The sequence below is a fragment of the Flavobacterium ranwuense genome (assembly GCF_004349315.1).
GTDB classification, from domain to species: domain Bacteria; phylum Bacteroidota; class Bacteroidia; order Flavobacteriales; family Flavobacteriaceae; genus Flavobacterium; species Flavobacterium ranwuense.
This window is the reverse complement of the sequence record NZ_SMLH01000005.1, coordinates 57,672-247,093: the sequence shown is the minus strand read 5'-3', so window position 1 is coordinate 247,093 and position 189,422 is coordinate 57,672. Positions and strand designations below refer to the sequence as shown.

Here is a 189,422-nt window from a genome sequence, read left to right as displayed (position 1 = left end):
TGGTTTTTTCACAGCCTGACGTTCCCGCGCTACAAGCAGTTTGGGATTAAATTAAGCCCTATCTTCGGATTTGCCAAATCTTTCAAATACAAAACCATATTTAAATTAAGCCAATTGCCCAAATTGCTTGTAGCGTGTGTTGTATGCTGTATTTATTTCTCGTAATTCCAATTTAATTTCTCTTCAATTGAAATTGCTTTAAAGATTTGGAATGCAAATTCAGCTAATTTTATTATTAAATATTCAAACTTTTTAAAGTCGAGTTCAATTTTCAAATGTTCATTAGTAATTTCCGAATAACTAAATAAAAATTCGAATATTTTATTGTGATATTGAGTTTTATCTATTTTTGATTTGTTTATTACTGATTTAGAATGAGTAATTGAATGACGTACTTCAGACAATATTTTTAGTAATTCTCCAAATTTTATATTTGTATTATTCTCTTTAGATAATTTTTGTAATGTTTCTTTTCCAATCTTTTTAACTGCTTTATAAAGTAAATCACCTCCCTTCATATCTTCTCTAGTGAGTTCTCCCTCAATTTTAAAAGCTATTTTGATTTCTTCTCTGAAGTTTAAATCATTTTTTGCTTTATAAAACACACAATCTTTGAAGAATTTCTCAAGAGACTCATATGATTGACAATACATTAGACAAAATTCTCGAGATAGAACACTTATCATTTCACTTTTGTAATTTTCTTTGGAGGTACTTTTAAATAATCCTGAATGAAAAGGTAAAACCCAGCCATTATCAGTTTTTCCAGTCCAATCACTTAAAATTAATGTAGAATTAGAATTAAATACAGAACCAGTTTGTGTGTATTTTTCAAAATCTAAAGTAATTACTTTATTTAATCTTCTGCAGTTGTGAATAAATTCAAGTAAAGTTGAAAAGTAGTTGTCAAGAAATATTTTGTATTCATTATTCATATATAAGTTAGATTATCTGATTCTGCGGAAATATAGCATACAACTTGTTTATAGGTGTGACAAAATCACACAAAGCCACCCAAATTTGGGTAGATATGTGTGATAATTATCACACAATATTTAATTTCAAATATATTGATTTTTTCTTACAAATCATCAAATGGGCTTTTTATTTGTTGAATACTTTTCGTACTAACGTGCGTGTAAATTTCGGTGGTCTTGCTACTGCTATGACCTAATAATTCTTGAATATATCTCAAATCCGTTCCGCTTTCTAAAAGATGTGTAGCATAGCTGTGACGTAACCAATGTAGTGTAACAGGTTTTGTGTTCCCCACTTTTTGAAGAGCTTGTTTTAAAACGCTTTGTAAACTATATTCAGAATACATTTCTCCCACATTTTGTCCTTCAAAAAGCCAAGTTTTAGGTTTGTAGGCTATATAATATTCACGAAGCATTTTTAATATTTTGGGAGATAATGGCGCTATTCTATCTTTTTTGCCTTTTGCGTTTTTTAGTAACACAATATTTCTTTTAGAATCAATATCTGAGAATTTTAAATTTAAAAGTTCACTTCTACGCAATCCGCAACTGTATATCATACTCAACATTGTTTTGTGTTTAATGTTAGAATGAGCGTTTAGGATTAATTTTACTTCTTCTTTACTCAAAACATTTGGTAAACTTTTGGATCTTTTTGGACGGTGAATGGCATCAACTACTATAAGTTTATTTTGGACGGTTCTATAAAATAATTTTAAAGCATTGACAATCTGATTTTGGTATGAAGCCGAAAGGTTATTTTTTAAAATATAGTCGTTATTGTAGACAATCACATCCTCGTTAGTAATATCAGCAATGGGTTTTTCTCTGTAGAAAACCAAGAATGATTTCAAAGCTTCGCTATAGGAGGTAAGGGTGCTTTCGCTATAGCGTTTAGAACGAAGCCATTGCTTGAATTTTTCTATATGAACAATTCCCTCGGGTGAAGGGAGAGAGTTTGCTAAGGATTCTATTTTAAAGCGTTCTCTGTTTTCGATTGTGTCCGGGATGTGCCAAACTGTTTTTTGCTGGCTCCATCGGGCCCCTTCTATTTGTTTTATGCGGGCAATCAGGTCCTGATTTTTTTCAAAATAAACGGCAATTCTATTTTCGCTTTTGTGTTTTATAAGTTTTGCTGCCCAAGTCATATTGTGTTGGTTTTGTGATTGAAAGATACTGATTTTTTCACAAATATTGTTTTGTTAAGTCAAAGGCTCTTATGTACTGAGGCTTTTTTGCGAGAGGGATAAAAGTGGAAATCCTTTTATGAAGCGTAGCGGAATAAAAGATTAAAACGGATAGCCCGACCCGATTTTTCAGCGGGTCACGCCCAAAGTTTGAGTTTTAGAAAGGGAATTGGAGTTTTTGTATTACTAATTTTTAAATAAAAAGGTAGTGGATTTTGCGAAAAACTTTGCGAACTTTACGGTCAAATAAATGAATATGAAAATAAATCCAAAAAACGGAATTGACAAGCTCATTTTCGGAATGAAACAAAATGATGTTACCGCTATTTACGGGAAACCAGACAGGAATTACAAGGACGAGGATGATAATGTGATTTTTGCCTACAACAAACTAAAAATGCGTTTGACTTTCTATGTGGAGGAAGAATTTAAATTGGGATATATCGTGGCTTCCAGCCCGGAAATGGAGTTGTTTGGGAATAAAATTATCAATAGAAAAATCAGCGAAGTCAAAAAAGATTTGGTTGCCAAAGGAATAACTAAATTTACTCAGGAAGAATTTGATACGTTCGAAAACTATTTCAATGAGGAAAACTGGATTATTTTTCAAACGGAATTTGATGAGGTCGTGAAATTCGAAATTGGTGCTATCATCAATCAAAAAGATGAATTTGACTGGAAATTTGGAAAGAAATAATGGCTCCTAAAAATGGAACGCTGATGACGCGGATAATGGCCAATTTCTATTGGTTTAATCAGTACTTCAAGGGAAATAAATTATAAAAACAAACCCGACAGATTTTGAAGTCTGTCGGGTTTGTTATTTGTAATTTTTTGAAATTTATTGTTTTTGAGCTGCTTGTTTTTCCAGCATTTCCAATTCGAAAATAAGTGTTGTATTAGGAGAAATAACGCTTCCGGCACCTCTTTCTCCATACGCCAAATTTGACGGGATAAAAACCACTGCTTTGTCTCCAAAGGACATGTTCTCTAAACCTTCAATAAATCCTGGAATCATACCGTCTTTTTTTCCTGCTTCAAAAGGGAATGCTTGGTAGCCGTTTTGAGCGGCACGGTTTGCATCAAATTTTCCGTAGCTTTTACAAACTTCTTCATAACTGCTGTCAAACAGCGTTCCATCTTCAAAATAACCGGCATAATGAAAATAAAAAGTCGTTCCGTTCGCAGGTTTTACGCCAGTTCCTTTTTGTGTTATTTTGTATGCTAATCCTGATGGAGTAATGGTCGCACTTGCTTTTGTAGTGGCTAAATACGCTTTTTTTGCAGCTACAACAGGACTGTATTTTTCAGTGTATGCTCTTTTGGCTTCAGCTTCAATTGCAGCATGTTTTGCTTTGTTTTCAGCATTAATTAAATCCTGTTTCTTTAGGTCTTCGGATTTATTATTGAAATAATCTGCGAATACTTTTGGCGCATCAAATTTTTTGGCTAAAACTCCTTTTCTAACGATAGTAATTTTAGTAATAACGTCATTTTGAGCAATCGAGTTGACCACATCCATTCCCGCTGTAACATGACCAAAAACTGTATGTTTTGGGTCTAACCAAGAGGTTTCTTTGTGAGTGATAAAAAATTGGCTTCCATTGGTAGCTGGGCCGGAATTAGCCATAGAAAGTATACCGGCTTTGTTGTGTTTTAAGTCTGTAAATTCATCTTTGAAAGCGTATCCGGGACCACCAGAACCGTTTCCGGATGGATCACCGCCTTGAATCATGAAGTCTTTAATCACACGATGAAATTTTAAACCATCAAAGAAAGGTTTTCCTTTTAGTTTTTCATCTGTTACAAAAGTATTTTTACCTTCAGCAAGCGCTATGAAGTTAGCTACGGTAACCGGAGTTTTTTTGTATTCTAATTCAAGTACAATATCTCCCTTGTTTGTGGAAACCGTTGCAAAAATCCCTTCGATTGCTGCAGGTGCTTTCACTACTGGTTTTTTTACCGCTGGTTTTGCCGCAGTTTTTACGGTTGTTGCCGGTTTTTTAACCGGAACAGTTTTCTTTGTAGTTTGAGAATGCAGGTTTAGCATTCCCAGAAATAATAAAAACAGAATTTTAAATTTCATTTTTTAATAATTTAAGGTCTAACTTTTTTAATCTGTTATTGTTGAGGCATTGTTTCCAATAATTCAATTTCAAAAATGATATTAGCGCCTGGCGGAATTACGCCTCCAGCGCCTGCTTCTCCATATCCTAATCGAGATGGAATAAAAATTACAGCTTTGTCTCCAAAAGATAATTTTTCCAGTCCTTCAATAAAACCAGGAATCATGCCATCTTTTTTCCCAGCTTGGAAAGGGATGGGTTGGTATCCGTTTTGAGCCGCTCTGTTTTCATCGTATTTTCCAAAAGTTTTAGAAACACTTGCTACACTTGCGTCAAATAATTCTCCGTCTTCCAGAAAACCGGCGTAATGTATGAAAACATGGGCGCCATTGGCAGGTTTTTTACCGCCGGCTTTCTTAGTGATTACATATTGCAATCCTGTAGGTGTTTTTGTAGCTTTGGCTTTTAAAGTGGTAAAATAAGCGATTTTTTGTTCGCGAACTTCCTTGTATTTCGCGTCGTAATTTTTTTTGTTTTCAGCAGCAATGGCGGCTTTTTTCTTTTGATTTTCAGATTCTACTGAAAAATAATCATTGAATGTTTTTACAGCATTAAACTTTTTGGCGGCTTCACCATTTCTGATGATGGTAATTTTATTGATGTAATCATTTTGTACAATCTTGTTTACAACATCCATTCCTTTTTCTACGACATGCCCAAAAATAGTATGCTTTCCGTCTAGCCAAGGTGTTGCAATATGTGTGATGAAAAACTGACTGCTGTTAGTTGTAGGTCCATTATTGGCCATAGCCAAAACGCCACTTTTATCAAATCTTAAATCTGAAAATTCGTCTTTAAACTTATAACCGGTATCTCCTGATCCTGTTCCTAAAGGATCACCCGTTTGAATCATAAATTCTGGAATTACCCTATGAAATTTTAATCCGTCAAAAAATGGTTTGCCTTTAAGGTTTTTATTAGTGACAAATTCATTTTTCCCTTCTGCTAAAGTCACATAGTTGGCAACGGTTATAGGTGCTTTTTCGAAATCTAATTGTACAATTATTTCCCCTTTATTGGTCTCTATTTTTGCATATAAACCATCAGGAAGATTGTTGTGCTCTTCTTTGCAAGAGTAAAATGAAGCAATAACTAGGAATACGAATAGGATCTTTTTTTTCATTTCTAAATTTAATTTATTGAGTTATAGTGTCTTTGGGTTTTATTACGGCTTCGGTTTCTTGTTTGGCTGGTGCAGGTATTGCTTTTAGTTTGGCTTCACTTTCTTTTTTATACACTGCTTCCGACTTAAAATCACGTAAAGTTACTGTACAAATTAAGGGCTGATTGGTGCCTATTTTTTTGTCGTCACCGTGATAACCATACCCCATATTTGATGGAAAAAGGAAACTTACTTTTTCGTTTTTTCGCATTAGTTTGATACCGTCACGCAATCCCATCATGATGTTTTGTTTGTCTACATAATAGATTTGTGGTCTTAATTCTAATTCAGAATAGATAACAGTACCTTTTAAATCTTTTATTTCGTAGTCAAAAAAAGCAACATCTCCTTTTTTTGGAGTAAGGGAATTGATTTCATTTTTGGTCACATAAGTATACCAATATCCTTTTTTGGAAGCGATGTATTTTACATTCGGATTGCTTTTTATTAAAGCTTCAATTTGAGTTTCTTCGTTGGCAACCAGTTTTTTATTGCGTGCGATTGATTTCTTCATGAAGCTCCCGGAAGTCTGTGAAAGAGGCTTTCTGGCATCCTGATGCTGTTTACATCCTGAAACGAGTATGGATAAAAAGAACCCAAATACGATTAACGTACTAAATTTTGACATCTGTTATATTTTTAACGTTGTTACTAAATCTTCAAATTTTCGGATCGTTTCTTCCATCGATACTTCTGATTTTCCACCGGCAGCATTGCGATGTCCTCCACCATTGAAATGATCTCTGGCAAATTGATTGACATCAAAATCACCTTGTGAACGAAATGAAATCTTGATGATTTTTTCTTCTTTATTTTCGATAAATATAGCAGTAAAAACGATTCCTTTTATACTTAATCCGTAGTTTACAATTCCTTCTGTATCACCTTTTACATAATCAAAAGTATTCAACTCGTCTTGAGTAAGCGTAGTGTAGGCGGTTTTATGTTCCGTAAGCACTTTCATATTTTGAAGTGCTCTTCCCAATAATTGTAATCTTCCAAAAGAGTTGTTGTCAAATAATAAGGTTGGAATCTCCGTATTCTCGACACCTAAATCAATTAATTCAGCGATAATTCGATGGGTTGTTCCTGTTGTTTTTGGAAAACGAAAAGAACCTGAATCGGTAAGGATTCCAGTGTAAATGCAAGTTCCTATAGTTTTATCAATATCTTCTTTTTTTCCAAGAAATAAAATGAAGTTATAAATCATTTCACAAGTAGATCCAAACGAGATATCTGAATAAGTAAATGTTGCATAATCATCTGGTTTTTGATGATGATCTATCATGATAAATGGCGCTTTTAGCTTGGCTAGCACTTGTTCCATTTCACCAGTACGGTGCAAAGCATTAAAATCTAAAGTGAAAATAAGTTCCGCGTCTTCCAGTATCTTAGTACAGTTTTCTTTATCTTTTTCGTATATTTTTATGGTTTCTGATCCTGGCATCCACGCCAGAAAATCAGGAAATTCATTTGGGGAAACCACCACAGGATGATGGTTGTTTTTTAATAAAAAATGATATAATCCTAAGGTAGATCCCATAGCATCCCCGTCAGGACCGCGGTGTGGGATTATGGCAATCTTTTTTGGAGTTGATAATAACAACTGTATCGCTTGAATGTCTTGTGTTTTCATAGATTGCGAAATTACATTTTTTTAATGTAAAGTTGAAATCATTAACAGGAATTTCACGGATTATTAAAGGCATTATTTTTCTATTTCTCTTTTTTTTGAAATGATTTCTGGGGTACAGACAATTTCAGTGGGAATCAATGTTTTAGTTTTTTAAATTAGGAATTAAATCCTGGAATCTATTTTTTAGGAGTGCTTTTTATTTTAACAATGATTTTCTGGATCTCATTATTAAGTACTGTCATGTTAGCATCATACTTATCAGTGTTTTCATTTAATTTTTTATAGGCAAGACCATAGAATTCCATCCTTAATTCGCAGTATTCAATTAAAGTTTCATTTTGAAAGTGTATTGCTTCTGGAAGATATAATTTGTCAAGTTGCTTTAGTAGAATTATGTTTTCGTTCCAATAATAAATGCCCCGGTCCTTAATTTTAGACAATGTATTTTCTTTACTGTCACCATAAAAAGACGTGTAAGATTCCAACGCCATTTTCTCCATGTCTGCAAAATCTTGTATTCCTCCTTGATATTCAATGATTTGATAGATGTATACTTTTGAGTTTTTGCTAAGTGTAAATAAACCTACAGTTAGAATTAGTGTTGCCGAAGCGACTACTGAAATTCCAGTTGTTCTGTTTTTAATTAATAAGGCTAAGATTACGCCAAATAATAATCCTGAAAGTAGCCCTCCAATATGTGCTGCTCCATCAATACCTTCTTTGAAACTGCTAGCGATATTTAAGACAATCAAAGTTCCTATTGTTATCAACAGCGAGCTATTTGCTTTTTTGTCAATGGTATTAAACAGGATGGAGACCAATAAAATGCCATACATTCCAAAAATAGCTCCTGACGCACCAGCACTAACAATATTGGTATTGTAATATAAACTGGCTAAGCTTGCTACCAGGCCACAAAAAAGATAAGTTAGCAGGAAATCTCTTTTTTTTAAGTACGATTCTAATAATAAACCAACATACGCCAGCGCATAACAATTCATTAGTAAATGAAAAATTCCTATATGTAGAAAACAAGCTGAAATCAATCGCCACCAGTGATTTCCGATTGTCAAAGGACCGTAGTTTCCACCCCAATCAACAATATCTTGTGTTTTTGGTACAAAGATATTGACTCCCGAAAAGCTCATTAAAAGAAAAATCAGAATGTTTATATTGATGAGAATCGGGGTGATGAAATAATCTTTGGTAGGTATGAATATTGAGAAAAATGAATAAAAGTGGGTGATGCTTCTTGATTCTTCGATCTCTGAATCCTGTTTTGTTGTTTCACAATTTATAAAATCCCTCAGTGAAATTTTGTCTAATGCTAAAATGGATTCCTCTTTTTTTATTTCATAAAATAAATCCAAAAAAGCATCAATGTTCTTTTGATTTCTTCCGCGGTCATAGAGTTGATTTCCATTGCTAAAGCTAGTGATCAAAGGGTCGTGATCCTCTAAAGTAATAACAATGGTTTCATTCCAGGTGTTTAAAACATTTTTTGATTGGGCTTTTAATCCGTTTTCATCTATTTGAGTTAAGTCCCACTGTAGTTTTTTAGTGACTTCAATTGCTATAAAAATAAGCTGCAACTTCGATAAGTTATTCAGAGGAATGTATTGAGAAAAAGTAGAAGGGTTTCCAAAAGCCATACTGTAAAATTAAATTGATTTAGTATTAAGAACAATACTACAAAAAAATAATTTTAAAAATTTAAAAAAAATGATTTACTCTTTACAAAAGTTCTATATTTTTTCTTCTTAATTTTTGATACACCTCGTATTTTGCCCCTTTAACTATTTGAGCATTATAAATCCCCACCGACCCCGAAGTAAAATACGCGATAATACAAGCAATACCAATAAAAATACCGCTTTCTATCCCGAAAAGTTCCATTCCCATAACCGTACACGAAATAGGAGTGTGGGTTGCTCCTGAAAAAACGGCTGCAAATCCCATTCCTGCTAAAAGCGCGATGGGTAAAGGAACTAAAAGCGATAAAGTACTTCCCAACGTAGCACCAACGAAGAATAGCGGAGTTACTTCGCCACCTTTAAATCCTGCTCCGAGCGTAAATCCGGTAAATAATATTTTTAAAATAAAATCATACGAAGCATTTGGATTAGAAAAGGAATCAACAATTGCTGGGATTCCCAAACCAACGTATTTTGTAGTTCCAATACAGTAAATTGTTACTGCAAGAATTATTCCTCCAACGAAAGGACGAAGCGGAGGAAAAGTGATGGTTTTTGAAAATAAATGACCCCAAAAATGTGTGCTCCGAGAAAATAGCATAGCGGCTAAACCAAAAAGTATACTGACTGCAATTATCCAAAATAAGGTAGTGAAATTCATTTCGGGAAGGATTGGAATGCTATAATTTGTATGTTTTACTTGCCAAAATTCAACGGTGAAATAAGCGGTATATGCTGTTAAAAAGGACAAAGGAATGCTTTTATAACTGATTTTGCTGAAATATAGAACTTCCAAAGCAAATATAGCCCCGGCCAAAGGCGTTCCAAAAACGGAAGCAAAACCAGCGCTAATTCCCAGAATGATTAGTGTCTTTCTGTCGGTATTATCAAGCTTGAAGATTCTTGTAAACTGATCGGCGATGGCGCCACCCATTTGTACTGCTGTTCCTTCACGACCCGCTGAACCTCCAAAAAGATGCGTGATTAAGGTGCCAAAAAGCACTAATGGAGCCATTTTTAAAGGAATTGTTTTCTTGGGATTTTCGTATTCTTCCAGCAACAGGTTATTGCCTTTAGCTACAGATTTCCCCCAATAATAATATCCTAATCCTGTCATCAGGCCGCCTATTGGCAAAAGCAAAATCATCCAGTTGTTGTGTTCTCGATAGTGTGTAACCCAATCCAGGGTCACTAAAAAAAATGCAGATGCCGATCCAGAAATAATGCCTGTCAAAACACAAATGAAAATCCATTTGAGTGTGACAAGCATTATTTTTTTAGCATTTTCTAAATTCATTACTGGAATTGAAGAAGTATTTTTTACAAAAATATTATAATCCTTCTTGTATTAACGGTTTTTCAGAAGCTATAGCTGTAAATTCGATTTCAACTAAATATTCAGGAGCTACCAGTTGATTAATTCCATAAAAACCAGTGGTTGGTTTTATGTCTTTAAAAAATTTGGAATGAGCGGTGGCAACTGCTTCAAATGTAGAAACGTCAGTAGTAAATATGCGGGTACGAATGACATCTTTCATTCCAGCATTCAGGTCTTCAAGAACTTTTTCTACGCGCTCTAAAATGTTTAGTGTTTGAGCATAAGCATCGTCAGCTTTTACTTTTTTACCATCAACAATGGCGACTGTTCCTGATACTTCAATGATGTTTCCAATGCGTACTGCGCGGCAATATCCCATTTTGTCTTCCCATGGTGAACCAGTCAATATGTTTTCTCTTTTCATTTTGATTGTGTTTAGGTATTATTTTGCATTGTTTAAATGCAATTTTTGGTGTGGCATAATATTTGCAATTTATAAAAAAAGACTGAAATGAAAAACAGTAATTTTTAATTAAAAAGTTTAATTTTTTTGAGAATTGTTAGAATATTATATATTCTAAAACGCAATAAATTTAAAAATTGAATGTTATAAATGAAAGTTAAATTATACTATGAATTAGTCATTATATATGATTAGTTCTTTATTTTTAAAATTTTTACAAGCACTGATAAACTAATTTAAAAAAGTTATGAAAAGGATTTTATTTTTAATGATTGCCATAAGTATGTCTTTAAGTGGATATGCTCAGAATGAATTTAGTTCAAAATTCAAACCCATTCCGCTTAAAAATAATGCACCTAAAATTAAAAAAATAACTCCGCCAAAAGCAGAGATTCCTCCTATTAAGACTCCAAATGTATTTAAAAATCCGGAACTTTTAAGCCCAAATCCAAGTCCTTCACTTTCAATAACTCCGACTACTAATTTTTCAATGACTCCGAAAAATGAATTTATTAATCCCGGAGATGTTTACAGAGATAAATTAAACAAAAAGGAAGACAATTCTGAAGGCCTTGTTTATAGAAAAAATCAAAATTTAGGGAATTTTACAACAGGTTCGCTTACCGCCAAAGTAAGATACAGAGATGCAGCTTATGTTGATGGCGATAAGATTCGCGTGTACTTGAATGATAAAGTTGTTGAATATCAGGTGATTTTGGATAGTAATTTCCAAGGTTTTGAAATAGTTCTGGAAAAAGGATTCAACAAGATAGACTTTGAAGCCTTAAATCAAGGGAGTTCAGGTCCCAATACTGCTGAATTTCAGATTTATGATGATAATGGCGGTTTGATTTCGGCCAGTCAATGGAATCTTGGAACGGGTTTTAAGGCAACTATTATAGTTACAAAAGAATAATTTAACCCGTTGGGTGTAATTAGTTTTTAATGATAATTTTTCGTCAGATCGAGTGATTTTCCACAGAAAAACACTCGATCTGACGTTTTGAATAATTACACCCGACGGGTTGATTTAGTTGTCGTACATGCCTAAAACGGATCAGCAGTAACTTTAAATTTCATATCAGATTTTACAGTAATATCTTGTGCCAAACTTTCTTTGGTAACTACTTTAATTCTTATTTTATAGGATGAAGCTTTTATGTATTTATCTAGTTTTTCTTTAGTGCAAGTTAGATTTATGGTATTTGAAGTCGAATTGATTTCATCCAAATAAGCCAATTCTATTTCATCATTAGCATCTGTTGAGATGTACAAACGAATCGATTTTAGAAAACTGAATGACTTATTGCTAGGATCCGTGATGGTCAATTTTAATTCACTTAATTTCACATCTTTTACTAATTCAGCTTTGGTGTTATTGTTTTCAAAAGTGGAGCTTGAGTTTGTAGTAACATCAGGAGTGATTAGATTATGAGCAGTGCCAAGAGGAAATCCGCTTTCAATTTTAAAACTTGTTTGATTGTCTATTGAAAAAGTCAATAAATCATCAATCACATTGCACGAAGTAATTAAAATCAGTAATGTTATTATTGATACATAAATTTTTGTTTTCATTGTTATGTTGTTTTATTTTAAATTAATTTTTAGAATGTATAAGTTCACTTACGAAAATTATACTGTCTGGGTTTTTTGTAGGATTATTTAATTTGATTTTAGAGCAATAATTGAGATTTGACAAATAAAAAGAATATTTTTCAAAAATCAATTTTTCAAATCAAAATATAAAAAGTATTTTTGCGCATGCAACACAACGTACTTATTTTAGATTTCGGATCGCAATATACTCAACTTATTGCGCGTAGAGTTCGCGAATTAAATATATTCTGCGAAATCTTCCCATACAATCATTTTCCGAGTGATTTATCAAGTTATAAAGCCGTAATTCTTGGAGGCAGCCCTTTTTCTGTTAGAGGAGAAGATGCGCCACATCCCGATTTATCTCAAATTAGAGGAAAGCTTCCTATGCTGGCCGTTTGTTACGGTGCACAATATTTATCCCATTTTAGTGGTGGTGAGGTAGCAGCTTCAAATACAAGAGAATATGGTAGAGCCAATTTGTCTTTTATAAAAGAGAACGAAATTTTCTTTGAAGGTGTTTCTGAGAATAGTCAAGTTTGGATGAGCCATAGTGACAGTATCAAAGGATTACCGACCAATGGAGTAAAGCTTGCAAGTACTCACGACGTGGAATTTGCAGCCTATAGAATTGAAGGTGAAACAACTTATGCCATTCAATACCACCCAGAAGTTTTCCATTCAACAGATGGGTCAAAAATGCTGGAAAACTTTTTAGTAAAAATTGCTGAAGTGCCTCAAAATTTTACACCAAATGCTTTTGTTGAAGAAATGGTGGCAGAATTAAAAGAAAAATTACAAGACGACAAAGTAGTTCTTGGTCTTTCTGGTGGAGTAGATTCTACAGTAGCGGCAGTTTTATTGCATCAAGCTATCGGGAAAAACCTATACTGTATTTTTGTAAATAATGGTTTGCTTCGTAAAAACGAATTCCAAAATGTATTGGATCAATACAAAGGAATGGGGTTGAACGTAAAAGGAGTAGACTCTGGAGATCGTTTTTTATCTCAATTAGCAGGTGTAAGTGACCCGGAAACCAAACGTAAAATTATTGGACGTGTATTTATCGAAGTTTTCGATGATGAATCACACCTTATAGAAGATGTAAAATGGTTGGCGCAAGGAACTATTTATCCTGATGTTATTGAATCAGTTTCAGTTAAAGGACCTTCGGCTACTATTAAATCACACCATAATGTAGGAGGTTTACCTGATTACATGAAGTTAAAAATTGTAGAACCACTTCGCATGCTTTTCAAAGATGAAGTACGTAGAGTAGGGGCTTCATTAGGGATTGATCCAGAATTATTGGGAAGACATCCTTTCCCGGGACCAGGATTGTCAATTAGAATTCTAGGAGATATCACACCAGAAAAAGTACAAATTTTGCAAGATGTAGATAAAGTTTTTATCGACGGATTGAAATCTTGGGGGTTGTACGATAAAGTATGGCAAGCAGGAGCTATTTTACTTCCGGTAAACAGTGTAGGTGTTATGGGTGACGAGCGTACTTATGAAAAAGTGATTGCGCTTCGTGCCGTAGAATCTACTGATGGTATGACTGCTGATTGGGTACATTTACCGTATGATTTCTTGATGAAAGTATCTAATGATATCATCAATAAGGTAAAAGGAGTAAATAGAGTGGTGTATGACATTAGTTCAAAACCGCCTGCAACTATTGAGTGGGAATAATAATGTAGATTTTTGTTGATTTAATCTTTGAACATCATTATTTTTAATGTTCTCTATAAAACGGTATCAGATTTTGGAATAAAATTTGATACCGTTCTGTTATTAATGATTGAATAATTTTATAAATAAAAGGATGAAATATTTTTTTGCGATTTGTATAACGGCTTTGTTTTTTAATTACAGCGTTTTTTCACAAGAAAAAACTACTACACATAAAGTGGAGAAAGGAGAGACAATCAGTCAGATTGCAATAAAGTACAACGTTACTCCATATGATATTTACCAATTAAATCCAGATGCAATAAGTGGTTTAAAACCTAATAGTGTTTTACTGATTCCAAAAAGCGGCGGTAAACAAAAAGTAGCGGTTCAGGCTAAGTCTGCAGCGAAAACGGTAACCCATGAAGTAGCGGCAAAAGAGACGCTGTATGGTATCGAAAAAAAATATGGTGTTTCTGACGAAGCATTAAAACAAGCGAATCCTTTTTTGGAAAAAGACGGATTGCAAATAGGACAAATCCTTACTATTCCTTCTGGAATCAGACAAAAAAACACTACTCCAGTACAAGTAAAAGTAGTATATCATGATGTTCTTCCAAAAGAAACCAAATATTCTATTGCCAAGAAATATGGTATTACCATTGAAGAATTGGAGAGAAAAAATCCTGAAATAGTTTCGAATTTACCTGTTGGCTATAAATTAATTATCAAAGGAAATGCTCCAAAAGGGGATAAAACTACCACAGTGGTTGAATCTAAAAAAGAAATTGTAAAAGCGAATCCCGAAAAAGTTTCTACAGCAGTCAATTATTTGAATTATGTGGTAAAACCAAAAGAAACACTTTATAGTTTGTCAAAAATGGCAGGAATGAGTCAGGAAGAATTAATCGCTCTTAATCCTGCTTTGTCTCAAGGTGTTGTGGAAGGGATGATTTTGAAAGTTCCAGCAACGATTAGTATCCCGCAGGAAGCTAAAAAAGAATACGCTGTAATCTCAAAGAAAAGTAGCAGCAGAAAAAAACTAGTATTGCTTTTGCCTTTTAATATTTCAAAAATTGAAGGAGATACTGTCAATTCGACTGCAATGCGCTTGAAAAAAGACAAGTTCTTAAACATGACTTTAGATTTTTATGCAGGAGCTTTGGTTGCAATTGATTCGGCTAAACAGCTGGGACTTGCCATAGATGTGAGTGTGTTTGACTCTCAAGAAACTAAAAATACTTCTAATATTACTGCATTAATTAAAGAAAATAATCTGGAAAATTCAGATGCTATAATTGGGCCTTTCTATCAAAATAATGTTGAAAAAACAGCCGAATTATTAAATGCAAATCAAGTACCTGTGATATCACCTTTGTCAAAAGACACGGGTAATTCATTTGGCAATATGTTTCAAACGATTCCTACTACCACAGCCGTTAAAAATGCCATGTTTGATTTCATGAGAGCAAAAAACGGGAATATTGTAGCGGTAGTCGATAAGAAAAAAGAATCCGTTATACAGTTTATTAGAGAGAATCATAAAGATGTAAAATTTTCGGAGCTTAATGCAAATGGCGGTGTATCTGCTGAAAATTTAAAAAGTTTATTTGTGAAAGATAAAATAAACTATGTGGTGATGGAAACCGGAAATACGGGAATGATTAAATCAACAATAGCGACTATGTTAAGTGCTATGGCTACTTATAAAGTACAATTGGTTATTCTGGAACCAAATGAAACATTAGATACGGATGAAATCAGTTTTGTGAATTTAACAAAGTTGAGATTAATGTATCCTTCTGTTACCCGTGAAAACGAATCTCCTGAAGCTTTAGTTTTCGAAAAAGAATTCAAAAAGAAGAATAAAATTTATCCTAGTGCATTTGCCACAAGAGGTTTTGATATTACTTTTGATACCATGATGCGATTGTCACAAGACAAGAAATATCAAGAAACGGTTGACAGCACTGCTACGGAGCAAGTAGATAATAAGTTTGAATTTTACAAAAAAGAAGACGGTGGTTACATTAATAAAGGAGTGTATATCTTATATTATGACACTGATTTGACGATAAAAGAAGCGAAGTAAACTAAGTGTTCAGTGTAATGAGTGTGTTCATTTTGGGACTCCCAACCTCTAACCCCTGACTCCTAACCTATAACTTATAACTAAAAAATATGACATCAAAAGTAACTTATTTAGGGGATTTAAGAACCTCTTCAATTCATTTACAATCAGGAATTGAAATTATTTCGGATGCTCCAGTAGACAATAATGGGAAAGGGGAGGCTTTTTCTCCAACGGATACTGTTGCCAATGCTTTGGCAAGTTGTATGATGACGGTTATGGGAATAAAAGCGCGTGATTTGGAAGTTGATTTGAAAGGATCAACTGCTGAGGTTACTAAAATTATGAATGCTGAACCAAGACGCATCGGTACAGTCGAAATTACTTTTGAAATGTATGGAGAAGCGGATCAAAAGAGTAAAACCATTCTTGAAAGAGTCGCCATGACATGTCCTGTTTTTCTGAGTTTAAATACCGAAATCGAAAAACGTATTATTTTTAACTGGAAATAAAGTAGAATATTGAAGAAAGAGGCAAGAAGTGCGATTTATTTAATAGTCTTACTTCTTGTCTCTTTTTTCTTTTTTCTCTAAAAAAATGGATCAAAACCAAAAACAACTCATCAAACTTGCTCATACTAAAATGCCTTTTGGTAAATACGAAGGAAAGTATCTTATTGACTTGCCTGAATATTATGTGGTTTGGTATAGCAATAAAGGATTTCCGAAAGGGGAATTAGGGCAGCAGCTTCAGCTAATTTATGAGCTAAAATTGAATGGATTAGAGGAATTGATACGAAATATTAAAAAAAGATACCCGAAACCATAGGATAGACTTTCTTAGACTTCTTAGATTTTTAGAGAATTAGATTATGCTTTTTTTAACCTAAAAGAGTCTAAAAATCTAATAGTCTAATGTTCTAATAATCCAATTAAATTTGTACTTTTGCCAAGTTTTTTACACAACTACATACAAACAACAACAGAATGAATCAAACGAAATATATTTTTGTTACAGGCGGTGTGACTTCTTCTTTAGGAAAAGGAATTATTGCAGCATCTTTGGCAAAATTGTTACAAGCAAGAGGATACAGAACAACAATTCAAAAATTTGATCCTTATCTTAATGTTGATCCGGGTACTTTGAACCCTTATGAGCATGGAGAATGTTATGTAACTGATGATGGCGCAGAAACAGATTTAGATTTAGGACACTACGAGCGTTTCTTGAATGTTCCTACTTCTCAGGCGAATAATGTTACTACGGGAAGAATTTATCTTTCGGTGATTGAAAAAGAAAGAAGAGGAGAATTTTTAGGGAAAACGGTTCAAGTGGTACCTCATATTACCAACGAAATTAAAGAAAGAATGCAATTGCTAGGTAATTCTGGCGATTTTGATATTGTTATTACCGAAATTGGGGGTACAGTAGGAGATATAGAATCATTACCTTATATAGAATCCGTTCGTCAATTGGTTTGGAACTTGGGCGAGAATAATGCTATCGTAATTCACCTTACTTTAGTACCTTATTTGGCTGCCGCAGGAGAATTGAAAACAAAACCAACACAACATTCCGTTAAAACATTGATGGAAAGTGGTATCAAAGCGGATATATTAGTTTGTAGAACAGAGCATGAACTTTCGGATGAGATTCGCAATAAATTGGCCTTATTCTGTAATGTAAAAAGAGAAGCTGTTATTCAATCTATTGATGCTTCGACGATTTATGAAGTGCCAAATTTAATGTTGGAAGAAGGACTTGATATTGTAGCTTTAAAGAAATTAGATTTGCCTAAAAAGGCTGCTCCGGACTTGAAAAACTGGAATACTTTTTTACGTAGATTGAAACATCCAAAGCATACTGTAAACATCGGTTTGATTGGTAAATATGTAGAAATGCAAGATTGTTACAAATCTATTTTGGAAGCGTTTATTCATTCAGGGGCTACAAATGAAACCAAAGTAAATGTGATTTCTATTCATTCAGAACACATTGACGCAACAAATATAAACGAGAAATTAGCCGGTTTAGACGGAATTCTTGTTGCTCCCGGTTTTGGAGAAAGAGGAATCGAAGGAAAAATCGAAGCAGTTCGTTATGCCCGTGAAAATAAAGTGCCGTTTTTCGGAATTTGTTTGGGGATGCAAATGGCAATTATCGAATATTCAAGAAATATTGTAGGATATGCTGATGCAAATTCTACTGAAATGAACGAGCATACTTCACATCCGGTTGTTAACCTTATGGAAGAGCAAAAAACGATTACTGATAAGGGTGGAACGATGCGTCTTGGTGCTTGGAAATGTGATCTTAAACAAGATTCATTGGCATACAAAATTTATGGAAAAGAGACTATTTCAGAACGTCACCGTCATCGTTATGAGTACAACAGTAATTATGTAGCGCAATTACAAAATGCGGGATTAATTGCTTCAGGTGTAAATCCAGATACAGGATTGGTTGAGATTATAGAAATAGAAGATCATCCATTTTTCATCGGGGTACAATACCATCCGGAATACAAAAGTACAGTAGCGAATCCGCATCCTATTTTTGTGAGTTTTGTGGCAGCAGCGGTTCAGGCGAAGAAAAAATAATTGGGTTGGTTCCAATAAACGGTACACTTTAAACTTTTAAACTTTTTTTAATTATAATGGAACAAAAAAAATTTGATCTCAATTCGATTATTGGTTTTGCATTAATTTTTGGTATTTTGGTTTGGATTATGTATCAAAACCAGCCTGATCCAAAAGTGGTTGCTGCTGAGAAAGCTCAAAAAGAGCTCGTAATTAAGCAGGCTAAAGCCAAAGAATTAGAAGCTAAAACTGTTGCGAAAGCTACTATTGCAGTTGCAGCAACCGGAGACTCTACACAATTGGCCCAATTGCAAAAAACGTTAGGGAATTTTGCTTATTCTGCTACGCTTCCTTCAGCTACTGCTGGTTTTACAACTATTGAAAACGAATTGGTTACATTGAAAATTGCCAATAAAGGAGGATATATTGTTGAGGCTACTTTGAAAAAGTTTGAAAAATTCAAGAAAGGTTCCGGACAATTAGTTGAATTGATAAAAGACAATAATGCCAATTTAAATGTGCAATTGCTTACTAGCGATAACCGTACTTTAAATTCTAAAGACCTGTATTTTGAGCCTACTTTGACAAAAGTTGGAGCAGATCAAGTGTTGTCCATGAAATTGAAAGCGGGAGCTAATGAATTCTTGGAATACAAATACATATTGAAACCAAACGATTACATGATTGGTTTTGACATTCGTTCCCAAGGATTGAATAAAGTTTTAAATACTTCTAAACCGTTGGATTTAGAATGGAACTTGAAAACCTACAGAAATGAGAAAAGTGTTTCTTACGAAAACCGTTACACTGAAATCTATTTCGAACACGAAGATGGAAAAATTGATTATGCAGGTTTAGGACAATCAGAAGAATCAGATCTTGAAAAAGCGACTTTTGTAGCTTTCAAACAACACTTTTTTTCAACGATACTTTTGACAAAGACTCCTTTCGGAACTGCTAAAGTGAAGTCGGATAATCTGGTTCTTGATGATAAAGTAGATACCACTTTTACGAAACAATTTAAAGCAAATATCCCATTAGCCTTTGATAATGGAGAATTAGATCATAAAATGAGTTGGTATTTTGGTCCAACAGATTACAAGACTTTAAGTCATTACGACAAAAATTTAGAAAAAATCATCTCATTAGGTTGGGGAATTTTCGGATGGATCAATAAATTTATCTTTATTCCATTATTCGGATTTTTAAGTTCTTACATCGCATACGGAATTGCTATTATTATTTTTACAATTTTAATAAAATTAGCAATGTCGCCTATTACGTTCAAATCGTTCTTGTCACAAGCCAAGATGAAAGTATTGCGACCTGAAATTACAGAATTGGGGGAGAAATTCAAAAAAGACCCAATGAAGAAGCAGCAGGAAACTATGAAATTGTACAATAAAGCAGGTGTGAATCCTATGGCGGGATGTATTCCAGCCTTGATTCAGCTTCCTTTTATGTACGCTTCCTTTCAGTTTTTCCCATCAGCTTTTGAGTTAAGACAAAAAAGCTTCCTTTGGGCAGATGATTTATCGTCTTTTGATGAAGTAATACGATTGCCTTTCTATATTCCTTTTTACGGAAATCACATCAGTTTGTTTCCAGTACTTGCCTCGATTGCTATTTTCTTCTATATGAAAATGACTTCTGGTGACCAACAAATGGCTGCTCCGCAACAAGAAGGAATGCCGGATATGGCTAAGATGATGAAAATCATGATTTATGTATCGCCAATAATGATGTTGTTTTTCTTCAATAGTTATGGTGCGGGATTGAGTTTGTATAACTTTATTTCGAATCTAATTACCATTGGAATTATGATTGTCATCAAACGATACTTTATCGATAGTGATAAGATTCATGCTCAAATTCAAGAAAACAAATTGAAAGAGCCGAAAAAACAAGGTAAATTCCAGAAAAAACTGCAAGAAGTTATGGAACAAGCTGAAGCTCAAAAAGCACAACAGAAGAAAAAATAATAAATAAAAAAATCTCGATATATTTCGGGATTTTTTTATTTACATATAATTTAAGCGACCTGAATTCGTTACTATAAAAAAGGTAATTATGAAATGAGCATGATCGTAATTAAGTCGTAAATACTAATGATGATATGTGAATTACATATGACCGATAAAAAACAATAAATGTCAACATATGAAAGCATTTTATAAAAAAGGAATATTTGTTTTGATGTTTTTGCATGTGTTTTGTCTTTATGCACAAACAGATTTCAATAAGTTAGATGAAAAAGGGAAAAAGCACGGAGTATGGAAAGGATTTTATGAGGAATCAAAAAGGCCCAGATATGAAGGGACTTTTGAGCACGGAAAAGAAGTTGGGATTTTTAATTTTTACGATGACACCAAAGCTAAATCCATAATAGCCACAAGGGAATTTAATGCCAAAGACAATTCAGCGTATACCATTTTTTATGATCAGAATAAAAATAAAGTAAGTGAAGGTAAAGTGGTCAATAAATTATTTGAAGGGCAATGGAAGTATTACCACCAAGCTTCAAAAAACATCATGACAACAGAGCATTACGTAAATGGTAAGTTAGAAGGTTTGCGTACCGTTTTTTATCTCAGTGGTAAAATAGCAGAAGAAATAAGTTACAAAAGCAATTTGAAGAATGGTTTTTATAAAAAATATACTGAAAAAGGAATTTTATTGGAAGAGTCAATGTTTAAAAATAACATTTACAGTGGTTTAGCGGTTTTTAGCGACACTAATGGGAATGTAGTTTCTAAAGGACAGTTTGTAAATGGTAAAAAATCAGGGATTTGGCAGTTTTTTGAAAAAGGAAAATTGGTAAAAGAAACGAATATGAGTTTTCCTGGAAATGCAACAAAATCCAAAAATAATTAACTTTATACTTAACAAATACTGTTGTAAATCTTTTGTAACTTTGCATCCTTGTAAAATTATAATTTTTTGAAGATGAAGCGTGTTGTTGTAGGACTTTCTGGAGGTGTAGATTCAAGTGTTGCTGCTTATTTATTGCAACAACAAGGGTATGAAGTCATAGGCCTTTTTATGAAAAATTGGCATGATGATTCCGTTACTATTTCTAATGAATGCCCGTGGCTTGAAGACAGTAATGATGCTTTATTAGTTGCTGAAAAGTTAGGAATCCCTTTCCAAACTGTTGATTTAAGTGAAGAATACAAAGAGAAAATCGTGGACTATATGTTCAACGAATATGAAAAAGGGCGTACTCCAAATCCCGATGTACTTTGTAACCGCGAAATAAAATTTGATGTTTTCATGAAAATTGCTTTAAGTCTTGGTGCTGATTATGTGGCTACCGGACATTACTGTCAGAAAAGTGAAATCGAAGTAAATGGTGAAACGGTTTATCAACTTAAAGCGGGCGCCGATACTAATAAAGATCAATCGTATTTTCTATGTCAATTATCTCAAGAGCAATTGGCAAAATCATTGTTTCCTATCGGAGAATTGACAAAACCAGAAGTTCGTGAAATAGCGGCTCAAATGGATTTGATTACTGCCGAAAAGAAAGATTCACAAGGGTTATGCTTTATTGGAAAAGTACGTTTACCGGAGTTTTTACAACAAAAATTGCAACCAAAAGACGGAATTATAATTCAAATTGATAAAAACGATCCTGTTTACAGTTTTGAAAAAGTAGCCGAATTAACTTTAGAAGATAGTTTGCTATCTGATGCACGAAAAATTCCGTACACTCCAGATATGGGGAAAGTAGTGGGGAAACATCAAGGTGCCCATTATTTTACTATTGGACAACGTAAAGGATTAAATGTTGGAGGTACAACAGATCCATTGTTTATTATCGCCACTAATGTGGAAACCAATACCATTTACACTGGATTAACCAGTCAACATCCCGGATTATTCAAGAGCGCCTTGTTTATAGAAAAAACTGAAGTGCATTGGATTCGTAAAGATTTGGCTTTGGCCAATGGAGAAACTATGGATGTTATGGCGAGAATCCGATACAGACAACCTTTGCAAAAAGCTACCTTGCATCAATTTGAAAACGGAATGTACGTTGCCTTTGACGAACCGCAATCTGCAATAACAGAAGGACAATTTGCTGTCTGGTATTTAGGGGAAGAATTAGTTGGTTCGGGAGTAATTTCTTAGTTTAGTACTTTATTTATAAAAAGGTCTAAAAATGAATGCCTTTCTGGAATTAAATATATCCTGAAAAGTAATGATAATGATTCAATCCTAGCAATAGTTGGAGTTTTTGTGACTTGAAAAAATAAAGTTGACTATGAAAAAAATCTACATATTTCTTTTTTTACTGATTACGTCAGCTGGTTTTTCCCAGCAAGATGCTTGGGTATATTTCAATGCTAAACCCAGTTCCCAATTTTATTTTAATACACCTTTGGAAATGCTTACCCAAAGAGCATTAGATAGAAGAACCAATCAGAGTATTACTTTAGACTTTAAAGACATTCCAGTAGAGAAATCTCATATTAGTCAAATAAAATCAGCTGCTGGAATCACTGTCATGGCAAAATCCAAATGGATGAATGCGGTCCATGTTCGCGGATCACAAGCAAATATAAATTCATTAGCACTGCTTTCTTTTGTCAGTAAAGTCGATTTTGCGGATAAATCACTGAATCAAACCGCAAAAATAGCGAAGCTGTCAAAGATAAAGAAGTTAAATAAAACCAAGAAAACCAAAATTGATTATGCTTATGGTTCTTCATCGAATCAAATCCAGATGCTTAACGGACAACAGTTGCACCAACAGGATTATACGGGTTTCGGTAAAATAATAGCGGTTTTAGATGCTGGATTTCCAGGAGTCAATACAGCTCAACCTTTTCAACGATTACGTGATAATAACAAAATTTTGGGAGGTTATAATTTTGTATTAAGAAATCCGAATTTTTATACTGGAGTTTCACACGGAACTTCGGTACTTTCCTCAATGGGCGGTTACAAAGAGAATTCGTTAGTGGGAACAGCACCAGATGCATCCTATTATTTATTCATTACCGAAGATGACACATCGGAAAATCCTGTTGAAGAATCGCTTTGGGTTGAAGCAGCAGAACGAGCAGATAGTTTAGGAGTAGATATTATCAATACTTCTTTAGGGTATTTTGATTACGATAATGAGGCGTATAGTCATACGTATAGTGAAATAAATGGTACCACTGCATTCATATCCCGTGGGGCTGAAATTGCATTTAGCAGAGGTATGATTCTAGTGACATCTGCTGGTAATTCAGGCGGTACATCAGATCCACATATTGCGGTTCCTGCAGATGCTGTTTCTGTAATTGCTGTAGGTGCAGTAAATTCTTCGGAAGTGTTGGCTTCGTTCAGTTCAGTAGGCCCTTCTTTTGACGGAAGAATAAAACCGGATGTGATGGCACAAGGACAAGCAGCGATAGTGTCAAATGCTGCGGGAAATATTGTGGCTGCTAATGGGACTTCTTTTTCATGTCCTATAATGGCAGGAATGATTGCTTGTTTATGGCAGGCATTTCCTCAAAAAACAAATCGGGAAATTAGAGAATTAGTATTAAAATCAGCTGATAAGTTTTCTGCTCCCAACAATCAATATGGATTTGGAATTCCTGATTTTGCATTGGCTTTGAGTAACCAGCTGGCTTTACAATCCTTTTCTAAAGATGATTTTATACTCTATCCCAATCCTGCCAGTGAAACTGTTTCAGTTTCTTTGCCTGCAAAATTTGATAAGGGAACAGTCTTTATTTATTCCATTTTGGGGCAAAAAGTTTTAGAACAAAAAATCACACCGCAAACATCCATTATTTCATTGAAATCGCTCCATGAAGGAGTGTATCTTTATAAAATGGAATCAGATGGTTTTTCTAAAACAGGGAAAATAATTAAAAAATTATAGCATTAACAATACATGAATAAAATCACAGACCTTTTTAAAATTAAATATCCAATTATTCAAGGAGGAATGATTTGGAATAGTGGTTATAAATTAGCAAGTGCAGTGAGTAATGCCGGAGGTTTAGGATTGATTGGAGCTGGCTCCATGTATCCTGAAGTTTTACGGGAACACATTCAAAAATGTAAAAAGGCCACCTCAAAACCTTTTGGAGTAAACGTCCCGATGTTGTATCCCAATATCGAAGAAATCATGAAAATTATCGTTGATGAAGGAGTAAAAATCGTTTTCACATCGGCTGGGAATCCAAAAACATGGACTCCTTACTTGAAAGAAAATGGCATAACTGTCGTTCATGTGGTTAGCAGTTCTGTTTTTGCATTAAAAGCACAAGACGCAGGTGTAGATGCTGTTGTTGCCGAAGGTTTCGAAGCCGGAGGACACAATGGTAGAGAGGAAACGACTACGCTTACGCTGATTCCGATGGTAAACGAAAAGATTAGCATTCCGTTGATTGCTGCTGGAGGTATTGCTACCGGTCGTGGGATGCTTGCAACTATGATACTGGGTGCTGATGGAGTTCAGGTAGGAAGTAGATTTGCAGCATCTTTAGAATCATCAGCACATGAGAATTTTAAGGAAACGATTATAAATGTTAAAGAAGGGGATACACAACTGACCTTGAAAGAACTCGCTCCTGTTCGGTTGATTAAAAATAAATTTTATCAGGATGTTCAGCAATTGTACGAAAAATGCCCAACCAAAGAAGAACTTATTGGTTTGCTAGGTAGAGCAAGAGCAAAACGTGGTATGTTTGAAGGCGATTTAATCGAAGGGGAATTAGAGATTGGACAAATAGCAGGATTGATTCACGAGATAAAACCAGCCGCAGCAATCATTCAGGAAATGATAACTGATTTTGAAACAGCCAGAAAAGAAATAAATAATTTTGATTTTTAATTTATAAAGAATGACGAAGACAAAAATATATATAGTATTGCTTTTTTTAGTAATGGGATTGCAACATTCTTTTGGACAAAATTACAAGTTTAAAACTTCGGGTTTTAGTGTTTTAGAAAAAACAGAAAAAGGGAAATGGGGGAAGTGGTCTGATTTAGATTTGGTCAATATTTTAGTCACATTGGATACCAATAAAAATAGAATAGTGGTTTATTCTCAAATAATTCAATTATTTGAAATCATAGATTATCAACCTATCGAAGAGAATGATACTGATATTGTTTATTCGTTTACCTGTAAGGATAATGAAGGATTAGACTGTACTGTCTCTATTATCACCAGAAAAAAACAGGATAATAGGAAGCAATTGTATATCAATTATGAAGATCGGATTATTGTGTATAATATCTTTAATATGTGATGAATTGGATGAAAAAATGCTTCAGTTTTAACAGTTAAATCGTTCAAATTGATGCATTTTTTCAAACATGAATTTTCTATATCAGGCTTGTGTTTTAAAGCTTTTCGATATCTTTTATGAAATCATCATACTCTAAATAAAACAGTTCCAGAGCATTCATTTTTTCATTGTAGAAGTCAAATATCTCATCCCAATAGTTGTGATTACTGACACCAACTCCTAGTTTTTCAACCCAAATCCTACTGATGGTTTTGCCACTCTCCAGTGTATAGTCTTTTTCGAAAACCAAGTCTTTGATGAAATCTTCTTCGAGAATATTTCTTAGCGCTTCCAATTTTTCAAAATAAGCTATTCTTTTTTCATCACTTCGGTGTTCAATATCGATTAAAACTTGAGCTTTTTTATTGTCTACATAAAATTTAAAAGAGAAATCCTTGATTTTAGTATCATATAATACCCATTTTCGGGGATATTTTTCTGCGAATGCAATCCAGAACTCTCGCTTTAATCTTTGTGTTTCTTCTTTGCTGTACATTTGTAATGACTTTTTGGTTATAGAAAACTTGTGCAATTGTATTTTCTAAACTATATTTATATGCTGTTTTTATATGCAAAAATAGACTTTGATTATGGATTTTCAAGAATTTTTACGGTATGTTCCTAAATTAATTGAAGCAAGGCTTCCTGCTTTTGATGCACATGTGAAAATGGCCCCTTTAGAGCGATTAGAAAGCTTGAAAAACATTAATATTGAAGATAAAAAACCAAGAATAGCAGCAGTAATGATGCTTTTTTATCCTAAAAATGATACAACACATTTGGTGTTGATTGTCCGAAATTCCTATAAAGGAGTACATTCTGCTCAAATTGCATTTCCTGGAGGCAAATACGAATTGGATGATGAAAATTTTGCTAAAACGGCTCTTCGGGAAACGCATGAAGAGGTAGGAATTCATCCGGATAAAATTGAAATTCTGAAGCCATTTACAGAACTGTATATTCCGCCAAGTAACTTTATGGTACATCCTTTTTTAGGGATTAGTAAAGAAGAATTGATGTTTATACCCCAACCTTCGGAAGTGGCAAATATTATCGAATTACCTTTGTCAGTTTTTTTAGACGATGCACTTGTAGTGGATACAAATTTGTCAACTTCCTACGCTGATAATATCAATATTCCAGCTTTCAAAATTGAAGAGCATATTGTTTGGGGAGCTACAGCGATGATGTTAAGTGAGTTAAAAGAAGTTTTGAAAGAGGTTCTTGGATAATAAATGGAATTTTTAGTATTAGAAAAATGCGGATTAATTGGTTGTAGTTTTCAATTAGTTCAATTGAATTCAGCAACAAACTTCAAATATAAATTTCGTAAGTTTGTAGTCCAAATTCACAAAAAAAATACAAATTTTATGGGATTGTTGAAGAGAAATCCTTTCGGACACATATTATTTATAAAAAAATGGTTAATCCGAATCTTTGGAGCCATGACGCATAGACGGTACAGAGGATTTAACGAATTACAGATTGAAGGTTCAGAAATTATTAGAAATTTACCGGACAACAACGTACTTTTTATTTCCAATCATCAAACATATTTCGCGGATGTCGTTGCTATGTTTCATGTTTTTAATGCGAGTTTGAGCGGACGTGATGATAGCATTAAAAATGTTTGCTATCTCTGGCAACCTAAAATGAATATTTATTACGTTGCTGCCAAGGAAACCATGCAGGCAGGTTTGTTACCAAGAATTTTATCGTATGTAGGCGCAATAACTGTTGAAAGAACTTGGCGTGCCAAAGGCGTTGATGTAACCGAAAAACGAGAAGTAAATCCTAACGATACTGAGAATATTAAAATTGCACTTGCCGATGGCTGGGTAATCACTTTTCCGCAAGGGACAACAAAATCCTTCAAACCGGTTCGTAAAGGAACAGCACATATTATTAAACAACACAGGCCTATCGTGGTGCCTATTGTCATAGATGGTTTTCGCCGTTCGTTTGACAAAAAAGGATTTCGTATGAAGAAAAAAGGAATCCTACAGTCCTTTATTATCAAAGAACCTCTGGATATTGATTACGATAATGATACAATCGAGGAAATTGTAGAAAAAGTAGAATATGCAATCGAGCAACATCCTTCATTCCTAAAAGTTATTCCTGCTGAAGAAATTAAAGAACAGGAAGAATTGAATCGATTACGGAAATGGGAATATTAAAAATTTAGTCATAAAGTCAAAAGTCTTAAAGATCAAAGATCAAAATCACATGATATTCGACATTAAGACTTTTGACTTTATGGCTTAAAGATCTATCTTTTTTAATTCTTTATAATTAGCATACAATCTTCTAAGCAGTATACCATACAATACCCGGTAAAACAACCAAAATGCTCCTAAAAACACTAAAGTTGTAAGTGTCAAGATTCCTATTGTTATTGCCATCACTTTTCCGTTAGTGGCAATTTTATCTTTTAGAACACTCATTTCAGGATTATATACAAAAGCAATTATAAACCCTATGATTAAACTCACCACTAACATTGCCAGATTATACCAAACATAATATTGAACCGTTTTTCGGATTTTTAAAATGTCAGACATTAATTGTTTTGTAGAAGCAGTGGTCGAAATCGTGATGTAATTTTTATAAAATAAATAGATAAAAAACAGTATCACACCATAATTAAAATAAGCAAACACTTCAAAGTATTGAATTAACTCAGGATGTTTCATTTTAATTAAATAATCATCCGAATTAAAGCAAACACTTAAACACGTCCACAATAAAACTTCCAAAATACTAATTATCAAAATCCACTTCACAATCGAAGATGATTTTTTATGAATCATTTTATAAATTTCGATTTCTGATACTTGCTCAAAAGAATTAGTATTCTTCTGCCAGTCTTTTTTTAATAAATCCAACTCTTTCATACGCCTAATGGATTTAATATTTTTTTTAATTTCCCTTTTATTCTATTCATTTTTACCCTTGCATTTACCTCGCTAATTCCCAATGTTTCTGATATTTCCTGATAATCTTTGTCTTCAAGATACATAAATATCAACGCTTTCTCAATGTCATTCAGCTGGTAAACCGCTTTATACATTAGCTTTAATTGTTCTTCTTCCTCATAATCATATTCCACATCATTCAGGAAATGTTGCCGCCCTTCAAATTCAATAGTGTTTATGGATCGTTTTGTTTTTCGGTACAAAGTAATCGCCGTATTCAGCGCGACTCGATAGGCCCAAGTAGAAAATTTACTATCGCCCCTGAATTTTGGAAAAGCCTTCCATAACTGAATCGTGATTTCTTGGAATAAATCCTTATGTGCATCATCGCCATTAGTATACAACCTACAAATCTTGTGGATTATATTCTGATTTTCTTGCAATTGCTTTACAAAAGAATGTTCTAGATTATCACTCATATATACGTTAGTAATTGAAAAGTAGATTTTGTTACAAATTAAGGAATAAAATAATAATTTTCAAATTTGTCATTGCGAGGTACGAAGCAATCAGTAGCACAACAATATTCATTTCATAATTAATACTCGTCCCGCTGTACATTACAATCTTTATTTTCTGAAAAAATCAGAAAATAAAGGATTTCCATTACCATCGGGGCTAATTTACACGTTTAGTATTCTGAAGACCTTTCCCCAAAAACAAAAATTTCGATACTATTTGATGAAATTCAACATTAAAAAACATTGTATCTTTGAGTATCAACAATTCAGAACTTTTTAAAACATGAACATCCCAAATTCAACTTTACCCAGAATAGTAATCATAGGTGGAGGTTTTGCCGGAATCGCATTAGCCAAAAAACTAAAAAATAAAAAAGTACAGGTTGTTCTTTTAGACAAACACAATTACCATACGTTTCAACCCTTATTGTATCAAGTAGCTACAGGCGGCCTCGAAGCCGGTTCTATAGCGTACCCAATCCGAAAAGTAATTCAGGAATACGATGACGTTTACTTTAGGCTCACCAATGTCCAAGAAATAGATACCAAAAATCAAAAAATAATCGCTGAGATTGGCGAATTAAAGTATGATTATTTGGTAATTGCCACCGGTTCCAAAACCAATTATTTTGGCAACAAAGAAATTGAGCGCAACTGTATGGCCATGAAAACCATACCGCAATCACTTAACATCCGAAGTCTGATTTTGGAGAATTTTGAGCAAGCAGTACTCACCACTGATGTAGCCGAACAAAATAGCTTGATTAATTTTGTACTCGTTGGTGGTGGACCAACAGGAGTAGAACTTTCCGGTGCTTTGGCCGAAATGAAAAAAGCCATTCTGCAAAAAGATTATCCTGATCTTGATATTGCCAAAATGGAAATCAATCTGATTCAAAGTGGGGATAGAATCCTTAATACCATGAGTGAAAAATCCTCTCAAGCAGCCGAAAAATTTCTAACCAGCTTGGGTGTGAAAATCTGGAAAAATGTGCGTGTTACCAATTACGATGGACGTACCATAACAACAAATTCCGATTTAACTTTTGAGACTGCCACCGTAATTTGGACAGCAGGAGTTCAAGGTGCTCTTGTTGCAGGATTGGATGGTAAATCGTTGGTTGAAAAAGTAGAACGTATTCGAGTAAATGAATACAATCAAGTTGTAGGGTATGATAATATTTTTGCCGTAGGTGATATTGCCTCCATGGAATCTGAAACCTATCCGCAAGGACATCCCATGATGGCGCAACCCGCAATGCAACAAGGGGAATTATTGGGTGAAAACTTAGTGAAATTAATTCAAAACCAACCTATGGAAGCTTTTGAATACAACGACAAAGGCTCTATGGCAACCATAGGAAGAAATAAAGCGGTAGTTGATTTGCCTAAATACCATTTCAATGGAGTTTTCGCATGGTTTGTATGGATGTTTGTTCACTTGTTTTCACTTATTGGATTCAAAAATAAAGCCGTAGTTTTCTTGAATTGGGTATACAATTACATTCGTTTTGATCGTGAAGGGCGTTTGATCATCAGACCCTATAAAAAGAAAAGTTTCACGACGTTTACGAGTGATGAAGTTTAAAAAAAAACTTTTAAAATCTGGAATAAATATACTTAAGAATAACAATTTTAAAAAACATGTTTTTTATTTTTATGTACTTGATAATCAGCGCTTAATAAATATGTAGAGTAATTCTTATAACTTACTGATATTCAGCTTTTTAATAAAATTATAATATTTATAACTAACTGTATGTCAATGTTTTATAAAAATAAAAAACACAACTTAATTAATTTGATTTTTTTTGAATGATTTTTGATTTAATTTTATATTTCAATTAAAATTTAAAAGTTAATGAAAAGCGTTATACTTTCCAATTTTCATCCAATTTTAGTGGGTAAATTGGTAGATCAAAAAAAGCTCAATCAGTACACAAAATTCCTGTATTATCATTTTCAAAATCTTCCAAAATCTGGTGTAACTGGAAATGGAGCTTTTGATGATGAACCTATAACTTTTGAGTTTATATCAGATCAGGTGGATAAGTATGCCGTTTCTTCCGAAAATATTAATAGCAGGCAAATTATTATTTTTGAGGATATTGAGGATTTTATTGAAAATATAATGGAAGTTACTTCTCCTTCAGGGTATCATTTTCCTGCTGGTTTTGAAGTCAAATCCGGAAATCTTTATGGACCAAAAATAGAGGTTCGTATGGAATGGTTCAAAAGAAAAATGGGATATGTTTTTGATCAATTTTATTCAAAAACAAATATAAGTCCAGAAAATCTAATACACGTTACTTGTTCTGGATATTCTTCTCCAAGTGTTGCTCAGGAAGCGGTCATAGATAGGAACTGGGAAACGGTGCAAGTTACGCATTCCTATCACATGGGGTGTTATGGTGCATTTCCGGCAATTCGTACGGGAAATAGCTTACTGTGTGCCAGTGAAACTAAAGGTAGAGTAGATGTAGTTCATACAGAATTATTATCCGCACATTTAAATCTGACCGAATTTTCGAATTCAAACATTATGATCTGCTCCCTTTTCGCAGATGGATTTATTGGCTATTCCTTATTTGATGAAGAATCTTTCCTGAGTGATGATGCGTTTCCTGAGAAAAAAGGACTTCGGATTTTAGCGGCACATGAAGTTATCATACCAGATTCATTAGAGGATATGTCTTGGGATTTAGGAGAATATAATTTTTTAATGACATTGTCTAAGCGAGTGCCTGTTTTTATTCGTAAAAATATCAAACCTTTTTTGACTACACTTTGTAAAAAAGGGAATGTTGATCTTGAAGAGCAAAAAGCGAATATGCATTTCGCTATACATCCTGGTGGACCTAAAATCATTGATTATGTTATAGATGCAATTGGATTGACTAAAGAACAGGCGAATTGGTCTTATGAGGTTTTACTCCGTCAGGGAAACATGTCCTCGGCTACGATTCCTCATATTTTCAACGAAATTGTAAACGACCCAAACATTGAATCAGGAAAGAAAATTGTAGCTATGGCATTTGGGCCAGGACTTACAGCAACAGGTTTGTTATTGGAAAAAATATAATTTTTAAGCGCTAAGTTGGATGTTAAGGGGTTAGACGTTATAGAAATCTTTAATCGTTAACCCATAACTCTTAACATCTAACTCATAACTCACAACTCATAACCCTTTTTCCTTATAATAATTCACCATCAAATTCACAAATTTACTATAACCTTCTAAACCGTCTTTTTGCTGGTTTATTTTCAGAAATCTATCGTAAAAAGCATGAAAAGCAGTTTCAAGAGGAGTTTCATATTGTTTCCAAAAGTGTTCGCTTTCTTTGTAGTTTTTCAAAATTCCGGGATGAACGGTTTTTAGTAATTCTTTAAAAATTTTTTTGTCTCGAACTTGCCAATTGCTTAAGCAATAACGTAAAGCCATGCTGTAGCCTGAATATTGAATGTATAAATTTTCATTTTTTATGGATGCCAAAAAACCAATAAAGTTGCATTCACTTTCGCTGGCATAGCCCATTTGATGTGCCATTTCATGATTGGTAGTCATCGGGAAACTATACATTGGACCAAGATAATTTACCTGTGCTTCATTGGTAAACGGATTTAAGTAGCCGCCAAAACCCATATAAGTCAATGGCAAACTGATAAGTGATTTCTTGGTGCTTAAATTGTTATAAGCGAAATACGAATGTTCTTCAGCTAGTTTTTTGTATCCATTCAAATTCATCTTGAAAACTTGATTTTGTGAGTATGGAAATACTACTTTTAAACTATCATTTTTTGTAATCTGCTTTTGAATTGCATTTGTTTTAGTGATTAATTTTTTGGTGAAAGCCAATAAATCAGCATCTGAATAGTCTTTTTTAATTTCCATTTTTTCAAAAAGCGGTTGGCGGTAATAATTAAACGCCCAAAGTGAATGAAACAAGAAATAAAATACCGAAACAAAACTTACTATAGATAATATATTACTTTTCCATTTTAATTTCCAAGATTTTCGTTGGTTCCAAAACCATTTCAAAATAAAACCAATAACAATAATATAAATTAAATCCCCCAAAGAAAATGGAATTCTGCCTAATGCTAATCTTGAAAATTTTGAAAGTATCGGATAGAAACCATTACTGTAAAATTGTTCCACTTGTAGCGGAAAATAGGGAAGAACCTGCAAAATTAGTATTTGGACAAAAAGAAAGAAAGAAAGAAAATATTTTGTTCGCACAGGATGAATTTTAATACTGTAAATATAATTACAATATCAATTAGTATCGATAAAGAATTTAAACTTTGTAACTTTGGGCTTTGTAAATGTTAAACCTCAAACAAAAATAAATGAGTCAAGAAATAAGAAATCTGGAACCAAAAGTACTTTGGAATAAGTTTGCCGATTTAAACGCTGTACCTCGTCCTTCTAAAAAAGAAGAGCGTGTGATTGAGTTTATGAAAAACTTCGGAAACAGTCTTGGATTGGAAACTTTTGAAGATGATATTAGGAATGTAATCATTCGTAAGCCAGCTACTCCAGGAATGGAAAATCGCAAAGCAATCGTGCTTCAAGGCCATTTAGACATGGTGCATCAAAAAAATTCGGATACCGTTTTTGATTTTGAGACACAAGGAATCGATATGTATGTGGATGGAGATTGGGTTCGTGCTCGAGGAACAACTCTTGGTGCTGATAACGGTCTTGGAGTTGCTACAATCATGGCGATTTTAGAAAGTAAAGACATTCCGCATCCCGCTATAGAAGCCTTGTTTACTATTGACGAAGAAACCGGAATGACTGGTGCTTTGAATTTAAAAGGAGGCATTTTACAAGGTCAAATTCTTTTGAATTTAGATACTGAAGAAGATGATGAAATAGATATTGGTTGCGCTGGTGGAATTGATGTAACAGCTACAAGAAGTTACCATGAAGAGGAAGTTCCAGAAGGTTCTGTGGGGCATATTATCACCGTAAAAGGATTGAAAGGCGGTCACTCAGGAATGGATATTCATAAAGGATTGGGTAATGCCAATAAAATTATGAATCGTTTGTTGTTTGATGCTTTTGAAAACTTTGGTTTGCAAGTTGCTGAAATTAATGGAGGGAGTTTGCGTAACGCCATTCCTAGAGAAAGTGTGGCCAAAGTGATTATTTCCGAAATGTTTGATGAAGCCTATATTTTTGATATGCAGGAAATCATCAACGACATCAAAACAGAATATAAAACGACTGAACCCAACTTAACTATCGAAATCGTAAAATGCGATACTCCGAAAAAAGTTATGGATTTAGGTGTTCAGGAAGGAATCATCAGAGCGATTTATGCCGCACACAATGGGGTGTATCGCATGAGTGCCGACATGGAAGATTTGGTGGAAACATCGAATAATGTTGCCAGAGTAATCGTCAAAGATGGTGAAATTTCAATCGGTTGTTTGACGCGCTCTTCTGTAGAAACATCTAAGTATGATTTAGCTAATGCTTTGCGTTCCGCTTTCGAATTGGTTGGTTGCGAGGTGGTGCTATCGGGTTCTTATCCCGGTTGGACTCCAAATGTAAAATCAGAAATTTTAGATGTTTTAGTTCCAATTTACGAAAAACAAAATGGCGAAAAACCAAAAGTAGTGGCTTGTCACGCAGGATTAGAATGTGGGATTCTGGGAACTAATTATCCGGATATGGATATGATTTCTTTTGGACCAACGATTCACGGTGCACATTCACCCGATGAAAGAGCGAGTATTTCCTCTTCTCAGAAATTCTGGAAATTTGTATTGGAGATTTTAGCTAATATTCCGGTGAAATAGTATTCAGTGTTCAGTATTTAAAAAAAAAAAAAATAGTGTTCAGTATCAAACGAAACTGAACACTATAATCTTAATACTGAACACTAAATTTTAGTCTCTTTTAGGACTATTTTTCTTATCTCTTTTTTCTTCTTTCTTTTCTTTAGCCGTTTTTAGTGGCTCTTTCTTTTGTGTTTTCTTAGCGTCTTGACTTTTTGCCATGATATAGGTGTTTAGATTGTGTTTTTATTTTATGGTTTGAGTAAATGTATATAATATTTTGATTTGTTTTAAATATTATTTTAAAAAATCCCCATCTATAATTAATAATTCAACTCCATTAGCAGTTATAGAGCGATGGGAACTTACATCATCTGAAACCACATAGGTCATTCCTTTAGAAAGTTGGACTTGCTCTCCAGATTGTAATTCACTAATAAAATTTCCTTCAAGACAATGGACAATATGTCCTTTTTGACACCAGTGATCTGCCAGATAATCTTTGGAATACGTTACTTTGCGAATTCTAAGTCCGCCTAATTGTATCGTTTGCCAATGCGCTATTCCTGTTGTCCCGATATGTTCGGTTTTTTCTATTGAATCCCAATTAATAGTTTGGAAAGGTATATTAGACATAGATTTTACTTTTATAGTATTGAATCTCAAATTTAAGTGCTTTAAAATAATAATCCCCAACTACTTTCGTAATTAAGGATTTAATTATTTTTTATTTCAAAAAATTAACTGTTTGAGTAATGGGATACTACGTTTATTTTTTCTTCAGGACTTTATATTCTTCATAACAGCCACTAATAGCATCCATGATTTGTAAATCATTAGCTGTTTTTATAAACGATTCGGAGTAGTTACAACGTTGCAGAATTTCGGCAATTTCATTTTTGTCAACACCTAAAAGAACAGCTATAGTTTCTCTGTCAAATTTAGATTCCAAAAGATTTCGTACCGTATCATCTTTCTTCATTTCTTTCAGTTTCTTGAGCTCTTTTGGATTGTTGCCAAAGAAATTATAGAGCATATCCGCTGGATTAAATATCGAACCCAGCACTCTTCCAAAAGCATTTGGAGAATATTCCCCCGCTTCATATCCTTGCGTTAAGCCGGAAATACTATAACGATAGTTTTCTTTTACAGGGATAATTTTGGTATCGACTTCAAGATATCCGGTTAAATTAAAAGGTCTTATTACCACTTCTTCAAGAGCAATGGCTTTTTCAGTAAGTTGTATTTTAGTGCTTTTATTTTTTATCCAGTCATTGGTCACTCGAACGCGAAGTGATTGAAATCCTAAACTAGTAATGTGAAGCGTGTCGTTCAGTTGTACATCTATTTCAAAATATCCTCCTGAATCAGTAGTTGCACCTCTCACTTTATTGATATTAATGATGTTTACACTAGATAAGACTTGTCTAGTAGTATTGCTGATGATGATACCATTAACTTTTTGGGAGGGTTCTTTAACTTGCGCAAAAGAAGTTGCGGATAGTACTAAAAAAAAGAAAACTACAAAATATTTCATAAACTGATTTAAGACTTTAAAAGTAATAAAACAGGATTAAATATTTTGTAGTTCCAGTATATAATTATAAGAAAATTAACAATGAATGTTAATCTTTTCTTGGTCTTCTTGGTCTTGGTGTATCACCAAAGCTTTCAGAACGTCTAGGTGCTCTATCAGATGAACCTTCAGTTCTAGGTCTGTCAGATGAAAAACCACCTTCTCTTCTTGGAGCTGCGCTTCTAGAATCGCTTCTTCCGCCAAATCCACCTTCTCTTGGAGCTGAACTTCTATCGCTTCTGAATCCACCGCCTGAACCTTCTCTTCTTGGAGCAAAGCTGCCTTCTCTTCTTGGAGCTGAACTTCTTTCGCCACCTGAGCGACCTCCGCCAAAACTTCCACCAGAACTTCTTCCATTATGGTCACGTCTTCCGCCACCATCATTTTTAGAAATTTCAACATTGATTCTACGTCCTTCTAATTGTACGTTGTTCAATACTTCCATTACTTTATCAGTATGTTCCGGATCAGTGTTAAAGAAAGAGAAACCTTCTTTTACATCTACTTTGAAAACGTCATCACGACCTAAGTCTAATGTTTCTTTCAAGTAATCTTTCAATGACATCCAATCAAAATTATCTCTAGAACCTATGTTCACAAAATATCTTGTTGCACCACCATTGTTATTTTCTCTTGGAGCACCATCTCTATCATCACGATCACGTCTTTCAGAACCTGAAGCTTGATTAGAAATATCTCTAGTTTTCTTGTAATAATTGATAAAACGATTAAATTCAACCGATACCATTTTCTTGATTAATTCCTCTTTCGATAAATCTTCAAGTACGCTGTTTATTGCAGGAAGATAGTTGTCAATTTCGTGATCAACTTCTACATCTTTAATTTTATTAGCTAAGTGTAACAATTGGATTTCGCAGATTTCAATTCCAGAAGGGATTGTTTTTTCTTCAAATTTTTGTTTGATGATTCTTTCGATTGAAGAAATCTTACGCAATTCACTTTTAGTAACGATTACAATTGAAGTTCCTAATTTTCCAGCACGACCAGTACGACCTGAACGGTGGTTATACGTTTCAATTTCGTCAGGTAATTGATAATTCACTACGTGAGTAATGCTATCAACGTCAATTCCACGAGCAGCAACATCAGTAGCTACAAGCATTTGGATTTGTCTTCCTCTAAAAGATTTCATTACACCATCACGTTGCGCTTGAGATAAATCTCCGTGCAATGCAGCAGCGCTGTATCCGTCTTCAACTAATTTTTCAGCAACAGCTTGCGTATCTCTTTTGGTACGACAAAAAACTACTGAGAAAATGTCTGGATTAGCATCCGCTAAACGTTTCAGAGCTTCGTAACGGTCACGTGCATTTACAAGGTAAAATTCGTGAGAAACTGTAGCAGAACCTGAGTTTTTAGCTCCAACTGTAATTTCAATTGGATCAGTCATGAATTGTTTTCCAATACGTGCTACTTCAGCAGGCATTGTTGCAGAGAATAACCATGTGTTTTTTTCGTCTGGCGTAGTAGAAAGGATGTTTACGATATCTTCGTAGAAACCCATGTTCAACATTTCGTCAGCTTCGTCAAGAATACAATAGTTAATTTGAGAAATGTTTACCAAACCTCTATTAATCATGTCTTGCATTCTTCCTGGAGTTGCCACAATAATTTGTGCGCCTCTCTTTATGTCTCTCGCTTGTTCTGTAATGCTAGCTCCACCGTAAACTGCTACCACATTAATACCTTTTTCGTATTTAGAGTAGTTTTTAATTTCGTTGGTAATCTGCAAACAAAGTTCGCGTGTTGGAGATAAAATTAATGCTTGTGTGTTTCTGTTGTTGGCATCAATTTTCTGAATAACTGGAAAACCAAAAGCTGCCGTTTTCCCTGTCCCTGTCTGAGCCAACGCAACCATATCTGTGTCTTTTTCCAATAATAGGGGAATCGCTTTCTCCTGTACTTCGGTCGGATTTTCAAATCCTAGATCTAAAATCGCCTTCAGTAACGATTCACTCAATCCTAATTGTTCAAATTTATTCATATGTATTTTTAAAATAGGGTGCAAAATTACTGTTAATAATTCATATAAACTAATGCTATTCCAAGATTTAATGATTTATTATAATTTGATAATCAGAAAGTTATGTTTTTTATTTGCGAATTATGGATTTTGATTTAGGATTTCAGTGTGAGATTACGACTTTAAATATGTTTTTTTGTTATAAAAATGTTGTATTTCAGAGCATTTATTTATTCAATTTCAAAAAATCAATTAGTTGTTGTGTGGCTTTTCCTCTGTGGCTGATTTTATTTTTTATGTCCAATGATAATTGGGCAAAAGTTTCTTGGTATTCTTCAGGTTTGAAAATAGGGTCGTAGCCAAATCCTTGATTTCCTGATTTTTCTAAAGTAATTTCGCCTCGGGCAATTCCTGTAAAAAGATCCTGTTTCCCATTTAAATTCAATGCAATCACTGTTTTGAATTGTGCTTTTCTATTGCTTTTATTGGATAAGCATTCTAATAATTTATTCATATTGTCATCAGAATTGCGTTGCTCTCCTGCATACCTTGCGGAGTAAACACCAGGTTCGCCATTCAGGGAATCCACTTCCAGTCCAGTATCATCAGCAAAGCAGTTGTAACCGTATTTTTTGGTAACATAATTGGCTTTTAGAATTGCATTACCTTCAATTGTTTCAGCGGTTTCGGGAATATCTTCATAACAACCAATACTTTCTAAGCTTAGAATTTCAATCGTGTCTGGAAGTATGCTTTGTATCTCAAGTATTTTATTTTTGTTATTGGAAGCGAAAACAAGTTGCATATTATTGGTTTTAATTTTACACTCCAAAGATACATTTTTTTAGATATCTCGTCGGGATGATGGCAATAGTAGTCCGAACTGCCTGTTAATTATAGCGATCTCTATATTGTTTGGAATTCAAAGAATGCATTTAAATGTAATCAATTAAAAGTCAACATGTTAATTTAGGGTTAAAGTGCTGTTTTTTAAAGTTTCAACTAACATAAGTTGTATCTTTGAGTGTGGTTTTGATTAATCACTTGAGTAAAAACCATCTGCAAGGAGAAGAGTATTCAAATTGTCATTTCATACTGAACGGTATGTTTGATAAATGGTAAATCAAAATCTACATTCGGAGGCCCTTTAAAAGGCCTCCTTTTTTTATGGTTCAATTCTAATGATTTTATTTTTTGAAAGGGATTTCAGAAACTTTTCTATAAGATTTAGAGAGACGAATTTTATAAGGCTAAAATTAATATTTGACAGTATTTCAATATTATTAATTAACGCGTTAATAATTAGTTAAAGGTCTGATTTGCAGTTTGTTTTGTAAAAGTAAATTGTATCTTTGAGTGTGGTTTTGATTAATCACTTGAGTAAAACTATCTGCAAAGAAAAGCTAATTCAAATAGTCATTTCATACTGAAAGGTATGTTTGATAAATGGTAAATCAAAATCTACATTCGGAGGCCCTTTAAAAAGGCCTCCTTTTTTGTGGCTATATACAAGAGCAGTAATAATTTCCTGTTTGCTTTTTTTCTAAAGCAATTTTAATGCTGTAAATTGACACGTTAATTATTGGTTAAAGTGTTGGTTATTAGCTGTGTTTTTTGATTAAAAATAATATCTTTGATATGTGATTCTGATTGAATACCTGAGAATATTAATCTTATAATGAGATTAATAACTCACAATCGACTATACCAGTAACGGTAACAGTTATATCGGTAATTCAGAATCACATAGGAGGCCCTTTAAAAAGGCCTCCTTTTTTTATGGTTCAATTCCAAGGATTTTAATTTTAAAAGGAATTTTAATGATTTTTCCATAGCAATTAGAAGGACGAATTTTATAAGCATAAAATCACTATTTGAATGCAATTCCTATACTATGAATTAGTGCGTTAATGATTCGTTAAACATTTGATTTTTAGTTTCTTTAGTGAAAGTAAATTGTATCTTTGAGTGTGGTTTTGATTAATTACTTGAGTATGTCAGTCTTACAATAAGATATGATAATTCAATAGTCAGCTATACTAATATAATTGTATGAGTTGATAATGGTAAATCAGAACAGACAACTGGAGGGCTATAAACGCCCTCCTTTTTTGTTTTAATGTTTTCGGACACTTTTTAAATTATCTGGGAAATACAAATCAGATAAATGGGCAAATTCATCACCACGCATGAAAATGCTAATATCAGCATCGGCAAAACTTTTTTTACCTGCAGCAGCAAGAAGTTCGTTAGCTACGTGTAAAGTGTTTTTATGAAAATGATATACTCGCTCCGATTTGTCAGTCACAACCAATCCTCTCATCAGCATTTTATTTTGTGTAGCATCATCCCAGTAGGACATTGATTATTACAACGCACGCTTGAATACAACCTAATGAAAACATAAATTCACGTGCGCTGTTACACATATCAGCCCCAAGGGCTACCGCTCGAAGGACTCATCACAGTATGTTTAATAATGAAGCGAGATAGGGTTGTGTGCAGTCTCGTTCGCCAACTAAAACTCGCGGTAGTACTTCGTTAACAACTGTATGGAAAATAGAATGTTTAATGCCCTCGTAGCTTGATTGATTTAGATTTAATTGCGTTCAAAAAGCAGTTGTAGAATCAATTTTTTGGCTCTTTGATATACAAGAGAGTGTTGATTTCTTGAGAAAGGCTTTCCATCAGTGGAACGTTCTATAAAATATTGCTGAATTTCAGGAGCTATCATTTCAAATAGATATATAAAATAACCCAAAACCGGAAAATTTCTTAAAATAGCATGTTTGGTTTGAATACTATTTGCAAAACCAATTAATAATTAGGACAAATATAAATCCCATCAAAAACAGACCAGTTTTAAAATACAAATAAACAATTAGAGTGATTATAAATGCGGTAATTCCTAAAAAGAAAAATTTTTGTCTTATGATAAAAGTTATTTCAATGACTAAATTAGTAAGAATATTAAATATTTTCTTCTTTTGATGTTATTATTTGTAATGAATTGTTTTATTTCACAAAACGAAAGATTGAGAATAAAAAAAATGATATACGTAAAAACTAAAAGGTTATTTTTTTACGTATATCGTTTAGGTAGGTCATAATTTATTAGATAATGGGTCAAAAAATGCATAAACAATTTTACATTGCTTTAAGATTAGTACTATTTATGTTGTTTTTTTCAAACACATATTCACAATATGTTTTTAGAAGTGATATGCTTACTAAAGATATTTCCCTTCATAAGTATACTACAATTACGGATGTAGGTCAAAGAAATTTAGATATTAAATATGTAATTAATAATTATAACACATTAAATCCTAAAAAGCTTGAAACCGAAAATGATGACTTAGGTTTTACTCAAAGTAATTTTTGGGCAAAAACAGAACTTAAAAACCCGACAGATTTAGTATTGAACTATTATTTAGAAACGGCGCGTCCCATAACTGATTTAGTCGAGTTGTTTATTGTGGATGGAGTTTCAGGAGAAATAACTAAAAAAGTCAGTGGAGATAATATGGATTATTCTAAACGTAGCTTTGATAACCGTAAAACCATTTTTAAAATTGAAATTACTCCAAGATCTAGCTTGAAATTATTTTTACATCTCAAAAGTGATGGAGAAGTTATAAAAATGCCAGTAATGCTTCATTCATCAGAAAACTTTATTAAGACTATTTCTAATGAGCAATTGGTGTTTGGTATTTTCTATGGTATTCTGACAACTGTCTCTATTATTTACTTCTTTTTCTTTTTTGCTTTACGCACAAAAACATTTCTATACTATAGTTTATATGTTGTTTTTATTGGTTTAATGCAATTTTCTTTAGATGGTTATTTTTATGAGTTGATTACACCTGGAGGCGGTTGGTTTTCAAATCATGCTGTATTGTTTTTTGCGATGATGGCTGGCTTTTTATTGGGAAAATACAGTGAAGTTTTTTTGAATATAAAAAAACACAATAAAACGATTTACTTTCTTTTTAACGTAGTTTATTTTTTAGCTTTTGTTTTGATATTGTGTATTCTTTTTATCCCTTCAGCCTTGGCGATATCTTATCCATTAGCCAATGTACTTGGTTTACTGATTCTGATCTTGATTATTAGTTCTGTTTTTTATCTATATTATAAAAAATTGGCCGTTGATTCCTTTTTTACTGCAGGTATCCTCTTTTTGATTCTAGGTTTTGGTATTTTTATTCTTAATAATTTTGGTCAGGTTCCTAATTCTTTTTTAACACAAAACAGTTCGAAATTAGGTACTGGTTTAGAAATTATATTCCTTTCGCTTTCTATGGCAAATTTGATCAGGAATCTTAAAAACGAAAAAAATGAACTGAATCGACTTGCTTTAGTTCGATCTGAGGAAATGAATGATTTGAAATCTTATTTTTTATCGAATATCAGCCATGAATTAAGAACGCCTTTGAATGCAATTATGAATATGATTGATTCTATATCTGTTGAGGTTACGGATGATAAAATTAGAAAAAATTGTCAAATTATAAAGTACTCTTCACATAGTTTATTGAGTTCTGTTAATGATATTTTAGATTTCTCTAAAATTGAGAAAAAAGAATTAAAACTCGAGTCTGTGCAGTTTAACCCCGATGAAATTCTAGAGAATTTAAAAAACAATGCCGTCAATAGAGCTAAAGACCAAGGACTAGAATTTCAATTTTTAAAATCAGATGCGATTCCTAATCTTGTGATTGGTGATGTGACCAGGTTGGTTCAAGTTGTGAATAATGTATTAAATAATGCCATTAAATTTACATCTAAAGGTTTTGTGAAATTTGATGTAGACTGTAAGATTAAGGAAAATAATCGAGCAAGTTTGAAATTGACAGTTTCAGACTCTGGCGTAGGAATTCCTCAAGAAAAAATAAATAGTATTTTTGATTCCTTTTCTCAAAATAGCATTGATAATAAGAGAAAGTTTGGAGGACTTGGATTAGGTCTTTATATCGTAAAGACTTTAGTGGATATGCAAAACGGTAGCATTGAATTGGACAGTAAAGTCAATGAAGGCACTACCTGTATAATTACTCTTGATTTTGATATAGTACCGCAACAAGAAAAGGCAGAAGTTTTGGACAAGCCCACAGTTTACGATTTAGAAGGCAAATCAGTTTTAGTAGTTGAAGATAATCCCATTAATCAAATGGTTGTTAAAATGATCACTAAAAAATGGCTGAACACAACCGTAGTTTATGCAAATAACGGTCAGGAATGCTTGGATGCTTTTAAAACTAACCATTTTGATATTGTACTAATGGATCTTCAAATGCCGGTGATGGATGGATATGAAGCAACAATAGCTATCAGAAATGGGGAAGCAGGAGCAGCTAATGCTTCTGTCCCCATTATTGCAGTAACCGCTGACGTGATGGAAAGTACTAAATTACGTGTGGCAGAAATTGGGATGAATCATTATTTATCTAAACCGATTAAAAATGATACTTTATATCGTGCGATAAAAAAATTAGTTTAACTAAAACGTAATCTAACATAAACGTGTTTGATGCCTTTTTTATCAGAATCTCTTTCGTCAATTTCAAGTATATCGGTTAGGGATTTTAACATTGGAGTTAATTTGGCAAAACCATAGTTTCTTGGGTCGAATTCAGGTTTTCTCTTTACAATTAGGTTTCCTACATCGCCAAGAAATGCCCAGCCATCATCATCACAAATATCTTCTATTGTAGTTTCGATAAGTTCTATGGTATGTAAATCTATTTTGCTTAGTGATTTTTCAACAGGTTTTTCAACGGGTTTTCCAATTGGTTTTTTAGTATCTGAGGAACGTTTCGGTTGTTTTTTCTTTATGGCTCCGTCTAATACTTCGATATAGATAAAACGATCGCAGGCAACTATAAAAGAGTTGGGCGTTTTTTTCTCTCCAATTCCAATGACTTTCATTCCTGATTCTCTCAGTCTGATGGCCAAACGTGTAAAATCGCTGTCACTTGATACGATGCAAAATCCATCCACTTTGTCTGAATATAATAAATCCATGGCATCGATTATCATAGCAGAATCTGAAGAGTTTTTGCCTACGGTATAACTGTATTGTTGAATAGGAGTAATAGCGTGTTCCAGTAAAACTGATTTCCAGCCGTTAGCATTGGGTTTAGTCCAATCAGCATAAATACGTTTGGTGGTTGGTGTTCCAAACTTAGCGATTTCTTCCATCATTCCTTTTACATTGCTGTAAGGAACGTTGTCAGCATCAATGAGAACGGCCAGTTTTAATTCTTTTGTATCTTGAGACATATAGTATTGTTTTAATTGGCATTAGTCTATACAATGCTTTTCAAATATACAAATTTTTGCCTAAATTGTTCCTAAGTCAGTTTATCGTACCTTTATTTAGACTCACTGTTGTTGACGCTAAATCAAATTAGTTTGTACAGTTTTATTTTGCAGGCTAGACTGTCTTTTTTAATCCTGTTTAATAAAATACAAAGGTTGGTCGTAATTGGCTATCGTTACTAATGCATTATAAATGTACTTGGAAACTAAAACAGCACCTTCTTGGTTGATTAAATGTGCATCATCTTCCGGGGTATGGTATTGAGGATGTCCTCCGGTGTGAAACCCAAGAACTGAAATGTTTTTTTTGTAAAAAGAAACATGATCAGATCCTCCTACGTCGCCAGCAATGACAATAGGATTGAGCCCGCTGCCTTCACCTAATTTTTTCATTAATGTTACTCCGTCAGGAAAGGTTCCAGCACCTCCCATGGATAAATGTTTTTCTTTGTTCAATCGGCCTACCATATCCATGTTAATCATCAATTTGATAGCATTATTGGCAACCGGTGGATGGTTAACAAAATATTTTGAACCCAGTAATCCTCCTTCTTCTCCGCTGAATCCTATAAAAATGATACTTCTGAGAGGGCGGTTATTCGTTTTTGATACTTCTTTTAAAATAGACAGCAAAGCCGAAACTCCCGAAGCATTGTCGTCAGCGCCATTGTGAACAGCGATAGTGTCTTTCTTTTTGCTTCCCGTTCCTTTTCCTCCCCATCCCAAATGGTCATAATGCGCACCAATTACAATGAATTCATTTTTTAAAGTTTCATCTGAACCTTCTATATATCCGACCACATTTTGAGTGGTTACACTATCCGATTTTGCATGGTTTGTTTCCGGTTTTACAAATAATTTAAAAGATTGCATATAACTGTCGCCAAATTTTCGCAGTCCATATTTTTTAAAATACTTTGCTATATAAGCCGCTGCATCATTGTTGCCTTTTGTTCCCGGAAATCGACCTTGTAATTCATCGGAAGCTAAATATTTTTCATGCTTATAAAAAGTACGGGTATTAATGGTATGTTGAGCAATTAAATTTTTGCTGAGCAATAGTGTGAAAACAAGGGCAAGAACGAATTTGTAATTGTAATGAAATGGCATAATATTTAAAATTTAAAAAATATATTGTTATATTGATATTAAAAATGCGCACCAAATATACAAAGTTTATAATTTGGAATCTATTTTAGCTCTGATCGAAATGACATCCTTTTGTACCGTCATTGCGAGGGACGAAGCAATCTTTCTTGACGGCACAAAAGATACAGTGGAGAGCAGGACATCGAAGATTCAGCGTAGCTAAATAGCTCCTGAAAAATAAATTTACTTTCAATACCATTATAAAATTTAAATAATTATTTTTGCAACTTCTTAAAATTAAAATTATTACTTCAATATATTATGGTAAAAGATTTATTCGAAAGAATTCAAAACAATAAAGGACCGTTAGGTAAATGGGCTTCACAAGCAGAAGGATATTTTGTATTTCCAAAATTAGAAGGAGATTTAGGTCCAAGAATGAAATTTCAAGGAAAAGAGGTTTTGAATTGGAGTTTGAATGACTATTTAGGTCTTGCCAATCATCCGGAAGTGCGTAAAGCAGATGCGGATGCAGCGTTAGAATTTGGTGCAGCTGCTCCAATGGGTGCTCGTATGATGAGTGGTCATACTAAATATCACGAACAATTAGAGAATGAATTAGCTGCTTTTGTAATGAAAGAATCGGCTTATTTATTGAATTTTGGTTACCAAGGAATGGTTTCTATAATTGATGCTTTGGTGACTAGAAATGATGTGATTGTATATGATGTTGATGGGCACGCTTGTATTATTGACGGAGTTCGTTTGCATAGTGGAAAACGTTTTACTTACAAACACAACGATATCGAAAGTATGGAGAAAAACCTGCAACGTGCTACCAAAATAGCTACGGTAACAGGTGGAGGAATTCTTTTTATTACTGAGGGTGTTTTTGGAATGCGTGGACAACAAGGAAAGTTGAAAGAGATTGTAGAAATGAAAAAGAAATACAATTTCCGTCTTTTGGTTGATGATGCTCACGGTTTTGGTACTCTTGGTAAAACAGGCGCTGGAGCAGGTGAGGAGCAAGGTTGCCAAGATGGAATTGATGTTTATTTTTCTACTTTTGCAAAATCGATGGCTAATATTGGTGCTTTTGTAGCGGCTGATAAAGACATTATCGATTACCTGAAATACAACTTACGTTCGCAAATGTTTGCTAAAGCATTACCGATGATTCAAACAGTTGGTTCGTTGAAACGTTTGCAATTGTTGCGTGATAACCCAGGATTGAAAGACAAGCTTTGGGAGAATGTAAATGCTTTGCAAAATGGTTTGAGAAGCAAAGGATTTAATATTGGTGATACCAATACTTGCGTTACACCAGTTTATTTGGAAGGAAGTGTACCGGAAGCGATGGTAATGGTAAATGACTTAAGAGAGAATTATGGTATTTTCTTGTCAATAGTAATTTATCCAGTTATTCCAAAAGGAATGATTTTATTACGTGTTATTCCTACTGCTCCTCACACTTTGTCTGATATTGATGAAACACTTACCGCTTTTGAAGCCATTCGTGAGAAATTAGTAAACGGAACTTACAAAGAAATTGCAGCCAAAACTACAGTAGATTTAGATGCTTAGTTTCTAAAATTATTGTAATTTTAAGTTTTTAAAAATCCATCAGCTTTTGTTGATGGATTTTTTTTTAAATAAATTTAGCCAATAATGAGTATATTTATGTAACTTAAAATTTAAAGTTTATGAAAAAAGTAATTTTATTGAGTGTCGTTTTTATGAGTGTTTTTGTCTCTTGTAAAAAAGAAAAAGAAATGGAAGAAGCACCAGTTACATCAGAAGAAATAGTTGTAGAAGAACCTGTTTCAGAAGAATGCTATAGTGCGATTATTAAAAAAGATACTGTTTCCTTGTCTTTGAATATAAAAGGAAATCAAATAGCTTCAGGAAAATTGAGTTACAATTTTTTTGAGAAAGATAAAAATGAAGGGACTTTAGTTGGGGAAATAAAAGGAGATACGCTTTTTGCAGAATATACTTTTATGTCCGAAGGAGTTTCGTCAATTCGTCAAGTTGCTTTCTTGAAAAAAGGAAATACGTATGTTGAAGGTTATGGAGATATTGTAGATGATAACAATGGAAAAGTTACTTTTAAAGATACAAAACAGCTAAAATTTGAAGGAAATATCGTTTTGTTAAAAGTAGATTGCAAAATGTAATTTTCGCGATAACACACGGTTGTTTAAAACAAAAAATCCATCAGTTTAGTTTTGATGGATTTTTTGTTTTAAATAGTACAATCTAAATTGCTACAAATTCTTTAGAAAAGTACATCTTCGTTTGTGAACAACAGGATTGAAATGTTTCCATAAGTTATGAATGGCAAGGTTGTCCGCTAATTCAGGAGTTCTGAAACAGTTGATAACTCCTTTTTCTTTGAAAGTATGGTAATATTCGTTGAAAATTATCGCTGTAACCGCTTTGTTTTGGTAATCAGGATGAACGCCTATCAAATAGAAAATCATATCCTTACTTTGGTTTTTTGCTTTTAGCAAATGAAGGAATCCAAATGGGAATAATTTTCCTTTTGATTTTTGCAACGCTTCCGAAAAGGAAGGCATTACAATACTAAAAGCAACAATATTATGGTCTTTATCTTCCACAAATTTGATGAATTCAGGATTGATAAAACTGATGTATTTTTTCTTGAAATATTCTTTTTGAACGTCTGAAATAGCTACAAAAGACGATAAAGAAGCATAGGATTCGTTGAACAAATCAAACATTTTATCTACGTGTGGCATCACTTCTTTGGTAGTTTTGAAATTAAGCGGACTTAACTGGTATCTTCTTTTTACCAAATCATTTGCCTTTTCAAAAAATTCTGGTTTTACATTTTCGAAAGGAAATTTACTTTCTAAGTATTCTTTTTCTACGCGATATCCCAATTGCTCAAAATGACTGGCATAATACAGATGATTGTACCACGTAATCATAGTTCCGATTTCGTCAAAACCTTCCGTTAAGACGCCGACTTTATCTAAATTTGAAAATCCCATTGGACCTTCAACGTGTTCTAAATTGTTTTTTCGACCTAATTCATATACTTTTTCCAAAAGTGCTTTCGTCACTTCGATATCATCAATCACATCAAACCAACCAAAACGGACTTTCTTTTTTTGTTGATCATTTACCTCGCTCCAATTGATGATTGCCGCAATTCTACCTACAATTTCATTGTTTTTGTAGGCAATATAAAAATAGGCTTCGGCATTTTCAAAAGCTGGGTTTTTTGTTTTGTCAAAGGTTTCCAGTTCATCAGCAATGATTGGCGGAACCCAATATTTGTTGTTTTTGTATAAGGAAAAAGGGAATTTGATATAATCCGTTAATTCACTTTTTGTTGTAGCTTCTTTTATTGTAATCATTATGTTTTTTGAGATTCTATAAATTATCCTTTTTTTGTCTTTTTTGCTCTTCTCAATGCTTTTTTGTCAGAATCCTTATTGTCAATGTTTATTCTGACTTCTTGGTAATTGGCATCATAACGCCAAGAAAAACCAATACCGCCATAAAGTGCAGAAGGAGTATCTTTAAGACTTGTACTTATTGATGCATCAATTTGCATGTCTTTATTCAATAAATATGCTGCGCCACCACGAACAATGGCATCGCTGTAAAAATCGCTTTTAAATCCTTGATTTTCTACAAAACCAGACCATTTGTCATTAAATCCTCTTGTTAGAGTCAACACATACCCATAACTTGGATAATCAGTTGTTACATAATCGGCTATGATATTGGTTACAAAAACCCATTTTCCATCGCCTAAGTGGTTTTGAGTAATCAACATAATTTTTGGTGATATGCTAGATTCTGGAGAAAAAGAATAGGGATTGTCAGCCATAGTAAAATTAGCTCCTGCAAACACTGAAACAGCAGGAATTAATTGGCGCCAACTAAATGCTCGATTGGCTTTCCAACTGTATATATTTACCTTTTTTTCGTAATTTTTGAAAGGATCGTAAATCAAATATTTGGCTCCTAAAACAGTTTGTTTAAAATCTGCTCGATTTGTGCTGTTAAATAAGGTGGTGTATTTTTCATTTTGGTATTGTATATCGGCTATCAATTCCAGTTTTTCCATGAATAATCCCCAACGTAATGTGGCATCAATTCCAAAACCATTGGCGTCATAATTCAATAAACTATGATTTTGTTTTATTCCGTAAACACCTGTTTCTATTTGAATTACTGATTTTCCAACTGAATAAGCCGACATGGTTTCTCCTGGTCTGTTAGAATTTATTTGATCAGTATGTTGGCCATAATGAATACTAGGAATCATTGAAATAGCAGCGATAAGTAAGATTTTGATTTTGAACATATTATTTTTTTTGGGTTAAAAAGTAATAACGCTTTTCAAATGTACTATATTTTATTATTTATTTAAGAGAGATATTTTAATTTTGAACGGTTGATTTATTAATTTTGGAAAAAATTACACTTATATGCAAACAGCTTCTTTCATTGGTTTTATAAAAGCGCTTTTTTACATGATCGCTTTCTATTATATTTTTAGATTTTTAGCAAAATTATTTTTGCCATTATTGGTTAAAAAAGTAGTTGAAAAAGCAGGCGAAAATATGCAGAAGCAGCAACAGTATACACAAGATAATACTTGGAAAAAAACACAAAGTAAAGATGAAGTAATATACAATACGGCAAATGCTAAAAATCCACGCGAAACCAAAAAAGTGGGGGATTATGTTGATTACGAAGAAATAGATTAAATTTGTCGTTTTCAACACCGTTTTTACTCTAATCCAAACCATTTTACATTGAAAATAATTAATAAGTTCTATCCACACGCTTTAGCCATATTTGGTTTTGTTGTAATTTCTCTCCTATATTTTTATCCTGTCTTGCAAGGAAAACAAATTTTCCAATCTGATATCGTGCAGTATACAGGAATGGCCAAAGAACAAAATGACTTTAGAGTCACGGATGATGTTGAACCGTATTGGACTAATTCAGCATTTGGTGGAATGCCAACCTATCAATTAGGAGCCAAATATCCGCACGATTATATTGGAGCGATAGACGATGCACTGCGATTTTTACCACGCCCTGCGGATTATTTATTTTTATATTTTCTTGGGTTTTATGGCTTGATGCTGGTATTAAAAGTCGATCCTTTGAAAGCTTTTTTTGGTGCCTTAGCCTTTGGTTTATCTACCTATTTGATTATTATTCTTGGAGTTGGCCATAATGCAAAAGCACATGCTATTGCTTATATGCCGCTGGTTATTGCCGGATTTATTCTGGTATTTCAAAAAAAATATATTCTGGGAGGTTTGATTACACTCTTCGCGACAGCATTAGAAATCAATGCAAATCACTTCCAAATGACCTATTACTTATTGATTTTCCTATTGATACTTTCTGCTTATTTTATCTATCAGCAAGTAAAAGAGAAGGAATATAAATCACTGTTGTATTCGGTTGGGATATTAGCAGGGGCAGGAATTTTAGCGATTGGTGCCAATGCTACGAATCTATTAGCAACTTCTGAATATGCTGATTTTAGTATTCGTGGTAAAAGCGAACTTACGTTCAATCCAAACGGTTCAAAAAATGAGACTACTTCTTCAATGTCGAAAGACTATATCACGGAGTACAGTTATGGAGTAATGGAAAGCTTTAATCTTATTGCACCCCGACTTTTTGGTGGTTCTAATAATGAGGCAGTTGGCAAAGACAGTAATATGTACGAATTTATGATAGGTCAGGGAGTTCCAGAGGATCAGGCAACTGATTTTGTTTCGGGAATGCCAACGTATTGGGGAGATCAACCTATTGTGGCTGCTCCTGCATATATTGGAATTGTAGTATTCTTTTTGGCTATTTTGGCTTTGTTTATTGATAAAAGAAAGATTAAATATGTATTTCTCTCCGGTTCAATAGTTGCATTAGTTCTCTCATGGGGTAAAAATTTCCCTATTTTGACGGACTTTTTTATTGATTATGTTCCAATGTACGATAAATTCAGAGCGGTATCCTCCATCCAAGTTGTTTTGGAATTGTGTTTTCCAGTTTTGGCTATTATGGGATTACAGTCTTTCTTCAAATTAGACAAAAAACTGCAATGGAAAGCATTGTATGAAACGACAATATTAGGTTTAGGAATTATTTTGATTTTATTTTTAAGTAAAAGCATGTTCAGCTTTTCAGGAGGAAACGATGCTTATTTTCAAGAAAGTTACGGTCCTGAGTTTGTAAACGCCCTTAAGCTGGATCGAATGAGCTTATATAGTGCTGATTTATTGCGTTCAGGCTTTTTTATCGTGTTAACAGCCGGAGTTTTATGGTTGTTTATTAAAGATAGATTTGCTCATAATACGGCCATTATAATTGTAGGTTTATTGATGGTTTCCGATTTGTTTTTTGTGGATAAAAAATATGTTTCCGGAAAAGATTTTGTAAGCGGAAGTCAAGTTGAAGTGCCTTTTCAAGAGTCGCCTTCTGATACTGAGATTCTAAAAGACACGGCTAATTACCGTGTTTTTGAAGTAGGTGATATCATGGGTGCAAGAGCTTCATATTTCCATAAATCTATTGGTGGTTACAGCGCGGTAAGACCTAGAAGAATGCAGCAATTAATTGATTATCAGATTTCCAAAAATAATATTGAGGTTCTTAATATGCTTAATGTGAAGTATGTTATCCAAAAAGACAAAGAAGGAAAAGAATTTCCAGTATCAAATCCAGCTGTAAATGGGAATGCATGGTTTGTGAGCCAGGTAAAATTGGTGAATTCTGCTGATGAAGAGATGAAAGCGTTGGATAGTTTGGATTCTAAAAATGTGGCGGTTGTAAATAGTAAAGATTTTGAAATTAAAAATAAGGCTTTTGCCAAAGACAGTTCAGCGACTATAATTTTAGAAAATTACAAACCTAATTATTTGAAATATGTGTCTAATAATTCAAATGAAGGTTTAGCTGTTTTCTCCGAAATGTATTATGGAAAAGGTTGGAATGCCTATATTGATGGAAAAAGTGTGTCTCACATTAGAGTTGATTATGTTTTAAGAGCTTTAGATATTCCAACAGGAAAACACACCATTGAATTTAAATTTGAGCCTCAAGTTATAAAAACCGGAAGCACGATAACGTTGATAAGTTCAATAGGAATGTTGTTGCTTTTAGTTGGTGGGATTTATTTCGAAAGGAAAAAATTCGTGTAATTAGGTAGAGACGCACTGTAGAGACGCACTGCAGTGCGTCTCTACTAACATAAAAAAATTAAATTGAAACCAGAACCCAAGAAAATTTTAATAATTACCTATTATTGGCCACCGGCTGGAGGTCCAGGTGTACAGCGTTGGCTTAAGTTTGTTAAGTACTTGCCTGATTTCGGTATTCAGCCTATTGTTTATATTCCGGAAAATCCAACCTATCCTATTGTTGATGAAAATTTGGTTAAAGAAGTTTCAGATAAAGCGATTATTCTGAAACATAAAATTTTTGAACCGTATCAACTGGCTTCATTTCTTTCGAAAAACAAAACAAAAAAAATCAGTTCAGGAATTATTCCAAATAAGAAAAAGCAATCTTTTCTTGATAAAACCTTTCTTTGGATTCGCGGGAATCTTTTTATTCCGGATGCACGTGTTTTTTGGGTAAAACCATCGGTTGCTTATTTGGAGAAATACATTGTTGAAAATAATATTGATGCGATTGTTACTTCGGGACCGCCACACAGTCTGCATCTTATTGGATTAGAATTAAAACAAAAATTAAATTTGAAATGGTTTGCCGATTTTCGGGATCCGTGGACCACTATTGGCTATCATAAATCATTGCGATTGTCTAGTTTTGCTGCCAAAAAACACAAAACATTAGAGCATCAGGTTTTGAATACAGCCGATACAATTATAGTAACCAGTAAGACTACTAAAACGGAATTTCAAGCGATTACAAACAAACCAATTGCGGTAATAACCAATGGTTATGACACGGAAGAAGTTGAAAAACAAACCTTGGATACGAAATTCAGTTTGGCGCATATTGGTTCTTTTCTTTCCGAGAGAAATCCTCTGATTTTATGGGAGAGTTTGGTTGAATTGATTCATGAGATTCCAGATTTTAAATCGCATTTGGAAATAAAACTAATTGGAGCTGTGAGTCAGGAAGTTTTGGAAACGATTACTCAATTCGGGCTAAATTCCTATTTGAATAATTTGGGTTATGTTTCGCATGCAGAAGCGATTGCACACCAAAGAAAATCACAGGTTTTGTTGCTTATAGAAATTGATTCTGAGGATACTAAAAGCATTATCCCTGGGAAATTATTTGAATATATGGTTTCTAACAGGCCTATTATTGCAATTGGTCCCAACGGTTCTGATTTTGCCGAAATCATAACAGAAACCAATACAGGTGTATTTTTTGATTATTCGGAGAAAATGAAACTTAAAAGTGTAATTTTGAACTTTTATAATCAGTTTTTGGAGGGTAAATTACAAGTAAACGGCATAGGATTACAACGTTATTCAAGAAAAAATCTTACCAAAGAATTGGTTGAACTGATCAAATAAAAGCTAAATTTCCAACAACTTTTAACCTTAAAAATTAAACTCCTACAATGGGAATAGTATTAAATCAATCTTTAAAGAATACGATAATTACCTATTTGGGTTTTGGAATTGGTGCAATAAATACCCTTTATTTGTATCCCTTTTTTTTAGGAACTGTATTTTATGCTTTAACAAACTATATACTTTCTTGGGCAAATATTATTATGCCATTGTTGGCTTTTGGGATGCAAAATACTTTGGTGAAGTTCTATACCCAGTATAAAACAGAAGAAGAACGCTCTCAGTTTCTATCATTTACAGTGCTAATCCCTTTCTTATTGTGCATTCCTTTGGTATCGATTGGCTTATTCTTTTTTGAACCTATTTCATTGTACTTGAGTAAAGAAAATCCTGTAGTTAAGGATTATTTGTGGCTTATTCCATTTATAGGGCTAAGTATGGCTTATTTCGAAATTTTTTATGCTTGGGCAAGAGTTCACATGCATTCGGTTTTTGGAAATTTTGTTAAAGAGGTAGGGCTCAGATTATTTTCTTTATTTGCCTTGATTGGAGTTTATTACAAATGGATTACTGTTGTTGAATTTATTTATGTTACTGCGATTATTTATTTTCTGGCTTTTATTATAACTATGTTTTATGCTTTCCATATAAAAAAACCTGTTTTCCAGTTCTCTATTCCTCAAAATGTGAAAGATGTTTTAGTGTATACCTTTTTCATTATTTTATCAGGCAGTGTTGCGGTTATGTTGTTGGATATTGATAAGATTATGCTTAATCAATATATTAAAATTGAGAATATAGCCTATTATTCAGTTGCGACTTATATTGCTTCTGTTATTGCTGTTCCAAGTCGTGCAATGCATCAGATTACATATCCCATAACAGCTAAATTGATGCATGAGAATAAACATGATGAATTAAATGATTTGTATAAAAAAACTTCCATTAATCTACAAGTAGTTGGAGGTTTTGTAATGCTATGCATTTTTGTTAATATCAATCAGTTATATGTAATGGTTCCAAAAGAATACTGTGGAGGAATTCTTGTGGTATTTTTGATTGGGATTTCTAAATATTTTGATTTGATTTTAGGAAATAACAATGCTATCATTTTCAATTCAAAATATTATCGAATGGTTTTGTTTTTAGGTTTATTACTTGTTTTTTTGACAGTAGGATTAAACATGTTTTTTATACCTAGATACGCTATAACAGGAACTGCAGTTGCTACTTTATTGTCAATTACTCTATATAGTTTGGCTAAACTGCTTTTTGTGGTCAAGCGTATGCATTTGTACCCATTTACAAAACAGACATTGTATTCTCTTGCAATTACTTTTGTATTGTTCTTGTTATTTTATTTTTGGGAATTTCCTTTTCATCCCATAATAAGCATTGGTTTAAAATCAATTTTGGTTACTCTTTTATATGTTTATATCAACTACAAATTTGTTATTTCTATTGAAATTAATGAAGCTTTAGATATAGTTTTGAAAAAATTGAAGAATTAATTTATAAATTTTTTTCAGTTCAAAAGAATGACTAATCTTAATTTCTAAAAATAATCTTTCTAACAAAATTTCATCTATGTTTAGCGTTTTTTCTCTTAAGAAGATAATGACATAAGTTTTTACTATATAAATGATTAAGGGATTTTATATGTGAATATTATAACTTTAAATGATTATTGTGTAACTTTTAAAGTATCTAAAAAAATATATTTGTATAGAACTTTAATAGTAAAAATTATAGTCGTTTAATTGTTTTTAGATGGATCAAAAATCACTAAAAGTGGGTATTGTACAAGTAAGAGACTATTCTTATTTTTGCAGTTGTTATCTTTATAAAAGACAATAATAAATAGCTAAAATAATTTCCCCAATAATTATGAAAAGCAATACATACATAAACGAAGAAAGCCTACAAAAATTTACTAGTATCATAGCTAATAAAATCCATAATGGATTTATAATTATCGAAAGGAACGATACATTGCCTTTTGCAGTTTTATCAAAAGGCAGGAAAGAAGTAGATCATACTTTTAATTTTTTTCTTTTTTGCGTAACATTAGGTCTATGGTCAGTAGCTTGGATTTATTTAACTTATGTTTCTTCTAAAGAGAAAAATATAGTGATAGCAATCGATGAAGATGGAAATACATTTGAAGAAAAATGCTATTTAGAATAGCATTTTTATAATTTTTCTTTTAGGTATTTTCCAGTAACTGAATCTTTTATTTTTACAATTTGTTCAGGTGTTCCTGCTGCCAATAATTTACCGCCATTTTCTCCACCTTCTGGGCCTAAATCAATAATCCAGTCGGCACATTTGATAAGATCAAGGTTGTGTTCAATTACTAGTATTGAATGACCTTTGTCTATCAATGCATCAAAAGAAGCCAATAACTTCTTGATGTCATGAAAATGCAATCCGGTTGTAGGCTCGTCAAAAACAAATAAAGCTTTGTCTTTTGTAGCGCCTTTTACTAAGAATGAGGCGAGTTTTATACGCTGTGCTTCTCCACCGGAAAGTGTAGAAGATGATTGTCCCAATTGCACATAACCCAATCCCACATCCTGTAAAGGTTGTAATTTTTGAGTGATTTTAGTTTGTTTATTGGCTATAAAAAAAGCAATTGCATCATCTATAGTCATGGTGAGAATATCGTGAATATTTTTACCCTCAAAGGCTACTTCCAAAACTTCTTTCTTAAATCGTTTCCCGTTACAGGTTTCACATGGTAATTGTACATCCGCCATGAAAACCATTTCTACATTTATGGAACCTTCTCCTTTGCAGGTTTCACATCTTCCACCATCAACATTAAAAGAAAAATGTTTGGCTTGATACCCTCTTATTTTTGATAGTTTTTCTTTGGCATACAATTCCCGAATGTCATCATACGCTTTAATATAGGTCACAGGATTAGAACGGGAACTTCTTCCTATTGGGTTTTGATCTACATATTCAATATGCTTGATTTGCGAAAAGGAACCGGTCATTTCAGTAAATTGACCTGCTTTTTCGCCAACATTCTCCAGCTTTTTTTGCATCGCGGGAAAAAGAATTTTCTTTACCAATGTGCTTTTTCCACTTCCTGAAACTCCAGTAATAACGGTTAATACATCCAATGGAAAGATTACATCTATATTTTGAAGATTGTTTTCTCGAGCTCCTTTTATTTCAATAAAATTCTTGAAAAGCCTGCGTTTTTTGGGAACGGTAATTTCTAAGTCTCCATTCAAATATTTCGCTGTAAGTGATGTCGATTTTAATATTTCATCATACGTGCCTTGGGCCACCAGATTACCTCCAAAAGTTCCCGCTTCGGGACCAATATCAATAATCATATCCGCGGCTTTCATGATATCTTCATCATGTTCTACCACAATAACCGTGTTTCCTAAATCTCTTAACGATAACAATACTTTTATCAAGCGTTCTGTGTCTTTTGGGTGTAAACCAATGCTGGGTTCATCCAGGATATACATGGAACCGACTAGACTGCTTCCTAATGACGTCGCTAAGTTGATGCGTTGCGATTCTCCTCCTGAAAGCGTTGCTGAATTTCTGTTTAATGTCAGGTAGTCCAGTCCTACTTCGGTTAAAAAAGACAAGCGATTATTGATTTCTATTAACAATCGTTTCGCTATTTGTTTTTCATACACATCTAAATCAATATTTTCGAAAAAAGTAACCAAATGTTTAATAGGTAAATCAACTAAATCAGAAACTGTTTTTGAGTTAATTTTCACATACGAAGCTTCAATTCTCAAGCGTTTTCCTTTGCAGGAATGACATTTAGTTTTTCCTCTGTAACGCGAAAGCATAACTCTATTTTGGATTTTATAATTCTTTTCTTCCAGTTCTTTGAAGAAATCATTTAGACCTTGAAAATAGTTGTTTCCATTCCAAATCAATTCCTTTTGATCCTCAGATAATTGATAAAAAGGTTTATGTATTGGGAAATCAAATTTGTAAGCATTATTTACCAATTCGTCTCGAAACCAACTCATACTTTCACCACGCCAAGGAAAAATAGCATTTTCAAAAATGGATAAAGTTGTATTTGGCACCACTAATTCGGCATCAATTCCTATAATATTACCATAACCTTCACAAACAGGACACGCTCCGTATGGATTGTTAAAACTAAATAAATGAACGTTGGGTTCCAAAAATGTGATTCCATCCAATTCGAAATTATTGGAATACGAAAACTTTTTATCGGAGTTTAATTCCTGTAAATGGCAAATTCCTTTTCCTTCAAAGAAAGCAGTTTGTACCGCATCAGCCAATCTATTGTAGAATTCTTCTTCGTCTTTGACCACAATCCTATCAATAATGAGCGTTATGTCTTTATTGTCTAAAGAATGTTGGTCTATTTCGTCTAGCCGAACCATTTCATTATTCATCAGAATCCTTGCAAAACCTTGTTGTAGAAGCACTTTTAATTTGTCTTCCAGTTTTCGCCCTTCTTCTAAATGAATAGGAGCAAGAAGCAACCACTTGCTGTCAAGTTCAAAGCTTTTTACATCAGTAACCACATCAGTAACCGTATTTTTTTTGACTTCACGATCGGAAACAGGAGAATAAGTTCTTCCAATTCTGGCAAAAAGTAATTTTATATAATCGTAAATTTCTGTGGATGTTCCTACAGTAGAGCGCGCATTGGTTGTGTTTACCTTTTGTTCAATCGCAATTGCGGGAGCTATACCCTTTATATATTCCACTTTTGGTTTATCCAATCTTCCAAGAAATTGTCGTGCATACGACGACAAACTTTCTACATAACGACGTTGACCTTCGGCATATAAAGTGTCGAAAGCCAAACTTGATTTTCCAGAACCCGAAAGTCCTGTGATAACCACTAGTTTATTTCGAGGAATCGCAACATCTACATTTTTTAAGTTATGTACTTGTGCGCCTTTTATAATGATATTTTTCTTGGGATCTAATTTCGAAAGGTCAACTTGCATAAAAATGATAATTTTTACAAAAGTAATCAATTTTCAACTGACTAAAAGGGTTGAACAATTCACAAATAATGATTAAAAAAGATTGCAGTTGTTATTCCTTCAACGGTTATTATTCATCGATTACGTAGTTTTATATGTTAAAGAATGTCAGTTGTTTATGTGGATATTGAGGGCTAAAAATAAGGTTTTTTAAAGTTCATTATAGTGCAAGTGGTATTTTGTTTTCTTAGTTTCAGAATTCATTTTGAGAAAAAAGGTTCCTAATGTTATTCATCAGTTTACTGTTTTTTATAGGAATGTAAAAAAAGAAGAAAAATTTTAACAAATTTGGAGCTACTTATGTTAATTTTTATTAATTTTACTTGCATGTTAAAACAATAATTAGTTAAATTTGAAAACTTAACAAACCTAAATAAACACTAGCCTATAATAGAAAACTACTTTTTAGAGATATCTCTTATTTATTTTAAAACTAAAAAGTATTATTATGGTTAATATACAACTCCCTGATGCGTCATTGGTAAAGGATTATGTCGCAGGTAACGAGGATGCCTTAGCTAAACTAATAAAAAGGCACGAATCAAAAATTTATGGTTTTATTTATTCGAAAATTCCGGATAAAGACATTACCAACGATATTTTTCAAGATACTTTTATCAAAGTAATTAAAACTTTGAAATCAAATTCATATAATGAAGAAGGTAAATTCTTACCTTGGGTTATGCGTATATCTCATAATCTGGTTGTAGATCATTACAGGAAAACAAAAAAAATGCCCATGTTCAGGGAAACAGAAGAGTTCTCTATTTTCTCTATAATGTCTGATGGGGCTCAGACTATAGAAAATAAAATAATTTCGGAACAAGTCGAAATGGATTTAAAAAAGCTAATCGAAGGACTTCCGGCTGATCAAAAAGAGGTATTGGTGATGCGAATGTATCAAGATATGAGCTTTAAGGAAATTTCGGAATCGACTGGAGTTAGTATCAATACCGCTTTAGGCAGAATGCGTTATGCTTTAATGAATTTGAGAAAAGTGATTGACAAACACCAAATTGTTTTAACCAATTAACAATATGTTTAAACTTGCTACGTTGTAATATAAAGAAAAATATATATTACTCTATGGCAAAAACTTACTCAAAAAAAGCATCAGTTTCAAAAAACAGGAAACCAAGTAAAGAAACAATTTCTTTCTTATTAAGCTATTCCAAAGCGTTGAGCATAATAAAAATAGACAATAAAAGTTTTGAAATCATATCTAATTAAAATAGCTTAACTCCAATTATGGTTGGTCTTATGTAAATTTAATTTGGTTTTAAATTATTAAAAAATCCCATTATTTTTTTAAAAAAAATAATGGGATTTTTTGTTTAATGAGGCTTTACTTTTTATGATAGGAATCAATAACCGTTTTTCTTCCAATTGTTTTAGTGATAATATCCTTCTCTAAATCCCAGCCACGAGCCGGCGAATATTGCCTTCCGTACCATATAATCTGAAGATGTAAATCATTCCAAAACTCCTCAGGAAAAATTCTTTTAGCATCTTTCTCTGTCTGAACAACATTTTTTCCGTTTGTCAAATTCCATCGGTACATCAACCTATGAATGTGTGTGTCAACTGGAAAAGCGGGAACTCCAAAGGCTTGCGACATTACAACACTTGCAGTCTTATGTCCTACGGCGGGTAATTCCTCTAGAAATTCAAAACTTTGAGGTACTTTTCCTTCGTGTTTATCGATTAAAATATGGGATAAACCATGAATCCCTTTCGACTTCATTGGCGATAAGCCGCAAGGACGAATGATTTCCTTAATTTCCTCAACAGACATTTTTATCATATCATAAGGATTATCAGCCTTAGCAAAAAGTAACGGTGTAATTTGGTTCACGCGAACATCCGTACATTGTGCCGAAAGTAAAACTGCAATCAATAACGTATAAGGATCCTTATGGTCTAAAGGAATAGGAATCGTCGGATATAACTCTTTTAACGTATTTATAACAAAGGTTACACGTTCTTGTTTATTCATTATTCATTAAATTTGATTTGTAAAGGAAAACAATTTCAATGGCAATAGCAAAATTCAATTTCAATTCAAATAAATAAAAAATATAAATAATGACAACATTAAAAAAAGGAGATAAAGCACCTAATTTTGCAGGTCTTGACCAAGACGGAAAATCACATCAATTGGCAGATTATGCAGGTAAAAAATTAGTAGTTTTCTTTTATCCAAAAGCAAATACACCGGGATGTACTGCAGAAGCTTGTGATTTAAGAGATAATTTCGAGCGATTCCAGGCTAATAATTATGAACTGCTGGGTGTTAGTGCTGATGTGCAAAAAGCACAAGCCAAATTCAAAGAAAAATACGATTTTCCTTTTCCGTTATTGGCTGATGAAGATAAATCAGTAATTGAAGCATTTGGAGTTTGGGGACCAAAAAAATTCATGGGAAAAGAATACGATGGCATTCACAGAACCACTTTTGTAATTGATGAAAAAGGAATCATCGAGGACGTGATTTTAGATGTAAAAACTAAGGTTCATGCCGCTCAGATACTAAAGTAAGTCAGTGTTCAGTTTTTAGTGATCATTTACTGCAATTGCAGATAAGAATACAAAAACTGAAATCAAATTATGACAACAACACAAAGTCCAGAGTTGAGGTGTTAAATGACCTCAATTTTGGACTTTGTGTTGTAATTTAAATCGAAATTTTACTACTGATTTTAATAGTTATCAGGACTAGCAACTGACCACATTCACTAATTACTTTCCTTCAAAACTTTATTTGGGTCATACCCAAAAAGGCGGTGCTCTTTGATTATTTCAGCAATACCAGTCGGAAGCATTGTTTCCCAACCCAGTTTTCCTTGATTAATCATATTGAGCACTTCACGAGAGAAAACCTCTAGAATTGCAGGATCGTAATCATTGATGTCTACTACTTTTCCATTGAATTTAAAGAATTTGTACAACTCTTTCATTCTAGGATGTACTTTTAAGTTCTCCGATGTGATGATTTCTCCATCTTCTCCAATCATTGGATACAAGAAAACTTTCATATCGCGATAGAATAATTTTCCAAATGCTTCTAGAATTCCTCCGCTTAAATGACGGTAATATTTCTCATCAAAAATATCTACTAAATTATTCACACCCATGGCTAATCCCATTCTGGCTTTGGTATAATTAGCAAAATACTCCACCACTTTATAGTATTCCTGGAAATTTGAAATCATTACTGTTTGCCCAAGAGAACACAGTAATTCAGCTCTATCCATAAAATCTCTTTCGTCGATTTCACCATCAGAACGTAAGTTTGATAATGTAATTTCAAAAACTACCAGTGTATTTTCGGCATTTACCTTATTCTCATTCAGGAACATTTTCAATGATTTCTCATACATGTCCATGTTCACTTTTGTAACGGGACGAAAACTACCTCTAAAAGCAAGAATATTTTTTTTGTATAGAATTGCAGCGGGAAGAATGTTTTTACCTTCAGGATTAAACATTACCGCATCTGTCATCCCGTTTTTTACTAATTGTAAACTCATCAAACGATTGTCGACATCAGCAAAACGAGGCCCTGAGAAATTTATAGTGTCTATTTCTAACTGATCTTTATCTAAGTGATCGTATAAATAGCGCAATAATCGTTTAGGATCATTGTATTTATAATACGCTCCATAAATTAAGTTTACACCAAGAATACCAAGTGTTTCTTGCTGTAACCGTACATCAGTTTCTTTAAATCGAATGTGAATGATAATTTCGTTATAATCCTCATCCGGTTCAATTTGATAACTAATTCCAACCCATCCATGTCCTTTGAATTGTTTTGCAAAATCAATAGTAGCTACAGTATTGGCATAACTAAAAAACATTTTATTAGGATGTTTCTCTCTGCTCAAACGTTTTTCTATTAGATTTACTTCGTGAGAAAGCATTTTTTTAAGTCGGCTTTCGGTTACGTAACGGCCGTCTTCTTCAATGCCGTATACAGCATCACTAAAGTCTTTGTCATAGGCAGACATTGCTTTTGCAATTGTACCAGAAGAACCACCAGATCTAAAAAAATGTCTTACAGTTTCCTGTCCAGCTCCAATCTCTGCAAAAGTTCCGTAAATATTTTCATTTAAATTAATACGAAGTGCTTTGTCTTTAATTGAAGGGATTTGTTCGATGATTTTGTCACCTTTTAATTTTATTTCTGTATCCATTTTCTTTTAATATGGCTAATATGTTGCAAAGTTAATGAAATAGGTTTCTAATGAAAGATAATTAACCCTATTTTTGTAAATAAAAGCAATAAAATTGAAGGTATATTTTTTAGGAACTGGTACATCACAAGGGATTCCTGTTATTGGGAGCAATCATCCAGTATGTAAAAGCACTGATTTTAAAGACAAAAGACTGAGAGTTTCCGTTTGGATATCTTGGGGAAATCATTCTTTTGTAATTGATTGCGGACCTGATTTCAGGCAGCAAATGCTTTCTTCAAATTGTCAAAAAGTAGATGGAATCCTATTCACTCACGAACATGCTGACCATACAGCGGGAATAGATGATATTCGTCCGTTTAATTTTAAGCAGGGTGAAATCCCAATTTATGCACATCAAAGGGTCATCGATAATTTGAGAAGACGGTTTGAATATGTTTTTGAAACGGTAAATAAATACCCGGGCGCTCCTTCTGTTGCAACGATTGAAGTTGTCAATAATCAACCATTTTCTCTCGGAAATAAAACGGTAATTCCTATTGATGTAATGCATGGTGATCTTCAGGTTTTTGGCTATAGAATTGATGATTTTGCCTATTTGACGGATGTGAAAACTATTGAGAAAAGCGAAATTGAAAAATTAAAAAACTTAAAGGTATTGGTAATAAATGCTTTACGGGAAGAGCCTCATGATACGCATTTCAATTTGAAAGAAGCATTAGATTTTATAACTTTGGTGCAACCAAAAACAGCATATCTTACACACATTAGTCATATTATGGGATACCATGAAGAGGTTCAAAAAAATCTACCTCCAACTGTTTTCCTAGCGTACGACAATTTAGAAATTATACTATAATTCAATTTACAATGAAACAGTCATTATTCCTTTATCTCACTATTTTAGCGGTACTTTCTTCAATTTTCACTTATATGTTTTTGAGTAAACAGGTCGCATTTGAACAAACAAGGTATGAAAAAACCACAAAAAAGTTAAGAGACAGTCTAAGTTTAGTTTCGAATCAGTTAGCGGATGCTAACTATTTTTCTTTAGTGAAAAATGAAAATGCCCAAAATTATTTTGATTCAGGAAGTTCTGAAAAAATGATTCAATACGAAAAATTAATTCCTGTTGTTACCGAAAAATTATTAGACTATAATTCCAATCCAAAAGGAAATCCTTACACAGGTCAAGATCAAATTGGGACGAATAAATTTATTATCAATAAAGTAAGAATCCTAAATCACAGATGGATTATTGCGGATTTTAGTGACGGTGAAATTTGGGGAGAAGTTTTATTGAAATACTTTGTCAATGCCGATGACAGTATTTCTTTCGAAGTAAATCAATCATTATTATATCAAAAATAAGTGGTCATTCGCAGTTCTCAGTGTTCACTATAACTGAAAACTGCGACTGAATACTGTACACTATTTTTCAAGAAGCCAATTTTTAAAGTCATAGAAATTTTGTGGTGCTACTCCATGACCTACAGGATATTCTTTATAGGTTGTATTTATTCCTAAATTTTCTACTATTGCAGGTGTTTTTCTAGCCCATTCTACTGGGATTACTTGATCTACCGTTCCGTGTGAAGCAAATATTTTTAAGTTAGTAAAGTTGTTTTTAAGATAATCATCAGCCACAATCTCTAAATTCAAATAGCCGCTCATAGCCACCACTTTTTGAACTTTTTCTGGGTAGGAAAGTGCCACAGCATAACTCAAGATTGATCCTTGGCTGAAGCCAACTAAAGCAATTTGTGTTTCATCGATTGGATAATTAGCAATTAACTCATCAATAAATCCAGCGATTAAATCCCTTGATACTTTGGCTTGTTCGTGGTCTGAAAATTTATTTTGATCCGCATCAAAGTTTATCGCATACCATGCATAACTGCCGTATTGCAAGTCATAAGGCGCACGTGCTGAGATAATATAATATTCATCTGGAAGCTCAGTAGCAAATGAAAATAAATCTTCTTCATTGCTGCCGTATCCGTGTAATAAAAGGATAAGAGGATTTTTGTCTAATTTTATTTTAGGTTCTCGTATTTTATATTCTAAAGATAAATTCATAGTAGTGTTCAGTTCTGCAATCAAAAATCGTTAATCAACAATCTTCAATCAATTAAGAGATGTTTTTAAGCCATTTTTGAAAATAAGTTCCCAATAAAGGAACCGGTTTCGTTTCTCCTTTTATAGCACTGGTAATACCATAAGACCATAAAATAAATACGAAAATCCACATTGGAGCTGAAATCATTAAGCTGTCAAAATTGCTGATAATTAATCCAAGTGATATAAAAGTTAATGTGAGTCCCAGTCCTTGGCGAATGTGAAAAGAAGCAAACGCATTTTTATCTTCGGAGTTCATAGACATCGCTATAAACACGCCAATTCCTAAAATATAGCTTGTGATGGCGGCAGTTTTTCCTGTTTCGGTAGTATTATTCATTTTTATTTGTGCTCACCTTGAGGTTTGTGAGGTTTTTTATTTATGCTAAAATTAATTTTCCTTGATTCACAATTCCGTGTACTTTCCCTTTCATTTCTGTTTCCAGAAAAGCAGAGTTTTTCGATTTTGATAAAATGGATGATTTTGTAAAAATACTTTTTGGTTCCGGATTAAATAAGGTAATATTTGCTTTTGAACCTTCATTTATGATTTGGATATCAATACCAAATCTAGATTTTCCAGCAGTCAATTTATCTATTACGGTTTCTAATGGCAATACGGTCATCAAAGCACCAAAAGCACTTTCCATTCCAATCGTTCCATTTTTGGCACCATCAAATTCCATTTTCTTGTGTTCAATGTCCATCGGATTATGGTCGGATGTAATCATATCGATCGTTCCTTCTTTTATTCCTTTCAGTAATGCTTTTCTATCAGCTTCAGTTCTAAGTGGCGGTGAAACTTTATATCTGGTGTCGAATCCTTCTAATTTTTCATCTGTTAAAACTAAATTATGCACAGCTGCACTGCAGGTTACATTTAATCCATTGGCTTTAGCCTCTTTGATTAATTGAACTGATTTTTTAGTCGAAATGGTCGGAATGTGTAGTTTTCCTCCAGTATATTCTAACAGAAATAAATTTCTTGCGATTTGTAATTCTTCAGCAAGATTTGGAATTCCTTTCAAGCCTAATCGGGTAGAAACAATGCCTTCATTCGCCACTCCATTTCCTTTTATATTTTCGTCTTGGGAAAAAGCAAGAATCAATCCATTAAAATCCTGAACGTATTGTAAGGCAATTTTCAGCAAATTAGCATTATCCAAACTTTTATTATAATCTCCAAAAGCTACGGCTCCAGCTTTTTTCATATCATACAATTCGGCCATGTCTTTTCCTGCACTTTCTTTACTTAAAGCGCCAATAGGATACAGTTGAGTTGCAAATTCTTGTGCTTTATTTAAAACAAAATTCACTTGGGATTGATTGTCAATAATAGGGAAGGAGTTGGGTTGTAATGCGATTGCAGTAAAACCGCTTTTGGCAGCTACATTAAGTCCGTTTGATAGGGTTTCTCGGTCTTCAAAACCAGGTTCTCCAAGAGAAACGCTACTGTCAAACCAACCTTGTGATACGTGTAAATTATCAAGTTTTACCTCGTCTGCTTTATCTGGATTTGGAAGCGATGTTCCAATTTTTTTTATAAAACCATCAACAATTAAAATATCTACAGTCTTATTATGAAAGGGACTTTTAGAATCGATAATTTTTGCTTCTCTGATGATTATGTTCATATTGATTGTTTAATTATTTGGATCTTCGTTATTTACTTTACGAATCGTATAATTGCCATTTCGGTTATTAGAAATAACAGTGCAAAGATAACAAACCATTTCCAAATTTGATTATCAGTTCTGTCAGTTTGTAAAGTGTCAAATAGCGATGGTATAGATTCAATGGTTTTATAGTCAGAAAGAATATTATCATTGGCTGAAGCCAAATCACTTTCTGTTCTATTGTAATTGAAACTGATGTTTTCGATCCACTCTTTTTTATTGTAAATTCTAAAATTTCCGGCTTGTTCCGGATAATCATTGAAAGTCATTTTGACTTTATTATTAAGAATTTGTTGGATAGGAATAAATTGTTCGTCTAGGCCTTTTACCGTTAAAATAGCGTCTTTGTTTAGCGAAGCTTCGGTCAAGTGTGGGTTGTTATTTCCTATTATCAAAGCATTTACACCGTTGTTTTGATTGTTCATCGCCATCTTGTAAAATGTAGGTACAATTAATGGAGATTGCTGAAAATTTGAATTTTCGATGTTGATAGGAGCTGCAAAAACAGCAACCGCCGAAACCGAATTTACTATCGAAGTCAAGAAAACACTTTGGTCCTCATAAGACAAAGCAGCAGGACTTGAGCTAGATATTATAAAGGAACTTTTTGTCTTTGGATATTGAAAATTAGTCACTTTCTTTTCGAATACGCTATTGAATATAGGATGATTGAAGTTGATTTTAGTAATCAGTTTTTCTCTGTTTTCTAAAGAATTGAATGTAAGTTTTCCAAAATTCGATAGAAAAGAATTCATATTTGTAGTTAAATTTATCACCGAAGGAATCACAATTAAATTGCCGCCTTTTTCTACAAAAGATTTTAAAGTGGTAGTCAAAGCTTGTGGGATTTCATCCAATTCATTTAAAACAATCGCGTCTTGTTCTTCCAGTTTATTGTAATCTAATGTACTTAAAGTGTAATTATTAAGATTGAATTCTTCACTGGTGTAAATTCGGGAAAGAAAGTTGCTTTTCGCTGGTTCTCCAATGCTGATAATGTTGGTTTTCTTGGTTTTAGAAATGCTGAAATACAACGTGTTATCATAATTCAACCCATTGTCAACTATAGAAAAATAGCCATGAAAGGCTTGTTTTGGAATCGTAAAATTGAGATTTTTTTTCTTCGTGTCTAATGTTACTATTGTCTTTGCAATGAGCTTGTTTTCATTGTATAAAGAAATAGGAATCGGGTTAAAATCCTCGCCATAACCGGATATTTGAACACTAATTTCATAAAAATTTTCTAAAGTTTTATTAATAAAAACGCTGTCAATAGAAACATTATTTTTTTGCTCTGCTTTTGTGATTATAAATAAAGGAGAGTCAGCTGCATTTATATTTTTTAATTGTTTTTCATCAAGTCCTACGGCATCGGTAATGATAACGATATCTTTTTTAAAAGCCGATTTATGCGCTTTTATTTTTGCCATTATATTGTCCAATTGGAACGGAGTAGCGCTGTATTTTAGATTTTGCAAAGCACCACGAACCGATTTTATATCTGTATTCCAATAATTTTCGGAATTGCTAAGCAAAGAGAAATTTAAATTTTCAGGAGTTTCTTCAAGCAGTTCCTGAACAGCTCGTTTTAGCAATTCACCTTTTTTGCCTTTGGCTTGCATACTAAAAGAATTGTCCAAAATAATATACAGTTCATTGCTGGCATTTTTACTGTCTTTTGACTCAAAATAAGGCTGTGCAAATGCTATAATAATACAAGTTAACAATAATAATCGGCAGGTGAGAAGCAACCATTTCTTTATTTTAGAGCTTTTTCGGGTTTGTATGGAAAGTGCTTTTAAGAAACGAACATTGGTAAAATATTCTTTTTTGAAACGGCGTAATTGAAATAAATGGACCAAAATTGGAACAATCAATAAGAACAGAAAGTATAAAATTTCGGGATGTTTAAAATGCATTCTGAGGTTGAGTTTACTTCACTGGATTTTATTTTCAATGGAGCTCATTGAATTTCATGAGTCAAAAATACAAATTTGTTGACAGTTTTAGATGAAGTTGTTATAATTTTTCAAAGGAATAAACAATTGACATTCATTATGGATATAATGTGTATTTTAGCTTTTCAATAAAATTTAAAAACATGAAAAAACCGTTTGCTGTTGTTCTATTAATTTTCATTTTTGCAAGTGTTCAGGCACAAAAAAATAAATTTAATTTACTGATTGGAACCTACACCCAAAGTTGTGATAGCAAAGGAATTTATGTATATGATTTTGATTCAAAGACAGGTGATTTTAGTTTTAAAAATGCAACTGAAAAAGTTATAAATCCGAGTTATTTGACGGTTTCAAAAGACAATAACTTTATTTATTCCGTGAATGAGTATGGTGCTGAAAGTACGGTAAGTTCTTTCAGTTACACTCCATCAAGCGGTGAATTAAACTTAATCAACAAACAAAGTTCAAAAGGAGCAAATCCTTGTTACATTATAAACGATGATAAAAATGTGATAGTTGCCAATTATTCCGGCGGAAATATCTCCGTTTTTAGTAAAAATAACGACGGAAGTCTAGCTGAAGCAAAGCAAGTAGTACAACATTATGGAAAAGGAATTAATGTACAAAGACAAGAAGGTCCTCATGTGCATATGGTTCATTTTTCCCCAGATAAAAAGTTTGTTTTGTCTAACGATTTAGGGAATGACAAAGTATATTCGTATGTCTATAATCCTAATGCTGCCAGTACTGTTTTAGAATTAAAGGATAGCATTTCAGTTAAATCAGGAAGTGGACCAAGACATTTGACCTTTAGCAAGGACGGTAAATTTGTTTATCTATTACAGGAACTTGACGGAGCGTTAACGGTATTTAGTTATTCAAACGGGATATTGAAAAAGATTGATGAAACCACTATTTTAGCAAAAGACTTCAAAGGGACTTTTAGTTCTGCGGATATCCATATTTCACCTGACGGAAAGTTTTTATATGCTTCCAATCGCGGGGAAGCTAATAACATTACAATTTTTAAAATTCTAAAAAACGGAAAATTACTATTGAAAGGACAAACCATTACTTTAGGGAAAGGACCTAGAAATTTTGCGATTGATCCAACTGGGAATTTTCTTTTGGTTGCACATCAATATACAAATGATATTGTAATTTTTAAAAGAAATAAAAATACGGGAGCACTTACAGATACTGGAAAGAAGATTGCTTTGTGTTCTCCGGTTTGCTTGGTTTTTACAAAGAATTAATATTACAATTCAAGAAAAAGGCTAAAAATGAGTATCATTTTTAGCCTTTTTTAGTTTACTATTTATTCTTGTCTTTTCTCTTTTTGTCTCTGGTTTTTAGCATGTTTCTATTTACAGAACCGTGCGTTTTTTTCTTGGTTACCCCAGGTCCACCCAAATTGACTTTCTTATTCTTTTTGCTTTTTTCTTGAAAAGCTCCATCTCCGTCAAGTTTTTGTTTTTTCATCATAAACTTAATCGGTTGTCTGTCTTTTTCAGGTTCGATTAATTTTGAAGAAACTTCAACGGTTTCCGGGAAAGGTTCGATAGCTAATTCCATATTCATCAGCACTTCTATTTCCACTTTGGATTCTTCTTCACGAGGCGCGATAAGACTTATTGCGGTTCCTGTAGCATCTGCACGACCGGTTCTACCAATTCTGTGCATATACAATTCAGGCATTTCAGGCATTTCGAAATTGATAACATGAGTAATATTGGAAATATCCAAACCTCTAGCCATAATATCAGTAGTAATCAAACCACGGAGATTTCCTTCTTGAAAGGAAGCCATCGTACTCAAACGATAATTTTGTGATTTATTCGAGTGAATTACCCCAAACTGACCTTCAAAATCTTCTTCGATACGTTCGTGAACCATATCTGAAATCTTCTTATTATTGACAAATACTAAAACACGACTCATGTCTTCGTTGTTTTGCAATAAGTATTTTAGAAGGTTTATTTTGGTATTAAAATTGGGAACATTATAGGCAATTTGTTTGATGTTTTCCAAAGGAGTTCCTGATGCTGAAAGAGTAACTTCTTCCGGATAATCAAAATAGTCATTCAAAATAGCATCCACTTCATCCGTCATAGTTGCCGAAAATAGTATGTTCTGACGTTTTTTAGGCATCATGGCCAAAATAGCGGTCAATTGGGTACGGAAACCTAAATTAAGCATTTCGTCAAACTCATCGATTACCAATTTTTGCATTTCTTCAAAACGAATCACATTATCCAGCGTTAAATCCATGATTCTTCCTGGAGTTCCCACTAGTATGTCGCAGCCTTTATAAACGGTTGTTTTTTGAGTATTAATGTTGACTCCTCCAAAAATACCAACGGTACGAACCGACATGTATTTTGTCAATTTTTCTACTTCTTCCACTACTTGCACTACAAGCTCACGTGTAGGAACCAGAATTACTATTTTAGGGGTATGTCCCGGAGTAAATTTATATAATTTTAATAAAGGCAACAGATAGGCAAATGTTTTACCGGTACCAGTTTGTGCAATTCCCATCATATCTCTTCCAGACATTATCACAGAAAAAGTTTTTTCTTGGATGGGAGTTGGAGATGTAAATCCTAAATCATCTATTGCTTTTTGCACAGATTTAGGGAGATTGAATTGTTCGAAAGTACTCATTTGCTTAAATTTTGTGCAAAGATACGTTTTTTATGAGGATACTAACATTAGGTAATAGTATTGTTATTTTTAGATTAGTTTAAACACAACCTTTTAAACAAAACGTTTTACTCTTAAAACTAATTCGATAGGATTAAATGGTTTGGCTATGAAATCATCCACACCTAATTTAAAACCTTCAATAACTGTTAAATCTTCCTTACCTAAAGCTGAAACTATAATCACTGGAATACTGGGATAGTTTTTTTTAGAATAGGCCGTAATTTCCAGTCCTGATTTATAAGGCATCATAATATCGGTGATAATTAAATCAGGTTGAAGAATCCCTATTTGTTCTATTCCGTCGTTACCATCTTTAGATATATAAGTTTCATAACCTTCTTTCTTTAAAATAAAATCTAGAATTTTAATTATTAGATTGTCATCTTCTATTATTAATATTTTTTTTGGGCTCATTTTAAGTTTTTTTATTTATTATAGAGTTCAATCTCATCAATCATTATCATTGGTTTTTTTTGCTTTCGCTTTCGCCAAATTGGTAAATCATCTTGATTATCAATTAGTAGCTTTATTTTATCAAATTTACTAAAGTTTTTACTGTTCATCTCTATCAGTTCTGTTTTAATAACAGAATCTTCTGTTAAATTCCCTATAAATTTCTCTGTAATCAGCAACCATTCTTCATTATTAAAACCATAAATAGAAATTTTCTTTGGTTTAAAAATCCAATGTCTTTGATCATCGAGAAAATTTATTTTTATTTGATTGAAATCTAGTTTGTTGGTAATTAGTTCTATCTCTGGATTGGTTCCATACCATCCAATCCAGTTGATGTTATAGTCTTTATAACCTCTAATCCCATCAACAAGCCCGTAGCTTCCTTTTCCTGTAAATTCTTCGGCTGGGAATGTCAGAAAATTAACCTTTAGTTTTTCTCCCAGATGATTTGTCGAGTCTTTGGCTATTAGGAGCCATTCTTCATAATATTTTTCTGGAGATAAACCACCTTCACTTAATTCATAGATTCCTAGTTCTGAACAGTTTTTTGTGAAATTTCGAACTCTTTCTGTTATCCCTTTTTTTATTTCTTTTTGGCCTTTTTCATTAGCCATAAACATACCATGTTGATCCTTGCCATAAAATTTTGATTGTTCAAAAAATACATATTCCAAAGCTAAACGTAATTTTTTGACTCTCGACTCTAATATAGGATCTTGATTAACTGCAAGTGTTGCCTCATTAATTAAATAGTCATATTGATCCATTGCTTCCGGTGATAAAAATGTATTTCTGCTTTGAACCGGACCTGAATAGATGTCTAGGTATGAATGAGATTTTTGTTGATTTTCGGCTAAAAGATTTAAATACTTTCTAATTTGAGGTGCCGCTTTACCATAAAAACCTCTTAGGAAATCATCTGTAGTGGCTTCAATATCAATATCAGTATTCCATAATAATTTGGCCAAAAGATATTGTCTTAATTCTGTAAAATCACCAGGAACATCTGCATATCCTTGTACAAATAATCCTTTTACATTATTTTTTTCAAAGAATTTATAGTTGTCTGAAAAAGTATGAATGTTAGGAAAAGGAGATAAATAGTTTGAAAATTGTACCGTATAATCCCATAAATATAAATGAGATGTAGTTTCGTTCCAATCTTGCAATGTTTTTCTAAAAGACTTACTGTAAGTATCGTCCACAATAGCTTTTCCTCGATTCAATTCAATTGGGCAAAACAGGGTATATATATTTGGTTGTAATTTTAAATTTGTCGGAGGCTTAAATGTATGAAGATAAGCTAAAGTTACTATTTTTGTTTTAGGGAAATATACTGCAATTTTGTTTAAAAAATAATAGAGAGACCCTTGAGGGCCTCCGTATTTATTGTTTATAGATTTGCATTCTTGACATTCACAATAGATTACATCGTCATTTTGACTTACAGAATAGAATGGAGCATTGGGGTTTTGCGCAATCACTTTCTGTATTTTTTGTATTACTAAATCCACCACAGTGTCATTAGTCATACAAATGGATTCGCCGTTTCGGTTTCCTTCATACAATGCAAAAAAAGTTGGATTCTTTTTGAAATATTCTTGAGGTGGTAAAAGTTTACTAAAGGAATGTCCCCAAACGCTAAAGTCTTCTAAATGCCAATCTAATTTATGCCAATCTCTGAAATTTTCATCGTAAGCATCTGGATATAATAATGCTCGATACTCAAAAGAAGGTTTATGGTACTGCTCCGTGTTTTTTGGAAATACAACTACATCTAACTTTGGAATGTAGGTTTCTTTAGCAGTGAATTTTCTAAATCCCCAAGTTTCTAATAAGGTATAAACCGCATAGCGTAGCAATTTTTCATTTGGAGCAATCAAAAAAATATCAGTTGCATTGCTTTTAATTATAAAACTATTATCAGCATTTAATTTTTTTAAATTTGATATGCTGAGATGAATTTTTAAGTTTTTTTCAATCGAATTATTTTCGTTTTGAATCAAAAATAAATTAGAAAAAGATTTATCTAAATATGATTTTAACAATACTGCTGCAGGTCTTGCTCTCTCGGATGCAATACTGATCGAGTTCTCGCTAGCTGTTAGATTCTTAATAACAATATCAGATTGAGCCATCATTTTGAAGCTTAAAAGAAACAGGATAAATAGTATTCTATTTAAATTGAATTTTTTATAAAACATTTTAGAATTTATATTGGAGCATTAAAGATATTTCTAATTCGTTTTGTTTTAAGTTTGGAGCGTATTCCTGATTATTAAATGTTGCTTGGATTCCAGTTAAATAGTGATTATTGAATAATTTGTAATATCCAGCGCCAATTCTATAGGAGTTAAGACTAACTCTTTGTTCAAATTGACCTATAGTAGTTCTCTCATCTGGTGACGTTCCATATCCTGCAACTAATGAAATATAATCATATTTTGTATCAAAATAATATCTGGTTGTCAGCGAGAATGAAGGATGGTAGTCCTTGTCATTATTTTGTAGGTAGGATCTAAAATTTATCCAATAGGAACCGATATATTTACCAACTCCCAAAACAATTGTTTTAGTTTCTGTATTTTCTGATTTAATGTATCGAAATCCTAAATCAGCTTCCCATCCCTTTTTGAAATTTTGATAAAAAGAATATCCTACTCTTAACTTTGGGAAAACTACATCTTGACTGTATGCTACACTTGCGTAAGAATAATTATTTTTTCCTGTAAAAAAATAGGATTCTGCTTCAAATTGTTTGCCTTCAGCAATACTTTTTCCAGAAGACAATCTATTCGCATAATTAATTCGGCCTATTAAAGAACCCCAGCCACGTTCTCGGATGTATTGTATGCTTCCAAAATGCCAAGGGCCATAACCATTTCTATTGAAAGTTGTATAACTGTAATTAAAGCCCAACCTGTCAGACTTTATTTTTGACTCTATAAGAAAAAGGCTTTGTTTAATTTCAGGATCGTTAGGGTATCTTTCTTGTAACGATTGTACATAGTTATATTCTTTTTTAGTTTCTTTTTGTAATTGATAAACCACTATTTTCTTTTTCTGAAAATCTCTGTTTTCAGGATGCATTTGAATGGCTTGATCTATTGTTTTTTCGGCTTCCAGATAGTTTTCTTTTTCTAATTCGATGTTGATTAGATAGTTAAAAGCATCTTCGTTAGAATTGGTTTTTTTGATGTAATAGTTGTAATAGTAGCTCGCGCTATCTTTATTTTTCAACAAATCATGGTTACGTCCTAATATCAAATAATAATCAAGATAATTTGGTGCTATTTTTTTAGCCATTAATGCTCTTTGAATATTTTTAGTATAATTTTTTTCATGCTGCATGTCTTTTATGATTACTGTTAAAAGACTATCGGTATCAATTTTTTGGGCGTTTATTTTTTGATTTGAAAAAATGAATATAAAAATGAAAAAACCGACTATATTTAAAATTTTGCTATTCCTCATGATGTTTGTTTTTGTTCAGTTGTAAATCCTTGACGTACCATCACTCCCCATTTTTGCTCTTTTTGTCTTATAAAGTGCCAATAACCCTTTAAGGAAGCGTAAACATTGAGGGGATGAAAGACAAAAGGTTCAATAAAAATCATTGCTATTAATATTAACACCTCTTTAATACCAGTGTAATGTTTATAAATTAATTGATCTAAAAATACAGAAATTAGAGTTATGCTTATATAAAATAAATATACAAAAGCACTGCCAATCAATAAAAAATCATAGTTAATACTAAAAAAGAACAAATCAATTGTTAAAACAATTAAGCCTAAGATTTCTAAAATAGGAACTGCAAATTCATAAAGCAAATAATAAGGAAAAATGAGGAGGCCAGTTTTACCGTATTTTGGATTTAAAAAGACATCTTTATGTAAATATAATGTTTGAACTAATCCTCTGGCCCAACGCACTCTTTGTCTTAAGAATATAGTCATACTGGCAGGGACCTCAGTCCAACAAAGAGATTCCGGTATATATATTATTAAGAACTTTTCTTTTTTCTTGTGCATCAGTTTTCTCATTCGAGTGATGAGTTCCATATCTTCCCCAAGTGATTTATGCCAATATCCGCCAGCTTCAATGACCGTTTCTTTATCGAACATTCCTAAACCGCCAGAAACTAATAGTAAACCATTAATTTTGCTCCAAGCCATTCTTCCAAATAAAAACGAACGAATATATTCCAGTTCCTGAAAACGGGCAAAAAAATTATCTGGAAAATGTGATTTAAAAAGCATTCCATCTTTAAACTCACATGAATTTGAAATTCGTATTGCAGCCCCGGTCGCGATTACTTTTTCAGTATTTTCAATAAAAGGTTTGGCGAGCATTGAAATCGTATCTTTTCTTAAAATACAATCTACATCTGTACAGATAAATAAGGAGTATTTAGCAGAGTTGATACCGGCATTTGATCCGTCAGCTTTACTCTTTCCGTTTTCTTTATCGACAACTAAAAGTTTGGAGTATATAGGATTCGTTGACTTATAATGCCCTCTTACAGGTTGTGTCGGTATTTTTTCTTGATAGAAAAAATCTACTTTAACTAAATTAAACTCTCTAATTAATATTTCTAGAGTAGCATCGGTACTTCCGTCATTAACAATAACCACTTCAAATTTTGGGTACTCTTGAAAAAGTAGTGATTTAACGTTGTATACAATAGTAGTTGCTTCATTGAATGCTGGAGCTACTATAGAAACGCCAACAGTATGATTAGATTTAACCAATATTTCTTTAAGTAGGAAATATTTAGATTTATAATACTTTTTTATAGCTGTCCAAGATAATATAGCCAGTAATAAATAAAATACAATATAACTAATGGAATAATAAGCAATATAGGTTTCGTAGGTTTTAATAATGTTTTCTAGGGTGCTCAATTTAAATATGGGTTATTTACATGTAAAACAATTCTTTTTATGATTTCATTTTCTGATGCATCTTCTGTTTTATAGGTATTAAAGAAAGTGGTATCAATTTTATTAATACAATTAACAATTTCGAATTTTATTTCTAAATCGACTTCTTTTAAAAGAATGCTTAAAGCAAAATCTTTGGTGTCATTATCACCAATGGCTCCCATTGTTTTCAAAGCAGAAATTTTATTTCGTTTATCTGTTTCTTTTGGATAATGGTTTATTAAAAGCTCATTTGCTTCTATAATGTATAAGTTTCGAATGACTAAGAAAGTTTCTTTTCGGACCTTATTACTAGCATTGCTTAAAAGATGGCTTATTTGAGTAGTTGTTAAAGTTTCTCTATATCTAATCATTAATTTAATAGCCAGTATTACTACAGAACTATTTTTATTGTAGAGCCATTCATTAATTTTTTTAGGTAAAGCAGACTTTTTTTGATGAATTATGTCAAGGATTTTGAGCTCGTCGGCATATGATATTTGTTTTTCATAATTGCTTAAAAAATCAAATTTTTGATCAGAAAGAGAAATTACGGCAATCAATGCATTCGATTTTAAGAATTTATTTTTAACATATATATTAGGTCTTATATATCCTGTTTTGATTTTATATTCTAATATTTGATAATGGTATATCCCTAACAATTTATTTTCCCAGCTCCTGCTTTTTATCAGTTTATCACTATAATCGTGAAATCCAAAATATTTGTAAATTAAGAGCATTTGATGCGGATTAACTCCGTTAATATTTCTTTTAATGGTAATGATTTTATTTAGAATAATACCTTTACACCATTTTTTTTTAAAAGGTACTTCTTCTATAAATAGTTTTATTTGTTCTTTTATATACTTAGAATCATAATTAGAAAATATAATCTCAGTAAGAAAATCGTTTGTTTTAATATCTACCTCATTTTTTATAATTATTTTTTTTTCAAAACCATAACGATTTACAATCAATAATAGTACTAAAGAAACAATAACAATTAAAAGAAAAGGAATGATGATGTATTTAAAAAGATTAAAAGAAAATTCAGCTTTAAAAAATGAATAATTAAGATTTAATAATTCATTTTTAATAGCAATATAACTTATGTCAGTATCTAATTTTTTAAATAAAAACGCGGTAATATTGGTAATGTCTTTGAACAAATTATACAAGTAATTGGTCATACTTTTATTTCATTAGGCCCCAAATTAAGCGATTCATAAGTCGATAAATATAGAAATAAAATGCACATTAAATGGGTGTTAAGTTTAAAACTTTTCAAAAACACCCAATCCAAATAATGCAAAGTCATATTTAACGGGATCAATTGGGTCGAATTCACGTAGTCTTAAATCTAATTCGGCTAATGCTTTTGCATCATTTTGTTTTCGGGTCAGCAATCCTAATTTTCGCGCTACATTACCGGAATGCACATCCAAAGGACAGGATAAAGAAGCTGGAGAAATACTTTTCCATATTCCTAAATCGACACCTTTAGTGTCCTGGCGCACCATCCAGCGTAAAAACATGTTAATCCTTTTTGCTGCAGAATTGTTCAGAGGGTCTGAAATGTGTTTTTGTGTTCTATATTGATGCGGGATTTCAAAAAAAATTTTCTTGAATTCATGAATGCTTTTTTGCATTGAATCGGTCCCGACGCTTCGGGATTGATTGGTACTAAAAACAGCTTCCAATCCGTTGTGGTTTTTATAAATGTGTTGCAAACTTCTGATAAAGCTGGCAAAATCCTGTCCGTTAAAAGTTCGATGAACAAAAATTTCTAGTCGCTCCAAATCATTTTCGGTATGTGACATAACAAAATCATAAGGGGCATTCCCCATTAAAGCCATCATTTTATGGGAGTTTTTGATTATCATTTTACGATTTCCCCAAGCGATTGCAGCACTTAGAAAACCAGCAATTTCGATATCTTCTTTCTGTGAAAATAAATGTGGAATTTGGACAGGATCACTTTCTATGAAGTCGAGCGTGTTGTACTGTACCACTTTTTCGTCGAGGAAGGATTTTAGTTCTAGGTTTGTCATTTTATTGGAACACGGATAACACAGATTAAACTGATTTCCACGGATTTTTTTATTTCTGAATACTGCAAACTGAACACTGATTACTGACCACTAATTTGTCCATCTATCATTACTAACTTTCTATCGGCCATATTCGCTAAATCCTCATTATGGGTAACAATAACGAAGGTTTGTCCCAACTCATCACGCAGTTTAAAGAATAATTGATGCAGGTTTTCAGCCGAAGCAGTATCGAGATTTCCCGAAGGTTCATCTGCAAAAATGATTGCCGGTTTGTTGATTAAAGCTCTTGCGACAGCTACACGTTGTTGTTCTCCACCGGAAAGTTCATTGGGTTTATGATTCATTCGATGGGAAAGCCCAAGATAAGTCAGCAGTTTTTTTGCTTCGATCTCTGTTTCCTGTTTTGATTTATTGGCAATGAAAGCAGGAATGCAAACATTTTCTAATGCGGTAAATTCTGGTAATAATTGATGAAATTGAAAAATAAAACCTAAATTTAGATTTCTGAATTTAGATAAAATTTTGTCATTCATAGTCAGAATGTCTTCATTGTTGATGCGTAATTCAATTCCATTTTCAACGGTTGGCTTGTCTAAAGTTCCAAGGATTTGCAAAAGTGTCGTTTTTCCGGCTCCCGAAGCGCCCACGATAGAGACAATTTCTCCTTTTTGAATATGTAAATCAACTCCTTTCAACACATGTAGTTGATCGTAATATTTATGTAGATTTTTGGCTTGTATCATTTTGAAACTGTTTTGGCAAAGAAACAAAGATTTTAATGATTATTAAATGCATCGCAATATATTTTACTTTGACAAAATATAAACTTTAGTTAATATCGGATAATCAGTTCGTTTTAATGAATAAATTTGATTCTAAATCGGGAATGATGAAAAAAATAATTGGAATTTTTCTGGTACTATTGCCTTTTTCATTTTGTGCGAAAGAAAAGAATAGTAGTGTGCCAAAAAGTAAAGAAACAAAAAATATGGAAATGCAAAACGGATTAGAAGTTGCAACCTTTGCTGGAGGTTGTTTTTGGTGTACTGAGGCAGTTTTTTTAGAATTGGCGGGAGTAAAAAAAGTTATTTCGGGATATATTGGCGGCAATACTATAAACCCAACATACAAGGATATTTGCAATGGAGACACCGGTCATGCGGAAGCCACTGAAATTACTTTTGATCCTAAGGAAATAAGTTTTGGAGAACTGTTGGAAATATTTTTTGCCACACATGATCCCACTACGTTAAATCGTCAGGGGAATGATGTTGGGACACAATATCGTAGTGAAATTTTTTACCATAATCCTATTCAAAAGCAACTCTCCGAAGATTATATTGCTTTGATGACCAGCGAGAATACATTTGGGAAACCAATTGTAACCAAGATTTCTGCAGCTTCTAAATTTTATGAAGCCGAAGACTATCATCAAAATTATTACAATCAAAACAAGACTCAAGGATATTGCAGTTATGTAATTACTCCAAAAATTGAGAAACTGAAAAAAGAGTATCAAGACAAGCTCAAAAAATAATTGGCATTAGATTTGCACAATTTTCTAAAAATAATTGAAATAGTATGACAGAAAAAGCGCAGATTATTACAGAAAATAATAAAACTAGAAATCTTATATTAGGGATTCTGTTTGATGCAATAGGATTAGTATCGTTTACGGTTCCGTTGGTTGGAGAGTTCTCCGATGTGATTTGGGCACCTTTGGCTGGGTTTCTAATGACTTGGATGTATAAAGGAACCATAGGGCGAGTAGGAGGAGTAGTTACTTTTTTGGAAGAAATTTTACCCTTTTCGGATTTTATACCAACATTCACATTGACTTGGATTTATAATTATTGGATTAAAAACAAAAACGCCTCGTAATTGAGGCGTTTTTGTTATTCTTTAAAAAGAAATCCCAATCCCATGCGTTTTAACATCTTTTTTTCGAATGCCCAAAAGAATTTGAACTGTCCAAAAAGAAATCCAATTAGGACTAAAAGCACTTGATATATTGGAAAAATTAAAAGTAATCGAACAGGGGTAAACCAATAACCTAAATCTGATTTTGTAATTCCTAACCAAAGACAAAATGGTTTTGATAGCCAAGCCGAAGCAGAACCGGTAATCGCAAAAACGATAAATATGATGGTGAGTTGGAAATTAGTATCTATTCCCCAACGCTGTTTTAGTTTATTCATTTCTATTTATAATGATTACAAATATAGTAACATTATCTGATGGGGACAAAACCAAAAAGTTTTTGTTTATAGGTGTTTTGAAAATAAATCATGTAATTGTAGATTAAATAATTTACTTCGTAGCCATAATCAATATTTGGATCATAATTGATTGTCATTTCATATAGATTTGAATCGTATCGCATTGGTTGTAAAACGCGACTATTCCATTCACTGACATACAATTGATTTTTATTCTCTAAATAGCTTTGAGAATGATATCCTCTTTGATAAGCTCTTGAGTTCAACCACGTACTAAAACCTGCATCAATAATAATTACTTCATATTCTAACGCGTCATTGGCAATTCGAATCGTATCGCCCTGAGCAGCAACGGACTTTTCATTGCTTGGGAAATTTGACTTTGAAGTAGTACATCCCAAAAAAGCGCAAAAAAGAATGAATATAATGTAATAATTATTTTTCATGATAAATAAATGAATTATAAAGTTACAAAAACAAAGGATTAATCTGTAGTATTTTAACAAAAAAAAAGAGACTGTCCTTTTTTCTCGGACAGTCTCTTTTAAAGAGTTAAAAAGGCAGACTAGCTTAACAAACTAATGATTTGTTGTGCTAATTCAGTTCCAATTCTATCTTGTGCTTCTCCAGTTGCAGCTCCAATATGTGGAGTCATTGATATTTTTGGATTCATTAGAATTGTCATTTCAGGAGTTGGTTCGTTTTCAAAAACGTCTAGTCCGGCAAACAATACTTTTCCACTGTCCAAAGCTTTTACTAATGCTACTTCATCAATAACACCACCACGAGCACAGTTTACGATACCGACACCGTCCTTCATAATAGCCAATTCTTTCTCTCCAATGATGTAACCGTCTTGAGCAGGAACGTGTAAGGTAATGAAATCAGCTTCTTTGAATAAAGATTCCAATGATTGAGAAACGATTGTTGTTGTAATCGATTGGCCATCAAAAAATTCTACTTTAACGTCAACTTGTGGGATAAACATATCTGCAGCAATCACTTTCATACCTAGACCTAATGCCATTTTAGCAGTAGCTTGACCAATACGCCCAATTCCTACTACTCCAAGCGTTTTTCCTCTTAGTTCAACTCCATTTGCATACGCTTTTTTCAAACCTTCAAAGTTTGTATCTCCTTCAAGGGGCATGTTTTTATTAGAGTCATGCAAGAAACGAACCCCAGAAAATAAATGTGCAAAAACTAATTCTGCCACTGATTCTGATGAAGAGGCCGGTGTATTTATTACGTGAATTCCTTTGCTTTTCGCATATTCCACATCAATATTATCCATTCCTACACCGCCACGGCCTATGATTTTTAATCCTGGGCAAGCATCAATGATATCCTGACGAACTTTAGTCGCACTTCGTACCAAAACTACACATACATTATTTTCGTTTACAAAGTTAGCCACTTGTTCTTGCGCTACTTTTGTAGTTATAACTTCAAATCCACCTTTTTCTAAAGCTAGAATTCCACTTTTTGAAATTCCGTCATTGGCTAATATTTTCATTTGTGTTTTATATTTAAAGATTGAAAAATTAAATAATTTAAAGATTCAATCAGGATTTTTTAAATTTTAAAGTATAATTTTAATTGAAAGATGTACTAATTGGTTTTCATAATTATTAATTTTTTCAATTTTTAAATCATTAAATCTTTTTTTCAAGTTCTTTCATTACATCAACCAATACTTGAACACTTTCTAATGGAAGTGCATTGTACATAGAAGCTCTGTAACCACCTACGGAGCGATGTCCAGGTAATCCAGATATTCCTGCTGCTTTCCACATTGCATCAAATGTTGCGGCATGCGCTTCGTCATTTAATAAGAAAGTAGCATTCATGTTTGAACGGTCTTCAACAGCTGCAGCTCCTTTAAATAAAGGGTTTCTGTCTATTTCTCCATAAAGTAATACTGCTTTAGCATTGTTTATTTTTTCAATAGCAGCAATTCCACCAAGGTTTTTCAACCATTGTAATGTCAATAATGAAGCATAAACGGGGAAAACAGGAGGAGTATTATACATACTTTCTGCTTTGATATGTTTAGTATAATCCAACATACTTGGGATAATTCGGTTGTTTTTAGCAAGAATTTCTTCTTTTACAACAACCAAAGTAGTTCCAGCTGGACCCATATTTTTTTGTGCTCCTGCATAAATCAAATCAAATTTAGAAAAATCCAATTCTCTTGAAAAGATATCAGAACTCATGTCACATACAAGCGGCATGTCAACTGATGGAAATTCCTTCATTTGTGTACCAAAAATAGTATTGTTACTGGTGCAATGGAAATAATCAGCATCTGAAGGTACAGTATATCCTTTTGGGATATGGTTGTAATTTTGTTCTTTAGAAGAAGCTACAACAACGGTATCTCCAAAAAGTTTTGCTTCTTTTATAGCGCCTGAAGCCCATGTTCCGGTATCAAGATAAGCCGCTTTTCCACCTTCTTTCATTAAGTTATAAGGAACCATCAAGAATTCTAAACTTGCTCCGCCAGCAAGAAATAATGCTTGATATCCTTTGCCTTCAAGGCCTAAAAGTTCAATAACAATTGCTCTAGCCTCATCCATAACGGCAACGAAGTCTTTACTTCTATGCGAAATTTCTAAAAGGGATAACCCAGAATCGTTAAAATTTAGTATAGCTTGTGCTGATTTTTCAAAAACTTCTTGTGGTAAAATACAAGGTCCTGCGCTGTAGTTGTGTTTTTTCATGGTGTAGTTTAAGTCCAAAAAATTAAAGTGCAAATTTCGGGAATAGGAATTTAAAAGGCGTTAATTAATTCGAAATAATTGAACATATTTCAACTATGTTGTTAACAAAAACGAAATAGTATCGATGTTATCTGCGTAATTCCACAATTTAGGTTTTTGGGTTTGTCCAAAACCAATACTGCTCTCTATAAGATTGTCACTTACAATGCACTGAATTTGCTCATTTTCGGATTGTAACCTTGTTTTCAAATCATTGATGTCATCATAAAACTCATAAAATACACTAGAAATAGGCGAGGCATGGCTTTTATCTTCTTTTATTGTTAAAAAACCATTGTCTAATAATTTGAAATTACTCATCAGGAAAACGGCTTTGTTGTAATCGTAATTATTCGCATATTTTTCATAATGAATAACGTCTTGGTACTCAAATATGGCTTCAAAAAAAGCGTCAAATGAGTATCCTTTTGGAACAAAAATTTTAGAAACATTGCGACAACCCAATCCAAAATATCGGAATATATCTTCCCCTAAAGAAGCTAGTTGCTCTTTGGTTTCTTTTCCATTCAAAACTGCAATTGAGTTTCTGCTTTTTCGAATGATAGAAGGTTTGTCTTTGAAATAATATTCAAAATAACGGGCAGTATTATTACTTCCCGTTGCTATTACAGCATCAAAATTTTCTAATTTCCCTGCTACGAAAGTGATGTTATTGGCTAATTCAGAATCAATTGCAATGATGTATTTAGCCAAAAAAGGCAACAAATGTTGATCATTTGAGGATGTTTTTACCAATACATTATTTCCTGTAATTAAAACCGAAAGAAAATCATGAAAACCCACTAGCGGAATATTTCCGGCAAGAATTAAGGCGATGTTTTTAGGTTCGTTTATTGGGAAATCATAAGCAGAAAGCCATAGATTTAAGTTTTCTGCCGTTAAAGCTTCTGCCCAAGATTGAATAGCAAAATACACTTGTTCCGGTGTATACCATCCATTATGGGATTGAGATAATTTTATTAATTCGATAAAATCATCAAAAAACAGATCGTTGTGCAAAACACTTGGATTCTTAGAAGTATTATCTTCGGAAAACTGACTTAAGAATTTCCCTAATTCAACAAAAACACTTTTTTTTGTTTCTAATGTCATAATGTTTGCTTATGAATAGTTTTGATTGTAATTTTGCACAAAAATAAGGATAAAGTAATTAGGCATTGTTAAAAAAACATAAGTTTTAAAACAAACTTTAAACCTAAAACGTTATACTTTTAAACAAAGAACAATGGCAATTATTATAACAGACGAATGTATCAATTGTGGTGCTTGTGAACCAGAGTGCCCAAATACAGCAATATACGAAGGAGCAGATGATTGGAGATATAAAGACGGAACAAAATTGAAAGGAAAAGTAATTTTACCTGATGGTTCTGAAGTAGATTCTGATGAAGCTCAAACTCCAATTTCTGACGAAGTGTATTACATTGTGCCAGGAAAATGTACTGAGTGTAAAGGTTTTCACGATGAGCCGCAATGTGCTGCAGTATGTCCTGTGGATTGTTGTATTCCGGATGACAATCATGTAGAAAGCGAAGAAACGTTACTAAACAGACAAGCGTTTTTACATAACGAATAAAGATTAAATTCTAATTTTAAAAAAAAATCCTGAGATAACTCAGGATTTTTTTTGTTGTATTCCGAAATAGATTATTTTTTGATAATTACAAAAGTTTCTACGGTTATTTTGTCTGTTTTGTCATCATAGGATTCTAAAACTAAATTCCCATTGGCATCAAAGTAACCATAAGAAGTTTTGTTTTTTGAACTATAGATATAATTGTTGTTTGATGTTTTTCTCAAAACAGCTGCTTTTTCTTGATTAGGTTGGTATATAGTATATCCACTTTCAGCTAGTTTAACCTGATATTTTTCTCCGTTTAAATCATAATAAGCTGACCTGTCAATGTCAACAATATTTGTAACTCCATTTGCTGTAATTGTAGTAATTGCAGTAACTTCAACCGGTGTTTCTTTTCTTTCTTTGTTTAAAGCATTAGATTCGGCGTCTTTTAATTCAATTTTTTGAATTTCTTTTACTTCTTGAGTTTTTATTGATTTTTTCTGACCATCAGAATTTTTTACTGTAGTAACTGTCGTTTTAACTTCAGATTTAACATTTTTATTTTGAGCTTGAATATTTATTGAAAATAGAAAAGCAACCATTCCAAGAATTATAGTTTTCATAATATTTAATTTAGTATTAATATAAATCAAATTTACAACCGTCTGGCTGATCAGTTGTTACGTAATTATAATAAAAGATTGTATAATTTACAGAAAGTGTTACAAGGAGTATGTTTTACTTTTTTCTTGCGACAATTACATAGGTGTCATAAGCATAGGTTTTTCTATCAATTGTTCTTATGATTTCAAAGTCATTTAAATATAGAAATAATTGTATTTCATTTAAGGTAAAAACGCGAACTGTAGAAAAATCGTCTGCAATTATTTCCTTTTCATCATTTTTCAAAGTGTAATATTGCGCGGTCCACTCCAGCATAAAATTTTCTGATGATGTTGTTTTCCATTTGCTGTTTCTATAATATTTTACTCCATCATATTCAGCTTTATGAATTATGATTTCATTTTCTTTAGTGAAAGGAATAAATCGATTGGCATCAATAAAATCAAAAATGAGAGTTCCGTCTTTGTTTAGGTTTTTATAAATAGAGTCAAAAGTATTGTTCACATCTTCATTTGTTATTAAATAACTGGTGGAACGTCCTGTAATGAGGATACAATCAACCGGTTTTTCAAGTTCAAATTCTCTCATGTCGCCATGTATGAAAGTAACGTTTTTATTCCTCTCTTTGGCAATTGCAATCATGCTTTGACTATAATCCAGGCCAATATAATCTTGATTCTTTTCCTGAAATCGTTTGGCAAGATTTCCTGTTCCGCTTCCAATTTCGAGTATGGTTTTACAATTGTTTTCTTGGATTAAACTATTATAGAAATGATACTCTTCGTCATAATCAATAAAGGTTTGGTACATAGCATCAAAAATTGCCGCCATTTTTCCGTCATAAAGATTTGCCATGATATTTGTGTATTAAGAACTAAATTTAGGGAGAATAAACGAAATAAAAAAAGGGCTGTCGAAAGACAGCCCTTTAGAAATTATTCGATAACCGAATTAGAATTTATAGTTTAAAGATAAATTAAACATAGTTCCTAATTGGCTAAAGTGATATCCATCATACGTCATTTGAGAATAACGTTGGTTGAAAGTAATCAGATTAGATTGATTTTTTACTTGTGCAGGATCTGCTAATATTGCGGTTCCTGCTGCGTTTTCTGCTTTGAATTTCCATTCAGGAAGTACATTCAACAAGTTGTTTACATTTAATGCCAAAGTTAATTTGTCAGTAGCAGAGAAAGTAACTCCTAAATCTGTAACAACTTTTGGAATAAACTCAGTTTTTAAATTAGCATTTAAACCATCTTGATCGAAAGTAGTTTTTCCAAAATAAGTATTGTTAAGAGAGAAACCAAATTTTCCAATTTCATAATTCGCTCCTAAAATCCATTTTGTGTCAGGTCTGGAAGTAAACATTAATGATTCAAGTGTTTGTCCAAAATTATTGCTTTTTACAGGAGAGATTCTTTCATTTTGAAAAGTAATGTTTCCAGATAAATTGAATCCTAATTTTCCTGTTCCTAATTCGATGTTGTTGTAATTAGCAACCACATCTAAACCAGAAGTTCTAGAGTCAAATGAATTTTCAAACCAAGCTACTGTACCAAATTGAGTATTTACTTTGTCTCCTAAAACGATTCTGTCTTCCACTTTAATGTTATAGTAATCGATAGTGAAATTAAAGTTTTTCATTGGTTTTGCTCCAATTCCTATAGTGATGTTTGTAGACTTCTCAGCATCTAAACGATCAATGCCTAACTGGCGTGCTTGTGGAGAAACGTTATTTATAATTCCGCTCACTTGAATTCCTTGTCCTGGAACGAATGAATATTGTGATTTTTGAGTATAAATTTGGTGTAACGTAGGGGCTCTAAATCCAGTAGAAACAGATCCTCTTAATGTGATTTTGTCATCTAAAAATTTATATCTAGAACTCAATTTCCAAACTGTTGCATCACCAAAATCGCTATAGTCTTCATAACGAACGGTACCATTTATTAAGAAATCTTCCGTTACATCATAAGCAAGGTCAAAATAAGCACCTAAATTATAACGGTTCCATTTTCCTGAATTTTCAGGTCTGTTACCAGCGAATGAATCGGCTCCAATACCATCCCAAGAAGCTTTGTCTCCTTCTGTTACTTCAAAAGTTTCTGTTCTGATTTCAGATCCAAAACCAATGCTGATTTTATCTGATAATACTTTAGAGATATCTAAATTCCCTACAACATGATTAAAAGAAGTTCCTCCTGGTTTAAAATTGATCGGACTGTTTTCTAAGTACACATTATTTCCATCAGCATCTTGAATGTCAGATCTGTTAAAAGAGTTGTCAACTGAATAAGTTTGTGTATTTCCGCCTACAGTAATACTGGCATCAGTATTCCAGTCGTTTTTTGTTGATTTATATCCCAATGTAGCATTGTAATCATTTAAATCTCCTGTAAATGTTGGTACATAACCTTGATAAGAAGCTGGTGTTCCGTTCCCAAAAAAGTCTTTTAGGAATGGGTAATCAGCTAAAGTTCTCCAGTATGGAGTTCTGTAATTAGCAAATGAGTTTACTTTTTTGTAAACATAAGCAGCATTGTAATATAATAATGTTTCATCAGATAAACTAAATCCACCATTTACCAAGAACTTAGCCGCTGCAGTTTCTGGAGACCCATTGATATTTCCAGCATCTGGTTTTTTAGCAAGAAAAGCTTGAACATCAGAAAGAGAAGCTCCAAAATCTCCAGCTTCACCAGCAGCATCTACTGTTCCGGGTCTGTTAGATAAATTTACTTTTGAAAAATCAACTGTATAGTTTACAAATCCTTTTTCTCCTACAGTAGCGCCATTATTCATGCTTACTCCTAACATTTCACCATCACCTTCAGAAGTCATTCCACTTCTTACCGTTACAGATCCACCGTTTGTATTCTTTTTTAAGATAATATTCATAACTCCGGCAATAGCATCAGAACCGTATTGAGCAGATGCTCCATCACGAAGTATTTCTACTCTTTCGATAGCATCAGTAGGAATTGCTGATATATCAGCACCTGTTTCTCCACGTCCCGGAGACGTTTGCACGTATAATAAAGAACTTAAATTTTTACGTTTCCCGTTAATAAGGATTAAAGTTCTACTAGGTCCCATGTTTCTGATTTCATAAGGATCCAATAATGAAGTAGCATCATTCACAGGCGTTTGCACCGTGTTGAAAGATGGAATTTTATACTGTAACGCTTTGTCAAAAGAAGCTTGTCCAGTTGATGTTAAGTCTTTTGAAGACAATACATCTATTGGAAGTGCTGATGTCGTGTTACTCCTTGGCGCCGTTCTGGTTCCAGTAACCACAACTTCGTCTAGATTTTGCCCGCCTTCTTCTGATAAAACAACATTTATTACAGCATCTGTTGCGGCTTTTTCTAATTTAGAAAAACCTACGTAGCTGAAAACTAGTGTAGCTCCTTCTTTAACTTTTATCTTGTATGCGCCATCCATATCGGTAGAAACCCCATTCTGAGTCCCTTTTTCAACAATGTTTACACCTGGCAAAGGGTTGCCAGTATTGTCTTTAACGACACCCGACACTTCTTTTTGCGCGAAAAGAAACGAGACGTTTAATAGGAATAATAAGAATGCAAATTTTTTCATAATTAGTTGAGTTTGGTTATTTTTTGTTATTTAATCGGTGGCAATATATAATTTTTTAACGTATCATTAACAAATCAATAAAAATTATATTAAAAAATTATCAACTGTGGAATAATGTGCTTTTTTTGGTTTTTCAGCATCTAATAAATCTTATATTTGCAAACTTTTAAAGTAAGTACTAAAACTTTTGGCTGGAAAGGCTGTCAGTAAACAAGAATATCATGACATCGCCATGATTCAAGTGAAAAAGGAATGTGAAGAATGGCGATTGCATATTCCATAAAAAAAAACAAATATTATCTACATATGAAAGCAGGAATTGTAGGATTACCGAATGTTGGAAAATCAACATTATTCAATTGTTTGTCAAATGCAAAAGCGCAAAGTGCCAACTTTCCTTTTTGTACAATCGAGCCTAATATTGGTGTTGTAAATGTTCCGGATTCCAGAATAGAAAAACTGGAAGAATTAGTAAAGCCAGAGCGTGTGCAAATGGCAACTGTTGATATCGTTGATATTGCAGGATTGGTAAAAGGAGCCAGTAAAGGAGAAGGTTTGGGAAATCAGTTTCTAGGAAACATTAGAGAGTGTAATGCCATTATTCACGTATTACGTTGTTTTGATAACGATAATATTGTTCACGTTGATGGGAATGTAAACCCAATTCGTGACAAAGAAACAATTGATATCGAGTTGCAGTTGAAAGATTTAGAGAATGTTGAAAAACGTTTAGAAAAAGTAAAACGTGCTGCCAAAACTGGAAATAAAGAAGCAATCGTTGAAGAAGCGTTGTTGAACAGAATTAGAGAAACGCTGCTTCAAGCGAAATCAGCGAGAACTATAACGCCACAAAACAATGATGAAGAAGTTTTAATGGAAGGTTTTCAATTGATTACGGCAAAACCAGTATTGTATGTTTGTAATGTTGATGAAAATTCGGCAGTTAACGGAAATAAATATGTAGATCAGGTTCGGGAGTTGGTAAAAGATGAAGATGCGGAAGTTATCGTACTTTCTGTAGGTGCGGAAGCTGATATTACGGAATTAGAAAGTTACGAAGAACGCCAGGTTTTCTTAGAAGATATGGGGTTAAGTGAGCCAGGTGCGTCTGTGTTGATTCGTGCAGCTTACAAATTACTAAAACAACAAACTTATTTTACGGCAGGAGTTAAAGAAGTTCGTGCTTGGACTATTGATGTTGGTTCAACTGCGCCACAAGCTGCTGGAGTTATTCACACTGATTTCGAAAAAGGATTTATCCGTGCCGAAGTTATTGCTTATGAGGATTTCGTTCATTACGGTTCAGAAGCTAAATGTAAAGAAGCTGGAAAATTCAAGGTAGAAGGAAAAGAATATATTGTAAAAGATGGTGATGTGATGCATTTTAGATTCAACGTCTAAAAAAGTCATAAAGTCGAAAGTCATAAAGTCGAAAGTTAGTAATAGCTTTCGACTTTTTTTTGTACCTAATTCCAGCTTTCCACTTCAAGATTTTGCCATCAATCTCTTTTTCTAAGACAAAAAAGGAGCTTCCTTTGGTCGCTCTTTTTTATCAAGAAAAAATAAGATTGATCTGAAAAATGCTTTCTGTTTCTATCTGGGGTAAAATAGATTTAGAAGAAAATGAAATTTCGTTTTTGCTTATTTGTTTTCTTAATCTGTGAATCTGCGGACAATTATTTTGTTGTTATTTTATTTTTAGTACTTTTAGTAAAAATAAATCATCATGAAAATTATCGCTTTTGGCGCAAGCCCCAGCAAAAACTCCATCAATAAAAAATTAGCGACGTACGCAGCAAATCTTTTTGAAAATGCCGAAGTGGAGGTTTTGGACTTAAACGATTTTCAAATGCCAATTTTTAGTGTTGATATAGAAAAAGAAATCGGTGAGCATGAATTGGCAAAAGCATTTCTGGCTAAAATTGGCGGAGCCGATATTTTAGTGGTTTCACTTGCTGAAAACAATGGCAATTACTCCGTAGCTTTCAAGAATGTTTTTGATTGGTGCACCAGAATAAACACTAAGGTTTTTCAAGAAAAACCAATGTTACTGATGGCAACTTCACCTGGAGCCAAAGGCGGAGCAAGCGTTTTGGGTATTGCAAAAAATGCTTTTCCTTTTTATGGAGGAAATATAAAAGCAACGTTCTCATTGCCTAGTTTTGATGCTAATTTTGATGCTGTAAATGGTAAGATTTCCAATGCGGAATTAGATAATCAGTTAAAAAAGATTATCAAGAATTTTTAAATTTGAACATCAAAAATCAATATCAATTTGAAATCTGCAATCTAAAATCGTTAATCCTAAATCAGAAATCGGTTGTCAATATCATTCTTGATAACTTTGACGGCTTCCTATTTTAAATTTTATCGAATTACACTACATTAGCACAAAATCCACAAATTTTACAATGTCCGAACAAAATCAATATACCGAAGATAATATTCGGTCGCTCGACTGGAAAGAGCACATTCGCATGCGTCCCGGAATGTATATCGGGAAACTGGGTGATGGTTCTTCTCCGGATGATGGTATTTATATTCTTCTAAAAGAGGTGCTCGATAACTGTATCGATGAATTTGTCATGGGCGCGGGTAAAACAATCGAGGTGACGATCAAAGACAAAACGGTTACAGTTCGAGATTACGGCCGTGGAATTCCATTAGGGAAAGTGATTGATGTAGTTTCTAAAATGAATACCGGAGGAAAATACGATTCCTTGGCATTTAAGAAATCCGTTGGTTTGAATGGGGTAGGGACAAAAGCCGTGAATGCTTTGTCTAATTATTTCCGTGTAGAATCTGTTCGAGACGAAAAACAAAAAGCTGCGGAATTTTCTGCAGGAAATCTTATTCTTGAAGAAGATATTATTGAAACGACCAAGAGAAAAGGAACTAAAGTAATTTTTACTCCTGACGAAGCGATTTTCAAAAATTATAAATTCAGGTATGAATATGTAATCAAAATGCTCAAAAACTATTGTTACTTAAACAATGGTTTGACCATTTTATTCAATGGTGAAAAATATTTTTCTGAAAATGGTCTGAAAGATTTATTGGAAGAAACCATTCACGCCGATGATTTAGAATATCCAATCATTCACTTGAAAGGTGACGATATCGAAATTGCCTTAACGCACAGTAAAACACAGTACAGCGAAGAATACCATTCCTTCGTAAATGGGCAAAATACAACTCAAGGGGGAACACATTTAGCAGCCTATCGGGAAGCGATTGTGAAAACCATCAGGGAGTTTTACAATAAAAGCTTTGAAGCATCGGATGTTCGAAAATCCATTGTTACGGCTGTCAGCATCAAAGTGATGGAACCGGTTTTTGAGTCGCAAACCAAAACCAAATTAGGTTCAACTGATATGGGTTCTGAACCAGGAATGCCATCAGTGCGTACTTTTGTAAATGATTTTGTGAAAACGAAATTAGATAATTATTTGCACAAGAATCCTACCACTGCAGACGCATTATTACGCAAAATTCTTCAAGCGGAAAGAGAGCGCAAAGAACTCTCTGGCATTAGAAAATTAGCGACAGATCGTGCCAAAAAAGCGAATCTGCACAACAAAAAATTAAGAGATTGTCGTGCCCATCTTCCGGATACTAAAAACCCGAAAAATTTAGAGAGTACCCTTTTTATTACTGAGGGAGATTCGGCTTCCGGATCTATTACCAAATCGCGGGATGTAAATACACAGGCCGTTTTTAGTTTACGTGGTAAGCCTTTGAATTCGTATGGAATGAGCAAAAAAATTGTTTATGAAAATGAAGAATTCAATTTATTGCAAGCGGCTTTGGATATTGAAGACGGTTTGGAAAAATTGCGTTATAACAACATCGTAATTGCAACGGATGCTGATGTCGATGGAATGCACATTCGTTTGTTATTGATTACTTTTTTCTTGCAGTTTTTTCCGGAGTTAATCAAAGAAGGACATTTGTACATTTTGCAAACGCCACTTTTCAGGGTTCGAAACAAGAAAGAAACGATTTACTGTTATTCTGATGACGAAAGAAAAGCAGCAATCGAAAAACTAAAACCAAAACCGGAAATCACTCGATTTAAGGGATTGGGAGAAATTTCTCCGGATGAGTTCAAGAATTTTATTGGCGAAACCATTCGTTTAGATCCGATTATGATGGACAAAAACACTTCGATTGAGCAATTATTGTCTTTCTATATGGGTAAAAATACGCCAGACAGACAAGAATTTATCATCAAGAATTTGAAAGTGGAATTAGATGTAATTGAGAAAATTTAAATAGTTATAAAATGCCTACAAAAAGAACACTAATTTTTATCGCTTTATTATTTGTGATTAGTTTTTCAACTACCTTTTTTATTATAAGGAGTAATGATCATAAAGAATGTGATACACTTGTAAAAAAAGAGTTGGATAAAAACGGAAATAAAATCACTATAAAAGAACATGTCTGTAAAGAAAAATATTCTTTTTAGAAATTTTAGAACAAAATTAGAATTAATTAGTATTCAATAGAATATATTTAATGAAAGACGAAGAAAATACAATTCCAGAAAATCTTCAAAATAAAATTTTATTTTCTCAAGTAGTCGCGCTTTTGCAAAATGCTCGGCAACAGGTTTTACGTACCGTAAATTCAACAATGGTTTACACCTATTTTGAAATAGGAAGAATGATTGTGGAAGAGGAGCAAAACGGAAAAAATAGAGCTGAATATGGGAAGCAATTATTAAAAGGGCTTTCCGAACGGCTGACTACTGAGTTTGGAAAAGGGTTTTCTGTGGATAATTTGCAGAACATGAGAAAGTTATTTATGACTTACTCAAATTACGAGTCACTGACTAGTATTTTACAAATTCAAAAATCCCAGTCACTGACTGGGGAATTGAATACTAAGATACCTCAGCCACTAACTGGGGTTTCTGAAAATCAAAAAGCACAGTCGCTGATTTCGTTTTTCAAACTAACTTGGACACATTATGTTTTCTTAATGCGAATTGACGACATAAACGAAAGACGTTTCTACGAAATAGAATCCGAAAAATACAATTGGAGCGTTCGAGAATTAAAACGGCAATACGATTCGGCACTTTATACGCGATTGGCTTTAAGCCGAGATGTAGCAGGTATTTTGAAACTTTCGGAGCAAGGTCAGATTATAGAGAAACCCAAAGACCTTATCAAAGATCCTTATATTTTGGAGTTTTTAGGTTTGCCTGAATTGCATCAGTATTCAGAATCGGAGTTGGAAGAAGAAATTATCAATAAGCTAGAACATTTTTTACTAGAATTGGGTCATGGTTTTACTTTTGTCGCAAGACAAAACAGAATTACTTTTGATGATAAACATTTTCGAATCGATTTGGTTTTTTACAACCGAATTTTAAAATGTTTCGTTCTGATTGATCTAAAAATAGGAGAATTGAAACATCAAGATTTAGGACAAATGCAAATGTATGTCAATTATTACGACAGAGAAATGCGTTTGGAAGATGAAAATAAAACCATAGGAATTGTACTTTGCCAAAACAAAAGTGATTTGGTTGTAGAATATACTTTACCTGAAAATAATGAGCAAATTTTTGCCAGTAAATACAAAACAATTCTGCCAAGCAGAGAAGATTTAATACAATTAATTTCGGAATCAAAATAAATGAAAGACGAAGAAGACGATAACACAACCCCAGAAGGTCAGGACGAAGAGAATAATTCAGAGGATCATTACATTGATGAAAATCAAGAAGAGAATGATGCTGATGGAATTATTGAAGTAGACGCCAAATCCTTTGAAGGACAACATTTTTACGATAATCAAGAAGACGGAAACGATACCATTACCAAAGTTACGGGAATGTACAAGGACTGGTTTCTGGATTATGCTTCCTATGTAATTCTGGAGCGTGCCGTTCCGGCGATTGAAGATGGTTTTAAACCAGTGCAACGCCGTATCATGCACTCTTTGAAAGAATTAGATGACGGTCGTTACAATAAAGTGGCCAATGTTGTTGGGCACACCATGCAGTATCACCCTCACGGAGATCAGAGTATTGGTGATGCAATGGTACAAATTGGCCAAAAAGAATTATTGATAGACTGTCAAGGAAACTGGGGGAATATCCTAACGGGAGATGGCGCAGCGGCTTCCCGTTACATCGAAGCGCGTTTGTCTAAATTTGCTTTGGAGGTTATCTATAGTCCAAAAATTACCGATTGGGGCGTTTCTTACGATGGACGAAGAGCAGAACCGAACAATCTTCCGGTGAAATTTCCGTTGCTTCTGGCACAAGGAGCCGAAGGTATTGCGGTAGGTCTTTCCACGAAAGTATTGCCTCATAATTTCAATGAATTAATCGATTCTTCGATAAAAATATTAAAAGGGAAGCCTTTTACACTGTATCCTGATTTCATGACGCAAGGTATTGCCGATGTGTCCAATTATAATGATGGATTGCGTGGCGGACGTGTTCGGGTTCGTGCCAAAATTGGTCAGCTTGACAAAAATACCTTGGTGATTACCCAAATTCCGTTTTCTACTAATACGACTACTTTGATTGACAGTATTTTGAAAGCGAATGATAAAGGGAAAATCAAAATCAAGAAAATAGAGGACAATACCGCTGCTGAGGTAGAAATATTAATTCACCTTTTTCCGGGTGTTTCTCCAGATAAAACCATTGATGCGTTGTTCGCATTTACGGCTTGTGAAACTTCTGTAGCACCATTGGGTTGTGTGATTGAAGACAACAAACCGTTGTTTATCGGGGTTTCTGCGATGTTGAAAATTTCAACCAACAGAACAGTCCAATTGCTGAAAAGTGAACTCGAAATTCAATTGAGCGAATTGGAGGAACAATGGCATTTTCTTTCTTTGGAACGTATTTTTATCGAAAATAAAATCTATCGCGATATTGAAGAGCAAACGACAAGAGAAGGCGTAATCAAATCAGTTGATGATGGTTTAAAACCACACACGCAACACTTAAAACGCGCTGTTACCGAAGAAGATATTTTGCGTTTATTGGATATTCGAATCATCCGTATTTCCAAATTTGACAGCAATAAAGCACAGGACAAAATCGAAGCGCTTGAAGGCGATATTGAACAAGTAAAACACAATTTAGAGCATCTGATTGATTTTGCTATTGCCTATTTTACCAAATTAAAAGAGAAGTACGGAAAAGGGCGTGAACGTCAAACGGAGCTTCGTATTTTTGATGATATCGAAGCTACCAAAGTAGTTTTAAGAAATACTAAATTATACGTCAATAAAGAAGAAGGATTTGTTGGAACAAGTTTGAAAAAAGACGAATACGTTACGGATTGTTCTGATATTGATGATGTAATTGTTTTTCTGCGTGATGGGAAAATGATGATTACCAAAGTAGATGCGAAAACCTTCGTAGGTAAAGATATTATTCACATTGCTATTTTTGACAAAAGTGATAAGCGTACCATTTACAATATGATTTACCGTGATGGAAAATCTGGGCCTTCTTACATTAAACGATTCAATGTTTCAGGAGTTACCAGAGATAAAGCATACGATTTAACCAATGAAACTGCGGGTTCTCAAGTAGTATACTTCTCTTGCAATCCAAATGGAGAAGCAGAAGTAATTACAATACTATTACGTCAGGTAGGAAGTGTCAAAAAACTGAAATTCGATATTGATTTTGCCAGTTTAGCAATAAAAGGAAGGGCTTCCAAAGGAAATTTGGTAACTAAATATCCAATCAAAAAAATAGAATTGAAGGAGAAAGGAATTTCTACTTTATTACCAAGAAAAGTTTGGTTTGACGATACTGTTCAACGATTAAACGTTGATGCAAGAGGTGAATTATTAGGGGAGTTCAGACCAAATGATAAGATTTTGGTCCTATCGCAATCCGGAAAAGTAAAAGTAATTACACCAGAATTATCTACACATTTTGATGAAGATATGGTAGTCCTGGAGAAATGGGTTCCAAAAAAACCAATTTCGGCTATTTATTATGATGGCGAAAAAGAGCGTTATTACATCAAACGTTTCTTAGTGGAAACGGAGAACAAAGAAGAAAGTTTTATCACGGAACATCCTAATTCACAATTAGAGATTGTATCAACGGATTATCGTCCTGTGGCTGAATTGGTTTTTACAAAAGTAAAAGGAGTTCAAAAAGAAACAATGACGATAGATATAGAATCATTCATTTCGGTGAAAGGATTTAAAGCTTTAGGGAATCAATTGACAACTGATAAGTTGAAACAAGTAAACTTGCTGGAACCTTTGCCGTATGAAATTCCTGTTGAGGTTATTCCTGAGGAATTAGAAGTTATGGGTGATACTAATGCCGATGATTCAGACATTCAATTGGAAGATGATGGTCAGATTACTTTGTCTTTAGAATAAAAAAAAGCTCCCGAAAAGGAGCTTTTTTATCAAAAAATAGTTTGAATTATTTATTTTTCTTCATTTTCATATTCAGTACTTCAACTAATAATGAGAATGATATCGCAAAATATAAATAGCCTTTTGGTACTGGTGTAACGTGATTTCCAAAGATTAATGCATTCGATAAATGTGCACTTTCAGTAAGTAACATCATTCCAATTAGAATCAAAAAGGATAAACCCAAAATTTGAATAGAAGGATGCTTGTTGACGAAATTTCCAACAGGAACTGCAAACTGCATCATTACTAATACTGATATCACAACAGCAGTAATCATAATATATATTGCACCTTCAACCCCGTTTGTCATACCTACTGCCGTAAGAATACTATCGAACGAGAAAACTAAATCAATCATGATAATTTGTAACAGTACATTTTGAAATGATTTTGTTGCCGCCTTACCTAATTCTTTTTCTTCATGACCTTTTTCGTCTACTTTTTCACGGATTTCATTTGTACTCTTGTAAATTAAGAATAATCCACCACCTAGTAAAATAAGGCTCTGACCTGTAATTCCCGCTGAAAACCAACTGAAATCTATATGAAACCAAGGTTCTTTCATTTGAATCAATAAATTGATACCAAACAAAAGCGCGATTCTCATAAACATGGCAAGGAACATCCCTATTTTTGTGGCTCTCTTACGTTGTTCAGCAGGTAATTTTCCTGTGGCAATTGATATAAAAATAATGTTGTCGATTCCTAATACAATTTCCAAAAAAGTCAATGTTAAAAGGGCAATCCAAGCATCTGGATTTAAAAATACTTCCATGTTTATTTAGTTATTATTTGTGATTAATTTGATTTGCTTAATCGGAAATCTTAGTGACAGTTCCTCTTTGTTTTTCATCAACACCAACCATTCCAAATTCAAAGGTATAAGAATTTTTTGTTGTTGTCAAAATTTTCATGCCAATTGCCTTTTCCTCAGCCATATTTTTTGGATGAATTTTTTGTAATATATATTCACAATCGTTTACCCAGCGTATCGAAGCGGTATCTGTTTTTCCTTCAAAAGTTTCAATTTCAATACTGTCATTGCGTTCAAAAAGGGTGATTTTTTTTATGCCGTTAACTTCATATTCAAACTTGAATTTCCCGGTTTTAAAATCCTTACAATTGCGCTCCGCATCATAACACGACATTAGTAGCAGTAGTGGGAGGAGGAATATTATTTTTTTCATTTCTTAATATGTTTATTTTTTAACTATTGTATTTTAATATCGTATTTGTCCAGAAGTCCAACGATTCCCTGTGTTGAAAATTTTGCTTTTTTCATAGGATTGAATTCGGGGTCAATTTTAAAATTAGATGCTTTTGAGAAATCGGCTCCGGCTAATTGCGTATTGTTAAAAATAGCGCCATCCAAATTACTGTTGTCAAAAACAGAACTTGTAAGATTGGCTCCAATAAAGGTAGTGTCTTTCAACGAGCAGGAATTGAATTTCGTCTTAGACATTTTTTTATTGGCAAACGACGAATAATCCAAAACACATTCTTGAAAATTTACATTAAACAAGAAATCATCGCATTCCTCAAATAGGATACCCAGCAATTTGCAGTTTTTGAATTGTACCCCTTTTAAGCTTGTTCCTGATAATTTGGTCATGGATAAATTGCAATCAATGAACTCGCAATCCATAAAAGTGTTATAGGAGAAATCACTATTTGATAAATCACAGTTTTTAAAAACGCAATCTTCAAATTCTCGATTATTGATTTTTTTGTCAATGTAAACGATTTTTTCAAATGTTTTTTGAACGTGAATTAGGTTTTCCATTAGTCGTTAAATAAACTTTTCATAATTATTTTTAATCCCAAATACATCAAAAACATAGCTGCTAAACAAGCAATTATGCCTATTGCTAGAACCAAATAATGCCATACATTTTGCTGATTCATAAAGGCATTATAAATCACTGCCGGCCCCAAAAATAACAATGGTAAAGCTCCTGCTAAATATTTGATTCCTTTGGATAAAAGTTCTTTGTTGGTTGCCATTTTGAGTTATGAATTATAAGTTATGAATTATGGGTGACTGTAATTGACCACTGATCACTGACCACTATAATTATCAACTGCTTTTCTAACGCTGCCATGTTTTTTCAATAATTCGCTGGCTTCTTCGTAGGAAACAGGAATTTCTCCCATAATCATTTTTACACCTCGGTCAACTAATTTGCTATTACTCAATTGCATATCGACCATTTTGTTGCCTTTCACTTTCCCAAGTTGAATCATGGTTGCAGTTGTAATCATGTTGAGTACTAATTTTTGGGCAGTTCCTGCTTTCATACGGGAACTTCCGGTTACAAATTCTGGTCCTACAACTACTTCAATAGGGAATTTTGCCGTTTGCGAAAGCGGACTTCCTGCATTGCAAGAAATGCTTCCGGTGCTAATATTATTTTCGTTGCAAGTTTGTAATCCTCCAATTACATAAGGTGTTGTTCCCGAAGCTGCAATTCCTACAACTACATCATTCTCGTTGATATTGTATTGTTGTAAATCAATCCAAGCTTGTGTTACATTGTCTTCGGCGTTTTCTACGGCTTTGCGAATGGCGGTATCACCGCCGGCAATAATCCCAATTACTAAATCGAAAGGAACGCCAAAGGTTGGCGGACATTCCGAAGCATCCAGAATTCCTAAACGACCGGATGTTCCTGCGCCAATGTAAAACAATCGTCCACCGAGTTTCATTTTAGTAACGATTTCAGCAACTAAATTTTCTATTTGTGGCAAGGCTTTTTCTACGGCAAGCGGAACAGTTTTGTCTTCCTGATTGATATTAGATAACAATTCTTGAACCGACATTTTTTCCAAATGTTCGTATTTTGAGGATTGTTCGGTGGTTTTAGTAAAGGTCATAGTTATTTTTTTTGAAGGACGACTTGCGAGTTGTCCGTACATTTATTTTTTTGCGTGAGGGATAATAGCGGAAATCCTTTTTTACTCCTGCAGCGAGAGCGAAGGGAGAAAAAAGATTGCAGCGAATAGCCCGACCCTTGCGGTCACGCCCAATTATAACTTATATAAAATACGCCAAGGCAATTCCTATCACAATCATCGAAACTTTGGCGATATTGAACTTGTGTCCTTCGCTGCTTTCGAAAATAATGGTAGACGAAATATGAAATAATATTCCTATTACAATAGCTGTGATTTCAGTATAATACACGTTTAATATTGGCAAATAATCAGATAATATGGTTCCTAGCGGTGTCATGACTGCAAAGGTGATCATAAAGAAAAAAATTGCTTTTTTATTCAGACTCGCATTGATAAAAAAAGTAGTCAGAATAATGGCAATAGGTAAATGATGGATTGCGATTCCTATGGCTAAATCATGATGATGGCTTACGGGAAACCCTTCTAGAAACGCATGTATGCAAAGACTTACGAATAACAACCACGGGATTTGTGTCATTATTTCATGTCCGTGAACGTGACCGTGTTCGGCTCCTTTTGAGAAAAACTCCAATATAATCTGGAACAATATTCCCAGCATGATAAAAAGTCCAATGTTTGGGTTTGCACTTTCGTAAATTTCAGGCAATAAATGCATTACCGTTAATGAAAGTAAAAAAGAACCACTGAAGGCCAATAACAATTTTAGATTGGTTTTGTTCTTTGGTCGTATAATCAACGCAACGATATAGCCTATAATTACGGAAAGTAATGGTAAAAGGTAATTCATTTATTTGAAAATCATGATTAGGCGTTCACTATCTGTTTTATGGAATTTTTTCAATTTGTAATCACCAAAAATATCCAATAGATAAATTCCGGCTTCTTCCATTAATTCCTCAAAATCTTTTAGGGTAAGGGCTTTTACTTTTTCGGTAAAATGAAATTTTTGACCTTTGTCTTCAAAGTCAATTTCTTTGTAAATATGACCGTCTTTTAAATAGCGTTTGATATGAAAATCGATGCTTTCGACCGTTTTTGTTTCTTCGGGAACCAGAGTTTCGAGTACTTGAGCAACATTCATGAAGTCTATCACGGCAAAACCATATTCCGAAAGGCTTTCTTTGATTGCTTTTAGCGTGGTAAGATTATCTTCGTCATTTTCGAAATAACCAAAACTGGTAAATAAATTGAAAATGGCATCGAATTTTTCTTCAAAAGGTTCGCGCATGTCGTGAACTTTGAAATGTAGCGTTTCATTCGTGTTTTTAGAAGCCTCAGCAATGCTGTTTTCAGATAAATCAGCACCAAGGACAGTAAAGCCTAATTGGTTCAAATAAATAGAATGACGGCCTTTTCCACACGCTAAATCCAATACTTTTGCCTTTTCAGGAAGATTAAGATAATGCGTAAGATTATCCATAAAAACCTGGGCTTCTCTATAGTTTCGTTCTTTGTAAAGAATGTGATAATAGGGAGAGTCAAACCAAGAGGTATACCAGTTTTCAGTTGATTTCAGTTGATTTTCAGTTGGCGGATTTTGTGCTGCAGACATTTATTCTTTTTCAATTAATTCGATTGATGCAAATTTAGTGTATTTTTGCACCGAATACTTGATTTTACAATGGAAAATAATTATAAAATGATTGCCAAAACCTTTTTTGGTTTTGAAGAAATATTAGCAAAAGAATTGCAAATGCTTGGCGCACAAAACGTGGAGCAAGGCGTAAGAATGGTGAGTTTTAAAGGAGACAAAGGGTTTATGTACAAAGCGAATATAGCGTTGCGTACGGCTTTGAAAATCCTGAAACCTATTTATTTTTTCAAGGCAAATAATGAACAGGCTTTATACAAAGGCATTTCAAGTATGAATTGGTCTAAATTATTGAATGCCAATCAGACATTTGTAATTGATACAACAGTACATTCAGAATATTTTAATCACTCGGAATTTGTTTCCCAAAAGTGTAAAGATGCTATTGTAGATCAGTTCAGAGAAAGAACGGGTCAACGTCCAAGTATTGATAAAGTACACCCTGATTTAAGAATCAACATCCATATCGATAAAGACCAGGTTTCTGTTGCACTTGATACATCAGGTAATGCTTTGAACCAACGTGGGTACAGAACCGCAACCAACATTGCTCCTATAAACGAGGTATTGGCAGCAGGAATTCTATTGCTTTCCGGTTGGGATGGGCAAACTGATTTCTTGGATCCAATGTGTGGTTCGGGAACATTCTTAGCCGAAGCAGCAATGATTGCCTGTAACATTCCGGCAAATATCAACCGTAAAGAGTTTGCTTTCGAAAAATGGAACGATTGGGACAATGATTTGTTTGATAGTATTTCAGACAGTTTGTTGAAACGAATTAGGGAGTTTCATTACACCATAAAAGGCTATGATAAAGCACCAAGTGCTGTTCAAAAAGCCAAAGACAATATCAAAAATGCCAATCTTGATGAGTATATCTCTATTGAAGAAAAGAACTTTTTTGATACTGAGAAAACTTCAGAAGGAAAATTACAGATTGTTTTCAACCCTCCGTATGATGAGCGTTTGGATATTCACATGGAAGAATTCTACAAAAGTATTGGTGATACCTTGAAGAAAAATTATCCGGGAACTAATGCTTGGATGATTACAGCAAATCTGGAAGCACTGAAATATGTAGGATTAAAACCTTCGAGAAAAATCAAGCTTTTTAATGCTGGTTTAGAAGCACGTTTGGTAAAATACGAAATGTATGAAGGAAGTAAGAGAACGAAGTTTCAGGTAACATCTGATAGTGTTGAATAAGCAGTATTGATTTTTTTTACTTTCGACCTTTGACTTTAAAACTTTAAGACTTAAAATAAAATGACCAAATTACAAATCCGAGCATTTCTATACCAATTGGGATGTTTTGCAATATTATTTATTTCCGCTCGATATGTAGTGGAACGTTTTACTAATTTAACTAGTTTTTGGATTCCGTTAACCGCATTTGTTATAGGAACGCTTTTAGCACCAAAATTTCAATCGGTAAAAACCAAAGACGGAGAGAAATTATTCATGAAATGGATTTTCATGAAAGGAATTAAGGAAATAGGATAGTTAGAAATTACGAATTACGAATTGAAAATTACGATAATCGCAAAAAACTAATTAATAGCTTTTATGAAAGAAAATATTATTCAGATTAAAAGCTATGCTTTTGCAGTTCGGATTGTGAAAGTTTATAATTATTTGTGCGAAGAGAAAAAAGAGTATGTTTTGAGTAAACAATTACTTCGCTCGGGCACATCTATAGCAGCAAATATTGAGGAAGCTATTGGTGGACAAACCGATAAAGACTTTTTTGCAAAACTAACCATTGCTTATAAAGAAGCCAGAGAAACTCATTATTGGATTAGATTATTAACCGATACGGATTATATTTCTAAAAAAGAAAATGAAAGTTTACTATTTGATATAAACGAGTTATTGAAAATTATTGGCTCTATTCAAAAAACTTTACGTTCTAAAAATCAATAAAATTTAATTACTGATTTTCATTCGTAATTCTCGTAATTCCTAATTCGTAATTATTTTTTCTTGTCAGTTTTCTTAGGAACTGCTACAGGTTTTACTTTTTTCTTATAAATAGGAACAAAATAAGTAACGGTATAGTTGAATCCTACTCCAAAATCGCCATCGTAAGTCCTGTTGAATCCTGGAATGTACAAGTTGGAGAAATTCTCCGGTTCTTTGTTGGTTACTAATCGATTCAATCGAAGGCTGAAACCTACAAAAATATTATTGAATACTTTCGCTTTCACCCCAGCAACCACTTCAATCCAACTGGCAGTTAAGCCATCAAATTTTTGACCGGAAGGAATTACAGGAACTTCACCAAAGTAAGGATTGGCATTGTAAATTCTATAACTGTTTAATTGCTGATTAAAAGTACTAAAGCCGTAACGCATTCCTATAGAAATGATATTCTCCATATCCAGCCAGTTCTCATAGGCATTGTAATCAAAACCTGCTTTTAGGTACGAACCTTTGGTGGTGAAATTCACACGGTCATCAGCTGTGGTTTTATTTTCGTTACCAATTTCGGCAGCCAAAAAATATTTTTTTGTCAATCTATAATCTCCCACAAACTCAATTCCTTTATAATCTTTGTCATATAAAGCACGTGTCAATTTGAATAAATCTAGTCCCACACGAATCCCGTATCGGTCAGTTTTTACAGGAATCGAATCGCTCTTTATAATTTCAGGACTAATTTCGACCAGTGGTAAAGGCGCTTCAGGAACTATTTGATCCGTTTTGGTGCTTTTTGGATCACTTTTGACAGGAGTAGTCTCTTGTGCTTGTGCCAAAGTCAACGATAATAGGAGACAAAAACTAAAAAAAGATCTTAATGTGTGTTTCATTTTCGTTTTCTATGTTACTTTTTTCAACCGAGATGTGTTTTATCCATTTTGTATCTGCAACTGCAGCATCGGTATGTGTGTATGGATTTGTTGGATCTAATGTAAAAATGGTTTTGTAGCCACAAGCTCTCGAGACAAATAACTCTTGTGCCGTATAATCAAATTTTACATTGTCTTGGTTCACCAAAGCTGGATTTGGATTACCGGAATTTAAAGTAAAACTATAACTGGTTGTAGTTCCTATCGTTCTTAACGGAATCGAAATCGTGCTTCCGTTTGTCAGGTATTTAGCATCTCCAGTAGCAGTATTAAATACAATTCCATCCGTCATTCCTTCGCCAACTACTTTTAGATTTGTCACGTTTTTTAAAACCGAAGGATTCAAGAAATCATAAAAGCCAATCACCAAACGAGGAGTGGTGGGTGTATTTGCATCGCAAATGTCATCTTTCTCACAACTGGAGAAGGATAGCGCTAATGCGAATACCAATAAAATTATTTTTTTCATTTACAATTTGTTTTTATGTAATTCGGTGTACAATAGGATAGCTGAATTAAAAAATTTCAATGACAATATCAATTTTTAAAATCTGCAATCAACATTCAAGAATCTGCAATCTAAAATGGCTATCTTCTTTCCAAAAGTACAACATTCTCCACGTGATGCGTTTGCGGAAACATATCCACAGGACGTACACGAGTCACTTTGTATTTCTCGTCCATCAAAGCCAAGTCACGAGCCTGAGTAGCCGAATTACAACTTACATAAACCACTTTTTCAGGAGCAATTTTCATAATTTGTTCAATTACATCTTTGTGCATTCCGTCTCTTGGAGGATCAGTGATAATTACATCAGGATGCCCGTGTTGCGCGATGAAACTATCGTTAAAAACGACTTTCATGTCTCCTACAAAGAACTCACAATTGGTAATTTCATTGCGTTCAGCATTCAGTTTGGCATCTTTAATTGCTTCAGGAACACTTTCCACACCAATTACTTTTTTTGCTTTTTTCGAAACAAACTGTGCAATTGTTCCCGTTCCAGTGTATAAATCATAAACGATTTCATTTCCGGTAAGACTGGCGAAATCTCTAGTAATTTTGTACAATTCGTACGCTTGGTCGGAGTTGGTTTGGTAGAAAGATTTGGCATTAATGCTAAACTTCAACCCTTCCATTTCTTCCAAAATGTAATCTCTTCCTTTGTGTAATTTAATATCGGTGTCGTATAAAGTGTCGTTCGCTTTATTGTTTATCACGTATTGCAGCGAAGTAATTTGCGGAAATTTCTCGTAGAGATGATCCAAAATCAATTCTCTATTGGCTTTGTCATTCTCAAAAAACTGAATCAAAACCATAATTTCACCTGTCGAAGCCGTACGCAACATCAAAGTTCTAAGCAAACCTTCGTGCGCTCTTGGATTAAAGAAAGTCAAACCATGTGCATTGGCAAAATCTCTCACTTCGTTACGAATCGCATTCGATGGATCTTCCTGCAAATGACATTTATTAATATCCAGGATTTTGTCCCACATTTTCGGAATGTGGAAACCAAGTGCATTCCTGTTTCCTAAATCTTCGGTGCTGTCAATTTCTTTTTCGGTCAACCAACGACTGTTCGAAAATGAAAATTCCATTTTGTTCCTGTAAAAAAACTGTTTTTCTGAACCTAGAATCGCTTCAAATTCCGGAAGTTCTATTTTTCCAATGCGTTGCAAATGATTTTTTACCTCATTTTGCTTGTAATACAACTGTTGGCTGTATTTCATATTCTGCCATTTACAACCGCCACAAACACCAAAATGCTCGCAAATAGGTTCTACACGATGTTCTGAATATTCATGAAAATGAACTGCTTTTCCTTCGTAATAGGCCTTGCGCTTCTTGAAAGTCTGCACATCAACCACATCCCCGGGAACCACATTCGGGATAAAAACTACTTTTCCATCGGGAGCCTTTGCTACCGAAACGCCTTTTGCACCAGCATCAAGGACTTTTATTTGATGAAAGACAACTTTGTCTGTATTTTTCTTTGCCATAGCGCAAAAATAAGCGTTTGAATGGTTTTATAAATTCAAATTAGGAAATATTTTTAATTTCAAGTGTTTTTTATTTGAGCCTAATCCCGCTTTCCGCTATAAATCCTCATTACACAAGCAGCAACACTAGGCCCGTAAAGGAGCTTCCGCAGGTCGCTCTTTACCGGCAAGTGTTCCAAAGCTTTCGCAACTGCGGGGTTGTAGCTGCAATCGGGGGCAGCGGAGTTGATGGTGAGAATTGAGTTTTGTTGTTCAATGAAGATTTCAGATAAGCACAATTATGTTTTATTTTTGTAGAAAATTATAAGTTAGAATAATAGTGGTGACTTTTAAGAACTAAATACCCTTTTCACACGTAAATAGTTTGAAATAAAAACACTTAATTTAGAAAGGAATAAGCATTAGTAAGAAATTAATCACTTATTTTGTTGTTTATAGTTTTCGGTTGTTAAAAAAATGAAAATAAAATAGTCTATGCAGTTATATAAAAAATTGTCACATATAGGTTTTCTTAAAAATAGTTATGCGTTCAAATTTTTGTTTGTCGCATTTATAGGAATTCATATCCCGCTGATTGGGTTGTTGTTTTTTGTGCTCTATGGCAGTAAAACCATTTCTGCAGACACTATTTTGATTTTTGCACTTATAATGACCTTAGCCGCTACAGGTACTACGTTACTGTTTTTAAAGCTACTGATTAAGCCCATTGAAGTGGCATCTAAAGCCTTGAATGAATATAGAAACAAAAGAACTATTCCTTCATTGCCAACTAATTTCTCTGACGAAGCAGGTTTGTTAATGAGCAATATTCAGGATTCCATCGCAGAAAATGAAAAATTCATTACTGAAAAACAAGATTTAGTCTATTTGCTTTCCCATGATTTAAGAAACTTTGTCGGGAATTCTAAATCGGTGGCATTGCTTATCCTAGAGGAGGAACCTTCAGAAACCATAACGGAATTAGCGGAATTAATACTTCAATCAGCGGAGCAACAATACAATTATATTGAAAATTTCATCAAATTACTAAAAGAGCAAGATCAAATTATAGAAAAAAAATCCGAAAATGATATTGTTCAATTTTCTTCTGTTTTTTCTGTTGTATCAAAGCAACTGAATCAGTTGTTAAGTCATAAAAACATTAAATTAAATTTGTCAATTGAAGTTGAAGAAGCACTCTTAAAAATTGACAAAATTTTGTTGATTCGAGTTTTAGTGAACTTGATTGATAATGCTATAAAATTTTCGTTTCAGAATAGTGAAATCAAAGTTCGTGTTTATGTTCAAGGCGGTAAACTGTTTTTTAAAATAACGGATAACGGTTTAGGTTTTGATCAAAAACAAAGCCATGAATTGTTTAGAAAATTCACTAAAATGAGTAAATTAGGAACGTCAAATGAGCCTTCAACAGGAATTGGGTTGTATTTATGTAAAAAAATAATAGAAAGACACGAAGGACAAATTTTAGCAGAAAGTGATGGAATTAATAAAGGAGCTACTTTTTCTGTTGTTTTTATCCAAAAATAAGAAACTGAAATCCAATAAAATAAGTATAAAATAAAAAGCATGATGCTGAATTTCAGTATCATGCTTTTATGTTTTATTAGAAAATGAATAAACGTTACTTTGATTTATTTTTGCTTTGGAAACACTATCGTTATATGTTTCATATTCATTTTTTGTTTGACTAAGGAAAGTCCGTATTTGTATTTTAATTGACTATTTAAGCTTTCAAAATCCTTGGTTTTAAGCGTGAAATTGTAATTGTTTTTGATATCCGTTTTATCAAAAATTATTGTGTTACTTTCTTTAGTCAAAGCATCAACAAGCGTTTTAATCTTAGATTTTTTTATAATAATTTCTTCTGGGTTTACAGTAACCATGTTTCCATAAGAGTTATTCTCCGTTTTGTATTTCCCCAAAATTTCCGGATTCATAATTTTTAAATGCCAGACCTCAGTTTGTATTGTGTTTTTTTTAATTGTAAAATCATAGCTTTTTGCTAATTGATTCAAGGCAATGCTTTTTGTTTGGGAACTGTCTTTCGATTTGTTTTTAAAGTTTAAATTTAACGTTTTGTCAAACATTTTTTCATCATTCGTTTGTACTAATATTTCATTTGTATTCAGTAAATAAGATAGGGTTGTTTTCAGGCTCACGTTTTTATAGGCAATGCTATCAGGATAATTTTGTTGCGTACTTGGGCTGTATATATCGTTAGTTTCCTCTATCTTGATGGAATATAAACTGGTTTCAACGTTTAATTTTTCGGAATGGTTTAACATGGACAATAATCCGAATCCTATAAAAACGGCATTGTGAAGCGCGTGCATTAGAAACCCTAAAACAAATCCATAACGAACTCTAAGAAAACCAATAAAAAAACCTAATATTATTTGCGGTGCCACTAATATTGGAGATAAAAGTAAAATAGTATAAGAGAACTCAAAATTAGTGATGTGAATCAACCCGAAAAGCACACCAGAAAAATAAAAGATGAACTTGTATCTTTTTTTCCAAAGAGAAATCAGGAAAGTTTCCGCTTTTTGTTCATTACGAACGCCTGTAAACGAAACTAATGAAATTGCAAAATGCAGTGCATAGTTATTTTTATAACGCAGATACAGCCTAAATATTAATTCTTCGAAAAAAGGAATAATTACAACCGTTAAGATTAGGAGTAATGCAACCGGAACCGACTTGATCAAATCCAGAATTTTGTGGTTATCTGAATCCACAAGTCCCAATGTTTCCAAACCACTTATCAGAAGAATCAAAATGACCATGATTGGAATCTCAATTATCAATAAAGAAATTAGTTTTTTAAATTTCTCAGCTACTGTAAGTTTTGGACCCGATTCGTCTTTTGGGTTTCTTAAAAAAGCCATTAAATCAGTATAGGTTTCTTTTATGGTGTCCTGCATTATTGTTGCTATTATTTAATTTTTATTTTTTAAGTTTTTGTAAAAAAAATCTATTTTAATAATGACACAATTTGTTTGTATTATTTAAAATTGGTTTTGCTTTATCTATGCAGAAATTTTTTCTTTTGCAACAAACATAATTAAATAAATACGAAAAATAGCACATATGGATTTGATTTAAAACTAAGGTTGTATTTCTTGTTATAACATTTCCTTTAAAATAGTATCAAAATATAATGTGAAATGGGGAATTACAATTTTAAGAGGATAAGTAACTTTAAATTTTAGTTAAAAAATCCCATTTCTGAAAGTGGTTTTTCACAAATGAACTAAATTTGAGAAAACATAAATTGTATAATTATGAAAAGAAATGCAACCGCAGTCTGGAATGGTTCACTGAAAGAAGGAACCGGAAAACTAACCACACAAAGCACAACATTAAAAGACACGCAATATTCGTTCAAATCTCGTTTCGAGGAAGGAGTAGGGACCAATCCAGAAGAACTTATTGCAGCGGCGCACGCAGGCTGTTTTACGATGCAACTTTCGGCTTATATCACCGAAGCTGGTTTTGAAATCGAAAGTATCGAAACCAAATGCGACATTGATTTGGTTGAAGGGACAATTGTAACATCACATCTAACACTTCAAGCAAAAATCAGTGGGATAACAGAAGATGCTTTTCAACAATTAGTTACAAAAGCGGAGAAAAACTGTCCTATCTCTAAAGTGTTGAATGCAGCAATTTCTTCAACGGCTACTTTGGCTTAAAAATTAAGAATTTATAAAAAAAAGGCTCGATTTAAAGTTAAATCGAGCCTTTTTACTTTGTAAAAGGTATAATCCAAGTTCCTTCTTTGTATTGGTTTATTTTTGCAACAAGACTTTAGTTATTGCTTTTTCGGCAAGTGGCGCCATTACTTGATACCCTGTTTTATTGGGATGTACTTCATCATTAGAATACAAAGCAGGCAAACCTTTTCGTTCATCTGTCATAGCCGAAAAGTAATCAAGATATAAAATGCCATTGGTGTCAGCGTAATTTTTTATCATTTCATTTAGAGCCACCACTTTTTCTGCGGGATTTTGATTGGGTTTCCAAGAGAAATCAAAAGCTGGCAATACAGAACAAAGAATCACTTTAATCTGGTTTGCTTTTGCCAATTCGGCCATCGAGAAAATATTATTTGCTATCATCTCCAATGTTGAAGGACCAGTATTGCCGGCAATGTCGTTTATTCCGGCCAAAATAATCACAACGACGGGTTTTAAAGCAATAACATCGGCTCTAAAGCGGATTAGCATCTGAGGTGTGGTTTGACCGCTAATACCGCGATTAACGTAGGGTTTTCCGGTAAAATACTGAGAATCTGTTATACTCCAAAATTCGGTTATGGAATCTCCCATAAATACAATCCTTTTTTGCCCGGGAATTACCGGTTTGAGATTTGCATTTTCACTTTGGTATTTATTTAAATTTGGCCAGTCCTGAGCTTGTGCTTTTCCTCCCATAACGATTGATAAAAATAGAATGCTGTAAATTAATATTGTATTTTTCATTTGTAACCAGATTTGAAATTCATTAGCTCATAAAAATATAAAAAAAAGTGCTACTGGAAATGTTGTGAAACAGTAAGATAAATTTAAACCACATAAGAAATATAAGTACACATAAGCCTAATAATATAAACTAAAACTTAAATGACCTTATATTTCTTATATGGTTAAAAGAAGAAAACTACTTTTTTAAAAGGACTCTGTTTATGATTTTTACACAAAATCCAGTAGAACAAAAAAAAGAATCGGCATTACTTTTTATATCAAAAAGATATACAAAGGAAGGTTGATTTGTAATTTTTTAATCAAACAAATCCGAAGACAAATAGCGATCGCCGCGGTCACAGATGATAGCAACAATCACTCCTGATTCTAATTGATTCGCCACTTTTATAGCGACTGCTACTGAGCCGCCGCTGCTCATTCCTGCAAAAACGCCTTCTTCCAGCGCCAAACGTTTCGTCATGGCTCGTGCTTCTTCTTCTGATACTTCAATGATTGTATCTACTTTTTTGGCGTCAAAAATTTTAGGTAAATATTCTTGGGGCCATTTTCTGATTCCTGGAATTTGAGACCCATCGCTGGGTTGTGCGCCTACAATTTGAATCGCTGGGTTTTTCTCTTTCAAATACGTGGAAGTGCCTATAATTGTTCCCGTAGTTCCCATAGCAGAAACAAAATGAGTTACGGTTCCTTCGGTGTCATTCCATATTTCCGGGCCAGTAGTTTTGTAATGCGCTTTCCAGTTATCATCGTTTGCAAACTGATTTAGCATAATATAGCCGCCTTCGGCTACTTTTTTATCAGCATAATCTCTGGAACCGATTATTCCGGTATCTGCGGGAGTCAAGATAACGGTGGCGCCATAAGCAAGCATGGTTTGGGTGCGTTCTTTGGTAGAATCTTCTGGAAGAACCAGTTCGATTTCTATATTGAATAATTGGGCAATCATTGCCAGAGCAATTCCGGTGTTGCCACTCGTTGCCTCAATGAGTTTATCTCCTTTTTTAATTTCTCCTCTTTCTAATGCGGAAGCAATCATGTTGTAGGCTGCCCGATCTTTTACACTGCCTCCAGGGTTGTTTCCTTCGAGTTTCAGTAAAAGTTTTACGTTTTTATTTTTTATCAAATTAGTAGTTTCTACTAAAGGCGTGTTTCCAATAAGGTCTAATATTTTTTGTGATTTCATGCTGTTTTGTCTTAAATTGTAATAATCAGATTCTAATTGATTACAAAGGGTATTCGTTTTTGAACAATTTTTTTAAAGAGAGTATTTTAAAAACAGCAACAACAATAGCAGATAGGAATATTTTTGTAGTTCAGTAACATTTTCATAGGTTTTAAAAAGAACTGCAAAGATATTGAACTATTTTGAATTATTTATTTCTTAAACATAAAGCTATGGTGTTTATTTAGACACTTTTGTTAAATAAATTGATATTAAAAGCAATGATTATTGCTGTTTTAAATTTTTTAAGATGAAAAAGCTGTTGTGTATCTATTTTATTTTCAATGTATAGGAACCAATTATTAGTTTTGGTGAAAGTGTTTTTTTAAATTAGCCAATAAATAATTAACTATGAAATCCAAGACTACTTTTATAAGTGATATTTCCCAAAAAGAATTTTCAATAGCGGATAAAATTATTGCTAAATCAATCAGAAACCCAATTCTGGCACTAATACAAAAGGATTATCCTGATTTTGATGGGGGTAAGTGCTTAGCAATTGGGGAGTTGAATATGTATCGGGAGAAATACATATCTAATTATTTAGTAGTCGAAATAGGGGAGTTGTCGAATCTGGAAACAAAGGTAATTGGATCTTTAAACCAAGATAAGTCTTTAGTGAGTGTTGTTGAAGATGAAATTGGAGTTCGTACAGTGGGTCAAAAAGTTGCGGATAAAGTTGCTGCTTTTGGCGGAAGCTGGAAATTTATCATTCTCTTCGGTGTATTTATTTTGTTGTGGATTTTGGCCAATATTTATATTCTGATGAATAAAGGATTTGATCCGTATCCATTTATTTTGCTGAATCTAATTTTGTCTTGTCTTGCCGCACTTCAAGCTCCGGTGATTATGATGAGTCAAAATCGTCAGGAAGAAAAGGACAGGGATAGAGCCAAAAAAGATTATATGATTAATCTGAAATCAGAACTTGAAATCAGAATGCTTCATGAAAAACTGGATCATTTGATTATGCATCAACAAGAAGAATTAATAGAAATTCAAAAAGTACAAATCGAAATGATGAATGATATTTTGACTCGAATCAAATAATATTTATGTTTCAAAAAGTCAAAAAAACAACTCATTAGTAGTGCTTAAAATAATAACCCACAATCATAAAAACACCATTTAAAATTGCGGAACCAATGATGAGTTTTTTGTAGTTTCTGTTTTTATCGATAAAATTAAAACCCAGAATTCCCAGAAATAACAGCGTGGTAAAAATGGCTGGATACATCTTAAAAGCACCTCCAAAATCACCCCGTAAAAACAGTAAAAATCCTCTCTGAAAACCACAACCCAAACACTCCATTCCAAAGAGTGTTTTGCTTAAACAGGGGAGCATGTATTTTTCTAAATCCAATGGTTTTTCTTTTTACAATTTTACGAAAAAATAAGAAACGGTTGCGATAATAATTGATGCAATTTTAAATTCATTACTTTTGAAAACTGATATTAAAAAAGATGAGAAAGTTTATAATTCCAATAATGGTTGTAGCAATAACTGTTGCTTTATACGAGCAGGTGAGTGCCGAAAAAAATGTATATATAATGGTAATTGCAATTGTAGTTTTTATGATGGGAATGATGCAATTGAGTGCTAAAACGCCAAGTAAAAATCAAGATAAAGAAGACGAAAATGTTTAACAAAGGAGATAAGGTTTCAGTGCTTGACGAAGCGATGAATGGAGTAGTGTTATCAGTCAAAGAGAAGCAGGTTACGATAGAAACAGAGGATGGATTTACGATGACATTTTTTGTCAACGAATTGATTAAAATAAACGATTCCAGTAACTTACTAGATTCTATCAGAAGAATTAATGTAAGTGAAGTTTCGAAAGAAAAAGAGATTCCAAAACCTCGAAGTTTTGTTAAAGAAAAGAAATCAAAGCACGAAATTCCGGCTCCGGAGTTTGATTTACACATCGAAAAGCTGGTGCCAAACAAACGCGGAATGTCGAATTATGACATTCTGACTTTGCAGACCGAAACGGCAAAACGTCACATAGAATTTGCTATTCGCAATCGCATTCCAAAGATTGTTTTTATTCACGGCGTGGGTGAAGGAATCCTAAAAGCAGAGCTGGATTTTTTATTAGGGCGTTATGATAACATTGCTTTTCAAGAAGGGAATTATCAAAAATATGGTCAAGGAGCAACAGAAGTTTTTATCAAGCAAAGTGCCATGTAAGCTTTATTTTGATTTTTTAAAGCTCAAAAAAAAGGTCCGATTTTTAAGTTAATTTTCTAATGAAAACTGCTTAAAAACTGGACCTTTTTTTGGACTGAAAAACAATTGTTTTTCGCCTCTAATTTTATGTCTTATTTGAGATTAATTAGTGGTCAATAATTCACCATAAATGTAATTATCACCCAAAATAAAATCACTGCTTCCTTTCTTCATTTTTGCTTTTTTAAGAACAACGGTGTGTTTAAAACCAGCTCCCAAAGTGGTAGTTGTTACTTCCACAATTCCGCTTTCGTTTGCCACTCCAGCCACTGCAATCCATTCTTCGCTAACTTCAGGAGTTGCCGGAAAAGTAGTGTTGCAAAAATATGCGCCAGTTAGTAAACCGGAGAATAATCGATACGTAAGTTTGTTTTTTGTGTCGCTTATCAATCCAGTTCTTGGGGTATTTAGCGGTGTCGCTTGATTAACAATTAAAGCTGCATCAATGTCTAGAATAAGTGCTTCATTACTGTTATAATCATATAATTGTTTAGTAGTCGGGCATTGTTCAAGAGTCTTATTGAATGCAAAAGGCAAAGGAGAAGCGCTAATTATATAGTCGCCAAAAGGGAATGTTTCGTAAACTTGTGTCCCGTTACTTTTTACAAATGTGATATTTTTGAAGGTGATATTATGATTGTAACCTGTGATTTTAGTGCTGTTATCCGTTGTATTTGCGGTTTTAATGGCAGTAGTGTTAATAACTATTTTTCCACCGGAAGTGGTCCATTGATCCACAACAATTGGCGTAGCCGGCGGAATGGTTTCACAAATGGTAGAAGAAGTTACTGCTCCGTTGTAAAAGCGATACAGTACACGATTTGAGGCGTTAATGTCTAATTCTTGGGATTTAGTTTCGGTTGGAAAAGTAAATCCGGCAACTTCAAGAATAAGGGCTTCACTATCTTTCAGTTTGTAGATGATGTTATTTGTCGTGCAATTTTGTGCGGCAACATCTTCAAAACTAATGTCTTCTTGAATTAAATCACCATCATCACAACCGTTTAATAGTAACGCAAAAACCAGTAGGCTTACAACTCTTTTCATTTTTATAGTATTTGTAACAAAAATAGAATTTTTAATTTGTTCCAATTGCATTCCCCTTTAAAAATAGATTATTTAACAGGATATTGGGTTTTTAAATTTTAAATAGTGAGGTGAATATAATAGCGTGTGCTTTATTGTTTTGCTGCTATTACATGAATTCAAAGCGGATAGAAATCATTATCTTTGCGCAAATTTTACATTATAATGAGACCGAATAACTATTATTTAGCTGCTTTTTCTGCCTTTTTTATCTGGGGTTTTTTTAGTTTAGCATTAAAACCATTACACAATTATCCTTCGTTAGATATTTTATTTTACCGTGTGTTTTTTAGTGTAGCGCTGATGGTACTTATTAATGTTGTTTTTCGACGCAATATAATGCTGCAAAATTGGGATCATTTCAAAACGATGACTGCAAAACAAAAGCAAAGTGTTATTATGTTGACACTTGGCGGTGGCGTATTTCTATCCTCAAACTGGTTTGTCTTTATTTATGTGATGAATCATGTTAGTGTAAAAGCAGCTTCATTAGCTTATATGATCTGCCCAATTTTAACCACCATATTAGCTTTTTTTATATTAAAAGAGAAACTGAGTAAATGGCAGTGGTTTGCAGTAATGATAAGCACCTTTAGCTGTGTTTTATTATCATTAAATCATTTTGAAGATATCTTTTACAGCCTTATTACGGCAGCTACTTATGCGATGTATTTAGTGAGTCAACGAAAAAATAGTGAATTGGATAAATTCCTTGTTTTGACTATTCAATTAGTTTTTACGGCAATAATTCTTCTTCCTTTTTATCCTAATTATAGTGGAGATTTACCCACAGAATCCTTATTCTATAGCTGTTTGCTAGTAATCGTAGTCTTTTTTACGATTATTCCGTTGTTTTTAAACTTGTATGCATTAAAAGGAATTAATTCATCTGCGGTTGGGATTATGATATATATTAATCCAATTTTAGGGTTTCTATTGGCAATATTTTATTATCATGAACACGTGAGCACACTCCAGTTATTTTCCTATTTCCTGATTATGATTTCGATAATTGTTTTTAATGAGAAGCTTATTTTTTCTAGAAAATCGAAGAGCATTTCAACAGAAATAGAAGGTTTAAAATAATTTTATAATTTTCAAAAAATGAAAAAAGTATATCTCGATAATGCTTCTACAACTGCTATTCGTGCCGAAGTGATCCAAGAAATGACCAAAGTAATGACGGAAGATTATGGGAATCCATCTTCAACGCATAGTTTGGGTCGTGCCGCCAAAAGTATATTGGAACTTTCCAGAAAATCTATAGCTAAGAATCTAAATGCGACTGCGCAGGAAATTATTTTCACATCCTGTGGTACCGAAGCCAACAATTGGATTCTTCGTTCTGCGGTTAAAGATTTACATGTAAAACGAATTATTACCAGTAAAATAGAGCATCATGCGGTTTTATACACGGCTTTAGTATTAGAAAAAGAATACGATATTCAAATTGATTATGTGGATGTTAAACCAAACGGAGAAGTTGATATTACACATCTTGTAGAGTTACTTTCTCAGGAAAAGAAAACATTGGTGAGCCTGATGCACGTGAATAATGAAACCGGAACCGTTTTAGATTTGGAACGAATAGGCCGCATTTGTCAAGAACACAATACCTTGTTTCATTCTGATACGGTACAATCCATTGGAAAAACTACAATCGATTTGCAAACTATTCCTGTTGATTTTATTGTGGCAAGTGCGCATAAATTTCATGGACCTAAAGGTGTTGGTTTTGCTTTTATTCGAAAAAATTCTGGGTTGCAACCATTATTTTTTGGAGGAGAACAAGAAAAAGGATTGCGTGCCGGAACCGAAGCATTGCACCAAATCGCCGGTATGGCAAAAGCATTGGAAGTTTCCTATACCAATTTAGAAACAGAGCAGAATCATATTGCTGAGCTGAAAAACTATTTGATTGCCCAACTCAAAATTGAATTTCCGGAATTTAAAATTAACGGAAATCCTGATGGCTTTTATACTGTTTTGAATGTTCTATTGCCTTTTGCAGAAGCAAAAACGGCGATGATATTATTTCATTTAGACATGAAAGGAATTGCGGTTTCTCGCGGAAGCGCCTGCCAATCCGGAAGTATAAAACCTTCACATGTTTTAGCCGAAATGCTTTCTATAGAAGATTTGAAGAAACCAAGTTTGCGGATATCGTTTAGCCATTACAATACAAAAGAGGATATTGATGTACTCATTGAAGCTTTGAAAAGTATTTAAAAAAGAACTTAAACAGGTGAATGATAATTTAAAAATACTGTTTATTAGTGAAATTAAGGCACTGTTTGAATTAAAAAAAACAGAGCGACTTTGGCATATTCCTGTTTTAGCATCATTATGCGTTGGAATACCGTTGCTCATTGGTTATTATTTTGACCGGCTTGATTATGGAATATTATCTTGTATTGCAGGACTTGTTATTTTGTATATGCCTTTAACTACTGTAGCTCGCCGAATGATTACACTATTGGCTTGTTCGTTTGGTTTTATGATTTCCTTCTTTATAGGGGTTTGTTTTAGTTTTAACCCCATAGTCTCCTCTGTGGTTTTGGGTTTCTTTGCCATCAGTGTGCATTGGGTCGTTAATTACTTTAGAATGAAACCTCCTGGAAGTTTCTTTTTTATCATGATTGCTTCCCTAGCCAGTTGTATGCCATTTAATTTGGCGACTATTCCCATTCGTGTTGGATTAATTGGAATGGGAGCTATGCTAGCTTGTACACTTGCCTTATTTTATAGTTTATATAGCACTAAAAAATATCCGCCAAAAAAGGAGTTAATTGTTATTAAAAAAAATAATGATACGACTCTTTTTGAATCCGTTATTGTGGGATTTTTTATATTTTCATCACTGATCACAGGTCATTTACTTGAATTAGAAAACCCGTATTGGCTCCCTATATCGTGTGCAGCTGTAATGCAGGGCGCCAGTTTTAAACATGTATGGCAACGGAGTTTTCAACGTGTTTTGGGAACTTTTGTTGGTCTGGGACTTGCGTGGTTGTTGTTATTGTTCAAAATGACACCTTTGACTATTTGTATTTGTATAATAGTACTGCAATTTATAATTGAAATGTTGATAGTGAGACATTATGGCTTGGCAGTTGTTTTTATTACGCCATTGACTTTGTTTTTGGCTGAAGCTGGCAGCGCGATGGTCGTTGATGCTACTACTTTAATTTCTGTCCGCTTTATGGATATTTTTCTGGGAAGTTGTATTGGCGCTATTGCAGGATGGTTTTTGCATGACGAAGAATTGCGTCATAAAGCCGAAAATCAAATTCGAAAATCAAAAACTCGTATTTCACGAAAGTAAAATAATGGATTTTTTTTGATGATTAAATCGATTTCTCACTAAAATTCAAATATCAGTTATCAGAATATTTTTCCATTATTAATCTTGCTTTAAAATAGCATAAGGTAGATTCAGCTCCTTGATTGATATTGATATGTTTGTCCTCTAATCCATCATAAGATGATCCGTTTTCTGGATTGTACATAATTTGTTTCAAATGATTATTTCCTAAAAACCAAATGAAAGCCAGTTTAAGCTGATCTTTGTATTTTTTGTTTCGGGTGACTTCATAAAATAAATCCAATGCAAGGATTGTAGTAGCCACTTCTATAGGTTGTTCCCCATAGAAAACCCTTTCATTTTCTTTCTTAAACCAACCTCTGTTTGAGATTACTTTTAGTTGTCCTTTCATAAAATAATGAGAAAGAAGAAAATCAAATGTGATTGCCGCAATTTTTTTGTACTTAGGATTTTTTGTAACTAAATAACTGTACATCATGGCTTCGGGCAAAACGTTATTTGCATAAGTCATGTAATCCTCGTACCAGCACCAATTTTCTGCTGAATTGATATTATAGTGGCGCAAAAGTTCATCGGCAAGCTTCTCAATATGGGACTTTATCTCTTCGTCTTTATAAATAGAATGATAGAAATACAGCCCTTTCAAAGCATAGGCTATTGCTCTTGGGGATTTAATATCGTCAATTCTTTTTATGGCTTTGTCCCAACATTTTACCGCCTGGCAAATCATTTCTAAAGGTAAGGAGTCCCTGTGGGAAATTACCGTTCCTAAACTCCATAGCGCTCTACCGTTGGCATCTTCAAGATTTACTTCTTCATTTTGTTTGGTTAATTGATGGTCAAAATCTTTGTAGTTATCAAACCAGCCGTTGTTTCGTTGAATGCCTTCTATAAAATTCAGATATATATTTGCTAATTTTAAGGTATTGTTGTCTGGAAAAACTTTGTTATACAGGACCATATTAATCAGTGCTCTGGCATTATCATCTAATGTGTAACCCGACTCAGGATCGGGCTGGCTGAATTTTGAAAACTGAAGTATTCCAAAATCAGTAGTGAGTTTTTTGATATGGTCTAGTTTTATGGGAGGGAAATTGAATCTTAAATCTTCTTCTCGATTGGTTAATTGGTCAAAAAGTAATCGGTATTGAATGGCTATATTTTCCCAGTTAGTGGCGTGTGACAAAGAAAATGCATTCTTACCCATCGCTATTCGTTCCTCTTTATTTTCAATCAAGTATACTATTGCGTTTTTAAATTCTTCGGAGTTTTCGAAACTATTCAAGAGTATTCCGTTGCCATTTACTAATGCTTCAACAGCATGCGGTATTGGAGTAGAAATAACAGTACAACCGCAACTCATGGCATAAGCAAAAGTACCGCTTACTGCTTGATTAGGATCTTTGGAAGAGAATAAATAGATGTCTGATAGAGTTAGATATTCCAGTAATTGAGACAACTGTAGGTATTCATTAATGAAGATAACATTATTTTCCAGATGAAGTTCTTGTACTAAATTGATAAGACTGTCGCGATATATTTCTCCCTCTTGACGAATTATTTCAGGATGTGTTTTCCCAATTACCAGAAAAATTACTTCGGGATTTTTTTTAACAATTTCAGGTAAAGCTTGTAATACGGTTTCGATACCTTTATTTTGACTGATTAAACCAAATGTGGACATCACTATTTTATCCGAGAAATCATAAGTGTTCTTTAGAGTATTTTTTTGTTCCCATAATACATTGTGATTGCCATGTGGAATTACAATTGTTTTGGTTTCCTCAACACCGTAATTAGTAGTCAAAATAGTCTGTGAGTTTTTGGTGAGTACAATGATTCGATCGGATAAATCAGCTATAGCATGAACTATTTTCTTTCTTTTTTCATCCGGATTCGGTAGCACGGTATGAAAAATAGTAACAATTGGTTTGTTTAGAGCTAGTATGAAAGAGAGAACATAATCGCCGTATTCGCCTCTAAAAAGACCAAATTCATGTTGAATGCAAACCAATGCGATGTCGTTTCGTTCATTTATTTTTTCGGCAACCATCCGGTAATGTTTCAATGAATTAACAGGTAAAATATAGCTTACTTCATTATTATATTCAAAGTGTTGTTCACTATTCTGCAAAGCGCATACCTCAACCGGTAATGTATCTCCAAAAACAATTTTCACTGCATTTACAATATCATTTGAAAAAGTTGCTATACCGCATTCTCTTGGCGGATACGAACTTACAATTAACATTTTTATTCCTTTTTGGAGTTTCATGGCGCTTTTGCTAACATTGTTTTCTCAATTCAAGAAGCAATTCGTTGATGTCTAATTTTGCTACGGCAACATGCTTATCAGCTACACCATAATAGATGTAAAGATCATTCCCAAATAAAGCATGACCAGTTGGAAACACTATGTTTCTTACTTCGCCTTCTATTTCCCATTGCTTGGTAGGGGAAAATAGCGGATAAAGTAATCTGGCAAGTTCAATTTCGGGTTTGTCTAACTGCAGTAATGCTGCTTTGGCACGATATACTTTTCCTGTTGTAGTTTCCTGAACACCATGATAGATTATCAACCAGCCAAATTCAGTTTCTATAGGTGGTCCACCAGCACCAATGTAGTTTACTTCATAGATGTCTTTTGGGTCAAGTACGATATGGTTGACAAGATTTTTAAGATAATCTTCCCAAAAGGATTCGGTTAAATCTTTCCAGTCATTAAATTGTACGATCTGAATTCCAGGCCAAATGCGGTGCAATAAAACAAATTTTCCGTTTATTTTTCTTGGAAATAAAACCACATCTTTATCTCTGAGCAATCTAAGTTCATCTCCCACTAATCCTATTTTTGCAAAAAGGTTATAGTATTGATGGTATTTTGGATTTAGTTTATTTTTATTCTTGTCACAAAAAGTTACAAAATTTTCATATTCTTGGTAATTTATACGTGGAGTTATGATTCCATGTTTTTCAAAATGAATCAAATCCTTTGAGGTAGCTAGTGCTCCCATTGCATTGACACCGTCATAAGCGGTATAGGTGATATAATAGGTATCCTCAATTTTTACAATTCTCGCATCTTCTACACCATGTTTTTCGTAATCGAAATCACGGGTTATCAATGGCTTTTCATGCCGTTCCGTTATTTTAAGAGGACCATCCATTTTTGCATAACCTATGGTTGAGAAATTTCCATGTTTTACTGCCCGGTATAAAACATGAATGGTATTTCCATCCTGATAAATACCGGGATTGAACACACCATTATTTTCAAATTCGTTGTCAGTAGGACTTAGAATTATTCCTAATTTCTCTATAGTAACCATGATTTAATATTTTTTGCTGCTCAATACTTTTTATCCGGTTCTTCTTTTTTCTGTTCTTTATTTCTTGCTTTTTCCTGTTTTTTAAAATAACCCCGAAATAAAAAATTGTGCTTTAAAGCTTCCATATTTTCATTCAAACGTGAACTCGCTTCGTTAATATTTGTCATCGTAGAGTCTATTTTTTGAACTAATTTCGGATTATTTGATAAGTAGTTTATAGCTCCTTTTCCATCTTTAATATTTGCAATTGTCGAATTGAGATTGGTTACTACTTTATTTATTTCAGTACTGGATTTATCTAAATTGCGAACTACCGCTTTCATATCATTGGCTACAGCCGTATCTTTCAAAAAACCTATCACATTATCTTTATTTTCTAAAGAAGAAATGAGTCGGTTTAATTTTTTCACGGACTCCGTAGTTCCTTGTCCGGTAATTTTTAGATATCGCATGGTTTCTTTCAAGTTATTGGCTAAAGAGGAATCTTTAATCAATAAACCCACCGTTCCTTTGCCTTCATTTATTTCCTGTGTAATTTTAAGTAAATCAATGGTAAGAAGCGCCGCGTTTTTATTGGTCACAGCAAGGGTATTCAGCAAATCATCCGTACGAATGCGGCTTAAGGATTGAATCTCATCTCCTGGGTTCACAGCAGCTTCCATCCCTTTGCCGGGGATAATATTTATAATCATATTACCTACCAAACCATCTGAACTTATAGTGGCAATAGCATTTTTTTTAATGTGAGGAAAAATGTTTTTTTCAATCAGCATATCGACTTTAATGGTAGAGTCATTGATCATTTCTATTCTGCGTACAGTGCCTACATTTATCCCTGAATACCGTACGTTATTACCTAGTTGTAATCCACTTACGTTATTGAATACCGCTTTCAGATGATTGGTTTTTCCAAACATTTTTTGCTTATCGCCAATGAAATATACTGCCAGTACAAATAGCATTAATCCGATGATTACAAAAAGTCCAAGGCGCAGTTTTTGTGATGTCGTTTTCTCCATATCTATTCTTATTTAAAAAAAGCTTGTACTTTAGGATCTGTTGAAATTGATAGTTCCTCAAAAGTTCCTTCGATATAATTGATACCGTCTACCAATAAAATCATTCGGTTCGAAATCATTCTGGCGCAATCCACATCATGTGTAATGATAATTGCCGAAGTGTTGTATTTTTTCTGGATGGACATCATTAACAGTAAAATTTCCTTTGCAGTAATGGGGTCTAAACCAGTAGTTGGTTCATCATAAAGAATGATTTTTGGTTGTAGAATTAAAGTTCTGGCCAAAGCAATCCTTCGTTTCATTCCCCCCGAAAGTTCTTCGGGCATTAAATTTATAGTGTGAGCCAGACCTACATTTCCCAATGCTTCCATAACCAGTGGAGTGGTGTCCTTTATTTTGCCGAATTTTTTTTTGTGGCGACGTAAAGGGAATTCCAAATTTTCTCTGACGGTCATCGAGTCATAGAGTGCGCTTCCCTGAAAAAGAAAGCCTACTTCCGTACGAAGATCATCTAATGCTGAATGGTCGAGTTCACTAATATCTTCTCCCATTATTACAACAGTTCCACTGTCATGTTCTTCTAAACCAATAAGACACTTTATCATAACTGATTTTCCAGAACCTGATTTTCCCATGATAACCAGATTTTCTCCTTCATTCAAAACCATATTAAAACCATCCAAAACATGATTGTCACCATAGCTTTTTCTCAAGTCTTTAATCTCTATAATTGGGTTTGGATTTGGTATAGATGTCTTCATAATCAGTTATAAATCATAAAAAATATCAGTAATAAAAACAGCAATAAAGTCAATAATAAATAATAGCATCGAGGTAAAAACCACTGCTGAGTTAGCCGCTAAACCAACACCTGCAGTTCCTTTTTTACAATAATATCCTTTAAAACAACCCACTAAACCGATGGCAAAACCAAAAAAGAAAGTTTTAATGGTTGCCGGGATTAAATCTCCAAATTCCAAGGCGTCAAAAACTTGATTGTAATACAATAAAAAAGAAACATTCCCTTTTATATTTTCTACTAAAAAAGAACCAAAAATGGCAATAGCATCTCCAAAAAATACCAGAATAGGGAGCATGAAAGTAGTTGCTAATATGCGGGTTACCACTAAATACTTGAAAGGATTTGTACCGGAAACTTCCATAGCATCTATTTGTTCTGTAACTCTCATAGAACCCAGTTCAGCGCCAATTCCAGAACCAATCCGTCCTGCGCAAATTAGAGCCGTGATAATAGGCCCAATTTCTCTAATAAGTGAAATACTGACCATTGACGGCATCCAGGAAACGGCGCCAAATTCCTGTAGCGTGGGGCGAGATTGTAAGGTGAAGACTAAACCAATGATAAATCCTGTTACAGCAACAAGCAGCAAAGAACGATTTCCCATATAAAAACATTGTCTAAGGAATTCTTTGAACTCCGTAGGATGCCTAAAAACTTCTTTAAAAAAACGACCTGCAAAATAAGAGAGTTCGCCAATTTCAAGTAAAAAAGTTTTAAACAATTCGATTATTTTAAAAATACTATTCATTAGTAAATGAATTAATTTTTAATAGAAAAAAAGCTACTCAAATATACGATTATTTGTCTGATTATCAGCATTTAAATATGTTGTTCGGCTATTTTTTTGAGGGTTTTGTCGAAAAAAATATAAAAAAGAATAAGGATGTTTTTTAAATTGTAATTTCTATTTTGATTTTTAAGCGTGGAATTAAAAAAGGGAATTTTGATAAAAATGAAAAGAAAATTCAAAAAGGGAACACAAATTATTTTCAAAAAAAAATCACACAAATCCTTATGAAATAGAGAGTGTTTAAAAAGTAATTGAAGTCTATTTGTTCCTGTTTTTAATCCATTTTTCGGCTTCACCAGACCAAAATACAATACTTGATACCGCCAATGTTAGCCCCAATTCATATAAAGGTAAGGGTTGAGTTTTAAAAATTTCGTTAAAGAAAGGCATATAAATAACCATAAATTGAAGGACAATAGTTATCAATAAGGCGACAAGCATAGGTTTGTTAGAAAAAAAGCCTATTTTAAAAATGGATTCCCGACTGGACCGAATGACCATTACGTGTCCCAACTGACTAAAACAAAGTACCGTAAAAGCCATCGTTTGCCAATGTGTATTGGCATTATGTATTGCATAAGCCTGCATCCCAATAGTAACGATACCCATTAAAAATCCGACCCATAAAATGTGTAAAGCCATTCCATTTGAAAAAATATTTTTCTTCGGATTTCTGGGTGGTCGTTTCATAATATTTGTTTCAGATGGCTCTGAGGCTAGTGCTAATCCTGGTAAACCATCCGTTACCAGATTAATCCAGAGAATGTGTATGGCTAATAGCGGAATAGGTAAACCAAAGAACGGAGCTAAAAAAATTGCCCATATTTCTCCAGAGTTTCCTGTCATTATGTATTTAATAAATTTTAGGATGTTATCAAATATTTTTCTACCATGTTTAACAGCAATAATAATGGTGGCAAAGTTATCATCTAATAAAATCATGTGCGAGGCTTCTTTGGATACTTCGGTTCCGTTGATTCCCATGGCAATACCTATGTCAGCATTTTTTAGAGCCGGAGCATCATTCACACCATCGCCAGTCATTGCCACAAAATGATTTTTGGATTGTAATGCAGTAATGATTCTTAGTTTCTGTTCCGGATTTACACGTGCATACACTTTTACTTTTTCGACAATTTTTATAAACTCACTTTGTGTTAATGCAGTCAGTTCTGACCCTGTTAAAACAAGGTCGTCATCCGTGACAATAATACCCAGTTTTTCGGCAATTGCCTTGGCAGTTAGTTTGTGGTCACCAGTAATCATAACAGGAGTAATACCGGCTTCTATGCATTCAGAAACCGCCTGTTTTGCCTCCTCACGAGGTGGATCAATCATCCCTACAAACCCAATAAGGGTTAATTCGGTTTCTATTTCATCGGTGTCCAGATTTTCGGGTAAGGAAGGAAGCGTTTTCATGGCGTAACCTAAAACCCGATATCCTTTTTCAGCCATTTCGTTGACTTTACGTTCAAATTCAGGAATAAGAGATTTTTGATTATCATTCAATTTGTGAAACAATACATCAACAGCCCCTTTTGTAATTACTATAATTTCACCATTAGAATTTTGGGTTTGGTGAATTGTAGTCATGCACTTTCTTTTAGAATCGAAAGGCAATTCTGCAATTCGGGGAAATGTTACTTCTAAATCAGTCCGGTTTAAGTTTTTATCGAATGCATATTGTACCAAGGCGACTTCAGTTGAATCTCCCAGCCATTTTTCATTTTCCTCTTTTGTAACATCATTATTTAAAGCTATTGTGTGTAGCAGTACATTTTTTTCTGCAAAAAAAGCCTCGTATTTTTTATCCGAAGTTTCAAAAATTTCCTGCACCGTCATTTTATTCAGCGTAAGAGTTCCTGTTTTATCAGAGCAGATGAAAGTCACGGAACCCAAAGTCTCCACAGCCGGTAATTTTCGGATGAGGGCATTATTTTTAGCTAATTTTTTGGCGCCAAAAGCAAGTGCAATGGTTACTAATGCAGGTAAAGCCTCAGGAATGGCGGCAACAGCAAGTGAAATAGACGTAATCAGCATTGTCAAAACTGTTTCTCCTCGCAACCATCCAATAAAAAAAATGATAGCACAGATAATAAGTATAACTACCGATAACCGTTTGCCAAAAGCAGCTAATCTTTTTTGTAAGGGCGTTGTGGTTTCATCGGTTTGGATCATTTTTGCGATGTGTCCAAGTTCAGTATGCATTCCTGTTGCTACCACATAAGCCAGCGCTCGTCCATTGGTAACATAAGTTCCTTTGTATCCCATATTGGTTTGGTCGCCAAGCGCATAATTCCCTTCAGGAAGTTCCTCTGGATTTTTCTCTACATTATTCGATTCACCCGTAAGCGCTGATTCATCTACTTTTATTTGATGGGTTTCAAAAAAGCGGATATCGGCAGGAATAACATTTCCCGCTTCGAGTACCACTACATCTCCAGGGACGAGATTGGAAGCAGGAATATCCATTGCTTTTCCTTCACGTAAAATACGCGCATAGTTTGCCACCATATTTTTTAATGCTTCCATCGCTTTTTCAGCCCGATACTCTTGGATAAAACCAACAACGGCATTAATAATAATGATAGCAAGAATAATAATCGTATCGGTAACATCACCTAATATACCGGAGATAATTGCTGCTGCAATAAGGATGAGAATCATGAAATCAGAGAGCTGACATAGAAGCATCTGTAGTATTGTCTTCTTTTTTTTATCTTCAATTTGATTTTTCCCATATTTGCGCAAGCGTTCTGACGCCGTTACATCATCAATTCCGGATGGAGTAGTATTTAGCAATTGAGCTATTTCCGAAAGAGGGATTAAGTGCCAGTTCATATTTTTTACTTTTTATAGGTAGTAAAAGAATATTGGGATTATCAAATCTCAACTTTCGTATAAGCGCAATCTATTCTTAGTGGAAATCAGCTCATTTTGCAAATCTTCTATTTTTTGGAGCAAATTAAACACCACATCAATTCCTTCCGTATTTACCTGTAATTCTTGATGGATGCGTATCATTTTCTCTATTTCAAAGATTGCATCCGGATGGATATATTGCATTGCTTCGATAGTTTTTATTTCGAGTAAACCCATTTCACTGAGGTTGTTAAAAAAAGAGAATTCCACTTTGTAATGGGTACATAATGCAGGTATAGCGATGAGGTTTTCGATGTTCATGACGTTCTTAACTTAGCGAGTTCCGTAAATAATTCTTTTTCTTTTTCGGAAAGATTTGTGGGTATTTGTATGTGATAGGTAATGTAGAAATCACCAAATTCCCCTTCCTTTTTATACACTGGAAATCCTTTTCCTTTCAGTTTTACTTTTGTTCCATTTTGGGTTCCGGTCTTTACGGTTAGTTTTACTTTTCCGTCAAAAGTATCTGCGGTGATATCGCCACCCAATAGCGCGGTAAATAAATCTAAGGTAACAGTGGAATAGAGGTTGTGTTTGTCTAACTTGAAGTTAGTATGGTTTTCAATAGTGAAAGTGATGTACAAATCTCCTTTCGGGCCACCGCCAGCGCCTTCACCACCAAGTCCGCTGATTTTTATTTGCTGACCATTTTCTACTCCGGCAGGAATGGTAATACGAATGTTTTTACCGTTAATAGTCAAGGTGCGTTTGTGTGTTGTGTATACGTCTTTTAGGTCCAGATGCAGTTCGGCATTAAAATCCTGCCCTTTAAACGGTGCCCTACGACGACCTCCGCCTGCTGATGAGCTACCACCGAACATAGATTCAAAAAAATCTGAAAAATCTCCACCGCCGCCACTGAACCCACCAAAACCATCTTGTTGACCACCTCTATGATACTGCTGTTGTTGTTTAGATTTCTCAAATTCCTCTGGATGTTGCCAGTTCTCACCGTAGTCATCATATTTTTTACGATTCTCGGCATGGCTCAATACTTCATTGGCCTCATTGATTTCTTTGAATTTTCTTTCGGCTTCCTTATTGTTGGGGTTTAAGTCAGGATGGTATTTTCTGGCCAGTTTGCGATACGCCTTTTTAATCTCGGTTTCAGTTGCCTTTTTATCCACTTCAAGAATCTTGTAATAGTCTATAAATGCCATCTGGATTGTTTTTTATATAAATTTTGGTCTGTATTAATACTTTAACCCAAGCTATTTATTGTTTAATGAACTCACAATCTGCTTTAATTTTGACTTCATCACTAATCATTGGTGCAGGAAATTTTGTTCCTATATTAAAATCAGAACGCTTTAAAATTCCGCTAAATTGAAAACCGGCTGAGATTGTTTTAGATTGTGGGTTTTCTGCAGATCCTCGATACCACATATTGAGGGTTATCGGCTTTGTTATTCCGTGCAGTGTGAGCGTCCCCATAAGTTTGTATTTCCCTTTTTCTTTCCCTATTTTTTTTATGGAGATGCTTTTAAAAGTCATTTTAGGGTATTTTTCCACGTCAAAGAAATCGGCACTTCTTAAATGATTATCCCGCATTTCCACTTCGGTATCGATAGAGGCCAGATCAGTTGAGAGTTCAAATGTGGCATTACTAAAATCAGCTTTGCTAGTTGTAGCGGTTGCCTCAAATGTTTTGAACAATCCGGAAATATCGGAGATACCCATATGCCCAGTGCTAAAAGCTAATTTTGAATGCATTGGATCTACTTTCCAAGTTGTTTGTGCCAATAGAAAAGTAGAGAAAAATAGTGTTGCGATAATTGTTGTTATTTTTTTCATGAGGTATTACTTTTTTTAATTATTTGTTATATTATAAAGACGTTCAAAGGTTGTAGTCTCGCTTTTATCAATATCAATATGTATAAAAGAGATCGCACAAATGATTGTGATTTTTAGACATTTTTATCTATCAAATTTAATTAATTTTCAGGTATTAAAATAGTAATAAATGGCTTTATTTCAGTTAGTTATAAAAATAATAAAAACTCTGAAAAGAGTTTTTATAGAGGGTTCTTTTTCCAGGAATGTTTTTCAATTATTATATTGGTAATAATTCGTCCTCCATAGCTTTTAAATCCTGTTTCTTTTTTAGGTCTTTCAATATAGATTTGTACTCTAAAAATTCGATGTCTTTTGGATTTATTTGCAACACAAAATTGATTTTCCCTAACAAATGTTCGAGATAATTTTTCTGGTTGATTTCTTTGTATTCGCGGTGTTCCTCGATACCAAATTTCTTGATATAATACATGGCCTGTCTCAAATCATTGCGTTTGTGGAATACCACCTGCGGTTTTTCATTGACCACAATCCCTGTGACGGTTTGACGGGTATTGGACGTCATGAGTTTAGTCTTGTTTTTATTGATGCGAAGATTTAATTTTTCAACAATTTCAATTACTTTATGGAGTAGCTTGTTTTCGTCAAAATCACCGGAAAAGCTCATGTCGTCAGCATAACGGGTGTATCTTATTTTATGCAGTTTGCAGTAGGCGGCAATCTGGGCATCGGCATCTTTTAAAATCAAATTCGAAAGATATGGACTCGTGGGTGCGCCTTGTGGCAAAGTTTTGTCTCGGGTGCACAATTTTGAAAGCAGTCTCGATACCATTTTTGAATAGCCCAATTGATGAAACTCTTTTTCAACTAATTTAATAGTAATAGATTGGAAAAAATTTTCTAAGTCCAACGTAAATACTTTAGGTTGATTTTTATGGAATTTCAGGTTTTCAATAAGGCTTACATTGGTTTTGTATGCTTTCGCAAAAGGGCTGATGGGAACTTTATTGAGAATATTTCTCAAAATCCAGATCTGAATTTCTTTCAAACTGGGGAGAGGCTCAGAAATAAGTCGTTTTGTGCCATTTTTTTTTGCAATCTCAAAATCACGGTAAAAATAGCGGGGATAAACAGCCGCTTTTTTTAAGTATTCTTTTTTGTATCCCACCAAAAGCGATAAATGGGTTGGATTGTAAATAATCGGTACGTCATGTGAAAATAAAACTTCGGCATAATCCAGACAACGTTGAATATTAGGAAGGGAATAGCCTATTTTATGGGATTTGTCTGTAAATGTTTCTTTGTATTGTGCAAAATCCATAGCGTTTAAATCGTTAATGGAGTAGGGACTATTTTGTCCCTAACCCCGATTAAGAATACCGGTTTAAAAGTTTGGAGCTCTGCGGAGAATCTTTTAAACCTGGTGCTTGAAAGAACATTCAATTACAGAGCAGTGACTCACGGCTCCGATGTTAACCTGGGCTAACAAATTTCTTTGAGAAATGAACTAGAAAAATAATTCATCCTGACTGGGAATAAACACTATTTTACTGCTTAATTTGGGAGTTTTACTCTCCAAATCTTTTTGAATCCAATCCTCTTTTTTTTTAGTTTTTATTCGGTGTGGTTCCATTGCTTGTAAATTTATAAAGTACTTGCTTATAGTGTTTTAAATGATTAAAAAATACATATAAAGTTAATTAAAAATATTTTATTAACAGTACTAATAGTGATAATTTTTTCAATAATAATTTGTTTTTTGGAACAGAATACTTTTCATTTTTTGGAACAAAAGCTGTAATTACTATTTTATAAAATCAATTATTGAATCGTTTATAGGGAGTGTAGGTGACAATTATTTCTATTATTCGGGTCATACAATACGAAAGAAAGTTGATGGTTTTCGTCAATAGATTGTCCTTTGTTTTTAGCGAGTTAAGCGTTATGTTTTGGCATTGAGCAATAATTCCGAGGAGGTGCGTTTGAAACATTTTAGAAAACAAAGCAGAATTTATTTCAACATTCATTTCAAGGCTTCCGTACGAACTTAAATTATTCAGATTAAAAGAACCTATTGTAGCCCAATTGCCATCTATTACGGCTACTTTTCCATGTAAAATGGATTGGTCCCATTCGTACAATTCAATATTATATTTAAGTAGCTTGCCATAGAGGAAGCAAGTGGCGCGCCTTGTCAACGGTAGATCTGATTTTCCGGAAAGAACTAATTTAATTTTCACCTTATTTTTGGATGCTTTTTTCAAGGCTCGAATGATTCGAATCCCAGGAAGAAAATAACTTCCCACAATAATTATTTCTGTTTTCGCATTTCGAATGGATTTTATATAGGCATCACAAATTTCATTTTTCCCCTTTAACCAGTCATTCTGAAGTATGCGAACCATGGCATCTTCCTGGACAGGAAATGAAGATTTAATTTTTTTGTTTCGCAGATGTCTTTTTTTAAAATAAATATCGGCACACAATTTTCGAAGAGGTTCGGCTATTTCACCGTTTAATTGAACTGCATAGTCAAGCCAAGGCGCTTCGGTAGAGCAACCACAGTATTTATCGGCAATATTTATACCGCCAATTAGCACAAATTTTGCGTCAGCAACAACAACTTTTCGATGTAATCTTCTGCCAATATAAAAGGTATAGGTTGAAAATAAAGGGGCAAAAAAACGAATGTTTATGCCACTTTGCCTCATTTTTTTTATTGTTTCAGAAGGGAATGATAAAGATCCCAACCCATCCAAAAGGATATAAATCTGAACTTTTCGCGAAGCAGCTTCTATTAATGCCTCTATAATCCTATTTCCAGTTGCATCGTTTTCAAAAAGATACATTTGCATGTGGATTTCAAATTGTGAATTACGAATAATAGCTTCTAATCGAGAAAAATAATCTTCGCCACTATAAACAAGCTCTAGATTTTTTGGAGGCATAAGACTATTTTTACTTTCTATCATGGGCTTTATTTATTTTTACTTCGTTAATTAAAAGGAGTTCCATAAGATTTTCAACATCCAAAACACCAACGACTTTATTATTCTCCATAACGAGCATTAATCTTGATTTATTGAGTTGGATTAGCTCAAAAACGTTTTCCAAAAGGGAATCACTATCGAGGTAAACCAAATTTCGATCCATGACATTATAAATAAATTCATCGTCTCCTTTTTTAGAAAGTGCCATAATAATTTGGTCTCGATTCAACGTTCCAACCGGAATACCATTTTCAGTGATCAAAAAATTCTTGTTTTGACTGTCCAATACCAATTCAACGGCGGTTTTTACGATATCATTTGCATCAATCGTTAGATACTGTTTCATTATAACAGTATGGACTTTGAAGCCTTTCAAGAGGAATTTAGACTCGGTATAATCCGCTTCTACCTGAGCTCCAATAATAACAAAAATACCTATAAAAATTAGAATAGGGGAAGTGAAAAATCCAAAAATGATAAATCCCATTGCCAATAGTTGTCCTATCCGTGCCGAAATTCTTGTGGCAACATGTCTTTGTAATTTAAACGATAATAAAGCACGTAAAATTCTGCCGCCATCCATAGGAAAAGCAGGAATTAAATTGAAAATTGCCAACCAGAAATTGACTAAAAAAAAATTGAGAAAGAAATTATTCGCGTTTACTCCATTAGATAACTCCGCCATTAAGTGCTGCGAAGTATCAGGAATGGTAATGAAAATTCCCGTGATAAAGGCCAATGTGATATTTACTAAAGGTCCCGCAAAAGCAACTATTAATTCTTCCAAAGGTTTTTCAGGTATTCGTTCCAGTCGAGCCAATCCGCCAATGGGCAAAAGGGTGATGTCTTTGGTTTTTATGTTATAATTTTTTGCTACTAATGCATGACCCAGTTCGTGTAATAAAACAGTAATGAATATGCACAAGATAAACACAACAGACCATATTATTTGAGTGGCATTCTGACCTGATTTGTAGTTCATAAAAATGATAAACAGAATAAGCAAAGTGAATGTCCAGTGAATAAATATTCCGATACCAGCGACTTTTCCGAGTTTAAAGGATCCTTTCATCTTTTGAGTTTTTAATACTACTAACCGCAGTATGATTAAAAAAAAATAGACAAATAATAAAAAATCTATTCATTTATAAATGAATCCAAAACCCTATCAGTTCACTTCATTTCCGGAAATACCATTATAGGCCCAGGCATTCAAATTAGCAATCGTAGTATGTGCAATTCCCTCTAAAGCCTCGTTTGTCAAAAAACCTTGATGTCCGGTAATCATTACATTAGGATGGGAACGAAGTTTTAAAAACAAGGTGTCATTTATTGGAGAATCAGTATGATCTTGAAAAAATATAGGTTTCTCTTTTTCGTAAACATCTAAGCCGGCAGCGCCAATAGTTTTATTTTCTATAGCTTCTAATAAATCTTTGGTGTTTACTATTCCTCCACGAGCTGTATTAATAAAAATCACCCCTTTTTTCATTAATGCAAAAGTACTTTTGTTAAACAGATGGTTTGTTGCCCCATTGAGCAGATAATGAACAGATATCACATCAGCAGTGGCGCATAAATCCTCAAGTGAAACATAAGTAATAGGAATTTTATCCATAAGTTCCTTGTTCTCCTCAATATCAAAGGCTAAAATTTTACAACCAAAACCATGCATAATTTTTGCAAAAGCAGCGCCTATTTTTCCAGTTCCTACGATGCCTATTGTTTTTCCATGCAAATCAAAACCCACTAAATGATCTAGGCGATAATCGCCAATTTGCATTAGTGTCTGACCTAAAACCAGTTTTCGGTTTAATGCCAATAACAAAGCTACGGCTAGTTCAGCAATGGCATAAGGCGAATAAGCAGGAACATTTGCCACTTTCATGGCTAATGATTTTGCTCTGGCCAAATCAACATGATCGTAACCTACGGAGCGTAGGGCAATATATTTGACGCCGCAAGTATATAATTTTTGCAATACAGTTTCTGAAGCATCGTCTGAAGTAAAAAGCGAAATCGCATCAAATCCTTTAGCAAGGTTTGCGGTACTTTCGTTCAAAGTCTGCTCCGTAAAAACTAATTCGTGATTACCGTGTGCTGCTTTTTCCAGGAAAGCTTTATCAAAACCAAATATACTATAGACTAATACTTTCATTTTTTGTTGTTTTTCATTTCTAAAAAAATACCTGTTAAGGTAGTGATTTTTTTGTAAACCTGTTTCAGGAATTTCAATTCTTATCTTTAATTTAATGGAACTAAACTCTTTTTAATCAGTATGATTAATAGAAAAATGAATATTTTAGTTTCGTCTTAAATTGGCAATTCTATTTAAAAAATTAGTTCCGATAGATCATTTTTTTTACTGCATTTATAATATCATTTTTTTGAGGGATGGCAGCTTCTTCCAAATGTGCAGGGTAGGGAATAGGGACATCAATACCGCACAATCGTTGTACTGGAGCAGCCAAATAATAAAATCCGTTTTCCATAATCCGTGCGCTCACTTCCGAGGAAATACTTACGGAACGCCAAGCATCTTCTACTATCAATACCCGATGCGTTTTGGCTATTGAAGCCAAGAAAGTGAACTCATCCAATGGCCGTAAAACCCGTAAATCAATGACTTCAGCATCAATTCCAACGGTAGCTAATTCGGCAGCAGCCTCCAAGCTTTTATACACTCCTGTTCCGTAAGTGATTATCGAAATGTCCTTTCCCTCTTTTAATACTTTGGCTTTAGAGAGAGAAGCAATTGGTAAATCAGTCGCTATCTCTTTTTCGATATTAAGCATCATCGTATATTCAAACAGTAGCACAGGATCAGGACTTTGCAAGGCAGCATGTAGTATACTTCTCGCATCCTCATGTGTTCCCACTGACAAAACAATTAGTCCTGGAATGTGTGCATAAAAGGGTTCCCAACTATGCGAATGTTGTGCTCCCAACTGACGTCCAATACCGCTTCCCATTCGTATAATTATAGGAACATTCAATTGTCCGCCTGACATGTGCTGTAAGGTAGCCGCATTGTTTACGATTTGATCCATAGCCAATAGACTGAAATTGGCTGTCATTATTTCAATAATAGGTTTCATACCGGCCATTGCTGCTCCAATTCCGGCTCCCACAAAACCCGTTTCTAAAAGGGGGACATCCATAATGCGTTCTTCTCCAAATTCCTGTAATAATCCTTTGCTTACCGCAAAAGCTCCTCCATAACGACCCACATCTTCGCCCATCAAAAAGACGCGTTTGTCATTTTGCAATGCTTCGTGAAGACCTTGTTTCAAGGCCTCACGATAGGTTATAGATAGTGTAGCCATGCTATTTTTCATGGGATGAATCAATTATTGTTGCTTGCTTTTCCAACGTTTTAATGCGGGTAAAATATTTACGGCTTTTTGAATCATATAACTGGGAAGTTTTCTTTTTTCCATATATGTTTTTACAACATTTTTCATGTCATCCAGGTTCATTTCCGGATTTTTAAAATCGCTGTTAACATAACAATACTTGCAATAGTCATTGCTTTTAATACCGTTATTTTCTGTACCTTTTAGTTTGTCCGCATTAAGTGGCATACCGCAACTTTGGCAAAAATGTATGTCTTCCATACTGTTTTCTTTTAAAGAGTTTAGTGTAAAGTTTTTCATAGTGTTTTTGATTTTAATATTTATAATTTAAATTTTAGTGTAAACAAATTTGGTCAATTGTTCTAATGGTTCCCGAGCTCCTTCTTCTGCAAAATCTAATGCCTTCTGGATTTTTGTTTTTATTTTACTTTCAAAAGCTGTAATTTCATTTTCTGTAATCCATTGCTGTTGCAAAAGAAACTGCTCGAATTGCGGAATCGGATCTCGTCTTTTCCATTCCTCGACTTCTTTTTTAGCACGGTATAATTCGGTATCAAACATGGAGTATGCCCTAAAACGATAGGTATTGCAAATCAATAAATAGGGTTTTCCACTGCTTCTTACTTTTTCGACAGCCGTATTGGCATCATGCATTACTTTTATTAAATTCATACCATCTACGGTAGAAGACGCAATCCCTTTTTTTTCTAAATTTGTTACAGTATGCGAATACCGGACTGCGTTACCCATAGCATACAGATTGTTTTCACAAATAAATAAAATTGGAACTTTCCAAAGTGCTGCCAGATTCAGAGCTTCATGAAATTCACATTTGGAAACGTCATCTTCACTAAAGAAACAACAGGTAATATTATTTTTCTTTTGTTTTTTAGATGCCAATGCCATTCCAACGGCTATTGGAAGATTGCCACTAACTACAGCATTGCCTCCGTAAAATTTTTTTGAGGCATCAAAAAGGTGCATTGAGCTACCTCTACCTCGGCTACAGCCTTCCAGTTTACCATACATTTCTGCCATGATTATATCAGGATCAATACCGCGTGCCAAAGCATGGCCATGTTCCCGATAGGTACTAAATACATTGTCATCATCGGTTAATGCCTGCATTACACCTACGGCTGTTGCTTCTTCACCAATATATAAATGCAGGAATCCCCTGATTTTTGCTTTAGTGTATAGCTCAGCAGCTTTCTCTTCAAACCGTCGAATGAGCAGCATTTGATACAAAAGTAAAAGGTCTTTTTTGGCATCCATAATTATCTTTTTTGAATCAATTTTTGATTCGTTATTTTTAGTTTTGTTCTAATGTTGAGCGATATCCTTCCAGCAATTCGAGTTTTAAGGCTTTTAGTAATCGTTACAAAATTTTACTGCTTCGGGTTTTGGGAATACATTTCGAATATTATTCTAAAAGGAATTGCCAAGCGGAACAAGATTATACTCAATAATTATTTCAGGCTCTAAACGAATGGATATTTTTATGGCATTTGTAATCAAACAGGCTTTTTCACTCATCTCCAAAATATGTTTAGCCCGCTCCGGTTTTTGGGAATAATGGATAACGAGTTTTGGTTGAAGAATGATTTCGGTTATGGTATGTTTTCCATTGATTTTATCAATATTACAAGTCGATTTACTCTCAAAGCTTATAAACTGTAGTCTTGAATTCTCGGCAATCGATAGAAAAGTAGTTAACAGACAACTGTTAACCGCTGCCACAAATAAATGCTCTGGCGACCAAATTTTTTCCATCCCTTTCGGAAACTCAGGAGGTGTCGCTACTTCAATATTTTGAGGTAAAACGGGGGAACTTAGCGTCCCTTTCCTTTTGTCTGACCATTTTAGATTTACTTCGTAAGTATACATGATATACATTTTTAAGGGACATTTAAACTCAAAAATTATTGTGTGACAAATCCCCCATCAACTGCCATTACATTTCCGGCTACAGAAGCACAGTTTGCAATAGCTCCCTTTTTAGTGAAAACCAAGACGGTTGATTTACCAATTCCGGATGTACCACCCGTCACGATGGCTACTTTATTTTTGAATGGAGCTTCCATAACTAAATTGATTTACATTAGAATTTTTCTTTTTGTTTTCTTTTCCGCTTCCAAAATGTTTTCAATTCCTTTTATCAATGCATCTGGATTAAACGAGATGCTATCAATGCCTTCGTTCACTAAAAATTTGGCGAATTGTGGAAGATCGCTAGGTGCTTGTCCGCATAATCCCACTTTTATTTCAAAACGTTTGGCGACCCGAATCGTTTCTTTAATTAAAGATTTAACGGCAGGATTTTCTTCGCTAAACAAATAACTGACCAGTGCGGAATCGCGATCCAAGCCTAATGTGAGTTGTGTTAAATCATTGGAACCAATAGAAAATCCGTCAAAGAGTTTTGCAAATTCATCGGCCATTAATACATTGCTTGGAATCTCAATCATGACATATACCTGTAATCCGTTGATGCCTTGAACTAATCCATTTTTGGACATTTCGGTAAGCACATTTTCACCTTCATCGACTGTTCTGCAAAAAGGAATCATCAGTTTTACATTCTCCAGTCCCATTTCATTCCGTACTTTTTTCATGGCTTCGCATTCTAAAGCGAAACCTTTTCGATAGAAATCATTGTAATAACGCGAAGCACCACGGAAACCAATCATTGGGTTTTCCTCATCGGGCTCGTAATATTTTCCTCCGATGAGGTTGGCATATTCGTTACTTTTAAAATCACTCATTCGAACAATAACCTCTTTTGGATAAAAAGCGGCGGCAACAATTGCTACAGCTTCGGCCAGTTTATCAATGAAATAATTTTTAGGATTTTCATAACCTTTCGTTAATGCGGCTATTTCGGCAACAATCTTCTCATCTGTTATTTTTTCAGGTTCGCACAACGCCAGCGGATGAATTTTAATAGTATTCGAAATAGCAAATTCCATTCGCATCAAACCCACGCCTTGATTGGGATAATGGCTTAATTCAAACGCTCTTTCGGGATCGGCGAGAATAAGCATGGGAGCTGTTTTTGGCATTTCAAGTTTGCTGAAATCCTGTTCTGATACTTCCCATTTTAATTTTCCGTCGTAAATATTTCCTTCCTTGCCTTCGGCACAGGAAACGGTGATTTCCTGACCATTTTTTATTACGGAAGTGGCATTTCCGCAGCCAACAACGGCAACGGTTCCTAATTCTCGGGCAACAATCGCTGCATGGCTGGTGCGTCCGCCTTTATTAGTAATAATTGCCGAGGCTCTTTTCATGATAGGATCCCAATCCGGATTAGTCAAATCTGTTACTATAATTTCTCCATTTTGCAATAAATCCCCTTCTTGCGGATTGTTTAGAATTCGGGCTTTTCCGGAAGCAATTTTATCGCCGAGTGCAATTCCTTGGGTTAGCAGTTTTCCTTTTTCGGTGAGTTTATAAATTTCCCTGACTTGCTTATTTCTTTTCCCATGTACAGTTTCCGGACGTGCCTGAACAATGTAAAGTTGGTTATTCAAACCGTCTTTTGCCCATTCGATATCCATTGGTTTTTTATAATGTTTTTCAATTTTAGAACACCATTGGGACAGTTGGATGACTTCTTTAGTACTTAGCGAAAACTGGTTTTGTTTTTCGAAAGAAGTATCGGTGTTCATAATGGTATTTTCCGCGGATGAACTTTCTGATTTTTCAGCATAAATCATCGTGAATTCTTTTCTCCCGCACTGTTTTTTTAGAATGGGATTCAAATCTGGATTTTCTAAAGTTGGTTTAAAAACCATCCATTCATCAGGTGTCACCGTTCCCTGAACAATATTTTCTCCCAAACCCCAACAACCATTAATGATGATGGTGTTTTCGAAACCGCTGTCTGGATCAATGGTAAATGCCACGCCAGACGAAGCTTTATCACTTCGTACCATTTGTTGAACGCCAACGGAAATGGCAATGTCTAATGCAGCAAAACCCATGTCATGACGGTATTTGATGGCACGATCTGTAAACAAGGATACAAAACAGCGATGAACGGCATCCAATAATTGGATGGGACCGTTGATATTCAGAAAGGATTGCATTTGACCTGCAAAACTTGCTGTTGGTAAATCCTCAGCGGTAGCGCTGCTCCGCACGGCCACATCAAGATTATTGCTGTTACATTGTTCCCTAAGCGATTGGTAGGCTGCGTAAATTTCATTTCGAATTTCGTCCGGAATTGCAGCAGACAAAATAAGGTTTCTGGCTTTTTCTCCAATAGAAGAAAGATTAGAATAGTGTTTTGTATCTAATGAAAATAATAAATCCTTCAAGGGGTTCTCCAGATTATTCATTTTCCTGAAAAGGCGATATCCTTCAGCAGTAACTGCAAACCCATTAGGGATACTGATCCCTATTGGATTAAGCTGATTGTACATTTCACCTAGAGAGGCGTTTTTGCCACCAACTTTACCAATGGCATCAATACCAATTTGGTCAAAAAACAAAATATATTTGTACTTCCCCATTTCGTATGTTTTTGTAATAGAAACAGACCATTATTGGTATGCTGGATAAGAAACAATAGAAAATTACTGGGGCGGATTTTTAGTTTATAGGATAGTAAATTTTGTAATTCAGAAGTAGGTTTGAAATTTACATATCAAGTTTAAAAGAAGAGGTAGTAGGTGTTCCAGCCTGTTTAAACCAATACTGTAAATTTAAACAAATAATTATTTTATTGGTACAAAAAGAATACTTTTTTTTAATATTTTTTATTTTAAGTATTTAATAAACAGTTGTTTGTGATTTTATTTCGTTTGGGGTAATGCAAGTTGGGACTCAGTGGAGATTAGTCTTTTTTTGGATCGAAATTTATTTTTTTTGAAATATCTAAACATAGGGATTTTATTTAGTGGTTACTAAACATAGTGATAATTCCTTGCAGATGAAGTTTTGAAGATTATTTTGGATTATACAAGTGGATGGATTGTCCCACTAATTTCCATTGTCCTTTTATTTTTTCTAATAATCGAATTTCATAGGAAAACGTTTTTTTGCCATCCTTAGCCGTAGATTCTTCGTCATGGCTTACCCAGGCACTGTTCCCATTAATACTCATTTTATAATTTGTATTTACGGAAAAACCGCCATTTCCCATGGCACTAGGATTTGTGTTAATCATTGCAGTTGGCGGAATATCAAGTGTCATTCCATCTGCAGTCGAAATTAATATTCGGCTGTACGGTTGAATGTGCCAACACTCTGTATGACCTTTACTATCGGCAGCTCTCCATGTTGCGGACTCTTTTTCAAGTAGTTTTTTTATAACTGCAGATTCATCAATCTTCTGGCTGTAACCTACCATATTGATAATTAGGATAAGAAAAAAAGAGGCTGTCCACTTCATATTGTTCGTATTTTTTGGTTTTGAATAATCGTCTTGATCTTTTTAATGCTAATTGGAGTAAATATATTATTTTATATCATAAAAAAAACTACTGCTCAGTTGTTTGCGGTTTAGTGCAGTTGTTTTAGTATGGTTTTAAATTTTTCAATTTGTCTTCTGTGGCGTAAAATATGAACTATTGCATGTTCCATTAATTGTTCGATGTCGTAAAGTTGTCCCCAAGTAGTCCTAATTTTCTTTGAAGCATCACGTTCTTCAAGTGCATCATCCTCAATAATTGCAAATGTTTGCTGTGTGAATTTGAGAACGTTATCTAAATCATTTATATAGTCAACAATAGAACTCCGATTTACTTTTTCGGGACGGATGCTATTTATATCTTTAAAATTCTGAATGTAAATACAATAGGAATATCCTGAACTCACCACATGTGAAAGTAACGTTTGAATGGATTTGCAATCCGGATTTTTAGTTGCATTATCAACTGTAAATGTTAAGTCCTCCTGTGAAATATCATAAATTATGTGCTGCAATTCTATAATTGCTTTTTTATATTCGGCTAATAATGCGCTAACCGCGTTTTGATTATTATTCATTTGTTGAATTAGTTTGAATGCGATGTCGGAATTAGTCAGAAAATCTCAAATACAAATCGAAAATGGAACTTACTGCTTTTTGTATACGAGTCAAACAATTAAAGTCCTGTTTCTCTTAATTATTCATTTCCTTTTTTAATCCATTTTCCAACTTTGAGAGCGACATAATTTTCCATTTTATCAAGTAAATCTGCCGCATTATCACTTACCAGTATCATTTGCTGATTGGTTGGTTTTAGAAAACCTTTATCGACCATGTTTGCAACAAATTCCAGCAGCAAATCATAAAAGCCATCGACATTCAAAATTCCGATTGGCTTTTTATGGAGTCCAAGTTGCGCCCAAGTCAGCATTTCAAAAAAATCTTCCAGAGTTCCAAATCCGCCAGGCAAAGCAATTATGCCATCGCTAAGTTCATTCATTTTGGTTTTTTTCTCATGCATGCTTTCCACAATGAATAATTCAGTCAATCTATCGTTTGCGATTTAGAAAGCTAGGTAAAACACCAAATACTTTTCCGTTATGATTTAAGACGCCATCTGCAACACTTCCCAGAAGACCTACTTTTGCGCCGCCATACGCTAATTCATAATTATTTTCGGCCATTACTAGTCCAAGTTTGAAAGCTTGAATTTCATAATTTTTTTCGTTTCCAAAACTGGATCCACAGAAGACAGTAATTCTTTTCATGTATAATATGTTTCTTAATTTATTAGTCAGTTTGACGTCCCGCCGCTTGGCGAGGTTTGGGACTAATTTAAACCCTATCTTCGGATTTGCCTAAACATTAAAGATACAAAACCAACTTTCCATTAAACCAATTGCCCAAATCCGTTGTAGCAGCTGTTGTAGGTAGTGCTTTATTTTGATACTTTAGACTTCATAGTGTTTAAAGCTTTCTGTTTTATCCATTGAATTGAAATATCAACAGGTGCTGTAATATTGCCAGAAGCAGTATTGTGTCCTAATGTTGAAAACAAGGTATATTCGAAAGGTTTACCTTGAACTTTAAATGTATTTAATTGCTCTATACACAACTTTACTGGGATTTGGATATCTTTCTCACCAAAAAGCCAAAGTCCTGGTATCAATAGAGTATTCAGAGAAATTTTTGGGTCAGTCGCCACGAATTGATACCTGTCTGGGTCATCTTTAATATGTTCACGAGCATCTGATTCTGTATGATTTTCCCAAAAATTATTGTTTCCATTAGTATAAAACTGAAATCGAAGTTGTTCTAGAGTTGTAATTGTAGGGCAACTAAATAAAACCATAAATTCAATTTGTGGATTTTTGCCTGCAGCAATTGGGATTATCCATCCTGCTTGACTGAAGCCAACTAATCCAATTGGTGTTTTTTTATCTTTCAAATGGGTTTGAAATGTATTTACTGCTGCACTTGCATCATGAGATAATAAATTAAGATTAGTAGTGTCAATATTATTCGTGCCAACAGATGGTCCTACATATACACCGCCAGATTCTCCAACTCCACGTTTATCATATGTCAGTACAGCAATACCTTCTTTGGCAAGACGTTTAGCGAACTCCATTTCTCTTTTTACAGGATCAGACCCATGAACAATTACAACTGCTGCAAATGTTTTTTTAGGGGTTAAAATCGAGCCTGCAAGAGTGACGCCTTGACTTTCAAACTTTACATCTTGAATGGTAAAATTGGCCGATTGAGAAAACACCATTTCTGGTAAAGTTATTAATAATAACCAAAAAAGTGAGTTAGAAAAAAAGTTAGTATTCATACTAGTTTAATATAAAAAATTCTTTTGAATGGTCATTGTTAGCATTGCCTACTACAGCGGGTTTGGGACTAAATTAAGCCCTATTTTCGGATTTGCAAAATCATTCGAAACACAAAACCAACTTTCCATTAAGCCTATTCCCAAATCCGTTGTAGTAGCTGTTAGTGGTAGTTGCTTTCGCTTTTAACGGTCATTTCGAAAAGTTTCGGATATTCAACTACCAATCCTTGTTTGTCAATTTTTATCTCCGTTTTAAAACTTTTGTCATAATTCTCGTAAATATAACGGTCAGTTCCAAGTCGTGTATAAATTTGTTTAACTTTTTTAATTTGTTTTTCAAGAATGTCAAAATATAATACTTCTATTACCTTCCGTTCATTGCCTTTTAATTGCAGTCGGTTAATGGGTAATGTATTAGTAAAAGGTGTCAGAGAAATGTCAATGTCAAAAATGTTTTGTAAATCGTAATTAGGCTTGTCATTTAATAACCACTTTCCATCTTTCTTTTCTAAAGTTAATAATTCATCGGAATTGTCAACCAGTGTGCGTAAAGTTACAAATGTGATTTCCCAGTTTTTATTTGTCTTTATGTGATAATCGACTTTGTAAATTTGATTTTTATAAACACCGATAATTGTAGAAGTTATTTCATTTCCAACGAGTGTCTTTGTCAAAGTACAATGTTCTATTGAATGATAAAGTTTTCCGGTCCAAATTATATTTGTCTGCATAATCTTTGAGGTTCTTCTGTTTTGCAATTACCGCTAACTTGTATATAGGCCCTACTGCGTAGCGTATTACTTTCAAATGTACACTTTAATTATTATCTTACAAATCATCAAACGTATTTTTTATTTGCGAGATGTTTCTTACAAGTGTGGGAGTCTGTAATTAGCCCGGTTTTGCGTGAAGGATGGCAGTGAAAATCCTTTTATGAAGCGGAGTGTAATAAAAGATTGTAGCGTACAGCCTGACCTTGTTGCGGTACTCAGCAAAGTGATTTATTGAATAGTGCTGCAACAAGGACACGCCCAAAAAAAACCATAAAAAAAACCGACTTGTTTTCACAAATCGGTTTGTATTTTAAAATTGTTTTTCGTTTATACGAATAAGCCTTCGATGCTTAAATAATGTTCGCCGGTGTCGTAACAAAAAGTCAGGATTTTAGCATTTTCAGGAATTTCATGTAATTTTTTGGCCACGGCTGCCAGCGATGCTCCAGAGGATATTCCTACGAACATGCCTTCTTCTTTGGCAGCTCTTTGGGCATAGGTAAATGCTTCGTCTTTGCTGACTTGAATGGTTCCGTCCAGTAAATCAGTATGCAGGTTTGTGGGGATAAATCCAGCTCCAATTCCTTGAATAGGGTGGGGAGCTGGTGCGCCACCACTGATAACGGGCGATGCTTCGGGTTCTACTGCGTATACTTTTAGGTTGGGGAAATGTTGTTTCAATATTTCGGCACAACCCGTGATATGACCGCCGGTTCCTACGCCGGTAATCAAATAATCCAGTCCGTCAGGGAATGCTTTTATGATTTCCTGAGCGGTGGTAGTTTTGTGAATTTCAATATTGGCAGGATTCTCAAATTGAAGCGGTGACCAGGCATTAGGTATTTCGGTTACTAATTCCTGTGCTTTTTCCAATGCACCTTTCATTCCTTTTTCACGAGGAGTCAGCACAAATTCGGCACCATAAAGGCTCATGAGTCGGCGCCTTTCTATGGACATGGATTCTGGCATTACTAATGTTAATTTATAGCCTTTTACGGCAGCGACCATCGCTAGTCCAATACCTGTGTTTCCGGAGGTAGCTTCAATGATGGTACCGCCTTCTTTTAGCAATCCTTTTGCTTCGGCATCTTCGATCATGGCAAGAGCGATCCTGTCCTTGATGCTGGCTCCGGGATTTGCTCGTTCGAGTTTAATCCAGACATTATGGTTGGCACCAAATAAACGATTGATTTTTACATGTGGCGTGTTGCCTATTGTTTCGAGTATGTTGTTGTATTTTGTCATAATTTATATGGAGAAAAAATTAATATCTTTTGTTTCCTGCTGGTTCAAAACAGTATTTTTATTGGATTGCATGACAAACGAATACGGATTCACACTTTTGGTTATAAACGTATTCCCGCCTATAATACTGTGGTTTCCTATGATGGTGCTTCCGCCCAAAATGGTGGCATTAGCATAAATAATTACATGGTCTTCTACGGTAGGATGGCGTTTTTTTTCCTGCATGTTTTTCTCTACTTGCAACGCTCCCAAAGTCACTCCTTGATAAATACTCACGTGTTTTCCTATTATTGTGGTCTCGCCAATGACAATTCCGGTACCATGATCAATCATAAACGGGACGTCAATTGAAGCATTTGGGTGAATGTCAATTCCGGTTTTGCTGTGCGCATATTCGGTAAGAATACGCGGAAGCAGGCAAGTGGTGCGGGAAGCAATAGCATTGGCAATACGATAGACTTCTATGGCAAAAAAACCGGGATAGGAATTGATGATTTCCTGAATGCAATCGGCAGCAGGATCCGTATCTAATATGGCTTGTGCATCTTTTTGCATCGAAGTGTACAAGTCTGGAAGTACGGTGTAAAAAGATTCGGCATCATCCAGAATTTCATTGGCTGTTTTATCTTTTACGATTTCCGAAAGGATGGCAATAAAGTTGGCTTTGTTTTGGTCCAAAAGCAATTCGATTTGTATGGTTTCCAAAACTTTCTCGGGAAATAATATTCTGAATAAATCATCAATCCAATTGATGATTTTAGAAGAATCGATGGCTCTTACCCAATTTTTATTTTGGTTTTCGTGTAGTGTGTTCGAAAAACGGATGGTTTCAGTATTCATTTATGGTATGATAAAATCGAAATGGAGTTATTAAAATGGCTCGAAATACAAATATAGAGCACAATACGATAGGTTCAAAACCTTGATTAGTAAATAAATGTTAATATGCTAAATTCCCACAAAATAGCCGTTTGGTGTTTAAATAGTCAGCACTATAAATCCGATTTGCTTTCACAAATCGGATTTATAGTGCTGACTTCAAAAATGAATTTTCTTAATTCTTGAAATGGTAAATAGTTTCAAAAATATTGACACTGCTTAATAAATTTTTTTCTAAAAAGTTACTTAATAAATATCCTGTTTTTTGAATTAATAACTTTGCTGAACATAGCGTCAAAAGTATACTGTTTAATAGAACCGGATATCTTTTTTAATTCATTGATTTGATGTAAAGCCGAACATTTGATGGCACGTGACATTTTAATTATGTTGTCTGTGTTGTCATCAATCTCCAGCGTTAGTATAGATTGTATTATGTCTTTTTTCATGATGTGCCCCAACATTCCTTGCTCTGTAATAGCATTAAACTGATGGAACTTTTCTGCAATTCTCAAATTTTGAATGCCTTGATACATATAATTTGGTTGTTTGTCTAAAAAGGTTTTCTTCAAATTCGAGATTAAAGAATCATTGATGGTATGTGCTAAGCCAGCGGTTTCCACTTTTATAATCGAAAATTGAACAGGCGTATTTTTTTTGAAATGTACTATAGTATTTATACTTCGACTACTGGTTACAACAGTTGAAAGGTGTTTTTTAAGTGTTGATTGGTGACCAGATATGCCAAAGCTGTGTTTGAAAGTTCCCTTAGTGCAGTACGCAAAAACAATTGACGATGCACTTAATGATTCCATACTTAGCGTTACATTATCACAAAATGTCATGTTGACCTGAATCGAAGTAATACCATTTATAAAGGTTACCCCGTCAATATTTCCCTTAATCAAATCGGTATCTAATGCTAAATTAAATTCGTTGTTATTTGAATTTAAAACGCCATCAAAAGAAGTTTCAAGGTCATTAAAAACTTCATTTATTGTTCCGGCATTCAGATAAATATTTTTCATAAGACATATATTTAAATAATTATAAAAAGAAAATGGATTTCGTTTATTTAACTGTTTTAAGTTATTCAAATTACGGAATTAGGTCTAAAATTTTTGTTACGTAATTCTGTATAAAAGTTTCATAATTCATTGTTAATGTATTTATATAATATTTAGACGTAAGAGGATTAGGTAGTTGCAGTAGTTTAATTTGTTTTTTTTAGTAGGTTGAGGTTAAAAAACTACTTTTAATAGCGTTGTTTTGACGATTTCAAAGTAGAGATACACTGCGTTATATTTTGGCTAAACCCATAAAAAAATCCGATTTGCTTTCACAAATCGGATTTTATATTTTTCTGTAGAGACGCACTGCAGTCTCTACTATCGTGCGTCTCTACGTTACATGATTATTTATTTACAAATGTATTACCTCACCATACGCATCAGCAACCGCTTCCATAACTGCTTCGCTCATCGTTGGGTGTGGGTGAATTGATTTTAGGATTTCGTGTCCAGTAGTTTCCAGTTTACGCGCCACAACTGCCTCAGCAATCATATCCGTAACTCCGGCACCAATCATGTGACATCCTAACCATTCTCCGTATTTAGCATCAAAAATTACTTTTACAAAACCATCCGGTGTTCCAGCAGCTTTTGCTTTTCCTGAAGCTGAAAATGGGAATTTACCAATTTTTAATTCGTATCCTTTTTCTTTAGCTTGTTTTTCAGTCAATCCTACAGAAGCAATTTCTGGAGTTGCATACGTACAACCCGGTACGTTTCCGTAATCGATAGGTTCTACGTGTAATCCTGCAATTTTCTCCACACAATTGATTCCTTCCGCAGAAGCTACGTGTGCTAATGCTTGTCCTGGTGTAACATCACCAATGGCGTAATAACCCGGAATGTTCGTTTGGTTGTAAGCATTTACCAAAATTTTATCTTTGTCAGTAGCAATTCCTACTTCTTCTAATCCGATGTTTTCAATGTTGGTTTTGATTCCAACAGCCGAAAGTAAAATTTCAGCTTCTAACACTTCTTCTCCTTTAGCCGTTTTCACAAATGCTTTAACACCTGCTCCAGTAGTATCAATTCTCTCAACAGATGAGTTTGTCATTATTTTGATACCTGCTTTTTTCAAAGAACGTTCCATTTGTTTCGAAATGTCCTCGTCTTCAACAGGAACTACATTTGGCATAAATTCTACAATAGTTACATCAGTTCCCATTGAGTTGTAGAAATGTGCAAATTCAACACCAATCGCTCCAGAACCAACAATAATCATTGATTTTGGTTGTGTTGGCAAAGTCATTGCTTGTCTGTAACCAATCACTTTTACACCATCTTGAGGCAAGTTTGGCAACTCACGAGAACGTGCTCCAGTAGCTACAATGATATGATCAGCACTGTATTCAGTAACTTTATTTTCTTTGTCAGTAACATCAACTTTTTTTCCTGGCTTTAGTTTTCCAAAACCATCAATCACGTCAATTTTATTTTTTTTCATCAAGAATTGAACCCCTTTGCTCATTCCGTCAGCTACTGAACGGCTGCGTTGTACAACAGCAGGGAAGTCTTTGTCAAATGATGAAACAGTCAATCCATAATCAGAAGCGTGCTTAAGATAATCAAAAACCTGAGCTGATTTTAGTAACGCTTTTGTTGGGATACAACCCCAGTTCAAGCATACACCGCCTAAGTTTTCTTTTTCTATTACGGCTACTTTAAAGCCTAATTGTGATGCTCTAATAGCTGTAACATAACCACCTGGACCACTTCCTAAAACTATAATATCGTATTTCATTTTTCTAGTATTTATTTTTTAATTGTAAAATGAAATTTGCAAAAGCGTCTTTCATTTATGTGTGTTTTTCTTATTTAATTGATTGGGCGAATTTAAGGATTTATTCTGTTTTGAGAAAGTTTAAAGTTTCAATAAATGTAAAGATTTAAAAATTGTACAATTTAATGCCGTAAAACAAGACACTTCTCACTTTTCACCATTCACTAATTTGCTACCGAAAACTGGGAATCATACAAGTTCTTGTAATAGCCGCTCTCGCGGTTGATTAATTCCAGATGCGTTCCTTGTTCTACAATAAGTCCTTTGTCCATTACCACAATTTTATCAGCATTGACAATCGTTGCCAAGCGGTGCGCAATTACAATAGATGTTCTGCCTTTGGTAATGGTTTCCGTAGCGCGCTGAATCAATTCTTCAGAATACGTATCGATCGAGGACGTGGCTTCGTCCAAAATCAAAATACTGGGATTACTCACATACGCTCTCAAGAAAGCAATCAGTTGGCGTTGTCCTGATGATAACATAACGCCGCGTTCCTTCACATCAAAATCATAATTATCAGGTAAACTCATGATGAATTCATGTACGCCAATTTTTTTGGCTGCAGCCAAAACTTGTTCGCGACTAATTTCAGGATTATTTAAGGTGATATTGTTGAAAATAGTATCGGCAAAAAGGAAAACATCCTGCAAAACAACCGCAATTTGTTTTCGTAACGAACTCAATGTGTAATTCTCAATATTGTGATTGTCTATGTAAATAGAACCGCTGTTGATTTCGTAAAAACGATTCAGCAAGTTAATAATCGTAGATTTTCCGGCACCTGTAGAGCCTACAATAGCAATAGTTTGACCAGCATTAACCTCTAAGTCGATTCCTTTTATCACTTCTTCATCCGGAATATATCCAAAACGAACATTCTTGAATTCGATGTCTCCCTTAAAGATTGGCGCTTCGATAATTCCAGTATCCTGAATTTGATCTTCGGTATCTAAAATATCAAAAACACGGTTTGCCGCAATCATTCCCAGTTGCATCTCGTTGAATTTATCCGCAATTTGACGTAATGGATTGAATAACATTCCGATGAACATCGTATACGAAAATAAATCTCCAAAAGTGGTAAAGTTATCCCCGTTTAATATCTTGATTCCGCCATATAACACAATAAAACCAAGGGTTAAAGACGAAATTATATCGGCAATGGGGAAGAAGATGGAGTTATAAAGAATGGTTTTTATCCACGCTTTTTTGTGTTTATCATTGATGCTTTTGAATTTTTCGTATTCAATTTCTTCACGATTAAAAAGTTGGACAATCTTCATTCCCGTTACGCGTTCCTGTACAAAGGAATTCATGTTGGCAATTTGGGTACGTACTTCCTCAAAAGCCACTTGCATTTTCTTTTGGAAAATTCTAGTGAAATAAACTAAAATTGGCATCGCCACAATCACAATCCAAGTCAGTTTCCAGTTCATGTAGAACATAAAAGCCAGTACAACAACCATTTTCATCAAGTCGCTGATAATCATGAATAATCCCTGACTGAAAATTCGGGCAATCGATTCAATATCCGAAACTGAACGTGTCACGAGTTGTCCCACGGGAACATGATCGAAATATTTCATTCGGAAACTTAGAATATGGCGAAATAATTTTGTTCTAATGTCTTTTACAATATCCTGACCAAGCCAGTTCGCCCAATACACAAAGTAAAATTGCGAAAATACCTCCAGTAATAGTACAATTCCCATCAAGACTACATACATCAATAATCCTTGCTGGTCTTGGGTTGCAATGTAACCATCCACGGTTTGTTTCAATAAATACGGACGCAATGCCGCAAAAATCGATAGTGAAATGGCGAAAATAATCACGCCATTAAAACGCCATTGGTAGGGTTTAGTGAATTTTAATATTCGTTTGAATAATCGGGTATCAAATGCTTTTGCTTTCATGTTTTGTGAATTACGAATTACGAATTAGAAATTACGATTTGAATCTTAGATGCATAATTCGTAATTTTTAATTCGTAATTATTTAAATGTAATCGTATTCTATTTTGGTTAAATATAAACCATGCGCCGGAACCGAAAAACCAGCTTTATCTCGGTTTTTGCTTTCTATGATGGCAGTAAAATCAGCCAGTGTAATCTTGTGTAATCCTATGTTTACTAATGTTCCCACAATAGCACGAACCATATTTCGTAAAAAACGATTGGCCGAAATAGTGAAAATTATGTTGTCATTTTTTTGTTTCCAATTGGCTTCAAAAATAGTACAGTCAAAAGTATTTACATCCGTATTTACTTTTGAAAAACATTGAAAATCAGTGTGATTGAATAATAATTTTGCTGCTTCGTTCATCAAATTGATATCTAGTTTTTGGTGGAAATACCAACTTTGGTCTTGCGAAAAAACATCTTTAAAGATATTGATATGATATTCGTAGGTTCTTTTAGTAGCATCAAAACGCGTATGCGCTTCATCATGAACCGGAATAATGTCATAAATCACAATGTCTTTAGGAAGATAAGAGTTGAGTTTGTGTATTAAACTTGGAATGTCAAATGGTGCTTCAAAATCAAAATGAGCGTACATCTCTTTGGCATGAACGCCGGTATCCGTTCTTCCGGCTCCCATAAGATTGATGGTTGTGTTCAATAGTACCGAAAACGCTTTGTTCATCGTTTCCTGAACGGAAGCAGCATTGGGTTGGTATTGCCAGCCGTGATAATGGGTTCCGTTGTATGCTAATTTGATGAAATATCTCAAGGTTTGTTTGTCGCAAAGTTTCAAAGGAACAAAGGTACAAAGTTTTTATGTGGAGTAAAGGTTAAAAGTTTAGGTTCTGGTTGGTTTTGTTTTAATAATAGGAGACTAAACTCAGCAACTTTGTACCTTTGCCACTTTGTAGCTTTAAAATAATGAAAAAAATACTTCTTCTTTCCGATACGCACAGTCATATTGATGATACCATTTTGAAATATGTCATGCAGGCTGACGAAGTTTGGCATGCGGGTGATATCGGTGATTTGGCTGTAACGGATGCGATAAAAAAGCTAAAACCGTTGCGTTGTGTCTATGGTAATATTGACGATGCTAAAGCCCGATTGGAATTCTCGTTGCACAATCGATTTATGTGTGAGGGAGTGGATGTTTGGATTACGCATATTGGCGGTTATCCTGGGAAATACAACCCCAATGTCAAAGCGGAGATGGAATCGAATCCGCCAAAATTGTTTGTTTGTGGACATTCGCACATTTTGAAAGTCATATTTGATAAGAAATATAATCTCTTACACATGAATCCCGGAGCGGCTGGAAAAAGTGGTTTTCATCAGGTACGCACGATGTTGCGTTTTGTGATTGAGGGGGATAAAATCAAGGATATGGAAATTATTGAGATGGAAAAACGGGTGTAGTTATTTTTTTTTGATAGGTAATAGGCACTTCAATAGTAACTGATGTACAGGAATAAATCTTTGAATGTATTGCGATAGTTCCTTTTAGATTGTTTATTCGGGCTTTAACTTGGTTGATTCCGAAACCTTCCAGAATATAAAATTTATCGGTGTCAAATCCTTTACCGTTATCCTCGATTTTGATTTGAAGCGATTTATTGTTTTCTTGAATAATTAAATTAGCCTGAGTGGCGCGACTGTGTTTTATGATATTATTTAGTAATTCCATTATGATAAAATACATTTTCATTTCAAAATCCTCATTGTAACGTGTTTTTGTGGGTACAACAATAGAGTAGTTAAATTGAATTACTGAATTTGAATTCTTTTCGCATAAATCTTCTAATGCGTAAAATAAACCAAATCGTGCTAAAAGGGTTGGCATCAGTTCATGAGATAAATCCCTTATTTGATCATGCGCTTCCTCTAATATGGCTTTAGTTTTTATGATTTCTTCCATATTAGTGGGGTTTTTCGAGGTGAAAGCATTCAAATGTAATCCTGCGGATGATAGTAACGCGCTAATGTTATCATGCAAAAATGAAGCGATTTTTTTTCGTTCTAATTCTTGTCCATTGATGGATGCGTTGATTATATTTTGTTGTACCTGACTTTCTATGTCTTTTATTTTGTTTTTTTGTTTAAGCTTTGAGTTTTCTGAGAAAATGTAAAAAAGGAAAAAGAAAAACAATAAAGTCAGAATTATTACGATTACAATTTTTCTGCTCCTTGATTGCTCTTGCAGTAGTAAATATTCTTTGGTTTTGTAGTCATTTCCTATTTTATCGATTTCTCTTTTATACTCGTCAATTTCAAGATTTATTCCTGCCACACTTGCTTTATTGAGCTTTTCTTCATTGTTTAATTTAATAGTTAGATCATTGTAAAGTGCCAGATTTTTATAAGCATTTTCATAATCTCCATTTTTTAATAAAAATTTAGAAAATTCATGATGTGAATATGATAAGTCTGATTTTTCATTTCCTTCGTTTCCTAATTTAATGGCATTCTGGAAAAAGAATAATGCTTTTTTAGGATTATTTTTATAGTTGTAATACATTCCATTTAGCATATTCAGTGCAACAATGGTCGATTCATCTCTATGTTTTTCGTGATGTTTATTGATGTATTTTAAATAAGGGAGTCCTTCGTTATAGCGACCAATGTCAAAATAGGCCCAAGTAATATTGAGTTTAGTAAAAACAATTTGAGCTGAATCATGGATTTTGGTGCTGTATTGTAGTGACTTCTTATAGTAGTAAATTCCCTTTTCATATTGTTTTTTGTCAAAACAATAAATGTTTCCCAAATTATTATTTATCCAATTTTTTAAAACATCATTATTTGTTTTATTTGCATGGGCTAATCCCTTTTTATAATAAAAAAAAGCTTTATCATATTCAGACAATTGGTCAAAATTAGCAGCAATTGTGTTGTAAGTTGCGGCAATTAAATTGTCATCTTTTAAAGCAATTGCATACGTTAGAGCAAGTCTTGATTTTACTAATGATTTTTCAAAAATTCCCTCTTTCATTAACTTAATTGCCTCGTTGGAAATCAAGGTAACTTCTTTTTTTGAAGGTGCTTTCTTTTGTGAAAAAACATTGATACAAGAGAGATTCAGGAGTAAAATCAATACTATAACAATTTGTTTGTACCGCATAGAGAATTTAATTTTATTCTGTTTTGTGTGATTTTTAAAGATTCTAATGTTTCATCCACGACTGATTAATTGAAAATTTAATTTGTTTCAGAAATAGTTTAAGAGGAAAACAAATGTGAATTTTAGCTTTCAGAGTCCAGTTAAAGTTTAATAAAAAGTAAATCGTGTTTCTAATGGATTGCCATCGATTCAAGATTTAATTAATTTATGTTTAATGGCATATTTAACAAGACTTATGGAGTTTTTTGCATCTAATTTTTTCATTATATTTTTACGGTGAGTTTCAACAGTATTTACGCTGATAAACAGGCGATCACTAATTTCTTTACCGCTATATTCCAGTGATATCAATGTGATAATTTCTAATTCCCTATCCGTTAAAATAGAATTTACCGCAGACTCGTTTTTTATTAACTTTATATTGTCCTTTGTGACGGTACTGAATATTTTTTCCCGAACAGATTTGCAAAAATATTCTTCGCCTCTGGATACCGCTTGAATCGCTTCAACGATATTCTCACCGGCACATTTTTTTGTCAAATAGCCACTACTGCCCAATTTCATGACTTCCTTTATTATTCTTAAATCATCGTAACTGGATAAAACAATAATTTTACAAGGAAATCCTTTTTCAGCAAATTCCTTAATGACTTCGATTCCATCTTTTTTAGGCATATTAATATCTAAAACAAGAATATCTGCTTTGTTTTCGGTAACCTCATTGAAAATAGTGTCGCCATTGAGTGAAAACCCAACTACTTCAAAATTAGGGACGGTATGCAGTAAAGTCCGAATGCCATCAATAAGAATTTGATGATCATCAGCGAGGTGAATTTTGATTTTTTGTAACATATCGTAATTACTATTTTCAAATTTATAAAAAAAATAGGAGAATATCATTTTATAAGATTTTTATTCTTTTTTTTAGCTAAAAAAAATAGTAAGACACAAAAAAACCCGAATTGTTACATTCGGGTTCTCTTCGCACTAATAAACTAAAGTTTATAGGTTTACCTCAATCTGTCCACAGATTTTACAAGATCTTCATCCTTTTTGATCGCTTTATTAGCCAAGACTAATAATACGATAGCAACTACAGGTAGAAACATCCCAATACCTTTCTCCGAAACAGCAGGTGTTTCTCCAGATAGATTTAGTGAACGATATACAAACAATCCTAATAAAATCAAATTTAATATGATATTCAATCTGCCAATGACAAATTGATTTTGTCTTTTTTTATAGGAAACAATACTTAACAAACTCAGCGTAGTACTCAATCCCAATAGTATCGTATACACTTGGTTTTGCATGAAATAAAAGTCTTTTCCGTCTTTCATTGTCCATAACGGAATAAAAAACAGCAGTATGCCTGTAACTACAAATGCAAGTAGTAAATATATAGTCTGAATTCTTTGTATCATTTGTTAAATATCTTTTACAAAAATATATTTTCTTTTTAATAAATACTATTGTCTGATTAAATTTTATTCGTATTATTGCATCATAATACCGTAAGCACTTCATACTGCGGTTGATTCAAAATAAAGTTTACTACCTATCTTTTACATTATTTTCCAAAATTAATTAAACTCATAGAACATTCATGTTTGATATTTCTGCATTAAAAGAAATGAAGCTTTCTGAGCTTCAAGAAATAGCTAAATCAGCTAGAACCATAAAGTTTAACGGTGTAAAAAAAGATACTTTAATAAGTCAGATTTTAGAGCATCAAGTGACTTCTAACGTTGATTCTGCATCAGATACAAAAGAGGAAGGTAACGTTGAAGACGATAAACCCAAAAGAGTTAGAATAGTTCCTGTAAAAAAAGCAGCAATTCAAAAAGTGGTAGCAAATTCTCTTTTTGAAAAAGAAGAAGTTGTAACTGAGACAAATGCTGCAGGTGAAAATAATCTTCCGATTGAACCTGTTTCAAAAGAAGAGGAACTGGCTCCAAACCCAGAATCTGAAGAAAATGAGAAAAAAGTTGGTAAAATTATTAAATTTAATAAATCAGCTTACGAAAAGAAAATTGCTTTAAAAAAGGATAAAGAAGAGGTTAAAGAAGCAAGTACAGAGAATGGGATAGTTGTAGATACAGCAACTGAAGAGAAAACAGAAGCTCCTTCCGCTCCAGTAAAAAAGATAAATCCAAACCAGTTACATAAGCAAAATCCAAATCAGAATCTTAACCAAAACCCAAATCAAAATGGTAATGGAAACGGAAATGGGAATCAAAATCCGAATTTTAAAAATAAGAAAAGTAATTTTGCTGCTTCGGATTTTGAATTTGACGGAATCATAGAAAGTGAAGGCGTTCTGGAAATGATGCCGGATGGATATGGTTTCTTGCGTTCTTCAGATTATAATTATTTGGCTTCGCCAGATGATATTTATTTATCGACTTCTCAAATCAGATTGTTCGGTCTTAAAACCGGAGATACGGTAAAAGGCGTGGTTCGTCCACCAAAAGAAGGAGAGAAATTTTTTCCATTAGTAAGAGTTTTAAAAATAAACGGACACGATCCGCAAGTGGTTCGTGACAGAGTTTCATTCGAACATTTAACTCCAGTTTTTCCATCAGAAAAATTCAAATTGGCAGAGAAGCAAAGTACTATTTCTACCCGAATTATCGATTTGTTTTCACCAATAGGAAAAGGACAACGTGGAATGATTGTGGCGCAGCCCAAAACGGGTAAAACGATGTTGCTTAAGGAAATTGCCAATGCAATTGCGGCAAATCATCCTGAAGTGTATTTAATTGTTTTATTGATTGATGAGCGACCGGAAGAGGTTACCGATATGCAACGTAGTGTGCGTGGGGAAGTAATTGCTTCTACATTTGACAGAGAACCACAAGAGCATGTGAAAATTGCGAATATCGTTCTTGAAAAAGCGAAACGATTGGTAGAATGTGGTCACGATGTAGTGATTCTATTGGATTCTATTACGCGTTTGGCCAGAGCCTATAATACGGTACAACCTGCTTCAGGTAAAGTATTAAGTGGTGGTGTGGATGCGAATGCATTACAAAAACCAAAGCGTTTCTTTGGAGCTGCCCGTAATGTAGAAAATGGGGGTTCATTAAGTATTATCGCTACTGCATTGACTGAAACTGGTTCGAAAATGGATGAAGTTATCTTCGAAGAATTTAAAGGTACCGGTAATATGGAATTGCAATTGGACAGAAAAATTGCCAACAAACGTATTTTTCCGGCTATCGATTTGACTTCTTCAAGTACCAGACGTGATGATATGTTATTGGATCAAAAAACATTGCAACGCATGTGGATTATGCGAAAATACCTTTCGGATATGAACCCGGTGGAAGCGATGGATTTCATTAATGATCGTTTCAAGAAAACGAAGAATAATGAGGAATTTTTAATCTCAATGAATGATTAATAGAAAGTTTGAAGTTTTTTAGTTTAAGGTTGGAAAAAGATAAGCTAAAAAAATAATATTATAAAAAAAAGTCCTCGAATTTCGAGGACTTTTTTGTGAATTCTGGAGTCTAAAATCTGTATTCTATTCTATTATTCTATTTCTTTTTGTACTCTTTTTTCTTTCTGTTCGGAACTTTCTTTGCGTTCTAACAAGGCCATGTAGAATCCGTCAAAACCAGATTCTGAAGCCAATATTTTTTGGTCTTTTACAAAGTTGAATTGTTTACCAATGTCAGTTGTCAAGAAACGAGCAATTTGTTCTTGATTTTCGGATGGTAATATAGAGCAAGTAGCATACACTAATTTCCCACCCGGTTTTACAATTTTAGAATAACTTTCTAAAACTTCCGATTGTACTTTACGAATGTTGTCAATAAATTCCGGTTTTAATTTCCATTTAGCGTCCGGGTTTCTTTTTAGAACTCCTAAACCACTACAAGGCGCGTCAATTAAAACACGGTCTGCTTTTTCGTGTAATTTTTTAATGATTTTTGTCGAGTCAATAATGCGGTATTCAATGTTGAAAGCACCGTCTCTTTTGGCTCTGATTTTTAATTGCTTTAATTTGCTTTCATACAAATCCATAGCGATTAACTGTCCTTTGTTTTCCATCAAAGAAGCAATATGCAATGTTTTTCCACCAGCACCAGCGCAGGTATCTACAACACGCATCCCTGGTTTTACGTCAAGGAAAGCCGCCACTAATTGGGAGTTGGCATCCTGAACTTCAAAGAAGCCTTGTTTGAAAGCGTCAGTCAAGAAAACATTGGCTCTTTCTTTTAGAACCAAAGCATCAGGTTGATTTTTCAGGGTTTCTGTTTCAATGTTTAAATCCATCAAAATAGCGCGTAGCGCTTCTCTTGTGGTCTTAAGTGTATTAACTCTTAGGATTACTTTAGCAGGTTGGTTTTGAGCTGTAATTTCAGTTGCCCAAACTTTTTCGCCTAATTCTTTGACCCCTAATTCATCCATCCAATCCGGAATAGATTCTTTTAAAGCTCTCACCTTCGAAAGTTCGTCAAAACGTCCTTTTATTTTTCTTTCTGGGGTTCCTTCCAGTTGGCGCCAATCCGGAATAGGGTAGCCTCTCAATACTGCCCATACCGAAAACATTCTCCAAAGATTGTCTCTGTCAAATGGTTCTTTTACTTCGGCTATTTCTGCGTATAATCTTTTCCAACGAACGATTTCGTAGATGGTTTCGGCAACAAATTTTCTGTCAGAGCTTCCCCAACGTTTGTCTTTTTTTAAGGATCTTGCAACCACTTTATCAGCATATTCGCCTTCATTAAAAATGGCGTTTAAGGCGTCTATCGTTGTATAAACTAAATTTCTGTGTAATCTCATTTTAAATAATTGAGGTGCAAAGGTACTATTAATTGATTGAATGTTATATTTTTAATAATGAATGTTGTTTTTTAATTTTTTGGCATAAAAAAACACTGTTTTCAAAACAGTGTTTTTTTAGATTTTTAAATGAAAGAGGTTTATTTTACTCTTGTCAATCCTATGTTTTCAGGAGCATGAAGTACCATTGGAAATTTCTCCACTTTTACCGAACTACTGTCTAGGCCAAAAGCCCTTTCTTCAGATAAACTTAGTTTTTTGATAAAGAAATAGGAGTTCATAATTATTTTCTCATGCCAGCGTAAATCACTATCGTTAGAAAGGAATTTTTCAGATAATACAAATTTGAAATCACCTATAATATTATTTTTGTTCAAAGATTCGTATCTGCTGGTTATATCTACTTCTCCTTTTTTTACCATGTCCCTGATTACTTCTCTAAACATCAGGTTTATTTTAGTAGGTTCTCTAAAACCTAAATTGAAGTCCACACGATACAAATCATCTTTGACAATTTCGGTTACTTTATATTCAGTTTTATAGGGTTCTGTTAATATATTTACGTGTACAAACCAATAAATATCAGCTCTTTTTGGTCTTTTTTGTAAAATAGAATACATTACTTTTTCTTCTATTTCATCTGTTCTGCCAGCATTAGTCATGTAAACTAAATGCGTTGCGTATTTAGGTATTGATAAATCTGCACTTAATTCAATAAGTACTTTTTTATAATCTTCAATTTTGACAATTTTGGTGTAGCTCTTGTTGATTTTTTTAGCCAAATACCAAATTGTCATTATACCTATCAAAATGGTCGCTATAAGGATAGTAACATAACCACCATCAGCAAACTTAATAATATTGGCTGCCAGAAAACTAAATTCGATGATTAAATAAATGGTGATCAACGGTACAATAAAATACAATTTCACTCTTTTCATTATCAAATAAAAATTCAGTAAAATAGTGGTCATTATCATACATAAGATAATTGCGAGTCCGTATGCATGTTCCATATTACTGGATTCTTCAAAGTGTAATACGATTCCAACACACCCAATAAACAATAACCAGTTTATGGATGGGATATACAATTGTCCTTTTAATTCAGTAGGGTATTTTATTTTTACTTTTGGCCAAAAATTCAATCGCATCGCTTCATTTATTAATGTAAATGAACCACTTATAAGCGCTTGAGAAGCAATCACGGCTGCCATTGTTGCAATTACAATTCCAATGGGTTGAAACCAATCGGGCATGATAAGATAGAATGGGTTTCCATTTTTTCCGCCTAAAGTTTGTAATGTTTCCCCTTCGTGACGGATCAAATACGCTGCCTGTCCAAAATAATTAAGTACTAAGGCAGTTTTTACAAAGATCCAGCTAATTCTAATGTTTTTTCGTCCACAATGTCCCATGTCTGAATACAATGCTTCAGCACCAGTGGTACAAAGGAATACAAAGCCCAAAACAAAAAATCCTTCAGGATGTATGGTCAATAAATGATAGGCGTAGTATGGATTGATAGCTTTTAGAACCTCGGTATTCTGCCCGATTTGTAATGTTCCTAGTACGGCAAGCATTCCAAACCAAATAAGCATCATTGGTGCGAAAAATTTACCGACTAACTTGGTTCCAAATTGCTGAATGGCAAAAAGTACAAATAAGATACCTATAACAATTGGGATTGTGTTTATTTCAGGATAATAGGTTCTAATACCTTCAACCGCAGATGATACAGAAATGGGAGGAGTAATGATTCCATCGGCCAGTAATGCACTACCCCCAATAATAGCGGGGACAATCAACCATTGAATTTTTGTCTTTTTGACTAAAGCATATAAAGCAAAAATTCCACCTTCGCCATGATTATCAGCACTTAAAGTAATCAGTACGTATTTGATGGTTGTTTGTAATGTAAGGGTCCAAAAAACGCAGGATATACCTCCTAAAACAACGTCGGCATTTATGATATGATCGCCCAATATGGCTTTCATTACATACAAAGGTGAAGTACCGATATCACCGTAAATTATTCCTAATGAAATTAATAAGCCGCCTAATGTTAATTTACTATGTAGGTCTTTGTGCGATGCGTTCATGTATTATTTTTAAAAAACTTGTCAAATTTACACTTTTAAAATAAATTAAAGCTTTTTATCTAATAAAAAAAAACACGGCTGTCAAAGCCGTGTTTTTAGTTTTATATTGAAATTTTTTAAGATCTTCTATTGTCGTTTCTTGATGAATTACCTCTTTGAGATTCATTTCTTTGTGGAGCTGATTCTCTGGAAGAATTTCCTCTGTTTTGCGATTCTGCTCTTTGTGGAGCTTCTTGTCTAGAAGGACTAGTTCTGTTTTGAGATTCATTTCTTTGTGGAGCTGATTCTCTGGAAGAATTCCCTCTGTTTTGTGACTCTGCTCTTTGTGGAGCTTCTTGTCTAGAAGGGCTAGTTCTGTTTTGTGACTCTGCTCTTTGTGGAGCTTCTTGTCTAGAAGGACTAGTTCTGTTTTGAGAATAATCTCTTTGAGAATTTCCTCTTTGCGGAGTCGCCTGACTGGAAGGATTGGTTCTGTTTTGAGAATAATCTCTTTGAGAATTTCCTCTTTGTGGCGTTGCCTGACTAGAAGGATTAGTTCTGTTTTGAGAATAATCTCTTTGAGAATTCCCTCTTTGTGGCGTTGCCTGACTAGAAGGATTAGTTCTGTTTTGAGAATAATCTCTTTGAGAATTTCCTCTTTGTGGCGCTGCCTGACTAGAAGGATTAGATCTATTTTGAGAGTAATCTCTAGAAGATCCAGACCTCTGTGGTGTTATTCCTCTTGATGAACTAGTTCTGTTTTGAGAATAATCTCTTTGAGTTCCTGTTCTTCTGTTTGAGTAACCAACTTCATTTCTTGAACCTCTTCTTTGATCTAATTCATAACGGTTAGTTACATTAGCATTTCTTCTGGAGAAGGAATAATTTGGGTGTTGTCTTTCATAGCCATTTGAACGTCTTGAATTATGTAGAACGATTGCGCGCTCACTTCTTCTGTAGTTAACATAATTGTAATTGTTGTTGATGTTCAAACAAATGTTGATATTATTTCTATATCTGAATATTGGGAATGGATTCCATGCATAATAATAGGAAGGATAATAACCCCAATTCCAAGTAGAATAATAAGGACGATAATTAGCAGACCAGAATGAAGCATAAATTAATGGAGTGCTATAATATACAGGCTCATAAATATAATTTTGGCCATACATGTATACATCTCCTACTACTTGAACGTGAATTTTGTTGTTTCTGTCTTTTTCAACGTCAATTGTAGCTACATCTTGATACACATCGGTGTCTATAACAGATTGAATGATGATCACGTGAGTCCGATTTTCAACAGTTTCGATAACTCTTAAATAATCTACTTCATTGTCATTATTCAAATCTAAATTTGATATTTGTAGTTCAGGGTCATTCAGGCGTCGTTCAAAATCCTGTAGATTTTTTGAGTCACCAAAAATAGAAGCAACAGCTCTCAGATCAAGATTGTCACTGATTTCATTATTCATTGCATTTACTGATGTTCTATCTTGCGCCTGTATTTGTGTTGCGAAAACAGTAGTCAATAAACTCAATAGTATTAGTTTCGTTTTCATAATTAATTGAATTAAGTTTATTCTTTTTTTGATTATCCAATTACTGTGCCATAATTTATTCTTTGTTTCCTATTCGTATTATTAATTGTAAATTAGCCGTAAAATGTATAAAAAATGAAAAATATTTTTTTAGTCCTGTTAGTTTTAAATGTTTTTACATCCTGTAAAACAAGTGTTTATAGTGTAGAAAATAAAAACAACAGTGAATTTAAGTCCGTTGAAATCGACACCTTATTTCAGGATAAAATAAGTATCAGAGCAATTTTAATTGATGCAAATAAAGTTTGGTTTGCTGCAGATAAAGGAAGGTTCGGTTTTTTTAATTTGGATAACAATCAAAAATTTGAAAGCAAAATTATCAAAGATTCTTTAAAGCTTGAGTTTAGAAGTAATGCCAAAACAAAAAAGCATATTTTTATTCTAAACGTTGGTAATCCAGCTTTGTTATATCAAATTTCAAAAGACGGCAAGGAAACAAAATTAGTGTATCAAGAAAACCACGAAAAAGTGTTTTATGATAGCATGCAATTTTGGAATGATAGGGAAGGAATAGCGATGGGTGACCCAATCGCTGATTGCTTAAATATAATAATCACTCGTGATGGCGGAAATTCATGGAATAAAGTATCGTCTGATAAATTACCAAAAGTAATGGATGGAGAAGCAGCTTTTGCCGCAAGCAACACTAATATTATAATCAAAGGGAATAACACATGGATTGTTTCCGGTGGAAAAAAATCAAGAGTTTTTTATTCTCCAGATAAGGGAAATACATGGACAGTGTATGATACCCCAATAGTCCAAGGAAAATCAATGACCGGAATTTTCACGGCAGATTTTTATGATGCTCAAACTGGATTTGTTGCTGGAGGGGATTATGAATTGCGAAATCAAAATTTTTCTAATAAAGCAATCACCACTGATGGAGGAAAAACATGGAAGCTAATAGCAGAAAATAAAGCTTTTGGATATGCTTCTTGTATGCAATATGTTCCTAAAAGTAATGGTAAAGGGATGGTGACAGTTGGTTTTTCAGGAGTTTACTATTCCTGGGATGGTGGAAATTCATGGAAACAATTATCAACTGATTCTACTCTTAATACCATCAGGTTTATAGACAATCATACGGCAATTGCAGCGGGACAAAATAAAATGATTCGCATCAGTTTTAAATAATGAAAAATACCCTAAGTCCAATACAATTAGAGCTTAGGGTATTTTTTTTGAATTAATAAAATAAAACTAATGACTTTTTTGACCTTTGTTACGATATTGTTGTAGCAATTTTCTATTGAAATCTTCTTCAGCTTTTTTAAGTTTAACTATTTTTACGGCTGGTAAAATTGTTCTCACATTTTTCATGAATTTTTTTCGCAGTAAAAATAACTCTTCCTCAGTATCTTCTATTTGTGCCAAAAAGGTATTGGCTTCTTTTTCAGTTATTTTATCCAGTGAGCCATCACTCATCCTTTTCATGTACGTTCTCATTTTTTGATGTCTCAGTTCAAACTGTTTGTCATCAAATGTATTGTAGATTGGCCAGAATCTTTCGGCTTCATTAGTTGTTAAGTCTAATTCAGTAGTAAAAAAAGCTACTTTTAAAGCTTTTATTTGCTCTTTTTTCTCTTTCATACTTTCGCCTTGAGCATAAAAGTTGAATGAAACAAACAGCAACAGTATTGGTAATAATTTTTTTATGTTCATTTTTTATTTATTTAATTATAGCTTCAAATGAAAACTTTACGGTCTAGTTTATTCTAGAATGAGATTTTCTAAGTTTGAATTGGTTGATAAATGATCTTCTATCACTGCATCTTCTAAAGCAATACCTGTCTTTATGTTATTAATATCTTCGGTTTCTAATACACTTATCAAATCATATTGATTTACATTAGATTGATATGTAATGTAATTTTCTAAAGCCGCGGCGTCCAGTTCTTTTGTGTTTGTCGATGAAGGACTTAAAATTGGAATCATCAAAGCCAGTACTAAAATTGCTGCTACTGCCATCATAATTAAAGTTTTTCTTTTTTGAAAAATAGAAATTACTTTTGGCTCGTTTTTAGGCAATTGCTCCATCATTTTGATTGAAAAATTCTCAAAATAATGGTCTGGAGTTTTAAATCCAGTTTCAATTTTAGGTTCGTTCTCTAATTTAAATGTTTTCATAATGTACTTTAGACAGTGTTACAGCTAAAAGGTTTAATTTGTCGAAACAAAAGCTTCTATTTTTTTTACAGCAAGATGATAGGATGCTTTTAATCCACCGACGGAGGTTCCCAAGATTTCTGAAATTTCCTCGTATTTCAGTTCTTGAAAATATTTCATTTTAAAAACCAATTGTTGCTTTTCAGGCAATAATGCAATCGCTTTTTGTAATTTTATTTGAATTTCATTTCCGTCAAAAAACACGTCGGCTTCCAGATTATCGATAGTTTTGTTTTGTAAAGTTTCTGATGAAACGCCACTCGTTTTTGATTTTTGTTTCAAAAAAGTCAAGGATTCATTAGTCGCAATGCGATACATCCATGAAAAAAGTTTGCTTTCCCCTTTGAAATTTTTCAGATTTTGAAATATTTTTATAAAAGTATTTTGCAACACATCATCGGCATCATCATGATTCAAAACGATGTTACGAATGTGATTGTATAACGGTCTTTGATAACCCTGTAACAACTGCTGAAACGCCTGATTTTGCGTTTTAGGGTTTAACAAGTGGTTTATAAATTCCTGTTCTTCTTGCAAAGCGATTATTTAGGAGTTAGAATAGAATTTATCAAAAAGGTTTAATAGGCTTTAAAAAAACATTAAAATTCGGATTGTTCTTCTTCCTTGTTTATTACTGGCGCAGGCGTTTTTATAACCTCCTCTATCTTGATGACAGCTGGAGTAAAAGTTTTTACAGGAATTACTTTTGGTTTTATTGGGTAATAAATTTCGGTAACCCATTTTGAAGGGTTTTTAATTTCTGTTCTGCTGATGGTGAAATTCTCTAAATGAGAAAATGTAAGGTCAATAGCAATTCGATTGGTGTTAATATATGCTTTTGCTTTATCCAAAGCTTTTTTTGTATGCGAATAATCCCCGGTTAAAGTAGTTTTAATTGCATCGAATGGCTCCAGCTTTCCAGTTAAAATATCACTTCCTGAACTCGTTAAGATTTGATTTTTTATAGGCACACAAAAAGACAATTTGGTCAATCCGCTTACGGAATCGTAAGTATGATAAATTATAAATGGTTTTCCGTTCAACTCGATATTATTTTGCTCGCAAAAAGTAATCATTTTTGGGAATACGATTTGAGCATTTTTAGTAACCTTTGAAATTTCACTGGTAAAGGTTTGTCTTAAATAAAAAGTTCCAAGTTTTTTTACCAATCCATTTACTTTTACCGCATAAGTATTTATTTCGAAATCAAGAGTCTTGTCTAAGTTGACTAAGCTCTTTTCATACATTCTTCCAATGATTTTATTCATACCTCCATTAAAGGCAGTATAAACTTTCATGGTGAAACTCATTTTTCCAGTTGTTTTCCAAGTCACTTTTGTTCCGCCAATCGTATCCTTAAAGCTCCAGAAAACGGATGATGAAGTTCCATCGTAATTCATTTTTTGAGAAATACTATCATTTTCCTTTACAAAAACGGTCAACATATCACCTGTTCCTTCTTTTCCTTCCCATGAAAAGGAAGCTCCCGGACCAATTGTTTTTTTAGGATACGTAATTTGCATTTCAGGATCTTCAACAACCCACGAACTAAAATCCTCCCAGTTTCTATAATCATTAACAAAATTAAATACTGTTGATTTTGGAGAATTTATGATTTGACTTCTTTCTACGGTAAAATCTCCTTTTTGAGTAGCCACAAAAATGGATAAAGCCACAAAACTTAGCAGTAGTAAAAGAAATAAGTATTTTAAAATCCTCATAATATACAGGTTTGTTAATTTTTGTAAAGTTAAAGATTTTATTTACAAGTCACCGAAAGTGTTAAATAAATATAGATCCTTTTCTAAATAAAGGATGTTTATCTATTTATATTTGGTTTGAATTTAAAGTAAGCTTTACGATATTCGATCGTTTTTAACTAATCTGTTTTCGAATAAAAACTAAATAATCATGTAGATTTAGGTTTTTAAGCATTTAATGTTGAGCGCTTTAGGTTAAATAAAAAAGCCCACTATTTAGTGAGCTTTATTTGGTTGTTTTTAAAGAAACTAACGTTTGAAAAATACTTTTATCAAAAATAAAATTCCAATAAAAATTCCAAATCCTATTAGAATCTTGTAATTCCCCTTATAAAACTCTTTATGTGTTTTTATATCTTTTCGATAGGCATAAATTGCAGCAATAACAAATGCAACAAAAAACAAGCCTGCAAACACTAATTGACCTTGACTAAACATAGTTTAAATTATTTCCGGCAAATTTAGTTAATAGTTTAGAAATAGTTGCTAATTTGCCTTTTCATTTAACAAAATAAAAAGATGCAAAAACAGATAGACTCAGTTAAAGAATTTCATACAGCTTTTAAAATAGGTCATAGTGAAATTCCTACAGCTAATTTAGGGGAAAGTAAACAGATGCTTCGTTACAACTTAATGAAAGAGGAAAACGAAGAATATCTTGAAGCAGTTCAAAACAATGATTTGGTAGAAATTGCAGATGCATTGGGTGATATGATGTATATTTTGTGCGGAACCATTATAGAACATGGTTTGCAGCATAAAATAGAAGCAGTTTTTGACGAAATCCAACGCAGTAATATGAGTAAGTTAGGCGAAGATGGGAAACCAATTTATCGTGAAGATGGGAAAGTGATGAAAGGTCCTAATTATTTCAAACCTGATTTTTCTAAAATAATTAGAGAATAGTGTAACAGGCTCAGGCATTTTTTTATGGGCATTTTTCGTAGAAGACAAAAAAAAAGCGATTTTCAGTGTGAAAATCGCTTTTTTTTTAATTATGAAATCTTGGATTTATACTTTAACAGTCCATCCAAAAGTATCCGCTTCTAATTTATTTTGGATATTTTCCAATTTAGTTTTTAGTTGTAAAGCCATTGTATTTTCAATTTTTGGCAATTCATAATAAACATCCTGATAAGAAAATCCAGAAATTGGACTTACTACAGCAGCCGTTCCTGCTCCAAAAATTTCTTTCAAAGTTCCGTTTTTAGCAGCCTCAACAAGCTCAGAAACTAAAACCGAACGAATATCTACATTTATACCTTCACTTTTTGCTAAATCAATAAGTGTTTTTCGAGTCACACCATCAAGAATTCGTTCGCTTGTAGGAGCAGTAAATAATGTATCATTTATTCTGAAAAATACATTCATAGTACCTGCTTCTTCCAGTTTGGTATGCGTAGCATCATCAGTCCAAATTACCTGTTGAAAGCCTTCTTTGTTCGCTAAATTTGTAGGATAAAATTGGGCAGCATAATTTCCTGCAGCTTTTGCAGCTCCTATTCCTCCATTTGCAGCTCTACTGAAATGTTCCGCAATAAGTACTTTTACATCACCAGAATAATAAGAAGTCACTGGCGATAAAATAATCATGAATTTATAGTCATTTGAAGGATTTGCAATTACTCCAGTACCAGTTGCAATCATAAATGGTCTGATGTACATCGCATTTCCTTTTCCCTTTTTAATCCATGCTTCGTCTAATTGCAACAATTGATTTAGACCGCTCATAAATATTTCTTCAGGAACTTCTGGCATTGCCATTCTTATTGCAGATGTATTAAAACGTTTGTAGTTTTCATCAGGTCTAAAAAGCCAAACGTCATTATTTTCATCTTTGTACGCTTTCATACCTTCAAAAATCGCTTGTCCATAATGAAAAACTCGTGTAGATGGGTCTAACAAAAATGGTGCGTAGGGTTTAATGACAGGTTTTTGCCATTCCCCATTTTTATAATCACATTCAAATAGATGATCTGTAAAAACAGAACCAAAGCTTAAGTTTGAAAAATCAACCTCGTTAATTTTTGAAGAGGAAGCTTTTATTGTTTCAATTTTGTTAGTTTGAGTAGTACTCATAGTAATGTGTTGTTTTTTGATTTTTTTTAAATGACAAACTGGAGCTTAAAAAAACTTAATTTCTATAAGTTGAAGTTTAATGTTTGCAAAATTAAATAAAAATCAACAAAAGACTTGTCAAAAAACTATTAATTATAGCATTTAACTAAGATTTGTTTACATTTTAAAAAAAATAAAAAAATCATGCTTAATTCTACTAATTATACAATAAATATAGATTTTTCAGAGGTAAACGTGTTAGATTTTGATTAATTTTGGACAAACATTGTAGTTTTTAATCCAATATAACCTCAAAATCCAATTTTGAAAAGAGAAATAATCCAAACACTTGATGGTTCAACTACCATTCACATAGCAGAATGGGATGAATGTTATCATTCTAAACATGGTGCCATACAGGAAGCACAGCATGTATTTATTAAAAATGGCCTCTCGTTATTTCAAAACAGGAGTGTTTCTATTTTGGAAATAGGATTTGGTACAGGCTTGAATGCCTTTATCACTTTGCTAGAGGCAAAAAAAATGCAGCAATCGATTGATTATGTAGGAGTAGAAGCGTATCCCATTTCAGTAGACGAAGTTTTGCTGATGAATTATGTCACAGAATTAAATGCAAGTCAAGATAGCGCAATTTTCGATAGAATGCATGAAAGCAATTGGGGAGAAAAAATTGATTTAAGGGATGATTTTTCACTTACGAAAAGGAAACAATTTTTTGAAGAAATTGATGATATAGATCAATTTGATTTAATTTATTTTGATGCTTTTGGGTATAGAGTACAACCTGAATTGTGGAGTACCGCTATTTTTGAGAAGATGTATAAGGCACTTAAAACTAATGGTGTACTGGTTACTTATGCCGCCAGAGGAGTTGTAAAAAGAAGTATGATCGAAGTGGGTTTTACTGTCGAAAAACTGGCCGGGCCACCCGGAAAAAGGGAAATGTTTCGTGCTAGAAAAAGCTAATGTTTTCTGTTTAAGTGGTTTGTTTTCAGTAATTTATATTTTTTTTAAACCAAATTTATGAATTATAAATAAAAAGATTAAAACTACGTTAAATAGTTATGTTGTAATTAAAAAAAATGTATTTTTACATCAATTTTGAATCCAAATCTAACTAAAATCTTAGTTTATTATGTCGAAAATCATGTATGATTATACAAAATCAATTTTAGAAAGAGTAAGTTTTGATCCATTACTTTTTTGCAAAGAATTAGAAAAAGCCATCAAAACATTATTACCCTACGAAATGGAGCAATTGCGAGAATGGTTATTAAATTTTACAATAGGAAAACCGGAATTAAAACAATGTTTACTAATCGTAAATTCATAAAAAAAAGGAACCGCAAAACGGTTCCTTTTTTTATTTTTTAGGAAGTGAACTTATAATTTGAACATTTTGAAATACGATAGCTCCTTTTACTACTCCTGCAATTGTACTTCGAAGCGCATCAATTATCTGTATTTTTAATTCGCTTTTAGGGAAAATCAGGCTTACCTCTCGGGCAGGTTTAGGTTCCTTAAAGTGGCGTAATTTTAATTTGTCAGTTTCTTTTAAATCAAGTGTATGTAAATAGGGAAGTAGTGTTGTCCCTAAACCTTCATCGGCTAATTTTATCAGGGTTTCGAAACTCCCACTTTCTAACTGAAAATGACTCGTTTCATTTTTACCTACATTTTTGCATAAATTTAAAATCCCGTCTCGAAAACAATGGCCGTCTTGTAATAATAAGATTTCATCTAAGTTTAAGTCAGAAACTTCTATTTCTTCCTTTTGAAAATGATGATGGCTTTCTGGGATGTACGCTACAAAAGGTTCATAATACAAGACAATTTCTTTTATTTTTTCCTCCATCAAAGGAGTTGCGGCAATGGCAGCATCGAGATGTCCATTGTTTAGTTTCGTTATAATTTCGTCAGTATTTAACTCTTCGATTATAAGTTTTACTTTCGGGTATTTTTTTATAAAATTATTCAAGAACATAGGCAATAGCGTAGGCATAATTGTTGGGATTATTCCCAATCTGAATTCGCCACCAATAAATCCTTTTTGTTGTTCTACTATATCCTGAATCCTATCGGCTTCATTGACTATATTTTTTGCTTGATTTACAATTTTTTGGCCAATGTCGGTAAGCTGAATTGGTTTTTTAGTTCTGTCAAATATCTGAATACTTAATTCTTCCTCGATCTTTTGAATTTGCATGCTCAATGTAGGTTGAGTCACAAAACATTTTTCGGCAGCTAGAGTGAAATTTTTGTGTTCGGCTACAGCAAGAACATATTTTAATTGAGTGATTGTCATTTTTTTATAGTTATATCTGATGTAAATATAAAAACAATCAATTTAACTTATAGTGAAAAGTGGTATTTTCTTCTCTAAATTTGTAGAAAATAAAAATCATGAAAACAAATATTTTAGGATTACCAGTAAAAGAATCAGAATTGATAGTTAGTGAATTGAATATTTTATTAGCTAATTTCCAAGTTTATTACCAAAATTTAAGAGGAATTCATTGGAATATTAAAGGGAAACGTTTTTTTGATTTACATGTGAAATTTGAAGAATTATACACAGATGCTCAAATAAAAATTGATTTAATTGCCGAAAGAGTACTCACCGTTGGAGGAACTCCGCTTCATACTTTTGAAGATTTTATAAAAAACAATCAGTTAGTTGTGGGTAAAAATATTTCAAACGATGAAAAAGCAGTCCATTTAATTGTTACATCATTGTCTCATTTATTAAAAATCGAAAGAGGGATTCTTAATCAATCTTCAGCAATAAATGATGAAGGGACAAATTCCATGATGAGTGATTTTATTTCAGAACAAGAAAAGACTATCTGGATGATGCAAGCTTGGTTAGAAGAGAGTTTGTAGTTTTATAAGAATTAAAACAAAGTAGAATGAAATCAATTAACCTGTTTCTATTGTTATGTAATGTTAATTTTTTTTTAAATTTAGAAAAACGATTGCTTTTTTAATAAACTTAATTCTATTTTTGCGCCAATGAAAATAATATCTAAAATATTTTTAATACTATTTATTGCCTTTCTCATCACTCCAACAATAGTTACTGTGATTGAGAAAAGTGCAGATATTTCTGTTTTCTACAGTGTTTCTGAGGAAGAACATGCACACAAAGAAATTAAAACTTTTTTTTATTTTGAATCTTCTACAGATGTAATTACCTCATCGAAATTGTCGTCTAGTGCTATTCTATCTGAGAATTTATCAAAGCACGATAATATCATCTCTTCCATATTTATTCCTCCGCCCAACGAAGTTTAATGCATTTTTTGATTTTAGTATTTTGAAATCAATTTTCACGTTTATAATGTGGATAAACTCTTTGTATTCAAATTTTAGGAAGGTATTATGACAAAAAAAATTAATCTTTTTGCTAACCTTAAATCCGATTTTGCGTCTGGTTTAGTGGTTTTTTTGGTGGCGCTACCATTGTGTTTAGGTATTGCAATGGCTTCGGGCGCTCCTTTATTTTCGGGAATTATTGCAGGAATTGTTGGTGGAGTAGTAGTGGGTTATTTAAGTACATCCAACATAAGTGTTTCTGGACCTGCGGCTGGTCTAACGGCTATTGTTCTTACCGCAATTACGGATTTAGGAGCTTTTAATATTTTTTTAACCGCAGTTTTCATTGCAGGTCTAATACAATTAATATTGGGATTTGTTAAAGCGGGAAGCATTTCTAATTATTTTCCAACGAATGTTATTGAAGGAATGCTGGCCGGTATTGGAATCATCATTGTTTTAAAACAATTGCCACACGCATTTGGTTATGACAATGATTTTGAAGGAGATCAGTCTTTTTCACAACTGGATGGCAGTAATACATTCTCCACATTATTAGGTATCTTTGATTATATCCAAATAGGTTCAATCGTTATTACATTGGTTTCTATGGTAATTTTGATTTCTTGGGATAAAGTTCCTTTTTTGAAAAAATTAAAATTAGTTCCCGGAGCTTTAATTGCCGTAGCTATTGGCGTTATTTTGAATGAGATTTTCATTGGTACGGGAAGTGCTTTAGCCATTGGAAAAGAACATTTAGTTTCTTTGCCGGTTCCTTCCTCTTTTGAAGAATTTAAAGCAATTATAGTAACTCCTAATTTTTCAGAAATTGTAAATCCAAAGGTTTGGGTTATTGCCCTGACGATTGCTATTGTAGCTTCTATTGAGACGCTGTTAAGTATTGAAGCGTCTGATAGAATGGATGTCCAAAAACGCTATACGGATACAAATGTGGAATTAAAAGCGCAAGGTATTGGAAATATGGTGAGTTCACTTTTAGGTGGTTTACCATTAACATCTGTTATTGTACGCTCCTCTGCAAATAGTAATTCTGGAGCCAAATCTAAAATGTCTACCATTATTCATGGATCATTGTTGTTAGTCAGTGTCCTTGTAATTCCAGTGATTCTGAACAAAATCCCATTGGCTACTTTAGCAGCGATTTTAATTTTAGTTGGATATAAACTAGCTAAACCAGCTACATTCAAACATTTTTGGGAAAAAGGAAAATATCAATTTGTTCCTTTTATTGCCACATTATTGGCAGTTGTATTTTTGGATTTATTGAAAGGTGTTGCTTTAGGAATAGTCATCAGTATTATATTTGTTTTAAAAGGGAATCTCAAGAGAGCATATAGTTTTAGAAAAGAAGAATACGCAAATGGAGATGTGATTCATATTGATTTGGCTCAGGAAGTTTCTTTCTTGAATAAAGCTGCCATAAAATCAACTTTGAATGATATTCCGGAAAATTCTAAGGTTATAATTGATGCAAAAGATACGGTTTATATCGCTCATGATATTTTGGATTTAATCCATGAGTTTAAAACCACAAGAGCTATAGATAATAATATAAAAGTGAAGCTGAAAGGATTTAAAAAAGCCTATCAGTTAGAAAATAGTATTGATACGCAGAATCATGTGACTATAGAGCATTATTATGATGCTGCAAAAAGAGTTATGGTTAAAAAGGAAATAAGAGATAAAGAGATCATCAAAGAATAAAACTAAAATTAATTAGGGATTTAATTTAAAAAAAAGAGTTCCTTTACGTTGTATTGATTAGTTACTTAACGTCTATATAAATAAAATAATTACACAAAGATTATGAGCGATTTTTATAAAAAAATACTAGAGAATAATAAAAAATGGGTTGAGACTTCTTTAGCGAGTGACCCAAACTATTTTCAAGATCTGGCCAAAGGTCAAACGCCACCATTATTATGGATAGGTTGTTCAGATAGCAGGGTTCCTGCAAATGAAATTGTAGGTGCAAAACCTGGAGAAGTTTTTGTACATAGAAACATTGCCAATATGGTAGTGCATAGTGATATGAATATGTTGAGCGTATTGGATTATGCAGTAAATGTGTTGAAAGTAAAGCACGTACTGGTATGCGGGCATTATGGTTGCGGAGGTGTTAAGGCAGCAATGGGAAATGATTCTATTGGTATTATTGACAACTGGATTCGTCATATAAAAGACGTATATCGTTTGCATAGCACGTATTTAGATTCTATCAAAGATGAAACAGAGCGTTTTAATACTTTTGTAGAATTAAATGTAAAAGAACAGGTTTTTGATTTAGCCAAAACATCAATTGTACAGTCCGCTTGGAAAAATGGGCAGGATTTAACTTTACACGGATGGGCTTATGGGCTTAATTCCGGTTTTGTAACAGATTTAGATGTGAACATCAGTTCCGAAAAAGATTTGGACGATGTATACCAATTAAAATTTTAACACAAGAATTCTAAAAAAAAAATCCGCTCACGTAGCGGATTTTTTTTTATTCATTATCGAGATTTTCATTAAAAGCTGATGGCAATAGAGTAGGGATGAATTTTATTAAAATAGGCAACAATAAACTACCGCCAGGAAGTAAAAAGATAGTCAACGAAGGAATGGTTTTGCAAATTTCCAATAGTTGTTTTTTGACTTTTTTCTTTTCTTTTTCGTCCAAATCTCTTCGAGTAGAGTAGGCCAATAGTACCATTAACTCTTTGCTTTGTTCAATTTCCTTTATCAACCTGTTTTTATTACGGCTTATTAGCGTAACAACACTTTGAGTCGTTTGATCGTAAAAATGTTTGACAGGATTTGAGTAATTGAAATAAGGTATTTCTTTTTTATGTTTCGTTATAAATGCATCGGTACTGTCTATGCTTTGGTTTACAAAATCATCTGATACCGATAATGTTTCAGCTAATGAATGTAAAAAATAAGATTCATTGTTTTCAATTTTGCCATCACTCCATAAAGCCATTCCGGCAATATCTATCAAATAATATTGTTCTAATTCGTTTGTAAAATAATCCAATTGCAGCGTTTCCAGACTTTGTACAGAAACTCGGGAAAATTTACTGTACCGTATTGACGCTTCAAAAAGCTTTATTAATAAATCATCATATTGTGATTTTTTAGATTTAATTTTTAAAGCTAATGTCACAATATTTACAATTGTCTCTTCAATTTTCTTCAGGTATTTTTCGGGAATTTCTCCATGTATTAAGTATTGGCGAAAAGCCAGAACATCTATAAAAAGTAACGCATTCGTTACCAGATGAGAGAAGTTTTTACTGATGATACTATCGTTAGTTTGAACACGCTCATCAATTATTTTTTCCAGTGTTAGGGAAGGAGAATTTTTAGGCAGTATTTTTTTAAACAAATTGAAACCTTGAGGATTCATTTGATTGTAAAAAGTAACTGTTTGTTTAATGAAATTTTCGGAACTGATTTCGTCATTGGTCAAACAAAAAACGCTATGTAAAGTATTTAGTAGTGCAACTTTAGAAATCTCTTCTTTAAACCAGCCTTTGGTTTCAATTGTATTTACGGTATCAAATGTGATGATATGCCCATAAATAAATCCTGTTTCTCTAACTTTTTGATAAAATGTATCAGTAGTTTTAGAAACTGTTTTCTCTGAAATTTTTTGTTCTATAAAAAATTTATCTATCCAACCTGATGCCGAAGGGTTAATCATTGCTTTAATTTGAAGGTACAAAGCTATGTTTTTTTACGGTTTTGACATTAAATTAAAATTAAAAAACCGTCTTGTTTATATAACAAGACGGTTTTTTATTAAAAATTGTGAAGTCTTATTTAATAATAGCCGAACATGCTACTCTGCCTCCAGCATTTCCTGTAGGTTGTGTAACGAAATCATCGGCATCTTGATGAACAATAAGTCCTTTTCCTAGAATATCTTTAGTTACATCAGCGCCACCAATACTCCATTCATCTGTTGTTAAAGTAATGGTTCCGTTTCCTTTTTCATCAGCTGTAAAGTTTCCTATATCTCCTTTGTGATGTTCACCAACGCCCCATTTTCCGTGTTTTTTGAATGTTGGATTCCAATGTCCTCCAGCTGAACTTCCATCAGCTGCTGAACAATCTGATTTTTCATGAATGTGTATGGCATGTACTCCTGGTTTTAACCCCGCTAATTTGGCAACGAAAGTTACCTTGCCGTTTTTTTCTGTAAAAGTTGCTGTCCCAGAAACATTGCTGTTACTTTTTGCTTCAAATATAATGTCAAGTCTTTTAGAGTCATTTGAACTGCTGCGTGTTTTGCAACCCATAATAATTGCGATAATAATTACGATTGATCCAGCTATTTTTTTCATGAGATGTTTTCTTTCAAAGATAAGAAAATTTTAGATTGCGTATAATAGGATTGCGTTTTAAAACTACTTAGTAGTAATTACACAGTATAGATGTTAAATTCTTAAATAATTTCTTTGTAATTTTGAAAGTAACCATAAATTATATAATCATGAACCTAAGAGTTGGTTATCCATTTTGGTTTATTAAAGATGTTTAAGTTTTCATCACCCAATACGCAAACAAATGCTTAGAGGTTAATCTATTAGATTATTACAATATAAAATGATAAGGATTTAAACCATTTGATTATTTATCAAATAAAGTATAAAACCGGAAACTGGGTGGATAAAATAGATTAATTTTAGGATACCAAAATTTCTAATCATAAAGTTATGGCAAAACCAAATAAATTTCCAGAGCAAAGCCAGAAGGCACCTGGGCAGGAATTTAAAATGGAGCCACAGCCCGAAATTATTAATATAAATTATAAAGGAAGTGGGAAATTAGAAGGCAAAACAGCACTGATTACCGGTGGCGATAGCGGTATTGGCAGGAGCGTGGCCGTTCATTTCGCAAGAGAAGGAGCAAACGTGGTTATTGTTTATTTGAACGAGGAAAAAGACGCATTGGAAACCAAACGGCTGGTAGAAAAAGAGAATAGGGAATGTTACCTTATTAAGGGCGATTTAAAAAAGGAAAAATTCTGCAAAAGCTGTATTGACAAAACAATCAAAAAATTTGGGAGTCTTAATATCATTGTCAATAATGCAGCATTTCAAATATCTAAAAATGAGATTGGTAAAATTACAAAAAAACAATTGTCTGAAACCTTTGAAACCAACATTTATCCTTTTTTCTTTATTGTAAAAGAAGCCATGCCGTATTTAAAAAATGGTGACAGTATTATAAACACCACTTCGGTAACAGCTTATAGAGGAAGCGATCACCTTTTGGATTATTCAAGTACCAAAGGAGCAATAGTTACTTTTACGCGTTCGCTGGCGATTATGCTTGCCAAAAAAGGAATACGGGTGAATGGTGTTGCTCCCGGTCCAATCTGGACACCCTTAATCGTTTCCACTTTTGAGAAGATCAGCGATTTTGGCCAGGATACGCCGATGGGTCGGGCTGGGCAGCCCTCTGAAGTGGCTCCAGCCTATGTGTTTTTAGCCAGTGACGACAGCAGCTACATTACTGGTCAGATTATCCATGTTAACGGCGGGGAAATAGTTGGCGGTTAAGTATCTCTTTTTCTGTTATAGGACGTAATCTATCGGAAGGATATAAAAAAAAATAGTTTTAAATATGAAACACAAAGAATTAGCCAAGACAAGTTGGAATTTATTAAAGTCAACCTATAATGAATTTGATGAGGATAATGCCATTAAATTAAGTGCATCATTGTCCTATTATACCATATTTTCACTACCCCCATTGTTAATTATTATTATGTCTATTTGCGGTTTTTTCTTTGGAAGAGAAGCTGTTGCCGGTAGATTCTATGTCCAAATTAATGAAATGGTCGGTAATGAAGCTGCGATTCAAATTCAGGAAACCATTACGAATATTGAACTGTCTGATAGTATAACATTTGCAACGATATTTGGAGGAATTATGCTGTTAATAGGGGCTTCAGGTGTATTTGCTGAAATACAAAGCTCCATAAATTTTATTTGGGGCTTAAAAGCAAAACCGAATAAGGGAATTATGAAATTTATTAAAAATAGATTAATGTCATTTTCCATGATTGCATCGGTTGGGTTTTTGTTATTGGTCAGTTTGATGGTAAATACAGTAATGGATGTTATAAATTCTCGGTTGGTCCTTTATTTCCCTGATACAACGGTTTATTTGTTTTATATTCTTAACCTATTAATAGTATTTTCGACCACGACAATGTTGTTTTCAATTATTTTTAAAACATTGCCTGATGGATATATTGCTTGGAAAGATGCTTTGATAGGTTCCAGTTTTACTTCATTTTTCTTTATGTTTGGCAAATTTGCTATAGGGTTTTATTTAGGAAGTTCAACTGTTGCAACTGTTTACGGTGCTGCGGGGTCAATCATAATTATTTTAATCTGGGTGTATTATTCGGCTATAATATTATATTTTGGAGCTGAATTTACTAAAGTATATGCTAATGCACATGGTAATAAAATCATTCCAAATGCTTATGCCGTAGCAATTAAGGTGGAGGTCGTAGAGGTAAAAAAGAATTAGATTAATATTTCCGAATGTAAAGGTTTGATGCCTTTAAAATATAGTTTTTTGTAAGACTCTTTTTTGTGTTTTTTTTTTGAAAAGCTACACATTGGCAATGTTTTTGCACTATTTTAAAAAATATAAAAATCAAAAATTAATCACATGAGAAAAATAATTCTGTCGCTTACTATTTTATGCTTGGCATTTATTTCTTGCAATTCAGCCAAAACAATCACAGGTAAAACAGCTTCACTTGAGGGAACTTGGGAGTTGAATTATGTTACAGGACCAAGAATAGCTTTTAATGGATTATATCCTAACAAAAAACCAACCATCACTTTCGATTTGAAAGAGAACAGCGTTTCAGGCAGTGGTAGTTGTAATAGATATTCAGGTAAACTAAATGTAGTTGGCAATAAAATCAGCTTTAAAGAGGGAATGGCAATGACCAAAATGATGTGTACAGATATTCAAGGTGAAAATGTTTACATGTCAACTCTGGAAAAAATAGATTCTTATGCAATTTCAGAAGATGGAAAAACCTTAAATTTCATCATGGACGATATCGCAATGATGCGTTTTGAGAAAAAATAAATTCAGAAGTTATATCAATCGAATCTTGATGATTTTTCAATACATATAAATTGGTGACTGAATTATGAATATTATATCCAAAATATTAAAAATGCATATCATGAAAACAAAAGTAGCAGTTTTACTAATTTTTCTGTCACTTCTAATGACTACTGGTTATGCCCAAGAAAAAAGTAAGAGGCAATTAAGAGAAGGGCGTAAAATAGAGAAACAAAAACAAACGGCGGCTTTGGTTGAATCTAAAGAGTTCGTTTTTATTGGAAGAACAGCTTTGCCTCAAGGGTTTAGAACGATGGATTTAACCACGAATCCTAATTATGTGCAATTCCATCCGGATAAGATCAAGAGTGAAATGCCTTTTTTTGGCAGAGCATTTAGTGGAGTTGGTTATGGTGGCGATGCAGGATTACATTTTGAGGGAACTCCTCAAGAATTTACTGTCGAGAAAGGTAAAAGAGCCTATAAGATAAAAGCAGTTGTCAGAGGTGATAAAGATACTTATACGTTGTTACTTTCCGTTTTCTTTGAGGGCAGTGCAACGCTTTCCATTAGTTCCAATAATCGAAGCACGATTTCTTATAATGGCGATATATTCAAAATTGAAAAGAAAGAGGTTAAGTAATCTTTTATGGAATGAAAATTTAAGTAATAAAAATGCAATATGAAAAATAAAATTATTTTACTTGTCTGTACTTCATTATTCTTTTTTAGCTGTAAAAAAGAAATGAAAAAAGAGGATGTTAAAGCGGACTCTATTGCAATTGCGGTTGGGGAGACTACAGCGACAGATATGCATAATTCCCAAAACTCTTTAGATTGGCAGGGTACCTATAAGGGAATAACTCCTTGCGCCAATTGTGAGGGGATAGAAACTGAAGTTGTTCTGAATAAAGACATGACTTTTATTATAAAAACAAAATATCTAGGTAAAGGAGACCCAAAAACATTCGAAGAAAAGGGTACTTTTGTTTGGGATAAAACAGGGGGAATTATTTCTTTAAAAGAATTGAAAGATAAACCAAATCAATATAAAGTGGGTGAGAATACATTAACTCAACTGGATATGGAAGGCAAAGTAATTATAGGGGATTCAGCTAGGATGTATATTTTGAAGAAATAAAAAACCGTCTTGTTTTCAGGAACAAGACGGTTTTAAACAAATAAATCACTATCTTCAATTAAAAACAATATTCATTTTTAGCCACTAATTTTGAAGTGATTATTTCTCTCAATCCTACAATATTTGGCATATTAGTGTATTTTGTAAAACGACGTAATCCCATTAACATCATACGTTGTTCATCACCTTCAGCAAAAGAGATAACACTTTCTTTTCCTTTTTGAGTCACAATATCCACAGCTTTGTATAAATATAATTTTGCCATAGCAATTTGCTCTTGGGCTTTGGCTTCTCCTTCTTTTTTGGCTAATTTTTCAGTTCTAAGAATAGTACTTTCAGCCATGTAAATTTCAATCAAAATATCTGAAGCGGCCATCAATAATTGTTGGTGAGCATCTAAATCTGGTCCGTATTTTTGAACAGCTCCGCCAGCAACCATTAAGAATGCTTTTTTCAATTTGCCAATCATTTCCTTTTCTTCTGCAAATAATTCAGAATAATCAGGTGCGTCAAAAGAAGGGATTCCCATTAATTCTTCTTGTACTTTAGAGGCTGGTCCAAGTAAATCAACGTGCCCTTTCATCGCTTTTTTGATTAACATTCCTACCGATAACATTCTGTTGATTTCATTTGTTCCCTCGTAAATACGGGCAATTCTGGCGTCTCTCCAAGCACTTTCCATTGGCGTGTCTTCTGAAAATCCCATACCTCCAAAGATTTGGATTCCTTCATCAGCGCAATTTTGAATGTCTTCCGAAACGGCCACTTTTAGAATAGAACATTCAATGGCATACTCTTCAATTCCCTTCAATTCAGCTTCTTGATGGGGAGCGCCTTCCGCTTCGCGTGACGCAATTCGATCTTCAATATCTTTTGCAGCACGATAAGTAGCACTTTCTCCGGCATAACATGAAGTTGCCATTTCTGCTAATTTTGCGCGGATGGCTCCAAACTGTGAAATAGCAGTATTGAATTGTATTCTTTCATTAGCGTATTTTGTTGCGTTTGAAATGACCCTGCGTTGTGCATCTAAACAGGCAGCGGCCAATTTGATTCGGCCTACATTCAAAGCATTCATGGCTATTTTGAACCCATTTCCTCTTTCGGATAACATGTTTTCAACAGGAACTTTTGTATCTGCAAAGAAAACTTGACGCGTGGAAGAGGAGCGAATTCCTAATTTATGTTCTTCTTCGTTCATAGAAATACCATTATTAGGGTCATTTTCTACGATAAAGCCAGTTATATTTTTATCCTCTCCGATACGGGCAAAAACAATAAAGACATTGCAAAACCCTGCATTGGTAATCCACATTTTTTGTCCTGTGATTTTATAATGCGTTCCATCCTCAGATAATACTGCTTTTGTTTTTCCGGAATTGGCATCACTACCAGCGCCTGGTTCAGTCAAGCAGTACGCTCCAAACCATTCGCCAGAGGCTAATTTGGTTACGTATTTTTGCTTTTGTTCTTCCGTTCCGTACAAAGTAATTGGCAATGTTCCAATTCCTGTATGTGCTCCAAAAGCAGAAGAAAAGGAACCTGTTGCTCCCGAAATATAATCACAAACCAAAACAGTATTAACAAATCCCATTCCCATTCCGCCATAAGCTTCAGGAACAGCGATACTCAAAAAACCCATTTCAGCAGCCTTATGCATACTTTCTACAGTTAAGGCAAAATCTTTTTTCTCAAAGCGATCCTTGTTAGGCCAGATTTCTTTGTCCACAAACTCTCTCACGGAGTCACGCATCATTAATTGCTCTTCATTGAAATCTTCAGGAGTGAAGATGTCTTCGCATTTTGTTTCTTTAACCAAAAACTGACCACCACGGGTTACGTTTTTTTCAATTGTATCTGCCATTTCTTGTTATTTTAAATGATGAATTTTAAATTTTAAATTATTTCGTAATGCTGACTTCCTGAGAAGTCTTTATTATTTTTGTTATAATGTTTATTATATGCTCAATTTCAATTAATTAATTGGACACAGATATTGAAGTCAGTTCCGATTTATCTAATAATCGCAACCAGTATTTCGTTTCTCTAGCTTCTTTAGATGCAATAGCCATTTTATTTATGAAATCTCTTTTAGATTGTGCAGCAATTGCCTCTTGAATATTGGCGCCAATACTCGTTGCTGACCTTAGTATTTGTTTAGAAACGATGAATTCATTTTCTTTTTTAAGCTGAATAAAAAGATTTATAATCGACAATGCAAAATCAAAATTTTTAATTGCAATAATGTTATCTTTCATACCCATTTAAAATTTAAAATTCATCATTTAAAATAAATTAAAGCAGTTCGTAGATTCCAGCAGAACCTTGACCTGTTCCCACACACATACTTACAATTCCGTATTTGCTTCCTCTGTGTCTCATTTCGTCGAATAGTTGAACAGAAAGTTTAGCACCTGTACAACCTAGTGGATGACCTAATGCAATCGCTCCACCATTGACATTGATGATATCAGGATTTAGGTTTAATTCTCTCGTTACTGCTAATGCTTGTGAAGCAAATGCTTCGTTTAGCTCGATTAAATCAATATCATTTAATGTTAATCCGGCTTGTCTCAACGCTTTTGGAATTGCTTTTACAGGACCAATTCCCATGATTCTTGGTTCTACTCCTGCTGATGCGAAGTTTACCAAACGGGCGATAGGAGTAAGGTTCAATTCTTTCACCATTTCTTCACTCATGATTAGAACAAAAGCTGCTCCATCACTCATTTGAGAAGAGTTCCCTGCAGTTACACTTCCGCCAGCTTCAAAAACGGGTCTTAAACCTGCCAAAGCTTCTACAGAAGTTCCTGCTCTAGGACCTTCATCTTTATTTACGACATATGATTTAGTTTCTTTTTTACCATTTTCATTGATAAACGTCTGTTCCACAGTAATTGGAACAATTTGTTTGTCAAATCTGCCTTCTGCTTGCGCTTTCAGGGCTTTCATGTGTGAGTTATAAGCGAATTCATCTTGGTCGGCACGTGATACATTGAATTGTTTGGCAACCGCTTCAGCAGTTAATCCCATTCCCCAATAGTAATCTTCGTTTCCAGCTTTTGCAACAGCATAATCCGGGGTTGGTTTGTAACCTCCCATTGGAATAAAACTCATGCTTTCAGCACCACCGGCAATGATACAATCCGCCATTCCAGATTGGATTTTGGCTGTTGCCATACCAATTGTTTCTAATCCTGAGGCGCAATAACGGTTTACGGTTACACCCGGAACATCTTCGATTTTCAATCCCATTAAGGAAATCAATCGCCCCACGTTAAGTCCTTGTTCTGCTTCCGGCATCGCATTTCCTACCATTACGTCGTCAATACGTTTTTTGTCGAAATCAGGCAACTCATTCATCATAAACTGAATCGTTTCTGCTGCCAATTCATCAGGACGTTTAAATCTAAACACACCTTTTGGAGCTTTCCCCACGGCTGTTCTGTATGCTTTTACTATATAGGCTGTTTTCATTTTTTTAGTTTCTTAGAGGTTTCCCTTTGGTTAACATAAATTGGATTCTCTCCAATGTTTTTCTTTCGGTACAAAGCGATAAGAAAGCTTCACGTTCCAAATCCAATAAATATTGTTCGGTTACTAAAGTTGGTTCTGATAAATCACCACCAGCCATAACATACGCCAGTTTGTTAGCAATTTTCTTGTCGTGTTCCGAGATGTATTTTCCGGCTTCCATTTGGTCCGTTCCTACTAAGAACATTCCAAGAGCTTGCTTTCCTAATACTTTCACATCGCTTCTGCGAATCGGTTGTGTGTAACCTGCTTCTGCCATTAGTAAAGCGTGTTTCTTCGCTTCGGCAATCTGACGGTCTTTATTCACTACAATAATATCTTTTCCGTGTTGTAAAAGTCCGGTATCAAAAGCTTCGTATCCAGAAGTAGACACTTTTGCCATAGCGATCGTCAAGAAATATTCTTGCAATACGTTCAACTCCACATCATTTTTATGGAATAAATCAGCTGCACGCAATGCCATTTCTTTCGATCCGCCGCCGCCAGGAATTACTCCAACACCAAATTCCACTAATCCCATATATGTTTCTGCTGCTGCAACTACTTTATCAGCATGTAAACTCATTTCGCAACCACCACCAAAAGTCATTCCGTGTGGGGCAACCACAACTGGAATTCCAGAGTAACGCACGCGCATCATCGTGTCTTGGAACATTTTGATCGCCATATTCAACTCATCGTATTCTTGCTCGACTGCCATCATGAAAATCATTCCGATATTGGCTCCAACAGAGAAATTCGCTGCTTGATTTCCAATAACCAGACCTTGATATTCTTTTTCAGATAAGTCAATTGCTTTATTGATAGCTGCCAAAACATCGCCACCAATCGTATTCATTTTAGACTGGAATTCTAAATTCAAGATTCCGTCTCCTAAATCTTGTATAATCGCTCCGCTATTGCTCCACACTTTTTTGCTTTCGCGAATGTTGTTCAGGATGATAAAGGCATCCTGACCGGGAACTTTAGTTTGCGATTTGGTTGGAATATTGTAGAAAAAAGTTGCTCCTTCTTTAATAGAATAAAAACTAGAACTTCCGGAAGTCAACATATCAGTTACCCAAGAAGCTGGCGCTAAACCTTCCGCTTTCATGATTTCGATTCCTTTTTCGACACCAATGGCATCCCAAATTTCGAAAGGGCCATTTTCCCATCCAAAACCGGCTTTCATCGCATCGTCAATCTTGTATAATTCATCTGTAATTTCAGGAATTCTGTTCGAAACGTAAGCAAACATTCCTGCAAAACTTTTTCTGTAGAATTCTCCCGCTTTGTCTTTTCCTTTTACCAGAACTTTAAAACGGTCAATAGGTTTATCGATCGTTTTTGTCAGTTCTAAAGTAGCAAAAGTAGCTTTTTTAGCCGGACGGTATTCTAAAGTATCTAAGTCCAAAGACAAAATATCTTTGTCTACTTTTTTATAAAAACCTTGTCCAGTTTTACTACCCAACCATTTGTTCTCCATCATTTTGTTGACGAAATCAGGCAGTTTGAACAAATCGTGTTGTTCGTCATTCGGGCAGTTTTCGTAGATTCCGTTGGCAACATGTACCAAAGTATCCAATCCAACTACATCTACCGTTCTGAAAGTAGCCGATTTTGGACGGCCAATAACTGGACCGGTCAATTTATCCACTTCTTCAATCGTTAATCCCATTTCTTTTACCAAATGAAACAAACTTTGAATCCCGTAAATTCCGATTCTGTTACCAATAAATGCAGGAGTATCTTTGGCAACGACCGAAGTTTTTCCTAAGAATTTAGAACCATAATCCGTAAGGAAATCCAAAACTTCCGTTGCTGTTTGTGGGCCAGGAATGATTTCGAATAATTTTAAATAACGCGCAGGGTTAAAAAAGTGTGTCCCACAGAAATGCTTTTGAAAATCCTCGCTTCTTCCTTCACTCATAAAGTGAATTGGAATTCCAGATGTATTTGAAGTTACCAAAGTTCCCGGTTTTCTGAATTTTTCAATTTGTTCGAAAACCATTTTTTTGATGTCCAAACGTTCCACTACAACCTCAATAATCCAATCAACAGCAGCTATTTTTGCCATGTCATCAGTGGTATTACCAGTTGTGATTCTGCTGGCAAATTTCTGATTGTAGATAGGGGATGGTTTCGATTTCAGTGAATTGGCTAAATGCTCGTTCACCAATCGGTTTCTTACAATTTTGCTTTCTAAAGTGAGCCCTTTTTTAGCTTCCGCTTCGGTAAGTTCTCTTGGAACAATGTCCAACAGTAACACTTCAACTCCAATGTTGGCAAAATGGCAGGCAATTCCAGAACCCATAATTCCGGATCCTATTACTGCAACTTTTTTAATTGTGCGTTTCATACGTTGTTTATATTTGTTTTTTATTTGAATATGGTAACGCCATTATTGATTGTTCTTTTGGGACATGGCGGTGTCATTTTCTATTTTTTCGGTTTGATTAAATATGTTTTTGTCTAGAATTAATTCGTTAATCGTTTCCGCTACTTCAATAAAATGTTGCAGTTTCTCCGCTGAGATGTGTTGTTTCACCGTTTCATTGAATTTCAACACCGTATTCTTAGATAATTCTCTTTTTTCTTTTCCAAAATCAGTCAGGTAAATTAATACCCCACGGCCATCTTCAGGGTTTTTCTTTCTGATGATTAAGCCTTTTTCCTCCATGGATTTTAAGGTTCTAGTCAGGCTGGTGGCTTCCATTCCCATTTTTGGTCCTAAAGACGTCGAAGGCGTTCCACCTTCTTTATCAATACTCAACAAAGCAAAGCCTGTTGCCATACTCGCATCATACTTAGAAGCTTCCTCATTATACATTCTGGCTACTGCTTGCCAGGTGGCGCGTAAAATATAATCTATTGTTTTATCTTTCATATGTAACTATATCGATTTCAAATATAATAAAAAAAATACTATGCACGCATAATATATTGAAATATTTTTTTGAGATTTTTTGTTTAAACTAAAAAACTCCCCAAGAAATGAGGAGTTTATAGGTGTGTTTTTATATTTTATTTTAGTTTTCCATTAACAAGAGCAATTACTGCACCTACTAATGCGGCCATTACAACAGTGATTGCAATATCTAATCCCATAGTTTGATAATTGATATCACTTGTCATAGAATTCATAAAGAAATTACTGTACAGTGCCATGAATAATCCAATAACGGCACCGGCTTTTAAACCAGTCTTTGCATTTGAAATTCCGGCCCATTTCGTAAAAATGTAAGAGACGAAAAATCCAAAAGTCATACATCCTAAAAATATGAATAACATGTTTTCATTTCCATTAGTAGGGAATGAGTTTTTAAATAGGATTGCGTAAAACAACCATCCTAAAAGAAATTGGACGATACCACCTACGATGCCTGAAACTAAAATTTTTTTTACATTCATAATGTTTGGTTTTATTGGTTAACACAATAAAGATATTAAAAAATAACAAAGCAATAGATAGTGTTAAAGACAATTAAATATGAAATGATTGGTTGTGTTTTTATTTTAGTTTAAAAAAAAAAACTCATCAGTTATTGATGAGTTTGTGATTATTTATTAATAAGGTTTTCCCTTTCTTAAACTCCCCACTATTCATATCTTTCAAAAAATGAATTGCATCTGGGAAATAGGTTTTTATCAAAGGCTAGTTGTATATTTTATTGAATAACTCAA

The 189,422-nt window shown here is 33.7% G+C and carries 176 protein-coding genes and 2 pseudogenes (1 of these 178 only partly in view); 66 read left to right on the top strand and 112 right to left on the bottom strand.

Translation table 11 applies throughout. The features are described 5' to 3' along the window. Nucleotides 1–152: 152 nt before the first annotated feature. Together E0I61_RS11020 and xerA are read right to left on the bottom strand one after the other, a co-directional pair. The gene (locus E0I61_RS11020; protein ID WP_132071404.1) at nucleotides 153–935 is read right to left on the bottom strand and encodes a hypothetical protein; all 783 of its coding nucleotides are present in this window, start codon (nucleotides 933–935) and stop codon (nucleotides 153–155) included. A 146-nt stretch (nucleotides 936–1,081) separates the two neighbouring features. Beyond that, nucleotides 1,082–2,125, bottom strand: a complete 1,044-nt coding sequence (xerA, locus tag E0I61_RS11015; protein WP_132071402.1) for a site-specific tyrosine recombinase/integron integrase — start codon at nucleotides 2,123–2,125, stop codon at nucleotides 1,082–1,084. A gap of 295 nt (nucleotides 2,126–2,420) precedes the next feature. On the opposite strand from xerA, the gene E0I61_RS11010 reads away from it, so the two are divergent. Further along, complete coding sequence (locus E0I61_RS11010; protein ID WP_132071400.1) at nucleotides 2,421–2,861, top strand: hypothetical protein; 441 nt, start codon at nucleotides 2,421–2,423, stop codon at nucleotides 2,859–2,861. Nucleotides 2,862–3,005: 144 nt separating this feature from the next. Here the strand turns inward: E0I61_RS11010 and E0I61_RS11005 are convergent, their stop codons facing one another. From E0I61_RS11005 to E0I61_RS10975, 7 genes are all read right to left on the bottom strand, one after another. Then, on the bottom strand, nucleotides 3,006–4,250 hold the full coding sequence (locus tag E0I61_RS11005) for a peptidylprolyl isomerase (protein ID WP_132071398.1): 1,245 nt from the start codon (nucleotides 4,248–4,250) through the stop codon (nucleotides 3,006–3,008). 35 nt (nucleotides 4,251–4,285) lie between these two features. After that, nucleotides 4,286–5,413, bottom strand: coding sequence for a peptidylprolyl isomerase (locus tag E0I61_RS11000; protein ID WP_132071396.1), 1,128 nt, complete (start codon nucleotides 5,411–5,413; stop codon nucleotides 4,286–4,288). 13 nt (nucleotides 5,414–5,426) lie between these two features. After that, on the bottom strand, nucleotides 5,427–6,080 hold the full coding sequence (gene gldI / locus E0I61_RS10995) for a gliding motility-associated peptidyl-prolyl isomerase GldI (protein WP_132071394.1): 654 nt from the start codon (nucleotides 6,078–6,080) through the stop codon (nucleotides 5,427–5,429). A gap of 3 nt (nucleotides 6,081–6,083) precedes the next feature. Continuing rightward, nucleotides 6,084–7,088 (bottom strand): DHH family phosphoesterase, encoded by a 1,005-nt coding sequence (locus tag E0I61_RS10990; protein WP_131994367.1) that lies wholly within the window; start codon nucleotides 7,086–7,088, stop codon nucleotides 6,084–6,086. Between the two features lie 176 nt (nucleotides 7,089–7,264). Next, nucleotides 7,265–8,740, bottom strand: a complete 1,476-nt coding sequence (locus E0I61_RS10985; RefSeq protein ID WP_131994370.1) for a rhomboid family intramembrane serine protease — start codon at nucleotides 8,738–8,740, stop codon at nucleotides 7,265–7,267. An 82-nt stretch (nucleotides 8,741–8,822) separates the two neighbouring features. Then, nucleotides 8,823–10,079 carry a voltage-gated chloride channel family protein gene (locus E0I61_RS10980; protein WP_132071392.1) on the bottom strand — a complete coding sequence of 419 codons (1,257 nt, stop codon included), beginning with the start codon at nucleotides 10,077–10,079 and terminating at the stop codon, nucleotides 8,823–8,825. 34 nt (nucleotides 10,080–10,113) lie between these two features. Further along, nucleotides 10,114–10,524 carry a RidA family protein gene (locus E0I61_RS10975; RefSeq protein WP_132071390.1) on the bottom strand — a complete coding sequence of 137 codons (411 nt, stop codon included), beginning with the start codon at nucleotides 10,522–10,524 and terminating at the stop codon, nucleotides 10,114–10,116. 286 nt (nucleotides 10,525–10,810) lie between these two features. Between E0I61_RS10975 and E0I61_RS10970 the strand changes: the two genes are divergently transcribed. Next, nucleotides 10,811–11,479: a hypothetical protein gene (locus tag E0I61_RS10970; RefSeq protein WP_132071388.1), complete on the top strand. Its 669-nt coding sequence runs from the start codon at nucleotides 10,811–10,813 to the stop codon at nucleotides 11,477–11,479. A 131-nt stretch (nucleotides 11,480–11,610) separates the two neighbouring features. Here E0I61_RS10970 and E0I61_RS10965 read toward each other — a convergent pair whose 3' ends face one another. After that, nucleotides 11,611–12,138 (bottom strand): hypothetical protein, encoded by a 528-nt coding sequence (locus tag E0I61_RS10965; RefSeq protein WP_131994382.1) that lies wholly within the window; start codon nucleotides 12,136–12,138, stop codon nucleotides 11,611–11,613. A 186-nt stretch (nucleotides 12,139–12,324) separates the two neighbouring features. Here E0I61_RS10965 and guaA point away from each other — a divergent pair, with 186 nt between their 5' ends. The 11 genes from guaA (at nucleotide 12,325) to E0I61_RS10910 (ending at nucleotide 25,745) form a co-directional block, all read left to right on the top strand. Further along, nucleotides 12,325–13,854: a glutamine-hydrolyzing GMP synthase gene (gene guaA, locus E0I61_RS10960; RefSeq protein ID WP_131994385.1), complete on the top strand. Its 1,530-nt coding sequence runs from the start codon at nucleotides 12,325–12,327 to the stop codon at nucleotides 13,852–13,854. A gap of 133 nt (nucleotides 13,855–13,987) precedes the next feature. Continuing rightward, entirely contained in the window at nucleotides 13,988–15,925 is a 1,938-nt protein-coding gene (locus E0I61_RS10955; RefSeq protein ID WP_132071386.1) for a PBP1 and LysM peptidoglycan-binding domain-containing protein, read from the top strand. Between the two features lie 89 nt (nucleotides 15,926–16,014). Then, on the top strand, nucleotides 16,015–16,416 hold the full coding sequence (locus tag E0I61_RS10950; RefSeq protein WP_132071384.1) for an OsmC family protein: 402 nt from the start codon (nucleotides 16,015–16,017) through the stop codon (nucleotides 16,414–16,416). A gap of 85 nt (nucleotides 16,417–16,501) precedes the next feature. Continuing rightward, entirely contained in the window at nucleotides 16,502–16,732 is a 231-nt protein-coding gene (locus tag E0I61_RS10945; RefSeq protein ID WP_131994394.1) for a DUF3820 family protein, read from the top strand. 158 nt (nucleotides 16,733–16,890) lie between these two features. Continuing rightward, entirely contained in the window at nucleotides 16,891–18,504 is a 1,614-nt protein-coding gene (locus E0I61_RS10940; protein WP_131994397.1) for a CTP synthase, read from the top strand. Between the two features lie 56 nt (nucleotides 18,505–18,560). Then, nucleotides 18,561–20,465: a membrane protein insertase YidC gene (gene yidC, locus E0I61_RS10935; RefSeq protein ID WP_131994400.1), complete on the top strand. Its 1,905-nt coding sequence runs from the start codon at nucleotides 18,561–18,563 to the stop codon at nucleotides 20,463–20,465. A 178-nt stretch (nucleotides 20,466–20,643) separates the two neighbouring features. Next, nucleotides 20,644–21,357 carry a toxin-antitoxin system YwqK family antitoxin gene (locus E0I61_RS10930; RefSeq protein WP_131994403.1) on the top strand — a complete coding sequence of 238 codons (714 nt, stop codon included), beginning with the start codon at nucleotides 20,644–20,646 and terminating at the stop codon, nucleotides 21,355–21,357. Between the two features lie 72 nt (nucleotides 21,358–21,429). Then, nucleotides 21,430–22,617 carry a tRNA 2-thiouridine(34) synthase MnmA gene (gene mnmA / locus E0I61_RS10925; protein WP_132071382.1) on the top strand — a complete coding sequence of 396 codons (1,188 nt, stop codon included), beginning with the start codon at nucleotides 21,430–21,432 and terminating at the stop codon, nucleotides 22,615–22,617. 133 nt (nucleotides 22,618–22,750) lie between these two features. Beyond that, complete coding sequence (locus E0I61_RS10920) at nucleotides 22,751–24,367, top strand: S8 family peptidase (RefSeq protein ID WP_132071380.1); 1,617 nt, start codon at nucleotides 22,751–22,753, stop codon at nucleotides 24,365–24,367. Nucleotides 24,368–24,379: 12 nt separating this feature from the next. After that, nucleotides 24,380–25,324, top strand: coding sequence for an NAD(P)H-dependent flavin oxidoreductase (locus E0I61_RS10915; protein WP_132071378.1), 945 nt, complete (start codon nucleotides 24,380–24,382; stop codon nucleotides 25,322–25,324). Between the two features lie 10 nt (nucleotides 25,325–25,334). After that, complete coding sequence (locus E0I61_RS10910) at nucleotides 25,335–25,745, top strand: hypothetical protein (protein WP_131994415.1); 411 nt, start codon at nucleotides 25,335–25,337, stop codon at nucleotides 25,743–25,745. Nucleotides 25,746–25,839: 94 nt separating this feature from the next. On the opposite strand, the gene E0I61_RS10905 is transcribed toward E0I61_RS10910, so the two are convergent. Beyond that, a complete protein-coding gene (locus E0I61_RS10905) occupies nucleotides 25,840–26,280 on the bottom strand; it encodes a DUF4268 domain-containing protein (protein ID WP_131994418.1) in 441 nt (146 codons plus the stop codon). A 94-nt stretch (nucleotides 26,281–26,374) separates the two neighbouring features. On the opposite strand from E0I61_RS10905, the gene E0I61_RS10900 reads away from it, so the two are divergent. After that, complete coding sequence (locus E0I61_RS10900; RefSeq protein WP_131994421.1) at nucleotides 26,375–27,016, top strand: NUDIX hydrolase; 642 nt, start codon at nucleotides 26,375–26,377, stop codon at nucleotides 27,014–27,016. Nucleotides 27,017–27,154: 138 nt separating this feature from the next. Continuing rightward, entirely contained in the window at nucleotides 27,155–27,964 is an 810-nt protein-coding gene (locus tag E0I61_RS10895) for a lysophospholipid acyltransferase family protein (RefSeq protein ID WP_131995001.1), read from the top strand. 84 nt (nucleotides 27,965–28,048) lie between these two features. On the opposite strand, the gene E0I61_RS10890 is transcribed toward E0I61_RS10895, so the two are convergent. Continuing rightward, nucleotides 28,049–28,681 (bottom strand): hypothetical protein, encoded by a 633-nt coding sequence (locus tag E0I61_RS10890; RefSeq protein ID WP_132071376.1) that lies wholly within the window; start codon nucleotides 28,679–28,681, stop codon nucleotides 28,049–28,051. Next, on the bottom strand, nucleotides 28,678–29,181 hold the full coding sequence (locus tag E0I61_RS10885) for an RNA polymerase sigma factor (RefSeq protein WP_099714727.1): 504 nt from the start codon (nucleotides 29,179–29,181) through the stop codon (nucleotides 28,678–28,680). Before E0I61_RS10885 ends, E0I61_RS10890 begins: the two co-directional genes overlap by 4 nt. Before the next feature lie 325 nt (nucleotides 29,182–29,506). Here E0I61_RS10885 and E0I61_RS10880 point away from each other — a divergent pair, with 325 nt between their 5' ends. Next, on the top strand, nucleotides 29,507–30,811 hold the full coding sequence (locus E0I61_RS10880) for an NAD(P)/FAD-dependent oxidoreductase (RefSeq protein ID WP_132071374.1): 1,305 nt from the start codon (nucleotides 29,507–29,509) through the stop codon (nucleotides 30,809–30,811). 273 nt (nucleotides 30,812–31,084) lie between these two features. Next, the gene (locus E0I61_RS10875; protein WP_132071372.1) at nucleotides 31,085–32,305 is read left to right on the top strand and encodes a 3-oxoacyl-[acyl-carrier-protein] synthase III C-terminal domain-containing protein; all 1,221 of its coding nucleotides are present in this window, start codon (nucleotides 31,085–31,087) and stop codon (nucleotides 32,303–32,305) included. Between the two features lie 96 nt (nucleotides 32,306–32,401). Here the strand turns inward: E0I61_RS10875 and E0I61_RS10870 are convergent, their stop codons facing one another. Then, a complete protein-coding gene (locus E0I61_RS10870) occupies nucleotides 32,402–33,463 on the bottom strand; it encodes a DUF3810 domain-containing protein (protein ID WP_132071370.1) in 1,062 nt (353 codons plus the stop codon). A gap of 110 nt (nucleotides 33,464–33,573) precedes the next feature. Here E0I61_RS10870 and E0I61_RS10865 point away from each other — a divergent pair, with 110 nt between their 5' ends. Next, the gene (locus E0I61_RS10865) at nucleotides 33,574–35,034 is read left to right on the top strand and encodes an aminoacyl-histidine dipeptidase (RefSeq protein ID WP_132071368.1); all 1,461 of its coding nucleotides are present in this window, start codon (nucleotides 33,574–33,576) and stop codon (nucleotides 35,032–35,034) included. A gap of 276 nt (nucleotides 35,035–35,310) precedes the next feature. Here the strand turns inward: E0I61_RS10865 and E0I61_RS10855 are convergent, their stop codons facing one another. From E0I61_RS10855 to E0I61_RS16590, 5 genes are all read right to left on the bottom strand, one after another. Then, on the bottom strand, nucleotides 35,311–35,649 hold the full coding sequence (locus tag E0I61_RS10855; RefSeq protein ID WP_132071366.1) for a DHCW motif cupin fold protein: 339 nt from the start codon (nucleotides 35,647–35,649) through the stop codon (nucleotides 35,311–35,313). A 133-nt stretch (nucleotides 35,650–35,782) separates the two neighbouring features. Continuing rightward, entirely contained in the window at nucleotides 35,783–36,550 is a 768-nt protein-coding gene (locus tag E0I61_RS10850) for a carboxypeptidase-like regulatory domain-containing protein (RefSeq protein WP_132071364.1), read from the bottom strand. Between the two features lie 88 nt (nucleotides 36,551–36,638). Beyond that, on the bottom strand, nucleotides 36,639–38,594 hold the full coding sequence (locus E0I61_RS10845) for a DEAD/DEAH box helicase (RefSeq protein WP_131994445.1): 1,956 nt from the start codon (nucleotides 38,592–38,594) through the stop codon (nucleotides 36,639–36,641). Nucleotides 38,595–38,799: 205 nt separating this feature from the next. Continuing rightward, nucleotides 38,800–39,378 (bottom strand): non-canonical purine NTP diphosphatase, encoded by a 579-nt coding sequence (locus tag E0I61_RS10840; RefSeq protein ID WP_132071362.1) that lies wholly within the window; start codon nucleotides 39,376–39,378, stop codon nucleotides 38,800–38,802. A gap of 1,311 nt (nucleotides 39,379–40,689) precedes the next feature. Then, nucleotides 40,690–40,935, bottom strand: coding sequence for a hypothetical protein (locus E0I61_RS16590; RefSeq protein WP_394346063.1), 246 nt, complete (start codon nucleotides 40,933–40,935; stop codon nucleotides 40,690–40,692). A 771-nt stretch (nucleotides 40,936–41,706) separates the two neighbouring features. On the opposite strand from E0I61_RS16590, the gene E0I61_RS10830 reads away from it, so the two are divergent. Next, nucleotides 41,707–44,076 (top strand): hybrid sensor histidine kinase/response regulator, encoded by a 2,370-nt coding sequence (locus E0I61_RS10830; protein WP_235832110.1) that lies wholly within the window; start codon nucleotides 41,707–41,709, stop codon nucleotides 44,074–44,076. On the opposite strand, the gene E0I61_RS10825 is transcribed toward E0I61_RS10830, so the two are convergent. Further along, nucleotides 44,073–44,858 (bottom strand): NYN domain-containing protein, encoded by a 786-nt coding sequence (locus tag E0I61_RS10825; protein WP_132071358.1) that lies wholly within the window; start codon nucleotides 44,856–44,858, stop codon nucleotides 44,073–44,075. The genes E0I61_RS10830 and E0I61_RS10825 overlap by 4 nt on opposite strands. Before the next feature lie 168 nt (nucleotides 44,859–45,026). After that, nucleotides 45,027–46,007, bottom strand: a complete 981-nt coding sequence (locus E0I61_RS10820) for a M20/M25/M40 family metallo-hydrolase (protein ID WP_132071356.1) — start codon at nucleotides 46,005–46,007, stop codon at nucleotides 45,027–45,029. A gap of 300 nt (nucleotides 46,008–46,307) precedes the next feature. Between E0I61_RS10820 and E0I61_RS10815 the strand changes: the two genes are divergently transcribed. Together E0I61_RS10815 and E0I61_RS10810 are read left to right on the top strand one after the other, a co-directional pair. Beyond that, a complete protein-coding gene (locus tag E0I61_RS10815; protein WP_132071354.1) occupies nucleotides 46,308–47,570 on the top strand; it encodes an aminotransferase class I/II-fold pyridoxal phosphate-dependent enzyme in 1,263 nt (420 codons plus the stop codon). Between the two features lie 119 nt (nucleotides 47,571–47,689). Then, a complete protein-coding gene (locus E0I61_RS10810) occupies nucleotides 47,690–48,163 on the top strand; it encodes a hypothetical protein (protein ID WP_132071352.1) in 474 nt (157 codons plus the stop codon). 90 nt (nucleotides 48,164–48,253) lie between these two features. On the opposite strand, the gene E0I61_RS10805 is transcribed toward E0I61_RS10810, so the two are convergent. Together E0I61_RS10805 and E0I61_RS10800 are read right to left on the bottom strand one after the other, a co-directional pair. Then, on the bottom strand, nucleotides 48,254–49,372 hold the full coding sequence (locus E0I61_RS10805; protein ID WP_132071350.1) for a GTP cyclohydrolase: 1,119 nt from the start codon (nucleotides 49,370–49,372) through the stop codon (nucleotides 48,254–48,256). Between the two features lie 23 nt (nucleotides 49,373–49,395). Beyond that, nucleotides 49,396–50,331, bottom strand: coding sequence for a transporter (locus tag E0I61_RS10800; RefSeq protein WP_132071348.1), 936 nt, complete (start codon nucleotides 50,329–50,331; stop codon nucleotides 49,396–49,398). Between the two features lie 124 nt (nucleotides 50,332–50,455). Here E0I61_RS10800 and E0I61_RS10795 point away from each other — a divergent pair, with 124 nt between their 5' ends. From E0I61_RS10795 to E0I61_RS10775, 5 genes are all read left to right on the top strand, one after another. Beyond that, nucleotides 50,456–50,737: a DUF4834 family protein gene (locus tag E0I61_RS10795; protein WP_131994469.1), complete on the top strand. Its 282-nt coding sequence runs from the start codon at nucleotides 50,456–50,458 to the stop codon at nucleotides 50,735–50,737. A 48-nt stretch (nucleotides 50,738–50,785) separates the two neighbouring features. Beyond that, complete coding sequence (locus E0I61_RS10790; RefSeq protein WP_131994472.1) at nucleotides 50,786–53,191, top strand: YfhO family protein; 2,406 nt, start codon at nucleotides 50,786–50,788, stop codon at nucleotides 53,189–53,191. A 63-nt stretch (nucleotides 53,192–53,254) separates the two neighbouring features. Next, entirely contained in the window at nucleotides 53,255–54,544 is a 1,290-nt protein-coding gene (locus tag E0I61_RS10785; protein ID WP_132071346.1) for a glycosyltransferase family 4 protein, read from the top strand. Between the two features lie 47 nt (nucleotides 54,545–54,591). Beyond that, nucleotides 54,592–56,055, top strand: a complete 1,464-nt coding sequence (locus tag E0I61_RS10780; protein ID WP_131994478.1) for a lipopolysaccharide biosynthesis protein — start codon at nucleotides 54,592–54,594, stop codon at nucleotides 56,053–56,055. A gap of 376 nt (nucleotides 56,056–56,431) precedes the next feature. After that, nucleotides 56,432–56,731, top strand: coding sequence for a hypothetical protein (locus tag E0I61_RS10775; RefSeq protein ID WP_131994481.1), 300 nt, complete (start codon nucleotides 56,432–56,434; stop codon nucleotides 56,729–56,731). Between the two features lie 5 nt (nucleotides 56,732–56,736). Here E0I61_RS10775 and uvrA read toward each other — a convergent pair whose 3' ends face one another. Then, complete coding sequence (gene uvrA / locus E0I61_RS10770; RefSeq protein ID WP_132071344.1) at nucleotides 56,737–59,523, bottom strand: excinuclease ABC subunit UvrA; 2,787 nt, start codon at nucleotides 59,521–59,523, stop codon at nucleotides 56,737–56,739. A gap of 487 nt (nucleotides 59,524–60,010) precedes the next feature. Here uvrA and E0I61_RS10765 point away from each other — a divergent pair, with 487 nt between their 5' ends. Together E0I61_RS10765 and E0I61_RS16320 are read left to right on the top strand one after the other, a co-directional pair. Further along, the gene (locus tag E0I61_RS10765) at nucleotides 60,011–60,595 is read left to right on the top strand and encodes an RNA polymerase sigma factor (protein ID WP_131916883.1); all 585 of its coding nucleotides are present in this window, start codon (nucleotides 60,011–60,013) and stop codon (nucleotides 60,593–60,595) included. Between the two features lie 53 nt (nucleotides 60,596–60,648). After that, nucleotides 60,649–60,792, top strand: a complete 144-nt coding sequence (locus E0I61_RS16320; protein ID WP_165930213.1) for a hypothetical protein — start codon at nucleotides 60,649–60,651, stop codon at nucleotides 60,790–60,792. Nucleotides 60,793–60,907: 115 nt separating this feature from the next. Here E0I61_RS16320 and E0I61_RS10760 read toward each other — a convergent pair whose 3' ends face one another. Continuing rightward, entirely contained in the window at nucleotides 60,908–61,558 is a 651-nt protein-coding gene (locus E0I61_RS10760) for an endonuclease III domain-containing protein (RefSeq protein WP_131994487.1), read from the bottom strand. 89 nt (nucleotides 61,559–61,647) lie between these two features. Between E0I61_RS10760 and bcp the strand changes: the two genes are divergently transcribed. After that, on the top strand, nucleotides 61,648–62,100 hold the full coding sequence (gene bcp, locus E0I61_RS10755) for a thioredoxin-dependent thiol peroxidase (protein ID WP_131994490.1): 453 nt from the start codon (nucleotides 61,648–61,650) through the stop codon (nucleotides 62,098–62,100). A gap of 197 nt (nucleotides 62,101–62,297) precedes the next feature. Here bcp and E0I61_RS10750 read toward each other — a convergent pair whose 3' ends face one another. Next, on the bottom strand, nucleotides 62,298–63,758 hold the full coding sequence (locus E0I61_RS10750) for a TonB-dependent receptor (protein ID WP_131994492.1): 1,461 nt from the start codon (nucleotides 63,756–63,758) through the stop codon (nucleotides 62,298–62,300). Nucleotides 63,759–63,852: 94 nt separating this feature from the next. On the opposite strand from E0I61_RS10750, the gene E0I61_RS10745 reads away from it, so the two are divergent. Together E0I61_RS10745 and E0I61_RS10740 are read left to right on the top strand one after the other, a co-directional pair. Beyond that, nucleotides 63,853–64,617: an MBL fold metallo-hydrolase gene (locus tag E0I61_RS10745; protein WP_132071342.1), complete on the top strand. Its 765-nt coding sequence runs from the start codon at nucleotides 63,853–63,855 to the stop codon at nucleotides 64,615–64,617. Nucleotides 64,618–64,628: 11 nt separating this feature from the next. Continuing rightward, the gene (locus tag E0I61_RS10740) at nucleotides 64,629–65,129 is read left to right on the top strand and encodes a hypothetical protein (RefSeq protein ID WP_132071340.1); all 501 of its coding nucleotides are present in this window, start codon (nucleotides 64,629–64,631) and stop codon (nucleotides 65,127–65,129) included. Between the two features lie 60 nt (nucleotides 65,130–65,189). Here the strand turns inward: E0I61_RS10740 and E0I61_RS10735 are convergent, their stop codons facing one another. From E0I61_RS10735 to E0I61_RS10720, 4 genes are read right to left on the bottom strand one after another with little or no spacing between them, the layout of a single operon-like run. Beyond that, nucleotides 65,190–65,837: an alpha/beta hydrolase gene (locus E0I61_RS10735; RefSeq protein WP_132071338.1), complete on the bottom strand. Its 648-nt coding sequence runs from the start codon at nucleotides 65,835–65,837 to the stop codon at nucleotides 65,190–65,192. 52 nt (nucleotides 65,838–65,889) lie between these two features. Beyond that, nucleotides 65,890–66,216: a hypothetical protein gene (locus E0I61_RS10730; RefSeq protein ID WP_132071336.1), complete on the bottom strand. Its 327-nt coding sequence runs from the start codon at nucleotides 66,214–66,216 to the stop codon at nucleotides 65,890–65,892. Nucleotides 66,217–66,256: 40 nt separating this feature from the next. Further along, nucleotides 66,257–67,510: a dihydroorotase gene (locus E0I61_RS10725; protein ID WP_132071334.1), complete on the bottom strand. Its 1,254-nt coding sequence runs from the start codon at nucleotides 67,508–67,510 to the stop codon at nucleotides 66,257–66,259. 32 nt (nucleotides 67,511–67,542) lie between these two features. Continuing rightward, nucleotides 67,543–69,471: a BatA domain-containing protein gene (locus tag E0I61_RS10720; protein ID WP_132071332.1), complete on the bottom strand. Its 1,929-nt coding sequence runs from the start codon at nucleotides 69,469–69,471 to the stop codon at nucleotides 67,543–67,545. 182 nt (nucleotides 69,472–69,653) lie between these two features. On the opposite strand from E0I61_RS10720, the gene E0I61_RS10715 reads away from it, so the two are divergent. Then, nucleotides 69,654–70,766, top strand: a complete 1,113-nt coding sequence (locus E0I61_RS10715; protein WP_132071330.1) for a lactonase family protein — start codon at nucleotides 69,654–69,656, stop codon at nucleotides 70,764–70,766. Between the two features lie 58 nt (nucleotides 70,767–70,824). Here E0I61_RS10715 and E0I61_RS10710 read toward each other — a convergent pair whose 3' ends face one another. The 8 genes from E0I61_RS10710 to E0I61_RS10675 all read right to left on the bottom strand — a co-directional run bounded on the left by E0I61_RS10710 (nucleotide 70,825) and on the right by E0I61_RS10675 (nucleotide 80,400). Further along, complete coding sequence (locus E0I61_RS10710; protein ID WP_131994517.1) at nucleotides 70,825–72,177, bottom strand: DEAD/DEAH box helicase; 1,353 nt, start codon at nucleotides 72,175–72,177, stop codon at nucleotides 70,825–70,827. 93 nt (nucleotides 72,178–72,270) lie between these two features. Next, nucleotides 72,271–72,633, bottom strand: a complete 363-nt coding sequence (locus E0I61_RS10705; RefSeq protein ID WP_131994520.1) for a response regulator transcription factor — start codon at nucleotides 72,631–72,633, stop codon at nucleotides 72,271–72,273. Nucleotides 72,634–72,644: 11 nt separating this feature from the next. Further along, nucleotides 72,645–74,879 carry a DUF4838 domain-containing protein gene (locus E0I61_RS10700; protein ID WP_235832109.1) on the bottom strand — a complete coding sequence of 745 codons (2,235 nt, stop codon included), beginning with the start codon at nucleotides 74,877–74,879 and terminating at the stop codon, nucleotides 72,645–72,647. Between the two features lies 1 nt (nucleotide 74,880). After that, complete coding sequence (locus E0I61_RS10695; RefSeq protein WP_132071328.1) at nucleotides 74,881–76,149, bottom strand: YaiO family outer membrane beta-barrel protein; 1,269 nt, start codon at nucleotides 76,147–76,149, stop codon at nucleotides 74,881–74,883. Further along, nucleotides 76,146–77,582 (bottom strand): glycosyltransferase family 2 protein, encoded by a 1,437-nt coding sequence (locus E0I61_RS10690; protein WP_132071326.1) that lies wholly within the window; start codon nucleotides 77,580–77,582, stop codon nucleotides 76,146–76,148. The genes E0I61_RS10695 and E0I61_RS10690 overlap by 4 nt, the downstream gene beginning before the upstream one ends. Then, nucleotides 77,579–78,793, bottom strand: coding sequence for a hypothetical protein (locus E0I61_RS10685; RefSeq protein WP_165930212.1), 1,215 nt, complete (start codon nucleotides 78,791–78,793; stop codon nucleotides 77,579–77,581). The genes E0I61_RS10690 and E0I61_RS10685 overlap by 4 nt, the downstream gene beginning before the upstream one ends. Nucleotides 78,794–78,877: 84 nt before the next feature. Continuing rightward, the gene (locus E0I61_RS10680) at nucleotides 78,878–79,654 is read right to left on the bottom strand and encodes a TIGR02757 family protein (RefSeq protein ID WP_132071324.1); all 777 of its coding nucleotides are present in this window, start codon (nucleotides 79,652–79,654) and stop codon (nucleotides 78,878–78,880) included. A gap of 80 nt (nucleotides 79,655–79,734) precedes the next feature. Beyond that, the gene (locus E0I61_RS10675; protein WP_131994538.1) at nucleotides 79,735–80,400 is read right to left on the bottom strand and encodes an ABC transporter ATP-binding protein; all 666 of its coding nucleotides are present in this window, start codon (nucleotides 80,398–80,400) and stop codon (nucleotides 79,735–79,737) included. Between the two features lie 245 nt (nucleotides 80,401–80,645). Between E0I61_RS10675 and msrA the strand changes: the two genes are divergently transcribed. Together msrA and E0I61_RS10665 are read left to right on the top strand one after the other, a co-directional pair. Next, nucleotides 80,646–81,194 carry a peptide-methionine (S)-S-oxide reductase MsrA gene (gene msrA / locus E0I61_RS10670; RefSeq protein ID WP_132071416.1) on the top strand — a complete coding sequence of 183 codons (549 nt, stop codon included), beginning with the start codon at nucleotides 80,646–80,648 and terminating at the stop codon, nucleotides 81,192–81,194. Nucleotides 81,195–81,238: 44 nt separating this feature from the next. Next, nucleotides 81,239–81,538, top strand: coding sequence for a hypothetical protein (locus E0I61_RS10665; RefSeq protein ID WP_131994541.1), 300 nt, complete (start codon nucleotides 81,239–81,241; stop codon nucleotides 81,536–81,538). 14 nt (nucleotides 81,539–81,552) lie between these two features. Here E0I61_RS10665 and E0I61_RS10660 read toward each other — a convergent pair whose 3' ends face one another. The 5 genes from E0I61_RS10660 to E0I61_RS10640 all read right to left on the bottom strand — a co-directional run bounded on the left by E0I61_RS10660 (nucleotide 81,553) and on the right by E0I61_RS10640 (nucleotide 85,754). Further along, a complete protein-coding gene (locus tag E0I61_RS10660; protein ID WP_132071322.1) occupies nucleotides 81,553–81,855 on the bottom strand; it encodes a DUF6787 family protein in 303 nt (100 codons plus the stop codon). A 32-nt stretch (nucleotides 81,856–81,887) separates the two neighbouring features. Next, nucleotides 81,888–82,322, bottom strand: coding sequence for a DUF6146 family protein (locus E0I61_RS10655; RefSeq protein ID WP_132071320.1), 435 nt, complete (start codon nucleotides 82,320–82,322; stop codon nucleotides 81,888–81,890). 119 nt (nucleotides 82,323–82,441) lie between these two features. Beyond that, nucleotides 82,442–83,392 carry a D-2-hydroxyacid dehydrogenase gene (locus E0I61_RS10650; RefSeq protein ID WP_131994550.1) on the bottom strand — a complete coding sequence of 317 codons (951 nt, stop codon included), beginning with the start codon at nucleotides 83,390–83,392 and terminating at the stop codon, nucleotides 82,442–82,444. A 139-nt stretch (nucleotides 83,393–83,531) separates the two neighbouring features. Continuing rightward, complete coding sequence (gene serC, locus E0I61_RS10645; protein ID WP_131994553.1) at nucleotides 83,532–84,602, bottom strand: 3-phosphoserine/phosphohydroxythreonine transaminase; 1,071 nt, start codon at nucleotides 84,600–84,602, stop codon at nucleotides 83,532–83,534. A 93-nt stretch (nucleotides 84,603–84,695) separates the two neighbouring features. After that, entirely contained in the window at nucleotides 84,696–85,754 is a 1,059-nt protein-coding gene (locus E0I61_RS10640) for an acyl-CoA reductase (protein ID WP_132071318.1), read from the bottom strand. 133 nt (nucleotides 85,755–85,887) lie between these two features. Here E0I61_RS10640 and E0I61_RS10635 point away from each other — a divergent pair, with 133 nt between their 5' ends. Continuing rightward, nucleotides 85,888–86,238: a 4Fe-4S dicluster domain-containing protein gene (locus E0I61_RS10635; RefSeq protein WP_126454541.1), complete on the top strand. Its 351-nt coding sequence runs from the start codon at nucleotides 85,888–85,890 to the stop codon at nucleotides 86,236–86,238. Between the two features lie 71 nt (nucleotides 86,239–86,309). On the opposite strand, the gene E0I61_RS10630 is transcribed toward E0I61_RS10635, so the two are convergent. The 3 genes from E0I61_RS10630 to E0I61_RS10620 all read right to left on the bottom strand — a co-directional run bounded on the left by E0I61_RS10630 (nucleotide 86,310) and on the right by E0I61_RS10620 (nucleotide 90,447). Next, on the bottom strand, nucleotides 86,310–86,846 hold the full coding sequence (locus tag E0I61_RS10630; RefSeq protein WP_131994559.1) for a hypothetical protein: 537 nt from the start codon (nucleotides 86,844–86,846) through the stop codon (nucleotides 86,310–86,312). 115 nt (nucleotides 86,847–86,961) lie between these two features. Next, nucleotides 86,962–87,702, bottom strand: coding sequence for a class I SAM-dependent DNA methyltransferase (locus tag E0I61_RS10625; RefSeq protein WP_131994562.1), 741 nt, complete (start codon nucleotides 87,700–87,702; stop codon nucleotides 86,962–86,964). A 96-nt stretch (nucleotides 87,703–87,798) separates the two neighbouring features. Beyond that, nucleotides 87,799–90,447: a TonB-dependent receptor gene (locus E0I61_RS10620; protein WP_132071316.1), complete on the bottom strand. Its 2,649-nt coding sequence runs from the start codon at nucleotides 90,445–90,447 to the stop codon at nucleotides 87,799–87,801. Between the two features lie 306 nt (nucleotides 90,448–90,753). On the opposite strand from E0I61_RS10620, the gene ychF reads away from it, so the two are divergent. From ychF to E0I61_RS10595, 5 genes are all read left to right on the top strand, one after another. Beyond that, complete coding sequence (ychF, locus tag E0I61_RS10615; RefSeq protein ID WP_131994568.1) at nucleotides 90,754–91,848, top strand: redox-regulated ATPase YchF; 1,095 nt, start codon at nucleotides 90,754–90,756, stop codon at nucleotides 91,846–91,848. 325 nt (nucleotides 91,849–92,173) lie between these two features. Then, nucleotides 92,174–92,695: an NADPH-dependent FMN reductase gene (locus E0I61_RS10610; RefSeq protein WP_132071314.1), complete on the top strand. Its 522-nt coding sequence runs from the start codon at nucleotides 92,174–92,176 to the stop codon at nucleotides 92,693–92,695. Between the two features lie 163 nt (nucleotides 92,696–92,858). Further along, on the top strand, nucleotides 92,859–94,721 hold the full coding sequence (locus tag E0I61_RS10605) for a DNA topoisomerase IV subunit B (protein WP_132071312.1): 1,863 nt from the start codon (nucleotides 92,859–92,861) through the stop codon (nucleotides 94,719–94,721). Between the two features lie 247 nt (nucleotides 94,722–94,968). Then, nucleotides 94,969–96,096 carry a PDDEXK nuclease domain-containing protein gene (locus tag E0I61_RS10600; protein WP_132071310.1) on the top strand — a complete coding sequence of 376 codons (1,128 nt, stop codon included), beginning with the start codon at nucleotides 94,969–94,971 and terminating at the stop codon, nucleotides 96,094–96,096. After that, complete coding sequence (locus E0I61_RS10595; protein WP_132071308.1) at nucleotides 96,097–98,832, top strand: DNA gyrase/topoisomerase IV subunit A; 2,736 nt, start codon at nucleotides 96,097–96,099, stop codon at nucleotides 98,830–98,832. Between the two features lie 46 nt (nucleotides 98,833–98,878). Here the strand turns inward: E0I61_RS10595 and E0I61_RS10590 are convergent, their stop codons facing one another. The 7 genes from E0I61_RS10590 to E0I61_RS10560 all read right to left on the bottom strand — a co-directional run bounded on the left by E0I61_RS10590 (nucleotide 98,879) and on the right by E0I61_RS10560 (nucleotide 103,342). After that, nucleotides 98,879–99,649 (bottom strand): TerC family protein, encoded by a 771-nt coding sequence (locus E0I61_RS10590; RefSeq protein ID WP_131994586.1) that lies wholly within the window; start codon nucleotides 99,647–99,649, stop codon nucleotides 98,879–98,881. A 37-nt stretch (nucleotides 99,650–99,686) separates the two neighbouring features. Next, on the bottom strand, nucleotides 99,687–100,061 hold the full coding sequence (locus E0I61_RS10585) for a DNA topoisomerase IV (protein WP_131994589.1): 375 nt from the start codon (nucleotides 100,059–100,061) through the stop codon (nucleotides 99,687–99,689). Nucleotides 100,062–100,084: 23 nt separating this feature from the next. Further along, on the bottom strand, nucleotides 100,085–100,657 hold the full coding sequence (locus E0I61_RS10580; protein ID WP_131994592.1) for a pentapeptide repeat-containing protein: 573 nt from the start codon (nucleotides 100,655–100,657) through the stop codon (nucleotides 100,085–100,087). Further along, nucleotides 100,657–100,878, bottom strand: a complete 222-nt coding sequence (locus E0I61_RS10575; RefSeq protein ID WP_132071306.1) for a DUF6095 family protein — start codon at nucleotides 100,876–100,878, stop codon at nucleotides 100,657–100,659. Before E0I61_RS10575 ends, E0I61_RS10580 begins: the two co-directional genes overlap by 1 nt. A 54-nt stretch (nucleotides 100,879–100,932) precedes the next feature. After that, a complete protein-coding gene (gene murQ / locus E0I61_RS10570; protein ID WP_131994595.1) occupies nucleotides 100,933–101,748 on the bottom strand; it encodes an N-acetylmuramic acid 6-phosphate etherase in 816 nt (271 codons plus the stop codon). A gap of 160 nt (nucleotides 101,749–101,908) precedes the next feature. After that, the gene (locus E0I61_RS10565; RefSeq protein WP_132071304.1) at nucleotides 101,909–102,577 is read right to left on the bottom strand and encodes a ZIP family metal transporter; all 669 of its coding nucleotides are present in this window, start codon (nucleotides 102,575–102,577) and stop codon (nucleotides 101,909–101,911) included. Further along, complete coding sequence (locus E0I61_RS10560) at nucleotides 102,578–103,342, bottom strand: class I SAM-dependent methyltransferase (RefSeq protein WP_132071302.1); 765 nt, start codon at nucleotides 103,340–103,342, stop codon at nucleotides 102,578–102,580. A gap of 69 nt (nucleotides 103,343–103,411) precedes the next feature. On the opposite strand from E0I61_RS10560, the gene E0I61_RS10555 reads away from it, so the two are divergent. From E0I61_RS10555 to E0I61_RS10545, 3 genes are all read left to right on the top strand, one after another. Continuing rightward, nucleotides 103,412–104,587 (top strand): THUMP domain-containing class I SAM-dependent RNA methyltransferase, encoded by a 1,176-nt coding sequence (locus E0I61_RS10555; protein WP_132071300.1) that lies wholly within the window; start codon nucleotides 103,412–103,414, stop codon nucleotides 104,585–104,587. A 60-nt stretch (nucleotides 104,588–104,647) separates the two neighbouring features. Beyond that, nucleotides 104,648–104,884, top strand: coding sequence for a hypothetical protein (locus E0I61_RS10550; RefSeq protein WP_131994607.1), 237 nt, complete (start codon nucleotides 104,648–104,650; stop codon nucleotides 104,882–104,884). 63 nt (nucleotides 104,885–104,947) lie between these two features. Next, nucleotides 104,948–105,304 (top strand): four helix bundle protein, encoded by a 357-nt coding sequence (locus E0I61_RS10545; RefSeq protein ID WP_132071298.1) that lies wholly within the window; start codon nucleotides 104,948–104,950, stop codon nucleotides 105,302–105,304. Nucleotides 105,305–105,354: 50 nt separating this feature from the next. Here the strand turns inward: E0I61_RS10545 and E0I61_RS10540 are convergent, their stop codons facing one another. The 3 genes from E0I61_RS10540 to rlmD form a co-directional block, all read right to left on the bottom strand. After that, the gene (locus E0I61_RS10540) at nucleotides 105,355–106,191 is read right to left on the bottom strand and encodes a DUF6048 family protein (RefSeq protein WP_132071296.1); all 837 of its coding nucleotides are present in this window, start codon (nucleotides 106,189–106,191) and stop codon (nucleotides 105,355–105,357) included. Next, complete coding sequence (locus tag E0I61_RS10535; RefSeq protein ID WP_131994616.1) at nucleotides 106,163–106,699, bottom strand: DUF6452 family protein; 537 nt, start codon at nucleotides 106,697–106,699, stop codon at nucleotides 106,163–106,165. Before E0I61_RS10535 ends, E0I61_RS10540 begins: the two co-directional genes overlap by 29 nt. A gap of 119 nt (nucleotides 106,700–106,818) precedes the next feature. Next, nucleotides 106,819–108,231 (bottom strand): 23S rRNA (uracil(1939)-C(5))-methyltransferase RlmD, encoded by a 1,413-nt coding sequence (rlmD, locus tag E0I61_RS10530; RefSeq protein WP_132071294.1) that lies wholly within the window; start codon nucleotides 108,229–108,231, stop codon nucleotides 106,819–106,821. A 474-nt stretch (nucleotides 108,232–108,705) separates the two neighbouring features. Between rlmD and E0I61_RS10525 the strand changes: the two genes are divergently transcribed. Continuing rightward, on the top strand, nucleotides 108,706–109,758 hold the full coding sequence (locus E0I61_RS10525; protein WP_132071292.1) for a sensor histidine kinase: 1,053 nt from the start codon (nucleotides 108,706–108,708) through the stop codon (nucleotides 109,756–109,758). A 104-nt stretch (nucleotides 109,759–109,862) separates the two neighbouring features. Here E0I61_RS10525 and E0I61_RS10520 read toward each other — a convergent pair whose 3' ends face one another. Continuing rightward, nucleotides 109,863–111,155, bottom strand: coding sequence for a CPBP family intramembrane glutamic endopeptidase (locus E0I61_RS10520; RefSeq protein WP_132071290.1), 1,293 nt, complete (start codon nucleotides 111,153–111,155; stop codon nucleotides 109,863–109,865). 360 nt (nucleotides 111,156–111,515) lie between these two features. Here E0I61_RS10520 and E0I61_RS10515 point away from each other — a divergent pair, with 360 nt between their 5' ends. After that, entirely contained in the window at nucleotides 111,516–111,926 is a 411-nt protein-coding gene (locus E0I61_RS10515; protein WP_131994631.1) for an OsmC family protein, read from the top strand. A 96-nt stretch (nucleotides 111,927–112,022) separates the two neighbouring features. Here E0I61_RS10515 and E0I61_RS10510 read toward each other — a convergent pair whose 3' ends face one another. Together E0I61_RS10510 and cysM are read right to left on the bottom strand one after the other, a co-directional pair. Further along, the gene (locus E0I61_RS10510) at nucleotides 112,023–112,715 is read right to left on the bottom strand and encodes an SGNH/GDSL hydrolase family protein (RefSeq protein ID WP_235832108.1); all 693 of its coding nucleotides are present in this window, start codon (nucleotides 112,713–112,715) and stop codon (nucleotides 112,023–112,025) included. Between the two features lie 298 nt (nucleotides 112,716–113,013). Further along, nucleotides 113,014–113,901, bottom strand: a complete 888-nt coding sequence (cysM, locus tag E0I61_RS10505) for a cysteine synthase CysM (protein ID WP_132071288.1) — start codon at nucleotides 113,899–113,901, stop codon at nucleotides 113,014–113,016. A gap of 390 nt (nucleotides 113,902–114,291) precedes the next feature. Between cysM and E0I61_RS10500 the strand changes: the two genes are divergently transcribed. Further along, entirely contained in the window at nucleotides 114,292–114,990 is a 699-nt protein-coding gene (locus E0I61_RS10500) for a DUF1003 domain-containing protein (protein ID WP_132071286.1), read from the top strand. A 34-nt stretch (nucleotides 114,991–115,024) separates the two neighbouring features. Here E0I61_RS10500 and E0I61_RS10495 read toward each other — a convergent pair whose 3' ends face one another. Then, nucleotides 115,025–115,303 (bottom strand): DUF2752 domain-containing protein, encoded by a 279-nt coding sequence (locus E0I61_RS10495; protein ID WP_132071284.1) that lies wholly within the window; start codon nucleotides 115,301–115,303, stop codon nucleotides 115,025–115,027. Nucleotides 115,304–115,404: 101 nt separating this feature from the next. On the opposite strand from E0I61_RS10495, the gene E0I61_RS10490 reads away from it, so the two are divergent. After that, the gene (locus E0I61_RS10490) at nucleotides 115,405–115,587 is read left to right on the top strand and encodes a hypothetical protein (protein WP_099714810.1); all 183 of its coding nucleotides are present in this window, start codon (nucleotides 115,405–115,407) and stop codon (nucleotides 115,585–115,587) included. After that, complete coding sequence (locus E0I61_RS10485; protein WP_132071282.1) at nucleotides 115,580–116,131, top strand: Smr/MutS family protein; 552 nt, start codon at nucleotides 115,580–115,582, stop codon at nucleotides 116,129–116,131. The genes E0I61_RS10490 and E0I61_RS10485 overlap by 8 nt, the downstream gene beginning before the upstream one ends. A 141-nt stretch (nucleotides 116,132–116,272) precedes the next feature. On the opposite strand, the gene E0I61_RS10480 is transcribed toward E0I61_RS10485, so the two are convergent. Then, nucleotides 116,273–117,217 carry a hypothetical protein gene (locus E0I61_RS10480; RefSeq protein ID WP_132071280.1) on the bottom strand — a complete coding sequence of 315 codons (945 nt, stop codon included), beginning with the start codon at nucleotides 117,215–117,217 and terminating at the stop codon, nucleotides 116,273–116,275. Between the two features lie 204 nt (nucleotides 117,218–117,421). Here E0I61_RS10480 and E0I61_RS10475 point away from each other — a divergent pair, with 204 nt between their 5' ends. Genes E0I61_RS10475 through E0I61_RS10465 form a run of 3 tightly spaced genes read left to right on the top strand, consistent with a single transcriptional unit; the run spans nucleotide 117,422 to nucleotide 120,581 of the window. Further along, nucleotides 117,422–118,342 (top strand): EamA family transporter, encoded by a 921-nt coding sequence (locus E0I61_RS10475; RefSeq protein WP_132071278.1) that lies wholly within the window; start codon nucleotides 117,422–117,424, stop codon nucleotides 118,340–118,342. Nucleotides 118,343–118,360: 18 nt separating this feature from the next. Then, nucleotides 118,361–119,485 (top strand): cysteine desulfurase family protein, encoded by a 1,125-nt coding sequence (locus E0I61_RS10470; protein ID WP_132071276.1) that lies wholly within the window; start codon nucleotides 118,361–118,363, stop codon nucleotides 119,483–119,485. 16 nt (nucleotides 119,486–119,501) lie between these two features. After that, nucleotides 119,502–120,581, top strand: coding sequence for an FUSC family protein (locus E0I61_RS10465; protein ID WP_132071274.1), 1,080 nt, complete (start codon nucleotides 119,502–119,504; stop codon nucleotides 120,579–120,581). Nucleotides 120,582–120,633: 52 nt separating this feature from the next. On the opposite strand, the gene E0I61_RS10460 is transcribed toward E0I61_RS10465, so the two are convergent. The 30 genes and pseudogenes from E0I61_RS10460 to truA form a co-directional block, all read right to left on the bottom strand. Then, the gene (locus E0I61_RS10460; RefSeq protein WP_235832107.1) at nucleotides 120,634–122,832 is read right to left on the bottom strand and encodes a glycosyltransferase; all 2,199 of its coding nucleotides are present in this window, start codon (nucleotides 122,830–122,832) and stop codon (nucleotides 120,634–120,636) included. Between the two features lie 34 nt (nucleotides 122,833–122,866). Further along, complete coding sequence (locus E0I61_RS10455) at nucleotides 122,867–123,910, bottom strand: glycoside hydrolase family 130 protein (protein ID WP_132071270.1); 1,044 nt, start codon at nucleotides 123,908–123,910, stop codon at nucleotides 122,867–122,869. A 20-nt stretch (nucleotides 123,911–123,930) separates the two neighbouring features. Further along, the gene (locus tag E0I61_RS10450; RefSeq protein ID WP_132071268.1) at nucleotides 123,931–124,929 is read right to left on the bottom strand and encodes an MlaD family protein; all 999 of its coding nucleotides are present in this window, start codon (nucleotides 124,927–124,929) and stop codon (nucleotides 123,931–123,933) included. Nucleotides 124,930–124,937: 8 nt separating this feature from the next. Continuing rightward, nucleotides 124,938–125,690 carry an ABC transporter ATP-binding protein gene (locus E0I61_RS10445; protein WP_132071266.1) on the bottom strand — a complete coding sequence of 251 codons (753 nt, stop codon included), beginning with the start codon at nucleotides 125,688–125,690 and terminating at the stop codon, nucleotides 124,938–124,940. A 6-nt stretch (nucleotides 125,691–125,696) separates the two neighbouring features. Then, nucleotides 125,697–126,479: an MlaE family ABC transporter permease gene (locus E0I61_RS10440; RefSeq protein WP_131994673.1), complete on the bottom strand. Its 783-nt coding sequence runs from the start codon at nucleotides 126,477–126,479 to the stop codon at nucleotides 125,697–125,699. A gap of 300 nt (nucleotides 126,480–126,779) precedes the next feature. Then, the gene (locus E0I61_RS10435) at nucleotides 126,780–129,362 is read right to left on the bottom strand and encodes a cation-translocating P-type ATPase (RefSeq protein ID WP_132071264.1); all 2,583 of its coding nucleotides are present in this window, start codon (nucleotides 129,360–129,362) and stop codon (nucleotides 126,780–126,782) included. 48 nt (nucleotides 129,363–129,410) lie between these two features. Then, complete coding sequence (locus E0I61_RS10430) at nucleotides 129,411–129,704, bottom strand: chaperone modulator CbpM (protein ID WP_131994679.1); 294 nt, start codon at nucleotides 129,702–129,704, stop codon at nucleotides 129,411–129,413. Then, nucleotides 129,701–130,603, bottom strand: coding sequence for a J domain-containing protein (locus E0I61_RS10425; protein ID WP_132071262.1), 903 nt, complete (start codon nucleotides 130,601–130,603; stop codon nucleotides 129,701–129,703). The genes E0I61_RS10430 and E0I61_RS10425 overlap by 4 nt, the downstream gene beginning before the upstream one ends. Before the next feature lie 55 nt (nucleotides 130,604–130,658). Then, entirely contained in the window at nucleotides 130,659–131,237 is a 579-nt protein-coding gene (locus E0I61_RS10420) for a YceI family protein (protein ID WP_131994685.1), read from the bottom strand. A gap of 259 nt (nucleotides 131,238–131,496) precedes the next feature. Then, nucleotides 131,497–132,558, bottom strand: a complete 1,062-nt coding sequence (locus E0I61_RS10415) for a reverse transcriptase domain-containing protein (protein ID WP_132071260.1) — start codon at nucleotides 132,556–132,558, stop codon at nucleotides 131,497–131,499. A gap of 496 nt (nucleotides 132,559–133,054) precedes the next feature. Beyond that, nucleotides 133,055–134,209: a phospholipase D-like domain-containing protein gene (locus E0I61_RS10410; protein WP_131994691.1), complete on the bottom strand. Its 1,155-nt coding sequence runs from the start codon at nucleotides 134,207–134,209 to the stop codon at nucleotides 133,055–133,057. Further along, nucleotides 134,196–135,299, bottom strand: a complete 1,104-nt coding sequence (locus tag E0I61_RS10405) for a site-2 protease family protein (RefSeq protein ID WP_132071258.1) — start codon at nucleotides 135,297–135,299, stop codon at nucleotides 134,196–134,198. The genes E0I61_RS10410 and E0I61_RS10405 overlap by 14 nt, the downstream gene beginning before the upstream one ends. Nucleotides 135,300–135,395: 96 nt before the next feature. Then, nucleotides 135,396–136,385 carry a 2-hydroxyacid dehydrogenase gene (locus E0I61_RS10400; RefSeq protein WP_132071256.1) on the bottom strand — a complete coding sequence of 330 codons (990 nt, stop codon included), beginning with the start codon at nucleotides 136,383–136,385 and terminating at the stop codon, nucleotides 135,396–135,398. A gap of 181 nt (nucleotides 136,386–136,566) precedes the next feature. Then, nucleotides 136,567–137,553 (bottom strand): alpha-ketoacid dehydrogenase subunit beta, encoded by a 987-nt coding sequence (locus E0I61_RS10395; protein ID WP_132071254.1) that lies wholly within the window; start codon nucleotides 137,551–137,553, stop codon nucleotides 136,567–136,569. A gap of 24 nt (nucleotides 137,554–137,577) precedes the next feature. Next, nucleotides 137,578–137,883, bottom strand: a complete 306-nt coding sequence (locus tag E0I61_RS10390; protein WP_205728682.1) for a zinc ribbon domain-containing protein — start codon at nucleotides 137,881–137,883, stop codon at nucleotides 137,578–137,580. Nucleotides 137,884–137,910: 27 nt separating this feature from the next. Further along, on the bottom strand, nucleotides 137,911–138,858 hold the full coding sequence (pdhA, locus tag E0I61_RS10385; protein WP_132071252.1) for a pyruvate dehydrogenase (acetyl-transferring) E1 component subunit alpha: 948 nt from the start codon (nucleotides 138,856–138,858) through the stop codon (nucleotides 137,911–137,913). 153 nt (nucleotides 138,859–139,011) lie between these two features. Then, the gene (locus E0I61_RS10380; protein WP_235832106.1) at nucleotides 139,012–139,470 is read right to left on the bottom strand and encodes an OsmC family protein; all 459 of its coding nucleotides are present in this window, start codon (nucleotides 139,468–139,470) and stop codon (nucleotides 139,012–139,014) included. Nucleotides 139,471–139,505: 35 nt separating this feature from the next. Beyond that, nucleotides 139,506–139,667, bottom strand: coding sequence for a hypothetical protein (locus tag E0I61_RS16315; RefSeq protein WP_165930211.1), 162 nt, complete (start codon nucleotides 139,665–139,667; stop codon nucleotides 139,506–139,508). A 12-nt stretch (nucleotides 139,668–139,679) separates the two neighbouring features. Further along, the gene (ppsA, locus tag E0I61_RS10375; protein ID WP_132071248.1) at nucleotides 139,680–142,100 is read right to left on the bottom strand and encodes a phosphoenolpyruvate synthase; all 2,421 of its coding nucleotides are present in this window, start codon (nucleotides 142,098–142,100) and stop codon (nucleotides 139,680–139,682) included. A gap of 434 nt (nucleotides 142,101–142,534) precedes the next feature. Next, nucleotides 142,535–142,981: an endo-arabinase gene (locus E0I61_RS10370; protein ID WP_132071246.1), complete on the bottom strand. Its 447-nt coding sequence runs from the start codon at nucleotides 142,979–142,981 to the stop codon at nucleotides 142,535–142,537. 110 nt (nucleotides 142,982–143,091) lie between these two features. Further along, nucleotides 143,092–143,577 (bottom strand): DinB family protein, encoded by a 486-nt coding sequence (locus E0I61_RS10365; protein WP_132071244.1) that lies wholly within the window; start codon nucleotides 143,575–143,577, stop codon nucleotides 143,092–143,094. A 119-nt stretch (nucleotides 143,578–143,696) separates the two neighbouring features. Continuing rightward, nucleotides 143,697–144,267: pseudogene (locus tag E0I61_RS10360) on the bottom strand (LOG family protein). 170 nt (nucleotides 144,268–144,437) lie between these two features. Then, nucleotides 144,438–145,337, bottom strand: coding sequence for an alpha/beta hydrolase family protein (locus tag E0I61_RS10355; protein ID WP_132071242.1), 900 nt, complete (start codon nucleotides 145,335–145,337; stop codon nucleotides 144,438–144,440). 161 nt (nucleotides 145,338–145,498) lie between these two features. Then, complete coding sequence (locus E0I61_RS10350) at nucleotides 145,499–146,068, bottom strand: putative glycolipid-binding domain-containing protein (protein ID WP_131994715.1); 570 nt, start codon at nucleotides 146,066–146,068, stop codon at nucleotides 145,499–145,501. Between the two features lie 369 nt (nucleotides 146,069–146,437). After that, complete coding sequence (gene cysK, locus E0I61_RS10345; RefSeq protein ID WP_132071241.1) at nucleotides 146,438–147,355, bottom strand: cysteine synthase A; 918 nt, start codon at nucleotides 147,353–147,355, stop codon at nucleotides 146,438–146,440. 3 nt (nucleotides 147,356–147,358) lie between these two features. Further along, nucleotides 147,359–148,195 carry a serine O-acetyltransferase gene (locus tag E0I61_RS10340; RefSeq protein ID WP_132071239.1) on the bottom strand — a complete coding sequence of 279 codons (837 nt, stop codon included), beginning with the start codon at nucleotides 148,193–148,195 and terminating at the stop codon, nucleotides 147,359–147,361. Nucleotides 148,196–148,476: 281 nt separating this feature from the next. Continuing rightward, nucleotides 148,477–149,262 carry a hypothetical protein gene (locus tag E0I61_RS10335; RefSeq protein WP_132071237.1) on the bottom strand — a complete coding sequence of 262 codons (786 nt, stop codon included), beginning with the start codon at nucleotides 149,260–149,262 and terminating at the stop codon, nucleotides 148,477–148,479. A 394-nt stretch (nucleotides 149,263–149,656) separates the two neighbouring features. Beyond that, on the bottom strand, nucleotides 149,657–151,045 hold the full coding sequence (gene lpdA / locus E0I61_RS10330) for a dihydrolipoyl dehydrogenase (protein ID WP_132071233.1): 1,389 nt from the start codon (nucleotides 151,043–151,045) through the stop codon (nucleotides 149,657–149,659). A gap of 203 nt (nucleotides 151,046–151,248) precedes the next feature. Continuing rightward, nucleotides 151,249–153,003 (bottom strand): ABC transporter ATP-binding protein, encoded by a 1,755-nt coding sequence (locus E0I61_RS10325; protein WP_132071231.1) that lies wholly within the window; start codon nucleotides 153,001–153,003, stop codon nucleotides 151,249–151,251. An 82-nt stretch (nucleotides 153,004–153,085) separates the two neighbouring features. Further along, a complete protein-coding gene (gene truA, locus E0I61_RS10320) occupies nucleotides 153,086–153,820 on the bottom strand; it encodes a tRNA pseudouridine(38-40) synthase TruA (RefSeq protein WP_131994727.1) in 735 nt (244 codons plus the stop codon). A 152-nt stretch (nucleotides 153,821–153,972) separates the two neighbouring features. Here truA and E0I61_RS10315 point away from each other — a divergent pair, with 152 nt between their 5' ends. Further along, nucleotides 153,973–154,470 (top strand): metallophosphoesterase family protein, encoded by a 498-nt coding sequence (locus E0I61_RS10315; RefSeq protein WP_132071230.1) that lies wholly within the window; start codon nucleotides 153,973–153,975, stop codon nucleotides 154,468–154,470. Here E0I61_RS10315 and E0I61_RS10310 read toward each other — a convergent pair. From E0I61_RS10310 to E0I61_RS10300, 3 genes are all read right to left on the bottom strand, one after another. After that, the gene (locus tag E0I61_RS10310; RefSeq protein WP_132071228.1) at nucleotides 154,445–156,172 is read right to left on the bottom strand and encodes a tetratricopeptide repeat-containing sensor histidine kinase; all 1,728 of its coding nucleotides are present in this window, start codon (nucleotides 156,170–156,172) and stop codon (nucleotides 154,445–154,447) included. The two genes, E0I61_RS10315 and E0I61_RS10310, sit on opposite strands and share 26 nt — an antisense overlap. 189 nt (nucleotides 156,173–156,361) lie before the next feature. Then, nucleotides 156,362–157,024, bottom strand: coding sequence for a response regulator (locus tag E0I61_RS10305; RefSeq protein WP_132071412.1), 663 nt, complete (start codon nucleotides 157,022–157,024; stop codon nucleotides 156,362–156,364). 158 nt (nucleotides 157,025–157,182) lie between these two features. After that, nucleotides 157,183–157,596 carry a DUF4293 family protein gene (locus E0I61_RS10300; protein ID WP_131994739.1) on the bottom strand — a complete coding sequence of 138 codons (414 nt, stop codon included), beginning with the start codon at nucleotides 157,594–157,596 and terminating at the stop codon, nucleotides 157,183–157,185. A gap of 182 nt (nucleotides 157,597–157,778) precedes the next feature. Here E0I61_RS10300 and rho point away from each other — a divergent pair, with 182 nt between their 5' ends. Then, a complete protein-coding gene (rho, locus tag E0I61_RS10295) occupies nucleotides 157,779–159,578 on the top strand; it encodes a transcription termination factor Rho (RefSeq protein ID WP_132071226.1) in 1,800 nt (599 codons plus the stop codon). A 131-nt stretch (nucleotides 159,579–159,709) separates the two neighbouring features. Here the strand turns inward: rho and E0I61_RS10290 are convergent, their stop codons facing one another. From E0I61_RS10290 to E0I61_RS10280, 3 genes are all read right to left on the bottom strand, one after another. Next, entirely contained in the window at nucleotides 159,710–160,966 is a 1,257-nt protein-coding gene (locus tag E0I61_RS10290) for an RsmB/NOP family class I SAM-dependent RNA methyltransferase (RefSeq protein WP_131994745.1), read from the bottom strand. Nucleotides 160,967–161,106: 140 nt separating this feature from the next. After that, nucleotides 161,107–163,068 (bottom strand): KUP/HAK/KT family potassium transporter, encoded by a 1,962-nt coding sequence (locus tag E0I61_RS10285; RefSeq protein WP_131994748.1) that lies wholly within the window; start codon nucleotides 163,066–163,068, stop codon nucleotides 161,107–161,109. 116 nt (nucleotides 163,069–163,184) lie between these two features. Further along, nucleotides 163,185–164,612 (bottom strand): hypothetical protein, encoded by a 1,428-nt coding sequence (locus tag E0I61_RS10280; protein ID WP_132071224.1) that lies wholly within the window; start codon nucleotides 164,610–164,612, stop codon nucleotides 163,185–163,187. A gap of 114 nt (nucleotides 164,613–164,726) precedes the next feature. On the opposite strand from E0I61_RS10280, the gene E0I61_RS10275 reads away from it, so the two are divergent. Beyond that, nucleotides 164,727–165,788 (top strand): sialidase family protein, encoded by a 1,062-nt coding sequence (locus E0I61_RS10275; RefSeq protein ID WP_132071222.1) that lies wholly within the window; start codon nucleotides 164,727–164,729, stop codon nucleotides 165,786–165,788. Between the two features lie 66 nt (nucleotides 165,789–165,854). Here E0I61_RS10275 and E0I61_RS10270 read toward each other — a convergent pair whose 3' ends face one another. The 4 genes from E0I61_RS10270 to E0I61_RS10255 form a co-directional block, all read right to left on the bottom strand. Beyond that, on the bottom strand, nucleotides 165,855–166,316 hold the full coding sequence (locus tag E0I61_RS10270; RefSeq protein ID WP_131994757.1) for a sensor of ECF-type sigma factor: 462 nt from the start codon (nucleotides 166,314–166,316) through the stop codon (nucleotides 165,855–165,857). A 48-nt stretch (nucleotides 166,317–166,364) separates the two neighbouring features. Beyond that, nucleotides 166,365–166,781 carry a hypothetical protein gene (locus tag E0I61_RS10265; protein WP_132071220.1) on the bottom strand — a complete coding sequence of 139 codons (417 nt, stop codon included), beginning with the start codon at nucleotides 166,779–166,781 and terminating at the stop codon, nucleotides 166,365–166,367. A gap of 33 nt (nucleotides 166,782–166,814) precedes the next feature. Further along, complete coding sequence (locus E0I61_RS10260; RefSeq protein ID WP_132071218.1) at nucleotides 166,815–167,357, bottom strand: RNA polymerase sigma factor; 543 nt, start codon at nucleotides 167,355–167,357, stop codon at nucleotides 166,815–166,817. 62 nt (nucleotides 167,358–167,419) lie between these two features. Further along, complete coding sequence (locus tag E0I61_RS10255) at nucleotides 167,420–168,541, bottom strand: SRPBCC family protein (protein WP_132071216.1); 1,122 nt, start codon at nucleotides 168,539–168,541, stop codon at nucleotides 167,420–167,422. Nucleotides 168,542–169,099: 558 nt separating this feature from the next. Between E0I61_RS10255 and E0I61_RS10245 the strand changes: the two genes are divergently transcribed. Further along, nucleotides 169,100–169,486, top strand: coding sequence for a pyrophosphohydrolase domain-containing protein (locus tag E0I61_RS10245; RefSeq protein ID WP_131994772.1), 387 nt, complete (start codon nucleotides 169,100–169,102; stop codon nucleotides 169,484–169,486). Nucleotides 169,487–169,591: 105 nt separating this feature from the next. On the opposite strand, the gene E0I61_RS10240 is transcribed toward E0I61_RS10245, so the two are convergent. Continuing rightward, nucleotides 169,592–170,659, bottom strand: coding sequence for a branched-chain amino acid aminotransferase (locus E0I61_RS10240; RefSeq protein ID WP_131994775.1), 1,068 nt, complete (start codon nucleotides 170,657–170,659; stop codon nucleotides 169,592–169,594). 303 nt (nucleotides 170,660–170,962) lie between these two features. Between E0I61_RS10240 and mnmD the strand changes: the two genes are divergently transcribed. Together mnmD and E0I61_RS10230 are read left to right on the top strand one after the other, a co-directional pair. Continuing rightward, nucleotides 170,963–171,625 carry a tRNA (5-methylaminomethyl-2-thiouridine)(34)-methyltransferase MnmD gene (gene mnmD / locus E0I61_RS10235; RefSeq protein ID WP_132071212.1) on the top strand — a complete coding sequence of 221 codons (663 nt, stop codon included), beginning with the start codon at nucleotides 170,963–170,965 and terminating at the stop codon, nucleotides 171,623–171,625. Nucleotides 171,626–171,794: 169 nt separating this feature from the next. Further along, nucleotides 171,795–171,992 (top strand): hypothetical protein, encoded by a 198-nt coding sequence (locus E0I61_RS10230; protein WP_099716298.1) that lies wholly within the window; start codon nucleotides 171,795–171,797, stop codon nucleotides 171,990–171,992. Nucleotides 171,993–172,022: 30 nt separating this feature from the next. On the opposite strand, the gene E0I61_RS10225 is transcribed toward E0I61_RS10230, so the two are convergent. Beyond that, on the bottom strand, nucleotides 172,023–172,964 hold the full coding sequence (locus E0I61_RS10225; protein WP_131994797.1) for a LysR substrate-binding domain-containing protein: 942 nt from the start codon (nucleotides 172,962–172,964) through the stop codon (nucleotides 172,023–172,025). A 98-nt stretch (nucleotides 172,965–173,062) separates the two neighbouring features. Here E0I61_RS10225 and E0I61_RS10220 point away from each other — a divergent pair, with 98 nt between their 5' ends. The 4 genes from E0I61_RS10220 (at nucleotide 173,063) to can (ending at nucleotide 176,437) form a co-directional block, all read left to right on the top strand. Then, entirely contained in the window at nucleotides 173,063–173,542 is a 480-nt protein-coding gene (locus tag E0I61_RS10220) for a Dps family protein (protein WP_131994800.1), read from the top strand. Between the two features lie 198 nt (nucleotides 173,543–173,740). Then, nucleotides 173,741–173,953, top strand: a complete 213-nt coding sequence (locus E0I61_RS10215; RefSeq protein ID WP_235832104.1) for a hypothetical protein — start codon at nucleotides 173,741–173,743, stop codon at nucleotides 173,951–173,953. Between the two features lie 87 nt (nucleotides 173,954–174,040). Beyond that, nucleotides 174,041–175,699: a SulP family inorganic anion transporter gene (locus tag E0I61_RS10210; RefSeq protein WP_131994806.1), complete on the top strand. Its 1,659-nt coding sequence runs from the start codon at nucleotides 174,041–174,043 to the stop codon at nucleotides 175,697–175,699. A 102-nt stretch (nucleotides 175,700–175,801) separates the two neighbouring features. Continuing rightward, nucleotides 175,802–176,437: a carbonate dehydratase gene (gene can / locus E0I61_RS10205; protein WP_131994809.1), complete on the top strand. Its 636-nt coding sequence runs from the start codon at nucleotides 175,802–175,804 to the stop codon at nucleotides 176,435–176,437. Nucleotides 176,438–176,483: 46 nt separating this feature from the next. Here the strand turns inward: can and E0I61_RS10200 are convergent, their stop codons facing one another. Both E0I61_RS10200 and E0I61_RS10195 read right to left on the bottom strand, forming a co-directional pair. Then, complete coding sequence (locus tag E0I61_RS10200; protein WP_131994812.1) at nucleotides 176,484–177,683, bottom strand: LETM1-related biofilm-associated protein; 1,200 nt, start codon at nucleotides 177,681–177,683, stop codon at nucleotides 176,484–176,486. A 115-nt stretch (nucleotides 177,684–177,798) separates the two neighbouring features. Next, on the bottom strand, nucleotides 177,799–178,326 hold the full coding sequence (locus E0I61_RS10195) for a superoxide dismutase family protein (protein ID WP_132071210.1): 528 nt from the start codon (nucleotides 178,324–178,326) through the stop codon (nucleotides 177,799–177,801). A gap of 372 nt (nucleotides 178,327–178,698) precedes the next feature. On the opposite strand from E0I61_RS10195, the gene E0I61_RS10190 reads away from it, so the two are divergent. From E0I61_RS10190 to E0I61_RS10170, 5 genes are all read left to right on the top strand, one after another. After that, complete coding sequence (locus tag E0I61_RS10190) at nucleotides 178,699–179,547, top strand: SDR family oxidoreductase (protein ID WP_132071208.1); 849 nt, start codon at nucleotides 178,699–178,701, stop codon at nucleotides 179,545–179,547. A gap of 64 nt (nucleotides 179,548–179,611) precedes the next feature. After that, on the top strand, nucleotides 179,612–180,529 hold the full coding sequence (locus tag E0I61_RS10185) for a YihY/virulence factor BrkB family protein (RefSeq protein ID WP_131994821.1): 918 nt from the start codon (nucleotides 179,612–179,614) through the stop codon (nucleotides 180,527–180,529). A 144-nt stretch (nucleotides 180,530–180,673) separates the two neighbouring features. Further along, nucleotides 180,674–181,105, top strand: a complete 432-nt coding sequence (locus tag E0I61_RS10180) for an META domain-containing protein (RefSeq protein ID WP_132071206.1) — start codon at nucleotides 180,674–180,676, stop codon at nucleotides 181,103–181,105. A gap of 100 nt (nucleotides 181,106–181,205) precedes the next feature. Then, nucleotides 181,206–181,727, top strand: coding sequence for a DUF4251 domain-containing protein (locus tag E0I61_RS10175; protein WP_165930210.1), 522 nt, complete (start codon nucleotides 181,206–181,208; stop codon nucleotides 181,725–181,727). Nucleotides 181,728–181,766: 39 nt separating this feature from the next. Further along, on the top strand, nucleotides 181,767–182,225 hold the full coding sequence (locus tag E0I61_RS10170) for a copper resistance protein NlpE (RefSeq protein WP_131994830.1): 459 nt from the start codon (nucleotides 181,767–181,769) through the stop codon (nucleotides 182,223–182,225). A gap of 58 nt (nucleotides 182,226–182,283) precedes the next feature. Here the strand turns inward: E0I61_RS10170 and E0I61_RS10165 are convergent, their stop codons facing one another. The 7 genes and pseudogenes from E0I61_RS10165 to E0I61_RS10135 form a co-directional block, all read right to left on the bottom strand. Then, the gene (locus tag E0I61_RS10165) at nucleotides 182,284–184,089 is read right to left on the bottom strand and encodes an acyl-CoA dehydrogenase family protein (protein WP_132071202.1); all 1,806 of its coding nucleotides are present in this window, start codon (nucleotides 184,087–184,089) and stop codon (nucleotides 182,284–182,286) included. A gap of 37 nt (nucleotides 184,090–184,126) precedes the next feature. Beyond that, nucleotides 184,127–184,483: pseudogene (locus E0I61_RS10160) on the bottom strand (four helix bundle protein). A gap of 37 nt (nucleotides 184,484–184,520) precedes the next feature. Beyond that, nucleotides 184,521–185,702 carry an acetyl-CoA C-acyltransferase gene (locus E0I61_RS10155; protein ID WP_131994836.1) on the bottom strand — a complete coding sequence of 394 codons (1,182 nt, stop codon included), beginning with the start codon at nucleotides 185,700–185,702 and terminating at the stop codon, nucleotides 184,521–184,523. A 4-nt stretch (nucleotides 185,703–185,706) separates the two neighbouring features. Further along, complete coding sequence (locus E0I61_RS10150) at nucleotides 185,707–188,097, bottom strand: 3-hydroxyacyl-CoA dehydrogenase/enoyl-CoA hydratase family protein (protein ID WP_132071200.1); 2,391 nt, start codon at nucleotides 188,095–188,097, stop codon at nucleotides 185,707–185,709. Between the two features lie 42 nt (nucleotides 188,098–188,139). Then, the gene (locus E0I61_RS10145; protein ID WP_131994842.1) at nucleotides 188,140–188,625 is read right to left on the bottom strand and encodes a MarR family winged helix-turn-helix transcriptional regulator; all 486 of its coding nucleotides are present in this window, start codon (nucleotides 188,623–188,625) and stop codon (nucleotides 188,140–188,142) included. Between the two features lie 137 nt (nucleotides 188,626–188,762). Beyond that, the gene (locus E0I61_RS10140; RefSeq protein WP_132071198.1) at nucleotides 188,763–189,149 is read right to left on the bottom strand and encodes a hypothetical protein; all 387 of its coding nucleotides are present in this window, start codon (nucleotides 189,147–189,149) and stop codon (nucleotides 188,763–188,765) included. A 244-nt stretch (nucleotides 189,150–189,393) separates the two neighbouring features. Then, nucleotides 189,394–189,422: the 3' portion of an AMP-dependent synthetase/ligase gene (locus E0I61_RS10135; RefSeq protein WP_131994848.1), read on the bottom strand. Its footprint extends 1,747 nt past the window's final position; 29 of the gene's 1,776 nt are visible here — the last part of the coding sequence; its start codon lies off the right edge, out of view; the stop codon is at nucleotides 189,394–189,396.

Excerpts from the sequence above, each read along its gene's own strand:
- uvrA (WP_132071344.1), bottom strand. The coding sequence starts at position 59,523 with ATGCAAGTTGACCTTTCGAAATTAGATCCCAAGAAAAATATCATTATA.
- E0I61_RS10890 (WP_132071376.1), bottom strand. The coding sequence starts at position 28,681 with ATGAAAGAGTTGGATTTATTAAAAAAAGACTGGCAGAAGAATACTAAT.
- E0I61_RS10310 (WP_132071228.1), bottom strand. The coding sequence starts at position 156,172 with ATGCGGTACAAACAAATTGTTATAGTATTGATTTTACTCCTGAATCTC.
- murQ (WP_131994595.1), bottom strand. The coding sequence starts at position 101,748 with ATGACCTTTACTAAAACCACCGAACAATCCTCAAAATACGAACATTTG.
- E0I61_RS10410 (WP_131994691.1), bottom strand. The coding sequence starts at position 134,209 with ATGATAGAAAGTAAAAATAGTCTTATGCCTCCAAAAAATCTAGAGCTT.
- E0I61_RS10655 (WP_132071320.1), bottom strand. The coding sequence starts at position 82,322 with ATGAAAAATAATTATTACATTATATTCATTCTTTTTTGCGCTTTTTTG.
- E0I61_RS10185 (WP_131994821.1), top strand. The coding sequence starts at position 179,612 with ATGAAACACAAAGAATTAGCCAAGACAAGTTGGAATTTATTAAAGTCA.
- E0I61_RS10140 (WP_132071198.1), bottom strand. The coding sequence starts at position 189,149 with ATGAATGTAAAAAAAATTTTAGTTTCAGGCATCGTAGGTGGTATCGTC.
- E0I61_RS10325 (WP_132071231.1), bottom strand. The coding sequence starts at position 153,003 with ATGAAAGCAAAAGCATTTGATACCCGATTATTCAAACGAATATTAAAA.
- E0I61_RS10875 (WP_132071372.1), top strand. The coding sequence starts at position 31,085 with ATGAAAAGCGTTATACTTTCCAATTTTCATCCAATTTTAGTGGGTAAA.
- E0I61_RS10445 (WP_132071266.1), bottom strand. The coding sequence starts at position 125,690 with ATGAAGACATCTATACCAAATCCAAACCCAATTATAGAGATTAAAGAC.
- E0I61_RS10555 (WP_132071300.1), top strand. The coding sequence starts at position 103,412 with ATGGAAAATAATTATAAAATGATTGCCAAAACCTTTTTTGGTTTTGAA.
- E0I61_RS10775 (WP_131994481.1), top strand. The coding sequence starts at position 56,432 with ATGAAAAGCAATACATACATAAACGAAGAAAGCCTACAAAAATTTACT.
- E0I61_RS10660 (WP_132071322.1), bottom strand. The coding sequence starts at position 81,855 with ATGAATAAACTAAAACAGCGTTGGGGAATAGATACTAATTTCCAACTC.
- E0I61_RS10450 (WP_132071268.1), bottom strand. The coding sequence starts at position 124,929 with ATGGAGAAAACGACATCACAAAAACTGCGCCTTGGACTTTTTGTAATC.
- E0I61_RS10370 (WP_132071246.1), bottom strand. The coding sequence starts at position 142,981 with ATGAAGTGGACAGCCTCTTTTTTTCTTATCCTAATTATCAATATGGTA.
- E0I61_RS10285 (WP_131994748.1), bottom strand. The coding sequence starts at position 163,068 with ATGAACGCATCGCACAAAGACCTACATAGTAAATTAACATTAGGCGGC.
- E0I61_RS10920 (WP_132071380.1), top strand. The coding sequence starts at position 22,751 with ATGAAAAAAATCTACATATTTCTTTTTTTACTGATTACGTCAGCTGGT.
- E0I61_RS10680 (WP_132071324.1), bottom strand. The coding sequence starts at position 79,654 with ATGACAAACCTAGAACTAAAATCCTTCCTCGACGAAAAAGTGGTACAG.
- E0I61_RS10715 (WP_132071330.1), top strand. The coding sequence starts at position 69,654 with ATGAAAAAACCGTTTGCTGTTGTTCTATTAATTTTCATTTTTGCAAGT.
- pdhA (WP_132071252.1), bottom strand. The coding sequence starts at position 138,858 with ATGGATGCCAAAAAAGACCTTTTACTTTTGTATCAAATGCTGCTCATT.
- E0I61_RS10355 (WP_132071242.1), bottom strand. The coding sequence starts at position 145,337 with ATGAATACTAACTTTTTTTCTAACTCACTTTTTTGGTTATTATTAATA.
- E0I61_RS10865 (WP_132071368.1), top strand. The coding sequence starts at position 33,574 with ATGAGTCAAGAAATAAGAAATCTGGAACCAAAAGTACTTTGGAATAAG.
- E0I61_RS10640 (WP_132071318.1), bottom strand. The coding sequence starts at position 85,754 with ATGACATTAGAAACAAAAAAAAGTGTTTTTGTTGAATTAGGGAAATTC.
- E0I61_RS10990 (WP_131994367.1), bottom strand. The coding sequence starts at position 7,088 with ATGAAAACACAAGACATTCAAGCGATACAGTTGTTATTATCAACTCCA.
- E0I61_RS10485 (WP_132071282.1), top strand. The coding sequence starts at position 115,580 with ATGTTTAACAAAGGAGATAAGGTTTCAGTGCTTGACGAAGCGATGAAT.
- E0I61_RS10845 (WP_131994445.1), bottom strand. The coding sequence starts at position 38,594 with ATGAATAAATTTGAACAATTAGGATTGAGTGAATCGTTACTGAAGGCG.
- E0I61_RS10560 (WP_132071302.1), bottom strand. The coding sequence starts at position 103,342 with ATGTCTGCAGCACAAAATCCGCCAACTGAAAATCAACTGAAATCAACT.
- E0I61_RS10940 (WP_131994397.1), top strand. The coding sequence starts at position 16,891 with ATGAATCAAACGAAATATATTTTTGTTACAGGCGGTGTGACTTCTTCT.
- E0I61_RS10430 (WP_131994679.1), bottom strand. The coding sequence starts at position 129,704 with ATGAACATCGAAAACCTCATCGCTATACCTGCATTATGTACCCATTAC.
- E0I61_RS10425 (WP_132071262.1), bottom strand. The coding sequence starts at position 130,603 with ATGGCATTTATAGACTATTACAAGATTCTTGAAGTGGATAAAAAGGCA.
- serC (WP_131994553.1), bottom strand. The coding sequence starts at position 84,602 with ATGAAAAAACACAACTACAGCGCAGGACCTTGTATTTTACCACAAGAA.
- E0I61_RS10365 (WP_132071244.1), bottom strand. The coding sequence starts at position 143,577 with ATGAATAATAATCAAAACGCGGTTAGCGCATTATTAGCCGAATATAAA.
- E0I61_RS10900 (WP_131994421.1), top strand. The coding sequence starts at position 26,375 with ATGGATTTTCAAGAATTTTTACGGTATGTTCCTAAATTAATTGAAGCA.
- E0I61_RS10165 (WP_132071202.1), bottom strand. The coding sequence starts at position 184,089 with ATGGCAGATACAATTGAAAAAAACGTAACCCGTGGTGGTCAGTTTTTG.
- E0I61_RS10210 (WP_131994806.1), top strand. The coding sequence starts at position 174,041 with ATGACAAAAAAAATTAATCTTTTTGCTAACCTTAAATCCGATTTTGCG.
- E0I61_RS10815 (WP_132071354.1), top strand. The coding sequence starts at position 46,308 with ATGGTAAAAGATTTATTCGAAAGAATTCAAAACAATAAAGGACCGTTA.
- E0I61_RS10255 (WP_132071216.1), bottom strand. The coding sequence starts at position 168,541 with ATGAGGATTTTAAAATACTTATTTCTTTTACTACTGCTAAGTTTTGTG.
- E0I61_RS10765 (WP_131916883.1), top strand. The coding sequence starts at position 60,011 with ATGGTTAATATACAACTCCCTGATGCGTCATTGGTAAAGGATTATGTC.
- E0I61_RS10540 (WP_132071296.1), bottom strand. The coding sequence starts at position 106,191 with ATGAAACACACATTAAGATCTTTTTTTAGTTTTTGTCTCCTATTATCG.
- E0I61_RS10605 (WP_132071312.1), top strand. The coding sequence starts at position 92,859 with ATGTCCGAACAAAATCAATATACCGAAGATAATATTCGGTCGCTCGAC.
- E0I61_RS10315 (WP_132071230.1), top strand. The coding sequence starts at position 153,973 with ATGAAAAAAATACTTCTTCTTTCCGATACGCACAGTCATATTGATGAT.
- E0I61_RS10810 (WP_132071352.1), top strand. The coding sequence starts at position 47,690 with ATGAAAAAAGTAATTTTATTGAGTGTCGTTTTTATGAGTGTTTTTGTC.
- E0I61_RS10895 (WP_131995001.1), top strand. The coding sequence starts at position 27,155 with ATGGGATTGTTGAAGAGAAATCCTTTCGGACACATATTATTTATAAAA.
- E0I61_RS10520 (WP_132071290.1), bottom strand. The coding sequence starts at position 111,155 with ATGCAGGACACCATAAAAGAAACCTATACTGATTTAATGGCTTTTTTA.
- E0I61_RS10825 (WP_132071358.1), bottom strand. The coding sequence starts at position 44,858 with ATGTCTCAAGATACAAAAGAATTAAAACTGGCCGTTCTCATTGATGCT.
- E0I61_RS10340 (WP_132071239.1), bottom strand. The coding sequence starts at position 148,195 with ATGAATACTGAAACCATCCGTTTTTCGAACACACTACACGAAAACCAA.
- E0I61_RS10155 (WP_131994836.1), bottom strand. The coding sequence starts at position 185,702 with ATGAAAACAGCCTATATAGTAAAAGCATACAGAACAGCCGTGGGGAAA.
- E0I61_RS10290 (WP_131994745.1), bottom strand. The coding sequence starts at position 160,966 with ATGAGATTACACAGAAATTTAGTTTATACAACGATAGACGCCTTAAAC.
- guaA (WP_131994385.1), top strand. The coding sequence starts at position 12,325 with ATGCAACACAACGTACTTATTTTAGATTTCGGATCGCAATATACTCAA.
- E0I61_RS10805 (WP_132071350.1), bottom strand. The coding sequence starts at position 49,372 with ATGATTACAATAAAAGAAGCTACAACAAAAAGTGAATTAACGGATTAT.
- E0I61_RS10200 (WP_131994812.1), bottom strand. The coding sequence starts at position 177,683 with ATGATTAACCCTTCGGCATCAGGTTGGATAGATAAATTTTTTATAGAA.
- E0I61_RS16315 (WP_165930211.1), bottom strand. The coding sequence starts at position 139,667 with ATGGAAGCTCCATTCAAAAATAAAGTAGCCATCGTGACGGGTGGTACA.
- E0I61_RS11020 (WP_132071404.1), bottom strand. The coding sequence starts at position 935 with ATGAATAATGAATACAAAATATTTCTTGACAACTACTTTTCAACTTTA.
- E0I61_RS10435 (WP_132071264.1), bottom strand. The coding sequence starts at position 129,362 with ATGAACTGGCACTTAATCCCTCTTTCGGAAATAGCTCAATTGCTAAAT.
- E0I61_RS10550 (WP_131994607.1), top strand. The coding sequence starts at position 104,648 with ATGACCAAATTACAAATCCGAGCATTTCTATACCAATTGGGATGTTTT.
- E0I61_RS10170 (WP_131994830.1), top strand. The coding sequence starts at position 181,767 with ATGAAAAATAAAATTATTTTACTTGTCTGTACTTCATTATTCTTTTTT.
- E0I61_RS10510 (WP_235832108.1), bottom strand. The coding sequence starts at position 112,715 with ATGAAAAATACAATATTAATTTACAGCATTCTATTTTTATCAATCGTT.
- E0I61_RS10910 (WP_131994415.1), top strand. The coding sequence starts at position 25,335 with ATGACGAAGACAAAAATATATATAGTATTGCTTTTTTTAGTAATGGGA.
- E0I61_RS10395 (WP_132071254.1), bottom strand. The coding sequence starts at position 137,553 with ATGGCTACACTATCTATAACCTATCGTGAGGCCTTGAAACAAGGTCTT.
- E0I61_RS10470 (WP_132071276.1), top strand. The coding sequence starts at position 118,361 with ATGAAAAAAGTATATCTCGATAATGCTTCTACAACTGCTATTCGTGCC.
- xerA (WP_132071402.1), bottom strand. The coding sequence starts at position 2,125 with ATGACTTGGGCAGCAAAACTTATAAAACACAAAAGCGAAAATAGAATT.
- E0I61_RS10820 (WP_132071356.1), bottom strand. The coding sequence starts at position 46,007 with ATGCCATTTCATTACAATTACAAATTCGTTCTTGCCCTTGTTTTCACA.
- E0I61_RS10665 (WP_131994541.1), top strand. The coding sequence starts at position 81,239 with ATGACAGAAAAAGCGCAGATTATTACAGAAAATAATAAAACTAGAAAT.
- E0I61_RS10475 (WP_132071278.1), top strand. The coding sequence starts at position 117,422 with ATGAGACCGAATAACTATTATTTAGCTGCTTTTTCTGCCTTTTTTATC.
- E0I61_RS10305 (WP_132071412.1), bottom strand. The coding sequence starts at position 157,024 with ATGTTACAAAAAATCAAAATTCACCTCGCTGATGATCATCAAATTCTT.
- E0I61_RS10195 (WP_132071210.1), bottom strand. The coding sequence starts at position 178,326 with ATGAAAAAAATAGCTGGATCAATCGTAATTATTATCGCAATTATTATG.
- E0I61_RS11005 (WP_132071398.1), bottom strand. The coding sequence starts at position 4,250 with ATGAAATTTAAAATTCTGTTTTTATTATTTCTGGGAATGCTAAACCTG.
- E0I61_RS10270 (WP_131994757.1), bottom strand. The coding sequence starts at position 166,316 with ATGAACATAAAAAAATTATTACCAATACTGTTGCTGTTTGTTTCATTC.
- E0I61_RS10610 (WP_132071314.1), top strand. The coding sequence starts at position 92,174 with ATGAAAATTATCGCTTTTGGCGCAAGCCCCAGCAAAAACTCCATCAAT.
- E0I61_RS10245 (WP_131994772.1), top strand. The coding sequence starts at position 169,100 with ATGCAAAAACAGATAGACTCAGTTAAAGAATTTCATACAGCTTTTAAA.
- E0I61_RS11000 (WP_132071396.1), bottom strand. The coding sequence starts at position 5,413 with ATGAAAAAAAAGATCCTATTCGTATTCCTAGTTATTGCTTCATTTTAC.
- E0I61_RS10455 (WP_132071270.1), bottom strand. The coding sequence starts at position 123,910 with ATGGTTACTATAGAGAAATTAGGAATAATTCTAAGTCCTACTGACAAC.
- E0I61_RS10955 (WP_132071386.1), top strand. The coding sequence starts at position 13,988 with ATGAAATATTTTTTTGCGATTTGTATAACGGCTTTGTTTTTTAATTAC.
- E0I61_RS10225 (WP_131994797.1), bottom strand. The coding sequence starts at position 172,964 with ATGACAATCACTCAATTAAAATATGTTCTTGCTGTAGCCGAACACAAA.
- E0I61_RS10620 (WP_132071316.1), bottom strand. The coding sequence starts at position 90,447 with ATGAAAAAATTTGCATTCTTATTATTCCTATTAAACGTCTCGTTTCTT.
- E0I61_RS10740 (WP_132071340.1), top strand. The coding sequence starts at position 64,629 with ATGAAACAGTCATTATTCCTTTATCTCACTATTTTAGCGGTACTTTCT.
- E0I61_RS10630 (WP_131994559.1), bottom strand. The coding sequence starts at position 86,846 with ATGAAAACTATAATTCTTGGAATGGTTGCTTTTCTATTTTCAATAAAT.
- E0I61_RS10625 (WP_131994562.1), bottom strand. The coding sequence starts at position 87,702 with ATGGCAAATCTTTATGACGGAAAAATGGCGGCAATTTTTGATGCTATG.
- ychF (WP_131994568.1), top strand. The coding sequence starts at position 90,754 with ATGAAAGCAGGAATTGTAGGATTACCGAATGTTGGAAAATCAACATTA.
- E0I61_RS11010 (WP_132071400.1), top strand. The coding sequence starts at position 2,421 with ATGAAAATAAATCCAAAAAACGGAATTGACAAGCTCATTTTCGGAATG.
- E0I61_RS10420 (WP_131994685.1), bottom strand. The coding sequence starts at position 131,237 with ATGAAAAAAATAACAACAATTATCGCAACACTATTTTTCTCTACTTTT.
- E0I61_RS10400 (WP_132071256.1), bottom strand. The coding sequence starts at position 136,385 with ATGAAAGTATTAGTCTATAGTATATTTGGTTTTGATAAAGCTTTCCTG.
- E0I61_RS10720 (WP_132071332.1), bottom strand. The coding sequence starts at position 69,471 with ATGCATTTTAAACATCCCGAAATTTTATACTTTCTGTTCTTATTGATT.
- E0I61_RS10965 (WP_131994382.1), bottom strand. The coding sequence starts at position 12,138 with ATGAAAACAAAAATTTATGTATCAATAATAACATTACTGATTTTAATT.
- E0I61_RS16590 (WP_394346063.1), bottom strand. The coding sequence starts at position 40,935 with ATGTCCTACTGGGATGATGCTACACAAAATAAAATGCTGATGAGAGGA.
- E0I61_RS10980 (WP_132071392.1), bottom strand. The coding sequence starts at position 10,079 with ATGAATTTAGAAAATGCTAAAAAAATAATGCTTGTCACACTCAAATGG.
- E0I61_RS10905 (WP_131994418.1), bottom strand. The coding sequence starts at position 26,280 with ATGTACAGCAAAGAAGAAACACAAAGATTAAAGCGAGAGTTCTGGATT.
- E0I61_RS10300 (WP_131994739.1), bottom strand. The coding sequence starts at position 157,596 with ATGATACAAAGAATTCAGACTATATATTTACTACTTGCATTTGTAGTT.
- E0I61_RS10580 (WP_131994592.1), bottom strand. The coding sequence starts at position 100,657 with ATGGAAAACCTAATTCACGTTCAAAAAACATTTGAAAAAATCGTTTAC.
- lpdA (WP_132071233.1), bottom strand. The coding sequence starts at position 151,045 with ATGAAATACGATATTATAGTTTTAGGAAGTGGTCCAGGTGGTTATGTT.
- E0I61_RS10945 (WP_131994394.1), top strand. The coding sequence starts at position 16,502 with ATGGATCAAAACCAAAAACAACTCATCAAACTTGCTCATACTAAAATG.
- rlmD (WP_132071294.1), bottom strand. The coding sequence starts at position 108,231 with ATGGCAAAGAAAAATACAGACAAAGTTGTCTTTCATCAAATAAAAGTC.
- E0I61_RS10650 (WP_131994550.1), bottom strand. The coding sequence starts at position 83,392 with ATGAAAATATTAGCCAATGACGGAATTTCAAAAAGTGGAATTCTAGCT.
- E0I61_RS10150 (WP_132071200.1), bottom strand. The coding sequence starts at position 188,097 with ATGAAACGCACAATTAAAAAAGTTGCAGTAATAGGATCCGGAATTATG.
- E0I61_RS10800 (WP_132071348.1), bottom strand. The coding sequence starts at position 50,331 with ATGTTCAAAATCAAAATCTTACTTATCGCTGCTATTTCAATGATTCCT.
- E0I61_RS10335 (WP_132071237.1), bottom strand. The coding sequence starts at position 149,262 with ATGAAAAATATTTATCTGAATGCCGGAACAATAAATGAAGTTTTTAAT.
- E0I61_RS10545 (WP_132071298.1), top strand. The coding sequence starts at position 104,948 with ATGAAAGAAAATATTATTCAGATTAAAAGCTATGCTTTTGCAGTTCGG.
- E0I61_RS10985 (WP_131994370.1), bottom strand. The coding sequence starts at position 8,740 with ATGGCTTTTGGAAACCCTTCTACTTTTTCTCAATACATTCCTCTGAAT.
- E0I61_RS10490 (WP_099714810.1), top strand. The coding sequence starts at position 115,405 with ATGAGAAAGTTTATAATTCCAATAATGGTTGTAGCAATAACTGTTGCT.
- E0I61_RS10480 (WP_132071280.1), bottom strand. The coding sequence starts at position 117,217 with ATGAAAAGAGTTGTAAGCCTACTGGTTTTTGCGTTACTATTAAACGGT.
- E0I61_RS10230 (WP_099716298.1), top strand. The coding sequence starts at position 171,795 with ATGTCGAAAATCATGTATGATTATACAAAATCAATTTTAGAAAGAGTA.
- E0I61_RS10190 (WP_132071208.1), top strand. The coding sequence starts at position 178,699 with ATGGCAAAACCAAATAAATTTCCAGAGCAAAGCCAGAAGGCACCTGGG.
- E0I61_RS10515 (WP_131994631.1), top strand. The coding sequence starts at position 111,516 with ATGAAAAGAAATGCAACCGCAGTCTGGAATGGTTCACTGAAAGAAGGA.
- E0I61_RS10710 (WP_131994517.1), bottom strand. The coding sequence starts at position 72,177 with ATGAGTACTTTCGAACAATTCAATCTCCCTAAATCTGTGCAAAAAGCA.
- cysK (WP_132071241.1), bottom strand. The coding sequence starts at position 147,355 with ATGACAAAATACAACAACATACTCGAAACAATAGGCAACACGCCACAT.
- E0I61_RS10735 (WP_132071338.1), bottom strand. The coding sequence starts at position 65,837 with ATGAATTTATCTTTAGAATATAAAATACGAGAACCTAAAATAAAATTA.
- E0I61_RS10760 (WP_131994487.1), bottom strand. The coding sequence starts at position 61,558 with ATGAATAAACAAGAACGTGTAACCTTTGTTATAAATACGTTAAAAGAG.
- E0I61_RS10415 (WP_132071260.1), bottom strand. The coding sequence starts at position 132,558 with ATGGATTTTGCACAATACAAAGAAACATTTACAGACAAATCCCATAAA.
- E0I61_RS10635 (WP_126454541.1), top strand. The coding sequence starts at position 85,888 with ATGGCAATTATTATAACAGACGAATGTATCAATTGTGGTGCTTGTGAA.
- E0I61_RS10705 (WP_131994520.1), bottom strand. The coding sequence starts at position 72,633 with ATGAGCCCAAAAAAAATATTAATAATAGAAGATGACAATCTAATAATT.
- E0I61_RS10460 (WP_235832107.1), bottom strand. The coding sequence starts at position 122,832 with ATGTTAATTGTAAGTTCGTATCCGCCAAGAGAATGCGGTATAGCAACT.
- E0I61_RS10145 (WP_131994842.1), bottom strand. The coding sequence starts at position 188,625 with ATGAAAGATAAAACAATAGATTATATTTTACGCGCCACCTGGCAAGCA.
- E0I61_RS10180 (WP_132071206.1), top strand. The coding sequence starts at position 180,674 with ATGAGAAAAATAATTCTGTCGCTTACTATTTTATGCTTGGCATTTATT.
- E0I61_RS10280 (WP_132071224.1), bottom strand. The coding sequence starts at position 164,612 with ATGAAAACGAAACTAATACTATTGAGTTTATTGACTACTGTTTTCGCA.
- E0I61_RS10275 (WP_132071222.1), top strand. The coding sequence starts at position 164,727 with ATGAAAAATATTTTTTTAGTCCTGTTAGTTTTAAATGTTTTTACATCC.
- E0I61_RS10565 (WP_132071304.1), bottom strand. The coding sequence starts at position 102,577 with ATGAATTACCTTTTACCATTACTTTCCGTAATTATAGGCTATATCGTT.
- E0I61_RS10930 (WP_131994403.1), top strand. The coding sequence starts at position 20,644 with ATGAAAGCATTTTATAAAAAAGGAATATTTGTTTTGATGTTTTTGCAT.
- E0I61_RS10730 (WP_132071336.1), bottom strand. The coding sequence starts at position 66,216 with ATGAATAATACTACCGAAACAGGAAAAACTGCCGCCATCACAAGCTAT.
- E0I61_RS10600 (WP_132071310.1), top strand. The coding sequence starts at position 94,969 with ATGAAAGACGAAGAAAATACAATTCCAGAAAATCTTCAAAATAAAATT.
- E0I61_RS10380 (WP_235832106.1), bottom strand. The coding sequence starts at position 139,470 with ATGTATACTTACGAAGTAAATCTAAAATGGTCAGACAAAAGGAAAGGG.
- E0I61_RS10675 (WP_131994538.1), bottom strand. The coding sequence starts at position 80,400 with ATGATACAAGCCAAAAATCTACATAAATATTACGATCAACTACATGTG.
- bcp (WP_131994490.1), top strand. The coding sequence starts at position 61,648 with ATGACAACATTAAAAAAAGGAGATAAAGCACCTAATTTTGCAGGTCTT.
- E0I61_RS16320 (WP_165930213.1), top strand. The coding sequence starts at position 60,649 with ATGGCAAAAACTTACTCAAAAAAAGCATCAGTTTCAAAAAACAGGAAA.
- E0I61_RS10750 (WP_131994492.1), bottom strand. The coding sequence starts at position 63,758 with ATGGATACAGAAATAAAATTAAAAGGTGACAAAATCATCGAACAAATC.
- E0I61_RS10880 (WP_132071374.1), top strand. The coding sequence starts at position 29,507 with ATGAACATCCCAAATTCAACTTTACCCAGAATAGTAATCATAGGTGGA.
- E0I61_RS10440 (WP_131994673.1), bottom strand. The coding sequence starts at position 126,479 with ATGAATAGTATTTTTAAAATAATCGAATTGTTTAAAACTTTTTTACTT.
- E0I61_RS10850 (WP_132071364.1), bottom strand. The coding sequence starts at position 36,550 with ATGAAATATTTTGTAGTTTTCTTTTTTTTAGTACTATCCGCAACTTCT.
- msrA (WP_132071416.1), top strand. The coding sequence starts at position 80,646 with ATGGAAATGCAAAACGGATTAGAAGTTGCAACCTTTGCTGGAGGTTGT.
- E0I61_RS10535 (WP_131994616.1), bottom strand. The coding sequence starts at position 106,699 with ATGAAAAAAATAATTTTATTGGTATTCGCATTAGCGCTATCCTTCTCC.
- E0I61_RS10795 (WP_131994469.1), top strand. The coding sequence starts at position 50,456 with ATGCAAACAGCTTCTTTCATTGGTTTTATAAAAGCGCTTTTTTACATG.
- E0I61_RS10595 (WP_132071308.1), top strand. The coding sequence starts at position 96,097 with ATGAAAGACGAAGAAGACGATAACACAACCCCAGAAGGTCAGGACGAA.
- E0I61_RS10390 (WP_205728682.1), bottom strand. The coding sequence starts at position 137,883 with ATGAAAAACTTTACACTAAACTCTTTAAAAGAAAACAGTATGGAAGAC.
- E0I61_RS10840 (WP_132071362.1), bottom strand. The coding sequence starts at position 39,378 with ATGCAACTTGTTTTCGCTTCCAATAACAAAAATAAAATACTTGAGATA.
- ppsA (WP_132071248.1), bottom strand. The coding sequence starts at position 142,100 with ATGGGGAAGTACAAATATATTTTGTTTTTTGACCAAATTGGTATTGAT.
- E0I61_RS10575 (WP_132071306.1), bottom strand. The coding sequence starts at position 100,878 with ATGGCAACCAACAAAGAACTTTTATCCAAAGGAATCAAATATTTAGCA.
- E0I61_RS10590 (WP_131994586.1), bottom strand. The coding sequence starts at position 99,649 with ATGGAAGTATTTTTAAATCCAGATGCTTGGATTGCCCTTTTAACATTG.
- E0I61_RS10525 (WP_132071292.1), top strand. The coding sequence starts at position 108,706 with ATGCAGTTATATAAAAAATTGTCACATATAGGTTTTCTTAAAAATAGT.
- E0I61_RS10405 (WP_132071258.1), bottom strand. The coding sequence starts at position 135,299 with ATGAAAGGATCCTTTAAACTCGGAAAAGTCGCTGGTATCGGAATATTT.
- E0I61_RS10950 (WP_132071384.1), top strand. The coding sequence starts at position 16,015 with ATGACATCAAAAGTAACTTATTTAGGGGATTTAAGAACCTCTTCAATT.
- E0I61_RS10175 (WP_165930210.1), top strand. The coding sequence starts at position 181,206 with ATGAAAACAAAAGTAGCAGTTTTACTAATTTTTCTGTCACTTCTAATG.
- E0I61_RS10855 (WP_132071366.1), bottom strand. The coding sequence starts at position 35,649 with ATGTCTAATATACCTTTCCAAACTATTAATTGGGATTCAATAGAAAAA.
- E0I61_RS10240 (WP_131994775.1), bottom strand. The coding sequence starts at position 170,659 with ATGAGTACTACTCAAACTAACAAAATTGAAACAATAAAAGCTTCCTCT.
- E0I61_RS10500 (WP_132071286.1), top strand. The coding sequence starts at position 114,292 with ATGAAATCCAAGACTACTTTTATAAGTGATATTTCCCAAAAAGAATTT.
- E0I61_RS10780 (WP_131994478.1), top strand. The coding sequence starts at position 54,592 with ATGGGAATAGTATTAAATCAATCTTTAAAGAATACGATAATTACCTAT.
- E0I61_RS10685 (WP_165930212.1), bottom strand. The coding sequence starts at position 78,793 with ATGACCAATTACTTGTATAATTTGTTCAAAGACATTACCAATATTACC.
- E0I61_RS10970 (WP_132071388.1), top strand. The coding sequence starts at position 10,811 with ATGAAAAGGATTTTATTTTTAATGATTGCCATAAGTATGTCTTTAAGT.
- E0I61_RS10265 (WP_132071220.1), bottom strand. The coding sequence starts at position 166,781 with ATGAAAACATTTAAATTAGAGAACGAACCTAAAATTGAAACTGGATTT.
- gldI (WP_132071394.1), bottom strand. The coding sequence starts at position 6,080 with ATGTCAAAATTTAGTACGTTAATCGTATTTGGGTTCTTTTTATCCATA.
- E0I61_RS10350 (WP_131994715.1), bottom strand. The coding sequence starts at position 146,068 with ATGCAGACAAATATAATTTGGACCGGAAAACTTTATCATTCAATAGAA.
- can (WP_131994809.1), top strand. The coding sequence starts at position 175,802 with ATGAGCGATTTTTATAAAAAAATACTAGAGAATAATAAAAAATGGGTT.
- E0I61_RS10700 (WP_235832109.1), bottom strand. The coding sequence starts at position 74,879 with ATGTTTTATAAAAAATTCAATTTAAATAGAATACTATTTATCCTGTTT.
- yidC (WP_131994400.1), top strand. The coding sequence starts at position 18,561 with ATGGAACAAAAAAAATTTGATCTCAATTCGATTATTGGTTTTGCATTA.
- E0I61_RS10725 (WP_132071334.1), bottom strand. The coding sequence starts at position 67,510 with ATGAACATAATCATCAGAGAAGCAAAAATTATCGATTCTAAAAGTCCC.
- cysM (WP_132071288.1), bottom strand. The coding sequence starts at position 113,901 with ATGAAATCACAAAAAATATTAGACCTTATTGGAAACACGCCTTTAGTA.
- mnmA (WP_132071382.1), top strand. The coding sequence starts at position 21,430 with ATGAAGCGTGTTGTTGTAGGACTTTCTGGAGGTGTAGATTCAAGTGTT.
- E0I61_RS10585 (WP_131994589.1), bottom strand. The coding sequence starts at position 100,061 with ATGAAAAAAATAATATTCCTCCTCCCACTACTGCTACTAATGTCGTGT.
- E0I61_RS10915 (WP_132071378.1), top strand. The coding sequence starts at position 24,380 with ATGAATAAAATCACAGACCTTTTTAAAATTAAATATCCAATTATTCAA.
- E0I61_RS10220 (WP_131994800.1), top strand. The coding sequence starts at position 173,063 with ATGAAAACAAATATTTTAGGATTACCAGTAAAAGAATCAGAATTGATA.
- E0I61_RS10830 (WP_235832110.1), top strand. The coding sequence starts at position 41,707 with ATGCATAAACAATTTTACATTGCTTTAAGATTAGTACTATTTATGTTG.
- E0I61_RS10975 (WP_132071390.1), bottom strand. The coding sequence starts at position 10,524 with ATGAAAAGAGAAAACATATTGACTGGTTCACCATGGGAAGACAAAATG.
- E0I61_RS10695 (WP_132071328.1), bottom strand. The coding sequence starts at position 76,149 with ATGAGGAATAGCAAAATTTTAAATATAGTCGGTTTTTTCATTTTTATA.
- E0I61_RS10885 (WP_099714727.1), bottom strand. The coding sequence starts at position 29,181 with ATGAGTGATAATCTAGAACATTCTTTTGTAAAGCAATTGCAAGAAAAT.
- rho (WP_132071226.1), top strand. The coding sequence starts at position 157,779 with ATGTTTGATATTTCTGCATTAAAAGAAATGAAGCTTTCTGAGCTTCAA.